This is a genomic window from Cupriavidus sp. PET2-C1, from assembly GCF_054515855.1.
This window is the reverse complement of the sequence record NZ_JBTNRJ010000003.1, coordinates 629,529-860,214: the sequence shown is the minus strand read 5'-3', so window position 1 is coordinate 860,214 and position 230,686 is coordinate 629,529. Positions and strand designations below refer to the sequence as shown.

Sequence of the window (230,686 nt, the reverse complement as noted above, 5' to 3'; positions counted from 1 at the left end):
GAAATGGGTGTGGAATTCGTCAAGGGCAAAGCACACTGCTTCGTCGTGGAGGGAGGGAAGGTCGCCGCAGTGCAAACCTCCGCCGGGCAGGTGTCTGGCGACACCTTCGTGATTGCTGCCGGGGCGTGGTCGGCGAGTCTAGCGCAAGAGGCTGGCCATAACGTGAGCCTCGATACCGAACGTGGCTATCACGCTATGCTCGAGGTCCCATGTGCGGATTTCTTGCATGCGCCCGTGTTCTGGCATGACAGATCCGCGGTACTGTCACAGCAGGACCATCGCCTACGCATTACCAGCAGTGTTGAATTCGCCGGCCTTGATGCACCGCCCAGATATGACGGCATTGATCGTGTCGTGCGATCCATCGGCCGCGCTGTACCTTCTCTGGCCGCACCCGTGCTGAGCAAATGGCTCGGCTTTCGGCCATCGACCCCAGACTCGCTCCCGGTGATTGGTCGTAGCGAGGTCCATGCCAACTGTTTCATGGCCTTCGGCCATGGCCATCTCGGACTAACGCTCGGCCCTATCACGGGCCGGCTGATTGCTGAAGCCATATTGGGTGCAGGCTGTTCGGTGAATCTACAGCCGTTCTCCCCAAATCGATTCGACGGAAACTAGGGAAGAACCTGTCACCTGCGCCAACTTGTACCACTTCCATATAAGAGAGTCGATAGCTCGCACGTCGGCATCGCATGCCGCGATTCCTGTCAAGACACAGACGCGACCCTCAGTGGATCTCTTTTAACAGCCTCCTGAAACCACCCACGCCTTCACCGAAGGAGGAACTGCAGATTCTCAAGTCATTCGCTAGGTACTTCAGCAGGTTCAGGGACGCCCGCTGTTCCCGATATGTCCCGGCCAGCAGGTGATGGACTTCGTCAACGATCAGCATGCGCGGCGCAACCTTTCGAAGAAGTTCGCGGGTCAGCTTCTCGAGCGCGGACAGACGAGCCGCAGCGTTGAATGGAGCCCCCAACTCGAAAAGCAGTGACGAATAGAATCGCTGCTGATCGGGTGTCGGTGGCATCTGCATGGCGACAATCTTGCGCATCTCAACGCCGTTCTGTTCGTCATACTCCGGCGGATGACGACGCTGAAACTTCGTGATGATCTGCGTCTTCCCGATGTTCGAGTCTCCGTGCAGCAACAGGCATGGCATCCGCTCCCGCTCAGGTGTCTGGAGAAGTCGTTCGAGAATCTCCAGCGTCTGCGTGGCACGCGGGTAATCTATCCATCGGTTACGGGCCAGTCCGCGAATTCTTACGTTGTCATCGCACTGTGCCAGTGCTCTTGCAGCAGGCAGCAGATGTGTGAGTAGCGCACCCATTACGGATCACCATTGCTCGACGTCGAACGCTGGCGCTGGCTTGCTATAGTCAATAGACGCCTCAGCAGGTCCCGATGCGCTGTCGCTATTCCAAACCGGAGCAGTCTCTTGCCGGAAGTTCCGTGGGACCAGATCCTTCAAGACAGTGCCACGACGGCTTGCGCCTAACGTTTGGCTTCTTGCGCGTGCAACGATGCGTCGCTGTTCATCGATGGCCGCAAACAGCATGGCCTCGCTGACATACGTCTGTCCCTGGGCACGCAGATGCCGTAGCGCACTGCGTTGCTCCCATAACGAAACGCGCCCTCGCCGCAAATCCGCAAAGGTCGCCTCGAGGTACTGCTTGCCATCAACGCTGACGAAGATTCTGGAGAGGTCTTCCGGGTGAAATCTTGTGATGACCTTCTGCTTGGTTGCCCGCCACGCAGCGAATATCGGGTGCCAGTACCGGATGTAGTACAGCGTGAGCCCGTCGGCCTGTATCGTTCGGTAGGTCATCGGCAGGAATTGGATCAGGAAGCGCAGAGCCTCGGACGGCGTGTCGGGAAGCAACCGCGGTGGCGTCACGCCGCCGAGTGTGGCCCACATGGAGTAGGGAGTGGCGCGATTTCCAGGAGCAGCCACCGCTCGAACTCGCGGATAGTCAAGGACGCCTCCCTTTCCGGCGGCTTTGCCTTGCGCCCCTTCGGCGACGATCCAGTCGATCCTGGCAGGCTGTGGACACGTTCCATGATGGTCCTCATCAAGCGTTCGATATGTCCCCCGAAGTACGGCCTTCCTGCCGGTCGGTACATCAGTTCCACACCATATTCTCGACACCCCGATCGCAATGCCCTGCTTTTGAATTCTGCCGCATTATCGAGGTGAAGTAGCTGTGGGATACCATGCATAGGCCAATCGACACTAACATCGAGGCTGGCGAGCCAGCCATCCTTTGGCAAGACAACGCGGGTCAATAGCAACGCGACCGTTGCCGCATTGGGGCGGTCCATCCCGACATATACGCCAACGACGCATCTTGTCGAAACGTCGAGGGCTATGCTTAGCCATGGCCGGCCAATGGGGCGTCGGCTCGCATCATCCACCAGCATCAAATCGGCTAGCGTGTGATCAATCTGCACAATATCCATCGGACAACGCGCCACCAGATGACCTGGTGGAATCTCAGAACCCGGCAGCGTTGCGAGCCGAAGGGCTTCTTCTTTCCGATGGGCCGCCCAGCGTCGCGAAATGGTAGATCTGCTTGGCGGACGAACACCTGATCCTGCGCAGCGCTTCCGGATTTCGACGTCAAGCTCGAAAAGCGGATGAGCGAGATGACGCTGCTGCGGCAGCCATTCGGTCAGGACCTCATTCACGATTTCCTCGACAGTCGCTGCTAGACGCGGCTTTCCCACTTTGGGACCTCTGTCATAAGGTATCAACGCGCTCGCCACAGGATCTGCGAGGAAGCGCCGGCGCAAGTGATAGACCGTCGCCCAATGGATTCCAAGCAATTTGCCAGCGTTCTCAGCATGCTCACGCGTGAGGGGAGCCCTCCCAAAGACCCTCGCAATCGCCAGTTCGCGCTTCGTTGCAATCCTCATGGCCGTGTTCAAGACCGTGGTCTTACACACATTAGGCGATTTACTGAACGGTCGACTCGGGCTTGCGGAATTAGTGGACGCGGCGCCCCAAAACGCGTTGCCTACGAACAACAGTGGTACACGTCACAACGCAGCAAAAATCGCTTATGGATCAATCAGTTAGATCGATGATCATTGGTGGATTTAGTGGTCATCGTTTGCCGAATTAATGGTCGGCAACAGCACCCGACGCAACTCAATCTAATCGCGGCGCAACGTGTCGTCGGGTCCCACAACGGTCGCTCCACGCTAGCGCTCCTGGCGAACAAGTCATTCGGCCGCGAGCACAAGTAACGCCTCGCGAACTGGCATCCGGCTCGACTGAAACCGCTTCGAAAGCGCATCCTGACGCAGCACTGTTCCGATCGGCAACTTCCCGGTCCGTATGTCTTCTCTCAACCGAGCTACAATTTCCGAACAGCGCTGCATATTGCGGGCGATTAGATGATCAGTCCATGTGCGGGTAGCGATAGTCCGCTGCAGGTACCCAGGTTTCCTTGATCGTCCTGGGCGACGTCCAACGCTGCAGGTTCAGTACCGAGCCCGCCTTATCATTGGTTCCACTGCGCCGTCCTCCTCCGAACGGCTGCTGCCCCACAACTGCGCCCGTCGGCTTGTCGTTGAAGTAGAAATTTCCTGCGCTGAACCGCAGGTGCTGGCTAGCCTCTTCCATTGCCTGGCGGTCATTAGCGAGGACCGCACCGGTAAGAGCATAGGGACTCGTACTATCTACTGTCGCCAGAATCTCCTTCCACGCGTTGTCCGGGTAGACCATCACCGAAAGCACTGGACCGAAGATTTCTTCGCGCATTGTTACCGCCTGCGGATCCTTGACTTCGATAACAGTTGGCGTGACGAAATAGCCGTAACTATCGTCGCACGTACCCCCGGCCAAGACGTTCTCGCCCGCCGAGCGAGCATTTTTGATATAGCCTGAAATTCGTTCGAAAGCTTTCTTGTCGATAACAGCGCCGATGAAGTTCTCCAGATCTTCAACATCACCCATATGCACGGTCGCCAATTCGTCGAGTAGTCGAGCCCTAACGCGCGGCCAAAGGGAGGCGGGAATATATGCGCGCGACGCAGCACTGCACTTCTGGCCTTGATATTCAAAGGCGCCCCGAAGGAGTGCGACGGCTACCGTCTCCGGATCGGCAGACGCATGCGCAAGCACAAAGTCTTTCCCACCAGTTTCCCCCACGAGTCGAGGATAGCCACGGTAGTCCGGCAGTCGTCGGGCTACTTGTTGCCACAGGGAATCAAACACCTCCGTAGAGCCAGTGAAGTGCAACCCCGCGAAGTCCGGCGAGGCGAGAACTGCCTCCGATACAGTCGCTGCTGATCCGGGTACAAAATTGATGACCCCAGGAGGCAGACCTGCAGCCTCAAGCAGTTCCAGAAACAAGTAGTTGCTCAGTGAAGCCGTGAACGCCGGCTTCCATACGACGGTATTGCCGAGCAGTGCTGGCGCCGTGGGCAAATTTCCCGCGATCGCAGTGAAGTTAAAAGGCGTCACGGCGTAAACGAAGCCCTCTAGCGGCCGATAGTCCATGGCATTGCGCATGCCCGGGCCGGAAATTGGTTGCTGCTGCAGCATGTCACGCGCGAACGAAACGTTGAATCGCAGGAAGTCGATCAGTTCACATGCCGAATCAATCTCGGCTTGAAATACCGTCTTGCTCTGCCCCAGCATCGTTGCGGCATTGAGCCTTTGTCGCCAAGGTCCAGCGAGCATGTCTGCCGCACGCAAGAAAACCGCGGCACGCGCCTCAAAAGGCATCGCGGCCCAGTCACGCTGCGCACACACAGCGGCGGAGATCGCCCGGCTTACTTCCTCGGCACCGGCTTGACTGACCAAAGCGATCTGGCGCCGGTGATCATGGGGTGCATGCAGTGACTGCTTGCGGCTACCGTTATACCGCTTCCCGTTGATGACAAGCGGGATGTCTTCAACCACACCGCTGCGCTCCTTGAGGGCAGCGGTGATAGCTGCACGCTCGCGAGAGGAAGGGCCATAACTGAGAACGGGTTCGTTCTGTGGAAGGTCGTACGTCATAAAGATTCCTGTTTGGATGGACAGAATTGTGATGCGGCTATTTGGGTTTCTAATCTCGCCTTAATCGACTCGGTATCGATCCAGTTCAACGGATGTAAGTGGCCGACAGAGGTGATCACCTGGCTGACCTGAACAGCCGCGCCGCCATTCCGACCAGTCCTTGCCGAAAAGTCAGAACACATACGATGAAGATCAGGCCAGTAACCATGGGCACAGATTCACCCAGCGTCTCAAACCAAGTACAACCCGTCGAACTGGCCAGGAACGCGCCGACATCCCCCAACTTGTTTTCGATCGCAACGATCACGACAGCCCCGACAATTGGACCGGTTAGGGTCCCGAGTCCCCCCACGAGCGTCATCAAAATGACCGCCCCCGACATAGTCCAATGCACGTCCGTAAGAGTTGCGAAACCGAGCACCAGGGCTTTAAGCGTTCCCGCGAGTGCAGATAGACCGGCTGAGATCACAAATGCAATGAGCTTGAATCTGTCGGTGTCATAGCCAAGGGAGATTGCCCGCGGCTCGTTCTCCTTGATCGCTCGCAGCACTTGACCGAAAGGCGAATGAACGGTTCGAACGACTAGAGCGAAAGCCGCCACAAGTATCGCGATAGCGAAGTAGTAGAGCGCCAAATCGCTGTCGAGCGAGAATGTGCCAAATAGCTTGCCTCGCGGGATACCTTGCAAGCCGTCCTCTCCTCCGGTAAACGGCGCCTGGAGAAAGATGAAGTACAGCATTTGAGCCAGAGCGAGCGTGATCATCGCAAAGTAGATGCCTTGTTTACGAATCGCCAGCGACCCCACCACATAGCCTAGTGCCGCCCCTGCTGCCGCCCCCAGTAAAAGACCGAGCTCCGGCGGTAGGCCCCACGCCTTCATTGCATAACCGGCCGCGTATCCGGCGCCACCGAAGAACGCTGCATGCCCGAATGACAGCAGCCCTGTGAAGCCGATCAGCAAGTTAAACGCACAGGCGAACAATGCGAAGCAAAGAACCTTGAGCACCAGTACTGGATATGCGCCGTAAAAAGGTGCTAAGGTCAACGCCGCAAGCACAACCAGAAATGCGATGGCCCGCCCCTTCCATTTATATCCTTCAGCCTCCAATGATCCTGCCGAAGAATGCCTTACCTCGATCACTTGTCCTGTAGGTTCATTCATTATTTGTCTCTCCCAAACAGTCCGGCAGGACGAAGTAGCAATACGATTACCATGATGAAAAAGACGACGGTGGACGACGCTTGGGGGTAGAACACCTTTGTTAGACCTTCGATGACACCGAGCGCCAGGCCCGTGACGATCGACCCCATTATCGACCCCATGCCGCCGATCACTACCACGGCGAACACGACGATGATCAGGTTCTGCCCCATCAGCGGCGATACCTGGATCACCGGGGCGGCTAGCACGCCTGCAAATGCGGCCAGCGCCACGCCGAAGCCATAGGTCAGCGTGACCATCAGCGGCACATTGACGCCAAAGGCTTCCACGATCTTGGGGTTCTCGGTGCCCGCGCGCAGGTAGGCGCCGAGCTTGGTCTTCTCGATCGTGAACCACGTGGCCACGCAGACCACGACGGACGCCACCACCACCCAGGCGCGATAGTTCGGCAGCACCATGAAGCCGAGGTCCGTGGCGCCCTGCAGCGCGTCGGGCGGCGAATAGGGCAGGCCGGAGACGCCGTAGGCCGAGCGCATCACGCCTTCGATCACCAGCGTGATGCCCAGCGTCAGCAGCAGGCCGTAGATGTGGTCGAGCTTGTAGATGAAGCGCAGCATCGACTTTTCGATCGCCACGCCGATCACTGCCACCACAAGCGGCGACAGCACCAGCATGACCCAGTAGCTTAGGCCGGCGTATTCCATGCCGGCCCACGCCAGCACGGCACCGAGCATAAACAGCGCGCCGTGCGCGAAGTTGATCACGTTGAGCAGGCCGAAGATCACGGCCAGGCCCAGGCTCAGCATCGCGTAGAACGCACCGTTGACGAGCCCCAGCAGCAACTGGGACAGCAGCGCCGGCAGGGGGATTCCAATATCGAAGTTCATGTGAAGCGGGTTCCCTCGTTGTGCCGGCCTATACGCCAAGCAGTTCGTTCAGCACCGGCATCTTGGCCTGCAGCTCGGCGGCGGCAAAGCGCTCGACGATGGCGCCGTGCTCCATCACGTAGAAGCGGTCGGCCAGCGGCGCGGCGAAGCGGAAGTTCTGCTCCACCATCACCACGGTGTAGCCCTTCTTCTTGAGCATCAGGATCATGCGTGCCAGCGCCTGCACGATCACCGGCGCCAGCCCCTCCGAAATCTCGTCGAGCAGTAGCAGGTTCGCGCCGGTGCGCAGGATGCGGCCCACGGCCAGCATCTGTTGTTCGCCGCCAGAGAGCCGCGTGCCCTGGCTCTGCTTGCGCTCGCGCAGGTTCGGGAACATGTCGTAGATCTCGGCCTCGCTCATGCCCGGCGTGTCGCCACCCTTGGCGCCCTTCAGCACCGGCGGCAGCAGCAGGTTCTCTTCGCACGACAGGCTGGAGAAGATCGCCCGCTCTTCCGGGCAGTAGCCGATGCCGTAGTGCGCGATCTTGTGCGTGGGCAGGCCGATGGTCTCGTTGCCGTTGATCCTGATCGATCCCTTGCGCGCGCCGGTCAGACCCATGATCGCGCGCATCGTGGTGGTGCGCCCGGCGCCGTTGCGGCCCAGCAGCGTGACCACCTCGCCGCGATTCACGGTCAGGTCCACGCCGTGCAGGATGTGCGACTCGCCGTACCAGGCGTGCAGGTCCTTGATTTCCAGTGCAGGTGTGTTCGCGGTCATCAGTGCGCTCCCTGCAGTTCGGCGTCGGCGGTGCCCATGTAGGCTTCCATCACGCGCGGGTCTTTCGACACTTCGGCGTACGGGCCTTCGGCCAGGATGGCGCCGCGCTGCAGCACCGTGATCTTGTCGGCGATCGACGAGACCACGTTCATGTTGTGCTCGACCATCAGGATGGTGCGGCCGGCCGACACCTTCTTGATCAACTGCGTCACGCGGTCCACGTCTTCGTGACCCATGCCCTGCGTGGGTTCGTCCAGCAGCATCAGCTCGGGCTCCACCGCTAATGTCGTGGCAATTTCAAGAGCTCGCTTTCGACCATAAGATAGATTTACTGTCGCGGTTTCAGCGAACTCCGCGAGCCCCACTTCTTCGAGTAGTTCAATCGCTCGACGATCTAGTACCTTCAGGGTCTTTTCGCTTCGCCAAAAGTGATAGGAGGTGCCAAGCTTTCGCTGTAGCGCAATGCGCACGTTCTCGAGCACGCTCATGTGGGGGAAAACCGCCGAGATCTGAAACGATCGGATGATTCCTCGTCGGGCAATCTGAGCCGGCTTGTCCCTTGTAATATCCACACCATCAAAGAGAATGGTCCCTGCCGATGGCTCGAGGAACTTCGTGAGCAAGTTGAAACAAGTCGACTTGCCTGCGCCGTTCGGCCCGATCAGGGCATGGATGCTTCCCTTCCGGACGCATAGATTCACGCCATCAACCGCGCAAAAGCCATTGAAGCGCTTTGTCAGCCCCTCAACCTCCAAAACATTCGACGACATTGACGTACCTGATATGTTTTCCGGCCATCCACCTTCTGGCGGCCATGACGGCAGAGCCGCGTTCGCGACCCTGCTACCTGCTTATCGCTGCTTACGGGACGGGCCGAGATAGTTTCGGGCGTAGTCGGGGGTTGTGATCCCGGGCTTTAACCGGGCATCGTCCTGGACATCCCCTGGCACGATGCTTAGGGGAATCACGCCTGCCCAAGCTTCTAGTTCGTAGTCGGATTCGACATCCTTCACCCCGATATCGCGGACTTTGGCGGAAACCTCCTCGAGAGGAAACTTCAGGACCAGGGTTGCTCCTATCTCGCTATCCTTGTGCTGACGCACGCGGTGCCCAGGCAGAACATCGTCGATGACGGCGTAGAGCAACTTGGCCTTCTCCTCCGGATCGTCGACGACGACTCCCTTGCCGAAGATCACCACGGATCTGTAATCGACGCTGCATCCGAAACCGGACCGCCCAGCGACGATGCCGTCCACATGGGTAATGGAGATGCATGCGGGCACACCTTGCGCCAGCGTTGTCAACATGCGATTCTGAGGACTACCGTGCAGGTAGACGTTCTCGTCCACACGAAGAATCGTGGTTGGAATGATCCGTGGTGCACCGTCCGCCACGAAGGCGACGTGGCACACCAACGCTTCATCAATGATCGAGTGCACGAGTTCTCGGTCATAGTGTCCGCGCTCCGGACGCCGGTGGATGTGGGTATTCTCGGTTACCTGATAATCTGACACGGCACTTACCTCAAGCTTCAGCCTTTTGCGGCCCTTTGATCAGGTCATCACCTTCATAGGCGTTCCGCTTGCCAGAGTATTGGCCTGTGCTGTACTCGAGGAGTTGCTCATACAGTGCGGTCGGCACAGTCACACCCTCAACCGCGGTGCGCTTGCGCGCCTCATATCGGCGGTCGGAAGGCAAGCGCGTACCCTTTTGCTCAAGGATCTTGGTAAACAGGCGTTCACCATGTGCGAGTTGAGCGGCACGGTCGCCGTTTTGAAGGCAGCGAACTGGGTCGATGGCAATGATAAGTTCGCCGCCACAAGGCGCGCCGGTGTTTGCCACGTCCTTTTCCCCGGCTTCAAAGCTAAGCAGATCACCAACAAGCGGACCTGCTAGCAGTTCGACCATCATGGCGATCGCTGCACCCTTGACTCCCCCGAATGGCAACTGGGCGCCGGCGAGTGCAGTTGCGGGATCGGTTGTCGGTTGTCCGTCCGGACCAACCGCCCAGCCTTCCTCCAACTGTCGGCCGTCACGCAGCCGCACCTGAATCTCGCCGCGAGCGCTCGCGCTCGAAGCTTGGTCGAAAACGACCGGCGGGTGATTTGCGCGCGGCCACGAGAAGGCCATCGGATTTGTGCCATAGAGCGGCTTGGTACCACCTGCGGGCGCGACGTACGGACTGGCGGCGACAAAGGCGAACCCGACAAGGCCTTGGTCTGCGAGTCGCTCTACCTCCGGCCAGAGCGCCGACACGCTCAACGCGTTGTTGATTGCCACGGCAGCAATGCCGGTCTCTTTGGCGAGCTCCGCGAGGGGCGCGTCGGCGACTTCCAGTGCAAGCGGCGAGAAGCCATAGTGCGCGTCGACTTTGATCACCGCCGGCGCCAGCCTGGATACCGTGGGCTCAGCATCGCCCGACGCTTGCCCTGCGCGGAATGCGTTGACATAGAACGGGATGCGGAACAGTCCATGGTGACGGCATTCATCTCGCTCCGCTGCGGTCACGGTATTGGCGATAGCCGTCGCATGGCGTTCATTGAAGCCTTGCGCGAGAAGCAGACGTTTTGCAAGCGCGTGGACTTCTTCAAGCTTCAACTGGATATCGTAGTGCACAACTATTCTCCTGGATCGGATAGGTGGAAAGATGTTCTGGTGTCTCGATTACTTGCGCGCGAGAGGACATGCGCTCTCCGAGAGAGGCTGGAATGCCTCCTTGGCCGGCACCGTTTCGATGACCTTGTAGTAATCCCAAGGGGCTTTAGATTCAGTGGGCTTCTTGACTTCAACGAGGTACATGTCGTGCATCACCTGGCCGTCTTGACGGATCCAGCCGTTGTCGGTGTACATGTCCTTAATGGGAAGCTCGCGCATCTTCTCCGCCACCACTGCTGCGTCGTCGGTCTTCGCCGCTTCGATAGCCTTCAGGTAATGACGCACTGCGGAGTACACACCCGCCTGAGTCATGGTCGGCATCGCCTTGCGGCGTTCGAAGAACTTGTGCGACCACGCACGGGTAGCCTCATTGCGATCCCAGTAAAAAGCCGTCAGAAACTGAAGACCCTGTGCACTCTTCAGCCCCATACTGTTCACGTCAGTGATGAACACGGCAGGCGCAGCCAAGGACTGTTTGCGCGTGATGCCGAATTCAGCGGCTTGCTTCACGGTGGAGGCCATGTCGCTACCTGCACTCGCAGACACGACCACCTTGGCCCCGGAGTTTTGGGCCTGAATTAGGTAAGAACTCAGGTCAGGCGAATTGAGAGGAAATTTCACCTCCCCAAGAACTTTGCCTCCAGCGTCAGTGACTGTCTTGCGGATGTCTGCGGCAAACGCATGGCCGAATGCGTAATCAACAGTCATCAGGTACCAGCTGTCATATCCTCGCTTGGTGAGCATCTTCGCCAGGCCGTGGCCATTGCTGTACGAGTTGTAGACCCACTGAGTTGAGTACGGAGAGCAAGCCTTGCCAGTGAATTCGCTCGAAGCCGCAGCAACGAGGGTGATCTTCTTACGCTCGGCGGCAAGTCCCTGCACCGCCAGGCCGACGCTGGAGTTAGAAAAGTCTGCGATCGCATCTACGCCGTCGCGGTCGAACCACTGGCGGGCTTTCGTTGCGCCAACATCAGCTTTGTTCTGATGGTCCCCCACGACCAGTTCGACCTTACTGCCAGCAACCTTCCCTCCAAACTCCTCGATGGCGAGCCGAGCCGCTTCAACGGAGCCTCTGCCAGCCAAGTCGGAGTACGGGCCGGATTGATCATTGAGAATGCCGATCTTGATGACGCCGTCGGAAATTTGTGCATGTGCACTAAACGAAACCAACGCCACCGGCACGGTTGCCAGAAGATTGCGTGCTAGGAGCTTTACGGCCTGCTGGATTCTCGACATGATGGATTCCTTGAACGTGTAGCAAGAGAAATTGCGCGGTATGCAAATCAGATTGCATGGTACACACTATTGCCTACTGCGAAATGTTTTTTCGTCCAAAACAACATTTCGTGCGCGAATGTTGTCGAAGTGGGCGATCAAGGAAAGGCTAAACGGTGAAATTTTTCAGCGGTTTCGTTAGATCTCCTGGAAGATTTCTCTCCATTTCGTCGAGTTCACGCCATAATTAATCAGCCTTCGTGGTTTTCCCTAATCTTGAGCCCGAGTCAAGGGTGACTCACCAGTCGAGGCGCAGACGCCTTTCTTGTGCATTACATGTACAATTTTGTGCATGACATGCACCTTTTTGATACTTCCCTATGAACGTTGAGCAACGCGTCGAAGCGGTCTCGCGGCAGCTTGGAAGGCGCATTCGAGCCGCCCGGAAGGCTAAGGAGTTCACACTGGACGCTCTGAGCGAACAGACGGCTCTGTCCGCGGGGTTTCTGTCGCGCTTAGAGCGCGGCGAGACCAACGCGTCAATCTCCAATTTGATTGTGATTGCGGACAGACTCGGCATTCCGCTTCGCGACTTTTTCGAGGGCTCCGGCGAGGAAGCGCAGCCCGATTTCGTTGTGAGTCGAGCAAGCGATAGGAGTCGTGGCGCGCCCATGGAAGGCAAGGGGTACACATATCGACTGACAAGCGGTACCTTGCCCGCCCAACAGATGAGCGCCTTTGAGTTGAGCTATATGCCCGGCGAGTCGCTACCCAACGAAGCGCTCGTTCACAAGGGGGAGGAGGTTCTGTATTTGTTGGAGGGACGGCTCGAATTTGAAATTAATGGTCACGTCGCCGTCCTGGAGCCTGGTGATTGCGTGCACTTCAACTGCGAAAAACCCCACCGGGGAAAAAACGTGGGCGAGTCAGTGGCAAAGCTCCTGATGGTTGTAACACCCGTCGATTCCTTAGCTAGCTAGAATCCAGACCGCCTAACATGTCGGAATTCCTCCCGCGGCGCATTGGCTGTTAGCCCTCCGTCGGCAGGAATGCAGATGTTCAACTGCTGGTGTGTGCTCTGGCTTGCCTGCACGAGCGGAGCATCGTCGTCCGGAACGATAGGGCGTACACGAGAACAAGGAACAAGGAACAAGGAACAAGGAACAAGGAACAAGGAACAAGGAACAAGGAACAAGGAACAAGGCATGATGATCTATGCCTGGTCGAGATGGTTGGCTAGACACAGGGTTCGGAACCTGCCGAGTCAAGCGACCGCTTGCACGCCTTCGATTTCCGCGATGACGGCGTCTCCCATTTCTGACGTCGAAAGACAGCTTCCCCCCGACCCAATATCGGCCGTCCTCGCCCCGCGACTCAGCGCAGCGGGGCGTTCTTGCATAAATCGAGTCTGAAGGCAAAGGCTTCCCTGTGATTCTTAATTCATGCGATACGGACGGACTGCGGGCGAGCGAGTGCCGCCATGCGGTTGAGTACGCCTACGCGGATCGCCACCTCTGTCGCCTGGGAGCCGACCTCGCGTGCCCACAAGCAATTGCCCGTGAGCGTCTCGAGGCGATACATCAAGGTCTCGACGAGCGAACGTCGGTGGTAACCGATGGACGTCTTCCATTCGCGTCTGCTACTTCGCGCAATGGCGTCGATGACCTCATTGCGCCATGCCGCACCGGGGGTGTTCTCTGGCCAAGGCATTGCCCCGTCACGCGGCGGAATCGAAGGTTGCGCACCTCTCGCAGCAATCGCCGCGTGGGATTGTTTCGTGTCGTAGGCGCCGTCGCCACCGATGGTGTCGATCGACGTGTCAGTTGGGATCTGATCGAGCAGTTCGGGCAACACGTCGGCATCGCCGGCGTCCTGATGCGTCATCAGAGCCGCGCATATCTGGCCGGTCTTCGCATCCATCGCCAGATGCACCTTGCGCCAGGTACGACGCTTGGAATAGCCGTGCTTGCGCACCTTCCATTCGCCTTCGCCGTAGAGCTTCACGCCAGTGCTGTCCACCACCAGGTGCAACGACTCGCCGCTGCGCAGGCGTGAACTGTAGTAATCGCGGTACGTTTACGTAGTAATGTTGCCCCGCGCCATAGGCTGTGCAGGTTCCGCCTCTCACGACTCAAGTTTTCTCACTGCAGCAATTCAGGCAGCAACGCGACAACTTTCCTTTCGGCCTTCATCGCAACAACGAGCTGTCGGCTTTGCCGTTCGACCCACCCTACCCTTTCCGCCAGCTTCGTTAGGATCTCTCGCGAATGCTCATGCTGTTCGACAACGTCAAAGCCGCTGAGCCAACGCACCACTCCAGTCAGCGGATGCAGAGGCTTGCACCACAGAGCGCTGGGATGCCGACAGCCGTTCCAGTGCATCGCGGCGAGCAGCCACGCCGCCGCGTCGACCTGAGCGGCTGCCACCTTGATGGCGGGCTTGTTCGGATCGAAACATCGAACGGCGCGACGAAGCAGTCGCTGTTGGCGACGCGGCACGTTTGCCCACGCCCGGCGCAGCAATAATCTTGTCAAATGCTCGCTGTCGTGCAGCAACGCACTCGAGTCGCCGCCAACCATCACCTCGTATGTCCAGTCGCTCGATGCGCGGGTCCGATAGCGCCCGCTGTTGGTCATAAACGCTCGGTTGCCCAAGATCTGGCGCCATTGAAGGATGAGCTTATCGCGCTTACTCGTTGGCGGTGGAACTGCCTCGCGTTCGCGCGGCATCGGCTCGTACGCGGGGTTGGGCTCAGACAGCTCCAACACAAGGATCGGCAAGACCATGGTCTATACCTCCAGCCCTACTCTCTGTCACGCGACGACGTACCCGGACTCTCGCACTGCTCTGGGCCTCCGCTTTCCGACGGGCGGCCCAGCGTCGCGAAATCGTAGGTCTGCTTGGCGGATCAACACTTGCTCCTGCGCATCGCTTCCGGATTTCGACGCAGAGCTCGAGAAGGGGATGCACGAGACGAGGCTGTCGCGGCAGCCAGTCGGTAAGCACGTCACTCACGATCTTCTCGACCGTCGCCGCTAGACGCCGATCCCCGACCTTGGGACCTGGGTCATGGCGTATCAACGCGCTCGCGACAGGATTCGCGAGAAAAAGCCGGCGCAAGCGATAAATCGTCGACCGATGGACTCCCAGCAATTCGCCAGCCTTCTTGGCCTGCTGACGCGAGAGCGGACCCGTCCCCAGCGGATGTAAGACCCTCACAATCGCCCGCTCGCGCTCCGTTGCAATCGTCTCCGGCATGTTCAGAACCGTGGTCTTACACGCCCGAGACGATTTGCTGAGCGGAAGTCGGGCTCTCGCACTGCTCGCCGCCTCCGACCTCCGATGGGCGGCCCAGCGTCGCGAAATGGTAGGTCTGCTTGGCGGACTAACACTTGCCCCTGCGCATCGCTTCCAGATTTCGCCGCAGAGCTCGAGAAGCGGATGCGCGAGATGACGCTGGCGTGGCAGCCAATCGGTAAGCACGTCATTCACGATCTTCTCGACCGTCGCTGCTATACGCCGATCTCCCACCTTGGGACCCGAGCTATGAGGTATCAATGTGCTCGCTACAGGATCCGCGAGGAAGCGCCGCCGCAAGGTAAGCGTCCAGTTCTTCCGCCTTGAATCGATCCACGGGATCCTGCATCGTCCCCACGATGGAGGATCGTGGGGACGATGGATCGAGTGTCGACAACTATCGAGCGGCCACGCCGCAGAGAGTACAGCGCCGAGTTCAAGGCGATGGTACTGGAGCAAGCTCGCCAGTCTGGGGCATCGGTGGCCGGCGTGGCGCTCAGCCACGGGCTGCACCCGAACATGGTGCACAGATGGGTCAGAGAGGAACATGAACGCCAGATGCTGGCAGCGCAGCGCGAGGGCCGAGCGTTTATCCCACTGCATGTTCAGCCTGTGACAGCGACCATGCAGCCGGCCGAGGCGGTGCCATGCGAGACGCCACCTTCAGTAGCACCCGACGCCATCCGCATCGAGATCCAGCGCCCGGGCGGCACGCTGGTTGTGCACTGGCCTCTGTCAGCGGCACAGCAATGTGCCCAACTGCTCCTGGACTGGCTGCGATGATCCGCATTGACGCGCTGTGGTTGGCCGTCGAGCCCATCGACATGCGTGCCGGCACCGAGCGGCTGCTGGCGCGCGTGGTGCAGGTCTTCGGCGCAGCCCAGTCTCATCACGCCTACCTGTTTGCGAACGCCCGCCACACCCGCATCAAGCTATTGATACATGACGGCTTTGGCGTGTGGTGCGCGGCGCGCCGCCTCAACCAGGGACGCTTTGCCTGGCCTGCCATACAGGCCGGCGCCACCGGCGCACAACTGACGCAGGCGCAATTCGACGCCTTGGTGCTCGGCCTGCCCTGGCAGCGCCTGGAGGACCTGCGCGCCATTACGCGCATATGACGATGTTCACGGTGCGTTGACAGCATAAATCCGGATGGTGGTAGTACCCGGTGGCTGGCACGATCGTTCCATGCTGAACCTGCGCCAACTACAAGACCAAGGCCTTCAGGACCTCGCGCCCGAGGACGTCCTGGCACTGGCGCAGCAGATGCTCGCACACATCCAGCAGCAGGAACGCGAGATCAAGCTCAAGGACGTCAAGATCGAGAAGATCACCTTCGAGCTGGCGCGACTCAGGGCCTGGAAGTTCGGGGCCAAGACCGAGGCGATGAGCGCCGAGCAGCGCCGGCTGTTCGAGGAGACCCTGGCCGAAGACGAAGCCAGTCTGCAAGCGCAGTTGCAGCAGGCCAAGGGCGAGCCCTCTGCTGAAGCCAACACCAATTCCAAGCGCACGCCCCGTCGCCAGCCCCTGCCGGCCCACCTGCGCCGAGTCGAGCATCACCACGAACCCGAGGACACCAACTGCCCGACACCGGGCTGTGGAAGAGCCATGGTACGCGTGGGCGAGGACGTTAGCGAGAAGCTGGATATCGTGCCGGCGGAGTTCTTCGTGCACCGCCACATCTATGGCAAGTGGGCCTGCCGATGCTGCCAGCGCTTGGTGCAAGAGCCTGTTGAACCGCAAATCATCGACGGTGGCCTGCCAGCAGCCGGCTTGGTCGCGCACACGCTAATCAGCCGCTTCGTCGACCACCTGCCGTACTACCGGCAGGAGACGATCAATGCCCGCTCGGGCGTGCACACGCCGCGCTCAACATTGGCTGCATGGTCCGGGCGTGCCGGTGCCGCACTGGAACCGCTCTACGAAGCGCACAAGCGCTTCATACTTGCATCAAGGGTGCTGCATGCCGACGAGACACCGGTGGCGATGCTCGATCCGGGAGCCGGTAAAACCAAGCGGGCCTACATCTGGGCCTATTCGCGCGGCACCTTCGATCCACAACCTGGCGTGATCTACGACTTCTGTGTTGGTCGAGGCTCGCAGTACCCAATTGCCTTCCTGGGAGGTACCCGCGAAGACGGCAACGAGCGATGTTGGCAAGGTACCCTGGTGCGCGACGAATACGCCGCCTATGACAGCGTGTTGCAAGCCTACCCCGGCCGCATAGCCGCAGGATGTCTCGCCCATGCCCGACGTCGGTATGACGAACTGCTACGAAACCAGGGCGGCAGCACGGTCGCGCCAGAGGCACTGCGTCGCATTGCGCAGATCTACCGTCTTGAGCGGGAGTTCGCCACCCTGAGCAGCGAGCAACGTCTGGCCAGAAGGCACAGCGACGCCAAGCCACTGTGGGAGCAACTGCATGCCTGGCTGCAACTGGAGCGGTCACGTGTGCCCGATGGCGGCATCACAGCCAAGGCACTCGACTACAGCCTCAAGAACTGGCCGACGCTGACGCACCACCTCCTCGATGGAGAGGTAAGCGTGGATAACAACAGTCTGGAGAACCTGATCCGTCCCTGGGCCCTGGGAAGGCGCTCGTGGTTGTTCGCAGGCAGCGAACTGGCCGGTCAGCGCGCCGCGATCGTGATGAGCCTGGTGCAATCAGCCAAACTCAACGGGCACGATCCGTGGGCCTACCTCAACGATGTGCTGACCCGCCTGCCCACCCATCTGAACAGCCGCATCGACGAGCTGCTCCCCCACAACTGGCATTCCGCGTCCTGAGCGCGTCCGCTCTCTCACAAACGTCGTCGACGGCAAGGTGGGACGGCGGGACGCTTACCATACCGATCGCATACGCAACCGTGATCGAATCCTTGTGAACGTCCAGTCCCACATACAACGTGCTATCGTTTTCCATGCTGGCCTCCGCGTCGGAAACGAACCGTTGAGTGGCGGTTCTGCCACACTCAATGCGGCTCTGGCAGCAATGCTAACCCGCGCTTACGTCCCCGCGGCGGCCAGCCTCGCTGCGAGGGGAGTCATACTGACTTGCTGATGCCAAGCAATATGCTCTTTCCGCCGCTGGAATGCTGCCGAGGAACCAGACCCAGCCAGGCCGCCAATTGACGACCACTGGCGAAGTTCCGCGCATTGCCTACGGTTGCGACCAGTGCGCTGGCGGTAATCGGGCCGATTCCGGGGACTGCTGCCAGCTTGCGGCTCAACTCGTCATTCCGGTGCCAAGCCTCAATCTGGGCACTAATTTCAGCGGCCTGACGATCCAATTCCTTCAGATGCGCCAACAACCGCTGTATGAGCATACGAAACGTGCCAGGCAGATCATTGGTTGCATCTTCGATCAAATCCGGCACCTGCCTAGCGATCTGCCCAATACCCTGGGGAACCACGAACCCAAACTCGGCCAGCAACCCACGGATCTGGTTGGCCTGGGCTGTACGCGCCTTCACGAAGCCCTGACGTGCACGGTGCAGCGCCAGCACCGCTTGCTGCTCGACATTCTTGACCGGCACGAACCTCATATTCGGTCGCGTTACCGCTTCGCAGATCGCCTCGGCATCGGCTACGTCGTTCTTATTGGTCTTGACGTATGGCTTGACGAACTGCGGCGCCATCAATCGCACCGTGTGGCCAAAGCTCTGCAGCTTGCGAGCCCAGTGGTGAGCGCTACCACAGGCTTCGATCCCGACGACGCACGGCGGGAGGGTTGCAAAGAATTCCGCCACTTGGGCACGCTTGAGCTGCTTCTTCAATGAGGCCTTGCCGTGCTCATCCACGCCGTGAACCTGGAAAACATGTTTTGCCAAGTCGATGCCAATCGTCGCAGTCTTCATGATGGACACTCCTGCTCGGTTCATGGGGTTGCTATGCGCTCCCACTTTGGCATACCGAAGCCGTGACGGGTGGGGGCGTCCATCCCATTAACGCCGCGGTGCGCACCGCGCGGGCGGACGAGCGCAACCGACTCCGCTATGTGCAGAGATTCTTCCATAAGATCAATGCCTTACGAGCGGGATTCGAAGTCTAGGACGTCAATTGACAAAATTAATCCGGACTAATGCGAATTGACGATTTTGCTTCGCTGAGAGTGCAAGCAATATTGTCAACTCACCGGTCGGACTTTTATATGCGGCGCGGGTTCCGGCCAGATTCCGGAGTGACAGAATGGCTTTGTTCTACGACAGCTCCTTGCGAAGAACGGAAAGGGAGCGATCAAAGCACTCGATCATAGCGAAGGTCGACTACACCGTACTGGAGCCTATGTGGCTGCACAGCGAACCTAAGCTAATTACTTCCGTGTGGTATATGCACCAAGGCCCCACACCCCCGCGTGGGGCCTCGTCGGGATAACGCTTCCGGTTCTCGAAAGGCTTTCGCGATGTTCAGAACTTGTGGCGAACGCCCATTACAGCGCCAAACTGATTTGCGCCCGGCTGTACGGCCTCGTTACTCGTTCCCAGCTGATCATTGAATCCGTTGACGCCAAGATTCGATTTGCCCTTGTTCAGGACATACGAAACGGTAGCATACAGATCAGTACGCTTGGATAGAGCGTAGGAAGCTTGTGTAACGAACTGCCAAGGATTTCCTGCGTTTGCGCTACGCAGATTCTGATAGTACGCAGCGCTTGTCAGCAACAAGGCTGGTGTCGCCTGGTAGCCAATGCCGGCCCAAGCAAAGTTGGAAACCGTGTCTTTCAGCGTTACGCCAGGCAGGACGGCGCCGTTGAAGGCATGTGCGTAACGGTAACCGGCAGAGAGCGTAACCTGCCCGAAGTCGTAAGTGGCAGCCAGGGCGGACCGGCGAACAAGGTTATTCGTCGTCAGCGCGGTCGCAGACGATCTATTTGTCTGGTCATAAATCACCCCGACAGAGAGTTGACCGACTTCATAGCTCGCTGAGACAGAGTACTCGCGACCGTTGGTGAAGTTACCGGGAACTTCCTGATTGTTTGTGTTAAAGCTGTACAAACCAGTCAGGCTCAATCCGCCGAAATTTCCCTTATATTTGATCGAGTTGTCAGCGCGCGCTGAACCCATGAAGGGGTCCTGGGAGGCGCTGGAATAGCGACTAATAATCCAAAGAGGATCGTACTTTCCGCCAAAATCAAAGAACGGCGTAGTGTGGCGACCCAACGTCAACTGCCCCGCCTCGCTCTGCAGGCCGACGTACGCGCCCCGGCCGAACAGGCGGCTTCCTTGGCTCGACGTACCAGCGTCGATGGCAAATCCACTCTCCAGCAAGAAGATACTCTTCAAGCCACCACCCAGGTCTTCAACGCCTCGCAAACCCCAGCGTGAACCTGACAGATTGCCGGACTGGACAGCCCATAGATTGTTACCCTCTGCACCCCGAGCGACAGTCCCGGTCGAGGCCACAGCATGATTAAGGTACTCGATGCCTGCATCGGCAACACCATACAACGTGACGCTAGATTGCGCGTACGCGTTGGAAACAACTAGCGTAGCGGCCGAAAATGCCAGCAGCTTTACTTTCATAACATGATCTCCTCAAGTTCTTTCTTCTAGGCTCGGACAACACTCTCCTTCTGGCCCTTTTGCACAGACGGCGACTTGCCACCTCGGGACGTAAATTAACGCAAAGGCAACAGCCGATCCATAAGAGTTAACCATGAAACATACGATTCTTCGCCGGCGTGAGGCATCGGAACACGGCGCGGGCTCAATCCCAATCAGGTGTTCGCATGACGCAAGCAGTACCAGGAGGAAAGCCTGGCCGCTGTGAGCGCTGGCGAAGCTGTGGTCCCAGCCTCGCCAATTGGCTGCAGCGATGAAGGAGATCAGCGAGCTGCAACTACCGAGATCCTGAAGGAAGCCGTTGTGTTGACCATCTGCGGGGGACGCGCCTCAGCGAGAGAGAAGAACCACCACTTTCTCCCCACTCCACGCGCTTGCCCTCTATCAGTCGAATTCAAATCATCATCTGCCGCAGAATTGCGGAGTTCGTTTCTCGATCATGGAAGCGACAGCTTCAAGATGGTCTTCAGTGTTGTGGCACATACCTTGAAAGATTGCGCAGTAATCAAGGAAATCCACGATTTCCATCCGTTTTGCTGCCTTCATTAATCGCTTAGTAAGGCGCAATGCCTGGGGAGGATTGGCTGCAAAACTCCGTGCAAGTTCCAATGCGCGGTCCCTAAGCGCGGCCTCTTCGACAACCTCCATGACGATGCCGAGCTCCTTCGCTTCTTCCGCTTGGATTGCTCTGCCCGAAAAGGGTCTCTTTTGAGCAATGAGTGGGTTATGCGGCATGCGGGTTGATCGAGGAGAAGTCGAGCTTTCCGGCGATCAGGAGGACCACGGTGCGCATGGTTTTGAAACTCACATAACCGCGGGCCTTGCGCTTGGCGGCTTGGAACAGGCCGTTGAGCGCCTCCAGGAAGCCATTGGTCTGGCGCGTCTGAGTCCATGCAACGATGCCGTCGAAATGCTTGCGGATCATGCGCGCGACCTCCTTCATTGGCTCGACCTTGGATCGCATGACGTTGGTGCACCACTGCGCGAGCATTGCGGAAACAACGTTGATCTGCTTGCGCTCAAGGATGTCGCGCAACTGCTCGCGATACAGCCAGGCACGGGCGGTGCGTTTGGTCGTGACGTTGGCGATCAACGCGTCGCGATCCTTGAGCAGTGTCCAGCGCAGGCCTTTGAGGCTTGGATCGGTCTTCTGTTCGATACGCCGGGTCTTGTCCACGGCTGCCGAAGCGTGAGCCACGACATGGAACTTGTCGAAGGTGATGCGCGCGTTGGGCAAATGCTCGCTGACGCCCTTGATGAACGCTGGCGACATGTCGATACTGACCACCCCGATCTGCTCGGGCACAGCATTGTGCTCGCGCAGATGTTCAGCGAACTTGCCAACCGTGCCAGCATCCTTGCCTTCGGTCACAAACACGACCTTACGCGCGTCGGTATCAGCGACAAGCGTCAGGTAGTTGTGACCGCGCCTGTAGGACGTTTCATCAACGGCGGCAGCAGTCATGCCGGCCAGATCGAGTTCGGCCACCGCGAGGTCGACATAGCGCTCGCAGATAGCGTACACGCGATGCCACGACTCACCCACCGTTCTGGCTACAGCAGAAAACGGCATCTGCTGCGCAAGCGCCACCACCATGGCTTCAAACAGCAACGTGAAGCCAGAGAGCTTGCCAGCCCAGTCCGGCTCGACCAACGCCACGCGGCCGTCGGGAAGCTTCACGTGGGGCGTGCGGACTTCCAGATAGCAGTCGTGCTCGAAGAAGTTCAGGTGCCGATAGCGTTTGGTCACCGTGTCGTGAACCCGGTGCCCACCGGCGACCTCCGGGTGGGAAAAGCGGCTGCCGGCGACAAATTCAATCTGGATCGTCAACGTCTTGGTTTGCGCGTTGAAGTCGACTTCCCGGACGAACCACGGATCGCTTACGCCAAGGGCTGCTTCAAACAGTTTGCTATGCATCGATCGTGTTGCTCTTTACCTGAAACCCGCCACGATACCACCCACTTGGAATTCAAAAGAGGCAATATTAGTTTAACTGTCGGCTGAAGGAACAATTTGTCTTTCAACTTTTTAAACTAATTTTGTTACTCGACCCTCTGGTTGCCCATATTTTCCGTGTCCATGACGGGAACAAAATTAGTTTCACTGACGGCCTCCGCCGCCACCCGCTCATGGAACTGCTCCCCATTCAGCCGCCCGACAGCCCGGCCGCCCCGCTCCCCACCCCGCTCGAGCGCCTGCGCCTCACGCCGGCGCTGTCCGGCGCGGCCGGCAGCAACCGCGCCTCCGCCACGGCCACGCGGATCGCCGCGGCCGACGACCTGGCCGCCGTCACCGCCTGGCTCGCGCGCTATGCCGACAGCGCGGCGACCCTCCAAACCTACCGGCGCGAGGTCGAGCGGCTGATCCTGTGGGCGGTGCTGCAGCTGGGCAAGCCACTGTCCTCGCTCACGCACGAGGACCTGCTGGCCTACGCGCGCTTCCTGGCCGATCCGCAACCGGCCTGGCGCTGGGTGATGGCATCGCGCAAGAAGCTCGTGCGCGGCGCGCCCGACTGGCGGCCGTTCGCCGGCCCGCTCTCCCCGGCCAGCGCGCGGCATGCGATGGTGATCCTCAATACGCTGTTCACCTAGCTGGTGGACGCCGGCTACCTCGCCGGCAATCCGCTCTCCCTGGCACGCAGCCGGCGCGGCCAGTCCAAGCCCCGCATCACGCGCCACCTCAGCCACGCCATGTGGCAGACCGTCAAGGACACCATCGAAGCGATGCCGGGTAGAGGGCCGGCCGGCACCGGGTTGCTTGCCGTCAACTGGCCAATTGGTGGGCCGCAAGCATCGGATCGCCGCCAATCGCGGTGGATTGCAGACCATCGGGGCCAACCGGAACATCGCCCACCAGCGTGACCCGGTGCAGTTGACGATCGAAGTCGAGATCGAATACGTCTGTCGGGGCGAGGTGAGCCGTTGCGCGGTTATCCCAGAACGCGACGCTGTCGGGCTGCCACCTGAAACGCACCGTGAACTCGGGGCGCACCACATGCTCGAAGAGCAGCTCGAGGAGCTGCTGGCTTTCGCGCGGCGAGAATCCCTTCAGCGATTTGAGGAATGACGGGCTGACGTACAACGCACGCTCACCGGTTTCCGGATGCACGCGCACCAGCGGATGTTCGCTGACCAGCGAAGCACGATTCACGAGCTGGTTGAACTCCTGCGTCGCGCGGGCGCCGGCCGGGGCCGTGAAACGATGCACGCCGCGCAGGCCGTCCACAAACTGGCGCATCGGCGCGGACAAGGCCCGATACGCGGCCACAAGATTGGTCCATTGGGTGTCGCCGCCGTATGGCGGGATGGTGACGCCGCGCAGGATCGACGCCGCCGGCGGGTTGACCGCTGCGGTAACATCGGTGTGCCAACCGGTCCACGGCCGCTGGTTGCTTTGACCCTGGAAGCGGTTTGCCTTGCGATTCTTTGCGACCGAGTAGAGCTCCGGATAACCATCGACATGGCCGAATACCGGATGGCCGACCGTCAGTTCACCGAACTGGCGAGCGAACGCGATCTGGGAAGCATGCGTCAGTGCCTGGTCCCGGAAGAACACAACCTTCCAGCGTAGCAGCGCGCCGCGAATGGCGGCGATCTCTTCGGTACTCAACGGGCGGGTCAGGTCCACGCCATGGATCTCGGCACCGATATGCGCCGACAACGGAGACACCTGAACCGTGGTTTCAGGATATTCAAGTTGGGTCTTGGTCATGGTCTGTCTCCTTATCTGGAAATGTTGGGGGATGGAGGGAATAGAGGGGATGGTGGGAAAGGCCGTCACAGGTCGAAATGGCAGGCCACGCTGTGCATGCCACCGACCGATCGCGGCTCTGGCTTCTCCTGCCGGCAACGGACCGAGGCGTGCGGGCAGCGGGACTGGTAGCGGCAACCGGTCGGCAAGGCGACCGGTGACGGAATCTCGGACACCACGGATGCGCCCGTCTCTACCCGGCTCTCGCTCGAAGCCAGCAGCGCCCTCGTGTAGGGGTGCTTTGGGTTGCGGATGATGTCGTCGCGGCTGCCCAGTTCCATGAACTCGCCCAGGTACAGCACGCCGATGCGGTTGCTCATATAGGCTACGACAGCCAGGTCGTGCGAGATGAGGACATAGGTCAGCCCCCGCCGGGCCTGGATGTCCTTGAGCAGGTTCAAAATCTGCGCCTGGATGGACACATCGAGCGCCGACACGGGCTCGTCGAGTACTAGCGCGCGAGGCTCCAGCCCCAGTGCGCGCGCAATGGCCACGCGCTGCCGCTGACCGCCGCTGAGTTCGTTAGGGTAGCGCTGCGCCATCTCCGGCAGCAGACCGACAGACTCGAGCAACGCCCCCACGCGATCGTGCAACGCCGGCCCCTTGAGCAGGCCGTGGACTCGCATGGGCTCCGCGACGATCTCCCCGATGCGCATCATCGGGTTCAGCGACGCGTAGGGGTCTTGCAACACGGGCTGGACCAGCTTGTGAAAAGCCTTTCGCTCGGCGACCGTGCCGGAGGAGACCAGCCGGCCATCCACGTGCAACTCGCCGCTCGTTGCCGGTTCGGCCGCAAGCAGCAGGCGCGCCAGCGTGCTTTTCCCCGAGCCCGATTCCCCAACCAGGCCAAACGTGCTGCCGGGCGGCACATCGAAGTCGAGCCCCGCCACGGCGTGCAGGGTCTTGCTCTTGCCGAACAGCCCCTTGCGCACCCGATAGGTCTTGTGCAGCCTGGCTGCGGAAATGAATGCGGTGGCGGCTGTCATGCGACCTTCTGCTTGTGAGGGTGATATTCACCCGTCTGCGGCATCGATTCGTAGCCGGCGACGTCAGCTCCGTCGCCATGCACTCTCTGGACGGCATGCCAGCATGCGACCCTGCGGCGGCCAGCGTCCCACTCGAACCAGTTCGGGTAGGTGCTCCGGCACCGCGCGTCGGCCTCGGCGCAGCGTGGCGCGAAACGGCAGCCTTGCGGCCAGTCGCGCGCGATCGGCGGCGTGCCGGGAATGGTCTTGAGTGGCGCGTCGCAATCGTCGAGCGACGGAATGGCGCGCACGAGCCCTTCGGTATAGGGATGCACCGGGTGCGCAAACACCTCAGTAATCGGCCCCTGTTCGACGATGCGCCCGGCGTACATGATGGCCACGTCATCGCAAAACTGCGACGCGAGCTGCAGGTCGTGCGTGATGAACACGATCGTCATGTAGCGCGTGGCCTGGAGCTCCTTGAGCAGCCCCAGTATCTGCATCTGGACCGTGACATCCAGCGCGGTGGTCGGTTCGTCGCAGATGATCAGGTCGGGCGAACAGGCGATATTGATCGCGATACACACACGCTGGCGCATCCCGCCGCTGAACTGGAAGGGATAGCTGTCCAGCCTCTCTTCCGCCGCCGGAATCTTCACGGCCTCGAGCGCCTGGATGCTCAGGCGCCGCAGTTCCTTCCGGTCGGTGACGCCGTGGTGCCAGCGGAACACCTCGCCAACCTGCTCGCCGATGGTCAACAGCGGGTTGAGCGCGGTCATCGCGTCCTGCAGCACCATGCCGATCTGCTTGCCGCGTATCTTGCGCAGGTCGCGAGGCGGCATGTTCACCAGGTCCTGCCCCTTGAACAGCACCTGTCCCTTTACCACCTTGCCATTCGGCGGCAGCAGGCCGAGCATCGACGAACACGTCATGCTCTTGCCGGACCCGGATTCGCCCACAAGCGCCAGCACCTTGCCCTTGCGGACCTTGAGGTTCACGTGATCGACGGCGGTGATGGTGCCGCCGCGCGTCACGATCTGCGTGGTCAGGTCACGCGTTTCCAGGAGAATATCCATGATGTCGCCGCCTCACCAGGTTTCAGGAAGGACGGGGTTGAGCTTCTCGCGCAATACGTCCCCAAGCAGATTCGTGCCGAGAACCGTAGCGATCAGCACCGCGCCGGGCATCACGCATACCCACCACGCGTTGCTCAGCTGTCCGCGCCCCTCCGCGATCATCGAGCCCCACGACGCCATCGGTGGCTGCACGCCGAGCCCGAGGAAGCTCAGCGTCGCTTCGAGAATGATCACACTGCCGATATCAAGCGTGACCAGCACCACGAACGTACCAGCGATGTTTGGCACGATATGCCTGCGCATCACCCACCATGGGCCGGCACCGCTCAGCCGCGCCAGCAATACGAATTCCCGCGTCTTGAGGGAAAGCACTTCGCCGCGTATGACACGCGCGAAGCGCGCCCAGTTGGCCAGCGTGAGCACTACCACGAGGTTGGTCATGTTGACGCCGATGACACCCGCCAGCACCAGCGCGAGGATCACGGCCGGAAAGGCAAGCTGCATATCCGTCAGGCGCATGATGACGGCATCCACCGCACGGCCCACATAGCCGGCAATCACACCCAGCAGGGTTCCCAGCACGCCGGCGAACGTGACCACGACCAGGGCAATCGCCAGCGAGATTCGGGCCCCATACATGGCACGCGAAAGGATGTCGCGGCCGAGCTGGTCGGTTCCCATCCAGTGCGCGGCCGACGGCGGCGAGAACGTATCGGAGAGCGCTATGGCAACCGGATCAAACGGCGCCAGCCACTCGGTGAAGACAGCGCAGGCGCACACCACGATGACGACGATGAGCGCCACCCATTTCTGCAGGCGAGCTGCGCGGCGACCCGACCGCTTGTGCGGCGCCTCGGACAGGACGGGTTCCGCGGGCGCTTCGCGAATCGCAAGGGGCACGATATGAGGACTGGAAGTTACGATCTCAGGCATAGCGGATACGCGGGTCAATCACGGCATAAAGCAGGTCCACCACAAGGTTGACCAGCGCGAACACGATCGCGGCCACGGTCACCGCAGTCTGGACGATCGTGTAGTCGAGGTTGTTGATCGAATCGAGGATGAGCTGCCCCACGCCTGGCCAGGCAAACACCACCTCGACCGAGACGGCGCCACCAAGCAATACGCCGAACTGCAGCGATACAAACGTGATCACCGGCAAAATGGCGTTCCTGAGTGCGTGCCGCAGCACGATCACATGCTCGGGAACGCCCTTGATGCGGGCGAACTTCACGTACTCGGAATGCAGCACCGTCGTCATGCTAGAAAGCGTCAGGCGCGCCACACCGGCCGCCGCATACCAGCCGAGCGCGAACATCGGCAAGACGAGATGCGACGGTGTGCCGTATCCCCCAGTCGGAAGCCAGCCGAATTGCAGCGAGAACACCATCACGAAGATCAGGCTGAAGAAGAAAGGCGGTGCCGCCTGGCCCAGTCCCGTGAAGATCTTTGCAAACTGGTCCACTACCCCGTGTGGCCACAGCGCCGACGCTATGCCTAGCGGCAAACCGATGAGCACCGCCACGGCCAACGCCGCCACGGCCAAGATCAGCGTAGGCAATAAGGCTTCCGCCACCACGCCCAAGGCCGGCCTTGCGAAGCGGTAGGAGGTTCCGAAATCGCCATGCGCGAGATCCACGACGAACGACGCAAACTGCACGGGCAGCGACCGGTCCAGCCCCATTTGCTCGCGCAGCACGGCGCGGTCCGCCTCGGTGGCTTCCGGCGGAAGCATCAGGTGCGTCGGGTCGCCAATGGCGCGCACGACGGTAAAGATCAGCGCAATGACCAGGAACACGGTTAATGCGGACTGCCCGAGCCGCTTGAGGATGTAGTTCAGCATGGCGATTCCGGTCGCTCACTTCCACGCCGCTTCGCGGAAGTTCAGGCTCCAGCCAGCCACCTGCGGCTTCCAGTCGAGTTGCGGGTCCTTGACGTAGATCAGCTTGGGCTCCGCCAGCAACACGGCCTGGCCGTCATCGCGAGTGATCTGCAGCACCTGCCTGAAGATGGCAGCGCGCTTCGCCCTCTCCGCTTCCCCATCCACCTGCGCGACGAGCCGGTCGACGTCGGGATTCGAGTAGTCCGACCACGTGCCATCCTTCGTCGCCGCGCCGCCGATCACGTGAATCGGGTCGTAGATCGCGTTGCCGAAGCCCATCACCACCAGCGGCCCGCTCTGGTGCGTGTTGTTTAGGCGGTTGTACGCCACCGAATCGATAACCTTGATCTGCGTGCGGATGCCGACCTGCCCCCAGTACGCGGCCAGCGTTTCGCAAATCACGCGCGGCTGGTTGCTCGGGCAGGTCAGGCTCGTGTCGAAGCCCTTGGCATAGCCCGCTTGGGCAAGCAGCTGCTTTGCCTTCGCGACATCGAATTCGAATGGCTTCAGGGTCGGATTGCTGCCGTACGGGTAGCTGGACGGAATCAGCGAATTCAGCTCCACCGCCTGCCCGCGCAGGACACTGGCGATGAGGGCCTTCTTGTCAACCGCATAGTTCATGGCCAGCCGCACTTCCTTCTTGGAAAGCGGCGTGGCCGGATCATTCGAGTAGATGCGAATGTGCAGCGGGCTACCGCCGTCCACGACCTCGGCCGCCAGCCCCTTGTTGGACTGAAGGCGTTCGAGATCGGTGGGCACCACCTCGGTGGCGAGATCCACTTCCCCGGCCAGCAAGGCGCTCGCGCGGCTGCTGGCCTCGGGTACCACCTTGTAGATCAATCGTGAGACCGCGGGCTTCTTGCCCCAGAACCCGTCGAAGCGCTCGAACACCAGCTCACGCCCGACCTGGTTGCGCACCACCTTCCACGGCCCCGTGCCCACCGGTGCCTGGGCAAACGCATCGGCATTGGGCAGCGACTGCACGAGCTTGTGCGGCACCACGTACAGGTAGCCCGCGAGCTTGTTGAGGAACGCCCCGTCTTTCTTCTTCAGGCGGAACACCACGGTATGCGCGTCCTTGACCGTGGTGGATTCGACCACCGGCGCGAAGAATGGCCGGCGCGTGCTCTTCGTCTCCGGCTGCAGGACACGATCCATCGAAAACTTCACGTCTTCCGCCGTTAAATCGTCGCCATTGTGGAACTTCACACCCTTGCGGAGCTTGAACGTCCAGACCAGTCCATCGCCGCCGATGTCGTATCCCGTGGCCAGTCGTGGCTCGAGGTTGCCCTGGCGATCGAAGCCGTACAGCGAATCGAATGCGTTCCATGCGTACTTTGCCGATTCGATACTGGGTGGAATCAGCGGATCCAGGTTGGCCGGCAGCGCCGTGATGGCCGCCACCACGGTCTGCTTGTCGACGGCCGGTTTGCCATCGATGGCGACCGCCGGAAAGGCGAACCCCAGCGTCAGCGCCACGGCCAGGGCAGGCGAAGCGCCGCCAGCGAAAGTCTTGCGGGTCATGGCGAACATCATTTCCAGGCTACCTGTCGGAAGTTGAGACTCCAGCCTGCAATCTGCGGCTGCCACTGCAAGGCGGAATCGGTCACGTAGTTCAGTTGCGGCTCGGCGATCAACACCGCCTCCCCGTCATCGCGGGCCAGCTTGAGCAACTGGTTGAAGGTCTCCGTGCGCTGTTTCGGATCGTTGACGCCGTCCACCTTCTCGATCAGCGCTTGCACGGCCGGGTTGTCGTAGTCCGCCCACGTACCGTCCTTGGCCATGGAGCCCCCAACCACGTGGATGGGGTCGTAAATAGCATTACCGAAGTGCGACAGGAACAACGGACCGCTCTGGTGCGTATTGTTCAGCCGATTGGATGCCGTGGAGTCGATCAGGCGGATCTGCGTCTTCACGCCCACCTGCGCCCAATAGCTGGCAATCGCCTCGCAGAACGCGCGCTCGAACGTCGGCGTGGTGCACATCAGGCTGGTGGAGAAGCCCTGCGGAAAGCCTGCCTCCGACAGAAGCTTGCGCGCCAGGACAGGGTCGTACTTGAACGACTGCAGGCCCTTGTTCGGATCCGACGGATAGCTGTCGGGAATGTGCGAACGCAACGGCGCCGCGCGGCCGCGGTACACGCTCTTGATCAGCGCCTCCTTGTCGATCGCGTAGTTCAATGCCAGGCGCACCTGGGGCTTGCCGAGCGGCGTCTTGGGATCGTTCGCGTAGATGCGGACGTAGACGGGGCTGCCACCCGGGACCGACACCGCGTGCAGCCCGGGAATACCCTGCAGGCGCTCCACCTCGGTGGGCGCGATCTCGGCCGCCAGATCCACCTCGCCGGCCAGAAGTGCATTCACACGGCTGCTGGCTTCAGGAACGAAGCGGAGAACGATCTTGTCGACCTTCGGCGCGGTGCCCCAGAACTGCGCAAAGCGCTGCAATTCGAGGGACTGCCCGATCTGGTGGGAAACGATCCGGTAAGGACCGGTGCCGACAGGCTGGCGCGCGAACGCTTCGGGCGCGCCTAGGCCGCGCGTATACACTTCGGGAACGATATAGAGATAGCCGGCCACCTTGTTCAGGAAGGCGCCATCCTTCTTGTGCAGGCGGATCACCACAGTACGGTCGTCCGGGGACAGCACGCTTTCCACCACGTTGACGAAGAACGGGCGCCGCGTGCTCTTCGTCAACGGGTCCAGAATCCGGTCAAGCGAGTACTTCACGTCGCGCGCCGTCATGCTGTCGCCGTTGTGGAACTTCACGCCCTTGCGGATGGTGAACGTGAAGACCAAGCCGTCGTCGCTGATCTTGTATGCCGTGGCCAGGCGCGGCTCGAGATTGCCTTTGACATCGAAGCCATAGAGCGTGTCGAACACGTTCCAGGCGTACTTGGCCGAATCGATGCTGGCCGCCACCTGGGGATCAAGGCTGCCGGGCCCGGAGGCGAGAGCCACCACCAGCGTCTGCTTGTCGACCGCGGGCTTGCCGCCCAACGCGTGGGCCTGCGCCGCGGCAAGCATCATCGCCGCAGCGACGATGCCGGTGATCTGGAAGACTGCCTTCATGAAACGGGTTCCTCTCTTGGTTTGGATATTGGGTTCATGCCGGGATCGTTGCGTGCCGCACGGCCGCGCGACACCGCGTGCCGGGCTGCCACGCGCCCGCCGACAATGCATTCCGCCAGGTTGCCGCCTGCCATGTAGATGTGGCCGAACGCACTGCCGAGCTCACCGACCGCATACAGTCCCTCAATGACGCGGTCTTCCACATCCAGCACGCGCTGATGGGCGTCGTGCACGGGCCCGCCCTGGGTGTTGATCACGAGCGGCCACACCTGGGCGGCGTAAAACGGCGCGCGCGCAACGCGATGCATGGTGGACGACCGCCGGCCATGGTCCGCGTCATGCCCGGCATCGCAAGCCGTATTCCACTGTTGCACCGTGTGCTCCAGCGCTTGTTCGGGTACACCGGCCTGTTGCGCCAGCTCGGCCAGCGAGTCGGCCTGACGGAAAATGCCCAGGTCCAGCTCCCTTCGGTTGTCCTCACTCCACTGGAAGTCCAGCGTGGCGTCGTGTGCGACGAGCCGGCCGAGCTTGTACATGGAGAACCCGTCGGCATCAACCACCATCCACGCCGGCAAACGCGTATTGCGCCCGTGGTTGCCGTCCAGGTGGGAGAAGTGCCTCACGCCGGTGTCGCCGGGATAGGGCTCGTACTCGTTCGCGAAGCGTCGGCCGAGCTGGTCCACGAGGATCCACGGCATCACGGGCAGGCCGCCGTCGGCATGCCCGGGCGTCCACATCGGGAAATTCTTCGGGTACAGGCCGTAAGGGAAGGTGGGATCGGGATGGCGGAATCCATACGGACCGTGAAAATGCCACATGTGCCAGAGGTCGGCACCAAGCGCCTGGGCCATGCGGATACCGTCACCGGTATTGCCCAGGAAGCTCCCGTTGAGCACAACGGCCGGCTCCAGCCACGCGTCCTGCATCTCCACGTTTGCCTCGAAGCCACCGCACGCAAGGACCACGCCTTGCCGAGCACGCACGATGATGCGGCCCTGCCCGTCCTCCAGTTCCGCGCCCCGCACGACGCCGCCATCGTCACTCCCGTCGCGCAGGAGCCGCGCCACGCGCGTCGACGTCAGCACGGACACCGGCCTGCGCTCCACATGCGCCTGGAGCAAGCCGAAGAACCGGGCCCCCGACGGTGAGACATTGCGGACCTTCTCGGGAATCGCGCAGTCGAATTCGAGTTCGGCGGGCAGCGCCTGCACTTCAACATAGCCCAGCGCATCAAATCCTTCGAACGGGTAGTTGCCCGCCGCCGGGCGAATCACCAGGCGCGCGCCGACGTCGTCAGCCAATGACTGCATCCACGCTGGAAAGTCGCGCATGCCACCGGCAAGTACCTGCAGCACATCGTCAGGCGTACGGTTTCCGCAGGTGGTACGCAGATAGGCCAGTGCCGCATCGGCGTCAAACGCCATGCGTGCCCCGCCTGCCGACACCACGGACAAACCGCCCGGCCATGCCGTCTTCTCGACCAGCAGTACGTCCGCGCCGGCATCCGCCGCCTCGATCGCCGCGGCCGCGCCAGCCGCGCCATAGCCCACGACCAGCACGTCGCATGCCCGATTGCGCGTGCTCATCGCTGTCGCGTGGAATCGAACGTCTGGCCCAGTGCAGCCGCGCCGATGGTCTGGTGTGTGCGGTCGTGCCCCACATGGAGGATGTGCGTCTGCAGGTCGCGGATCAGCCGTCCAAGCGGATGCGAATCGAACAGCGCGCTGGAGCCAGTCAGGCGGCCGAGCCTCTCCGCAGCCAGCGTCGCCGCCTGGGCGCACGAAGATTTTGCCGCCATCGAGGCCAGTTCGGCCTTCAGGACATCGCCACTACGCCAGACGCCGATGGCGTGATCCAGCGATGCCGCCGCGGCCTGCAGCGCCACCTGGACTTCCCCAACATGCGCCTGGACGAAGGGATCAGCAATTCGCTCTGGAAACTGACGCAGCCATGCGAGCGACCAGTTCAAGATGCCTTCGCCCGTGCCGAGGTAGTTGGCGGCGAACCCCAGATGAAAGCGCCCCTGCCAACGGCCGCGAATATACTCGCCTGGTTTGCCGAGTACATGCGTGGCGGGAATGCGCACGTGATCGAGGCAAATGCGCGGGCTTTCGGCCACCCGCATGCCGCTGGGCTGGTACCAGCCGTTCTCCTGCGATACACCCGGCATGCCCGGTTCGACGATCACCATCTGGTGGTTCGCCGCCATGCCGTCGATGCCCGCCAGCGAAGAGAACACGATGCCATAACCGCGTTCCACGCCATTGGTCGCATATTGCTTGCGGCCGTCCACGCGCAGGCCACCTTCTTGCGCCGTCGCGATGGTCTGGAACCCCGACCCGCCGGGCTGCAAGCCGGCCTCGCTGCCCATGAACGAGAAAAGGGACAGCCGGTTCTGCAACGGCCGAAGGAACAGGTCGTGCTGCTCCGGTGTGCCTGCCTCCAGCACCGTCCAGATCGCGTGATTGTGAACCTGCAGGCAATGGGCGGTGCCCGGCGACACGCGTGCCACCGTGCGGATTGCCTGAAGATAGGTAGCGGGATCGTCCGTACCGAGGTGGCTATTGCTGCCGCCCAGCGCCTCCGGCAAGGTCAGTCGCAACCATCCACCTTCGTGCAGTTCCTTCAGGTTCTCGAGCGGAAGGGCCGCGCGCTCATGCAGAGCCCTTTCGCGCGGTGCGAAACGTTCCTGCGCGAGCCTTCTCAGCGTGGTCAGGTCTCGGCGGCCCTGATTTGGCGTTGCACGTTGCGGCGCGACATCCTGTTCATGCGAAGAGACGGCATCGATTTCGAGTACTGCGGACATGGTGGGAGCATTCCTCTTCAATGCATTGCCCGCGCAACGGTCCTGATGCGCGGGCGGGCCGAGGCCGCCACCTGTTTGCATGTGACACGACGGACAACTATGTGATTACATGACGGTCCAGGCCGCCCCAGCGAAGCAGCGCTCGATTGGGAGCCGGTCAGCGAGACACATAGTGTGACCGGCACCACAAGTGCGGCAACGACTCATTTCGCATATCCAACATATGCTGAAATCGGTATCGATATGCCAAATTCGTGCTTAGCCGGCCGGCCGGTATTGATTACCCTTGAACGGTCTCGAGCACCCCGCCTTACCTGGCCAACTCCTCATCCGGCCGGCGTTAGCGCGCCCGACCCGATCGACCTCACTCCCGCCTCATGACCAAGGAAATCCGACTCAACACGTTCGCGCTGGCTGCCCCGTCCCATCTGTCGATGGGGTTGTGGCGGCATCCTCGCGACCGCTCGCTCCAGTACAACCAGCTTTCCTACTGGACCGATCTCGCACGCATTAGCGAGCAGGGAAAGTTCGACGCGGTGTTCCTGGCCGACGGCATCAGCCTCTACGATGTGTACAAGGGCAGCCCGGACACCGCCATCCGCCATGCCGTGCAGTTTCCTCGGCTCGATCCCATCCTGCTCGTCTCGGCCATGGCCCATGTGACAAAGCATGTCGGCTTCGGCATCACGAGCAGCGTCTCCTACGAGCCCCCGTACCTCTTCGCACGCCGCATGAGCACCCTGGACCATGTCACGGATGGGCGCGTGGGCTGGAACATCGTCACCAGTTTTGGCGACAGCGGCACCAAGGCGCTCAACGGCCAGGCGGCCCGCGCCCATGACGACCGCTACGACGTGGCCGACGAATACATGTCGCTGGTCTACCAGTATTGGGAAGGCAGCTGGGAGGATGACGCCGTGTTGCGTGACAAGGAACAGGGCATATTTGCCGATCCCGCGCGCATCCACACCGTGAATCACGAAGGCGAGTTCTTTCGGAGCGAAGGCATTCACATCTGCGAGCCATCGCCGCAGCGCACACCGCTGCTGTTCCAGGCCGGCACCTCGGCGCGCGGCAAGGCGTTCGCCGCCCGGCATGCCGAATGTGTGTTTATTTCCGCACCCAGCAAGAAGGTTGTGAAGGATGCCGTGGACGACCTGCGCCAGCGTGCCGTGCAGGCCGGACGGCCCGCCGATAGCATTAAGGTCTTCCTTTCGCTCACGGCGATTCCCGCCGCCACGGACACGCTCGCACAAGCGAAATTTCGGGACTACCTGCAGTACGCATCCACCGAAGGCGCGGCGGCCCTGTTCTCGCGCTGGGCGGGGATCGACCTCTCGAAATACAGCCTTGACGACCCGATCGAGTACGTCGAATCGAACCACATGCAGTCGGTCATCAACAACTACACGCGTGCTGACCCTGACCGGGTCTGGACGTTCCGCGAGATCCTCGAACGCGTGGCCATCGGCGGGGGCAGCGCCAGTCTGCTGGTGGGCTCCCCCGCCACCATCGCGGATCAGATGCAGGCGTGGGTGGACGAGACAGGCATCGACGGATTCAACCTCGGCTACGCCGTCGCCCACGAAAGCTTCCAGGACTTTGTCGACCTAGTGGTGCCCGAGTTGCAGCGCCGCGGCGTCTACAAGCGCGACTACGCGCCCGGCACGCTCCGGGAAAAGCTCTACGGCGAAGGACTCGCCCGTCTGCCGGCATCGCATCCGGCTGCGCAGGCACGTCATGGCCATCAGCCAGCGGTCTCCGCACTGCCGGTGGCATGACCCTGGCCGACGCTCCCTCAACTTTAGCAAGGCAACGTACCGTGCCAAAAGAAATTCGCATCAACGCCTTTGTCACCTTTGCCCCGAGCCATCTCTCGCCGGGTCTCTGGAAGCATCCGCGCGACAAATCCCTGCAGTACAACACGCTGTCCTACTGGACGGAACTGGCCCGGATCGCAGAGCGAGGGCTGTACGACGCGCTGTTCTGGGCCGACGGCATCAGCACCTACAGCGTCTACGGCGGTTCCCATGCGCCGGCCATCCGCGGCGCGCTGCAGTTTCCACGGCTGGATCCGCTGTTGCTGGTCTCGGCCATGGCGCAAGTCACCACGCATCTGGGTCTTGCGGTCACGAGCAGCACGACCTACGAGCCGCCTTACCAGTTCGCCCGGCGCATGTCCACGCTCGATCACCTCACCAACGGCCGCGTGGGATGGAACATCGTCACCAGCTTCGGAAGCACCGGCACCAAGGCAGTGGGACTGGGCAATTCGCGTGGGCACGACGAGCGCTATGACGTGGCCGACGAATACATGGAGTTGCTTTACAAGCTCTGGGAAGGAAGCTGGGAAGACGATGCAGCGGTGCGCGACAGCGAAGCCCAGGTCTTCGCCGACCCGGACAAGGTCCACGACATCCACCACGACGGCAAGTATTTCCAGATGGAGGGTGTGCACTACAGCGAGCCGTCGCCCCAACGCACCCCGCTGCTCTACCAGGCCGGTGCCTCGGGGCGAGGCAAGGATTTTGCGGCCACCCATGCGGAGTGCGTCTTCATCAGCGCGCCGAGCAAGAAGGTGATCCGCGATACCGTAGACGAAACACGCCGTCGCGTCGCCGAACAGGGTCGTGATCCCGCGTCCGTGTTGTTCTTCATGCTGCTGACCGTCATCGTCGGCCGCACCGAGGAAGAAGCCCGCGCCAAGCTCGCCGACATCGAACAGCACGTGAGCCTGGAAGGCGCGCTGGCGCTGTTCTCGCGCTGGACTGGCGTCGACCTTGCCGGCCGCGATATCGGCGAGCCGTTCTCGTATGAGAAAAGCGAGGCAATGCAATCGACCATCGAAGGGTTCACGATCGGCGATCCCGACCGGGCGTGGACGATCGGCGAACTCGCGCGCCACAACGCCATTGGCGGCAAGGGCCCGGTCATCGTGGGATCGCCTGAACAGGTGGCCGACGCGATGCAGGCATGGATCGAGGAAACCGGCGTGGACGGGTTCAACCTCAGCTACACGATCATGCCGGACTCACATACGGACTTCGTCGATCTCGTGGTTCCGGAACTGCAGCGCCGCGGCGTCTACAAGACGGCGTACCAGCCCGGCACGCTGCGCGAAAAGCTCTACGGCCCTGGCCGCGCCAGGGTTGGCGACGACCACGCTGCCGCGCAATACCGCGTGTGGGGCCAGAGGAACGCCGAACCGACCGCAGCCACCGCTGAAGCCATTGCCGATCCCGCCGCGGTCTCCGTGGCTCTCTGAACGCACCTGTTTTATCCCATGAGCACCTATCCCGTACCCCGCATCGCCATTGTCGGGGGCGGCTTTGCCGGTATCGCCGTAGCCTTGCGCCTGTTGCGCCAGTCGACGGTATCACTGCATATCCAGCTCATCGACCCCGCCGGCACACCGGGTCTCGGCGTGGCCTACAGCACCGCGCTGGATCACCATCTTATCAACGGAGTGAGCAAGGCGATCAGCCTGTTCGATGAGGAGCCGACCCATTTCACCGACTGGCTCGCGCGTCAGGCGCAGGCAGGTGGCTGGGCGCCGCCCGAAGGCGTTCCCCTCGCGGACAGTCTTCCGCCGCGCCGGCTCTACGGTGTCTACCTGCAGGAAACCTGGTCGGCCACGCTGGTCCAGCTGCGCCCTGGCGTGTCGCTCGAGCATGTGCGGGCCCGCGCCACCGGCCTGCAGGCCACCGGCTCCGGCTATGCGCTGACGCTCTCCAACGGGCAGCGCCTGCTCGCGGACAAGGTCGTGCTCGCCACGGGGCTGATGTACCGTCGCGCCGACCACCTGCCCTTCCCTGTCAGCGAAGCCGTCCTGCAATCGCCTCGCTACGTGGCCGACCAGTGGGCGCCGAGCGCCTGGGACGGCGTCGAGCGTGATGACCGTATCGTGTATCTCGGCTCAGGCCTGAGCGCCCTTGACGGCCTGATCTCGGCCGAACACGCCGGATTCCGCGGGCGTTGCGATCCGCGGATGCTACGCAGTCATCGTGAATTTTTGATGACTCTTAATGGAGGCCGCGCCAAACCGGGGGCCGATTAAGCGGCAAAGCATTGGCCTTGTTCTCCGGCGATGGAGGGATACCATCGTTCAACGTAAGACCGTAGTTGGTTATTGAGCACGGTAGTCCGGATTTGCAGCAGGTTGTGCGCGTGCCGAGGCCGCCACGCCATCTGCTGCCGTTGACGAATCGCTTGCTGACCACCTGGTTGACGGCTGACTCGACAAAACCTGATGCAATGGGCTCCCCATGCCGATAGCGGTCACCTAGTTCACGATGAAGTGCCGATTGTTTTCGAGGTAGGCAATGAACTCCTCGAGCTTGCCAAGGAGTTTGGCTTCCTCGGGGCTTGCCTCAGCTTCCAGATCGCAGCCCAGGCTTTCCAGTCGGCGCAACGCCGGTTGGGGCAGCCGTGCCACAGGTGCCACTTGGCGCCATGCAGCGCTTTGATCAAGGCAGCGTTGCTAGGACCGTCGCAGTGTGCCGGCCTGCCCTTGTTCATCTGTTCGAGGTTCTGCACCCGCAAGGCGATGTGAAACCAATCGAGGATGCACTCACCGCGATCACCAAGCCGAACTGGGTCGACTGTACGGTATCCCCGCCGTCGATGCACCGGCTGGCCCAGCTCGGTAGGGATTCCAGGTGCGCCCCGATCTCTCTTCGTCGTCGGTCGGGCTTCTGTGGCAAGACGACGTCAAATTCTGCTAGCCACCCACGGAGCCGGTTGTAGCACGCGGTGCACTCCTCGACAAAGCCCTGGCGGGTGCGATGCAAGCAGAGGATGGCTTGCTGGTGTTCGTCCTTGATCGGTACAAAGCGCATGTTGGCGCAGGGCACCGCCCCACAGATCGCCGCCGCATCGGCTGCATCGTTTCGATACACTGAGCTTTCTTTGCGACGCTCGGGAAGCGCCGAGGCGGTAGTCCGTTGTCGCGCGCACTGGCCTCGCAACGGTGGCGACGTCGCCGCCTATCCGCGAATCGAGTCCGCCACGGCCGTAATCGCAGATAACTGGGATCTCCCCAGCGGGGCGTGGCTGCGACGTGCGCGTTCCAGACAAGCACCGTTCCACATGATGCGCGATCGGTTCAATGCCGGGTCGCCGAGGCTGCAACCGGCAAGGACGACGTCGGCGCCACGGTCGATGCCGACCCAGCCGCGCTAGAAGGTTACCAGTTGTAGGGCGCAATTCCTCGATCCGGTTAATCGGATGCGGTCCCGGAGGGGAGCACTGCGTCCGCTGCGCAGCAACAATCGCGATTGACACGGAGAGTCATATCAGCTGTTCGATGAAGGTATCAGCGGTGGCTGGCAGGCCCAACAGCCCGAGATACTTGGGACGGTCGCGCTCCCACTCCGTGCCAGGGATGAGCATTTGTTCACCATCACGAAAGCGCATCAAATGGTCATGGCGCGCCACAGCAGGTAAGGATCCCCGTCCCGCCTGAATGGATCCGACAGGAAGGCATCCGTATCCGGTGGTACAGTCGGACTTCAACCCAAGCTGCGGGCGACAGCGGCTCTCAAGTGGGTTCGACTCCCGCTGCCGTCCGCCATCGCTCTCGTCCTATCCGCAGGCGCCCTCAGGCATTTTCATGTCACGTGCCGGCCCGGCATCAGTCCCGCATATTCCTTCCCCAGGTGCTGCGATCGCCAGTTTGGGATTTGATGGCTAGGCGGTCAAAGCGAATGCGCAATCGCTTGACCTTGTGCAGCCAGGCGATGGTGCGCTCGATCGATCGGGCGGTGCTCAACGGCATTTTCTTCGTCCTTCAGTCCGGCATTCGGCGTTTGGGACCATCTCCACGAAGTGTTGTTGGCCAAGTTACTTGCGGCGGACCGCATCGATTGGTCACGTGTCATAGTCGATTCCTCGCGACCACTGCCCAAGCCAAGCATCGTCCAGGGTGATCGTGGATACGACCACGACAAGTATCGCCAGCCGCTGCATGCCAACGGCATCAGCACCGAGATTGCTCGCCGCGGCGAGCCGCATGGCAGCGGCCTTGGCAAAACCGCTCGGTCGTCCGTCGTCGAGTATTGGTTTAGCCATGTCCTTTGCGCGAGGAAAACAACGCAAAGGATCGGGATCCGGGGATAGCCAAGCCGCGCCAAAGTGGAGCTGTCGAGTGCAACCACCTACGGGAGGAGCCGAAATGAAGCTTATCGTAATCGGCATGGATATTGCCAAGCACGTCGTCCAACTGCATGCGGTCAACCCGTACACGGGCGAAATCGAGTACATAAAACTCAGGCGAAGCCAGCTTCTCGAGTTTTTTGGGAGGAGGGAACGCTCGCCGGTGGCGATTGAGGCCTGTGGCGGAGCACACCACTGGGCGCGACAAGTGCAGCACCTCGGACACGACGTCATGCTCATCTGCGCATGCTCAGTGCAGTCCATTCGTGTTGCGTAACAAGACGGACGCCGCCGACGCTCGCGCCATCTGGGCGGCAGTCCAGCAATCCGAGGCACAGTTTGTTGCGATCAAGAGCGAAGCGCAACAAGCCATTCTTGCGCTGCACCGCTTGCGCGCACAACTGATTCGTCGCCAACAGCCCTGCGCGCTGCGGCGACCGCCGGCTGGTAATCCGCCACTTCCAGCCTATACGTGTTGTCGGCTTTGCGCACATGCAGGTGAATCATTGCGCCCCGGACTCCAAGCATTCCTTGGCGCACAAAGCGAGTTCTGCCGGCTCAATCGGCAATCGCGGATGGTCCACTTGCATCTTGCTGGCCCCGTTCGGCGCAACAGCTAGCGCATAGGGTGTGCGACCACTATGACTGGTTACGCTGCTGTGCCCTCAAATCAATGAGGAACAGCTGGACGGAAGCACGATACCGACCGACTTGGCGAACAGTTCGACAATCCGATCGATGTCCGGCTCGGTGCAGATGAACGGTGGTGCGAACAGCACGTGATCACCGCGCACGCCATCGACGGTCCCACCCATGGGGTAGATAAGAAGGCCGTTCTGCATTGCGGTGGACTTCAGCTTGGCATGTACCTTTATGGCCGGATCCAACGTCGCCTTGGTGGCCCGGTCTGCCACGAACTCCACGCCGACAAACAAGCCACGACCACGGATATCGCCGACATTCGGATGATCTCCGACTGCTTCGCGCAGCCGCGCGCGCAACTGCTCACCACGCGCCTGCACGTTGGCCAACAGGCCTTCCTCGGCGATAGTGCGCTGCACCGCTAGTGCGGCCGCGCAAGCCGTGGCGTGTCCGATATAGGTATGGCCATGCTGGAAGAAGCCGCTGCCGGCCACAATCGTGTCGTAGATGCGACTAGTCGAAATCATGGCACCGATCGGCTGATACCCGGCACCCAGCCCCTTGGCGATGGTCACGATGTCCGGAACCACACCGTCTTCCTCGCAGGCGAACAGATAGCCGGTGCGGCCCATGCCAGACATCACCTCATCTAGGATTAGCAGTACCCCGTACTTGTCGCATACTGCGCGGACTCGCTTGAGGTAGTCGGCCACCGGAGGCAACGCCCCGGCAGTTGCGCCAACCACTGTTTCCGCTACAAAGGCCGCCACGCTTTCCGGCCCCAATTCCAGAATTTTTGCCTCCAGTTCGTCCGCCAGACGCTGCGCATACTGCATGTCGGATTCATCTGCCGCCTGGTCGCGATAAGCGTAGCAAGGGGAAACATGGTGTGCAGGCACCAATAGTGGCAAGAACGGCTCCCGTCGCCAGGCATTGCCGCCAATCGCCAACGCGCCAAGGGTGTTGCCGTGATAGCTCTGTCGACGAGCGATGAAATGCCGGCGCTCGCTCTGCCCAATCTCAACGAAGTACTGGCGCGCGATCTTTAGTGCGGCCTCGACCGCTTCGGAGCCACCGGAAACAAAGTAGACGTGATTCAGGTCACCAGGTGCCGCCTGCACTAGAGTATCCGCCAACGTTTCAGATACTTCCGTCGTAAAGAATGAAGTGTGCGCGTAGGCAATTGTATCGACCTGTTGCTTGATGGCCTCGATCACACGGGGATGACCATGACCCAGGCAAGATACCGCCGCGCCCCCCGAAGCGTCGATATAGCGCTGCCCTTTGCTATCAATGAGCTCAATGCCCTCGCCGGCAACTGCAACGGCAAGGGTATGGCGAGGATTTCGATGAAAGACTTTGGTCATGATGTTGTGTTCAAGAACCGTTTGAAGAATCTAGCTTGGCGCTCAAACGCCACCGCATGCCCTTGGGAGGCGCGATATTTGTGCTTACCTTCCCGACCCACGAAGTATAAGAATCCGCTACCCACTACGCAACATTTGATTCCTTTATTCGTCTGGAGATATACCCGATTCACAACCAGTTTTCGCCCCACGGGCTACACGCCCGCGTGCAGCCGTCAGTTAATTGTGCAACAATCGTTACATACACCCTAACAGGAATTGACGATGACAACGGGAAACCTCGCACCACCGCAGAACCTCGACGAGCTGCTGAAGCATCTGAGAGAGAGCTACGCGACGCTCAGTACCCAGTTCCAAGGCGGCGCCCGCTATCTTCTCGACCATCCGCAGGAGATCCCGCTCCTCTCGATGCGCAAGATTGCGGCGGATGCCGGCGTCCAACCGGCGACACTGGTGCGCCTTGCCCAGTTCCTAGGCTTCGAGGGATGGCAGGGCCTGCGCGAACTCTTTGTTGAGGAAGTTCGCGGCGGTCCACAGCCGTATGCCAAGCGCGCCAAGCAGGTAATGCGCGCTAGTGGTTCGAGCCGGATGCTTGCCGAAATGCTCGAAACGCAACATCAGAATCTGGATTTGGCCGGCGAGAATAACGCGGAATCCATGCCCAAGGCTGTCGATCTACTCAGCGCGGCAGCCAATGTCTATGTCGCGGGCTTCCGCGCCTGCTTTCCGATCGCCTTCACAATCCACTATATCTATCGACTGTTTCGGTCAACGGTACTGCTAATCAGGGGAGATGCGGGCACGCTAGAGATGGAGCTGCGTGCCTTGGCGGCGAAGGACGCCGTGGTTGTAGTGAGCTTTGCCCCTTACTCTACGGAAATTGTCCGAGTGGCCGATGCGGCTCGTGAAGCGGGCTGCCGTGTGATCGCCCTGACCGATAGCACGGTCGCGCCCATAGCGTTGCGAGCCGATTGCACACTGCTATTCTCAATCGATAGTCCCTCATTCTTTCCCTCTATCACTGCCGGCGTGGCCGTGGCCGAAGCCCTAGTTGAGCAACTGCTGGCCAAGAAAGGGAAGGGAGCGATCAAGGCGCTTGAGCATACTGAAGGTCAGTTGCACCAGACCGGCGCCTATGTACCAGCAAGGCGGAGCTGAGCCTCGGATCGAGGCATTAGGCAATACCCCCGTTGTTGAAATCACGGGGACCTGTCTAGGCACTCCGGCAATTTTAGGTTCTCCGATCGAGGTCGGTCGCAGCTGTGTCAGCAAGTCTTGGCATTCGCGGAGCAGTCGCGGAAGGCAGGCCGACCAGCGAGATAGTACCGCTCGCATGACCGCCCCCTTCGCCTGGTAGGGCATCGCCAGGATCCCAAGCTGATCAGCCATACCCCGCTTTTCGGTACAAGGGAAGAGCAAGCCTGCTGCCCACCTCGTATGCCACGCATGCTAGCCTCCGCAGCACAGCTTACTCAAATGCTTCGTCATTCGGCTGCTCATAAGCCCTCTTGACTGCCGCACTCATTGGGAAATCGAAGCTAACGTTCTTCGGGGGGATCGGCTTGCTGAACCATTTGTCGTACATCCTTTGGATCTCACCGCTCTTCATCAGGTTGGTGATGACACCATCGACGAGCTTCTTGAATTCAGGATCGTCACGTCGCATCATGAACCCATAGGCCTCGAACGATTGCGGCGTTCCAACTACAGTCCATTCCGCTGGGTTCGTGGCGAGCGTCTTCGCCCCCGACAGCAGCACATCATCCATCATGAACGCCGCGACGCGGCCAGACTGCAAAATCAGGAATGACTCCCCGTAGTCCTTGGCACTCTGAATGGTGATGTTGGTCTTCTTCTCATCGTTGAGTTTGCGCAGAATCCGCTCCGACGTGGTGCCCGCGTTGGTCACTACCGTCTTGCCGGTGAGATCAGAAAAATCATGAATCGGACTGCCTTTCTTGACCAGTAGTCGGGTACCGGCAACAAAGAATGTTGTAGAAAAGGCCACTTGTTGCTGACGCGACTTCAAATTGGTCGTGACGCCGCATTCGAGATCCACTGTGCCATTCTGAACCAGCGAGATGCGGTTCTGCGACGTGACCGGCACCATGCGGACCTGCAGGTTCTGCGCACCTGTCTGCTTCCTAACTTCGGCGATGACCTTGTCACAGATATCCTGCGAAAAGCCAATGACCTTCTGGTTGCTATCGTAGTAGGAAAAGGGTATTGACGATGTTCGGTGACCGATCGAAATCGTTCCCGATTCCTTGATGCGAGCAAGTGTGGCGCTGTCCGCTGGACCGGCTGCAAACACCAGGCTCGTCTGAAGAACCAGGCTCGCCACGCCGACAACTGAGAGAAGATTCATGGCTTTCATCTGTGTTGCTCCTAGGTGCACTTGGTGAACTTGGTGAACTGGTACGGGAGAACCACCGCAAACTCATAGTAGCCGCACAGAAACATACGATCCATCATGGAAAACCATGAAACAATCGAATCTCAAGGCGAGTGATGTTAGGAAACAATCACACCCGACTTGGCTAGGACGCTCCACTTGGTATATGACCTCAGGCCGGCGCGTACTGCACCGACCCGAGGCGCCGCCACTAGTCCTTGATCTAATCGCAGCTCACTCAGGCAATCCCAGTGCCTCGGAGATCGTGGTGAGTTGCGGATTCATGGGTAAGCCGAGTTGCTCGCCCGTTGGCAACCGACGCGTAAACCAACGCTCATAGATCCACCGGATCTCTCGCGAAACAGCGAGATTCGTGAACGTTCGTTCCACCACGCACGCGAGTTGAGGATCCCCCTTTTCGGTAGACGATCCCATAGGGCTCGTAGGTGAGGAACTCCCCTACGAATGCAAGCCTGCTGCGGTCGGGGGCGTGGGCCAGGAAGCCCCGGAGCAGGACTTCATCGGTGGCGAATGCAGTCACATCCCCGGCGAGAAACAGATCGAAGGCCTGCTTGAGATCGGGTTGGGCGAGCACACGTATCTCAAGGGCCTGATTCTCCGAGAGCCGCCGCAACGCGGCCTCATTGGTAGTCCCCGCACCGACCGACACGGTGCGACGCCTGAGATCCCGATAAGATCGAATCCCATCTGACCTTCGACCAATAGCTTGGTCCCCGTCACAAAGATTCCTGATGAAAATGCGACCTCTCTCTGTCGGACGTGATTGTTAGTACTCGACTCACACTCCGGGTCGATCCTGCCGCCCTTGACTGCCGCGATTCGTTCCTCCGATGAAACATGGCGGAATGGATCCCGATGTCATCACGATCCAGTTCACGACGAATCTCGTCGACAATCTTTAGGCAAGGGTCGATCTAGTAGCCCTGTGGCGTATTTCCCTAACCGGCATAGGAGAATGGGAAGGCGGCATCGCGGTAGCACAGGGTGACAACACCGGTGTCCTTTACCCGCTTCACGGTGCCGGACAGCTCGGTGGCCTCTTGCGCCAGCACCATGCTTGAGCAAAGTGCCAATAGCCAAACTACAGGACCGAAGCCGCGCCACACGATCAGACTCCCTGCGGCGTCGAGGGGCCGACTGATTGCACCGGCACACTCTCAGGCAACCGCCTATCGGCCAAGACCTCCGCAGGCATGTCCTCGCCCACCTCCTGGCCCAACTCCCCTTCCCACTTCGACACGACCGACGTAGCAATGCTATTGCCCAGCACGTTGGTCGCCGTGCGGCCCATATCTAGGAACTGGTCCACGCCCATGATCAGCAGCAGCCCTGCCTCCGGAATATTGAACTGGCCCAGCGTCGCGGCAATCACGACCAGGGATGCCCGGGGCACCGCTGCCATCCCCTTGCTGGTGAGCATGAGGATCGCCAGCATGGCAAGTTGCTGCCCAACGGTCAGATGTACACCGTATGCTTGAGCGATGAACAGCGACGCAAAGGTGCAGTACATCATGGAGCCATCAAGATTGAACGAGTACCCCATCGGCAGCACGAAGCTGGCAATCTTGTTCGGGACACCAAACCGCTCGAGTTGCTCCAGCGTCTTAGGATAGGCTGACTCGCTGCTTGCCGTGCTGAAGGCCAGCAGCATTGGCGTGCGGACGAGTTTGACCAAGCCAAAGACTCGGCGGCCAAGCACAATGTAGCCCGCCAGGATGATCACCACCCACAGCAGCACCAGCGCCAGGTAGAACTCCCCCATGAACGTACCGTAAGTCTTCAGTACACCGAGCCCTTGCGTTGTCACAACGCTTGCAAGCGCTGCGAACACCGCTAGCGGCGCAAGGTTCATGACGTAGCCAGTCACCTTGAGCATTGCGTGAGCGACCTGGTCGAGGAAGCTAACGATGTCCTCGGCCTTATGGCCCAACGATGCGACAGCGATGCTAAAGAACGCCGAGAATACGACGATCTGCAGAATCTCATTGGTTGCCATGGCTTCCACAATGCTCTTCGGCACCAGATGCGTCACGAACTCCTTGAGCGACAGCGAATTCACCTTCAGGCCAGAGGAGGCCGCGGCATCCGGAAGTGGCAGATTCAGACCGATCCCGGGTTGCCACAAGTTTGCAAGCACCGCGCCCAAGGCCAACGACACGAATGACGCGCAGAGAAACCAGCCCAAGGTCTTCGCCCCGATTCGGCCGATAGCGTTGATATCTCCCATTTTCGCCACGCCGACAACCAGCGTCGAGAATACGAGCGGTGCCACAATCATCTTGATCAGCCTAAGGAACAGATCTGTGATCAGGGAGAAATAGCCCGCTAGCGCCTTGGTGTGCTCCGCATCCGGCGATGCGGTATGGCACGCGTAGCCCACCGCGATGCCGGCGAGCATACCGATCAGAATCCATGTTGTAAGCTTGAATCTCATGTTGTCTCCAGAATCTTTGCTACGTGAGCGCAGCATTAAATGGGCATGCTTTGTCAGTCCTGCTGCCGCCTCGTGGTCACGACCATGGCTTCGCCGTCGACGACAATATTGCCGTTCACGACACACACCGTTTTCAGGCGCGCACGGCGACGGTCAAACCACAGTTCCTCGATCGTGATCGTTGCGTGCACTGTGTCCCCAAGGCCGCCCGGGCGCAAGGAACGATAGCGTTTGGCCGAGATAGATCGTCCCTGGCCCAGGCAGCTTGTTGGCGACTGCCGCCGAAATTACGCTCGCGGAAAGTAATCCGTGAGCAATGCACCCCTTGAACGGACTTTCGGTGGCAAACATCTTCGTTGATGTGAATCGCGTTGTTGCCGTCCCCGGACACCGCCGAGCGAATAGCACGATGTCGGTTTCGGTACTGGTCTTGGCGAAGGTCGCCGTCATAACGACAGAGAGATCCTCTATATCGAATCCGGAAAGTGCATTCATGTCGCGTTTTTTTCAGCGCGCAGGTATCCAAGTGGCGCGCAGGTGCGCCACATCCCTCAGTTGAACGACGGTATTATGTTAACCGGACGCCGTTATCGACCGTAGAACTGCGGTGGACGCTTCTCAAGCATGGACGCCACGGCTTCGAGGTGATCCTCGGTGTTGTGGCACATTCCTTGGAAAACGGCGCAGTGGTCCAGGAAATCGGGAAGTTCCATACGCCTTGCGGCCTTCATTAGCCGCTTGGTCAGGCGCAGTGCCTGGGGCGGTTTGGTGGCGAAGCTCCTCGCCAGCGCCATTGCCCTATCCATTAAGACTATGCCTTCGACGACTTCAAGCACGATGCCAAGCTCCTTCGCTTCCTCCGCCTGAATCGCGCGGCCGGAAAAGGTGAGCTCTGCCGCGCGCTGATAACCGACGAGGCGCTGCAACAGCCATGCCCCTCCGTCGCCGGGAATGATCCCGACATTGACGAAACTCTCCGCCATGGTGGCCTGTGTGGAGGCGATGCGTATGTCGCACATGCAGGCCAGATCGAAGCCAGCGCCAATGGCCGGCCCGTTGATGGCTGCAATCGAGGGGACATCCAGACGATCTAGCGCCAAGGGTATGCGTTGAATGCCTTCGCGGTAGTGCTTCTGGACTTCGTAAACATTGCCACCGAAGCTCCCCTCACGGTTGAGCATGTGCTTGATATTGCCGCCAGCGGAGAAGGCCTTGCCGGCACCCGTAAGGATAAGCGCCGCAATCGACTCGTCACGGTTGATCCACGCTACGGTCTGCTCGATGTCGTCCACCAACCGGGTGCCGGTAAGTTCATTGCGCACATCATCGCGATTCAATGTTAGAACGGCAACTCGATTTTCAACGGTGAGGACCGCATCAGCAAGTTGGGGTTGTACGCTCATATTTGGTTCCATGGTCAACGCTGATTGGTTGTGCGTTCATCACTGTCGTCTCCCTCGAGCAGGATGCGGGCATCGAGGATGCCGACGCCATCGGGATAGGCCAGCACGGGATTCAGATCCAGTTCCGCAATCTCAGGAAAGGCAGTACAGAGATCCGAGATACCGAGCATCAGGCGAACGAGCGCTTCCTTGTCTACCGGCGGCGCACCTCGCACGCCGTCTAGAATTCTGCTGGCACGGATCTCCGACAGCATGCTTCTTGCATCATCTTCCGATAGCGGTAGGGAGCGAAACACAACATCCTTCAAGACCTCAACCAACACGCCGCCAAGACCGAACATCATGACCGGGCCATAGCTCGAGTCGCGCACGACGCCGACAATGACTTCGACGCCCCCCTTCGGCGCCATCGGCGTCACTAGAACGCCGGTGATGTCGGGATCCACGCCATGCATGAGGCTATAGTGCCGGCCACTTTGCAGGATGTCTGCATAGGCTTGCCGCACTCCGGCTTCGTCCGCGACGTTCAGTTTGACGCCCCCGGCATCAGTCTTGTGGACAATGTCGCGTGACACCACCTTGATAGCGACGGGAACTTTGCCCAACGCTTCGAATGCGCTGACTGCTCGGTCGGCACTTCCCGCGAGGATTGCTTTCGCCATCATTTGCACGCCTGAGGCCTCGAGGGCCTGACGGGCCTCATGCTCAAGCACGCCTGTGCGGGATTCCTCTCGACATTTTTGGAGAACCGCCTCGAAAGCTGGGGCTCGAGTGTGACCCGCATCGTTCGACGCCGCACGTTTGCGCCTTGCCTCACCAAACTCAGCGAGTGCTTGCAAGCACCGCACTGCGAGCTCCAGCGAATCGTAGACGGGAATTCCCGCCTCTCGGATACGGGTGAGGGGCTGGGGACGCAGATCAGCGTAAAGCGACCCATATAAACTGTGAACCAGCACAGGCTTCTGTGACAGGTGATGCAGCTCCGCGATCCTATCCGACGTTTCCATCTCCACCGGAGTCAGCGTGCTCGAGAACCGGACGCCGTAGCCACCGAAGAGGCCGGTGATAATAAGGCCGTCGACGCTCGAATCCTGCAGCAGGATACGTGCACAATCCGCGAATATGGCCGGATTCGAGTCGGTGCCACCGGCGACATCCACCGGGTTGGCCACCGCTGCGGCCGGCGGGAGGATGGCAGCCAGAGCTTGCTTGGTAATCTCGGACAGCGGGGCGAGTTCGAGCCCGTGTTCAGTCAACGCATCGGCAGCGATCGTTGCATGGCCGCCGCCGTCCGCGAGCACGGCGACGCGCCGCGATTTCAGCGGGGTGAGCAGCGAAAGCGCTTCTGCCAGCGAAAGAATCTCATCCGATTTGCGCGCGAGAATTGCGCCAGCCTGGCGAAGCACGCCTTCACTGACGGCGTAGTCGCCCGCCAGCGCTCCAGTATGTGACTGTGCGGAGCTGCGACCGGCGCTAGTCCGACCAGACTTGTAAATTACAACCGGCTTCTCTCGCGCGACACGTCGCAGCGTATCCAGGAAGCGCTGCCCATCTTTCATCCCCTCGACATAGGCGATGATCGCGCTGGTATTGGTGTCGTCCCGGAAGTACTCCAAGTACTCATGAAAGCGAATGTCGGATTCGTTGCCGATACCGACGTAGGTCGACAAGCCAACCTGGCCATTTGCCTGCGCCTCGGTCACCAGCGACAGCGCCATGTTGCCCGACTGCGAAAGCAAGCCGATGCCACCTGCCTTCAGATGGGAAAATCCGACGATGTTGCTTGCCGCATGCGTATTGAAGATTCCGGAAGTATTGGGGCCAATAATCCGCACGCCCGCTTTGCGCGCTTCGGCCACCATGCGATCCTGCAGGGCCTTGCCTTCCGCTCCGGCCTCCGCAAAGCCGCCAGCCAGGACGACGGCGCCCTTCACACCCTTCCTTCCACATTGCGCGATGACGTCCGGAAGGGTCTTAGCCGGCGTGCAGATGAGCGCCAAGTCGATGTGACCAGGGATAGCCTCAAGAGATGAGTAGACATCGAGGCCAAGAATTGAGACCTCCTTGGGGTTCACCGGAAAGATCTCGCCTTTGAAACCATCGTCCAACAGCTTCTGAATGGACCGAAATCCTCGTTTCGTCGGATCTTTGGACGCGCCGACGATTGCGATCGAGGTGGGATAGAAGATGGGGTGTAGTGCGTGCACGTTCACTCTCCCCTGAACGCCGGAGCACGCTTTTCAGCGAAGGCATCAACGCCTTCCTGCCAGTCCTTGGTGGTGCTCACAAAGGTCATGCCCTCCAACTCGGCGAGCAAGGCGGCATCGAGCGTGCGTTCTGCAGCGAAGTTCAGTTGCTGTTTCGCCAATTCCATGGAGAGCGGCGCCTTCGTCGTAAGTTGTCGTGCGAACTCGCGCGCGCTTTCGAGAAAACCCTCGTCCGACAGCACACGATTGGCCAGCCCAATTCGCGCAGCTTCTGCACCGTTGATGCGCTCACCCAGGAATACCAACTCTCGCGCTTTGGCCAAGCCGACCAATCGGGGCAGCAGGTAGGTCACGCCACCACCCAGGAAGTTGCCAATACTGATCTCTGGGAGTCCAAGTTGGGCACTCTCAGCCATTAGGACAAAGTCGGACGCAATGGCGATTTCGGCCCCCGCCCCCAAGGCAAAACCGTTGACCGCAGCGACGACGGGGAGCTTCATCGTAAGCAGACGCTTACAAACCGCCTGCTCTCCTGCCAAGTATTGCCGACGGTCGAATGCGGTGCGCCCCGCCTTATGCTCCTTCAGATCGGCCCCGACGCAGAACGCACGACCTTCGCCTGAAATCAGAACCACGCGGACGTCGCGGTCGGCCTCGGCCAGTACAAGTGCCTCGTTCAGTTCATTGTAGAGTTGCTGCGTTACCGCATTCAGCCGATGGGGACGATTAAGCCGGATTTCAGCAATGCCGTCGGCTTTCGAAAAGAGGATGGTGTCAAAGCTCATTGCGTTTCCAGACTATTAGTTTGTTACGTGACGGGAAAGGACCCTTCCAGTAGCACCTAACTCAACCCGAATGTTTCTTTTAACTATTCAAAGCAACATATGTTTCATGATAGATGGCCAGCCATGTCTTGTCAAAACGAAATCTGACTATTGGAGGCAGGCCCGCGTTTACCCTGACGCACAGAGCACCGTTTGCGTATCCAATGCGCTTCGCAGAGAGCGTGCAAGGCCTGAGGCCATCTCAGTCGCGTGCGCAACGCCCGTTCGTGCCACTGGGCAAGGTACTGCGATGATCGGCGTGTGATCGCGGTAGTACAGATCACGCATACACGGGGGTGTTAGCGGTATCGCTCGAACTGGCAGCCGCGAAGTGGAAAGTTGCGTTACACGACGGACAGAGCGGGCAACCCCCGATACACACCCTCGCGCAGCCGCAGGCCGCAGCCCGGTTACAGGTCGTGCTGGTCCTGTTCGAACATCAGAAGCACAAGTGGTCGCTCCCAGCCGATGTCCGGTCGCCGTGAGTTACGAAGCCGGCCATGCGTTCTGGATTTGTCGCGCTCTGCGGGCACGCGGGATCGACTACCTATGTCGTCGATCCCGCTAACATTCCGGTCGAGCGCCATCAGCGACTGGCCAAGACCGGCCGCCTAGATGCGATCAAGCTCGTGGTTAACGTGCGCGCGTGGCTGCGCGGCGAGCGCGACCGCATGCATGTGGTTCGCGTACCATCTCCCCAGGATGAAGCGTCGCGCCAACTCATGCGCGATCGCGGGGAACTGCAGGAGGAAGTGCTGCAGCATTCCAACCGGATGCGCAAAACTGCTGGCCACACTCGGTTGCTGGGATGACGTCGACAGCAAGGCCTTCGCCGACCGACTTGGCTGTGGCGACGAGCTCTGCCACGTCGGCGCGCCGCTGCCGACTGTGCACGAGCGGCTGCTGCGTGAATCCGAACGGTTGGCGCTGGCCGAGCACCAAGCGCGGTGCTGGAGAAGACCCGACAAGCAAACCTGCCGGCACCCGCGCGCAAGCGAGTTGAGGCACTGGCCCGCCTAAAGGGAATTGGCGACGTGAGCCGTCACGCCTCGCACTCGAACTCTTCTAGGGGGACTTCAGCAATCGGTGCCTGGTGGGTGCCTGCGTTGGCCTCGTGCCCCAGCCCTACGACAGCGGCGAGAGCCAGATAGACCAAAGGAATAAGCAAACAAGGTAACTGGCGCGTCCGCGCCCTACTGATCGAGATGGCGTGGTGCTGGCTCCGCTATCAGCCCGACAGCGCGAGGACGCGCAGGTTTAACCAGACCACGCAGGGCACGGAACCGAAATTGCCGAGAACGGCGAATCGCGATCGTTGCGGTCGCCCGCCCGGTCGCGATAGCGCTGTGGCGCTATCTAAACCTGGCTGTCGTGCTCGCGCGACCACGAGAAGGATCGTCGCCATGGGAACGAACGTGGACCGATGGCCAGCAAGACGTCAAGCGATCGTTGGCGGGCGGACGGCCGCAGGTCCGGTGCTGTATGGCGTGCGCGACGACGACACGGAGCAGACGCAGTCCTTCCTATGGGTTCGCCTCCAGCAGACCGTGAAACGGCGCCCGCGCCGGCGATGCGGGGAAATAATCCATACTCCAGTGAGAACATGGTTAGCTGCGATAACCGCGGTCGCGGTCGTCGTCCCTTCGGGCAAGGCTGGAAAAACATGTCCGCAACGGGACGCGGCGCCGCCCTGGGTCGCGCTGCCCAGGAACGAAAGCAGTTGACGGAACATCATGTGGCGATCGGGATGGGCCTGCCATCCCTGCAAGTCGGGCGAGACCTCAGTACCGTACTGCTCGGCCAGAAACGCCTGGATCTCGCGCGCGGTCATGCCGCCGGCATACATGGCGATGATCTTGTCGTCGAAACCGGTGAAGCGCTGCTCGTGTTTGGGAATCAGGATTGGATCGAAGCTGCCGTCACGGTCGCGTGGAATATCGGCCCGCAGCGGACCCAGCACGGTCTTGGCGCTCTTGCCGTTGCGGTGGTTGGCCGGCCCGCCGGGCGCTCCGCGCCGCGGGTAGCCCAAATGATGACCGAGTTCGGCACCCCAGGCTCGCTCGATTACGGCCTTCTTGAACGCCATCGAGGTGTCCTGAACTGCCTCGGCAGCAATGGGCGATTAGGGTCTCGGGGATGGCATGTATGCCACGCAAAACCAAGACGAGCCAAGCCGCGGATCGTGAACTGCCAACCCGAACGCGAGCAAGCGCCCATGGGCGCGCGACTCACGCCCCCGCGCTCACAAGGCTTCCTGCCGGATTGGCCCTATGAAGGTCTGCGCCTTGGTCTCGTTGAGCAGGAATAACGCTTGCGCCCACCATCGTCACCGCGGCGAAGGCCGCCAAGGCAAGAAAGTTGTCTGAGCTGCTCCAGGCACTGGCCAGGTACAGCGCCGATTAGAGAATAAACTCGGTAGCCGCCCAGCATGGGCCAGTGCACGGGCGCGGCCGTCGCTAGCTTACGCATGCAAGCGCGTTCCATCGCCGCTGGACTACGGCTTGGAAGTCAGATCGAAGCCCTCTAATCAGGATGCCGTTAGTCGCGGTCTGTGCAACCGCGGCACGAATTGGGGGGCGACCGATCGCGCAACATTGCCAGCGTAGGGAACTGCCCATTGACAGAACGGCGAGCCACTGGACTTGTGGGCAACTTCCGCTCGATTGGCTCCGGGCACGATCAATCGGAAACGGCGGTGCTTGATCTGTTGGCCATCATGCCCGAGACGAGGCCGTCGCATTGGACAAAGAGCCGGCGCGCATGGAATGGCATAGCTGTATGCACGTGTGACAGCGCTGCGAGGCGGCAGCCTTCGGACACATGGCGCGAGGCCCTCGCTCATGCGCCGACCGGTCACGCTATATTGCGCCACCGTCCGCCGAGGGATCGGCTCCGCTCCGGTAGGTGCCGGGCTTCACTTGCTCGACGAGGTTGACAATACCTAGGTGCTTTCTGGCATCGTATTCCGTGGGATCAAGCATAAATCCCCGACTGACGAGGTGTCGCTGCACGCTCTCAGGCATGTCACGATGGATGCGAACCTTCCCATCTTTGGGGAATAAGCGCGGCAGCATCATCAGCTCAGCCATGTCGCCGGGGCGCCCAAGACCTAGCTTTAGGAAAAGCAGAAAGGTCAAAGCCCCAAAGATTCTCTCGCTGCCGGCCGCTCCCATCGCCAGCCAGGGTCTGCCGTCGCGCTCAACGATCAATGGAGACATCTCAGTTACGTCGTGGGTCTGGCCGGTAAACAGCTGCCTCGATTTCATGGCATAGCTGTAGGCAAGACCAGCACCGAACCAAGCGCGCTTAGAACCAAACCACGGCCCCATAGACGTCGTGAAGGAGAGAAAGTCGTCGTTTTCAGCGAACGCAAATGCATTTGTGTTCTTATCATCCGTCTTGCTGCCTTCGCCTTGGAAGTATGTGCGCGCAAGATCGGCCCATAAATCCGAGCTCGGAGAGGCCAGTAGGTTACGCACGCGGCTCGCGATTGACTGGCTCTCGCTCTCGAGATTGATTTCGACCGATGGGTTAGACGTCTTAGGCCTGAGCGAGCCCACCTTAAATGGGATCCGGTCCAGCACTAAGATTGTTGACAGCAGGTAGGCCTCCATGGCGGTCTCCAGCGTTGAGAGCGCGCCGGACGCCTGGAGCTTGGCGATTACGCCAGCTCCGAGCAGGGTCCAAGTTCCCCACGTCTCCAGGTTACCCGTCGCGCGCAGGAGGTATGCACGGCCATCGGTTCCGCGTAGAGCGAGTTCCTTAGGCCGACCTGCGCGTGGCCGGTTGGTCACCAGCACTTCCCTCTCCCACGGCCCCGGCCGGCGACCATATAATTCGGACCAGAAGGCCTCTTCATCCGACGCCCGGCCAAGCACCTCGAGTAACTCGCCAAGATGCGGGTTGTGTATGCTGGCCCGAACGCGGCCATTGCCATCCAGATAGATTTCCCTCAACTCCGACTGCATCTCCGAAGCCGAGCTTAGAATGGCTACGCGCAGAGCTTCTGTGGGACGAAAGCCTTGCCGAGCGATTGTTTGGGCTGGACCGAGTATTGCCTTTAGGGAAAGCTGCAGCCGTCCCGACCGACGAAGGTCGAAATAGGCTGATATATTTCCTGGAACCGGCACCGTGGAGTCTACTTCCTCGCGGATCTTGGTCGCAGCGTGAAGACAGCCGTATTCGCCTTTTATCAGATACAGACCTTGCATTCGCCCAAAGGGACTGCAGTTGGCCGGATCGACCACCCAGGCGGTCGCGAGCGCAGCCAAGTACATGTCTAGCACTCCCCCCCCCTGACGTTGAATGCGCCGAGCCGCCTCCGTCGCGATTGGATGGTTGGTCGACGCACCAAAGCCGCGGTTGGTGTGGATATGCCCCGGCAGCTCGGACAAAAAACTTCCGTCGTCCGTGACCTTTGCAACTGCATTCGTACAGGCCAATGCGCCGGCGGCAGAAAGGAAATGGCGCCGCGAAATCGTCATCGCGCACCATCCAGAGCGAAATCAGGGCGGTTGCACCCCACACAGAAATCCACCTTATTCAAGACGCGATACATGATTCTCCTCTGGGGCTGAGTTGTACGTCCCGGATTCCGTTGCTTGCTGCAACGGCCTCCGTCCGTGCTTGTTGCGTTTACAACTGCGCTTGCTCGGGCAAGCTTAGCTCATCGTCGATCGCGTGTAAACATATGTTTCACCGAAGCATACAAAGAAACACATGCTTCTAACGCAATCAAGCGGAAGGGTATCTTCACAACGGAGCTTTCGGGGTGCTGATGGCGAGTGTCCGCCAAGGCGTAGCACGACAGGCAAAGCGGCCGAGAGGGGCCGCTGTCAACCCCGAGGTGGTTGCAACCTCCCCCGGCCGCGCGTGCCACAGCTTACTTAATGAGGGGTTGCACAAGGCGCTCTGTGCTCATCAGGGTAAACGGGGGGTGGATGTACTTTGACAACATTAGCAGGCTGCTGAAGTACTCACCGCACAAGCTGCAAGACTTCCCGCTCTATGGTTGAGGTGCCGCCTATTTTTCACAATCCGGAAGCTGCGCGTCATTTCATCGATTTTTTGATGATTTGGCGGCCGTTTCTGGGCTCATTACCGCGATTACTGCAACTGCGGACGGATTTGTCCCAGCGAGCGCATGCGCACCAAGTTGTACGCGGCCATGCTCAACACAAACATCTGGTCAACTTTCTTCAGTCCGCGCACCATCACCTGACGCATGTGCCCCACGGTCTTGGCCCAGCCAAAGCCTTGTTCGATCAGCTTGCGCTTTTGCTGCGAAATGGCATACCCCCCGCTGCAGGCGATCTCATCCGGTACCGGCGAGCGTCGCCCGGAGGTGTTTTGCGCCACGTGGGGCGTGACCCTCATCTCAAGGCAAGCCTCAATGAACTCGGCCGCGTCATACCCCTTGTCCGCACCCACGGTGACTTCCACGTTCGCATCGTCGACCACCTGCCCGGGCGTCGTTGACCATGACCTTGGCGGCTTCGCGCTCTGCATGCCCGTCGGCACTTGTCACCAGCGCGCTGACCACCAGGCCGTGGCGGTTGTCGCTCAAGGTATGGCCCATGTAGCGCAACTCACTGGCGGTTTTGCCTTTACGGTAGAGCCGGGCATCGGGGTCGGTCTTGTACTGGTGCGTTTCGTTGCTACGCTTGCGACCTTTGAAGTTGCCACCATCGTTGTCTCGTCCTCGCCGTCGTTGCGTACAAAGCTCTTGTGGCCAGCCCAAGCCTGAATGAGTGTGCCGTCCACGCTGAAGTGTTCGCCGGAAAGCCAATCCTTCTTTTGCGCGATGGACAGTACTTCGTTGAAGAATTCGATCACAGCATCGTGCTTGATCAGGCGTTCGCGGTTCTTGGTGAATACGCTGGGCACCCAGACTGCATCGTCCATTGCCAGGCCAATGAACCAGCGAAACAGCAAGTTGTAGTGCGTCTGCTCCATGAGCTGACGTTCGGAGCGAACGCTGTAGAGCACCTGCAGCAGCGTGGCCCGCAACAACTTCTCAGGCGCGAGTCTCATACCCGCACCGTGGACATGCCGACTCCATTGGGCAACGATGCGCAGGACATCGAATCGCGCTCGCCATTTGATGCAAGAGACAGTGGTAGCCGCGTGTCATGCAGGAGCGACAGTAGCGGAACACTTCGCAATGGCGTCGCTGCTCGCCTGCCTCGATGAGTGCCATGTCCAGCGCTTTTGTTGGCAAGCCCAGTGCCCCTCCCGTTTGTGGAGAGCAGCATCCCTCACGACGTCACTTGGCGCCCGGGAGGGATGCGTCCATACCATCTCTTAAAACTTGTGGCGAATACCAACAGCCGCGCCGAGCATCGAGCTTTGGCCGCTGCCCAAGAAGTATCCACTCGCAAAGCTGTTCGCTGACGTATCAAAGTTCAGACCAGCATTCTTGCTATATGCCGTGGTCAGATAGACATCGGTGCGTTTCGAAAGACTATAGTCGGCAATAAACGAGATCTGCCATGGATTCTTCATATTTATGTTGCCAAACTTCTTGATGTCGTCGTAGTAGTAGGCGAGCGTCAGATCAATTCCCTGATTTAAATGATAGTTGGCGCCCGCCCAGTAAAAATCATCACGTAGAATTGTGGAACCATCGGAACCCTTGTTTCGCCCCCACCGATAGCCGGCCATCAGCTTCGCCTGCGTGCCAAAGGTATAGCTTGCGGCGGCGGCGGCTCTCTTGAAGGAGCCGATATCCCCTGCCGCGGCCAGTGTCGGGCTGTACTGGTTATAGCCGGCCATTGCGGCAAAGGGGCCAGATGCGTAGGTTACGGATGAGCCGAAGCCGGAGTCGCGACGGAACTGACCGGGAACTTCGCCATTCCCGGCAACGCCATTACCAAACGCCCAATGGGCGATGGCAGTCAAGGGGCCGAACACGCCAGTGTACTTCGCCATATTGTCGGAGCGATAGTCCGCGCCGACCTCAACCACGCTCGGCTCGTATTGCGATGCGAAGCCAGTCGGCGAAAAATTCGCCAGCGCGTCAAAGAAGCTTGTGTACTGGCGACCAAAGGTGACGGAGCCAATGGTCTTGCTATTAAGGCCGACAAATGCCTGGCGACCAAAAAGGCGCCCACCATTCAGGCTAGAGCCGGTATCAAGCGCTATTCCCCCCTCTAGAACATAGAGGGCGCTGAGACCACCACCCAGTTCTTCAGTTCCGCGCAAGCCAAAGCGCGAACCTGACAGGCCACCAGAGTTCAGGCGAAACAGCTTGGCGCCAGAACCCGTTCGGAATCCATTCGTAGCAGATGGAGTTACGGTTGAGAAATGATTTGCATACTCCAAGTTCGCATCGGCCACACCGTATAGCGTCACACTTGATTGAGCCTGCGCGGTGCCGCATGCAAGCACTGCGCACAACACTGACATTATTTTCTGACGTTTGGTTCCATGCGTCAAAATCATCCTCGACTCCTATTCCTGGTGAAATTCTTCGGGATTTATATGTGCCACTTGGTGGTGTTTTTTGCCGTCTTCACTTACGTCTTGGAATGAGGCGACATGGAAGAACTACTGCTGGTGTTTCGCCCGGAACGAGGGTAGAGCCCTACACTTCGTTTGACTCACAAAATATGTGCACATGAAACAGACAAGCGGGTCCGTGCGTTCAGTCGGCACCTGCCTCCCATACGGATGCAGCCGATCCCGTTGCACAAGCGCCAAGCGATCAACTAGTTGATATGCCAAAATGAGCGATCAAAGCGGTTTAATAAGCCTCACGACCAGCTTCGCGCGCGAAGTGGCGCTCGACGGTATTTCATGTGCCCCGGTGCCCTCTGGCTTTCGGGTAAGTAGCCCAATCCGACGAGAATGCGTGAACGGCAGTTGGATTGAATTCGCCGCCTAGCGCCCCGACAACTCTATTCCAACGTGCGGAGGCAAAACTCATATCACTCGTTGAAGTACTTCCGGATCGTCGTCAGGTCGGCGCCTTGGGACAGCGCCAGCATCAACAGGATGCGAGCCTTTTGCGGATTCAAGGTGCTGGAACCGATGCCTTCCACCTTCTTGGTCGAAAAGCCGCTGCCAGTGCGCGATGACCGCACCACAGGAAAACCCTTTTCAGTGAGTTCCAGCACCCGTTTCTTGACACTGAGCGGAAGCCCGCCGTTGCCGCTGCCCGCAATCACAAGCCCTTTTGCCCCTGCACGGAGGGCCGCATCTATCTGCTCGGTGTCCTGATCCTCGTGCATATAGATGACAGAAACCCTTGGGAATGACCTCATCCCTTCCACATTGAAGGTCGGCTTACCCTTTGGCGTAGCCGGCGAGAAGTAGAAGCGAGGCTGCGTGCCGATGAACATGCCCAGATACCCCTGCTCCGCCGCTCGAAACGTATCTACAGATGTAGTGTGAGACTTGGACGTATAGAATGCCGACCCGATCCTGTCGTTCAGTACTACCATCGCGCCCCGGTTCTCTGCATCTTTGTCGGCGGCGAGTGTCACCGCCTGCAGCAGATTCATCGGACCGTCCGCGCTGATGGCGGTGGCAGGCCGCATCGCGCCAACGATGACAACCGGTTTCGGGCCGGCGGTGGTCAGATCCAGAAAAAATGCGGTTTCTTCCAGCGTATCGGTACCGTGCGTCACCACCACACCATGCACTGCGGGGTCGGCCAGGCGTTTGTTGACCGCCTGCGCCAGGCGCAACAGGATCTCCTGGTTAATGTCGTCGCTGTTCACATTGGCGATTTGTTCCGCGGTCACCGTGGCAACGTCCTTCATTTCCGGAACGGCGTCGATCAACGACTGCACCCCCATCGTCGCCACCTGATACGTCGTCGTATCGGTACTGCTCTTTGCCGCGCCCGCGATTGTGCCCCCTGTTGCATATATGACCACACCCGGTCTTGCTTCATCTGCACGAGCCATACCGGTCACGAAGGTGCTGATGGCAAGAAGCGCGAGGATGTTTTTCTGAAGGTTCATTGAATCATCTCCAATTAGATGGGTGGGTGTTTGCCACGAGTTCTGAGATCCAGTATGAAAATGCAGTGACAGATCGTCAAATAACGAGTTTGGCCTTGCCCATACGGATTTGATATACAATCGCCGAGACAGACACCCAGAGCTGAACAGTGAACTTCAAGCAGATCGAGACCTTTCGTGCGGTCATGCTGACGCGGTCAATGACGACCGCCGCCGCGCAACTCCACACATCACAGCCCAATATCAGCCGCGTCATATCCCAACTGGAGCGGGAAACCGGCTTTCATCTGTTCGAGCGCCTCGGAGGCCGGTTGGCGCCAACCAACGAAGCCGAAGCGCTCTTCAAGGAGGTGGAGCGCGCGTTCGTGGGGCTCGACACATTGCGCGATGCAGCCCGATCCATCCGCCAGCTCGGTGCCGGCGCACTTCGCATTGGAGCCGTGCCGTCTATCGCCATGAGCATCATCCCGCAAGGCATCCTGGCATTCAGAGAGCGCCATGGAGATGTGCCAGTCACAGTGCATATCGGCACTTCGCCCACGGTAGCGAACTGGGCGGCAACGGGGTTCTGTGATGTCGGGTTGGTTTCGTATATGGTCGAGACGCCTGGCGTACGGGCCAGTCTGTGGCGTAACGAGAATGGCGTCTGCGTGGTACCCACCCAGCACCGGCTGGCGAAGAAGCGGCGAATCTTAGCTCGCGACCTGGTAGGAGAGACTTTTATCTCACTTCCGTATGGCGACGGCACGCGCGCCGCGATCGACGCGACATTCGACCCGGATGGCCGCAAGCTCACGCTCGAGATGCCTTACGCGGCGACGATCTGCACGATGGTGGGCATGGGCCTGGGCGTCAGCGTGGTGAACCCGCTAGTCGTGCGCAACCTTCGATTGCCGGGCGTGAAAGCGATTCCGTTCGAACCAGCCATCGCCTTTCCCAGCTATGTGCTGCACGCGCAACAGCGTCCTGAACCGGCAATGGCAAAGGTGTTCTTGGATTGTCTGCGGGAAATCGCTGCATCGCAGCGCTAGGCGTTCATCGAGTTTCCTGGTCATATCAAATCCGTATGGAAGTGGGAAAAATCATGATTTGACGATCTGCCATCGGATTTTCATACTGGGGTCAACGCTCTAGAGAGGATGACCAGTATGGAATCGAAAGTCAGCAAGCGTCTGACGCAACCGATCGCTCCCGAAGTTTGCGAGCACGTCTACATGCCCCGACTGCTCCGTGAATTCGAGAGCGGCTTTTCTTATCTCACAGAGATCAACCAGGCTCACCTGCTGATGCTGCACGAGACAGACCTGATGCCGACACCGATGGCATCCGCCCTGGCAAGAGCACTCCTGCAGATCGAAGCGGAAGGTCCACAAGCCGTAACACTAGATCCTGCACGCGAGGATGCCTACTTCAACTATGAGGCACGCCTGATGGAAGTGGCGGGTGCCGAAATCGGCGGCAGATTGCATTTGGCGCGCAGCCGAAACGACATCGCAGCCACGCTCGACCGTCTGCGTGCGCGAGATACCACACTTTCCCTGCTGTACTCCCTGCTTGCCGCGCGCGCCGTGGCACTTGCCAAGGCGGCCGAGCATACCGACACGGTGATGCCAGGGTATACACACCTGCAGGCCGCACAGCCGATAACCTATGGCTACTACCTTGCTGGCGTGGCTGAAGCGCTGGGCCGCGACATCACACGCTTGTTCCAGGCGCTGGCCGGACTCGATGCGTGCCCGATGGGCGCCGGCGCACTTGCGGGAACGTCGTTTCCGATCGACCCGACGTCCACGGCGCGCTGGCTCGGCTTCTCCAAATGCGTCGGGAATGCGCTGGATGCCGTGGCTTCCCGCGACTTCGCATGGGAGATTCAGTCCGCGATGACGATTGGGGCGGTCACGTGGGGCCGCGTCGCGCAGGACTTCTACGTATGGGCCACACCGGAGTTTGGGTTGATCGATTTTCCCGACAGCATCGCGGCCACGTCCAGCATCATGCCCCAGAAGAAGAACCCGGTTGTACTGGAGCACATCAAGGGTAAGGGAAGTCACCTGCTGGGCCTGTTGACGGCATCGCTAGCAGCGGTCAAGGGCAGCCATTTCACGCACACGGTCGACGGCAATCGCGAGAGCATGCGGAGCTTCTGGGAATCGGCCCAGGAATCGCTAAGCTGTATCAAACTGCTGCGCCTCGTGCTCGAGCACGCAATCCCGCTGCACGATCATATGCTCGACCGTGCAAGCCGGGACTTCTCGGCTGCAACAGACCTCGCGGACGCTCTCGTCCGGGATGCCGGTGCGTCGTTCCGGCAGGCCCACCATATTGTCGGCGCGGTGGTGCGGAACGCGCTGGACAAGCATTTGCCCGCCTGCGAAATCAGTACCGAGATGGTGGACGCCGCAGCGCTGCAGCATGCAGGCCGGAGGATCGGGCTGGACGCCAGTACGGTTGCGCGCTGCCTCGACCCGGTGCAGGCCGTAGTCGCCCGCAAAGCCATTGGCGGACCGTCGCCCGCGCGGGTGCGCGAGAACATTGCCGCACAGGAGGAGTCGCTGAGCGTCTTGCGTGACGATGTCGAGAGTCTGCGGCAGCACGTCGCCACGGCGCGGGCCTCGCTCAGGCGCGCCGTGTGCGAGCTTGCCGCACAGCCATAAGAGCTTGGCGCCCCACCGGGCGAGCCAATCGCCTTCCAATGACCGATGGAGACACTTCGTTATGAAACCGTTTGTGCGCATGCTGGCTGCAGCATGTTTCTCGCTGGGCACCGCTGTGGCGGCGGCCGCATCCTTTCCGGAAAAGCCGATTCGGCTCGTGGTACCGTTCCCGCCTGGCGGCACCACTGACATGCTGGGGCGCATCCTGGCGACGCGCCTGTCCGAGGCACTCGGCAAACAGGTCGTGGTGGACAACCGGCCGGGCGCCGGGGGCATCATCGGCGCCGATATTGTTGCCAAGTCACCCGCCGATGGCTACACGCTGCTATTCGGCTCACTTGCGACTCAGTCGATCAACACCACGCTGTATAAGCATCTGCCCTTCGACGCGCAGAAGGACTTCACGCCTGTGGCATTGTTCGCCAGCGTGCCAAACATCCTGGTAGTAAATCCGAAGGTGCAGGCAAAGTCGGTTAAGGAGCTCGTGCAGTATGCCAAGCAGCATCCTGACGCCCTCAACATGGGTTCGGCCGGGAATGGCACAACCAACCATTTGTCGGGCGAGTTGTTCAAAACAATGGCAGGCGTGCAGATCGTCCACGTGCCGTACAAAGGAAGCGGCCCCGCCATGGCCGACCTGCTAGCCAATCAGGTACAGCTGATGTTCGATAACCTACCCGGCTCATTGCCCCATATCAAGGCGGGGCGCTTGCGAGCGCTCGCGGTGACAAGCGCCACTCGCTCTCCCGCCCTGCCGGAAGTGCCGACCATGATGGAAGCGGGCATTGCCGGATATGAGGCAGATGTGCGATTTGGAGTGATGGGACCGCGCGGCCTACCGCGCGCCGTGGTCAGCAGGCTATCAACTGAAATCGCACGCATCGCGCAAGACAAAGCGGTTCGCGACAAGTTGTTGCAGCAGGGTGCGACGTCCGTCAGCGCCACGCCCGATCAATTCGGGGCGCTGATGCAGCAGGACGCAGAAAAGTGGGCGAAGGTCATCAGAGATTCTGGAGCGACCATCGACTAGGTGCGCCACACGCCCGGCTGGATACATAAAGGCCGACGCGCCGGGCGGACTTAGATTCCAGCCCCTCGCGCGGCGCCCCTTAAGCTTCCTCTACGTTGCAATAGTCAGGAGGAAGCTGCCATGAAGCAAGGGGAATTGGGATTGAACCTGTCGACAAAGCGCACGCGTAAGCGCGAGTTCTTGGATGAGATGAGTCAGGTGGTCCCCTGGGCAGACCTGGTTGCCCTGATCGAACCCCATTGCCCCAAGAAGAAGACCGGACGCCCACCATTTCCGATTGGGACGATGTTGCGCGTTCACTTCCTGCAGCAGTGGTTCGGCCTGTCAGATCCGGCCATGGAAGAAGCGCTTCATGATGTGCCGCTCTATCGCGAGTTCGCTGACCTGGACGGGGCCATGGCGCGGTTGCCAGACGAAAGCACGATTTCGAGATTTCGTCACTTGCTGGAGCGGCACGACTTGGCCGCCCAGATATTGACGGTCGCGAACGGGATGCTGGCGGGAAAGGGCCTGATGTTGAAAGCGGGAACGGTGGTCGATGCCACATTGATCAGTGCACCGACCTCGACGAAGAACAGCAGTGGGGAGCGTGATCCTGAGATGCACTCCACGCGTAAGGGCAAGCAGTATTACTTCGGCATGAAGGCGCATATTGGTGTGGATGCGGATTCCGGACTGGTGCACACCGTGATCGGCACGGCTGCCCATGTGAGTGAGATCAGCCAAGCGCACAGCTTGCTGCACGGCAATGAAACTGATGTCTTTGGCGATGCCGGCTTCGTTGGCGTCCACAAGCAGCCCGAGGCCAGGTGGCACGTGAGCATGCTGCCCGGCAAGCGCCGCAGACTCGATTTCAGCGATCGTGCTCAAGCGACGCTCAATGAGATCGAATCGATCAAAGCGAAGATCCGGGGGAAGGTGGAACATCCATTCCGGGTGCTGAAACAGCAGATCGGCATGGCCAAGGTCCGTTACCGAGGTCTGGCGAAGAACACGGCACAACTGAAGACGCTGTTTGCACTAAGCAATCTCTGGATGGCTCGCAGAGCGCTGCTGGCGTACGGCGTGTGACGCCGGTTGAGGGGGCGAATGGCCTCCCAACCGGGTAGAGAACGGGATTGCGCTGACGCAACCAGCCGGAGAGCCGCGGAGATCCAAACCGCGATGGTGTCGATAAGACGCCTAGGTCACGAAACTGAGTTTTTCAGGCGATCCTTAGAACGATGTGCGTAAGCGGGTCGCCAGCACCGTCTGTACTGTTCAGTAGAGTGACGCCAAAGTGGTTCCCATTACCTATTTGATGGGGACTACTTTGTCACAGTCACAGGAAGTGCCAGTCGCTGGCAGTCGCAAAGGCCGGCCGAATCATAGTGAGGAATTCAAGCGGCGGTTGGCCGCCGCTGCGTGTGAGCCGGGCATCTCGGTATCGAAGCTGGCGCGCGAGCACGGCATCAACGCGAACATGCTGTTCACGTGGCGCCGGCGCTATCGAGCGGAGCAGCGGCACGAAACTGCGGTGTTGTTGCCTGTGACCATTGAGCAACCAGGCTCGCCACCCGCTCCGACTCCAATGAGTCCAGCCGCTGCAGCTCTTGAGCCGACGACCTCGAATGGCGCCATCGAGATCCGTTTAGGCCGAGTGGTGATTCGCATCGAAGGCGCGGTCGACGCGACCACGTTGCGCACGGTACTGGACCGGTTGACGCCATGATCGGGCTGCCGGCGGGAACACGCATCTGGATCGCTGCAGGCGTGACCGACATGCGCTCTGGATTCAATGGGCTGGCCGCGAAGGTTGCGGCGACTCTGCAGGAGAGTCCATTCTCCGGCCATGTCTTTGTCTTCTGCGGCAGGCGAGGCAACGTCATCAAAGTGTTGTGGTCGACAGGCGATGGGCTGTGCTTGCTCTCGAAGCGCCTGGAGCGCGGACGCTTCGTCTGGCCACAGGCCGACAGCGGCAAGATCCACCTGACGCAAGCGCAGTTGTCGATGCTGCTTGAGGGGATTAACCGGAAGCAGCCCGAACGCACCTGGCCTCCACTGTCGGTGTTGTAAACCATGCGGCATGTGCGTAAACTGCGCGCATGCCAATCCACCCCAGCGATCTCCCCGACGACATTGAGGCCCTGAAGGCCTTGGTGTTGGCACAGCGGGAATCGATCGCACTCATGGAACGGGCCTTGGCGGTCCGCTCCATGGAGATCGAGCAACTCAATCTGCAGCTCTCCAAGCTGATATGACTCCCCGTGTCAATCGAGATTGGTTTGATTCAGTTTCACAGTTGCATGTTGTTCCCCCAATTTCCTGGAGGGCGACGTAGCAGTAAGTCTCGACGGTGGATCACGCTGATATCCGCGGGTTGGTTACCGCATTACAGAGGTCCGCCCAATGAGCCTGCCGCTATTAAAGCCCCAAGTCGGATGAAATCCGTTGCCTAGCTTGGTCGCGGGTTGCTCGTGTGCCGGGCTACGTCGCCCTTCAGGAAACTGGCTCCACAGTAGGTGGCAGATAGGTTGGTACCTTGGCGTTGGGTTACGTGGTCTGCGCCGCGTTCGGTATGGCAAGCGACATGGCGAGCCGGCTGATGTCCCAGATGAACCCGCTCAGTTCGCGGGCCACCGCAACCACCGCAATGTTCGGGTTCTTGCTGCGCGTGGCAAGTCTCCGATAGCGCCGGCACAGTCGAACCTGGGCGTCCCAGGACCGGTCAACGATGGCATTCGGGATGCCTTCGTGCCGTCGCTGAATCTCGGGGCTCACACGTGCCGGGTGCCGGTAACTCCAGGCGGCTTCGATTAGCAGCTTTCTTGCATAGCTATTGCCGTTCTTGGTGATGCTGCCTTGGCGCCGTTTTTCCCCCGATGAGTGTTCGGCGGGCGTCACCCCGAGCCAGGCCATCAGTTGGCGCGGATGCACAAAGCGCGAGAGATCGCCCAATTCGGCGAGCATGCCTATCGCCGTGGTGAACTGCAGGCCACGCATGGCCTGCAAGCCCAGTACGGCCGGATAGAAGCGCCAGTTGACCACGGCTTCGCGCAAGGCCGCTTCGAGACGGCTGCATTGCGCGAGCCGATCCTCGATGGCACGTCGATATTCGTCAAAGGCAAGTTGCTGCCACACGGTGTCGAACGCAAAGGTACTGATCCAGCGCCGGTGCGCCGGTCCCCAGTCGGCTCTGCCGCTGTAGCGCACCCCATGTGAAAGCAGAAAGGCCTTCAGCCGTTGCCGGGCGCGCTTCAGATCGTCCTTGGCGTTGACCCAGGCGCGTGACAGATCCCGGAACGCTTCGTCCTCCACACTGGGTACGTACACCGCCGAGAGGTCGCCGGCGCGCAGCGATCGCACGAGCTTGACCGCGTCGCGCCGATCGGTCTTGACGCGCTCGCCGGGTTTCTTCGGGATCAGCGACGGCGCGCACACCATGCACTCGAATCCCTTCCCTGCAAGCTGCCGGTAAAGGCCATAGCCGCAAGGGCCTGCCTCGTAGACGATGCGGATCCGGCTCGCTTTAGACTGCAGGCGCTTGCACAGGCGATCGATATCGGCCTTCGAGGTACCGATCTTGCCAAGCAGTTCGACCTCGCCCGCGCCGAGTGCGTAGGCGACCGTGATCGAGTCCTTATGGACGTCAAGACCCACGTACAGAGTGCTATCGTGTTCCATGCTGGCCTCCGCGCTGGAAATCGCCGGGTGTGGCACTGTCCACACCATGCGGCTCTGGCAGTCATGCTAACCCGCGTTTGATTCCTCGCGGCGGGCCAGCCCTCTTTGCCCCAGGGGAGTCATACTGACTAAGGCGGATGCAGTTCGGCCAGAAGTCCGAGAGGCTGGACCGACAGATCGAACAGCTCGAGGCCCGACTGGAAGATCTGCTGGCAGAAGAAGGTGCGGCCGAAACCGAAGCCGCCCCGGATGCAACCCCTCCCACCCGGAAGATCTGGTCAGCAAATATGCTGATCACCAACCGCTGTACCGCCAAGCCGCGATTTACGCCCGGCAGGGAGTGAAGCTGGACCGCACGACGATGGCCCGTGGGGTTGGGGCTTGCGGTGCCCTGGTGACTGCAATAACGTCGCCAACAGACGACGCGAACTCGGCTTTTCGTGCGTCTTTTCGCCGGCGGGTCCGGTAAGTCTTTTCTGGTGGGGCGCGCTTTCTGATGGGGCGGGACAGCGCCATCCGCCGGATGTTTATTGTCTGACCGCTGCTGCATCCCTGACATGGGCGAGAGTATGTACACCCGTCCCTAAGGCCCGCGGGCCCGCCGCCCTAATCGACGAATAACGCGCGCGTCACCATCTTCCCGGTGCCGGCACGGCACATGGGCCCTCCACGCCCACGCTGGTAAATGCGGCCGGCCCCACAACTTCCAGGTACTCCATATCGGGCGAGTAGTCGAACAGAAAATGGCGGATGCCAGGTCGCTGATGCACACAGTCCCCTGCCTCGACCAGCGTTTCCTTATCTTCGTACATGAACTTTGCCCAGCCCTTCAGCATGAAGACGATATGGAAGTCGGCGCCATGGACATGCCAGCCGGTACCGGCTTCGGGGGCGCTATTGGCACGTACCAGATGGGCAACGACCTTGCCGCAGGTTGCCTCTGCAATGCCAAGGTCGCGGTAGACAAAGAAGTCACGCAAGCCACCGCTGGTGAAGTCGGTGTCGCCTGGTTTGACGTGAGAGAACTGGTTTTCCTGGCTGATCATGATTTGCAGTATTCAAAAGTGCTGGTTTATAAAATGCGTTGATGCATGGCGCAATGGTTGCATGTGCCCCGCACCAAAATTGCCGGAATCATGGGTCTTTTGGCACAGCCGTCTGCGGGGGTTGGTAGCGAAAGAGCACGCTTACTGAGCGGTCCACCCGCCGTCGGCCGCCCACGTGGCGCCGCGTACCTCGGCCGCCAGCGGCGAGCACAGCATCAGTGCAAGGTTCCCGAGCTCCTCGGGCGTAACGAACCGGCCGGACGGCTGCTTTTCACCGAGCAGACGGGCCCGGGCATCGTCCGGAGACAGCCCTTCCCTTGCGGCCAAGTCGTCAATCTGCTTCTGCACCAACGGCGTCAGTACGAAGCCCGGGCAGATGGCGTTGCAGGTCACACCTGTTTTCGCCGTTTCCAAGGCAGTAACCTTCGTCAACCCCACCAACCCATGCTTGGCTGCCACGTAGGCCGCCTTGCCAGCAGACCCCACCAAACCGTGCACCGAGGCAATATTGATGATCCGGCCCCAATTGCGCGCGCGCATGCCGTGCAAAGCATGCCGGGTCGTATGGAAGCCCGAGCTCAGGTTGATGGCGATGATGTCATCCCATTTCTGTGGGTCAAACGTCTCGATGGGTGACACGTGCTGGATGCCGGCGTTGTTCACCAGGATATCCACTGTGCCGAAGTGCTCGTGAACCATGGCGAACATGGCTGCGATTTCCTGCGGTTTGCGCATGTCGGCCGGATGATGGATTACCTTCGCGCCGGTTGCCTGGATGGCGGCGAGGGCAGCATTCGTGTCGCCAAAGCCATTGAGCGCGATATTGGCGCCTGCCTGGGCTAGCGCCTGCGCGACGCCCAGGCCGATGCCGCTAGTTGAGCCGGTCACGAGCGCAGTCTTTCCGTTCAGGGTTGTCATAGGAATCTTGTAGCAAAAGGATCGGCACTGCACGCGCGGTAGCCTTCGCACATGCATGACGTGGTCAAGTCAGCCCGGTCAGGTAAAAGACAAGAATGACAAAGAAGACAGCCAGCGTCTTGATCAGAGTGACCGCAAAGATGTCGCGATATGACTCACGGTGCGTCAGGCCGGTCACAGCCAGCAACGTGATCACTGCGCCATTGTGCGGTAGCGTGTCCATGCCGCCGCTGGCCATAGACACTACGCGATGCAACACGTCAAGCGGAATACCCACCGCCTGGGCACCATGGATGAATGTATCGCCCATGGCCGCCAGCGCAATGCTCATACCGCCCGAGGCCGAGCCAGTAATACCTGCCAATGAGCTCACCGAAACTGCGGCATTGACCAGCGGATTGGGAATACTCTTGAGGGCGTCGCCCACGACCAGGAAACCCGGCAGCGCGGCAATCACGCCACCGAACCCATATTCCGAAGCAGTATTCATCGCCGCCAATAGCGCGCCGCCGATGGCAGTTTTCGTGCCCTCGGCGAAGCGCTGGCGCACAGCGCTGAAAGCCGTCAGCAACACAAGCGCAATGCCCAGCAGCAGAGCCCCTTCCACGGCCCAAATGGCGGTCACAGTAGCAGTCGGAATGGTGACTGGCTTGGCCAGTCCCGGCAACGTGACGCTGCTCTGCGCGCCGTACCACTGGGGAATCATCCGGGTCAGCGCAAAGTTTGACACACCTACCAGCACCAGCGGCGCAATTGCCAACAAAGGATTCGGCAGATGCAGCGTATGCACCGGCTCCGGCTCATTCAGAAGCGAGATGCCATAGCCTTCACCGCGTTTGAATGCGTCGCGCCGACGCCATTCGAGGTAGCCCAGGCCCACGATGATGATGAACAGCGCGCCCACCACTCCAAGCACGGGTGCGGCCCATGCGGTGGTCTTGAAGAACGTGGTCGGAATAATATTCTGAATCTGCGGCGTACCAGGTAGCGAATCCATTGTGAACGAGAAAGCGCCAAGCGCGATGGCACCGGGCATCAGACGTTTGGGGATGTTGCTCTGGCGATAGAGTTCGGCCGCGAAAGGATAAACGGCAAACACCACCACGAAGAGCGATACCCCGCCATAGGTCAGCAAGGCACACACGGCAACAATCACGGCGTTGGCGCGCGCGCTGCCGATATAGCGGATTGCGGCGGCGACGATGGAGCGTGAGTAACCGGACAGCTCGATGACCTTGCCAAACACCGCGCCGAGCAGGAACACCGGAAAATACAGCTTCACGAAGCCCACCATCTTCTCCATGAAGATGCCAGTGAACGCTGGGGCGACAGCGGAGGGATCAGTAAAGACCACGGCGCCGAGTGCGGCGATGGGAGCAAACAGGATGACGCTGTAGCCGCGGTAGGCAACAAGCATCAGAAACACAAGGGCTGCAACGACAACAACAAATGACATGAAGTCTCCGCGAGAGTTTTTTATGGGCTTCGCGTGTCACGGCGGGGTCGGCCAATCGCGCGCGCACGTTCCGCTGAGCGGGTAGAACCGCACTGCGGGGGTGCCGCATCAATGCACCGATCGTGCCAGGCCAATACATGCTCTATTAGACACTTCCGCCCCACTGCTCCGCATGTGAATTCTCACTATGTAGAAAAATCGACAAGTCATTGTCTACTATGGGAGAATATTTCTCTATATGGAGACATCAAAGATGAACAGACTGCGCGAGGCCGAAGACAGCAACATGCTTGGCAATTACGATGCCGTTGCACGGCGCGCGATGGAATCGCTATTCCGGACCTTCGAGAATTTCAGCGAGGGGACGCTTGTTGTCGACGCGCACGCGCGCGTGGTATGGATCAACAAGCGATATGCCGCACGATTCGGCTTCGAGGATCCACAGGCGGCTATCGGTCTGGAGTGCGAGCGGGTCATTCCCAACAGCTTGATGCGTCAGGTGGTCGAAACGGGCAAGCCGATCTTGCTCGATATCCTCGAAACCCGGCAGGATCCGATGATCGTGATGCGCCTGCCGATCAAGGACAACGACGGCAACACCGTCGGCGCGGTTGGCTTTGCCCTCTTTGACGAGCTCAAGTCGCTCACCCCGCTGTTCACGCATTACACCCGCGTCCGGGAGGAGTTGGTGGCTACGCGCCGTACGCTGGAACAGACGCGGCGGGCCAAGTACACTTTCGCCAGCTTCGTCGGCAACTGCCCCGCCACACTGGAGGTCAAACGGCTGGCGCGCCGTGCCGCACAAGCCGATGCGCCGGTGTTGCTGCTGGGCGAGACTGGCACCGGCAAGGAACTGCTGGCCCATGCCATTCACGGGGCCTCGGCGCGCGCTGAGCGGCCGCTGGTTACCCTCAACATGGCGGCCATTCCCGAGGCATTGCTGGAAGTCGAGTTCTTCGGCGCGGCGCCGGGCGCTTACACGGGTGCCGAGCGCAAGGGCCGTATGGGCAAATTCGAACTCGCCGATGGGGGCACACTGTTCCTGGACGAGATCGGCGACATGCCACTCATGCTGCAAAGCAAACTATTGAGGGCTCTGCAGGAGAAGGAGATCGAGCCCATCGGCTCGAACCGCATCATCCGCTCCGACGCGCGCATCATCGCCGCCACCTCGGCCGACCTGCCGGGCTTGGTGGAAGCCGGCAAGTTTCGCGCGGACCTATACTACCGGCTCAATGTTCTGCCGATATGCCTGCCGCCACTTCGGGAGCGCCAGCCTGACTTGCTGCCGCTGACCTATGGAATGCTTGAAGAGATCTGCACTCGAGCGGAGCGGGACGCCCCTGTGCTTACGCAGGCAGCACTGAAACTGCTAGGCGAATATGATTGGCCCGGCAACGTGCGCCAGTTGCGCAACATCCTCGAGCGGTTGATGATGATGCACGATACAGGCGAGGTAGATGACGACATGCTGGCACCCCTGCTTGGCGTGCGAGGCGTGCAAGGACCGGCGTCAATACCGGCACGCCCCACAGCGCTCGAGGCCTCCATGCATGCGCCCCCGCAGCTAGACTATGCCGATGCCATGGCCCAGTTCGAAGCCACCTACCTACTCCAAGCGCTGGCAGCCAGTTCGGGCCATGTAGCCCGCGCCGCCGCCAGCATTGGCATCAGCCGGGCTGCCTTTTACAAGAAACTGGTCGGACATAGGAGTGCAGGCCGTTTACCAGGCCGCGCATGTGCCGAGTTTTGAAAATGCTAATCGAGGCTCCGACGCCCCGCAAGAAAAGACCATTCACGTTTCGCCTTGCAAGCCCTATGGAAGCGGAGGCGCGAGCCCGGATCACCGTCACGGCAAAGGCATCCGCGAGAAAGGGGAAAGCGCTCTAAGAAAAGCGAGAACGCGCCCGCTTTACCACTTCCGTCTTCGCTGGATCGGCCATTGACCGGACTTACGCGGACGTACTCATTGACGCGCACGTGCGCCAACAAGGCGCGGAATCCAAAGATGCGTCCGTCAGGATGCGGCGCCAAGCCTCGCTCAAGCCACCGATAGATTTGTCGACGGTTGACGCCGGTTACCTTCTCAATGTCCTTTACACGTTCGCCGCGCGCGTAGCGCTCGACGGCCTCTATTCTTAGCCTCGTGACCTCGCGCGCTTCGACGTCAAGCTCGGTCCACGCTATGCTTGGCCACGCGCTCAAATCGATTGATTGAAACTCAGGCTTGCGGCGAATCATGACCGGCCTCCCCGACCGCAAACTTCGTCATCCACGACAATGGGTCGGTTCGTAATTCCTCAGCACGCACGCGACCCGTATGCAGTAGATTGAAGATGGCGGCGCGCACAAGCACCGGGTCACCTTTCGAGAACTCGCGCTCGATGGCTAGAAGCGGCTTTGGACTGGCGACAAAGCGCTCGACCGCGTCGAGCAGTGACACCGACACGAGACCTCGCGTGGCTACGATACTTGGCAGCGTGCGCTGCCAGTTGTCGATCCAGATGCGTGATGCCGCCTGTTCGGCCGCGTCGACCAGCCGGACATTGAGCACATCAGCGCTGAGCTCGAGGCCCTCCTTCGCTTCTTCATCGATAACTGGATTCGGCAGGAGCACCAACTCCTGACGATCGGAGTACGAGACCAGGAAGTCTGCAAGGTATCGCCGTCCGCGAAACTGAATGAACCCGGGACGCTCACAAAAGCGGCCGATTGCCGGATCGGATTCGATCAAGACCCATTGGTCGAACGCACAGCGTCGGTAAAAAGTTAGCCGCCGCTTCAGCTTCGGACTGAAGGCTTCGAAGCGGTGCGCGCCGCGCGGGCGGACGAGCGCAACCGGCTCCACTATGTGCAGAGAATCTTCCATAAGATCAATGCCTTACGAGCGGGATTCGAAGTCTAGGACGCCAATTGACGAAATTAATCCGGACTTATGCGAATTGACGACTTTGCTTCGCGGGGAGTGCAAGCAATACTGTCAATTCACCGGCCGGCCCTCTATATACGGCGCGGGTTCCAGGCAGATTCCGGAGTGACAGAATTGCTTCGTTCTACGCCTGACTGGCGGCCGTTCGCCGGCCCGCTCTCCCCGGCCAGCGCGCGGCACGCGATGGTGATCCTCAATACGCTGTTCGCCTGGCTAGTGGACGCCGGCTACCTTGCCGGCAACCCTTGTCCCTGGCACGCAGCCGGCGCGGTCAGTCCAAGCCGCGGGTCACGCGCTACCTCAGTCACGAGATGTGGCGGGAGGTCAAGGAAACCATCGAGGCGATGCCAGGTGCGAACAACACTGCTACCGAGCGCGAGCGGTTGCACGCGGCGCGCTGCCGCTGGCTCGTCACGGTGCTGTATCTCGGCGGCCTGCGCGCGGCCGAGGTGGCCGAGACCCGCATGGGCGCGTTTTTCTGCCGACGCGACCGGGAGGGCCTGGAGCGCTGGTGGCTGGAGGTGACGGGCAAAGGCAACAAGACGCGGCTGGTGCCGGCCACCGACGAACTGATCGTGGAACTGGCGCGCTATCGCAGCGCTCACGGCCTGTCGCCGATGCCATCGCCCGGTGAGGAGCGCCCGATCGTGCTGCCGATCTTCGGCAAGGAGAAACCCTTGTCGCGCGGCGCGCTGCATCTGATGCTCAAGGAGGTGTTCGGGATGGCTGCCGCGCGCCTGCGCGCACGCGGCCCCGAGTGGGAAAGCCGGGCCGCGGTGCTGGCCAGCGCGTCGGCGCACTGGCTGCACCATACCGCAGGGTCGCACATGACCGACCAGCAGGTCGACCTGCGGTTCGTGCGGGACAATTTCGGGCATGCTTCCATCGCCACGACCAGCGCTTATCTGCATACGGAGGATGATGCGCGGCATGAGGCCACGCAGGAACGCCACCGGATCGGGTGGACGCGTGAAGGGTGACCGGCGCCAGTCTTGGTGTCAGCGTTCAGCCAATGCTTCGCCGCGGCATGAGCGGCAACGCAAACCACGACGGATTGCTACAATCGCAGCAAGTTTTTAATGGCTGAGCATGATGGGCTTCGAACAACTGGCGGCACTGAAGGAACAACTGGCGAAGCAGGCCAAGGCCGAGTCATGGGCCAAGACGCGTCGCGCACCCCCGAAGGCTTCGGCCCGCCCGGCTAAGCCCGTGAATGAGGCCGTGAAAGAGCCCGTTAAGCCCGTCGATCCGGTGCTGCAGGCCATCGTGAAGTTGCAGAAACACTTCCCGGCAACCTTTCCGAACAGTCCTGCGCCCAAGGTACCGCTCAAGGTCGGCATCTTCGAGGATCTCGTCCCGCACGCGCAGGAACTTGGCCTGATGGAGCCGGTATTGCGCGACGCAATCCGGACCTGGTGCCGCGGCACCCGCTACTGGACCTGCCTGGTGGAAGGTGCCGCGCGCGTGGATCTGGCGGGGCAGGAGGCGGGACACGTTGCACAGGCCGACGCGAAGCGGGCGCAGGGACTACAAACCCAACGTGCGGCGCGAGCGTTATCTCGCCCCGCGACCACGCCGAAGCCCAACTGATCTGATCTGGTCTGTGATGAGGGTGCCGTCGGCGCGGGGTTCGCGTGTCGACGAAACGCGACCGAGCATCGCATCCCTGGCGCTCGCAAGCGCCACCGCGATAATGACCGCTCGCGGAGTTCCTTGGTTCGATGCAAGGCCGTCGCCGACCAGCGCGTCGTGGCTGGGGTCCGCGTCAGCGGCTCTTGGAGCCCCACTGGATTGGATGGAAACGTGAACTGCCCCATCTTCTGCCAGACTTTCAAGTTGGGCCGAGGCCAAAGTGCCGGCGATTAATTGCGTTTAAACTGCAAATTACCTTGGCGGGGTCCCCTTGATTTCACTGCAATTTACCGGGGTAGGCACCCCTAGCAGGCTGCTGAAGTACTAACCGCACAAGCGGCATGACTTCCCGCGTCATGGCTGATGCGCCCCCTATTTTTCACAATCCGGAAGCTGCGCGTCATTTCATCGATTTTTTGATGATTTGGCGTCCGTTTCTGGCCTCATTGCCACGATTACTGCAACTGCGGACGGATTTGTCCCAGCGAGCGCATGCGCACCAAGTTGTACGCGGCCATGCTCAACACAAACATCTGGTCAACTTTCTTCAGTCCACGCACCATCACCTGACGCATGCGCCCCACGGTCTTGGCCCAGCCAAAGCCTTGTTCGATCAGCTTGCGCTTTTGCTGCGAAATGGCATAACCCTCACTGCAGGCGATCTCATCCGGAACCGCCGAGCGGCGCCCGGAGGTGTTTTGCGCCACGTGGGGCGTGACCCTCATTTCAAGGCAAGCCTCAATGAACTCGGCCGCGTCATACCCCTTGTCTGCACCCACCGTGACTTCCACGTTCGTATCGTCGATCACCTGCCGGGCGTCGTTGACCATGACCTTGGCGGCTTCGCGCTCTGCATGCCCGTCAGCACTTGTCACCAGTGCGCTGACCACCAGGCCGTGGCGGTTGTCGCTCAGGGTATGGCCCATGTAGCGCAACTCACTGGCGGTTTTGCCTTTACGGTAGAGCCGGGCATCGGGGTCGGTCTTGGACTGGTGCGTTTCGTTGCTGCGCTTGCGACCTTTGAAGTTGCCACCATCGTTGTCTTCGTCCTCGCCGTCTTTGCGTACAAAGCTCTTGTGGCCGGCCCAAGCCTGAATGAGTGTGCCGTCCACGCTGAAGTGTTCGCCGGAAAGCCAGTCCTTCTTTTACGCGATGGCCAGTACTTCGTTGAAGAATTCAATCACTGCATCGTGCTTGATCAGGCGTTCGCGGTTCTTGGTGAATACGCTGGGCACCCAGACTGCGTCGTCCATTGCCAGGCCAATGAACCAGCGAAACAGCAAGTTGTAGTGCGTCTGCTCCATGAGCTGACGTTCCGAGCGAACGCTGTAGAGCACCTGCAGCAGCATGGCCCGCAACAACTTCTCAGGCGCGATACTGGGTCGACCGCCCTTGATATCGGCCTCGTACATCCCGGCGAACAGCCGATCCATCTTCGCCAACGCCTGATTGGCCATGGTGCGGATCGAGCGCAGCGGGTGAGACTTCGGTACAAAATCCTCGAGCCGCCGCATGGTGAACAGGCTTTCGGTGAAGGTGTCGGCGCCGCGCATGAAACGTCGTAAGGTGTGGGGTTCTCAGATCAACGCTTCAGTCACTCGAAGCGCTGACTTCGGTCGGAGGTATTTCAGCAGCCTGCTAGGCCTATTCCTTCCGCGGCGTCGGGGAAAGTGTGCGCAAGACGCTCGAGTGCCTCGACCTGCCCCCCCTTGTGACACACCTGTGCGGCTACGTCGAATGCCGTGGACCGCTTCGTCGGACTCCGCTTCGGTTTGCCCCTGCAGCATACGCAAGTCCTGGCAGAGAGTTGTACGCGAGCGTCACTCCTGTTAGCGATATATTCTGCTCCTCTCCGACACGGCCAGAAGTCATACTGCACGCCGATCAGGAATAGGCCGCCGGTCACCTGGTAGATCTGCCTGAGACGGCGCGGAATGGCCCCGGCCTGGAGCATCGGAGCCACATTGGAGCCACAGCGGTTGAGGACATCGAATGCGAATTGACCCAGTCACATTGAAGATCTTCCTAAGCATCATCGAGGAACAAAGCCTCGCACGTGCGGCGGAGCGGCATTTCATGGCCACGTCCGCGGTCAGTAAGCGCATCAGCGATCTGGAGGAAACCCTGGGGGCACAACTGCTGACCCGGCACAGCGCTGGCGTGTGGCCCACGGCCGCAGGGAAGGAGCTGGTCGGCCACGCCAAAGACATGCTCCTGCTCTTGTCGCGCATCCGTGCTGACCTGAGCGGCCACGGCGAGGGGACCAAGGGCGACGTCCGGGTTTACGCCAACAGCACCTCCATCGTGGGATTTCTTGGTGCGGACGTCCGCGCCTTCCTGAACCGGTTTCCCGCGGTTGAGGTGCGGCTTGAGGAATGGAGCAGCCCGTATATCGTCCGAGCCGTGCGCGACGGGCTGGCGGACCTTGGCATGTTCTGGGCCGGCGCGGCCGCGCCAGGGATCACCACGCGCCCCTACCGCAGCGCCGCGCTGGTGGCGATCATGCCCGAGAACCATCCCTTGGCGTCCCTGCCCAGCGTCACTTTTGCCCAGACGCTCGACTTTGATCACATCGCCTTCCATGAAGGCAGCCTGATCTACCGGATTACGCAGGTGGAAGCTGACAGGCTGCAGCGCAAAATCCACACGCGGCTGCAGGTGACCAGCTTTGACGCCATGCGCACCATGGTGCGCTCCGGCATGGGGCTGGGCATCATGACCGATGTCACTGTGGCCCATCCCGTCGAGGACCATGGCCTGCGGGTCATTCCACTCGAGGATGACTGGGCGCGCCTGCACCTCCTCATCGGCTTTCGCGACTTTGACGCATTGCCTGCCGCAGCACAGCATTTCATCCGGCACCTGGAAGGTTTGGTCTCGGCTTAGGTATGGCATTCGTGTGGCACTCCGGGGAACATCGCGAGCGTTCGACATTTGGAAACGCCGCCATCTGAATCCGATAATTCCACACCGCCCCTGTGCGGCGGACACTGTCGTTTCCAACAGAAAACGCATAGGCAGCCGTCAATGAACCTTCCGCTCTCGGGCATCACGGTAGTCTCCCTTGAACAGGCGATTGCCGCCCCGCTTGCCACCCGCCACCTTGCCGACTGGGGCGCCCGCGTCATCAAGGTCGAGCGTCCCGGCTCCGGAGACTTCGCGCGCGGCTACGACAAAGCCATGAACGGCGCCTCCAGCCAGTTTGTCTGGGCCAATCGCACCAAAGAGAGCCTGGAACTCGACATCAAGTCCGACGATGGCCGCGCTACACTGGATGCGCTGCTGGAGCAGGCCGACGTGTTCGTGCAGAACCTGGCGCCCGGCGCCGCCGGCAAGCTCGGCATTGACGCTCGGACGCTGGTGGCGCGCCACCCCAGGCTGATTGCCTGCGACATCTCCGGCTATGGTTCGACCGGCCCGTACCGGAACAAGAAGGCCTACGACCTGCTGGTCCAGTGCGAAACCGGCTTCCTGTCAATCAACGGCACGCCCGACCACCAGGCAAAATGCGGCTTGTCGATCGTGGATATTGCCACAGGCATGTACGCCCTCAACGGGGTGCTGATGGCGCTCTATCATCGTGAGCGGACCGGCCAGGGCACTGCGTTCGAGATCTCCCTGTTCGACGCTATGACCGAGTGGATGAGTTATCCGGCCTATTACACGCGGGACGGTGGGGACCCGTTGACACGGTCCGGCGCTCGCCATGCCACCATCGCTCCCTATGGCCCGTTCACGGCCGGCGACGGCAAGAGCATCTTTTTCGGCATCCAGAACGAACGAGAATGGCGCAGCTTTTGCGAGCGCGTACTGGAAGACGTAGAGGCGGCCACCGATCCGCGTTTTGCCAGCAACCCAGCCCGCATGCAGCATCGCGTTGAACTGGAGCAACTGATCACTGCGCGATTTGCCAACTGGACCAGCGACGAAGTGATGGGCCGGCTGGAAAGTGCCACCATCGCCAACGCCCACCTCAACGACGTCGAAGCCTTTCTCGGACATCCGCAACTGCACCAGCGCGGCCGGGTACGTACCGTGCAGAGTCCCGTTGGCCCGCTGGAGGTGTTCCTGCCGCCGCTGATCATCGATGGCATGGAGCCGGTCATGGGCGCGGTACCCGGGCTCGGGCAGCATACCGGCCAAATCTTGCGGGAGTTCGGCCTCGACGCACCGGATGGCCGGCGCGATGCCATCCCCGCCTGCCAGTGAGGAGCACCATCGCCATGCCTGCTGCCCTCACTCGCACCTATCTCGCCGTGCCGGCGCACCAAGCTCGCCTGGTCGAGTCAGCCGCCCGCAGCGCCGCGGATGCTGTATTCCTCGACCTGGAAGACGCCGTTCCGGAGGCGCAGAAGGCCGCGGCGTTAGACAGCGCGCTGCAGGCGCTCAATCAACTCGACTGGGGAACCAAAACCGTCAGTGTGCGCGTCAACAGCGAGCGCCAACGCCAAGACGATGAGCTACGAGCGCTGTCCCAAGGCGCCCGCCGGCTCGATACGGTACTCATCCCCAAGGTGGAATCCCCGCAAGCGCTGCACGCGGCGGCCGATACGCTGGCCCGTGGCCCCACTCGCATGCGCGCCCTTGGCCTCGAAGCCATGATCGAGACCGCCGCCGGCCTGGTTCACTGCGAATCTATAGCCGGCGCCAGCCCACTCCTGGCATCGCTGCATTTCGGTGCCGGAGATTTTTCCGCGTCCATTGGTGCGAAGAGCGTGGAGATCGGCCAGTCGCCGCCCGGCTATGCCATGACCTCACCCAGCAGCGACGACAGTGGCAGTGGCGGCTACCGGCAAACGCCCCTGGACATGTGGGCTTATCCAATGATGCGCATTCTGGTTGCCGCAAGGGCGTTCGGACTGCGGGCCATCGACGCGCCGTGCGGCGCTTTCCGGGACGCCGTGCTAAGCCGCGACAGCGCGCTGAGGGCCGCGGCCATGGGCTATGACGGCAAGCAAGTTATCCACCCGTCGCAGATCGACGACACCAACACGGCATTCCTGCCGACGCAAGCGGAAATTGCGCAGGCGGCACGCGTGGTCGAAGCGCTTGCCCAGGCGCAGCGCGCTGGCCGCGGCGCCGTGCAGCTCGATGGCAAGCTTGTCGACTACGCCAATATCCGCATGGCACAGCGCATCATGGCCATGCAGGCTGGACCCGGCGACGCAGCTTGAGTATCGCGCAGGCAAAACTAGAAAACCCAGGAGACAACAACCATGAGAACAGCAAAAAACACCTTCCTTGGCAAGGTTAGCGCGAGCTTGGCGGCATGCCTGTGCTTGGCCCCGGCGGCAGGTTTCGCGCAGGACTATCCTACAAAGCCCGTGAGCATTGTCGTGCCGCAGGCCCCGGGCGGCACCAATGACATTGTCGGCCGGCTCATCGCGGCGGAGCTGTCGCAGCGTTTGGGCCAGCAGTTCATCGTGGAGAACCGCCCCGGCGCCGGCGGCAATGTGGGCACGCAATTCGCCGCGCGCAGCGCGGCGGATGGCTACACCTTGCTGCTGACAATCAGCAGCACGCAAGCCATCAACCCTGCCGTCTACAAGCGCATTCCATTCGACCCGGTCAAAGACTTCGATCCGATCGCACTGATAGGGAGCGTGCCCAATGTGCTGGTGGCCAACCCCTCCTTTCCCGCACACTCCGTCAAGGAACTGATCGCGCTTGCCAAGGCCAAGCCGAACGAGTACCAGTTCGCGTCGGCAGGCAACGGCTCCCTGAATCACCTGCTCGGGGAGATGCTCAATAGCATGGCCGGGATCTCGCTGCAACATATCCCCTATAAGGGAGTCGGCCCGGCTCTCAACGACCTGCTTGGCAACCAGGTGCCGCTTGCCTTCGCCAGTCTGCCGTCGGCACTGCCCCATATCCGGGCTGGAAAACTGAGAGCGCTGGGCGTCAGCTCGGAAAAGCGCTCGCCCGCCCTGCCCGATGCTCCGACCATCGCCGAGACCTTGCCCGGCTATAGCGGAGACCTGTGGATCGGCCTGTTCGCCATCCACGGCACGCCCCGCCCGGTCCAGGCCAAGGTCGCGGCAGCCATGGATCAGCTGCTGTCGGACAAGGCCGTCCAGGAAAAACTAATCGCGCAAGGCACGGAACTGCAACGCGCAACACCCGAGCAGTTTTCCGCGACGCTGCGCGCTGATATCCAGAAATGGGCCAAGGTCGTCAAGGCCTCCGGGGCCACGGTCGATTGAACCTCCACGGCGGGCGCGGCAGGACTATGACCGTGCCCGCTGGCGAGCGCAAAGCCCTTGCAAAGCATGGTGGATTGACTCCTCTAAGAATTGACACCAGGCTCCGCACCCTGCCCCGCGGATTAGCGCACCGTTAAGAGCCCGTTTGAAAATTCGCCGCAGATGTGTTCTAACGTTCGGATGTGGAAAGAAGAACATCGAGAGCGGCAGGCAAGCATGGTGGCCAAAACAAAGCGGTATCCGAGCGATTTGACCGACATGGAATGGGCAGCGATGGAAGGCCTGCTGCCCAAGCCCGCCCAGCGAGGGCGGCGCAGGAAGGCGATCTGCGGGAGGTCATCAACGCCTTGCGATACCTGGTGCGCTCGGGGTGTGGCTGGCGCATGCTACCCAAGGACTTTCCGGCCTGGCAGACGGTGTACTGGTGGTTTCGCCGACTGATGCGCCGGTTCCTGTTCCAGACGCTTCACGACGTCGTGCTGATGCTCGATAGGGAGTTGGAAGGCAGGCAGCCTTGCCCAAGCGCGGGCGTGGTGGATACTCGAAGCGGCGCAGTTGGCGCAAGGTGTATCTGGGATTAGATATCAAAACCGGGCAGGTGCGCGCAGCGCTGATGACGCATCGGGAAGTGGATGATGCCAGCGTGTTGCCCGACTTGCTTGATCAGATTCCAGCCGAAGAGAGCATTGAAGTCCTCGATGGCGACGGCGCTTACGACACGAAGGCAGGCCATGAGGCGATCGCATCGCGTGGTGCCAAACCGTCGATTCCGCCGCGTGAAGGCGCCGCGCATTGGCCGGCCGGCACGCCGGGCGTGGGCTGGCGCAATGGCGTGATCGACGCCATTGCGCGGAGTAGTCGGCAGGAGTGGAAGAAGCAAAGTGGCTACCATCGACGGTCGTTGGTGGAAAACCTCATGTATCGATACAAGACTCTGACAGGTGAGAGATTCTGGGCTCGCGGCATCGGTGCGCAGGACGCCGAGATTGCTATTCGCGTTGGTATTGTCAACCGCATGGCAGTGCTTGCTCGCCCTCAGTCCGTCCGCGTTGCCTGATGGCATGCGGCCGCGATGCGTGGCCCATAAGTTGCCGAAGACGAACTGCAATTCATCGCCGTGGATCGGTACCTGCTGAGCATCATTGCGGTGGCAGTTGAACACATAGCGATACGCCGTGGCGCCATACTTCGCGTCAGCCTGCGGCATCTCGCGCGTACCGGAGCGGAACTGGGTGTCGCTGTAAAAGTCTGACAAGACCTGGACGACCTCGGTGTCGCCGGAAGCGCCGAACACAGCCTGCGCTCATGTGCAGGATACCGAAATCGCTATTCGCGTTGGCATCGTCAACCGCATGGCGGTGCTGGCTCGCCCCCAGTCCGTCCGCGTTGCCTGATGCCATTGGGGAAAGGGGTTATCTCGCCACCAACCTCAATTTATGCAACAGCGTCGCAACGAGGTCCAATAGAGCAGAAAGCCCGATCTTCTCCGCGAGGTATTTAGCGAACTCCGGAAGGGCTGCCAAGACAGCGGGGTGTAGCCAAACCGTATCGGGGTCATCATCCAGTCGATAGTCCGTCAGGACTGCAAGCAAGTCCATGTCGCCAGCGAACTCAACGAGTTCCACGAGCACAGTAATGCGCTCATTCTCGAGGGGGTCGCCAAGGCCAGGTCAGGAGGTACTGAGGGAGAATGCACCGGAAACCAGCCGGGAAGCACGCTTCTTCGTCTCGCACTTCCTCGCTTCGGGGGTATGATCCTAGTGTCGGCAGATCGACTGCCCTCACCCGAACAACTGGCCCATAGTGGAAGACGTCCTTTACCTAGAATTCGATGCTTTGCAGACTCTGGCGCTCCAGACTGACCGAGTAACGGCGGATTGCGCCTGCAATGCCCCTTCGTTGGCTGGCTGGGTCACGCTGCCGGTTAGCTTCCCCGAAAGCTTGCTACACAGAGTAGGGACCCTGGTACGGGACAGCTATCAGGAAGCTACGTTCGAGGAGTATCACCCTGCTGGAACCAGCATTTGGGCTGTCGATGCCTTGATCGCACCATTGTACTTCCCTTACAACCGCTGCGAGGCGCATGAATGCTCGGTTTGCAAGCGAGCGTATTTGCGCTACGTAGAAGGCGGCGGATACTTCGTCGACCCTCGAATTCGCAGGCTTAGCGCGAGCGTCTTGATTGACGCTGCCCTCCCGTAGCAGTGAGTTGATGGCGCGGCTGCGCCGTACTCGCCATCCCGCGCACATTCCGCCCTGGCCAGCGCCGTATCGCCAAGTTCGCGACATCCCGACGGGTGACCGCTGCAGTCGAGCAAAAAGACGGGCCGCACTTCCATGCGGCCCTTCAATCGTCCACTGCCTCACCATTCAACTACGAATACCGGTACTTGTCACTGAAAAGCGACGTCATTCGGCTTCTCGAATCGTTCCTTCAGCTCCTTAGAGAGCGGGAATTGCAGGTTTATGCCCCGGGGAGGAATCGGGGACTGAAACCACTTCTTGAACAATGAGTCTGCTGCTCCGTTCAGAGAGGCGTTGCAGGTTGTCACTGATATGAGGCGTCACGACCGATTGAAACGCTTCAATGACTGCCGATGGTGCCAACTCGGGAACTGGATTGACGATGACGTTGGACGTTGCCACGTGGTCTCCTGAAGAACGTTCGCTGTTGTAGTGAACTCTCGGGCAACACCGGTACCGTGTAAATTCCTTATTTCGGAACGTTTCGATATGCAAATCGTATCGAAGGCGGCCGTCAAGCCTTTGCCGTGCGCTCGGAACGAGGCTTCGGGACTGAAGGCTTTGCGCCAGACAATAGCTATAGCACCGCCCCAACCGCCGGACTTTTGCGACTGGTCGACCAGGCCACAGCAGTCGTAACGACGTTCACAGCCTCTTTCAGCGGCTTCACGACAACACTCTCAGGCGCGGCCTTCTTCATTGAGGCCGGTACCAGGGCGATGCCTTGGCCGCACCCCACGAACGCCACTTAGGTGGCGACCGTTCGTACTTCATGGAGAATACGCGGCGAGAATCCTGCCGCTCGACAGGCAGCAACGATGCTATCAAAGTACGTGGGACTCACATGCCGGGAAAACGTGACGAACGGCTCCTCCGCAAGAGACGCCAAACACACTCTTGGCATCTCTGCGAACCTATGAGACTTGGGCAATGCCACAGCCAGCCGGTCTTCTTTCAGTGGAAGCGTGGCGATCGCTGCACCCTGGTCTCCCTCGAGCCTTGCGAAGGCTAGGTCGATGTCGCCCCGCGCGAGCGCAGGCATCGCGTCAACGCTATCTATCTCGGTCACAGACACCGTCAGGTTAGGAAACCGACGGCCGAGGTCATCAATCAACTTGGGTAACACGTCCACGATAGCTGATGAGATCGCGCCTATCGTCAGTACCGCGGTGCTTCCCGCAAAGGCCTCCTGGACTGCAAGCGCCAACCGGTCCAATTGCTCGGCAAACTTTCTCACTGCCGGAAGAATCGCCACACCTACAGGCGTCAGGGCAGCCTCCCTTCGACCCCGTTCGAAAGCTTCACTTTCAACGCCTGCTCGAGAACCTGAATCTGTTCGGTCAGCGGCGGCTGCGACATACCAAGCCGCTTCGCGGCGCGGCCAAAATGACCCTCCTCTGCGACGGCAAGAAACAGCCAAAGGTGGCGAACAAGTCGAAAGTTGATCATTACGATTGATAGGTTAGGTGTATCAAAAGGTTCCTGAAATCGGAATTTACATTTACCACTCTAGCGTCGAGAGTACGTCTGTGGCAACTGACACCGACCTACTTAACATGAGCATACCCTCCTTGCTTGACCGCCTGGCCTCGCTGGATACCAACACGGTTTCCGATGCGCTGGATTTCCTGAACCTCCCCGGCGCAACCTTTGGAATTCGTCCCCTTTGGGATTGCCCAAAGATTGTGGGTCGCGCGAGCACCATCCAGCTTGGCCCCAAGACAGATGCGAAGCCCACCGTCCACCTCATCACGCCTGTCGTTGCCGAAATCACCACCGACGACCGCATCCTGGTGATCGCCGGCGGCCTGGAAGGCATTTCGTGCTGGGGCGACATTCTCGCCAACGCCGCCGTCGCGAAAAACGTCCGCGGCTCGGTGATTGACGGTGTGAGCCGAGATATCGAAGGGAGCGAGTCCATCGACTACCCCGTGTACGGCCGCGGTATCACCATGATTAGCGCCCGCAATCGCGTTATCCAGGTCGACTCCGGCAAGCAGGTCCAGTTCGCTGGAGTTGCGGTCGATGAAGATGACTACGTCGTTGCCGACCGCTGCGGCACCGTGTTCGTCCCCGCTGCGCGTATCGAAGAAGTCTTGGACCTGGGAGAGCGGATCGCCCGCCGGCAGGACGGGATGGTCAAGGCCGTCCGCTCGGGCCGCTCCGTCGAAGAAGTCATGCACGACAAGGAATTCGAAGCAATCAACAGCAAGGAGGCAAAATGACTGACAAGGAACTGGTAGCCCTGTTCGAGGGCCTCGATACTCCTGGCGTATCGGACGCGATGGACCGACTGGGTCTGCCCGGCCAGTGCCTGGACATCGCCCCGCTCGACAACTACCGCAAGCCGGTCGTTGGTCCCGCATTCACGGTGAAGTACGTCTCCGCAAGCACACCTCCGGGGACGGTAGGTGACTTCATTGACGACGTCAGCCCCGGCGACGTTATCGTCATCGACAATGATGGCCGCACTGACTGCACAGTCTGGGGCGACATCATGACGCAATACGCTGGTGCCCGCGGTATCGCTGCCACCGTTATCGACGGCGTTTGCCGCGATGTCACGAAAGCCCTTGGGGATGGCTACCCGCTGTTCACCCGGGGCCGCTTCATGCGCACCGGCAAGGACCGCGTCCAAGTCGAGTCGGTGAACACCCCCATTTCTGTCGGCCAGGCTCGCGTCTGTGCACGTGACATCGTGGTGGCAGACGCCAACGGCGTAGTCGTCATTCCGCGTGAACGCGCGAAGGAAGTCGCCGAACTCGCTCGCAAGATCGAAGACGTCGAATCAAAGATTCGCGAACATATCGCCAGTGGCAAGACTCTTGGCGAAGCCCGCGAAGCCCTCGGCTACCACACCCTGCAAAGGAAGGCGTAATGAGCGCTGATCTGAAAAAGCTGAACGTCAACCTGGCAAGCGCCCAGCCATCCGCGACCTATCGGGTGATGGACCGAGTCGCTGCCAAGCGGGCGACTGGTGCGAAAGTCATCTCGCTCAGCGCAGGCGAGCCCGACTTCGACACCCCCGTCCACGTTTGCGAGGCCGCAATCAGCGCCATCCGTGAGGGCCACACGCGCTACACCCAGGTTGCTGGTCTCCGCCCGTTGCGCGAAGCTATCGCCGCCAAGTACAGCAGAGAGAATGGCTTGGACGTGAGCTGGAAGGACACCATCGTCTGTTCGGGGGGCAAGCAAGTCATTTACAACGCTCTGGCTGCCACCCTGAACACCGGTGACGAAGTTATCGTCCCCGCCCCCTATTGGGTTAGCTATCCTGAGATGGTTCAGCTGTGCGGCGCAACACCGGTAGTGGTGCAATGCGGCGCCGAGGTCGGCTTCAAACTCAATCCTGCCGCTCTGGCTCAAGCCATTACCCCTCGTACGCGTTGGATCATTCTGAACTCGCCTTCGAATCCCACGGGTGCCGTTTACAGCCACGATGAGCTGGCAGCTTTGGCTCAAGTGCTGCTGGACAATCCCCAAGTTCTGGTGCTCTCCGATGACATCTACGAGCATCTGACCTTCGACGGTGCCAAGTTTTACACCATCGCCCAGGTCGAGCCACGCCTCAAAGAACGGACCTTGACGATGAATGGGGTCTCGAAGGCCTACGCGATGACCGGCTGGCGCATTGGCTTCGGCACGGGTCCCGCATGGCTTCTCGAAGCCATGGAAAAGCTGCAGGGCCAGCAGACCTCTGGCGCATCGTCCATTTCGCAGCACGCTGCACTCGCTGCACTGACCGGCCCACAGGACTTCATCCGTGAATCGAAGGAAGTTTTCCAGGCTCGGCGAGACATGATGGTGGAGTTCCTGAATAGCACGCCAGGACTGCACTGCGAAGTACCCGGCGGGGCCTTCTACGCTTTCGCCTCGTGCGAGGGACTTCTCGGTAAGACGACGCCGGCCGGAACCCTGCTTCAAACGGACGAAGACGTAGCCCTGGCCCTTCTCGAGGAGGCCAATGTCGCTGTGGTCCACGGCTCCGCCTTTGGCCTGGCTCCTTACATTCGGATTGCATATGCGTTGGACAACGATTCGCTGCGCAAGGCATGTGAGGCGATCCGTCAGTTCTGCCTTTCGCTAAAGAGTGACTGAGGCCAACTGAAATACGGGCCCGGACCATGCCGGGTCCGCACGCTTTCCCATAACAATTCCGGCGGTCGAGGCAATGCTCGAGTACCTCGGAGGAGACAGTCATGTTCAAAAGCTCGACTATTGCAAAGCTGGTCGTCGCAACCATTTCGCTGTGCGCCGCCGTCCAACACGCCCAGGCCGAGGATCGCTGGCCGAGCAAGCCGATTTCCCTCATCGTCCCGTACGCCCCCGGTGGAACGTCCGATGTCCTTGCGCGCATTTTGGCGGCGAAGCTGCATGACAAGCTGGGACAGACTGTCATCGTCGAGAACAAGCCCGGCGCAGGCGGCAACATCGGCACCAACCTGGTAGCCAAAGCCAAGCCGGATGGCTACACGTTCCTGGTAGGTTCTAGTGGCCCCATCGTTATCGCTGGCGCTCTGTACCCGAAGCTTCCGTACAAGCCGGAATCGGACTTTACAACCGTCGCGCCTCTGGCGAAGGCTAGCTTTGTTGTCGCAGTGAACGCGAAGTCTGGGCTCAACTCCATCCAAGACATCATCACCAAGGGTAAAACCGGACAGCTTTCGTTTGGATCCGCCGGCTCGGGCTCTCCCCAGCACATCATCGGTGAGATGTTCAATGTGGAGACGAAAACGAAGCTGCAGCATATTCCCTACAAAGGGTCTGGTCCCCTGTTGAACGACCTGGTTGGCGGCCAGGTAGCGCTTGCCTTTGAGAACCCACTGCCAATCATGCCGCAAGTCAAAGCCGGCAATATTAAAGTACTGGCCATCACCAGTGGCCAGCGCTCGCCGCTCTTCCCGGACATTCCTACCCTGGCTGAGTCCGGCGTCAAGGGTTTCGACGCGCAACCGTGGTATGGCATGTTGGGCCCGGCGGGCCTGCCCAATGACATCGTTGAGCGCATGAACGCGGCAGTCCAATCTGTCCTCGCGTCGCCGGATGTAGTGGCTCAACTTAAAGGCCAGGGTGCTGAGCCGATGTCGATGAAGCCCGCCCAGTTCAGGACCTTAATAGGCGCAGACATTCGGAAGTGGTCTGAGGCCGTGAAGCTGTCTGGCGCCACGGTCGATTGACACTTGTGGAATTCAGGATAACAACATCCCAATGATAACGATGAACAGAAACACCCGGAAGGAAACTGTATCGCTGGAGGTCGACGGCGTGGCGCTTAAAATCGCTGCCATCAGCCGTCAGGGCGAGCTCGCGCCTATCGTGTTCTTGCACGGGTTCGGGTCCACGAAGGAAGACTACGCAGACATCTCCATCAATCGTGCATTCGGTAGCCGTCCCTTCCTTGCCTATGATGCACCTGGCTGTGGAGAGACTGCCTGTGGGGACCTTCGGAAGGTGTGTATTCCCTTCTTGGTCGAGACGGCCAAAGCGATGCTCGCCCATGCAGGCATCGACCGCTTCCATTTGGTCGGGCACTCCATGGGTGGACTCACAGCGCTGATGCTTGCGCATGAGTTGGGCGACCGAGTATTGAGCTTCGTTGACATCGAGGGCAACGTCGCACCGGAAGACTGCTTCCTGAGCAGGCAGATTGTGGACTTCCCCGCCGATGACCCTCAAGCGTTCTTCAACGACTTCATCGACCGAAACTGGCACTCCTCTCAGTACTCTTCGCCACTTTACGCCACAAGCCTCCGTCACAAGGTCCGCGCGCAGGCGGTGTCCGGCATCTTCACGTCGATGGTGCACCTGTCGGACCACGGCGACCTCATGGGCAAGTTCTTGTCGTTACCTTTCCCGAGGATGTTCATGTACGGTGAACAGAATAGTTATCTGACGTACTTGCCGCTTTTGGCCAAGTCCGGCGTCGAACTCGCCGAAATCAGCGATTGTGGCCACTTTCCGATGTACTCTAATCCGGTGGAAATGTGGCGGCGCATCGATGCGTTCGTAACAAGTGCTGAGCGCCGCTGACGTTGCCGTAGCGCCGGAATGTAGTTGCAGCGGCATGAAACCGAGCTTTGTATTCACATGAACACTCGCTTTCTTGAGAGCTTCATCCTTGTCGTGCAGTTGGGTAGCTTTCGCGCCGCTGCCGAAAAGCTCCACATCACCCAGGCTACGATTTCCAATCGTATTGCATCACTGGAGGAGGAAATCGGCGCCCGAGTTTTCTCCCGAGATGCGGGGGACTTGCGCCTAACCCCGGTAGGCATGAGGCTGATTCCGCTTGGCGAGCGGGTTCTCGAGATGCAGAAGTACATCATGCAGCTCGGACAGTCAGACCAGAACGTGCTCGGCAGCGTTCGCATCGGTGCAATTGATACCGTGGTCCACACTTGGCTCGTGGGCTTCATCGAGCATCTCCAGTCATCCTATCCGGGAATTGAAGTTCAGCTGAGTTCTGAGTCCACCGACCGACTGAACAAGAGTCTTCGCGACGGGGATGTCGATATTGCTCTCCAAACCGACCAGCTGGCCGGAGATGGTGTAGTTAGCACGACCTGCCTCCCAATGCGGATGGGATGGATTGGGCCTGGCAACAAAGGCGAGCGTAAGGTAGACGTCCGAGAGCTGCTTACCCAACCAGTGGTCACAATGAGCCGTGGCTCTCAGCCTTACCTTGTGCTTAAGGACGTGTATCGGCGCGCCGGTGTGCCAATGGGAAAGGTGCATTGTGTTAATTCGATAGCTGCGCTTGCTCGACTGGTGCGGTGCGGTTTTGGAAACGCGTTAATACCACTGCCGCCGGTACGCGAGGAGATTGTCAGGGGTGAGCTGCGGATTATCGAAACTGACATGCCGCTGCCGCCTCAGGGCCTGATTGTCAGCTATTTGGAAAGCCGCGAATCCGACGCCATCAAACTTGTCGCCGAATTGGCTTGCCAGGAAGCAGACCGATTTATGCGCTCAATGCCTGCACCATTCTCGCCGCATTGATGCAGACTCACCCATCCGCACGCAGCATTTCTTAGTTCCGGGAGCACCTTGAGCCCCTAGGGATTACCCCAATACCCCATATTCCGAATAATCCGAAGTCTTACATGGCTAGATAAAATAGGGATTACCCTCACCCACAAAAGCTCCAGAAGGCACTTGATGCACCAAAAACGCCCTCTTTTCGACCGTTCTGGTGCACCAACCCTTAAGGGTCGAAAGAAAGTCTATTAGGTAGTCGAAAAAATTCCCGTTTGTGCCTCACTACGTCGTCTTAGTAGCATTCAAATTACCAAAACGAGCGAGGTGAGGAAATGACAGAGAATAAACTTGGCATGCTTTTTGTCGCATCGGATATTAGCCCCGATGATGAAATAGATTTTAACGCCTGGTATGACCGAGAACATATTGAAGAGCGAGTCCGGATGGAAGGAGTTATCTCGGCGGCTCGTTATATTGCGGTAACTGGTCATCCAAAATATCTAGGCCTGTATTGGGCCGAATCGATTTCAGTATTTGCTTCACCGGCATATTCTCATGCATTCAAGAACCAGACTCCCTGGTCCATGAAAGTACTGCCGAAAATGCTCCTCCCAACGCGCCGGATTGGTGAAGTTTCCGCAGACGTCGGCCAAGGCAGTGGAGGTTGGGTCGCAGTGCTCCCGTTGAATGCCGCCACTCATGACGTGGAAGGGAAGTGCAAAAACGTGGGGGCCCTCCTTGCGGAAGACAATGCTTTCGTCCGCTCATACCTCATCAGCCCGAATGACGAGCTCAGCCGCCCGCTCCCCCTTGAGGACCTTGCGACGCGCAAGATGCATCCGCTCTACATCATCGAAAGTAGCAACTCCGCTTCGAACGAAGCTGCTTTGCGCCATGCCATCGAAGCCCTTCCCTGTTCGCCGGCCGATGCAGCCCGCTATCAGCTGACATGGAAGCTGTCTCGCGAGGAGTTGAAGTAATGGACAACGCGACGATTTTTTCGCCAACAGGCGAGTCACCCCATGTTGCGGCCCCGCGTCAAAAGATGCGGCGCCTCGCTGCCGCGAGTTCAATTGGTACGACGCTGGAATGGTACGACTTCACGGTCTACAACCTCATGGCGGCGCTCGTCTTCAACAGCGTGTTCTTTCCGTCGGTGGACCCGTTGTCTGGAACCATCCTGGCCTTCTCGACCTACGCCGTCGGATACCTGTCACGGCCTTTCGGCGGCATTGTCTTCGGCCACCTCGGTGACAAGCTCGGCCGACGCTTCGTCCTGGTCGCCACGTTGGTGCTGATGGGTGCGTCGACCGGCCTCATGGGTATGTTGCCCACCTATGAAGCCTGGGGCATTTGGAGTCCCATCCTGCTGGTCGCGCTTCGTTTCCTCCAGGGCGTGTCGATTGGCGGCGAATGGGCAGGCGCCGTGCTTCTTTCGATGGAGCATGGCAGCCAGGAACAACGTGGGCGCAATGCATCTTTCGCCCAGGTTGGACCTGCCTGTGGCACGTTGCTAGGTGCGGGCTTCATTACCTTCTTCACCTATTTCCTTCCCACCGAAGCGTTCCACGCTTGGGGTTGGCGGATTCCTTTCCTTTCAAGTGTATTTCTCGTTGCATTCGGTCTGTGGCTGCGCCGCGGCGTGAACGAGACGCCGATGTTCGAGCAGCTCGAGCGGGGCCATAGCAAAGCCAAAATGCCGCTGAAGGAAGTCCTCCACAGCTACGGGCGGCGTCTGCTGATTGCGGGTGGCGTGAGAATCGGCTCCGACATTGTCTACGGCCTGCTCGTGGTTTTCACGCTCACTTACGTGACGACCGTGCTCAATCTGCCTCGCTCTCTGGCACTGACCGCAACCATGCTCGGCGCTGCTCTCCATGCAGTTTCGGTGCCACTCTTCGGCGCGCTCAGCGACAAGCTCGGCCGGAGAATTGTGTATGGGGCGGGCGCCGTGTTGTCGATTGGCTGGGCGTTTGCATATTTTGCGCTGATGAACACCCTCGAGCCGGTGAATATCTGTATCGCGGTCGTAGTTGGCATGTTGTTCCAGGCCATGATGTACGGCCCACAAGCTGCCTTTGTGACGGAACAGTTCCCGACGCGTGTCCGGTATGCGGGAGCATCGCTGGCAGCGACGCTGGGCGGCATCATCGGCGGGGGATTTGCGCCCCTCGTCTTCGCCAGCCTCTACAAGACATATCAGTCGTCCACCACCCTCTCGCTCTACATCGGAGCCGGCCTGCTGGTCACTTTGGCCAGCCTGCTTGCAGCCAAGGAAACGGCTCACAAGCCGCTGGAACACTGACCAGTCCCGGCCGCTGAGTCACTGCGCGGCCGGACCCTGAATCGCAATCGGTATCTCTCAAGCATGACGCTCACACTGGAACTGGCAGAGCCCGACAACACCATCGCTGCCCGCATTCACGCCGCAGGCTCCGGCGCGCTCTTGCTCGACGCTTCCACCGGCGCTTTCGACAACGACATCCAGTCACTCCTGCTTTCACTGGCCAGCAAGCTGCGTCAGCGCTTAGGGAAGGCTACGCCGCATGAGGTGGTACTCGGCGTCAATAACCTCCTTCTGACATTCGACTCGCTCCAGCTTCACCCACGTGAAGCGGAAGCGCTGATGCGCCAGCTATGGGAGTTGGCAACGCCATCGCACCGCTCCGGCAGGCATTTCGACATCCCCGTGACCTACGGCGGCGAGTATGGCGAGGACTTGAAGGACCTCGCAGAAGGCGCGGCACTCACCATTGACGAGTATGTCCTTCGGCATAGCTCAGCGGTCTACACCGTTGCGTGCGTTGGCTCAATGCCAGGATTCGCGTACATGGCGGGACTTCCTGAAGAGCTTTCAGTGCCGCGCCGAAGCACGCCACGCATGAAGGTCCAGAAGGGCTCAGTGATTGTGGGCGGCAGCCAGGCCGGCGTTATGCCATGCACAGCGCCGTCAGGCTGGCATCTCGTCGGCATGACCGATCGAGAGATGTTTGAAGCAACAAAGGACAGTCCGTGCTTACTCGCGCCCGGGGACACGGTCAGGTTCAGCATCAAGGAGATTGTGGCGTGATAGAGATTCTTTCGAACGGCGCGCCAAACGTAGTGCAGGACCTGGGACGCTACGGATGCATGCGTTACGGCGTCAGCCGCAGCGGCGCCATGGACCCTTTCGCCCTATCAATCGGTAACGCGCTGGTAGGAAATGACCGTGGGGAGGCGGGCATCGAAATCAACCTGTTCCCATTTCGCGTCAAGTTCCACGAGGACACACGTTTTGCCGTGACAGGCGCTGACGCCAAGGCGAGCCTGGATGAACAACGCCTCGCGCCCTGGTGGGGTCGAACAGCTTCGGCGGGGCAGACCCTCGTCATCGAGCGCCCGCGGCGCGGGGCCCGAGCCTATTTGACTATTGGTGGCGGCATCAACGTCAAACCAATCATGGGCTCGAAGTCAACTGACCTGAAAGGCGCCTTTGGTGGTGCTTCGGGTCGCGGCTTGATGCGCGGGGACCGCCTGGAGGTCGGCAATGGGCAATCGGCTTCGGACCGTCCCTGGAAGGTCGGGCTCGGCGTGGTTCCTAAGGGCTTGCTCGAATATTGGGATGAACTGAGCACAAACTGCATCTCCGTCCGTGTACTCCCTGCAGCCGAATTCGAGCGGTTCACGCCCGAGTCGCAGACGGCCTTCCTGCGAGATGAGTTCAAGGTGACGCCAGACGCAAATCGTGTTGGATATCGACTCAACGGACCGGTGCTGAATCAATCGCAACACGTCGAACTGCTCTCTCATGGCATCGTCGCGGGGACCATTCAGGTCCCCCCATCGGGTCAAGCCATCGTCCAGCTTGCGGAAGCCAATACGTGCGGCGGCTACCCGAAGATTGCCACTGTGATTGAAGGCGACTTGTGGAAGCTATCGCAAGCTCCTATCGGTTGCGGAATTCGATTCGAGCTCACCGACATTGATACCGCCGTAGCCGCACTTCAAATGAGACGCGACGAAGAACTACGCATCAGGGACACCCTGGCAATGATGTCTGGGCGCGCCTAGCTAGCCGCCTCCCAAACCTCAACAAGGAACCGAGAATCATGAGCACACAATATAGAGCCATCGAAGTAGACCTCAATTCCGATATGGGTGAGGGTTTCGGCGCCTACCGGATGGGCGATGATGCTGCCATCCTCGAGATTGTCACCTCGGCCAATGTCGCTTGTGGATTGCACGCGGGCGACCCGGAAATCATGGCGAGGACTTTCGCGCTGGCAAAGGCTCGTGGCGTCGCTGTGGGCGCCCATCCTGGCTTCCCCGACCTGTGGGGCTTCGGTCGTCGCGTCATTCCTTTCTCGCACGGCGAAATTGAACGTCTGGTTGCGTATCAGATTGGCGCGGCGCAAGCGCTGTCGCGATATGCCAGCCACCCGATTACCTACGTCAAGGCACACGGTGCGCTCGGAAACCTGACGCAGACTGACGAAGCCGTCGCAAAAGCCATTGCACGTGCAATCAAGGCGGTCGACCCGAGCCTTACCTGCATGACTTTCGCTGGCGCTGCCATGGAGCGTGTGGCGTCCGAGTTAGGGTTGGCTGTGCGGCGCGAGGTCTTCGCCGACCGTGCATATACCGAGGAGGGGAACCTGGTACATCGCTCCGTGCCCGGCGCAGTGCTACACGACGGCGACGAAGCGGCAGCCCGCATGCTGCGGATGGTCCGGGCCGGCGCCATTGAAACTATTTCCGGGAAGCTTCTCCCCGTCCAGATTGACACCATCTGCGTCCATAGCGACACGCCCGGTGCCATCCAGATGGCGGCGAAAGTCCGCAGCACGCTCGAGGGCGCGGGCATCGTGGTTAAGTCATTCAGCTGAGGAACACATGGACCTGAAGTTCGTGCAAACGCTGCTCGACGTCCTTGGAAGCTCAACGGCGCTCAGCGAAATCGAATATGGCGACGGACAGCGACAGGTGAAGCTGAAGAGGCGCTCATCACACCCTAGCCCCACCGCCGAGACGTCCGAACAACTTGTGACGGAGCGGGCGTCTGCGTTGACGGAAGAGGCCGCCGTCGCCGAAGCCCCTGCGGCGACGGCCACTCGAAATAGTGTGATTGCGGGGATGATTGGCACCTTCTATCGCGCTCCTGCCCCGAACCAACCCTCGTTCGTGTCGGTTGGTGACACCGTCGAGGAAGGCCAAACCTTGGCAATCGTGGAAGCGATGAAACTGCTCAACCCCATTGAATCCGACCGTGCCGGACGGATTGCAGAGATTCTCGTTGCCGACGGCGCAGCGGTCTCTGCCGACACACCGCTTTTTGTCATCGATGACCTGGAGGCAGCCCATGTTTGATACTGTCCTCATAGCGAACCGTGGTGAAATTGCACTGAGAATTCTGCGTGCTTGTCGCAAACTCGGACTCAAGACGGTAGCGGCACACTCCGAGGCGGATGCCACGCTTCGACATGTCGCATTAGCGGACAAGGCGATATGCATCGGCCCTGCTCCATCGTCGAAAAGCTACCTGAATCACCAAGAGATTCTTCTCGCCGCGAAGGTCACAGGCGCGGGAGCCGTGCATCCTGGGTATGGCTTCCTCTCCGAGAATGCCTCGTTTGCTGCCGCAGTCGAGAGCGCCGGGCTTGTTTTTGTGGGACCGACGTCTGAATCCATCCGGCTACTGGGTGACAAGGTGAGCGCCAAGCAGGCCATGGCAAAAGCTGGTGTCCCCTGCGTTCCTGGCTCAGATGGTCCACTGCCCGAAGAGCCAGACCGCATCGTTGAGGTCGCAGAGCGTGTCGGCTACCCGCTTATTGTCAAGGCGGCAGGCGGCGGTGGCGGTAGAGGTATGCGCGTGGTTGTTAGCCCGGCTGAGCTCCTGAACGCTGTGGCCATGACGCGCGAGGAGGCCGGCCGTGCATTTGGAAATCCCACCGTGTATCTTGAGCGGTACCTCAAGACACCTCGCCATGTCGAGATACAAATTCTTGCAGACACACATGGAAATGCCATCTGGCTAGGAGAGCGCGACTGCTCTACTCAGCGAAGGCACCAGAAGCTGATTGAAGAGTCTCCCGCGCCAGGAATCGGCCGAAGCGAGATAGCACGCATTGGAGCGCTCTGTGCTCAAGCGTGCGTGCAAATCGGATACCGCGGCGCCGGCACGTTCGAATTCCTATACGAGAACGGCGAGTTCTTCTTCATTGAGATGAACACCCGCGTTCAGGTGGAGCATCCGGTGACCGAGCTCGTCACCGGCGTTGACATCGTCGCCGAACAGCTGCGCATCGCGCGGGGTGAAAAGCTTGGCATCACGCAGAGCGATGTCTCTTTTGCCGGTCATGCCATCGAGTGCCGTATCAACGCCGAACACCCATGGAAGTTCACGCCGTGCCCAGGAAAAATCCTCGACTGGATTGCCCCGGGCGGGCCAGGTGTTCGCGTTGAATCACACGTTTACCCTGGGTATGTCGTGCCGCCGCATTACGACTCGCTCATTGCGAAACTCCTGGTGCATGGAGCCACTCGCGAAGAAGCCATCGCACGGATGAGCGCCGCCCTTGACGAGATTCACATTGACGGGATTCAAACGACTGTCCCATTGCACCGCAAATTGATGAATGAGCCTACCTTTGGCAACGGGGGCGCCGACATCCACTATCTCGAGGGGCTGATATCGCAATGGGACGCAGCTTCAAAGGAAGGCAGCCATGAAGACTGAAGAGATTGCCTCGCTGGTCGCCAGACTAGAGCGAGCCGGGGTTTCCGAGTTGTCGTATAGCGATGGCACTCAAACTTTGATTCTGCGCTTTGCCGAGGTGGCCGGACAAGCTGCGCATCCAGTTGAGGAACCCGTGAAGACGAATGTACTCATCGAGCCCCCGCTTCCGAGGCACAAGGATATTCTTTCGGGCGCAACTGGCGCATTCAGTCGAGCGCATCCACTCGCTGCCGGTGCATTTTCCGATGCAGTCAGGCAGGGAGACCATGTGGGCTACTTGACGATTGACTCGGTCTTGAGTGCCATCATCGCCCCGGCAGACGGGAGGACTGGGAACCAGTTTGTGGATGATGGCAAGACAATCGGGTACGGCGATGCCGTTCTCGAGCTTCACGACACGTAGTCCGCCATGACCCCACACCCTTTGCTTAAATCCCTCGGAAAGGACGACGCCATGAAGCGCCTTATCGCCACTGTAGTTACCGCAATCTCGCTTGTCATCGCGCCGGCCTTCGCCAGCACCGTAGACTATCCCAACAAACCAATTCGCGTACTGGTTCCCTATCCACCGGGAGGCTCTACCGACGGCGTAGCGCGCCTGGTCGGCCAGAAGCTTGCAACCAAACTGGGCCAGCCCGTTATTGTAGACAATCGTCCGGGCGCGAGTGAAGCCATAGCCGCAAGTGCCGTGGCAAAGTCGACTCCGGATGGGTACACGTTGCTTTTTGCGACGATGACTGGCTTGTCGGTCAATCCAAGCCTGTACAGCAAACTGAGCTACGACCCGGCAAAGGATTTCGCACCAATCATCCAGCTCACCTCGATTCCGAGCGTCGTTGTCGTCAATCCCAATGTCCCTGTCAGCTCAATGTCTGACCTGGCTCGCTACCTGAAGAGCCGCCCCTCTTCCGAAGGTTACGCGTCTGCTGGGAATGGTACGCCGAGCCATCTTGGCATGGAACTGTACAAGAAAGCGACAAATACAACCATTGTTCATGTGCCGTACAAGGGCGGAGCCCCCGCGCTACAGGACCTGATGGCGGGGCAGGTGCAAATCATGATGGCGCTTGCGCCTGAAGCGATGCCGCTTGTGAAGGGTGGCAAGCTTAAGGCACTAGCCATAACGACATCAAAACGGGCAACGGCATACCCAGACCTCCCGACCGTGTCTGAGAATGGCCGTAAGCGTCCCGCCGTCCCACCTTGCCGTCGACGACGTTTGTGAGAGAGCGGACGCGCTCAGGACGCGGAATGCCAGTTGTGGGGGAGCAGCTCGTCGATGCGGCTGTTCAGATGGGTGGGCAGGCGGGTCAGCACATCGTTGAGGTAGGCCCACGGATCGTGCCCGTTGAGTTTGGCTGATTGCACCAGGCTCATCACGATCGCGGCGCGCTGACCGGCCAGTTCGCTGCCTGCGAACAACCACGAGCGCCTTCCCAGGGCCCAGGGACGGATCAGGTTCTCCAGACTGTTGTTATCCACGCTTACCTCTCCATCGAGGAGGTGGTGCGTCAGCGTCGGCCAGTTCTTGAGGCTGTAGTCGAGTGCCTTGGCTGTGATGCCGCCATCGGGCACACGTGACCGCTCCAGTGTAAGCGTCCCGCCGTCCCACCTTGCCGTCGACGACGTTTGTGAGAGAGCGGACGCGCTCAGGACGCGGAATGCCAGTTGTGGGGGAGCAGCTCGTCGATGCGGCTGTTCAGATGGGTGGGCAGGCGGGTCAGCACATCGTTGAGGTAGGCCCACGGATCGTGCCCGTTGAGTTTGGCTGATTGCACCAGGCTCATCACGATCGCGGCGCGCTGACCGGCCAGTTCGCTGCCTGCGAACAACCACGAGCGCCTTCCCAGGGCCCAGGGACGGATCAGGTTCTCCAGACTGTTGTTATCCACGCTTACCTCTCCATCGAGGAGGTGGTGCGTCAGCGTCGGCCAGTTCTTGAGGCTGTAGTCGAGTGCCTTGGCTGTGATGCCGCCATCGGGCACACGTGACCGCTCCAGTTGCAGCCAGGCATGCAGTTGCTCCCACAGTGGCTTGGCGTCGCTGTGCCTTCTGGCCAGACGTTGCTCGCTGCTCAGGGTGGCGAACTCCCGCTCAAGACGGTAGATCTGCGCAATGCGACGCAGTGCCTCTGGCGCGACCGTGCTGCCGCCCTGGTTTCGTAGCAGTTCGTCATACCGACGTCGGGCATGGGCGAGACATCCTGCGGCTATGCGGCCGGGGTAGGCTTGCAACACGCTGTCATAGGCGGCGTATTCGTCGCGCACCAGGGTACCTTGCCAACATCGCTCGTTGCCGTCTTCGCGGGTACCTCCCAGGAAGGCAATTGGGTACTGCGAGCCTCGACCAACACAGAAGTCGTAGATCACGCCAGGTTGTGGATCGAAGGTGCCGCGCGAATAGGCCCAGATGTAGGCCCGCTTGGTTTTACCGGCTCCCGGATCGAGCATCGCCACCGGTGTCTCGTCGGCATGCAGCACCCTTGATGCAAGTATGAAGCGCTTGTGCGCTTCGTAGAGCGGTTCCAGTGCGGCACCGGCACGCCCGGACCATGCAGCCAATGTTGAGCGCGGCGTGTGCACGCCCGAGCGGGCATTGATCGTCTCCTGCCGGTAGTACGGCAGGTGGTCGACGAAGCGGCTGATTAGCGTGTGCGCGACCAAGCCGGCTGCTGGCAGGCCACCGTCGATGATTTGCGGTTCAACAGGCTCTTGCACCAAGCGCTGGCAGCATCGGCAGGCCCACTTGCCATAGATGTGGCGGTGCACGAAGAACTCCGCCGGCACGATATCCAGCTTCTCGCTAACGTCCTCGCCCACGCGTACCATGGCTCTTCCACAGCCCGGTGTCGGGCAGTTGGTGTCCTCGGGTTCGTGGTGATGCTCGACTCGGCGCAGGTGGGCCGGCAGGGGCTGGCGACGGGGCGTGCGCTTGGAATTGGTGTTGGCTTCAGCAGAGGGCTCGCCCTTGGCCTGCTGCAACTGCGCTTGCAGACTGGCTTCGTCTTCGGCCAGGGTCTCCTCGAACAGCCGGCGCTGCTCGGCGCTCATCGCCTCGGTCTTGGCCCCGAACTTCCAGGCCCTGAGTCGCGCCAGCTCGAAGGTGATCTTCTCGATCTTGACGTCCTTGAGCTTGATCTCGCGTTCCTGCTGCTGGATGTGTGCGAGCATCTGCTGCGCCAGTGCCAGGACGTCCTCGGGCGCGAGGTCCTGAAGGCCTTGGTCTTGTAGTTGGCGCAGGTTCAGCATGGAACGATCGTGCCAGCCACCGGGTACTACCACCATCCGGATTTATGCTGTCAACGCACCGTGAACATCGTCATATGCGCGTAATGGCGCGCAGGTCCTCCAGGCGCTGCCAGGGCAGGCCGAGCACCAAGGCGTCGAATTGCGCCTGCGTCAGTTGTGCGCCGGTGGCGCCGGCCTGTATGGCAGGCCAGGCAAAGCGTCCCTGGTTGAGGCGGCGCGCCGCGCACCACACGCCAAAGCCGTCATGTATCAATAGCTTGATGCGGGTGTGGCGGGCGTTCGCAAACAGGTAGGCGTGATGAGACTGGGCTGCGCCGAAGACCTGCACCACGCGCGCCAGCAGCCGCTCGGTGCCGGCACGCATGTCGATGGGCTCGACGGCCAACCACAGCGCGTCAATGCGGATCATCGCAGCCAGTCCAGGAGCAGTTGGGCACATTGCTGTGCCGCTGACAGAGGCCAGTGCACAACCAGCGTGCCGCCCGGGCGCTGGATCTCGATGCGGATGGCGTCGGGTGCTACTGAAGGTGGCGTCTCGCATGGCACCGCCTCGGCCGGCTGCATGGTCGCTGTCACAGGCTGAACATGCAGTGGGATAAACGCTCGGCCCTCGCGCTGCGCTGCCAGCATCTGGCGTTCATGTTCCTCTCTGACCCATCTGTGCACCATGTTCGGGTGCAGCCCGTGGCTGAGCGCCACGCCGGCCACCGATGCCCCAGACTGGCGAGCTTGCTCCAGTACCATCGCCTTGAACTCGGCGCTGTACTCTCTGCGGCGTGGCCGCTCGATAGTTGTCGACACTCGATCCATCGTCCCCACGATCCTCCATCGTGGGGACGATGCAGGATCCCGTGGATCGATTCAAGGCGGAAGAACTGGACGCTTACGAATGGCCTGCCAGGTTTCGAGATGATCTTCTGGCAGGCTCTGGTTGCCCCGGCAGGAACGCCCAAGGACATCACATCTAAGCTGAACAAGGCTATCAACGAGATTCTGGTGGACCCGGAAATTAAGCGTCGTCTTGTTGAAATGGACTTGGAGCCTGCAGGCGGCAGTCAAGAAGCATTGGAAACTCTGATGCGCACCCAGGCCGGAAAGTGGAAGAAGGTGGTCCTGGATGCCGGCATCAAGCTGGATTGATGCGTTCCTGTTGATTTGCTAAATCGGCCAGAAAGATGCATTCTTGAGGCCGTTCGAATCCGCGTTTTAATCCACTTTCAACTGGCGCCATTACGGCGATCCGTTACACGGCGCCCCGAACACGGACGTTGTGCCTTGTCCCCACAAACGGAGCGCTCGTCGCAGACGCCAGTTTAGGAACGTACTAGGGAATTCATCCGGTACATCCGAATCGCATATGAATCTGATACACAATTCGGAATGTACATACAAGGCAATTTCACAGAGACTTCCGGAGGGGTTCTTCCGGACACTCAAAAGGTGTCGGGTGAATCCCTTGGATGGCGCGAGCGATAGGATGTCTGAAACACAGATGTCCGACGGGCGGTGTCGGGTGGGATGCCTGCTATTCGCTCCGCCAGCTGTTCCATGTCCAATCTCCACGGCCATCAGCAATCGCATCCGCTGATGCGCAGATTTCTCGCAACTCGCGAAATAGGACGCGTGATTTGCTCAGACTCATCCTCGCGCAGGGCGTGCATACGACCTGCGGTAGTCCCTCGAGAGCATCAGATTCCGTCGACGTCTGGACCACCGATACCCCCTTCTCGGTTGACCTGGGAAAGCCGCTCCGTCGCTCCTCAAAGTAAAGGATTTCTTTGCGAGCGACCGCTATCGGCTCCGATACGTTCGGCGTATGAATTGCTTCCGTTCTTCGGAATTTACAGGTCGTAACGTTTAGTCGACAGTCAGGCTATGACCGTTGTCGGGTATCGGCCCGCTATCCGGCGACGATGCCACACTGGAGAGCTTAAGAGATGAACCACACAGCTAACGGAAGGATGAAGCTGGGCCTGGACGGTCTGCTAGAGAACAATCGCCAATGGGCAGCAGAAGTTGAGGATAGACGCCCAGGCTTTTTTCAGTCGCTCCTGCAGCAGCAAGCGCCCCAGTGGCTCTGGATTGGCTGCGCTGATAGCCGTGTGCCCGCGAATGAGCTCGTGGGACTGCAACCAGGAGAACTCTTCGTTCATCGGAACATCGCCAATGTCGTCGCACATTCGGATTTGAACTGTCTCTCAGTATTGCAGTACGCAGTCGATATGCTCAAGGTCCGGCATGTCATGGTCGTTGGGCATTCTGGCTGCGGCGGTGTACGCGCCGCCCTCGATGGGATGCGCATCGGCATCGCTGACAACTGGGTGAGACACATCCGGGACGTGGTCGAGAAGCACTCTTCGTGGCTCGATACGCTAGCAACAGAGGCAGAATTTTATGCCACATGCCAGCTTAACGTTCTCGAACAAACCAGGAATCTCTGCTTGACGACGGTGCTACAAGACGCATGGGCACGAGGTCAGACAGTCGCCGTACATGGCCTCATTTATGGGCTTCATGACGGACTACTGAAAAGTCTGGCCCTTTCAGTCCGGTCCTCAAAAGAGTTGGACGAGACGTATGCACGGGCTGTGGCCGAATTGAAGTCGAGGCACGCATCAGGCCTCGCCTCTCAGCAGTGTGGTTGTGTAGTGTCCGCTCAGGTTCTCGCATGACAAAGCACGTAGTCCCACGCACCAAGATTGAAGCGCTTCACATCATCGGGCGACGTGCGGCAGATGAACTGGAGCGTGACTACTGAAGGGACTGAATGCGTCTTAGTGGGCATCAAGACCTCCAACTTACAGTTGCGCAGGAGGACAATCTCGAGAAAGAGTGCCGTAATTCACTTTTTAGTCTTGAGAGACGTTGCCCGGCCGAGACGCAAGATTCGAGCAGTTGACAAGATCAGTTTCGTCCACTTTTTGATAGGTTTTTAGTATCGAAAAATTACATTTTTCGGAATTTACATATCCAACTCCATGGCCGAGAGTCTAAGCATGGCAACCCACATGCAATCATGACCAATCCTTCCCTGCCGGACCGCCTTGCCGCGACCAAGACATGCTCGAGGAGCATAGAAACGAAGCCATACACAACTAGCGATAGAAGACGGGCGCACAGGCCCATGGACATCGCGGCGGTAGGGCGACCGGGCATGCGACATGCGCGGACTTACTAGCACCACCCCACCCATGGGCAGGATCGTCGTGCACAGTAAGCTCGAAGCGCTGCACATTCTCGGGTCCCGGCAGTACGATGAGTTGGAGCTTGACTACGCCAGTGCGTGGCGCGACGCGGCGGAGCTTGGCCGGCTCGGGCTGCAGCGCGGTATTCGCGTGACTGCACGCGGCACCGATTACGTAATGGTCGCCTCCCTCGCCGCGCTGGAAGCCGGCCTGGCCCGGGCCAAGACAACCTATCGGCAGCGCAATCTCCACTGCGATTTCCCGCTTTCGATGATTCCGGCGTCACGGCTGCGGGAACTGGAGCGCATGGCCGCCCTCTTGGGCGATTGCATTCTGGCCGGCGCGCAGTTGCGCGCGCGGCCGCACGAGCGCTGGGTATAGCGCAAATGGCAAGCCGCGGTCCTGCGGCTATCGAGATAACCAAGCACAACCGCATCCTCTGCAATGAAACAGATCAAGAGCATACTGGTAGCCAATCGCGGTGAGATCGCCATCCGCATCATGCGCGCCGCGAGCGAACTCGGTATTCGTACCGTCGCCATCTACTCGAACGAGGACCGGTTCGCGCTGCATCGCTTCAAGGCGGATGAGAGCTACCTGGTTGGCAAGTCGCTGAAGCCCACGCAGGCTTACCTGTCCATTCCCGACATCCTCAGGGTGGCGAAGCAAGCCGGCGTGGATGCCATCCACCCGGGCTATGGTTTCCTGAGCGAGAATCCGGACTTTGCCGAAGCGTGCGCGACGCAAGGCATCGTCTTCATCGGCCCCAGACCGGACGTCATGCGCACGCTGGGCAACAAGATCGCCGCCCGGCAGGCAGCTCAGCGTGCTGGCGTGCCCGTGATGCCTGCCACGCCGGCGCTAACGGGAAGTCTAGAGGACGCGCTTGCCGCCGCTCAGACGATTGGTTATCCGGTAATGCTCAAGGCTAGCTGGGGCGGCGGCGGCCGCGGCATGCGCGTGATCGAGAACGCCGACGACCTGCATGCCCAACTGGACGTGGCGCGCCGCGAAGCGCAGACGGCCTTCGGCAACGACGAGGTGTACCTTGAGAAACTGGTACGCCAGGCGCGCCACGTGGAAGTCCAGGTGCTGGGGGACACCCACGGCAATCTCGTCCACCTGTTCGAGCGCGATTGCTCGATCCAGCGCCGGCACCAGAAGGTGGTGGAGCGCGCGCCGGCGCCCTATCTCGATCCCGCCCAGCGCGAAGCGCTGTGCCAGGCCGCGCTGCGCCTGGGGCACGAGGTATCCTACACGCACGCAGGCACCGTCGAGTTCCTGATGGATGTGGAGACCTCGGCGTTCTACTTCATCGAGGTGAATCCCCGGATCCAGGTGGAGCACACGGTGACGGAGCAAGTGACCGGCATCGACCTGATCAAGGCGCAGATCAAGGTGTCGGAAGGTGCGCGCATCGGCGACGCTGCGTCCGGCGTGCCGCTGCAGGCCGGCATCGAAGTGCGCGGCCACGCGCTGCAGTGCCGCGTCACCACCGAGGACCCGGAGAACGGCTTCAACCCCGACTATGGCCGGCTGACCGCCTACCGCACCGGCGCGGGCTTCGGCATCCGCCTGGATAGCGGCACCGCGTATTCCGGCGCGGTCATCACGCCCTACTACGACTCCCTGCTGACCAAGGTGACGGCATGGGCGCCGACGGCCGATGAAGCGGCCCAGCGGATGCTCCGTGCCCTGCGCGAGTTCCGTGTGCGCGGCGTCTCGACCAACCTGCGCTTTCTGGAGAATGTGGTCTCCCACCCGAAGTTCGCCGCTGGCGATTACACCACCCGCTTCATCGACACTGAAGCCAAGCTGTTCCGCTTCACGGCGCGCAAGGACACCGCGACCAAGCTGCTGCAGTTCATCGGCGAGACCACCGTGCACGGCAGCCCCGAGATGCGCGGCCGCACAGCGCCGGCCGGCACGTTCGGGGCGCCGCGCCTGCCGGTGGATGCCGGTACCCCGCCCATCCAGGCCGGATTGCGCCCCTTGCTCAAGCAGCTCGGCCCGGACAAATTCTCGGCGTGGATGCGTGAGCAAAAAGCCATCCTGCTGACCGACACCAGCATGCGCGACGCGCACCAGTCGCTGTTTGCAACCCGCATGCGCACGCGCGACATGGCGGAAATTGCGCCGCACTACGCGGCCAAGCTGCCGGGCCTGTTCTCTGTGGAGTGCTGGGGCGGTGCGACCTTCGACGTTGCCATGCGCTTTCTCAAGGAGGATCCGTGGCAGCGGCTTGAAAAGCTGCGCAGCGCCATGCCGGACATGCTGCTGCAGATGCTGCTGCGCGCGAGCAACGCCGTGGGCTACACCAACTATCCGGACAATGTGGTCCGTCATTTCGTGCAGCAGGCCGCAGGTACCGGCATCGACCTGTTCCGGGTCTTCGATTCGCTCAACAGCATCGACAATATGCGCGTTGCGATGGAGTCCGTGCTCGAGTCCGGCGCCCTGTGCGAGGCGGCGATCTGCTATACGGGCGATCTGTTCGACCCGACACGTAGGTACACCCTTCCCTACTACATCAAGCTGGCGAAAGAGCTGGAAGCCGCCGGCGCGCACATCATCGCTATCAAGGACATGGCGGGCCTGTGCCGTCCGGCGGCGGCAAAGGCACTGGTCAGCGCGCTGAAACAGGAAACCGGCCTACCTATCCACTTCCATACGCACGACACTAGCGGCATTGCTGCCGCCAGCGTGCTCGCCGCGATCGACGCCGGCGTGGATGCGGTGGACGGTGCCATCGATGCCCTGAGCGGCCTGACCTCGCAGCCCAACCTGGGCTCGATCGTCAGCGCGCTGCACGGCACCGAGCGCGCCCCGGCGGTCTCGCCCGAGGCCATCCAGGAAATCTCACGCTATTGGGAAGACGTGCGGGCATACTACGCGCCCTTCGAATCCGAGATGCGCGCAGGCACGTCCGAGGTCTATCTGCACGAAATGCCGGGAGGCCAGTACACCAATCTGCGCGAACAGGCCCGGGCCATGGGCCTAGAGCCGCAGTGGGCCCGCGTGGCGACGACCTATGCCGAGGTCAACCAGCTCTTCGGGGATATCGTCAAGGTCACGCCCACCTCCAAGGTCGTGGGCGACATGGCGCTCTACATGGTGGCCAACAATCTCAGCGCTGACATGGTGCTGGCGCCCGACAGCACCATCCAGTTCCCCGACTCCGTGGTCTCCCTGTTTCACGGCGACCTGGGTTTCCCCGAGCAGGGCTTCCCGCGTCCGCTGCAGGACAAGATACTAAATGGCATGGCCCCGCTCACGGCACGCCCGGGCGCGCTCATGCCGCCGGTCGACATGGAAGCCGCGCGCGCTGCCGTGCAGGCGTTGCTGGGCCATGCGCCGACGGAAAACGATATTTCCGCCTACCTGATGTACCCCAAGGTGTTCGCCGATTTTGCGCATGCGCGCAAGACCTACGAGGACGTCTCGGTGCTGCCCACCCCCGTGTTCTTCTACGGCATGCAGGAAGGCGAGGAAGTCGCCGTCGACATTGCCCAGGGGAAAACGCTGATAATCCGCCTGCTGGGCAAGTCCGTTGCGGACGACGACGGGCAGGTCAAGCTGTTCTTCGAGCTGAACGGCCAGCCCAGGCTGGTGCGCGTGGACGCCACCCGGGACGGCGGCGGCAAGCGACGCCGCCCGAGCGCGCAGGAAGGCAATCCGATGCATGTGCCGGCCCCGATGCCGGGCGCGGTGGCGTCCGTGTCCGTCAAGGCGGGCGACATCGTCAAGGCAGGCGCCACCCTGCTATCGCTCGAAGCGATGAAGATGGAAATGACCATCCAGGCCGAAGCCGACGGCGTGGTCGAGAAGGTCCATGTCACGCCAGGCGACGTGGTGGACGCCAAGGACCTACTGGTGGTGATGAAGTCGAGTTAGTTCAAATGCTCTGATACTAAGAGTTATTGCCATGGGCCTCCCCCGGCCCGACCGCCCAAGCCCTCCTACGGAGAGCTTGGGTGCATCCGCAGTTCGGCGTTGAAACGCTCGATTCCCTGGAAGAGCCGCATGGCGTGCTGCATGGTTAGTTGGCCCACGGGTGTCAGCTTGACGCCCTTGGAGGATCGCTCCAGCAGTTGGAAACCCGTGGTCTCCTCGAAGTCGGACGACAGCGAATGCACAGAATTTAGCGGATCACGCTATCCTCCGAGTTCTACGTTGGGATCCTTGAGGCCCACGACGCAGCGTTGACACAGGTGCGTGCCGCCACTTGCACTACATCACCGCAGGCGCCATCCCGCTCTCACTCCCGCACAATGTCTGGACCAGCCGCTCCCGGAAATAGTTGGCTTGTGCCGGATTGCGTTGCACGCAGATGCGCAGGTCGCGCCGCGCCCACGCTTCCGACAAGGTCACCACGACGAGCCGATCCCTGTCTGCTTGCTCCAGCGCTGAGCGAGGCACGACGCCAACACCTGCGCCTGACGACACCAGGCGCGCGATGGCGCGATAGCCCGAGACCTGCACTCGCACGTCGAGGCGGCCGCCCAGCGCGGTGGCGTGGTTCATCAGGAAGGTATGCAATGCCGCGCCATGTTGCAGGCTGATAAATGGCTCGCCGAGGCAGTCTGAAAAACTGATCCTGCCGCGCTTGCCCAGTTTGCTGTCACGCGGGGCCAGCAGGACCAGTTCATCCTCGTGATAGGGCAGGAAAACGAGATCCGGGTACTCCCCTTCTAAGGCCACGACGCCAACGTCGGCACGTCCGGCCGCCACGGCACCGATAATGTCGTGGCTCAGCCGCTCTTCCAGCGTGATGCGTACCGAGGGGTGGCTGGCAAAGAAGCGCGCTAGGTCATCCGGCAGATACGAACTGAGCGAATTGTTGTTTGCGAATAGGGTCACATGACCGGTCAGACCCTGGGCAAAGGGCAACAAGTCCGCGTGCATCTGCTCGAGTTGCGCCAGGCAACGGCGGGCATGCTCGACCATCACGTGACCGGCCGGGGTGAGCACCACCCCGCGCGCCTGGCGCACCAGCAAGGGCGTGCCAACTGCGCTTTCCAGCCCCTTGATGCGCAGGCTGACCGAGGAAGGCGCTAGATGGCACCGCTCCGCGCCACGTGACAGATTGCCCTCTTCAGCAATGGCCAGGAATACCTTCAAGTCGGTCAGGTCGTATGCCACAAGGATTAGTGAATGTCGAAAGCATCGACATTCTACCGCTAGCTCTTGGCTGAATCCGGGAAAAATCGCCACCCTGGACAGCAAGCGTTCGATTTAGACGAACGCTTTGTTCGGCAATGCTCGCTTTATCTGCGCCGTGCTTCTGACCATACTCCGATCACCCTTATGAACGGAGATTGGGATGGAAGGGCCTGCTGCACCGCAACAGTCTGCCAAGCCGCTGGAAGGCTTGCTAGTGGTATCGATCGAACAGGCGCTGGCGGCGCCCCTCTGCACCTGCCGCCTTGCCGAACTGGGCGCGCGCGTGATCAAGATCGAGCGGCCCGAAGGCGATTTCGCACGCGGCTACGATAGAGCTGCCAACGGCGAAGCCTCCTACTTCGTTTGGACCAACCGGGGCAAGGAGTCGCTCGTGCTCGACTTCAAGCAAGCGGAGGATGCAGCGCTGCTGGAACGCATCATCGCCAGCGCCGATGTGTTCGTGCAGAACCTGGCGCCGGGCGCGCTAGCGCGCGCGGGCTTCGACAGTGAAGCCCTGCGCCAGCGCCATCCCCGCCTGATTACCTGCGATATCTCGGGTTATGGCGCCGAAGGACCCGCCAGCGAGCTGAAGGCCTATGACTTGCTGGTGCAATGCGAAAGCGGCCTGGCCGGCATCAGCGGCGCACCCGAGGCCTGCGGCCGCATCGGAGTTTCGATCTGCGACATCGGCGCGGGCATGAACGCGGCCATCGGTGTGCTGTCCGCACTGGCCTTGCGCGAACGCACCGGAAAGGGTTCTGGTATCGCGGTGTCGCTGTTCGATGGCGCCGCGGACTGGATGACGATCCCCTACCTGCATGAGCGTTATGGCAATGGCGCGCCGACGCGCCAGGGCCTGAAGCACCCGTCCATCGCTCCCTACGGCGCCTACGCCACACGCGATGGTCGAGAAATCGTCATCAGCATCCAGAACGAGCGCGAATGGCGGCACTTCTGCGACATATTCCTGCAGCGCCCCGAGGCATCCAGCGATGCGCGCTTTGCTTCTAATACCTCGCGCGTGGCCAACCGTACAGAACTCGATGCCGTGATTGCCGTCCGCTTCCTAGCGCTCGATGTTGGCGACGCACTGGCGCTACTGGCAGAGGCGAACACCGCCTACGGCCAGGTCCGCTCCGTCGCGGAGATGGCCGTCCATCCGGCGCTGCGCACCTGGCCCATGCCCGTGGGCGGCCTCGACATCGACATGATTGCCCCACCGGTGCGCGCGCCATGGGACACCCAACGCTTTGACCTCGCGCCAGCCATCGGACAGCACACGGCCAGCCTGCGCACAGAGTTTGCCAATCACAACAAGGAGCTGGCAGCATGAGTACAATCGATCTCGCACACCTACGCCAATGGGTCGGCAAGGAAGTCGCCGACCACGATGTGCTCTCGGTCCGGCAGGCCCGGCTGATGGCGGCAACGCTTGGACTGCCGCAAGCCGATCTGCAGGAAGGCACACCGTTGCCGCCGCTGTGGCACTGGATCTATTTTCTGGAAGGCCTGCCACCCGCGGAACTGGGTCGCGATGGGCATCCCGCGCGCGGCGGCTTCCTGCCGCCGGTGCCGTTGCCCAACCGCATGTGGGCCGGCGGCAACGTCGCTTTTCATTCGCCCTTGCCGCTGGGTAGTCGCGTGGAAAAGCGCTCGCGCATCATGTCGGTGGAACACAAGCAGGGGCGCAGCGGCGACCTCGTCTTCGTCGCCGTGCTGCATCAGATCCTGCATGAAGGCCAGGTAGCTGTCAGCGAAACGCACGACATTGTCTACAAGCAGGCGTCAGCCGGCAGCGCGGGCGCCCGGCAGGAGCCGATGCCTACGCCCGCGCGGAGCAAGCCGTTCCGTCCAGATTCGACCACACTGTTCCGCTACTCTGCACTGACCTTCAACGGGCATCGCATCCACTACGACGCGGACTATTGCCGCGAGGTCGAGGGCTATCCCAACCTGGTCATCCATGGCCCACTGAACGCCACCCTGCTGGCCGGCTTTGCCGAAGAAGTCAGCGGCCACCGGCTCAGTGGCTTCCGCTACCGGGGTGTGCAGCCAAGTCTGCTGGGTAGCGAGCTGAGCATCAATGCAGCGCACGCCACCGAAGAGGACGGTAGCGAGGGCGGCTTCCTCGTCTGGAGCGCTCTACCCAGCGGCGCGGTGTCCATGCGGGCCGAAGCCACGTTCTGAAGCCGGTCGCAACGCAACAACATGTGCGGGGCGCGCATCGCCATGCAGCGAGGACGCGCCTCGCCTAGAACCTGACGGAGACAAGACATGAATACCACATCCCGCATCCGCAGAGCTGCGGCCTGCCTGCTTGCCGGCATGGCCCTGTCCGCGCACGCCGAAACCTATCCATCGAAGCCGGTCACGCTAGTGGTGCCGTTCACTCCGGGCGGCACCACCGATATCCTCGGGCGCATTGTTGCCGACGGCCTGGGCCGCAAGCTTGGTAAGCCCGTGATTGTCGATAACCGCGGCGGTGCTGGCGGCAACATCGGAGCCGCGATGGTGGCCCAAGCAAAACCCGATGGCTACACGCTGCTGATGGGCTACAACGGCACCAACGCCATCAATCCCTCACTGTACAAACGATTGAGTTGGGATCCCATCAAAAGCTTCGACCCGATCTCCACCGTGGCGCGCGTCAACAACGTCGTGGTGGTTTCGCCGTCGCTGCCGGTCAAGACCCTTCCCGAGCTTGTCGCCTACGCCAAGGCCCACCCGGGACAACTGAACTATGGATCAGCAGGTGCCGGCAGCATCTTCCATTTGGCAGGGGAAATGCTGTCCCGTCAGGCCGGTATCCAGATGTCGCATGTGCCTTACAAGGGCGCGGCGCCTGCGCTGAGCGACCTGATGGCCGGTCAGGTCCAAGTGATGTTCTCTACCATCCCCACCGCGTTGCCGTATATCAAGGCAGGCAAGCTGCGCGCGATTGGCGTGACCGGCCAGGAGCGTTCGCCGATATTCCCGGACCTTCCCACTGCCCGACAAGCGGGCTTCCCCAATATGGTGGTGGACTCCTGGTTCGCGGTGTTCGTGCCGAAGGGTACCTCGCCCGAGATTGAGGCAAAACTCACCGCGGCTGTGAAGGAGGTGATTGCCGATCCTGCCATTGCGCGAAGGCTCGAGGAGCAAGGCGCGGAGCCGAAGGCTTCTAGTCCAGCCGAACTGGCCTCCATGCTCGCCACTGATCTGAAGGCCTGGAAGACGGTGGTAACGGAAGCCCACGTAGCGATCGACTAGGAACAGACGGCGATAGCGCCTCGCCTTGAGGCGCGGATGGATGCAGCGGTCTCGCTCGACGATTGCGTGACAGGGGAGCGTCTCATTCCCGCGCAGTCTCGAAAGGCGTCCGCGTTAGGCGTGTGTAGCTCCGGACCAGGGCCTGCTCGAGGCTCTGGACCTGCTTGGTGACCGGTGGACGCCCCCTAATTGCATGGCTTGGCTTCTCCGCCACAACCGGGAAAACCCACTGGTGACAGTGAAATCGAGCGCTACACGACCAGTTGATATGTTTACCCTATTGATAGCTTCTGCTATTCGGAATTTACAGATCTAACTCTATCGCTGAAAGTCCGATATGGCAGTGCAGCCGTCCCCGCGGGTAGGCCGAGGACCAGAGAAAAGGAGCGCGCGCCGCCGGAGCGCCATGGCGCAGGTAGTGCGCGCGGGCCGCTCCGTCGCCGAAGTTATGCACGAGTGGGGATCCAATGGCATCAACCCCAGAGAGACAGAATTAACAAGGGAACTGATCGCATGGTTCGTGCATCGATCGAGGCGATCCAGCGATGCTGTCATACGGATGTCGACTGAGAGCGGCAGGCGAAGCGTCAACACCCATACTAGCGAAAAGAAGGCGGAGACAGATATGACTCGCAACATGAAATCCATAGCCTTGCTGTTCGGCCTCACCGCAATGGCCGCTCATCCTTTCGTGCATGCTCAGGGGGCGTGGCCGGCGAAAACAATCACATTAGTGTCGCCGTACGCCCCCGGCGGCACCACCGACGTGCTCGCGCGCCTGCTTGCGGCACGCTTGCACGAACAGCTAGGACAAACGGTCATCGTGGAGAACCGCGCGGGGGCGGGAGGCAATATCGGCACAAACTATGTGGCCAAGGCAAAGCCAGACGGCTACACGTTCCTGGTCGCCTCCAGCGGTCCTATCGTAATCGCCGGTGCGCTATATCCGAAGTTACCCTACAAGCCTGAATCCGATTTCAGCTCCATCTCCCCGCTGGCCAAGGCCAGCTTCGTTGTGGCGGTAAATGCCAAGTCCGGTATCAGTTCGCTCGGCGACCTGATTGCGAAGGGCAAGGAAGGGAAACTTGCCTTTGGCTCAGCAGGTTCCGGCTCGCCACAGCACATCATCGGAGATGATGTTCGATGTGGCCGCCAAGGCCAAGCTGCAACACATCCCCTACAAAGGATCCGGTCCACTGCTCAATGACCTAGCCGGTGGCCAAGTGTCTCTGGCCTTCGAGAATCCCTTGCCCATCATGCCGCAGGTCAAGGCTGACAACATCAAGGTGCTTGCCGTGACGAGCAGCCAACGCTCGGCGGTATTCCCCGATATCCCCACGCTCGCCGAGAGCGGCATAAAAGGCTTCGATGCCCAGCCCTGGTATGGCCTCTTTGCGCCCGTAGGCCTGCCCACGCCCATCGCTGCACCCATGAACGCGGCCGTGCGGACTGTGCTGGCGGCGCCCGAAGTCCGAGCACAGCTGGCTGGGCTAGGCGTCGAGCCGATGACCATGACCTCGCAGCAATTTCATGCATTCGTCGCCAGCGACATCGTGAAATGGAATGGCGCCGTGAAAGCCTCCGACGCCACAGTAGACTAGCCCATGTGAGGTCCGCATCTGCGAGCGACGGATCTACGCCTCCGCTACCGCTTCGCACCGGCACGGTCGGCGGTTGCCTAACGCACTCTTCGCTCAGGCCGCAGCAGGCCGAATCGGTCGCGCAACGTTTTACCTTCGTACTCCTTGCGGAAAAGGCCGCGGCGCTGTAGCTCCGGAACGACACTGCTGGCAAAGTCTTCCAAGCCGCCAGGCAGATACGGGGCCATGACATTGAAACCGTCAGCGGCGCCATTCTCGAACCACTCCTGCATTTGGTCTGCGATCTGTGATGCAGTTCCGGCGATAGACCAATGGCCCCGTGCGGTCGCAACACGATGATAGAGTTGGCGAATCGTCAGTTCCTCCTGTCTTGCAAGCGTGGTGAGGAGCAGAAACCTGCCTTTCGCGCCGGCCGGCTCCGGCAAATGTTCAGGAAAGGGGGCATCGAGGTCGTAACCGGAAAGATCCACACCACCCAGTTGCGCCGACAAAAGGCCGATGCCAACCTCGGCTGGCAGCAACTCCTGCAACTGCTCCAGCTTCTCCCGCGCATGCGCCTCGCTCTGGCCGACCATGGCAAACAAGCCTGGCATAACAGCCAGTTCGTCCGGTTGGCGACCATACTTGGCAAGACGCCCTTTCAGCGCGCCATAGAATGATTGCGCACTCGACAGCGACTGCTGAGCAGTAAAGACGATCTCGGCGGTTCTCGCCGCGAGTTCCTGCCCCGTCTCGGACGATCCTGCCTGGACGATCACGGGCTGCCCCTGCGGTGAGCGGGCAATATTCAAGGGGCCTTTCACCTGATAGTGCTTGCCTCGGTGGTCGATAGACTGCACAGCATCAGGGTCAAAGTACCGCGCCGTGGCCTTGTCGTAGTGAAATGCATCGTCGGCCCAACTGTCCCACAAGCCGCGCACGATATCGACGAACTCTCCCGCACGCTCGTAGCGCAACGCATGCTCTCGCTGCTGATCGAGGCCGAAGTTCTTCGCTTCCGTCTCTGTGGCCGAGGTGACGACATTCCAGCCCACGCGCCCCTTGCTCAGGTGATCCAGGGAAGCGAATTTCCTCGCCACGTTGAAGGGCTCGTTGTAGCTTGTCGAGACTGTGGCGATCAGCCCGATGTCTTCGGTGGTCACAGCGAGTGCTGCCAGCAGCGTTAGCGGCTCAAACGTATTGGCTCGTGCGGTTCGCTGCTGTACGGCAATGTTCTCTCCGCTGCCACCGGCGTTCACACCGACGTGGTCCGCGAGGAATATCGCGTCGAACTTTGCTGCCTCGGCGATCTTTGCCAGGTGTTGGTAATGCTTGAAGTCCACGGCCGCGCTCGCTGGCACCTCGGGGTGGCGCCATGCGGCCACATGATGGCCCGTGTGCATGAGGAATGCATTGAGCCTCATCTTACGTTGGAGGGAAAGTTGCATCGAAATACTCGGTAGTGGCGATAAACGGATACCCGTGTCAGCAGGCATAGTGTGAGTGCCCGGGTGCAACGCTCAGGCTTAGTCGTTCGTGATATTCGCGTCGTGCGCCGTGCGCGCCCACTTGCTAACTTCCGTCTTTACGAACGCCTTGAACTGCTCGGGACTTTGCCCTACAGGTCGAGCACCGGATTCCGTTATTGCCTTGATAACATCTGGGTTCTGCAAGGAAAGACGGACGGCCTCGTTCAGTTTGGCGACGATCCGCGCAGGCGTATTGGCAGGCGCAAAGATGCCAGTCCAGTTGTAAAAGACTACCGATGGGAAGCCGGATTCCGCCGCAGTAGGCACGTCCGGCAATAGCGGAGATCGACTCTCCCCGGTGACCGCAAGTGCCCGCAGCCGCCCCGCGCGAATCAGTTCCGGAGCGCTGGGAATGGCCGGAGAACCCAGCGTCGCCTCTCCGGCAACGACCGCGCGCACGGCCTCTGCGGGGCTTCGGTACGGAATATGGACCATGTCCAACTTCCCGTTTAGCCGCAGCAGCTCAACTGCGAAACGGGAGCCGCTGGCGTTCCCTCCCGTGGCGTAGGTCAAGGAGCCCGGCTTGGCCCGGGCACGTTGGGCCAGTTCCTTCAGGCTGGTTAGGCCGGAGCTCGGGCTGACCACCAACACCAAGGGAGCATCATTGATCTGGCTGACGGGCTCAAAGTCCTTGATAGCATCGTACGCATGACTCTTGTCAATGCTGGAGATCAGCCCATGCGTGCTGACTGACCCAACAAGAAGCGTATAGCCATCGGGAGCGGCATTCGCCACCAGCTTCGCCGCGATGATGCCACTCCCACCTGCCCTATTCTCGACAACGATGGATTGCCCGAGCCGATCGCTTAGCGGCTTGCTCAGCACTCGCGCCATGATGTCAGCGACGGAGCCCGGTGATTGCGGAACGACCAACCTGATTGGCTTATCCGGATAGATGTCAGAGGTGTTTGCGAACGCCGGCAACGCAGCCCCAAAGAGAGCAGAGGCGATCGCCGCGCATGGCAGCGGGAGTTTCTTCATAGCGGTCTTCAAGCGATGCGGGGTCATTAGTGCGGCCCGCGTGGCCGCACTCGCGTAGTGAGTGGTGACTACCTATCAGTCAATCTGAAAGATCGCCTGATCCACCCAAGTGCGCGGCCAAACGCCGTCAGCAATCTGCTGCGCCCAATGCGCCTCGACGTCGACCTGTGCCCGCGCCCTCTCGATCACGAATGCCGCGTCGGCACGCGGCAGGACAATTACCCCATCATCGTCACCCACGACCAAATCCCCAGCAGCGATCGATAGCCCGCCCACTGAAATCGGATAGCCAACCTCACCGGGTCCTGTCTTGTACGGGCCATTGGGAGTGACACCTCGCGCCACGACGGGTATTCCAAGCCTCCCCAAGCCGACCAGATCGCGCACCGCACCATCGATGACTATGGCCGCAATCCCACGCGATTGCGCATAGTTGCCCATCATTTCACCGAGAATGGCATTCTCCAGCGCGCCGCCGGCATCGCAGACGATGACATCACCAGGCTGCGCGACGTCGAGGGCCTTGTGCAGGAAAAGGTTATCTCCCGGTCGGACCCGAACTGGGAACGCCGGCCCGGCGAACTTGCGCGCTTCTCTCGAGTAGTTTTTGTAGCCCCCTGGGAGGCTGTAGAGGCGATGTGACACATCGCCGATGACGGCCACCGGAATGTCTCTCGCGCGCGTTGCGATGTGCGCCGGCACACGCTCAAATGTTGTGTTTACTCTGTTTCCAATCTGCGATTTAGACATTGCTTGTTCGAGGCCATGGGGCCTGCTCTCACCATTGAAGAGCCACATGATTGCATCTAAAATGTTTTTTTCTAAGTCGGTTAACCGCATAGTTATCCTCGTTTACTGGATCATCCCATTACACTATGTGCAATTTACAAACAATTTGCGGTATGATTCGAGGCACGGTCCGGCAGCGTAAACTTGGGCCACAGCAGCCAATCACTCCAGTGGAATCGAGCGTGCCCTATTCACTTCTCATCAGTCCAGAACAGCTCGCCAACCTGGCGAACGCCTCTGTTCCCCACATCGTCTTCGATTGCACCGCCGACCTGACGGAGGCCAGCCTCGGGCATCAACAATATCTAGATAGCCATATCCCCGGCTCGATTCACGCGGATTTAGACCTCGCGCTCAGTGCTAAGGGCTATGCCGGGGGAGCTCCAGCCTCCGGCGGCCGACATCCTCTGCCCGCTCGAGACAGGTTTGCCCAGTGGCTTGGCGATGTCGGCTTCTCCAACGAGATGCAAGCCGTTGTCTACGATCGAAACGGCACGAATTTCTGTGGACGGCTGTGGTGGATGCTGAAATGGGTCGGCCATGATGCAGTCGCAGTGCTGGATGGGGGCCTACAGGCTTGGCATAGGGCGGGAGGTGCCATTGCAAGCGGCATCGAGGCGCAGCGAGAGCAGACGACATTTGCGCTCGGCAATCCATTACGCGCACTGGTCGACGCACAGCAAGTTGCTGCGAATTTGGACACGTTCGCGCAAACGCTGATTGATGCCAGAGTTCCGGCGCGCTTTCGAGGAGAAGTCGAACCGCTAGACGCTTACGCGGGGCACATCCCCGGCGCACTGAACCGCCCGTTCTCGGCAAACCTGGAGGAAGACGGCAGGTTCAAGAGCGCGGAACAACTCAAGGTCGAGTTCCAAGCCTTGCTGGGGGATCGCGACTTCAGGACGGTAGTCCATCAGTGTGGAAGTGGAGTGAGCGCGACCCCCAACCTGCTCGCCATGGAGATCGCGGGCCTAGGACCCACAGCGCTCTATGCGGGGAGTTGGAGCGACTGGTGCAGCGTCCCGAGTCGTCCGCGAATTCGGGGATAGCACAATACGTGTTACGGCACATTCGGCTAGCCTCAGTCACTGGCTAACCCGACATAGCGTACGATACGGGCGCTTACACGTGGCATCCGGGCGATCCGCCAGGGCGTAGGTCTTGCACCTCCCATGAGCATTGCTGGAGGCATTCAATCCATCCCAAACCAATCACTATGCGCGGCGCTACAAGAGATACCTACGCCACCCTTCGAAGAAAGATCATCCTGGGTGAATTCGGTCCCGGCGAACGGTTGAAGGAGCAATCCCTGGCGGAGGAACTCAATGTCAGCAGGACACCGATCCGCGTCGCTTTCCGACGCCTTGTCGAAGATGGGCTAGTCATTGCAGAGCCAAACCGTGGTGTCATCGTGGCTGCCTGGACGGACCGTGACAATGACGAGATATTCGACCTGCGCATCCTGGTGGAATCCCATGCGTCTCGCCTCGCCGCCAGACGACGGAAGGAGGAGCATATCGCTGAGATGCATGCTCTTAACCTACGAACCGCAGACCTGATCGAGAAGAAGCCCGAAGATTTCCTGACGGAACTGCAGCAAATCAACCTACGGTTTCACGAAGTCGTTCTACGAGCCGCAGCATCACCACGCCTCTCGGCATTCACCCAGCAACTCCTTGGGGTGGAGCGTGTGATCGGCGCCTTCTTTTACTACACTGATACCGAACTTGAGGACAGTTTGCTCGATCACCAGGGGATCACGCGGGCCATCGCGCGCGGAGAGGCTGAATTGGCTGGCGCGCTCGTCGAGGCGCATATTAGACGGACCTGGGAGAAGCTTCGGACTCAGCGGCAGCCCCAAGCCGAACCAGCGCCAGAAGCGTAGGAAGGCTCAATGGACGTGGTCCTGCTAACGCTCCCCATGTTTGGCATTGTCTTCGCTGGCTGGTTTCTGGCGGCGACGGGCTTGGTTTCCGAAAAGGTGGGCGATGGCCTCTCCGAGTATGTATTCTCCCTTGCTGTCCCCGCACTGATCATCGAAACCCTCACCCAATCTGGTCCAAAATCGTCCGTTTACATTGGCTACTGGATCGCCTACTTCGGTGGTTGCGCTGTTGTCTGGACGGTGCTCTCTTTTTCCTTGATCCGCCTTTCCAGGGCAACGCGCGGGCGTGAATCCATCGTCTGTGGATTTGCCTCCAGCCAGTCGAACACTATCTTCTTCGGCGTACCGATCATCCTCGCAGCCTTTGGGGAAGCTGGCAGAGTCCCACTATTCCTGCTGCTAGCGGTCCATTTACCGCTCATGATGGCGGCCGCAACACTCTTGGTCGAACCCGGAGATGGACGCCCCCTCTGGCTGCGGTGTACTTATATGGCCAAATCGTTGGCGCGGAATCCAATTGTGGTGGCACTCGCCATAGGTGGATTGCTGCGCGCAGCGGACCTCGCGCCGACCGGGGTATCGAAATCGATCGTGGGAGCATTTGGTGCTACAGCTTCGACATGTGCCCTATTCTCTCTAGGCGTCTCCATGAAACGATATGATGTTCTGCAAGGTATCAAGGGGGCGATACTGATTGCTTTGGGAAAACTGGTACTGCATCCTTTGCTTGTGTGGCTAGTCGCCTTCCATGTCTTCTCAATGCCACCCGCCTATGCCGGCGTCGCAACGCTCTTTGCAGCCATGCCCGTTGGGGTTAACTCGTATTTGCTTGCGGCCCGCTACCGCGCGGGTGAGGCGGTGGTCTCTTCAGCTATTGTGCTCTCCACGGTGATTTCCGTGCTAACCATTCCATTCTGGACGCGATGGGTTGTTCCGACTCAATGAACTGCGCAACCTCTGCAGGTCGTGCCGCTTCCAATGCCAGACCTGAACGAGCAGTACCGACAGAGCCATTTTTCCCGACCGAACACGTTCTTATCAGTCTGACCGCTTCAACTCACCTGGCTTGTTCGGCGTAGCCCTGGGTCGTCTCAGCTCTGTGTCGCTCCCAGTACGGCGGCCGCCCTGAAAGGCGCTCCACGCCCCCCGTGGCCACGTGATGTCGATGAGCGCATAGATGATATCTTCGGGCGGGCGCGGCCTGCGCGATACTGTCTAGCAGATACTCCTTCGTGATGACGGGCCGTCCCGTGATCTCGGCGACCCGCAGCGGCGCACCGCGGCCGGCAGAATGCCAACAATTGCAGAGGGAGTTAAGCTAATTCGCGGCCACCGGCTGCCTCAAACGGCGACAGTCTGGGCCGCTTCGTCCAACCGCCCGATTTGCACGAGCACATCCCTCGCCCGCCGCGAGAGAAACTGGCCGCGCGCGGCCAAGACCATGGGCCGATGAGACCGATCTAAACGCGGCGCTCCGATAACTCGCTCGTACTGTGCAATCTGCATACTGATTGCAGTCGGCGCAAATATGGGCTGTTCGTACCCGCCGGAACGCCACCCCCTTTGATCGAAAGGTTGAATGCTGAACTGAACCGTCTTCTGCATGAGCCCGCCATTATGAATAAGCTTGGTGAGATGGGATCGAGCGGTGTGAGCGGCTCCACTCTCCAGTTCCAGACGCATATTGCCAAGGAGCTGCCGCTTTGGGAGTCGCTGGTTAAGCGCTCAGGCGCAACTGTAGACTGACCCCAGCAGGGAAGTCGGCTCTGCTGGGCAAACTCTGCAAGGCCGGATGGGTGATCCGCCCTCACCCATCCTTTCCCATTTAGAAAGGGTGCTTGAGATTTTTTTAATACGCAGAGATCGATTCCCGCCTCATCATGCTTGTCGGACTATCGCGTCCCCCCAAAAAAAATGGAGACAAAAGTGAGGAAGACAAGCTTGAGCCTGCGACTGGCCCTGGTTTTGACATTGACCGCCTGCGGCACCGCACCCATCCCGCCGTCAACCGGCAATAGCGTCCTGACGGAGGCCGGCCGAATCTCGGGTACCGGCGATGACGTTCATACCTACCGTGGGATTCCCTATGCGGCCCCGCCGACAGGCGAACTTCGGTGGCGGCCGCCTGCACCTGTGGCGCCGTGGAGCGGAATACGCGATGGTGGCACAATCGGACCCGATTGCCCCCAACCCAGCGAGTATCCGGAACTACGCGGCTCAGGCATGAGCGAAGACTGCCTCCGAGTCAACGTCTGGTCCCCTGCCCGACAAGGGGGCGATAAGCTTCCCGTGATGGTTTGGATACACGGCGGAGGATTCACCTATGGCTCCGGCTCGCATCCCTCTTACGATGGCGAAGCGCTGGCGCGACGCGGCGTGGTGGTTGTCACCCTTAATTATCGTCTGGGCTTGCTAGGATTCATGGCCCATCCGCAGCTTACCGCCGAGTCTGCAACACACAGCTCCGGCAACTACGGGCTATTGGATCAAGTCGCCGCGTTGAAATGGGTCCAGCGAAATATCGTCGCATTTGGGGGCGACCCTGCGAAGGTAACGGTGTTTGGGCAATCAGCCGGCGCCCATTCCATCAGCGCACTGCTTGTCTCGCCGCTCAGCCAGGGATTGTTCCAGCAGGCCATCATGCAGAGCGTGGGCGTCATGCGCCCCACGGCTACACTGGCCGAGGCCGAAGCGTATGGCGCCTCATTCGGGCCGGACATTAGGGCACTGCGCGACCTACCGTCTGAAGTCCTGGTGGAACGCCTACGCAACGCGCCCCCCCAAGAGGCGACCATGACCTCCGCTCGTGCGCTAAGTATCGTGGAGGATGGCTATGCGATCCGCACGCCCGACCGTGTCGCCTTCGCCGGCGGCCAATTCAGCAAGGTGCGCATCCTCGTCGGCAACAACGAGAACGAAGGTGGCGGTGCCACTCGACAACTTTCGGTCAAGACAGCAGAAACGTTCGAGAAGTACTTGGCACAGACGTTCCCAGGTTATGAACGTGCCGCGCAGGCTGTGTTCGGCACTTCCCGCGATAGCGAAGTCGGCCAGGGCTTGTCAGACCTTTACAGCGACACGCAGTTCCGTTCCGGTACGCGCGAGATGCTTCAGGCCGACGTGAAGTATGGCGCCACGGCGTACCGCTATGTGTTCAGCCGCCACCGCAATGATGCTCAGCAGGCACCGATCCACGGCGATGAGTTGCAGTTCGTCTTCGACAACCTGCGCGCCCCGCATCGCGGTCGCATGCGGCCCTTCAATGCCACGGATGAGCAGGTGGCTCGCGATATGGCCGATGCCTGGGTACGCTTCGCACGCTCTGGCGATCCGGGCGGTGGGAGCCTGCCCGCATGGCGACCGTACGAAACCACCACGGAGCCGTTCGTGGAATTCGGCACGGCGCCTCATGACCGCCAAGGCTACGACACGCCGAGATTGAAGCTCATCCGAGACTACTACACAGCCCAAGGCCGCACGCGCTAGCGCTTCAACAGATGCTAGTCACGCCCCAAGTACATCGGGGCGTGGCCTTCGTCGTACCACAAGCGCCAACGCCTCGCAGAGCAGGACATCGTGGGTGCCTAAGCCGCTGCTACTGCAGTTCCGCTTCTAGTGGCGCGGGACGAAAAACCGCCCTGTGATCGCGGCGGCTGACATGGGGGCTGGTCACTGCCGACTCTGCCCAGTCAAACCGGTCATGCTGAGTCCGACGGAGTCTATTGCTGCTTCCGCTTTAGTGATTCATGGATCGGCATTGAGCCGTCTTCTTCAGCCGCTGTTGCGCAGGCCCGCCGCCACCCCGTTGATGGTCAGGTGAATGCCGCGCCGCACGCGGATGTCGTCACCGTCCTTGCCCGAGCGGTAGCGCTTGAGCAATTCCACCTGCAAGTGGTTGAGCGGGTCCAGGTAGGCGAAGCGGTTCTTGATGGAACGCGCCAGCAGCGGATTGTCGGCGAGGCGCTCGTGGCGGCCGGTGATCAGGGCCAGCATCTCGCACGTCAGATACCACTCGGCGCTGATGCGCGCGAACACCGTCTTGCGCAGCGCGGCGTCTTCGCACAGCTGGGCGTAGCGCGAGGCCACGGCCAGGTCGGTCTTGGCCAGCACCATGTCCATATTGGACAGCAGCGTGGTGAAGAACGGCCAGGTCTTGACCATGCGGCGCAGCGTGGCCACGGCGGCCTTGTGCGCGCGCTCGTCCGGCGCCTCGTCCAGCAGCGCCTTGACCGCGCTGCCAAAGCCGTACCAGCCCGGCAGCAGCAGCCGGCATTGCCCCCAGGAAAAGCCCCAGGGAATCGCGCGCAGGTCTTCGATGCGGCGCTGCTTCTTGTCCATCAGCTTGCGCGAGGCCGGGCGCGAACCCAGGTTGAGGTCGGCGATCTCGGTGATCGGCGTGGTGGCGAAGAAGTAGTCCTTGAAGCCGGGCGTGTCGTACACCAGGTGACGATACGACGTGAACGCGCGATCCGAGAGCTGCTGCATCACGGCCTCGAACGTCGCCAGGTCCTTCGGCGCGTTTTGCGTCGGCAGCAGCGAGGCTTCCAGCGTGGCGGCGATCACCGTTTCCAGGTTGCGCCGGCCGATCTCGGCGTTGGCGAACTTGCTGTTGATGATCTCGCCCTGCTCGGTCAGGCGGATCTGGCCGTTGACCGTGCCCGGCGGCTGCGACAGGATGGCCTGGTAGGTCGGGCCGCCGCCGCGGCCAACGGTGCCGCCGCGGCCATGGAACAGCCGCAGCTTCACGCGGCGCGCCTCGAACACCTGCACCAGTGCCAGCTCGGCCTTGTACAGCTCCCAGTTGGAGGTCAGGAAGCCGCCGTCCTTGTTGGAGTCGGAGTAGCCCAGCATCACTTCCTGCTCGCCGCCATGGTGGGCGATCACCGAGGCAAAGCCCGGCAGTTCCAGCAGCGATTGCATGATGCCGGCAGCGTTGCGCAAGTCTTCGATGGTCTCGAACAGCGGGATCACCATCAGTTCCGGGCGCGCCGGGCTGGTCTTGCTGCCCAGCGTGCCGTGCAGCATGCCGGTTTCCTTCTGCAGCAGCAGCACCTCGACCAGGTCGGACAGCGTCTCGGTGTGCGAGATGATGTAGTTGCGGGCCACGCGCGCGCCATAGCGGGCGCGCAGCTCGCGCGCCATGTTCAGGATGGCCAGCTCGCTGCGGGTCTGCTCGGAATAGGCATGCCAGGGCAGCGTCAGCAGGCGCGGCTGGCGCAGCTCGGCCAGCAGCAGTTCCAGCTTGCGGGCTTCCGTCAGGCCGGCATAGTTGGCCTCCACGCCAGCTGCGGCGAACAGTTCCGCGATCACCGCCTCGTGCACGTCGGAGACCTGGCGCATGTCGATCGAGGCCAGGTGGAAGCCGAACACGGCGATGGCCTTGGCCAGCGCATCGATGCGGGTGCGTGCCAGCGCCTCGCCGTGGTGGGCGCGCAGCGAGTCGATCACGACCTGCACGTCGGCGGCAAAGGATTGCGCGTCGGCATAGGGCGCGGAGTCGGCCACCGGGTGGCGCGGCGCGGCCTGCCCGGTGACGGCCTGGCAGGTTGCCGCCAGGCGCGCATAGATGCCGATCAGTGCGCGGCGGTACGGTTCGTCGGCGCGATGCTCGGAGTGGTCGGGCGAGGCATCCGCCAGCGCCAGCAGTTCCGGGCTGGCCTCCACCATCAGGCTCGACATCGACAGTTCGGCGCCCAGCGCGTGGACTTCGTCCAGGTACCACTCCAGGATCAGCGACGATTGCTGGCTGGCGGCGTGCTGCAGCGTGTCAGCGGTGACGTTGGGGTTGCCGTCGCGATCGCCGCCGATCCAGGAGCCCATCTGGAAGAAGGGCGCGAGCTGGGTAGAGGCGGCCGGCGCAGCCTTGCTCTTGCGCGTGGCGGGAAACACCGCGGCGATGTCCTCTTCCAGCTCGCTCATCAGTTGCGGGATGCCGCGCAGGAAGCAGGTGCGGTAGTAGGACAGCGCATTCTCGATTTCGTCCACCACCATCAGCCGCGTATTGCGCAGCATGCGGGTCTGCCACAGCGTGGTGACGCGCGCGCGCAACAGCGCGGTGTTGTGCTCGCGCTCACGCGCGGTCATGGGTAGGTCGCGCTCGGCCAGCAGGCGGGCGATCTCGCGCTCGGCGTCGAGAATGCTCTTGCGCTGGACTTCGGTCGGGTGGGCGGTCAGCACTGGCACGATCAGCGCTTCGTCGAAGAACTTGCGCAGTGTCTTGCCGGTCACGCCAGCCGCGTCGATGGCCTGTAGCGCATGCGCCAGGCTGCGGCGGCGATCCGGCCAGCGCGTGCACGCGACGGCGGCGGTTGTGGTGCTGGTCCTCGGCGATATTGGCCAGGTGCGAGAAATAACTGAAGGCGCGCACCACCGAGTTGGTCTGGTCGCGCGACAGGCGCTTGAGCAGGCGATCCAGCTCCGCGCCGGCGGCGCGGTCGTTCTCACGGCGAAAGCGCACGGCGGTCTGGCGGATGGTCTCGACGACCTCGAAGGCGGCTTCGCCTTCCTGCTCGCGCACGCAGTCGCCCAGCAAGCGGCCCAGGAAGCGGATGTCTTCGCGCAGGGGCACGTCCTTGTTGCCGCTACGCTTGACCTCAGCACCTTCCGTTGATGCACTGGAATCGGTGCCGACCGGCAAGAATGCCTGGGCGGGAGCCGAAGAGCGGGCCTGGGCGTCAGCACGCCCGCCGGTGAACCCGTGTCGGCGGGAGGGACGTAGGGCTTGCTGCGTCATGCTGTTTCCTTTTTCACTTAGCGCTTTCGGTCACATCCGCGCGGCGACTGCTGTGCGTCGACGTTGGCAAATTCAAAAATCAATGCGTGAAGAAGCACCCACGCCACAGAGGCCCCTTGGCGGTGGTATGGAACAGAACGAAACCCCGTCAGAGGCGAACGGGTTCTAGACCAAATGCCGCCGCCAGGCGTCGGTCACATCTACCGAGACGATCAGGTTGTTGGCCGCGAAGGCGCCCTGTTGCCCACCGGCCGGCACTGCGGCACGTCCTTCAAAACCGCCGCGGCTAATCTTCTGGCGGATTGCCAAGTTTCCTTTGCCAGGGGTTGGACGAGCAAGAGAGAGTCAGACAGTCATCGCGTGCGATGTCCGCGCATCTCCCCCAGTGCTCTGGCTGCACCACAAGGCAGTGTTCTGCGACGCCGCGACTTGATTCCGCTTAGTCCGCCCGAATATTGGCATCCTTGATCACACGCGACCATGTGGCAAGCTCCTTCTCAACGAATTTGCCGAGTGTGGAAGGATCCATGTACGCGGCGAACGCGCCCTGCTCCTCGATTTTCTTTCGGTAAGCCTCGCTTTCGACGATGCGCTTCACCTCCATTGTCAGCCGCTGAACGATGGCCGGTGGCGTTTGGGCTGGCGCGAACAGGGCGAACCAGGACTCCACCTCGTAGCCGGGCAAACCGGCCTCGGCCGTAGTCGGTACGCTCGGCATCGACGGATGCCGTTTGGGACCGGCGTAGGCAAGTGCCTTCAGCTTCCCGCTCTGCACGTGACTGATCACGCTCGGCGGCGTGGTGATGAACATGTCCACCTGACCGCTGATCAGGTCGGTAATGACTGGCCCTGCCCCTTTGTATGGAACATTGGTCACCTGGACCTGAGCCTGCCTGCCAAACATCTCGCCAGCTATATGCTGGATCGAGCCGTTGCCGGATGAGGCATAGAACAGTCCCTTGCCGTTCGATTTTCCGTAAGCAATCAAGCTCTTCAGCGATGTGACCGGCAGCTTGCCGCTGACGGTAATTACATGCGGCGCTCGCATGACCAGGGCCACCGGTGCGAAGCTTGAAGGCTTCCAGCGAATTTGGGGAAACAGCGCCGGGTTACCCACGTGGTAGCCCGAGTACTGCAATAGGAGCGTATAACCATCCGGTGCCGCCCGTGCCACCGCCTCGGTGCCGATGTTTCCGCTCGCCCCGGGCCGGTTGTCGATTACCACAGGCTGATGCAGCGCCGCCTGCAGTTGCTCACCGATCAGGCGCGCCACGATGTCGGTCGATCCGGCTGGTGCGCTCGGCACAACGATCGTGATCGGCTTCACCGGGTACTCTTGGGCCTGCGCTGCAGGCCCTGTGGTCAACGTGGAAAGCGCGGCAGCGGCCGCCAGGAATGTGAATTTCATATGATGTCTCCTCGTCTCGTTCGATGTTGTATGTCGCGGGCAAGGTGGCGTGCTAGACGTCCGTGCCAGGCAAAACCGTTCGCCCGAACTTCTCTTCGACCAGGGCCGTCAGTCACGCAGCCAGCCTGGCCTGTGCGCGATCGCTCGCCCATGCCACATGCGGGGTACAAAGAAGGTTGGGAATGTCCGCCGCCAGTAGCGGGTGCGTCAGCGGCGGCGGCTCGACCTCGAGAACGTCGATGGCGGCGCCGGCGATCTCCCCATATCTGAGGGCATGAGCCAGCGCAAGCGGATCCACCAGCGCGCCCCGGCCCGTGTTGATCAGCACCGCATCCGACTTCATGCTTTCAAGTTCGGACGCGCCGATCATGCCGCGGGTCTCTGTCGTCAGTGGTACATGCAATGTCAGCGCGTCGACCTTCGGCAGCAGCGTTGCCAGTGGCAATTCATCGCCACGGCAGGGGCAACCCGGAGTCTGCGCAAACCATACTTCCATCCCCAGACCACGCGCCATACGGGCGGCAGCCTCGCCAATCCTTCCGCGCCCCACCACGCCGAACACGCTCCCGCCGACGTCGCGAATCGGCGGCCCCACCCAGCAGAAATTGGGCGATCTCGACCACGTACCGTCAGTAGCAGCGCCGGCATACCGAACGATGTTCCGGCGTAGCGCGAAGAGGGTGGCAATGACATGTTCCGCAACAGAATCGGAACCGTAATCTGGCACGTTCCTGAGTTCGATTCCGAGCCGCTCAGCTGCCGCCGCATCGATGTTGTCAGTACCTGCTGCTGCCACGGCAATCAGTCGCAAGGCCGTGGCAGATTCCAGGCTTTGCGCATTCAAGCGGACCTTGTTGGTGATGACGACGCTCGCCTGCGCAATCCGTTCACCTACCTCGGCGGGAGCGGTGGTCGGATAGGCAATGTACTCAAAGCCTGGCAACTTAAACTCCAGCTCCCGCGGCAACGTCGACGCATCAAGAAAAACGATTTTCATCTGGTCTAATCCAAGTTGGTTTGCGTAGCACAGACGCAAGTGGCCGACTCCAGCGCACCGGCGCATCGCACCAGGAGATGCTGGCGTCATGCCCCGGACAAAGCCGCGTGAGGAGTGCGTGCTTAAGTCGATGCGACAGGTGGAAAGCAAGTCATCGGTCGGCTGCACGAGCGGGCGTCCCGCTTGGTGCGGTGGCCGCAGCGGCCGGGTCCAGGAGAGGGATGCGGCGCGTGACAAAGAACAGGATCACCACAGCGAGGACGCCGAATCCCGCGATCAATTGCAGGCCTCCGTCGAAACGGCCGGTAGCATCCTTGATCAGGCCGACAGCAAACGGATTTACGAAGCCCGACAGGTTGCCGAGCGAATTGATCAGGGCGATGCCCGCCGCCGCCGCCGGCCCGAGCAGGCGCGGGGCAACAGTCCAGAACACCGGCAAGGCGGAGAACACACCGAAGCTGGCCACGCACAGCAACGCGAGCTTGCCGGTGGGCGTAGCCGCCAGAGTGGAGCCTGCGAGGCCGATGGCGGCAACGCCCAGCGGGAGCAGCAAATGGAAGCGGCGCTCGCCCGTCATGTCGGAATGACGGCCCCACAAGACCATCCCCGCAGCACCCGCCACGAATGGCAGCGCGCTGACGAATCCCACCTGTTGGATCGTCAGGTCGAAGGCACGCACGATCTGCGGCAAGAAGAAACTCAAGCCGTAGTTGAAGCCGGTCACGCCGAAGTAGGCAACCGCTGTTGCCAGGATCACCGGGTTTCGGATCAGGTTGAGAATGCCATGTTCGACTACAGCAGAGCGGGCGGAGCGCTCGCAGGCGAGCGTCGATTCCAGCCACTGCCGCTCATCGTCTTCCAGCCATTCTGCATCGCGGGGCGTATCGCGCAAAACATTCATCACAACGAAGGCAAGCAATACCGACGGCACGGCCTCTACCAGGAACATGATCTGCCAGCCGGCCAGCCCCAGCCAGCCATGGAGGCTCATGAGCCAGCCGGACAGCGGCGAGCCGATCACGCTTGCCAGCGGCATCGCCGCCATGAATCCCGCGATCACGCGCGCCCGGTAGGCGGTCGGCACCCAGAGCGAGAGAAAGAACACTACCCCTGGAAAGAAGCCCGCCTCGGCAGCCCCGAGCAGGATGCGCACGGCGTACAGCGACCACTCCCCCTGAACGAAGGCAGTGGCGGCAGAGCAGATGCCCCAGGTCAGCATGATGCGGGCAATCCAGCGGCGCGCGCCGACACGTTCCAGAATGATATTCGACGGCACCTCGAAAACGAAATAGCTGAGGAAAAACAGCCCCGCCGCAAGCCCGAACGCTGCGTTGCTCAGGCCGAGATCGCGGTTCATTGTCAAAGCCGCAAAGCCCACGTTCACGCGATCAAGAAAGGCAACGACAAAGCAAATGGTCAGCAGTGGGACGAATCTGCGCAGGATTTTGCGTATCGTCCGGGATTCGATATCAGTCATCTCTGTCTCCTGTATGGTGACGGTGCAGGTGGCGGCCGGACTCTTTGTCCCGTTGCCCCTGTCCCGGAAACCTTCTATTGCGCCCTCATAAGAGGCGTCTTTTCCTGTGCGGCAGTTCGAATCCGGGAATGGGGCTGTCAAAAGCGCGAATATGCTCATCCAGGAGGCAGCCAAGGAACGCGGTCTTCATATCGCTGCCGCCGAAAGCAATGCTCGAAACATTCCCCAGCCGGGAGTGCCCTGCAGTCTGCATGTCCTCGTGACGCAATGCACTCGCGCGGATGCCCTCCTCCACGCGGGCGGCATGATTCGGGTCGGTATCCGCGACGACGACCTGCACTTCACCATCCGGCCGCACCAGCAGGACCCGGTTGCTAGCGATGCACGTGAGCCACAAGCCGCCGAATGCGTCAAAGGCTAGCCCGTCGGGCAAGTCAGCTCCGCCAAACTGTGCAACCGTCTCGCGCCTCCCCAACTCCGGTGAGGTCGATGGTCCCAACAGCGGAAAGCGGCTCAAGCGCTGGGCGTAAGTCTCGTTGACGTAAAGCCAGCGGCCATCCGGGGACACCGCAACTTCGTTGGTATAACCCAGTCCGTCAGCGACCAGGCGGGGTCCGTTGGAATCAATCACGCCAATGAAGCCGTCCTTGACCTCACGGTTCCATGCGAGGCTGCGGGGAATCTTGCGGGTACTGACAGTGAACCAGAGCACGTCGTGCTCGTCGACCATGAGGAAATTGCTCGGCGGCAGTGCGACGCCATCCACCGCATCAAGCACGGTCCCGAGCCGGCCCTGTCCGTCGACCGAGAACAAACCGCCGTAAGCTGATCCGAGATCTGCGAACAGAACGCGCCCATTGGGCGCGAGCGCAATCCCGTTCGGCACATAGGCACGCTCGCCACGCGGATCGATCAAACGATGCCGCACTGTCCCGAGAGCGTCGACCAGTGAGTAGCCGCCGTCGCCGTGCGCAGCGATCAGCGTGCCGTCATCGAGGGCCAGCACGCATTCTGGCCGCTTCAGGCCGCTGGCGACAATGCGCAGGTCGCTGAACGGCACATGGAATTCACGAGAAAGTGGATACGTCGAGAGGGTCACCTTCCGCACCTCAACCGATCAGCTCGGAGATCTCGATCAGATTCAGATCGGGATCGCGCACATAGACCGAGCGGATCTTCTGTGTGGCGCCGGTGCGCTCCACCGGCCCCTCGATGATCGGCCATTGGCATTGCTGCAGATGACGAATGACGGCATCCAACGGCACAGTCGCGATAAAGCAGAGATCGAGCGCCCCCGGAACCGGCAGGTGCGCTTTCGGCTCAAATTCGGCGCCGCGCTGGTGGAGGTTGATCTTCTGGTTGCCGAATCGGAATGCAATACGCCCGGCGCCGAAGGTCTCCAACTGCATCTGCATGACCTCGGTGTAGAAGCGCTTGGTTGCCCCAAGGTCCACGCAGGTCAGGACAAGGTGGTCGAGATGGTCGATGAGCGGCATGTCAGGCTCCGGGTTGGGTGGTATCGCCCTCGGCGCCGAATGCCCGTTGTTCGGGTATCGCTTCGGGTGACGGCATGGGATGCAAATCCAGCCGGCGCCCGGCCTTGAGCAACTGGCTGGGGACGTCGTGGCCGACCAGCCCCGGCAGCAAAGCGGAGGCCGAGAGGATCGCGGCTAGGTCCACGCCGGTGTCGTAGCCGTCGAGTTCGAGCATGTGGACCAGTTCCTCGGTGCAAACGTTGCCGGTGGCGCCTGGCGCATAAGGGCATCCACCTAGGCCGCCCAGCGAGGCATCAAAGCGGTCGATGCCCTGGCTTAGTGCGGCCAGCGTGTTCGCCAGTGCCATGCCGCGCGTGTTGTGGAAATGCAGCGTCAGTTCGAGGTCAGGGAATCGCTCTCGTGCAGCTCCGCACAGCGCGGCGACCTGCGATGGATAAGCCATGCCGGTGGTGTCGCAGAGCGTGACGCCGTGCACGCCGAGATCCGCGAAGCGCTGCATCCAGCCGAGCACCGTCTCGGGCGGTACATCGCCTTCCATCGGGCAGCCCAATGCGGTCGACAGCGAGACGTTGATCGCGGTTGGCGTCTGTCGGACAACCCGAACAACGTCACTCAGTTGCGAGAACGACTGCTCGCGCGTCATGCGCAGGTTGGTCTTGTTGTGGCTCTCGCTCACCGACATGACGAGATTCGTCTCATCGACGTTGCAGGACAGAGCGCGCTCCGCCCCGCGCACATTCGGCACCAGAACCGTATAGACGACGCCCTTGCGGCGCGCAATACGATGCATCACGGCTTCGGCATCGCGCAGTGCCGGGATGGCTTTCGGCGAAGTGAAGGATGTCACCTCGATCTTGGCGTATCCGCACCCGCTCAGTTGGTCGATCAGCGCGACCTTGGCATCTGTGTCGACGAATTTCGCCTCATTCTGGAAGCCGTCACGCGTGGCGACCTCCTGGATGTACAAGCGCTTCCTGTTCATGTCCGTCTCCTGTCAGATGATGCCGCGCGCACGCCATGCGTCCCGCGTTTCGGCACCGATGCCGAGGTTCGCCAGAACCTCGTCCGTATGCTGGCCCAGTGCCGGCGCAGGGCGCGACAGCTTGCCCGGCGTCTCGCTGAGCTTAGGCACGACGCCGGGCAGTTGCACGGGCGTGCCATCGGGCAACTGTGCGTCGAGAATCATGTCCCGCGCGTGGTAGTGCGGATCGCTGGCAATGTCGGCCACGTCGTAGATCTTGCCGGCGGGAATACGGGCGTCGTTAAGGACCGCCAGCACGTCATCGAGCGGGTGCTGTGACGCCCAGGCGGCGATGGCGGCGTCGAGGCGCTCGACCTGCTGCACGCGCCCATCGTTTTGCGCTAGCGCGGGATCGTCGCGAAGATCCGGTCGGCCGATCGCTTCCATGAGCCGCCGGAAGATGCCATCGCCGTTGCCTGCAATCAGCGCATACTTACCGTCGCCGCATCGGTACGCATTGCTGGGCGCAATGCCCGGCAAGCTGCTGCCCGCGGGCTGCCGCACAGCGCCAAATACCGAGTACTCCGGCAACAGGCTTTCCATCATGTTGAAGACCGACTCGTAGAGCGCGACGTCGACCATCTGACCCTGCCCGCCATTGGCGTCACGATGGCGCAGCGCAAGCAGGATGCCGATGACGCCATGCAGCGCCGACAGCGAATCGCCAATGGACACGCCAACTCGCACCGGCGTGCGACCCGGTTCGCCGCTCAGGTGGCGCAAGCCGCCCATCGCCTCGCCGACCACCCCGAAACCGGGGCGATCGCGGTAGGGACCACTCTGCCCGTACCCGGAGACGCGCAGCATCACCAGGCGCGGGTTCAGCGCATGCAGCTCTTCCCAGCCCAGCCCCCAGCCTTCGAGCGTTCCAGGCCGGAAATTCTCAATCAGCACATCGCTCTGCATGACCAGTCTGCGGATCACGTCCTGACCCTCCGGCGAGCGCAGATCGAGGGTGACCGACTGCTTGTCGCGGGACTGCGCCTCCCACCAGACCGAGGTGCCTTCGTGCAGCAGCCGCCATTTGCGCAGCGGATCGCCCGTGCCGGGCGGCTCGATCTTGATCACGTCGGCGCCGAACGCGGCCAGCATCCGGCTAGCGAACGGACCGGCAATCAGCTGCCCCAGTTCCAGCACCCGCACAGCTGTCAGCGGCTTCGAGATGGTTGTCTCCATGTCTGTCTTCCTTGTTTCTGGAATTGATCTTCGGCCAAAAGCCGGCGCTTGATAATCATTGAATCTTCAATCTCCCTTTCCCAAATGGAAAAGGACCTTCGAGCACGCGTGAGCGGCTGCCTTAGGAATCAAATATCGCCCTGGCCGATTGAGGCGATCCGGAGCAGATTGGTAGTGCCGGGCGTGCCGAACGGCATGCCCGCGGAGATCGCGATGGTGTCGCCCTGACGCACAAAGCCCTCCCGTTCGGCAGTCTCGCAAGCGTGCGCGGTCATTTCGGTGACGGTCCCGACCTCGTCGACCACCACCGCATGCACGCCCCAGGCGAGCGTCAATGCGCGCGCCGCCCGCAAATTGGGCGTCATGCCAATGATTGGGGCGTTTGGCCGCTCGCGTGACATGCGCAACGCCGAGTAACCGGAGCTGGTGTAGGCAACGGTCGCGGCGACTCGAAGCAAGCCCACCACGGCACGCATCGCCGCCCCAATGGCATTGGCCGTATCAGGGCTTGGCGCGGTGCGCGAAGCGTCAATGACTTCGCGGAAATATGGATCGACCTCGGTCTGCGCGATGATCCGGTCCATCACGCTGACGGCTTCAACGGGGTGCTTTCCTGACGCAGATTCGGCGGACAGCATGACGGCGTCGGCCCCATCGTAGATGGCGGTGGCCACGTCCGACGCCTCCGCGCGCGTCGGCACCGGTGCCGTCACCATCGATTCGAGCATCTGCGTGGCAACGATAACGGGCTTGCCGGCCTTGCGGCAGGCCTGGATCACCCGCTTCTGGATCGCCGGCACCTGTTCGGCCGGCATCTCCACACCAAGGTCCCCTCGTGCCACCATCACTGCGTCGGTCTCATCCACGATCGACTGTAGCTCAGCGATGGCGGCGGGCTTTTCCAGCTTTGCGACGATGCGGGCGCGGTCGCCCACAATTGCCTTGAGTTCGCGGATATCGTCCGCCCGCTGAACGAACGATAGCGCGACCCAGTCGACTCCAAGCGACAGGCCGAAGTCCAGGTCCGAGCGATCCTTCTCGGTCAGCGCCGACAAGGGCAGCACGACCGTGGGCACATTCACCCCCTTGCGATCCGAAAGCACCCCGCCCTCGATCACCTCAGTCTCGGCGAAGTCCTTGCCTGGCACGACAACGCGCAAGCGAATCCTTCCATCGTCCAGCAGCAAGTCTGCGCCGGACTCAAGCGCAGCGAAGATCTCCGGATGCGGCAGCGCCGCTCGCGTGACATCGCCGGCGAGATCAGCTTCTTGATCGAGCCGAAAGCGTTGCCCTGGAACCAGGGAAATCTGTCCATCCTTGAACTTCCCTACACGGAACTTTGGCCCCTGCAAATCCAGCAGCACACCGATGGGCCGCTTTACCTCAGCCTCGAGCTCACGGAGCAGGTGCAGGCGCCCACGATGGTCGTCGTGGGTACCGTGGCTGGAGTTCAGCCGGAACACGTCGGCTCCCGCGAGGAACAGCTTGCGCAGCGTCACGGCATCGCTGCTCGCGGGTCCAACGGTGGCAACAATCTTGGCATGGCGCGAACGATGCATGGGTCGATTCTCTTCTCTGGTTGGCCAGCGGCTCCCGCTCATCAGAATCCTATGAATGGGTTATGACGGGGCGATACTCAGGCTCGGCAGCACAATTGACAATGCTTGCTTGCTCCACTAGCCTTTCCTAACTTTCAAGGCAAAAAGGGCAGTTCCGAGCCCCCGCGCGGCATCACTAACACCGGATACCCCGTGATCAATCCCACCCATTTCGATCTGCAATCGCTGCGGATTTTTCTGCTGGTCGCGCAGACGGGCAGCCTCACCAAGGCAGCCGATAAGTCCCACACGACCCTATCGGCGCTCAGTAAACGCATCTCCGACCTCGAACGTACCGTCGACTGCGCGCTGTTCCTGCGAGTGCGCCGCGGGCTTGAGCTCACGCCGGCGGGCGAGGAACTGGTCCACCACGCGCGCGGCGTACTCGATACCGTCAATCGCATGGCGGGCGACATGAGCGACTTTGCGATCGGCGTCCGGGGCCACGTGCGTGTGTGGGCCAATACGTCGGCGGTGATCCAGTTCCTTCCCGCCGATCTCGCAGCATTTCTTGCCGCCCAGCCGCTGATCCGCATCAGCCTGGAGGAACGTCTGAGCCAGGACGTGATCGCGGCATTGGCCAGCGGCGAAGCCGACCTCGGCATCTTTGCCGACAATGTGCCTGCGCACGACATTGAGAAATTCGCCTATCATCGCGACCGTCTCGTGGTGTTGGCGCCCAAGAATCACCCGCTGGCAGCACTGGACGAAGTCAGCTTTGTCGACACGCTCGAGTACGATTTCGTGGGGCTAAACCAGGGCAGCTCCCTGCTGCAGCGGCTGACGGACGCTTCGGTCGCGCTGGAGAAAGTGCTCCGCTTGCGTATCCAGGTCAGCAGCTTCGATGCCATCTGCCGGATGATCGAGGCCGGGCTCGGGATCGGCGTGCTGCCCGACGGCGCTGTCAGGGCAGAGATCCTCGGCGCCGGCCTGCGGGCGATTTATCTGACAGACCCGTGGGCGTCGCGAACACTTTGGCTTGGTGTTAAGTCCGAGACAGGCCTGCAGCCAGAGGCCGCCAAACTACTCGCACATCTTCGCAGCATAGGTGCGGCGGGAACCACCGCCTGAAGGCGAAAATTCCTGTATTGAGCGTTAGGCAAGGCAGATAGCCGAAACGGCAATTCCCAATCGGCTGGGTAACAGTCATGATCGACCCTCAAGGAGACATGACATGCAATACGATGTGCCAACTGCCGACTGTATTCCCATAGCCAAGCCCCAGCCGTCGCTGCGGGTATTGATTGCACCCGATTCCTTCAAGGGCTGCCTCGATGCGCCGGAAGTCGCCGCGCGGCTGGCCGCCGGTGTGCGGGCCGCGATACCGGATTGTCAGGTCTGGGAAGCGCCGATCGCCGATGGTGGCGAAGGCACGGCACGCGCTGTCGCGCTGGCGCTGTCAGGTTCGTGGCACCTGATCCGCGTACTCGACGCAAACGGCGAACTTGCTCAAATACCGTTCGCAGCTTGCTCTAGCCCGGCTTTGGGCGACTTCGCGCTCTTCGACGTGGCGGCCGTGGTCGGCCTGCCCGACGCCGTAGCCCTCCCCGGCCTGCGCACCACGCGAGGCGTTGGCCAGGCCATCCGCGCGATCGCCGAGCTTGGCCATCGCACCATCGTGCTGGGACTGGGTGGATCATCCACGAACGACGGCGGTGCGGGCCTCCTGGCAGAACTCGCCTTCAGCTTCGCCGACGCCAACGGGCGGCCGATCGAACCCACCCTTAACTCGTTGCCCCAGATTCAGTCCGTCTCACGGCGCATCGATACAGACTGGCTCGACGATATCCGCTTGATTGGTTTGACCGATGTCACTAGCCCGCTCTGCGGCCCAAATGGCGCCAGCCATGTGTTCGGCCCTCAGAAGGGCTTTGTCGACCTGGCGGAGGCAGATCGCGCCCTGCGCGACTTCGGCGAGCGATGCGAGGTCGCGGTTGGCCGCCCGCTTAAGGACTGTCCCGGAGCAGGCGCGGCGGGCGGTTTGGGATTCGCACTTGGCGCACTCGGCGGGCAACTACTCCCCGGCGCTACCTTCGTGCTAAACGCACTGGCCCTGGCGGAAACGGCAGCGAGCTTCGACTGGATCATTACCGGCGAAGGTCGCTCCGACAGTCAGACCCTCCTCGACAAAGCCCCGGCGATTATCGCTCGCGTCGGTCGCAAGAGCGGCGTGCCGGTAACGTTGGTCTCAGGATCCATCGAGCACAGTTCCGGGCTCGAAGCTGCATTCGACGGCTGCTTTTCCATACAACCGGGACCCATTAGCTTGGCGTGCGCCCTGGAGCGAGCTGGCGAACTATTGGAGGCGCAAGGCCGTCAACTCGCTACTTTGTTTGGACTTGCCCTCCGGCGTCGAAGCGGCGCGGACAATTGAGAACTTGTGGCGCGCCTTCCGCTGCGTCCGCGCTAACGTCGGCAACGGCAGGCCGCCATGGAGCCGATGATGCCGTACCGACTTCCTCGGCGTGATGTGCACCGACTAATGGATGGTCACGGATAAGAAGAGACAAGCGCTCGATTGGCACCGGAATGATGCAGACGGGACATTCAGTATCTACCCACCCTTCGGCTTTGTGCTGCACGGGCCTTTACGTTTGATCCGGAGCCCTTGCAGGGCTCCGGTAATGCCTACAGGCCGTAGGGCGTCAGTACTTTCTCCAGCCATTTCTGCTGCAACTGGCCAGTCGCGATCTCGGCCTTAATTTTTTCCTCGTTCGCCGCCGTCACCTTTACAGCATTGAGGATCGCTTCTGCCTCCGACGCCGGAAACGTCACCACACCGTCTTCATCCCCTACAACGATGTCCCCCGGCAGCACGACCTGCCCTCCGATCGTCACAGGAACATTCATCGCACCGGGACCGAGTTTGTACGGGCCTCTGTGGCTCACGCCGCGCGCGTAACAAGGAAAATCCGCTTCGAGGAATGCTGCAGTATCCCGGATAGCGCCATCAAGCACGAAGCCTGCGCATCCACGTTGCTGGGCGTAGAGCATGATCAACTCACCCACCAATGCGTTGGTGCAATCGCCACTGCCGTCCACTACAAGGACGTGGCCCGGTTCGAGCTCCATAAGCGCCTTGTAGATGAGCAGATTGTCACCCGGCCTAGCCTTGACCGTGAATGCAGTACCGACCAATTTCTTGCTGCGGTGAAACCTTGTCAGGCCAGTAACTCCGCAAAGGCGCTGGAGGTTGTCGCTGATGTGCGGCGTCACCACGGTCTGGAATGAATCCAGAACCGCCTGAGGAGCCAATTGAGGAGTAGGCCTGAGGACGAAATTTGATGCGGGCAAGATGACGCTCCTGTGAGAGATTCGATTCGCGTGTCGGTATTCGGCCCCCTAAACACGCGCAACTTCATCCACTCTCCGTCAAAATGAATCGCTCGTAAATTCCGTTGGAAGGATCAGTTCGTTAGGGAAAACCTATCAGAAGATCAAGACCCGTACGTTGGAGATTGTTCTGCCGTTAGCCACAGCCCCGCGGATGCATCGGTAATATGTTCTGTCTATCAGTGCGTTCTGCTTTTCGGAATGTACAACGTCATGCGATGTCATTGACACTCCTGGATTGCTACGTGTAGCTGCCTCGGCCGCTCCGCTACCATCTTGCAGTCTTCGAGAAAAAAACGATGAGACATAGTGCCCGAAAGATCGGTATCCCGCTGCTAGCACTGGCATGCATGCTTCCCCAACTGGCATCAGCTCAAGTTGCCGGGTATCCGAACCGTCCCATAAAGCTCCTGGTTCCGTGGGCGGTTGGCGGTGCCACTGATTCACTTTCGCGAATCATTGCGCAAAAGTTGGGCGCACGGCTGAAGCAGACCGTCGTTGTCGACAACAAAGGTGGTGCCGGCGGCACGATCGGTACAAGCGCATTTGTGAAGGAGAAGGCAGACGGATATAGCCTGCTGATGGCAACCAGTTCCACGAACGCGGCAGGCCCCTATCTCTACTCGCGACTCGGATTTGACCCGGTAAGAGACTTCTCTCCAATCGCATATGTTGGCCTCATTCCAAACGTGCTCGAGGTGTCGAAGAAATCGCATTTCAACACAGCAAAAGAACTGATCGACGAGGCCAGGAGAAAACCAGGCACCCTCAACTATGGTTCCGGCGGTCCGGGTTCGTCGCAGCATCTTGCCGGGTCTTTGCTCCAGCGTGTTGCAACCATCAACGTGGTGCATGTCCCGTATAAGGGAAGCGGCCCGGCTATCGCCGATTTGATGGCTGGACAGTTAGATTTCGTACTCGATACTGGTTCGCTTGCTCAAGTCAAGGCAGGAAGCCTGAAGGCGCTTGCCGTTGCCTCGGAAAAGCGCCTTCCTGCGCTTCCAGACGTCCCAACATTTGCAGAACTCGGCTACAAGGGCATGCTAGCGTCCGCGTGGTATGGGATCCTGGCTCCCGCCAATCTTCCCAAGCCGGTTCAGGAACTGCTGAATCGGGAAGTGAATGCCGTACTCGAGGATCCGGAAGTACGACAACTCATGGAACAGAACCTGGGTGCGGTAGTCTCCCCAGGCCATACACCGGCATGGTTTGCCAACTTCATGAAGTCCGAACTTGCAAAGTACGCGGAGATCGTTCGCATCTCCGGCGCCAAGATGGAGTGATGAAATGAGTTTTCTCGATTCACTAAAAGCGCTGATTGGGAGCGAGAATGTACTCACCGGAACCGAGGCCGTACCGTACTTGACCGACTGGCGTAACAGGTACAAAGGCCAGGCGCTTTGCGTTGCTCGCCCAGGTAGCACCACGGAGGTCGCCTCGATCGTACGATTGTGCGCCGAGCACAACGCCCCCATAGTTCCTCAAGGCGGCAATACCGGGCTGTGCGGCGGCGCCACTCCCGATAGTAGTGGCAGTGCAATTGTGCTTCTGCTCACACGCCTGAATCGCATTCGTGCCATTGATCTTGCCAACGACACCATGACTGTCGATGCGGGCTGTACCTTGCTTCAGGTACAGGAGGCTGCCCGCTCCTCTGGCCGCCTGTTTCCGCTAAGCCTTGCGGCAGAAGGGACCTGCACAATAGGTGGCAACCTGGCGACCAACGCCGGCGGAACGCAAGTGCTCCGGTACGGAAATGCGCGTGACCTCGCTCTCGGCCTGGAGGTGGTCATGCCTGACGGTGAAACCTGGCACGGATTGCGTGGTTTACGGAAGGACAATACCGGCTACGATCTTCGTGATTTGTTTATTGGCAGCGAGGGCACCCTTGGTGTCATCACCGGTGCCACGCTCAAGCTCTATCCAATCCCGGTCGCGCAGCGTACAGCCATGCTGGCGTTGAGTTCGCTGCATCAGGCCGTGGCGTTCCTCTCGCGAGCCCGCGCGGGCTTCGGGTCGTCCATGACCGCCTTCGAGGTCATGTGTGGCGAAGTTCTCCACGATGTGGTTCGACTTTATCCCCAGCAACGGCTTCCGTTCGAAGGCGAGTCGGTCAACCTGCCATATTTCGCATTGCTGGAATTGTCGGATAGTGAGAGCGCTGAGCACGCTCAGGCTAGACTTGAGGCGATCATGGGCGAAGCCATTGAAGATGGTTTGGTGGCTGACGCCGTGGTCGCGGAGAGCTTGGCACAAAGCAAGGCAATGTGGCATCTACGAGAGAGTATTCCACTGGCCGAAGCAGATCCAGGCAAGAGCATCAAGCATGATGTCTCGGTTCCCATCTCATTGGTCGCCAAATTTGTGGAAGATGCCAATGCATCCATTCAGGCCCGGTATCCTGGGATGAAGACCATTGTTTTCGGCCATCTTGGAGACGGAAATGTCCACTACAACGTCTCGCGCGCATCGCAGCAGACCGTAGAGGAGCTTCTCGCCATTCAGCATGATATCTACACCCTTGTGCACGATGTGGCCTTCGCTCTTGGCGGTTCGATCAGTGCCGAACACGGAATCGGCCAGCACAAGCTTGAAGAGCTTCCGCGCTACAAGAGCGAACTGGAACTGGGCATAATGCGCCGTATCAAATACGCCCTCGACCCCCGAACTCTGATGAACCCCGGCAAAGTCTTGCAGAAAGCGATTTGAATCACCTTGCCGAATGTGGCATCTGCAGATGTCCGGCAGATCCAACCTGACTGCGTGCTGCTGACACCGATCGGCGGTTCACGTGTTCATCTGGTAGCTTTTCCAGTCGTCAGCGCGGCGATGACTGCTTTGAGCATCGGACTCTCCCGGCTGGTAGACCAGGCCACTGCCGTTGTCACCACGTTCACGGCCTCTTTAAGTGGTCGAACCACCACGTTGTCGGGTGCCGCTTTCTTTAAAGAAGCCGGCACAAGCGCAATGCCTTGTCCGCATCCCACGAAGGCGATTTGTGAGGAGACTGTACGCACTTCGTGCAATACACGGGGAGAGAAGCCAGCTGTGCGACATGTCGAAACCAGGCTGTCGTAATAGACGGGGCTGACATGTCTAGCAAACATCACAAATTCCTCGCCAGCGAGCGATGCCAGCCTGATTCGTGGCATCTCGGCCATTGCGTGTGTCCGCGGCAGCGCTACTGCGAGACGGTCCTGCTTGAGAGGAATGGACTTGATCGAGGTGCCGAGATCGCCTTCGAGGCGCGCAAACGCGAGATCGACGTCTCCCCGCACCAGGGCGGGCACAGCGTCGACGCTGTCAATCTCCTTCACGGAAATGGTCAGTTGCGGATAAGATGCCTTGAGCTGGCCTATGAGTGCGGGCAGCGTATCCAGCATGGCGGATGATATCGCCCCGATCGTCAACATGCCTGCCTGACCATTGATGGCCTCCCTCACGGCCAGTTCGAGTCGCTCCAGCTGCTCGGCAAGCTTTTGCACCGCGGGCAGTATGGCGACCCCAACTGCTGTGAGCTGTGCACCCCGCCGCGAGCGGTCAAAGAGCTTCACCTTCAACGCCTGCTCCAAAATCTGAATCTGCTCCGTGACGGGCGGCTGAGACATGCCAAGCCGTTTCGCCGCCCGTCCGAAATGTTGTTCCTCGGCGACCGCCATGAACACCCAGAGATGACGCACAAGCCGAAAGTTGATCATAGGATTCGATAGGTTTTGCGTATGGTCGAATTCCAGCATTCGGAATTTACAGATCAGACTCTATCGCTGAAAGTGGAAGCTTGGCAACCCACTTCGCATCCTCCAAAAAAGGTCCTCACGCTCCCTGCTCGACCGACTCGCCGCCCTCGATACCAACACGGTCTCGGATGCGCTAGATTTTCTGAATCTTCCCGGGGCTACGTTCGGTCTTCGCCCCCTGTGGGATTGCCCCAAGATCGTTGGCCGCGCCAGCACCATTCAGTAGGGTCTGAAGACGGACGCACAGCCAACCGTGCACATTATCTCGCCGGTCATTGCCGAGGTTCAATCCGACGACCGGGTTCTGGTCATTGCCGGCGGCATCGATGGCATCTCTTGCTGGGGCGACATCCTCGCCAATGCCGCGACGGCGAAAGGCATCCGAGGTTCGGTGATCGATGGCCTGAGCCGTGACATCGAAGGCAGCGAATCCATTGGCTATCCCGTATTCGGCCGGGGCGTAACGATGATCAGTGCTCGAAACCGGGTGGTGCAGACCGGTTCCGGCGCGCCCGTCAACGTGGCAGGCGTGGTCGTTGGACCTGCCTATACCGTCAAATACGCCTCCGCAAGCACGCCGCCCGGCACCGTCGGAGACTTCATCGATGACGTGGCCGAGGGCGACGTGGTGGTCATCGACAACGATGGCCGCACCGACTGCACGGTCTGGGGCGACATCATGACCCAATATGCTGGCACACGCGGCATCGCTGCCACGGTCATCGACGGCGTGTGCCGCGATGTGGCGAAGGCACTGGGCGACGGGTATCCACTGTTCACCCGCGGCCGATTCATGCGCACTGGCAAAGACCGCGTACAGGTCGAATCGATCAACGCACCGGTCTCTATCGGCACCGCCCGCGTCTGCGCGCGAGATATCGTTGTCGCTGATGCCAACGACGTTGTTGTCGTTCCCCGTGACCGCGCCCGGGAGCTTGCAGAACCGGCACGAAAGATTGAATCGGTAGAAGCGAAGATTCGCGAGCATATCTCCAACGGGAAGACTCTTGGCGAGGCGCGCGAAGCACTGGGCTACCACACGCTGCAAAGGAGAGCCTGATGACATCCAATCTCCGACGCCTGAATGCAAACTTGGCGAGTGCTCAATCGTCCGCCACCTACCGCATGATGGTGCCTCAGTTGCACAATGCTTGGCGGTGCCTTCTACGCGTTTCCTTCGTGCGAAGGCCTGCTTGGTCGACGAACACCCGCCGGCACGCTGCTGAACACGGACGAGGACGTTGCCGGAGCGCTTCTCGGCGAGGCCAACGTGGCCGTCGTTCATGGTAGTGCGTTTGGTCTTGCGCCGTACATCCGGATCGCCTATGCCCTTGATTCGGAGTCACTGCGTCAAACCTGTACGGCAATCCAAAGGTTTCGCCAATCGCTGACCGACTGATATGCGCTAGCTGCTGATCGAATCTGGTTGGCACTAGCCGCTGCAGCGCCGCACCCGTCGTTCCGACGCGCCCATCCCCCTCCCCTTCGGCGCTGCGCGGCGACGTTTCCGCCTTCGTGATGGTCCGCCCCAGGGCCGTTCGCTCCAGTACAACACGCGGTGACGCTGTCCGGCGGCTTCGCGCCCATCATCCTGACCTGGACGATTGGAGCCACCGGCAGCAAGCTGGCGCCGGGCTTCTACCAAATGCCCTGCGCGGTGATCAGCCTGGCTACTCAGCCCCCTGGTTACGCTATTTCGCTATTCAAGCTCAACAGCAAATTCTTACGCCGGCGCGCCGGTTGACGTCTTAGCGGCGAGACGCCAGGCATTCCTATCGTGGCCTCGCGAATTTCCGAGACCACGGGTAAACGCGCATACGCGCCCGAGCACGACTAGTATAATGTACGTACAGCCGTACCATACGTACAATCAGACTATTCGTACAACCGGACATTGCCACGTGCAAAGAGCGATACTTCAAGCTGGAAGCCCGCCTGGGTACCCTCGAGGGTGTCGCAGCATTGCGCACGCCTCGCGGCGCCAGTCGGAGATAATTTGCCTTTCAGGACTGGATGGCTTCGCACCTGCGGAGCCTGAAAGCCTCCAACAGTGCAAAGGGACTCACGCAATGGCAACGCAACCCGGAAGGAACTCGCTCCTGGCGTTGAGCGGTCGACAACCGCTCCACACCGCATTAGCGACAATCCTCTCCAATGACATATACGAGGGTAAGTACCAGCCGTCGACGACCCTGCCTTCTGAAAACGAACTGGCTCAGCGATACGGCGTGAGCCGTCAGACGGTACGTCAGGCACTCCGCGCGGTTCGCGAACAAGGACTCATCTCTTCGCACCCCGGCATCGGAACCATTGTCCGAGAGCCGGTGCAGCGCGATGACGTGTTTAGCGCGGTGAATTCTGTCAACGACTTGCTGCAGTTCGTCGAGAACACGGAGATGCACGCGGTCTCTCTCGTTGAGGTAGTGGTGGACGAAAAACTGGCCAAGGTGCTTAACACAAAGCCAGGCCTTTTGCTGTCTGAGGCTGGATTTCTTCGCAAGACCCCCGGCGCCGCGCTGCCAATGAGCTACGTGAAGATCTACGTTCCGCCGCGTTACGCTGCGGCGCAAACACGGCCCACTATCTCCAACACGCCCGTGTACAAGAGCATCGAGAGCATGTTTGGGGTCCGTGTTTGTGAAATTCAGCAGCACACGACTGCCACCATCGTTGACGAAGAGTTGTCCCAGGTCCTGCAAGCGGAAGTGGGCAGCGCGGCTTTGCAGATTGTTCGTTTTTTCTACGACGCCAATCAAGCACTGATTCAAGCATCCATTAGCTACTACCCGCATGACAGGTACACGCAGAGTGTGCGTTTCCGTGCGACTAGCGCGGAAGCCTGACCGAGCGAACATCCATTCGGACGTCTGAGGCTATGGGATACAAACCGTTGAAGCGCTTAGCGCTGAACGCACCACCCGCGCAAGAAAGTACGGCATTTCGGGCTATCGCCTCGAGGATGTCACGCCACGTTCGGATGCGCGACGGCTGTCTCCAAATGCTCGATTTTAGAGGGGCTTGCCGGTGCGGGCTTCCACTCCGCCCTCAGCCCCAGCGAGAAACCATTTCTCTGCGTTGGCTCGCTTGCGGCCAACTACTACAGATTACATCCGGCGCAAGTCCGCCCCCGCAAGCCATGGCGCCCGGATAGCACACGGCCTTCCGCAGTAGCTCAAAACTAGTCCAAATAGGAGACAGTATGTTCGCCATGTCACGCCTGGCGCTGGGTGCGCTCGTCTGTAGCATTACCGCATCTACGCCTGCAATCTCCGCCGACCCCGCCGCCGGCTACCCCTCCCGCCCAATTCGAGTCATCGTGCCGTTCCCCGCGGGTGGTACAACGGACACCATGATGCGCTTGCTTGCGCCGAAGTTGATGAAAGAGTTGGGGCAGCCCATCGTCGTCGACAACAAGGCAGGCGCCGCCGCAACGCTCGGCGCAGATGCTGCAGCCAAGGCCACCCCAGACGGCTACACGTTGCTGGCTGGCAGTGCGCACCACACAATCGCCCAAGCGGTCCTGCCAAAACTCTCGTACAGCTTCGACAAAGACCTCGCGCCCATTGCCCTGGTCGCGATTGTTCCAAACGTGGTTGTCGTGAACGAGAAGGTGAAGGCTCGCACCATCCAGGAACTTATCCAGGATGCGAAGGCCCATCCCGACAAGTACAACTACGCATCCGCTGGTTCAGGCAGCGCCCATCATCTGATTGGCGAAATGTTCAAGCTACGTACTGGCGCGCCGCTCACCCATATCCCTTATCGCGGCAGCGCACCCGCGGTCTCCGACCTAATTGGAGGACAGGTGTCAGTCATGTTCGACACTGTTACGTCAGCACTGCCGCAAATCAAGGCCGGCAAGACCCGCGCACTTGCCGTAACGACTGCCACCCGCTCAAGCGCTCTACCCAATGTACCGACACTGGCCGAAGCCGGCGTACCGGGCATGGACATCGGAACCTGGTTCGGCCTGCTCGCACCGGCCGCCACGCCACCGTCGATTCTCGCGAAGCTGAACGCCGCTGTAGTCAAGGTCGTCAACGATCCGGGGGTAAAGAAACAGCTGCTTGACCAGGGAATCGAACCACATCCGAGCAGCCAGGCCGAGTTCGCAGCACTGATCAAGAAGGAAATGGTTGACTTCAAAACGCTGGTCGTCCAGGCCAAGCTGACCCTCGACTAAGGAAAGTCAAGATGAGCGCAAGACAAGTTTCACATACGAACTCGAACGGGGTCGCAACGATTACGTTGCATAACCCGCCTCTCAATGTCGTGACCCTCACGCTAACGCGTGAACTCGATGAGGCCTTGGATGCAATAGAGAACGACGATGCGGTGCGTGTGCTCATCGTGACAGGAAGCGGCCGCAAGGCCTTCTGTGCGGGCTCCGATATCAACGAGTTTCAAGGTCTGATGGCACCCGGTCAGGTGGTACCCAAAAAACTGGCGAGGCAAAACGAGGTCTTCAACAGGCTAGACGCGTTCCCAAAGCCGACCATTGCGGCCATCAACGGATTGGCCTATGGCGGAGGTCTCGAAATCGCCATGTGCTGCGATTTGCTTGTTGCGTCGGAAGACAGCAGGCTCGCATTGCCGGAAATCAAGCTGGGCGTCTTCCCAAGCAGCGGCGGAACGGTCCGCGCTACACGTCGGATTGGTGAAGGTCGAGCGAAGGAGATGATGCTCATCGGGGAACCGATCGACGCGGCCACCGCCCTCTCCTGGGGATTGATTAATCGCTTGGCTCCCTCTGGGCATGCAGTGGATGTCGCCATGGAACTTGCCAACAGCCTGGTCACTAGGCCGCGTCGTGCGATGGCTCTGTGCAAGTCCATCATCGACCTATCGTTCGAACTGCCTATGAAGGAAGTCATGGAACGCTCCTTCGTTGCAAGCGATATCGCCTTCAGCTCTGCCGAATGCGCGGAAGGCGTACGAGCATTTCTCGCGAAGGAAGGCCCTTCGTTCACCAACATCTAGTTAACTTAACGGGAGCCCGCTTAGCGTAGCCGCGGCGGGTCGCGAAAACCATGAATGAAAAATCCACCGGTATGAAACCACTCGAAGGGCTGCGCATCCTATCGATCGAACAGTTTGCTGCGGGTCCGTATGGCTCAATGTTCCTCGCGGACATGGGCGCCGACGTCGTCAAGATCGAGAACAAGGAGATTGGTGGAGACCCCGCCCGCCACATGGGGCCGTTCCTGCTTGGCCCATCCGACAGCTTGTTCTTCCAGGGCTGGAACACCAACAAGCGAAGCGTCTCGCTGGATCTGAAGACACCGGAGGGTCGCGCCGAACTTGAGGCGCTCGTATCTACAGCCGATGCGGTCGTGAACAACCTGCGCGGCGACCAACCGAAGAAGCTTAAGATCGACTTCGAGAACCTCAGCAAGATTAACCCCAAGGTTGTCTGCCTGCACATCTCCGCCTACGGACGAGACAACGCGCGCGCATCATGGCCGGGGTACGACTTCCTGATGCAGGCTGAGGCCGGGCTCATGGACCTGACCGGCGACCCTGCAGGCGACCCGACGCGCTTCGGCGCCTCCGTGATTGACTATATGACCGGAGTCACCGGAATGCTCGGCTTGCTGGGAGCGATTCGACGCGCACAAATGACAGGGGAAGGTTGTGATGTCGATGTGAGCCTGTTCGACGTGGCCCTTCACCAGCTCGGCTACGCTGCGACCTGGTTTCTGAACGAGGGTCATGCGGCCAGCCGCCTTCCTCGGGGCGCCCACCTTTCCGCCACACCCGTGCAGACGTTTCCCACTGCCGACGGGTGGGTTTACGTGATGTGCATGACAGAGAAGTTCTGGGAGGCGCTGATCCGCACCATCGGAAGGCCAGAGCTCAGCGAAGACCCGCGCTTTAAGGCCAAGGAGGAACGGGCGAAATACCGTGCGGCACTGACAGAGATACTTGACGCGGAATTCCGTCGTGAATCCACTGAACATTGGCTGACCGTTCTCAGCGGGGTTCTCCCCGTCTCACCCGTTCTCAATGTAGAACAGGCGCTGTGCAATCCTTTTGTCGATGAAGTCGACATGGTGAAATCAGTCCCTCATCCTCTGAGGCCAGACATGAGACTGCTCGCGAACCCATTGAAGTTCAATGGCGCGCGGCTCGCTCAGGAAATCTGCCGTCCTTTGAACGAAGCATGTTGATTGCGATCCAGGTTCGTGCAAGAAACTGGCATAGCAAGTGCAGTATCGCATCTGATGAAACAGGACACGAGACCGCTTTGGAATCACCGCATCCCGCAGCGGGAAGCTTCGATGGTTCTTAACTGTGCAAATCCCCAGCTGGGATCTGGGCAGCGACGGCCCCACTCGGACGGATAAGACGGGAACCGAACGCGAATTATTTTGCCATCCAGAACTGGGGGCGACCGGAGACACATGATTTACACAAAACCTATAGCCCGCACTGAGAACACCGCAGGAAAACGATGGCTCATCATCATGCCAACCGTCTTCCTGATGTACATGATTTCATTCTTCGATCGTGTCAACATTGGGATGGCATTACCATACATAACCAAGGAGCTATCCCTCACGCCTCTCCAGGCCGGTTGGTTAGGCGGATCGTTCGCGTGGGGCTACATCATCACGCAGCTACTGGCAGGCTATCTGGCCTTGCGCTTCGGTTCTCGCCGACTGATTGGTACATGCCTTGTTCTCTTCGGTGGGATCGCAATGTTGACGGGGCTGGCGCGCTCCTTTGATGAACTGCTTGCGGTCCGCTTCTTTCTCGGACTCGCCGAAGGCCCCATCTATGCCGCATCCTCGATGCTACTGGCACAGTGGTTCATCAAGTCCGAGCGGGGCCGCGCGTTTGGCATCTGGAACCTCAGTGTGGCCGCAGGCGGCTTCCTGGCGGGGCCGATCTCCGCTGCCGTGCTGGCACACTATGACTGGCGCGCCATGATGATCATTGAGGGCCTGCCCGCCTGGATCTTCTGTCTGGTCTGGTTCCATGCCATCCCCAAGAGCCTCAGCGCTGCCAAGTGGCTATCCGAAGCCGATCGCCTCGCCATCGAGAAGGATCTCGCTGCGGAGCAGGATGCGTATGGGGAGAAGGAAGCCGTATCGTGGCTCGTTATCCTCCGTGAGCCCTATGTCTGGGTACTGATGATTGGATTTGCATGCAGCCAGATCATCCTCTATGGTCTCACGCTGTGGCTTCCAACCATCTTCAAGTCGTATAGCCAGATTGGCGGCATGATGGTCGGCATCCTCTCAGGTGCGCCTTTCGTCATGTCGATGTTCGGCATCTACTATATAACCCACCACTCCGACAAGCATGGACAGGAACGGCGCTTGCATGCCGCCATTCCTATGATCGTCACCGGCGTCACGCTGGTTGCCTTGTCCGCCGTCCCAAACCATTATCTCTATCTGCAGATCTGTCTCATTCTTTGTATCGGCTTTATGCTGAAAATGCCGACGCCACTGGTATCGACTTATCTGACGGAGATTTTGCCCCTCAACAAGGCCGTGCCTGCAGTCGGCGTGGTGATCGGCGGAGGAAGCTTCCTGGGGCAATTTCTCGGTCCTCTGCTCGTCGGCTACACCAAGTCGATTTCCAGCGGGTTCGGCCCATCGTTTGTTGCATTGGGTATCACTGGCATCATAGGTGGCACATTGCTGATTGCGTCCAGACCACGGTCGATCACGAATGGCCCTCCCTCGACCACTCTGGTGCCAGAGGGCTCCGCTGCTCGCAAGCCCTGAACGGGCCGCCAAACATCAGGCCGGACTCAGAATGGGCCTTCGATTTGGGACAAACAGACGCCTCGTGCTTCTGGATCGTCCAGTGTCCAGGATTGAAGTACTTCTCCCCATGAATTGCGTGCAACGTGTAGGTGTGCCCTGCTGCTACCCCTCGCAATATCTCGATATGAGTCATGTAAGCCCTTCGTCCAGACTCTACTACGAGTGCCTATGATGCTCGACGGATGTCTGGCTTGGGCTCGTCTCCGGCCGGTTTACCGACGCCACGTCATTGGCCGCCTGCCAGATTCACCCTTGCAGCCGCCTTGTACCGTAAATGTCTGCCGGCCAAAGCGACGGCAGTAGCCCTGCGGGTGGCTCCTTGCGCCGTCCAACATCGCAAAGTACCTAGGGTGCGCAGCGGCTGCCACTTGTCCGCAATACGGCCTCGGAAAGCCTAGTTTTGCGTTGAGTGGCGAAATCCAGAGGGAAATGGGGCGGGGTGACTGTGGGCCAGGGCCTGCTCCAATCTCTGTGTTAGCGTTTCCCCAGACGACGCGGAGGCAATGGCATCTGGATCTAACCCAAGTGGTTCCCGATCGGCCTCAATCGCGTCGGGTCCAGACGAATCGTATCCATTTGTCTCGTTGTCGACGCCATTGGTGCCTGCCATCACGGTCGTACTGGCGATGCTCTCTGTTTGTCCGGTGGCAAACACACTAGGGGTGTCCGCAGGCGCCCGCCCGCCTGAAGGCTCGCCGACTGGCGGAGCGATGGCACTCAAGGCCTCCGGCCATTTTCCAAGAAGATAGTAGTCCATGACCATACGTGCAATGGGAGCCGCCTCCGCCGCACCCCAACCCGCGTTCTCGACAATCATCGCAATTGCGATCTTGGGGCTATCTGCTGGGGCAAATCCCATGTATAGCGCGTGGTCCCGTCGCCGTTCGTCAAGAGCGTGATGGTTGTACTTCTCGTCCCTGTTCAGCGAGAACGTTTGCGCTGTTCCCGTCTTTCCGGCCGACTCATAGGCGGCATTGGCAAAGGCCCGTGCCGCAGTTCCCGAGTGGGTTACCGCGATCATCGCTTTCCTGACCACATCGATATCCGATTGCTTGAGCGGAATTCGATAGCTCGCACTAGATACCCTGAGCGTTCGCGCGCGGGTTACGGCGTTCTCGACTGCCTTCACCAGGTGTGGCTTCATCTCCACCCCATTGTTCGCCAAGATTGAGACGGCATTGGCCAACTGCAAGATTGTGAAGTTGTTATAGCCTTGGCCGATCCCCAGCGAGATGGTCTCGCCGTCATACCACTTCTGCTGCTCAGGGCGACGGTAGACGTGCCGCTTCCAATCGGTAGAGGGCAGGATGCCGGCGTTTTCACCCTCGATGTCAATGCCTGTCAACTGGCCGAAGCCAAACGGCTTCATGAAGTCGTGGATGGCGTTCACACCCATGTCATGGGCCAGCATGTAATAGTAGTCATCGCACGAGTGAACAATGGAGGCTTGCATGTCCACCCAGCCATGCCCTGCCGGCGTATCGTCGTGAAACGTATGACCACCCATCGTATAGGACCCTTGATCCTGAAAGCCCCAGGCAGCAGTACGCTTTCCCGTCGAGAGCGCGGCCAAGGCCATGAAGGGCTTGTAGGTCGAGCCGGGCGGATAGGTGCCGCGTAGCGGGCGGTCCAGTAACGGCTTATCGGGCGAGTTGTTCAGCTTGTTCCAGGTATTGCTGTCGATGCCCTCGACAAACAGGTTGGGGTCGAAGGTGGGCTTGGAGACAAAGGCCAGGATGTCGCCGGTAGCCGGCTCGATCGCTACCAGTGCGCCGCGGCGGTCGCCGAACAGCGCCTCGGCCAGTTGCTGGAGGCGGATGTCCAGCGACAGAATCAGGTTGTTGCCGGGCGTGGCGGGGGCGGTAGACAGCGTGCGGATCGGCCGGCCTCCCGCGCTCACTTCCTCTTCCTCGAAGCCGGTCAGGCCGTGCAGTTCGGTCTCGTAGCTCTGCTCGATACCGATCTTACCGATGTAGTTGGTTCCCTTGTAGTTGTCGGCGTCCTTGCGTCGATCGTACTTGACGCCCTCGGCGTCGTTGGCCTCGTCCATTGCCTCGATGCGTTCCTGGTCGCGCTGCGAGATGCGGCCCAGATAACCGATCACGTGCGAGGCGGACTCGCCCATCGGGTACTGCCGGTACAGCCGTGCGCGCACGTCCACGCCGGGAAAGCGGAAGCGCTGCGCGGAGAAGCGCGCTACTTCCTCGTCGGTCAGCTGGCTACGGATCGGCAGGCTCTCGAAGCTGCGGGATTCTTCCATCAGCCGCTTGAAGCGGCGCCGGTCGCGCGGCTGGATGTCGATCAGCCGGGCCAGTTCCTCGATCGTGTTGTCGAGTGTCTCGGACAGCTTGGACGGCGTAATTTCGAGCGTGTAGGCGGAGTAGTTGCGCGCCAAGACCACGCCGTTTCTGTCCATGATGATGCCGCGGTCGGGCTCGATCGGTGCCACCGAAATGCGGTTGTCCTCGGCCTGGGCCGCGTACTGATCATGCTTGTACCACTGCAGCCACAAGAAACGCGTAAGCAGCAGGCCGAAGCAGATCACCACGAATAGGCCAGCCGCCCCCACGCGCGACCGGAATTCGCCTAAATCCCGCGCGGTGTCACGAAATACATCCATACAATTCTGCTAAAAATCTGCCGTGTTATCGACGCTTTCCGCTGGCCTTCGTAACACGTCGTAAGCAGAAAGAGGACTTCACGCCGGATGGCAATGTCTCGGGACAGCGATCGCTCGCCATTCTTCAAATACGACATGCAAGGAATCGGCTGTCGGTCCCATCGCTGCCATTACGTTGGGGCGCGGCGCGGGTCACGCCGCTGATCGCGAAGCTGCCAAGACCTAACGCCGAGATGCGGTGTCAATGCGTGCGCATCCCTTGCCTGCCGAAGCTGGTGCAGGGGATGGCAGCGGCCCAGCGAAGATGCTGTGCTAGAGACTGCGCTGCACGAGCGCAATTACCGTTGCCGTGCGTCGAACTGCGGACTATGCGTCAAAACTCCACATCGGTAAATTCTGAATTCGCGATCAGATCATTAGGCGAAACCTATCATCCGCCACGAAGCGGCGCGGACTCGGCAGCCTCCCACGCAGTCGAACGCTAACCGTATGCTGCGATTCGGGGCGATTAAGCATCAAGGTACTGGACGAAGTCTCCGAATAGTCGGAGTTTGCCTCCATGTGCGTTATTGCTCTCGTGCGCCAGCGTATCAAACCGTCCACCACGATATCGGCACGGAGATTACTTCGCTCACGCTCAGCCGTTGGCCAGGTGGGGCCCGCACGAGCGTATCGGATCCGTTCGCCGGACAGCAGGTAGCGATGGCCGTCATGCCATCGGTCGCAATGCAGCGCGGCTCCCTCAAGCGCAAGTTCGAGAAGAGAGCCGTACCCATTTCTGCGAATCCAAGGGCGATCCGGCCGTCCCATGGGGACCCCGGTGCGGCACTGGATTGTCCTTTTTGCCGCAACGTTAGTCGGCATTCGGCAACCCTCGGTCCGGAGCAAGATTAGCCACGCGCCCACAGGCTCAGTCGCGTTGACGGATGCTTCGGTTCCTCATATCATTAGTACGTACCAATAAATGGTACGTACTATAATCAAGAAGGAGGAGAACATGTTGAGGAAGCTTCTGTGCGCGTCTATCGCGAGCCTTTTGGCCATCGGTACGGTACAAGCCGCATGGCCAACCGCACCCGTCACCATCGTCGTTCCGTTTGCTGCGGGCCAAACCGGCGACATCATTGCACGCCTGATCGGCAAGGAATTGGCGGTACAACTGGGCCAAGCGTTCATCGTCGACAACAAAGCCGGCGGCGGTGGCCGGATCGGCACCGCCTTCGCGGCCAAGGCTAAGCCGGATGGGTACACCCTGTTGTTGACAAGCACCGGCCCATTCGCGATTGCACCCGCACTCTATCCAAAAGGAACACCGTACAACCCCGTGCGCGACTTCACCGCTATCGCCGAGACAGCCTCCACCCCGCAGGTGATTGCCGTGTCCAACCAATCCGGCATCAATAGCTTTGCCGAGATGGTCAAGCAGGCCCGGACCAAGGACATGTCCTATGGCTCGGCCGGCAATGGTTCCACCCAGCATCTAACGATGGAACTGCTGAAGAAGGAGTTGCGTTTCCCGATGGTGCATGTGCCGTTCAAGGGAAGCTCCGAATCGAAAATGCAGGTGATGAGCGGAATGATTCCGGTCACTTCGGACTCGCTGCCCGCCATACTCACCAACATCAAGAGCGGCCAGATGAAGGCACTGGCGGTCATAGACGCCAAGCGCTCGACCTACCTGCCGAACGTGCCGACTCTGGCAGAGGCGGGCTTCCCGATGCTGTCAACCGTGGCATTTTTCGGATTGGTCGCGCCGAAAGGCACGCCGAATGAAGTAGTTGATACGCTAAACAAGCAAATCCTCCAGATGTTCCGCACCCCGGCCTTCAGGGAAAAGCTGAAGGAGCAGGCGCTGACGCCGCCCGAAGAGAGAACGCCGGACCAGTTTGGCGCCTACCTCGCCAATGAGGTCGCGCGTTGGAGAAAGATTGTTGAGGACTCGAATGTCCAGGTTGAACAATACTAAGCGAGCCAAGGATGAGGATAGTGAAGATCCTGCAGCGGCCGGTCCGCCTGCGAAGCAATATCTCGAATGCGCTCGTCAATTTCTCCAGTCACACCGTTTCTCTGGTAGCGCTGGTTTCAGATCAGACCCGGAACGGCAAGCCGGTGGTGGGGCTTGCCTTCAACTCGATCGGCCGTTTCGCACAAGATGGCATTTTGGCCGATCGCATGATCCCTCGCCTGCTGCAAGCGGAGCCGAATAGCCTGCTGCAAGACGATGGCCCACTGCTCAGCCCGGAGAAAGTGCTCGCTTGCGCCATGCAGAACGAGAAGCCGGGCGGCCATGGCGACCGTGCGCATGCTGCGGCCGCACTGGAACTCGCTGCGTGGGACCTGAATGCGAAGCTGAACGATGAGCCTGCAGCCGTCGCCATCGCGCGCCATTTTGGCCGCCATGCGCAGGAGAGAATCGCCGTATACGCGGCGGGCGGTTACTACTACCCCGGCGAAAGTGGCAACGGCCTGCAGAAGGAAATTGAAAGCTACAGGGCACGCGGCTTCACCCGATTCAAGATGAAAATCGGAGGCATCTCGCTGGCGGAGGACATCCGTCGGGTCGAGGTCGCCGTAGGTGCCGCGGGGGCAGCAAGCCATCTTGCCGTCGATGCCAATGGACGCCTCGACGCAGCGCTGGCAATTGAATACGGCCGCCAGCTGCAGGACTTCGGGCTGATGTGGTACGAGGAAGCTTGCGATCCTCTGGACTACGAGGCGAATGCGAAATTAGCGGCCGAGTACCGCGGTGCATTGGCTACGGGCGAAAACCTGTTCTCGCCCCAGGATGTGAAGAACCTAGTGCTGTTCGGCGGCGCACGTCGCGATCTCGATATCTTCCAGATGGACTCCGGGCTGTCCTACGGCATCACCGGCTATGTCCGCATGCTGCACGAGATGGAGAGCCGTGGCTTCTCTCGACGATTTTCCTTCCCGCATGGCGGTCAGTTGATGGCACTGCATGTGGTCGCGGGGCTTGGACTCGGCGGCTGCGAAGTCTATCCGGATATCTTCCAGCCCTTGGGCGGCTTCACAGACGATGCGGTGATAGAGGACGGCAGTATGCGGGTTCCACAACTTCCAGGTTTCGGCTTTGAGCGCAAGGCCGAGCTGGCGCGCGAATTTGAACAGTGTCTTTAGTAGAGGTGAATAATGCGTGAGATCCATGTTAATGAACTAACCAATGCCGTCGCGCAGTTGTGCATCGACGCCTGTCATCTCTTGCCCGACAACCTGGTAGAGAGCTTTCACGCGGCGGCTGAAAGGGAAATCTCGCCACTCGGCAAATCTGTGCTGCTGAAGTTGATCGATAACGACCGAATAGCGCGTGAGAACCAAGTTTCGTATTGTCATGACACGGGCCTAGCTATCGTGTTTGCCGACGTGGGCCAAGACGTCCATATCGTTGGCGGCAACTATGAGGAGGCCATCCAGGCCGGCGTACGCAAAGGCTACGCCGATGGCTACATGCGCAAGTCGGTGGTATCTGACCCGCTGCTGCGCGTGAACAGCAATGATAATACGCCGGCCGTTCTGCATACCGAGATCGTGCCCGGTTCCGATATCCAGCTGACCGTTGTGCCCAAGGGTGGTGGCAGCGAAAACTGGAGTACGATGAAGTTCCTACTGCCCGGCGAAGGCGCGGAAGGTGTAATGAAGTTCGTGTTGTCGGCCATCGAAGCCGCCGGCGGTGCGGCTTGCCCGCCATTGACCGTGGGCGTCGGAATCGGCGGCAGCTTTGACAAAGTGACTGCAATCGCCAAGAAGGCCATCCTGCGGGATATCGGCGTGCATCACAAGGAAGCGCATATTGCAAAGCTGGAAGCCGACCTACTGGAAGCGATCAACAAGACCGGAATCGGCCCTCAGGGCTATGGTGGCAGCAACACCGCATTATGGGTGGCAGTGGAAATCTACGCCTGCCACATCACTGCGCTGCCAGTAGCGGTCAATATCCAATGCCATGCGGGCCGTCGCGCGACGGCGATCATCTGAAACGCAGGGAGGCAACCATGACAATCCATCACCTGCGCACCCCCCTCTCGGACGAGGCCATTAAGCAACTGCAGGCCGGGGACGAAGTATTCCTCTCAGGCGTGATCTACATGGCACGGGATGCCGCGCACAAGCGCTTCGTTGACACGCTGTCCCGCGGCGAGCCATTGCCCGTTGACCTCGTTGGCCAGGTCGTCTTCTATGGAGGCCCCGGCCCCGCCAAGCCTGGGCATATCATCGGCGTGGTAGCGCCGACCTCGGCCTACCGCATGGATCCCTATGCGACAGTGCTGTTCGACTACGGAGTTAAGGGCGCGATCGGCAAGGGAAATCGTGGCGTCGCGATTCGATCCTCATGTCGCGACAATACCGCCGTTTGCTTCTCGGCCATCGGTGGCATCTCCGCAACTCTATTCGCCTGCATCAAGACGGCGACAGTCGTCGCGTATGAGGACCTGAAGACGGAAGCGGTGCAGCGCCTGGAGATCGAGGGTTTTCCGCTATTGGTAACCAACGACGCCCACGGCCGCGACATGTACGAAGAGGAAGTGCTCAAGTTTAAGGAGTTGCTGATGGGCTGAACGAACTTTCGGTACCCTAGCATCCTGTACAATGCGAAGCCGGCCCTAGCCGGCTTTTACTCATTTTTTCCGCCACCAATCAAGTTTTCAGTGCGCTATACGGAACTCGCCAACACGCTGGTCAAGAATATTACCGATGGCCGCTTCGGCGTCGGCGAGCAGTTGCCCAGTGAAGTTGAACTTGCCGCCCAATTTGAGGTCAGCCGCTCAACGGTGCGTGCGGCGCTTGCTATCGTCGAAGGCCTCGGGCTGGTGACACGTCGTCGCCGCGCCGGCACGGTGGTTTGCTCCACGACCACTAGCAACAGTTACAGCAAGTCGCTCCACACAATCGAGGACCTGATCAACTACGCCAGCCATACCGAACGTGAAGTGCTGGGCGTCAGCAATATTGTGACTGATGAGCAATTGGCCAGCTCACTCGAGTGCAAGCCGGGCACAAAATGGTTGCGAATCAGAATGCTGCGGACCGAGAAGGACCAAGCGCACACGCCACTGTGCTGGAACGACGCCTATCTCGAGCCCAAGATCGGAAGAAAAGTGGCGCCACTGGTGCCAAATGGCTCCGGTTTGTTGTGCCAAATCATAGAGAGGGAGGCGGGTGTCACCGTCTCCGATATCAAGCAGACGCTGGGTGCAACCACCATCGTTGGCGACATGGCGAAGCGGCTGCTGGTCAGTTCCGGCACGCCCGGACTCGAGATCACCCGGCTGTACCTGGACCGTGCGGAGAAGGCTTACCTGATCACGGTGAACACGTATCCTGCCGACAAGTTCCGCTTTACGTTCTGGATGCACCGGGAAGGCCAGTTCTGAAGGTAGACTTATCGTGGTTGGCGGTGCCGTGATCGAAACGTACCGACAGGTATGCCGCATTGTGTGATCGTACTGTGCGGCATTGATAGGTGCAATGCGCGAATATTCTGGCAACGAGTCCCTGGAGAGGTCCAAGATCGGTATCGAGGATATGGAACAGATGTTCAACTTCGAGGGAATCTGAATACCGCTTCCGCCCCGAGTGACCTGCCCCGACTTGGATAGTCACAGGGCATAGCATCGTCATTCAGAGCAAACGACCTATGACGAATCACAGGCCGCTCTTTTCAACGCGACGTGTGGTTCAGAAGGAGCGGGGCATACCTAGGATGTGCTCCCCGACATACGAAAGAATAAGGTTTGTCGAGATAGGCGCAACCTGGTAGAGGCGCGTCTCGCGGAACTTGCGCTCTACATCGTATTCCGCGGCGAAGCCGAAGCCGCCGTGGTACTGCAGGCAAGCATTAGCCGCCTCCCAAGAGGCATCCGCTGCAAGCAGCTTGGCCATGTTAGCCTCCGCGCCGCAGGGTAGATGTTCGTCGAACAACTTTGCGGCCTTGAAACGCATGAGGCTTGCCGCCTCCACATTGACGAATGCCTTGGCGATAGGGAATTGCACGCCCTGATTCTGACCGATGGGGCGACCGAACACCACACGCTCGTTGACGTACTTGGTCACCTTATCGATGAACCAGTAGCCATCACCAATGCATTCCGCTGCAATCAGCGTACGCTCGGCATTCAGGCCATCCAGAATGTACTTGAAGCCCTTACCCTCTTCACCTATGAGGTTCTCCACCGGAATCTCGAGATTGTCGAAGAAGAGCTCATTGGTCTCGTGGTTGACCATGTTGATGATGGGCTGGACGGTCATGCCCTTGCCGATGGCTTCGCGTAGATCCACGAGGAAGATGGACATGCCTTCCGACTTCTTCTTGCACTCCGCCAGCGGCGTGGTCCGTGCCAGCAGAATCATGAGGTCGGAGTGTTGGACGCGCGATATCCAGACCTTCTGGCCATTGACCACATACTTTTCGCCTTTGCGCACCGCTGTGGTCTTGATTTTCGTCGTGTCGGTGCCGGTAGTCGGTTCCGTGACGGCCATCGATTGCAGGCGCAATTCGCCGCTCGCAATCTTCGGAAGGTATTCCTTCTTTTGTGCTGCCGAGCCATGGCGCAGCAGCGTTCCCATGTTGTACATCTGCCCGTGGCATGCGCCGGAGTTGCCGCCGGCACGGTTGATTTCTTCCATGATGACTGACGCCTGCGTTAGGCCGAGCCCCGAGCCACCGTATTCCTCGGGAATCAGGGCAGCCAGCCAGCCGGCGGCAGTCAGTGCATTGACGAATTCCTCAGGGTAGCCACGGGCTTCGTCAATTTTTCGGAAGTATTCGGACGAAAACTGGCCGCACAAATCTCGGATAGCTTCGCGGATTTCTTGATATTCATCGACTTTGTTTAACACAGCAGGTCTCCGTCAGTGTTTGTTCAGTTAAGTTCGGCGTACGCGCTCATTGCGAGAGCACCGTCCTCGTGGCGAATCCAAAGTTCAACAGACCTCCCGTCCCCGTTTCGCTTCCCGCAAACGTAGAAGCGCTGGGGTACAAATGTTGGTCGAAGTCCCTTAAAGGCGAAGCCGCTGACGGTGGCGCCTGGTAAGTTCCTGCGCACCAGGTCAAGAAGAAGAACTGCGAGCAGTGGCCCGTGCACGATAAGGTGGCGATAATGCTCTACCCCGGTCACATACTGTCGGTCGTAGTGAATTCGATGTCCGTTGAAGGTGAGGGCGGAGAAGCGGAACAGCAGGACAGGGTCAGGCACGATTTCGCGTACCCACTCCTCATCCGTCGGCGCAACTACCGGCTCGGGAGAACGAGCGTTCGGCAAAGCGGCCTCCCTGTAGACAATGTCGTGCTCCTCCGTAATTGCCAGACCATTCTGGCCGAAGTACTGGTGCTCAACCGTTACGAAGGCCAACGAGCCGCTGCGCCCGGCTTTGGCGCTGACGTCCAGAATGCTGGACTTCTTTGAGACGGCGTCCCCCACACGAAGAGGCTGGTGGAATTTGAGCCTGCCACCTGCCCACATACGACGCGGAAGCGGTACTGGGGGTAGAAAGCCGCCGCGGGTTGCATGCCCATCGGAGCCCAGCTGAGACTGCTGGTGCAGCGGCAAGAAATAGAGCCAGTGCCAAAGGGGCGCCAGCGCGTCGCCGCGGGTCGGCGCGGGATCTTCGCGTTCGAGTGTTGCCGAGAGTGCTTTGATTGGAAATGCGGTGATCTCGTCCTGCGATTCGGTGCACTTGCCTATCCACTCCTTCAGCTTCACGATGTCCATGTACGTCTCTTCAGTGTGTTTCCTAGGGCCGCACTATGCACGGGGCCTGGCCAACATCCAATTCGAAAGTTCGGAACGCGCCTTTCGCTCACACAGAATGCAGGCAGCTCACGGCTAGCCGAACGGGGCGTTCGGAAGAATCAGATTTACGCCGCACGACACTGTGACGATGATTTGGGAACAGAACAGGACTTAGTAGCTTTAATGCGCATCCAGATTCGTTGCCGCTCCCGAGTTTCTCTCCGTAGACTCGTGCCGGCTTTCCCTCTGAGGATTTCGCCAGTTCACGGTGACCACCGCCTCACGATACGTGGCTTCGAGCGCACCGTGAGGGTCGGCCACTCAATCGAGGTCCCGGCCTTCGAATCCATTGACTTGCACCTCGCAGGCAACGCGTTCTCGGCAACAAGCTGTAGTTTGGAACTCGGTGGCAAGGCGCACGGCGAAGTCGGCTTCCTTATCACACAAGGAACATTGAGTGATTCACGCTGGGCGCCATATCTGCGGGACATGATTTCGGGGACCGTATTCCATGACCCGAGGCGAGATTGGACCGCCGATGTGGTCGCGAATGTCCTCAGTACGACCCCACAGCACATTCGAAGCGCCCTCTTCACTAAAGGAATGGCATTCACCCAAATATGCCGGACGCAGCGCTTGATGCGCGCGCTTTTCGAGTCGATGCAGTTCAAGCTTTCCGTCGCCGACCTTAAAGACCGCGTCGGCTGGGCGGGACCACACGACCTGGAGTCGTCCTTCTACGACTGGTTTGGCGTCTCACTGCAGACGGTCTCTCGGATGCGAGAGGACGGGCTGTAAGCGGAAAACAACGGATTACGGAGGAGCTGTGAAGAATTCTATTGGAAGAGATGTTCCTGAGTGGGCCGGTGGCAAACGCCTGGTTCCGTACGCTGGCATCAGTACGTGTCCCGACGTTCGCCACAGGGTTGGCACGAGTCTTCGTACGGTCTCGCGTGGCGTGCCAAAGGTCCTGACCTCACTTCGAGAGAGCCTCGATGCAGCGGGCCTGCGGGACGGGTCGAGCATTTCGTTTCATCATCATCTCCGTAACGGTGATGCTGTCGCGAATGCAATCCTCCTTGAGGCCGCAAGAATGGGACTCCGCGGACTGACGGTAGCCGCAAGTTCCGTATTCCCGGTCCATGAAGCATGGGTCGAGTTCATCGAGGCTGGCGTAATCGGCAAGATTTATACTGGCTACGCGGCGGGGCCGGTCGCCGACGTCCTTGCCAGAGGATCCCTGGCCAACCCGGTTGTCATGCACACCCACGGCGGCCGCGCCAGACTCATAGAGTCCGGCGCGCTCCACATCGATGCAGCATTTGTGGCAGCACCGACTGCCGACAATTACGGCAACCTGAATGGCGTCTGTGGACCGTCAGCCTGCGGAACGCTGGGCTACGCCGAGGTGGACGTGCGCTATGCATCCACGGTTGTTGCGGTCACCGACAACCTGGTTCCCTACCCTGCTTTCCCAATCGCAATCAGCCAGGATTTCGTCGATTATGTGGTTCCAGTCCCGTCCATCGGTGACAGGACGAAGATAGTCTTTGGAACCACCAAGCCGACCGACGAGCCGGTTGGCTTGGAAATTGCCTCTCAGGCGGCAAATGTCATAGAGGCTGCGGGTCTCCTCGACGAGAATTTTGGCTTTCAAACTGGCGCGGGAGGTATCTCGCTTGCAGTGGCATCGGCACTGAGGGATATCATGGCTCGCCGTGGTGTGAAAGGCAGCTTTGCGGCCGGCGGAATCACTGGCCTCCAGGTCGAAATGCTCGAACAGGGCCTCTTTCGTAGTCTCCTCGACGTCCAGTGCTTTGACCTGAGGGCTGTGGAATCTTTCCGCACGAACCCGCTTCACCAGGCGATGTCTGCGTCAATGTATGCTAACCCTTGGAACAAGGGGGCCGTCGTCAACCGTTTAAGCGCCATGATACTGGGTGCCGCGGAGGTCGATCTTGATTTCAATGTCAACGTAACGACCGCCAGCGACGGCCGAATCATTGGAGGGTCCGGCGGTCACAGCGACACAGCTGCCGGCGCGGAACTCGCCATCGTCACAACGCGCTTGAGAGCCGGAAACGTGCCAAAGATTGTGGAGCGGGTACGCACGGTCACCACACCTGGCGCCACTATCGATGTGGTTGTGACGGAAGCGGGTATTGCTGTCAACCCGCTTCGCCTTGAGGTCAAGGAACGATTGATTACCGCCGGTCTTCCCGTGGTCAGCATCCACGAGTTGCAGGCAAGAGCTTGCCAAGGCGTTAAGAACAATATTCAGTCCTGCACAGCCGAGGGCAAGGTGGTCGGAATCGTGGAATACCGTGACGGTACCATTCTGGATGTCATCCATTCCATTGAGGCCTGACGAATCAAGGCCGCGGCACTAGCGTGCTGCGGCCTTCATCCGCCTGGAAGGTCTACTGCAACTCAATCAGAAGCTGGCCAGCGCGAACCTGAGCGCCTGGTTGCACGAGAATCTCCTTTACTGTCCCACCGACTTCCGTTACTACGCTTGTCTCCATCTTCATCGCCTCAATAGCGGCCACGGTTTCACCCTTGGCGACAACTTGTCCAACCCTGACGCTCATAGTTATCACGGCACCTTGCATCGGCGAGCCAACAAGCATTGGATTGCCGGCGGTGGCCATTCTTGCCCCCGTAGCAGGCTGACCAGCCTCTCGCTTGCTGGCGCGAACCGGGCGCGGCTGACCGTTGACATCAAAGAACAGGCGCACGCCACCTTCCCCGTCCGGCTCCGCTTGGGCGTTCAACCCTACGAACAGCGTCTTGCCCCGCTCCAGGTTCACCGCGATTTCGTTGCCGGGTGTCAGCCCGTAGAAGAAGACGGGGGTGGGAAGGATTGAGACATCATCGTAGTGTTCGTGATGTACGCAGAAGTCCTTGAAGACCTTGGGGTACATGAGGTAAGACGCCAGGTCATTGTCGGAAATTGGCTTACCCACCTCACGCTCGGCCTGGCTGCGTGCTGCTTCCAAGTCCACAAGTGGGATGTGGGCGCCGGCACGACCAACGATTGGCTTGGTGCCCCGCAGGAGTTTTTGCTGGAGCGCTACTGGGAACCCATCGGCAGGGTACCCCATCTCTCCACGGAGCATTGAGACGACAGAATCCGGCACCGAGATTTCCTTTGTCGGCTCAAGGATATCCTCAGTAGACAGCTTGTTGGCAACCATGTGAAGCGCCATGTCACCTACGACTTTCGACGATGGTGTGACTTTAACGATATCCCCAAACATCACATTGACATCGGCATAAGCCTGTGCAACGTCTGACCATTGCGGCTCCAGGCCCAGCGACCGAGCCTGCTCTCGCAGATTCGTATACTGGCCGCCAGGCATCTCGTGACGGTAGACATCCGAGGTGCCTGCCCGCATTGCGGCCTCGAAGGGCTCGTAGTTCTTGCGGACGGATTCCCAGTATGTACAGAAGGACTGCAGGTCACGATAGCCGACAGCTGGCTTGCGCGCGCTATGTTCAAGGGCTGCGCAAATGGCACCCAAACTTGGCTGGGACGTCAATCCGCTCATGGAGTCCATCGCGCCATCGATTGCATCCACCCCCGCCTCGACGGCCGCAAGCACCGACGCCACGGATCCCCCGCTCGTATCGTGAGTATGGAAGTGAATGGGAATGCCCACTTCTTCCTTCAAGGCCTTCACCAAGGCAAATGCTGCCTGCGGCCTGCAAACGCCTGCCATATCCTTGACCCCCAGAATATGCGCGCCGGCCTTCTCCAACGACTTGGCCAGGTCAACGTAGTAGCGAATGTTGTACTTGTCGCGCGAACTGTCAAACAGATCGCCGGTATAACAAATCGTGCCTTCGCAAAGCGCTCCAGACTCGAGGACGGCATCCATGGCCACTCGCATGTTTTCGACCCAGTTGAAGGAGTCGAAAACCCGGAAAAGGTCAATCCCTTCGGCAGCCGCGCGTTTGACGACGTACTGCACCACGTTGTCTGCATAATTCGTGTACCCAACAGCGTTGGAGCCGCGCAGCAGCATCTGGAACAGGATATTGGGAACAGCGGCACGAAGCGCCTCAAGGCGTTGCCAAGGGTCTTCGCGCAGGAACCGCATCGCTACGTCGAACGTAGCGCCACCCCAGCATTCCATTGAAAAGAGCCCCGACAGCTGGCGTGCATAGTAAGGCGCGATAGTGGTCATGTCTTGCGTGCGCAGCCGCGTCGCCAGCAGAGACTGGTGGGCATCGCGCATGGTAGTGTCAGTAAGCAAGACGCTCGCGCTGTCCTTCATCCACCGGGCGAAGGCTTTGGGTCCAAGTCTGGACAGTACAGTCCGACTTCCCTCCGGAATCTCATCGCTAACTGCCTTCGAAGGAAGCGGGTGCGACAAGATGATGGACTTGGGAACGAGGCGCCCCTTGACATCGGGATTCCCATTGACATTGACGTCGGCGATGAAGTTCAAAAGCTTCGTCGCGCGGTCTCGGCGCTGGCGGAAACTGAACAGCTCCGGGGTATTGTCGATGAATCGCGTGGTGCAGCGTCCCGAGCGAAACTCTTCATGTTCGATCACGTTCCCCAGGAAAGCGAGGTTGGTAGCTACGCCACGGATCCGGAACTCACGCAGTGCCCGACTCATGCGCTCGTTGGCCTCATCGGCATCCCGGCCTTTGCACGTCACCTTGACGAGCAACGAATCGTAGTACGGGGTCACAACGGCACCGGTGTACGCCGTACCTGCATCCAAGCGAATGCCGAAGCCTGCAGCACTTCTATAGGCAGTCACCTTGCCGTGGTCAGGTGCGAATCCGTTCTCCGGGTCTTCGGTGGTCACTCGGCACTGAACAGCATGTCCGCGCAGCTTGATACCGTCCTGGTTTGGCACCCCCGACGAGACGTCACCAATGCTCGCACCTTCTGTGATGCGAATTTGGGCCTTCACAATGTCAACACCCGTCACTTCCTCGGTCACAGTATGCTCGACTTGTACCCGGGGATTTACCTCAATGAAGTAGAACTCCTCGGTGTCTGCGTCCATCAGGAATTCTACCGTGCCGGCGTGCGTATAGGACACCGCCTTTGCCAGCTTCAACGCCTCGCCGCACAGGGCATGTCGCTTGGCGTCATTCAGGTAGGGTGCTGGCGCCCGCTCCACCACCTTCTGATTTCGGCGTTGCACCGAACAATCGCGCTCGAACAAGTGAACGATGTTGCCGTGGGTATCCCCGAGAATCTGGACCTCTACATGTTTGGCTCTCACGATGAGCTTCTCGAGGTAGACCTCATCATTGCCGAACGCTGCCTTCGCTTCGCGACGGGCCGCCGCAATCGCGTCTGCCAACTCTCCTTCTTGCTGAACTGCTCGCATACCCCGCCCGCCACCACCCCAGCTAGCCTTCAGCATTAAGGGGTAGCCGACAGCTGCCGCCAGCTTACTGGCTTCCACGATATCATTCGGCAAAGCATTCGTCGCAGGAACCACCGGTACGCCCACGCGCTCTGCCAACGCCCTTGCGGCCACCTTGTTGCCGAGCTCCCGCATCACCTCTGGCTTCGGGCCAATGAACGCGATGCCTTCCTGAGCACAGCGCTCGGCAAACTCAGGATTCTCGGACAGGAATCCGTAGCCTGGATGGATAGCATCTACACCCGTTTCCTTTGCCACCCTCAGAATGTCGTCGATATCGAGGTACGCATCAACGGGCTTCTTTCCCTCGCCAACGAGGTAGCTCTCATCTGCCTTGAAGCGATGCTGTGCAAACCGGTCCTGGTAAGAGTAGATGGCTACGGTACGGATACCCAACTCACTGGCGGCGCGCATCACACGGATGGCGATTTCACTCCTGTTTGCGACTAGGAGACTGCGGATATTGATCATCGTGGGGGCCATTTTGTAGTTGAGATTGTTGGGGGTGGAAGTCTTCAGTCTGGCTGCTGACCGGCCTGCCTTAGCAGCTCCACCGCGCGCGCAATGACCGGTGCATCCACCATTTCTCCGTCGAGCTGGAAGGCGCCGGGGCTGGTCTTGGCTTGCTCAACGACCGCCTTTGCCCAAGCAAGCTGTGCTTCCGTGGCCCGATAGGCACTGTTCACCCCGGGGACCTGTGCTGGATGGATGCAGAGCTTTGCCCCGAATCCCAGCCGCCGACCGCGCTCAGTCGCCCGGTGAAGTTCGTTCACATCGGAAATGGATACCGTCACCCCGTCCACCGGCGAAGCAATCCCCGCAACCCGCGACGCCAAGACGAGCATCGAACGAAAGAAGAGCAGTTCCTGGTCGTCACCCTCGATGCCAAGCTCAGTCCGAAAATCTACGGTACCGAATACAAGACGCTCGACCCCGTGCGCAGCTGCAATTTCCCTCACATTGGCCATGCCCTTAGCAGTCTCGATAAGCGGAAGTACCATGGCGCCTGGAGAAAGATGCTTCACCACCAGTGCAATATCCGCTGCGCTTTCCGCTTTTGGCAGAATCACACCGCGGACACCGTCTTTTCGGCATATCCGGAGATCGTCCTCGAACCATTGCGTCTGCGTCGCGTTGATTCGCACCATCCCAGAACCGCCGCCTGCCAGGTAGTCCGTCAGGAGATGCCTGGCCCGGTCCTTGTCTTCAGCCGAAACGGCATCCTCAAGGTCAAGAATGACGACATCAGCGCCGCAGGCCTGGGCTTTTGCAAAGCGCTCGGGACGATTGGCGGGCACAAAGAGATAGGAACGAGCAGCGTTATTGGTTGCCATTTGTCAGATTCAAGTGAGCAAGCGCGCATGCCTCCTCCCGCCCACGAGCGCGGCGTGAAGAGGTTGTGCGAATAGAGAGGGCCGCGTCAGTTACCGGTGGAGCGTGACGTCAGATCGCGCCTTCACCGCTCAAGCGGGAGACGTCATCGGCGGTGTAGCCGAGCTCACGAAGAATGCTCGCGCTGTGCTGGCCAAGCGCGGGGATTGCATCCATCCGCGGCTCGAATGATTGTGGCATCCCGGGAGGGAGCAATGCGGGAATGACCCCCACCGGCGATTGGACCGAAGTCCAGCGCTCCCGCGCCTTGAGTTGCGGATGATTCCAGACATCCCCCATATCGTTCATTCGCGCGTTGGCAATCTGTGCGCGCTCCAGGCGCTCCACTACCGCATCAATAGTTAGGGAGGAAAATGCACTGGTGATGATTCCCGCAAGCTCCACGCGGCCCTTGCTACGCAGTGAGTTCGAGGCGAACCGCTCGTCAGTCGCAAGTTCGGGCTGCTCAAGGACAACCCGGCAGAAGGCATCCCATTCGCGCTCATTTTGAAGCCCGAGAATGATGGTCTTTCCGTCACCAGCCGTGAACGGCCCGTAAGGAAAGATCGTTGCATGCGATGCGCCTGCTCTCGGCGGTGGCGTGGCACCGTCAAAAGCGTAATAGAGCGGATAACTCATCCATTCAACCATGCTCTCCAGCATCGATACGTCAATATGCGCACCCTTAGCGGTCTTGCCGCGCCGCAACAGCGCAGCGAGGATGTTGGTGTACGCGTACATGCCAGCCGCGATGTCAGCGATGGAGCAACCCGCTTTCGCGGGGCTTTCCGGCGTGCCGGTGATAGATACAAATCCTGACTCGGCCTGGATGAGCAGGTCATAGGCCTTCTTGTCTCGGTAGGGGCCATCATTGCCATAGCCGGAAATATCGCAGACGATGATGCCCGGGTAGCGCTGCGAAAGTGCCTCGTATGAGAGGCCGAGGCGGTCGGCAGCACCCGGGGCCAGGTTCTGAACCAGCACATCCGCCTTGTCGAGGATTTTCTGGAGAATGGCCGGCGCTTCACGGTGCTTGAGGTCTAGAGCAAGACTCTCCTTGGAGCGGTTCGTCCAAGCGAAATGCGACGACATGCCGTCCACGCGCTCGTCATAGCCCCGGGCGAAATCGCCAACCTTGGGCCGCTCCACCTTGATGACCCGGGCACCTAAGTCGGCCAACTGGCGGGTGCAGAAAGGCGCAGCGATTGCGTGTTCTAGAGAGACAACGGTGATGCCATCAAGGGGACGCATAGCAGCCTTAGTGAGAAAGTACATCGCCCGCCATACCGTCGCAGCAGGAACAGGCAAAAGAATTTGGTACGCGACAGCCGCTCGATAAACTGGAAGTTGCCACGCGAAGCCGGCGCATCTTGCTTCACCGACAGGCAACAGGCATCTACTCCTCTCCGAAAGGGGCGGCATCTCCGCGCTTGGCGATAGTCTCGCAGCGAGGAGACATACGGTAAATCTCGATTTCTCGAACCACTCGTTCGCCTCCACCGAAAGCAGCGCTTGGGTTAACTGCCAGTTCATCCTCCTGCTGAGGATTCCTCAGACAGAGTTTGCGACATAAGTGATGTCTTGATACAGTGACGCCGAAGGAGTATTCATGCACTTTGATTTCGCCGACCTCCGGCTGTTTGCGCGCATCGCCGAGGAGGAAAACCTCTCTCGCGGGGCCAAAAAGGCATTCTTGTCCCCAGCTGCGGCTAGTGCGCGACTGAAGGCGCTGGAAGAGCAGTTAGGAACCCGCCTCTTCTATCGTGAGAGCAAGGGCCTAGCCCTGACTCCCGCAGGTGAGCGGCTGCTTCGGCATGCGCGGGTCATCGAGCGCCAGTTCGAGCATGTGCGCAGCGACTTTGAGGAATTCTCCAAGGATTCAGTTGGTCATATACGCATCTTTGCGAATACGACTGCGGTGACGGAATTCATGCCCGAGGTACTTGCCAGCTTTATGGCGGCTCGGCCGGCAGTCACCGTGGACCTCCAAGAGCGCCTGACACGAGACATCATTCGAGGAGTGCTGGACGGTAGCGCCGATTTGGGAATCATCTCTGGACCGCTAAACTCGGAGGGCCTCGAGGTCGTCCATTTCAGCACGGACAAGTTGGTGTTGGTGACTCCTGCCGGGCATCCCCTACGTGAAAGGCCACACCTTTCCTTTGTTGACACACTTGAGTATGAGCATGTAAGTCTGCATGAGGGAAGCACACTTCATGCGTTCCTTACCGACCTCCTCCGAGACGAGCGACGCAAGCTACAAATTCGAATTCAAATTCGTAGCTTTGAGGCGATGTGTCGGATGATAGAAGCCGGCGTTGGCATTGGTATCGTTCCGCTATCTGCGGCACTACGCCATCGTCAGACGATGAAGCTGGAGATACTGGAACTCGACGACCCGTGGGTCATACGCGAGCGCACTGTGCTTGCTCGAGATTTGGAGGGGCTTCCTGGATGTGCGAAGGCGCTCATTGGCGAGCTCATCAAAGTCGCGGAGGCGGCGGGGGGTAGCCCAAGTGGAACCGTGGCCTGACGGGCGAGTGGGTCTCGCCTAGCTGCAGCATTCCTGGGCGGCTCGCTCCATCCCGCAGGTGCCCAAACACCGACTATCCACCACGAGATGCCGGGTACATCCTCGCTCCTCGGAAAGCAAATCGAAACGAGACACTCACCCACCAATCTGGATGATTGCCTCGATTTCAACCGTCATCCCATGGGGAAGCGAACTCACGCCAACCGCCGAGCGGGCATGCAAGCCCCTCTGCCCAAAGACACTCACCAGAAGGTCCGAGCACCCATCAATGACGCGGGAGTGATTCTTGAAGTCCGGAGTGGCATGGACCATGCCCAGCAGCTTGACTATCGCCTCAACACGACTCAGGTCCCCAACAGCTTGCTTGATGCTTGCAAGCATATTCAAGCCCGTAAGTCGCGCATCCTCGTATGCCCCCAACGCCTGGTCCGGAGAATCAAGTCGTCCTAGCCGATAGGTGTTGTTCGGCAGGCGAGGTCCGTGACCGGAGAGGTAGAGCATGTTCCCGGCCAAACGATAAGGGACGTACGTGCCATTGGGGGGAAGGGCCACCGGGAGTTCCAGCCCCAACTCCGAGAGCTTTTCTTCAGGATGCATGAATGGCGTTCCCCACTACCCAGCGATAGCCCGCGCGTACACGCTGGCATCGACATTTCCGCCGGAGCAGATAACGACGACGTTCTTCCCAGTCAGATCCGCCTTTCTCTCCAACAGGGCTGCCAGGCCAGCCGCACCGCCAGGCTCGACCACGAGCTTCAGCAGACGGAATGCCGTGGCTACCGCGCGCAGTGCCTCTTCGTCGTTCACGCTCAGCGCCTTCACTTCGTGACGCAAGAGGACGTTGAGCGGCTTGGTGCCTGCAACGGGCCCAGCAATAGCATCCATGACAGTCTTGGGAACGGAACTGCTCTTCTCTGGAACCCCACTCACCAATGACTGTGCCATCTTCTCAAATCCAGTCGGCTCCACAATGTACGCCTGGACATTCGGCCACATTGCCTTCATCGCCGTGATTACCCCAGACGAGAGACCACCGCCGCTGCAGTTGACCAGCACGGCGTCCGGCACAACCCCGCGCGCCTCCAACTGCTCGCAAATCTCCAATCCGGCCGTACCTTGGCCCGCCATGACGTCATAGTCATCGAACGGCGAAATAAAGGTCAGTCCTCGCTCCGCCATGATCTGGCGTGTTACGACTTCGCGGTCCTCCGTCTGCGGGTCATATAGAACAATCTCAGCTCCCCACCAGCGGCAGCACTCAATCTTGATATCAGCCGCGGTCGTCGGCAGCACAATGACCGCTGGGCAGCCAATAAACTTGGCGCCCGCGGCAACGCCCTGACCGTGGTTGCCAGCAGAAAATGTGATTACACCTCTGCTAAGTTCCTCCGCATCCAGGGAGAGCATCTTGTTCAACGCCCCCCTTAGCTTGAAGGAACCTGTACGCTGGAGCGGCTCGGCCTTCACGTATACGCTGCATTCGCACGCCTCATCCAGCATGGGCGAGTCGATGATAGGGGTCCGAATGATGTATCCAGACAAACGTTCTGCGGCAGCCCGTATGGCTGCGATATCAAATTGTTCCATGCTGCATGATCAGATAGTTCAGCGAGATAGGCATAAAGTGCCACGCCGAGAGGGTGGATTAATGGGTCCGTAGGTCGCTTAAAAATTTCTTGGCACGGTCGCTCTGCGGGTTGGAAAAAAACGCCTCTGGCTTGCCACTTTCGACCAGGCAACCGTTGTCCATAAACCAAACGCGATCAGCCACCTCGCGCGCAAAGTTCATTTCGTGCGTGACACACATCATCGTCATCCCATCGCGAGCAAGGCTCTTCATCACCTGCAACACTTCGCCCACCATTTCAGGGTCCAGTGCGCTAGTGGGTTCATCAAACAGCATGGCAGGCGGGTCCATGGCAAGCGCGCGCGCAATGGCAACACGCTGCTGCTGCCCCCCGGAAAGCTGCCCGGGATAAGCGTCCGCCTTACTCGCCAAGCCGACGCGATCCAGCAATTGCGCCGCGCGTTGCCTGGCATCCGATTTCTTTTTTTTCAGAACAGAGATCGGGGCAAGCATGATGTTCTCCGCCACGGACAAGTGGGGAAACAGATTGAAGCTCTGAAAGACAAAGCCAACGTGGCTGCGGAACTTGTTGATGTCAAGCGCGGGCGAATTGACATCTTGGCCACCGAACTCAATCGTCCCCTTCTGTATGTCCTCCAGGCGGTTTACCGTTCGAATCAGCGTCGACTTCCCCGAACCGGACGGGCCGCACACGACAATCACCTCCCCCCTCGCAACCTCGGAAGTCACGTCATTGAGGGCGTGATAGCTTCCGTACCACTTGTTCACCCGTTTGAAATTAATCATGGGTATCTGAGATGCTGCACTGCTTTTCATTGAAAATACCTCCAATGGCCACTCGATTAGTCAACGGCGACCGCCGGTGACACCACTGATAAGCCTGCAGAATCTCGACGGACGCCCGCACGCATGTTGGTGATGCGGCGCTCCACATAGCGAGCCAGAGATGTAAGAGCGAAGCCGAGAATGAAATAGACCGCGGCAAGGATGAGGAACACCTCGAACGGCTTGGTGAGAAGTATGCTGTTCACCTGGTTGGCAGCAAAAGTCAGCTCGTTGACGCTGATGACATAGGCAAGTGACGTGTCCTTGATAATGGATACAAACTGGCTGATCATCGAAGGAATCATGTTGTACAGTGCCTGGGGAAGGACCACCTTTGCCATTGTCTGCATATAGGACAGGCCGACCGCACGCGCAGCCTCTGTCTGTCCCTTTGGCAAACCTTCCATGCCAGCGCGAATAATTTCGGATATATAAGCGCCCTCATAGATGACGAGCGTCACCAGCATCGTCGTGAATCCGCTCACTGTCCGTCCAATCAAGATGGGTACAAAAAAGTACACCCAGAAGATGAACATTAGCAGTGGAACGCCACGGACGAGATATACAAGACTGACTGCAGGTTTGTTCAACCAACTTATGGGCGACACACGGGCGAGCGCAACGAGAATCCCCAACGGAAACGCCAGCAGAAGACCAAAGAGAGAAAGGATCAGGGTAATAGCCAGCCCCCCGAGGGGACCGTTCGGATATTGCCCCACTAGCAGAATCTCGCCGTTTTCGCGAAGAATTGAAATGATGGAGTCCACGGCTTACCTCGTCCTCAGTCGATAGTGGCGCTCAAGGGAAGACCCGCCAGCCATGATTAGCAGTGAGACACCGAGATAAGCAAGCGTTGTGAACAGATAGACCTCGACAGTGCGGAATGTCGCGCTCTCGATCTCTCTTGTCACATACGTCAGCTCCATCACCCCAATCGTCATCGCCAGACTCGTGTTCTTGACGAGCAGCACGGTGTGGCTGATCATCGGGGGCAACGCGATTCGGGCGGCCTGTGGAAGGATCACCTTGCGGCACGCCTGGAGATATGTCATACCTAAAGCGCGGGACGCTTCTAGCTGGGCTTTGGGGATCGAGCGGATCCCGCCACGAAGATCCTCCGACATGTATGCGGCCATGCAAAAACCGATGGCGATGAAGGCGAAGACGAACTCGCTATGATTCTTGTTGAACCACATCTGGACCGACTCTGGAAGCAGTGTCGGAAGACCAAAGTACCAGAGGAACACCTGCACCAAGATTGGCACACTTTGGTGATACTCGACGTAGGCGGCTACCGCCGCTTGACCCCAACGATTGTTGCTCAACCGGACGACCGCCAGAACAGTTCCGAGCACCATCGCGAGCAACCAGGAGAGCGCGGCTAGCTCTAGCCACGTCATGACGCCGCTTGCTATCAGGCGTGGATACTCGCCCTGCAAGAGTATTGAGAAATCCAACTTCATAGGTAATGCGCCAAATGGGTGTTCTTGAGGGGCCGGCTTATGCCGGCCTACATGTCGTTAGCCCTTGATTAGCTCAACTTTGAAGTCGCGGCGCATCTTGTACGGCGTGCCGCTGCCCAGCCACTTGTCGAAGATGCGGGACGCTTCGCCTGACTTTTCCATCGATTGCAGCACGCCATTCACGTGCCCCGCGAAGCCTGATTCCCCTTTGCGCATCCCAAGCCCCCAGTATTCGTGCATGACCGGCGGCTCGAGGATATCAATGGGCGTCGTCGCATCTGCCTGCATCTTCAGCTTGACAAGCATCATCTCGCCGAGTGCCAAACCGTCCACTTTCCCCTGCTGAAGCGCCAGGAAAGCGGCAGGTGCGTCCTGGAAAGTGACGGTTGTCGCCGTCGGTACTGTCTTCTTGACGGCCATCTCCGACGTAGACCCCTTATTCGCACTCACGCGCTTTCCAGCGAGGTCAGCCGTAGTCTTCAGTCCTTCCGAGCGTTTCACGGCTACTTTGGTCAGGCTCACAAAGTACTGGTCGCTATAGGCAATCTGCTCGGCCCGTTCCGGCGTCCATCCAAGTGCGGCGGCAAGGATGTCCACTCGCCCCTGTTGCAGTTCCGGAATCCGCGCTGCGGTCGCAATCAGTTTGAGTTCCAGTTTCACACCCAGGCTCTTGGCGATCGCGCTACAGAAATCGACGTCGTATCCTTGGACCTCCCTGGTCTGGGCATTGGTGAAGCTGAACGGCTCAATGGTTCCCAATACGCCGCAAACCAGTACACCTCGCTGCTTGATGTCTGCCAGTTGGTCCGCGAAAGCACTGACTGTAGTCAGCGAGAGGCTCACGGCTGCCATGGCGATTACCGACAACTTACGCATGAAATTCATCCTTTCAGGTCTTGGGGATTGAAGGCCTCAGCAAGCACTGAGGCTCAGAACAGCGCCGCACTCGCAGGGAAGACGGGCGTGTGGAGGGTGCGCCTAGTTAACAGCTTCCCACGGGCATCCGGCACTTGAACGAAGAACGGTCGCGTTCTCCAAAGGCCTTCCGCCGACACATCCGACTCCTCAGGTCACGGTGGCGTATGTTTTTATCGTCTCGAGAGGAGGAACTGTTGGATGGATTTTGATCCCAGAATACAATTACAACAAACGAGTTTTATCGATGTGATTCGATGAACAGAAGCAATGTGTTTTAGTGGTTATCCCTATCAAGGTGCACTTTGGTTACTTTTAAACAACTTGAGGCTATATTTTGGGTCGTGCAATCCGGCGGATTCGCACAGGCCGCCATGAAATTGCACACAACCCAGTCGGCAGTCTCCAAAAGGGTGCAGGAACTGGAACAACTCTTCAACACGCAATTGTTTGATCGCGGCACGAGAACTGCCCGGCTGACAGAAAAAGGGGAGGAGATGTTCTTGTTGGCCAAGAAGCTCCTGACGGAACGCGATGCTGCGATGGAGCAATTTACCCAACCTGATATGATGCAGCGTCGGGTTCGCATCGGTATCACGGAGCTTTCTGCCATGACGTGGTTGCCTCGCCTCGTCAATCAGATTAACGAACACTACCCACGAGTTGTCATCGAGCCCGAAGTGGATATGAGCATCAATCTGCGGGACAAGCTCTTGACGGACGAGCTTGATCTGATGGTGGTTCCCGACGCCTACACAGATCCGCGTTTTGCATCAAAGGTAGTAGGAAAAGTGGAGAATGCGTGGATGTGCAAGCCCGGCCTGCTTGACACTCAACGACCAATCCAGATACACGAGCTTGCTGCACGACGCATACTGGTGGACAAGTCTGGCACAGGGCTTATTTACGATAACTGGTTCAAGTCGATCGGGTTTCGTCCTGCCAACGTCATCGTTAGCAATAGCATCGTGGCATTGATAGCCCTTACAGTATCTGGATTTGGTGTGAGCTACTTCCCGAAAGCTTGCCTTGGCCAGATGCAAAGCGCTGGACTTCTCGATGTGCTTGAAGTCAATCCGCCGCTGCCGGATGCCACTTATGTGGCGATGTACAAGTCGGACCAACGAAGCACGCTGATCGCAGCTATCGTCATGCTCGCGCAGGAGTGCTGCGATTTCTCAACAATTTTCCAGACTGAGTGATGAATGTCAATCAGCCGTTACTCCAGCTAAGCTGGCCGTAGGCCGGTTATGGCGAATGGTCCAGATATGCGCCCACCAACCGCTCCAGGAGAGCCAATTTTCCAGTAAAGAAGTGGTTGGCGTTCGGTACGACAACGATAGGCAAGCATTGTGGACGCGCCCAGTCGAACACGGCTTTGAGCTCTACGCGCAGGTCCTTCTCTCCGTGAATCGCCAGCGTGGTGGATGGCACGGGAGGCGTCTCGTAGGTGCGCTGGCCTTCGATAGTTCCCCATGGCGTGCCAGCGAGTACGATGTGTGTGCAATTGACCGCTTGTTCGTGTAGCACCATCGCTGCTCGTGCAATCACGTATGCCCCAAAGGAGAATCCCGCCAAAACAAGAGGTAAGGCCGGATAGGTTCGTCGCAAGTGTTCAATGAGCAATAGCACATCGAGAGTCTCTCCGTTGCCGGAGTCATGCACGCCTTCCGAATTGCCCACGCCCCGAAAATTGGGGCGCACCGCAACGTACTCACGGGATGCCAGTATCTTTGCAAACAGATTTGGAACCTTGTGCTCTGCGGTGCCTCCCTGCAGCGGATGAGGGTGTGTGATGACCGCGATGCCGCGAATCGGTCCCACTGGCACATTCACCAACAGCTCTATGTCACCAACGTTTCCACGTATCACAACCCTCTCGGTTGCAGAAGAAGTCATCCTGCCCCTCTCATTACGGCCAATTCTGCCAGACCCTGTTCGTACCGGCGGGCGTCTCTTGCGTTCCGGGTTCGCGCTCTTAGCGGGCTAGATAGCCTTCCCCAAGTGGAGGAGACAGTCTCCTAGTTCGCACATCGCCATGGCTCGTTCGCAGACTACGACACCGCTTGCCGAGAAATACACAGCGTCAGGAACTCGGAGCGGGCTCTCAGGAAAATAGACATAGCCCGCGAGGTCACCCTCCTTCACACTATCGCCAAGCATAACGCTAGCTTCAAACAGGCCATTTGCCGGCGCATAGACAAAACAATCCTTGTCAACAGAAAGAAACTTGACCTCGGGCGGTAGAGCGAGCCCCTCGGAGCTAGTCACGCCAAGTCGAGCCAATACACGCCGTACTCCTGACTCGCACATCTCGCGGTAGGCAGGGTGAACCCACGCGCGTCCGCCCAGTTCAGTGCCCAGACGAGGTATTCCGTTGCGCGCCGCCGCTTCGGAAGAGCTGCCACTGCCTGGTGCACTTGAGAACATTAATCCGTATGGCGCTCCGAATGTGGACATCAAGGCTCGACGCTCCTCATCAGACGCAGATCCCGTTGACGAAACGGATGTCGTCGCGGGCAAATAGTTGAGCGATGAACCGCCGCTATGGAGGTCGAAGACGAAGTCCGCGCGGCTCATCAGTTCGCTCTCGATGAAATGGGCAATCATCTCGGAGGGTGAGCCGCCGGGATTTCCGGGATAGAGACGATTCAGGTTTCCCTCGTCTATGGGCGATACGCGATGCCCTACTTTTGCCGCTGGGTAGTTCGCCATCGGCAAGATGATGAGATGGCCTTGGATGTCTTCCGTCTGCAGTTGCCGAGCCAACTGCGTCAGTGTCACCTGCCCTTCGTATTCGTCACCATGGGTTCCGGACAACAGCAGCACTGTCTTACCCGTTCCGTTCCTTATGCTCACTACCGGGATGGGAAGCCAGCCGTACGCCGAGCGATTCACTGAATAAGGAAGCCTTGCATAGCCGGCGTGCTTGCCCGGCTTAGCCAGATCGAAGTCCAGTAAAATTCTGCTCTTTGTCATCTCGTCCTTTGTCAACGCTGCACCTGTTCGCCCTGGTGCAGCTGAAGGCAGATAGCCAACCGCCGAAAATGCAGCCGTGGCGCAAGCATTTTCACCGGCCGTGAATCACCGGATAGTGAACGGATTCCCCGAACCGGCACCAGTGTTGATCCATACGCTCTTTGTCTGAAGGTACGCGCGGATGGCATCAATTCCGTTTTCCCGACCCAGGCCTGAGTCCTTGTAGCCGCCAAAGGGGGACATGAAGCTGACCGCTCGATAGGTGTTCACCCACACGGTGCCGGCCTGAATCCGTTCCGACATCCGGAATGCCCTACCGATATCTGCTGTCCACACCCCGGCGCCAAGCCCGTAGCAACTGTCGTTGGCTATCTTGATAGCGTCGTTCTCGTCCTTGAACTTCAGAATTGAGAGCACCGGACCAAACACCTCCTCCCGAGCGATGCGCATCTGCGGCGTCACATTGGAGAAGATCGTTGGCTCAACAAACCAGCCATCTCCGCACGAGGCAGGCTGGCCGCCCAGAATAAGGCTGGCGCCTTCATCGTTCGCAATCTTGATGTACGAGAGAACCTTTTCGTACTGTGCCGGCGTTGTGATGGGGCCAACTTGCGTCGACGCGTTCATTGGGTTGCCGAGCTTTGCCGTCTTCGCCAACGTTACGAGCTTCCCGACGAACTCATCGTGGATATCTTCCTGCAGGAGCAGACGCGACCCTGCAATGCAGGTTTGTCCGCTGGCCGCGAAGATCCCCGAAACAGCGCCGTTGACCGCATCCTCCATGTTGGCATCCTTGAACACGATGTTAGGTGATTTGCCGCCCAACTCCAGACTCACGTGCTTGAACTGTGCCGCGCATTGCTGATTGATAGCACGGCCGGTGGCGTCGGAACCCGTGAACGTTACCTTCTTGACAAGTGGATGCTTGACTAGCGGGGACCCAACCTCGGCTCCGAAGCCCGTCACAACGTTGAATACCCCTGCCGGGAAACCAGCCTCCTCGAAAAGCAGAGCAAGCTCCAAGGCGGAGACCGAAGTGAATTCGGACGGCTTTACGACTACCGTGCACCCAGAGGCCAGCGCTGGCGCAATTTTCCACGCCAACAGCATCAGCGGGGAATTCCAGGGGGTAATGGCGGCCACGACGCCCACAGGCTCATTCCGGGTGTAGTTGAAGTAGCCCTTCTTGTCGAGCGGAATGACTGTTCCCTCGATTTTATCGGCAAGGCCACCGAAATAGTAGAACCACTGCGGCAGATACTTGACCTGCGCGCTCATCTCAGCGAGCAACTTGCCGTTGTCCTGGACTTCGAACTCGGCCAGCCGCTCGGCATCTCTCGCGATCAGATCTCCTAGCTTCCGCAGCAAAGCGCCACGCTGGGTGGCAGTCATTTCCGCCCACGGGCCGGCACGGAACGCATGATCGGCTGCGTTGACCGCACGGTCGACGTCCACCTCCGTGCCGCGAGCGACTTGGGCCCAGGCTTTACCGGTGAAGGGATTCTGGGTTTCGAACCAACGACCATCGCTCGCATTCACGAAGGCCCCGTCGATGAACATTTGATACTGCTTCATGGCGCAATGCTGTCCGGAGGGGTTAGAAGACTAGAACGGCGCAAATCCCAAGTGCTGACGGAAGCGGTTCTTGACAAAGACCCCGTCGCGCGGGGGCAATGCCCGCTGATGCTCTTCCGCGGCGATGTACACCTGCGCCACGGTCATGCCATCAGCACTCTTGATTGCCTGAGTCAGCTTTTCGACTTCCGCAATATCGGAGATCTCAAGCGTCGAATGAACACCGCACGCGCTCGCGACCTTTGCGAGGTTGGTGCCGAGGCTGGTGTGGCTTTGCTGCATGCCGGTCTCACCGAAGTGGCCGTTGTCCAGAATCACTACTGCGAGGTTCTTCGGGTTTTGCGCTGCAGCGGTGGAAAGACTGCCGATTCCCATCAACTGCTCGCCGTCGCCGGTAATGGCAATGACCTGCTTTTCAGGCTGCGCCAGGGCCAGGCCAAGAGCTACCGAGGTAGACCCTCCCATTGCGCCCCAGAGATAAAAATTGCTGGGACGGTCGCCGGCGGCAAAGACGTCGTAGGAAGGCGAGCCGAGACCAGTCACGACAAGCGCGTCGGGAAACTGCTTCAGCAGCGCGGCAACGAAATCGCGGCGATTGATCGCCGACTTGGAGGTCGAGGTAGTCATGTTCAGCGCACCCACTTTTTGCGGCCGATGAGGCTTTGAGAGAGAAGAATCGCAACGCGTTGCCCAGCATCGAAGGCGGAGACGAGTCCCGCATCAACGAGCTCGGCAGCGTCTTCCGGGGAGTCCACGCGGTACACCGTAATGCCCATCAGTTCGAGCGCCTTGGCGGTGGCCAGGCCCATTGGAGCCTGCCAGGGATTGAACTCGGCGTACTCGCCGCGCATGGTCACGATGGTGAAGAACGGGAAGCGGCAACTGTCCAGCAGCGAGAACATGTTTACGCAGTTGCCAACACCACTGCTCTGCATGAGCAAGACCGCGCGCTCGCCGCCCAGCCACGCGCCGCTCACAACGCCGACACCTTCTTCTTCGGTGGTGAGAACCACGTCGCGAATTTCCGGGTCTGCCTTGGCACGCTTGATGACATGGGAATGGCCGGCGTCGGGTACGTACGCGACTTGACGAACCCCGTTTTGTTTGAGGACTTGGAAAATATCTTCTTGCCAGGCAAGAGGCTCAGAATTTGGATGGGTCATGGAAGGTAGTCTCGGTGGGGATGACATCTGCTATCATAGAATTGACTGAATAAGATTATGAAATACAAAAAAGTGATTCCACCCATCAGTAATTTGGATAGCTAAAAAGAGATGCAATAGACCTATGGATATCAAGCAACTGCGGGCACTGTTGGCCATCGCCGAGACCGGGAGCGCTACCAAGGCCGCCGAACTCCTTCGCATCGTCCAACCTGCCGTTTCCCGGCATGTGAGGCTGCTTGAGGAGGAACTCGGCGCAGAGCTTTTTGAGCGCGAGCGGCACGGCATGGTCCTGACCGACGCAGGACGAACACTGGTTGAGTACGGCAGACGCGCGTTGCGCGAACTGGACCGAGCGAAAGCTGAGATTCAGCCGGCGAAAGGAGTGATTTCTGGCACCGCCGTCATTGGTTTGCTGCCAAGTACGTGCGAATTACTGGCAGCGGAACTTGTGGCCACGGTAAAGGGCAAGCATCCCCAATTGGTCGTCCGACTCAACGTGGGCTACGCGGGCAACCTCCTACAGTGGCTTGAAGCGGGCGACGTTGAAGTGGCAATGCTGTACGACATCAAGGCTTCGGCCGGCCTGCATGTTGAAGCTCTGCTCGACGAACAGCTCTATCTTGTCGGCCCTCCTGGCACGATTGCGCGCGGCAATGACCACACCATCGAGAGTCTTCGAGACCTTCCACTTGTACTTCCAAACTCGCCTCACGGCCTTCGCACAGTGGTCGAGCATGCGTGCGCTGTCGCAGGAATCAAGCCAACTGTCGCGGTCGAGACCAATTCCTTAAATGTCCAAAAATCTCTGGTTGCAAAGGGCTTTGGATACACAGTTCTACCCAGCTCGGCGGTATCCGAAGAGTTGGAAAAAGGCATATTGGCGGCTGCATCGATTACCGCTCCCAGCCTCTCTAGGCGAATCGTGCTGGCGCATCCGGCTACTCGCCGAATGTCCCCGGCCGCGAGCTTTGTTTCGGCGGAACTAGTGACCCTGGCAAAACGGCTGGTGCTTGACGGGACTTGGCCAGGCGCCGAGTGGGTTGGCTCGTAGCATCATCCATTGACGAAGGTTAGTCCGGCTGGATGTTGCCGGCCTTGATGACCTCCGCCCATCGTCGCGTCTCGGTCTGAACGTATTTCCCTGCTTTATCGGGTGTGGAATCCAAGATGGGCTCAACCCCAATCTTGGCGAGCCGCTCGCGGACTTCCGGGTCCTGGACCGTCTGCAGCAGGACGGCGCTTAACTTGTCGATGACAGGGGCTGGCGTGCCTCGAGGCACCATCACCATGTTCCAGATGGATGTCTCGTAGTTAGGGAAACCAGCTTCCTTCATGGTCGGCACATTCGGCAGCACACTGGACCGTGTGCCCGTCGTCACAGCAAGCGGCTTCAGTCGACCGGCCTTAATAATCGGTGCGGCAGTGGTGACCGCATCGGTGATGAACTGGAGGTCGCCGGAAATCACGGACTGAACTGCCTGGCTAGCGCCTCGAAATGGCGCGTGAACGATGTCGAGATGCTCCTGGTACTTGAGTAACTCCACAGCCATGTGCAATGCGCTGCCCTTTCCTGCTGAACCGTAGCTGTATTTCCCGGGGTTCTTCTTGATGTCGTCGACCAGTTCCCTGGCCGTGTTCGCCTTGACGGAGGGATTCACGGCGAGAACCATCGGCACAGCTGCCACCACTGCAACTGGCACCACCGCGCTGGGGTCATACGGCAATGTCTTGTACAAGGAAGTGTTGATGGCATAGGAACTGGTGCCAAAAAGCAGCGTGTAGCCGTCTGCCTTGCTTTTGGCGACAGCGTCTGTGGCAATCGTGCCTCCCGCGCCTGCCTTGTTCTCCACGACGACAGATTGCCCTAGAATTGCGCCCACCTTGTTGCCCACGATACGGGCCACGAGGTCAGTGCTTCCACCAGCGGCGAAGCCCACAATCATGCGAATCGGATGGTCGGGGTATGTCGGCTGAGCATGTGCGCTAAAGGATACGAACGCACCTATCCCAACTTGAATGAACAAGCGTTTCATGTCTCTTCCAGGTTGTTATATTTAGCCGGGCGGCATGCTTCGATACCCGTTGCAACGATGGTATCCAGTGCAGTGGTCGATGGTGAAATAGAAAATTACGCTGCTACTATCACTAAACTGCATGCCTGTTTAGCAGGCCCGCCCATGTAGTGCTGACTACCTGGCGATGGAACAGAGGAATGGCTGCGCCGCAAGCGAACGCGCCAATTGAGGAGAGCCCGGTGATGCGGGGCGACTGCCAGGATTTGGTCGGTGTATGCGCGCAATCCGGATCTGAACCTAATTGATATCCGGGAGTTTGCGCAATGGGCGCCCGCGCCTCGAGGGTCGTCAACTGTAGCCCGAAGCGCGAGGTTTGGTGGATGAAGAGGTACGCCATGGCCCCTGCAACGGACAGCGCCCATTGCCCATAGCGGCCGCTCTTGCGCCTCGATGTGGCGGCCGCATTGCACGACGTGCACACGGTGATAACCAAGGGCGCAGCCGCAGCGGTAGTCCTGCACGGGTCAATGGCTCGTGCGAGAACTTCCCGCGCGTCAAAACGTTCTCACCCTGTGGTGGTCAACGCTGCCGACTTGTCGTCAACACAGCCCCAAGCGTTCCAGAGTTGACGAGAGTCCCAACAGCTCCGCAGTGCTAACACCACGCTCGACCGCAGACCGGAATTCGTCCTCTTTGGCTTCCCGCGCCCTCGCGCTTTCCAGCGCCGAGGTGGCCTCTTCGGGCGCCACGACGACCAGCCCGTCACGATCGCCGACGATGATGTCCCCGGGACGGATCACAACGTCGCCGATGCAAATGGGCACGTTCACTTTGCCGAGCTGCGCTTTGCCTGTGCTCTTGATCGAAAGCCCGCGGCAGAATACGGGGAACCCCATCTCGACAATCGCGCTGGCATCGCGGACGGCACCGTTGATGACCAGCCCCGCGATGCCCCGCTTCATGGCCGCAGCCGTCAGCACATCGCCCCAGGGGCCGGCTTCCAGGAAGCCCTTGGCATCGACTACCAGGACATCGCCAGGTCGCGCCTTCAGCAGTGCGTAGTGCAGCATCAGGTTGTCCGCAGGCCGGGTGTCCACCGTCAATGCAGGTCCCACTAGTCGCGACGCCGGGTCGATCGGCTTGATCCCGCTGTCCAGTGCTCCCTTGGCGCCCTGCGCTTCGTACACCGTCGCTGCGCCGAGCGCGCGCAGTTCGTCATAAATTGCTTGTAATTCCATGTGCTTCCCCTAAGTTCACCGAGCCTACTGCCAGGAATCAAACTGAGCTTGCACGGCCAGGCTAGCGGTTGTTCGGCAAGTGTTTCCCAATCGCGGTCGAACGTGGTCACGACCCCGCACGTTGCAGCGTGTGGTATGCCGCCTGGCGACGTGCTTCCTCGAGCGATGAGCCAGACAGCGTGGCGTCGACGATGCGTTGCTCCGCGGCGCGCAGGGCTAGTGCGCGCTCGAACACCTCGTTGACCCTGCCTCTCGGCACGACGACAATCCCATCTTCGTCGCCAACGATGAAGTCTCCGGCCGTGACACGGACGTCGGCCAGGCTAACGGTCTCGCCGACCGCTTCCACCTGGACGCGATCCTTGCCCGTGCGCATGAAGCGGCCGCATGCATAGAGCGGATAGGCCGCCTGCTCGGCTTCCGCCGTGTCGCGGCACACGCCGAAGATGACCGTGCCGGCGATTTTTCGGTGAGCGGCCAGTTGGCTGAGGATGCCGCCCCACACGGTGCAATCGACACGGCCGCCGTTGTCAAGCACGACCACAGAGCCCTCAGGGGTGTCATCCAGGTAGTCGCCTACAGTCCCCGGTTGCGCCACATCAACAGGTGCGTAGCGGACGGTAAATGCCGGACCGAACACACGAGCGCGCCCGGCGATATGACCGATGCCGAGCACGCTGCCAGGAAGGCGAAGTGCGTCGAGTGCATCAGAGACCTCTGCAGTACTCAGCTCGCGAGCACCGTCTGGTATAGCAATGGAATCAATGGGAGCGTTCATCATGAAGTCCAGGTTGGATTGTCGATAGGTCCAGGATGAAATTCATTTTCATCGATGGAGAATATGGATTTCTTAGCGCTTTATGAATGCTATTGCATTCCCCTTCTACACGGTCGCCACTTCAGTGATCAGCCCGCGATTTGTCGCGACAAGCATGTAGCAGGCCACACCGAGAAGCGTCACCGCCGCGTTGAGGAGGATCACGGCATTCCAGCCGTAGGTCTTCCCGACGAGAGGAGCGACGGTCGGCACGATGCTTGCGGCTATAAAGCCCCACATATTCATCCAGCCGCCAACAACGGACGTGATCTTCCCACCGATGTCGCTCACAATTGTCCACGACAGCGTCTGGGCCACACCAGCCATTCCAAGGGCCACGCTAATCCAGAGAATGTCCCCAACAACCGTCTTTGCTGTGGTGCTTTCGAATAAGGCGAGCGCGGCAACTGCAAGCCCCACCGCGCAGACAACATTTCGGGAAACGAAGAGTGATAGACCGCGGGAGAGCATATAGTCGGAAATCACGCCTGCGAGCAGTACCGCTGCGACGATCGAGATCCACGGAATGCTTGCATAGATGCCTAGCGAACGAAAGCTCACGTTATGTGTGACCTGGAGAAAGTACGGTAGCCAGTAGACAAAGAACTGAACACACCAAAGCGTCGCAAAATACCCGAGCGCAAGCGCCCAAAACGAACGCTGTCTTAGCAGAGTGCGCATCATTGGCTTCTCAGACGAGCCGCCTCCGGTTTCACTGCGGGCGTCCGCAGTAATTTCTTCCAATTCCTCAGGAGAAATTCTCGGATGCTCGGACGGGCGGTTGCGCGTCGAGACAAACCAGACAATCGACAGGACAATACCAACCACACAGAATATGAAATAGATGGACCGCCAGCCAAACGCTGTGACGATTCCCACAACTATAGGGGGGCCGAATATGTTTGCGGAAAACGCTCCAGCATTCATCAGGGAGTTGGCTCGCCCACGCTCGGCACGCTTGAACCAGTTTCCGAAAAACTGATTGCCCCCGGTAAATACGGGAGATTCAGCGATGCCGAACAGGCTGCGTACAAAGGCAAGACTTACGAGGCCTCCCACCAGACCCGTGGCAGCCGTAAAGATCGACCACAAGGCCAGTGATCCAGCCAGGACGGGTCGCGATCCGAACCGCTGCAGAAGCGCCGCAGCGGGCATTTGAAAAATAAAGTAACTGGCCGAAAACAGCGAAATTACCATACCCAACTGTACTGGGCTAATGGAGAGTGACTCCATCAACGGCGCGGCTGTTACTGAGAAAGCAATCCGGTCCAGATAGGCCGTAAAACAGAGGAGGAGGACGAGCACCCCGCCCGTCCACCTGAGGGGAATTCGGCGCGCCGAACGCAAGGCGGTCGCAGAACTAATTGAACGCATTATTGTCTCCTGGTTTTTTAATAACTTTCTAGTAAATTAATATCACAATCATTATTTAATTGGCAATTTGACCTTTGTCCGGAAGATCATCAAGTAGGCCCTCGCTTAGGGCAGAAGCCAGCTCAGTGGCGATGTTCTAGCTCCGCTCAACGACTGGCTACTCCAGCGCGTACCAGATACGGAATACCCTCGGCCATGGATGGTTGAAAGCAAAGTGCGTTCTCCGAGCCTGTGCTCGGAACAAATGAGACTGCCGCCGCTCTCTTGGCTCAGCGTGCGCATGAAGCCATAGCTCATGACTGTAAATTTCGAGCACAGACCCGCGCCGCGCAATGAGGCGAAAAGGCTTGGCGCGCGAGTTCGACTTGTGAATGCCGGCCGAGATGGCGATAGAGCCGAGGGGGGAGTTCATGCCGGCGTCCAAAGATGTCGTGACGGTGAACCCAGTATAAAATCCACATCAGGCGACAACAAACATCGATTTTTGAGCGTAACATCTGTTTTTATGAACTTAAGGCAACTGCGCTACTTCTGTGAAATCGTCGAATCCGGCAGCGCGGTCGCGGCGGCAAGCCGGCTGCACGTGGCGCCAACGGCACTCAGCATGCAGTTGGGCCGGCTGGAAGACGAACTGGGGGGTGAGCTTTTCGACCGCTCACATCGTCCGATGGAGCTCACCTCACTGGGCCGCTACTTCCATCCGCGTGCGAAGTCCCTTCTGGCTGAGGCCAATCACCTTCAGATGGAGGCGCGCGGTGTCGCTGCAGGCCAAAGTGGTGTGCTAGCGATCGGCTACACACGATCAACTATCTTCTCGATCCTGCCCAACGCCATCCGGGCGCTCCGGGTGAGCCATCCGAACGTGAAGGTCGAACTCATCAGCATGCTCTCGGAACACCAGCACGCCGAGCTGCAGACCGGTCGTATCCAGGTGGGAGTCTCACGCTACCTGGGCCCGGTGGAGCCAATCGAGGGCCTTGAGTTCACCCCGCTACTGGACGACCCTTTCGTCGTTGCGCTGCCGGCTACGCACCCTTTGGCCAAGCGCAAATCGCTGCGCGCGGCGGAGCTAGATTCGGCCGGTCTGATCACGTACCCGAAGGATCCGCAGAGCCGCTTTGCAGAACATACGATCGCCATGTTGCGTGCAGCCGGAAGCCAGTCGACCGTGGCCTATGAGGCCAGCGACATACACACTGCGCTAGGCATGGTGGCATCGGGCCTCGGCTTCTGCCTAGTAGGTCGCTCTGTGGGACCGGGAAGTCGTCGCGATCTGGCTTTCATCCGGATGGACAACATGAAGGACAAGGCAGCGGTGTTCGCCGTCACCAAGACTGACGAACCGAGTAAGCTCGTCTCGTCATTCGTCGAAACGCTGGTGGCGACGAATCGGGAATGAACAAAATCTCGCCTTCGCCGCTGTCAAACAACACACAGCGGTGGGCGACAACGGCCATGAATGCCTGCACCGTCTGGCGCGGCGGTTCAGGATCGAAGGATCAACACCGGCGGCTGGACTTGGTTACCAGATAGCTGGTGTGGCTACCACAGCCGGTCACCCGGCAGGACGCTTCTCGCTCGTGGAACCTCGTCGAACAACGCCTATCAACCAATCTCTAATCTGCACAAACGGCGGATACGTATCACGGTTTGTCGCGACAACGAGGTAATACGCGCTCCCACTCAAGTCGTGATGGTCGTCTGCGGGGGAGACCAACGTGCCCGCGCGAAGCTCGTCCTCTACCAATACTTTCGGAACCAGCCCGATTCCCATCCCGGCTGACACCGCCTGTATGAGGTGCGAGGTCAACTCGAATCGTGGGCCGAGATTCAGCGCGGCATTGACGAGGCCATGCTTGGCAAACCAATCTCGCCACGCTGTCGGTCGGGTGACTACCTGCAAAAGCGGATACCGCAGCAACTCATCAATCGTCTTGATTTTGTCTCGCTTCGCTTGCTTGGGACCGATGATAGGCACCATCTCCTCATCGACGAGATGGTATGCAATCACGCCAGGCCAGTTTCCATCCCCCACTACGATTGCCGCATCCATCCCAGAGACATCAAGGTCTAAATAGGTCCGCGTATGTATGTGGACCAGAACCTCCGGGTGTTTGGCATAGAAGGCGGCCAGCCGAGGCATCAGCCACTTCGACCCAAACGTTGGCAGCACTGCCAGATGCAAGGTTCCTCCGCCCGCTTGAAAGGCAATCGCCTGGAGCGTCGCGCTACGGATTCCCTCGAGCGGACCAGTCAGTTCGCGAAGATACATCCGGCCAACGTCCGTGAGGACAACTCGCCTGCCAACCCGGTGAAAGAGAGCGACGCCAAGGAGTTCCTCGAGGGTCTGCACCTGCCGACTGACTGCGCTCTGTGTCAGTGAGAGTTGCTCCGCGGCCCTCGTAAAGCTCTCAGTGCGGGCCGAGGCCTCGAAGGCCAGGAGCGAAGACATGGAAGGAGTCAGACGTCTCGGATTCATTCTGAATACTCATCAACAGGGCAACAAATTGTCGCTTGTGACAGTGAGGTTGGTCTCCCAGAATACCAGCACAGTATAGCCCCGCACGCTTTTCACCCGCTCATGTCTAGCAACTGCGACTACACAGCGCATGCGAATACAACATTAGCACCCCTTGCGGTGGCATCAAGAAGAATCGCTTTAAAAAGCACTTTTGGAGACAATATGTGGACGCCCCTTCTACGCTGCGTGGCCTTGCCGCTCGCCCTGCTTTCATGCAACGCCGCGATGGCCGCCTGGCCCGATGACAGACCTATCGAACTGGTAGTGGGTTTTGCGCCTGGAGGTGGAACCGACCAGATGGCTCGTCTTTTAGCCCCATTCGTCTCGAAGCGCCTTAGCCCCAATGCTCGCATTGTGGTAACCAATAAGCCCGGTGCCGCCGGTGAGTTGGCTGTTATGCATGTTGTCCGGGCCAAGCCGGATGGCTACACCCTCGGCATCGTCAATGTCCCCGGCTTTATCTTCGTGCCAATGTACAAGGATGCACAATACAAGGCAGATGACGTTCGACTCATTGCTCGCCTTGTCGACGACCCAACGGTCTTGGTTGCCCGCAAGGATAGTCAGTTCAAAGACCTATCCGGTGTGGTTCTAGCACTCAAGAAGCAGCCTGGCTCACTCTCCTTTGCTCACAGCGGAGTTGGGACCAACGGTCACATCGCCCTGGAACAAATACAGAAGGTTGCCGGCGTCCAGGCGAACAGCATTCCGTTCAAAGGTGCGGCAGAGGTAAAGACAGCGCTTCTGGGCAAACATGTCGACTTCACCTTCATGAGTGTCGGCGAGATGCGCGAACTCAGCCTCGCAGGCGGCCCTTTCAAGGGCGTAGCGCAGATGAGCAAGACCCGTCTTGCCGCAATCGGCAGCGTTCCAACTGCCCTTGAAGCTGGGGTGCCCGTCGCAATGAGTTCCGAGCGCGGGGTCGCGGCGCCGGCTCAGGTTCCTGCAGACATCGCCCACCGGCTTGAAACGGCCATTGAAGAGAGTTTGCGAGACCCCGCCTTTATTGCCGCAGCCAAGAACGACGCACCGGTACTCGCCTACTTGCCTGGTAAAGCCTGGACAACGGCCCTCGCTGCAAACAGAACACAACTCCAACCCATCGCAGACGCTCTGCGTGAACCACAAAAGGTGACTCAAAAATGAGCGAACTCAAGACGAATCCGAACTCCCGACGCCCCGGCGACTTTGACGCGGCCGAATGGCAAACACGTGTCGACCTCGCAGCCTGCTATCGCCTCGTCGCACTGTATGGAATGAGCGACCTCATCTACAACCACATCACGGCCAGAATACCCGACACGCAGGACCACATCCTCATTAATCCGTATGGAATGATGTACGAGGAAATCACGGCTTCCAGCCTGGTGAAGATCGACCTCGACGGCAACATCCTTGATGGGGGCGACGGTCGGTTTGGCGTCAATGAGGCAGGCTATGTGATTCACAGCGCCGTCCACGCGGCGCGTCACGATGTCCAATGCGTCTTGCATACACACACGCGGGCGGGCTCCGCAGTGTCTGCAATGAAGTGTGGCTTGCTCCCTCTTACGCAGACCTCGATGCGGTTTGCGCATATCGCTTACCACGACTACGAGAGCGTCGCACTGGAACTGGACGAACGAGAACGACTCGTGCATGACCTCGGCAATCAGGAGGCCATGATTCTTCGGAACCACGGCTTGTTGACTGCAGGCGCCAGTGTGGCTCAAGCCTTCAACCTGATGTATTGGCTGGAGATGGCATGCAAGATTCAGCTCGATGCCATGGGTGGCGGGACCGAACTGACCATGCCCGCGCAGGCAGTCATCGAGAAGACTTACAACCTCTATCAGCCGCACGTGAGGCGTCCATTTGGCGAGATGGAATGGCCCGCAATGCTTCGCTACCTTGACCGCAGGGACCCCACCTACAAGACGTGAGATGTCAAACACATCCACCGCCGCGCGCGGCTTTACTTCGCGGCGGCGGGCGTTGACGCGAGCAAGAACCTTGCGTCGATGGATTCCATCCCGCAACGGATCAGGTTGACGGCAGCGCTCACTCGATATGGACAACGCCTTCATCGGATGAGATTGGAACAGTCGATATAGAACTATGATAATGAGACAAGACAACCCCTACGAAGCTTCGGCCAACGCGCCGTACTGCCTCCCGCCCCCCAGGACTTTCGAGCGCGCGACGTTTGACGTACCGCGCCTCTCCTGTGACACGCATGCACACGTCGTAGCGACCAACCCCTCATCCTTCCCTGTAGTCTCCGCTCGAAGCTATACGCCGGTTCCCTGCCCGGAAGAAGACTACCTGGCGATGCTTGATGCCAACGGCTTGGACCGGGGCGTACTAGTCCAGATTAGCGTCTACGGCACTGATAATCGGTACATGCTTGACGTGCTCCGGCGCAATCCCGACCGATTGCGGGGAGTGGGTGTTGTATCTCCTGACGTAACCGAACGGGAGCTGCGTGACATGCACGAGGCTGGCGTCCGCGGGCTTCGCTTGAACGTTCTCTATGGAGGTGGTGTCGGACTCGACGCCATGGAGACCTTGGCAGCAAAGATTGAAGACATGGGCTGGCACCTGCAACTGCTACTTGATGCACGTCAGCTTCCGGAACTCTTGCCTCGATTGCGAAAGCTAACGCTCCCGGTGGTGGTCGACCACATGGGGCACATGCCGGTTGCGCTAGGCAGGAGCCAGCCGGGCTTCGAGGCATTGAAGCACCTCATGACTGAGCATGGGTGGTGGACGAAGCTCTCGGGTACTTACCGGATTAGTGACCAACGCCCACTCTATCAGGACGGTGCAGCTTGGGCGCAAGAGCTCGTCCAGGCTGCGCCTGACCAAGTCGTGTGGGGTAGCGATTGGCCGCACGTCGCCGTATCGGAGATGCCCGATGCTGGCCACCTCCTCAACCTCTTGGCGACCTGGGTCCCTGATGCGGAGGCTCGTAGCAAGATTCTCGTATCCAATCCGCAGAGGCTATATGGCTTCCCGCCGGCTAGCAGTCAATAGAAGCACATCAGCTCGCGCCGCCCTTCGGCGAAGGCCGATGGCACGTGGAGGTCCTGTCCTCCACCTAATACAATAAGGAGTTGCAATGGAGACAACAACACGCGCCGACGGACAAGCGTCTGCGAAACTATGGAGCATGGCCTGGTACCGGGACATGGACCAGCAGGGGAGAAAAGCCTTCAACGCTTCCTTCGGCGGCTGGGCCATTGACGCGTTCGACTTCATGGTCTTCAGCTTTGTCATCACGTCCCTGATTAGTCTTTGGGGCATAGACCGTGCCCAGGCGGGCCTGTTGGGAACCGTCACGTTACTGTTTTCCTCCATCGGAGGATGGATTGCGGGAATTCTAGCGGACCGCTATGGCCGCGCGAAGGTACTTCAAGCAACGATTCTCTGGTTCTCGGTCTGTACGGTGGCGATCGGCTTCGCTCAGAACTTCGAGCAGGTTTTCGTGCTGCGTGCCTTGCAAGGCCTTGGCTTTGGAGGGGAATGGGCAGTAGGGGCCGTGCTCATCGGCGAGATCGTGAAGCCAAAGAATCGCGGCAAGGCAGTCGGCGTCGTGCAGAGCGGGTGGGCGGTTGGCTGGGCGCTTGCAGCGATTCTGTACAGCATCGCCTTCTCGGTGCTGTCCGAGGACATTGCCTGGCGTTGCCTCTTCTGGGTCGGTGTGATCCCAGCATTTCTCGTACTGTACGTACGCAAAAACGTCTCCGAGCCTGAAGTGTTCGTCAAGACCAAGGCGGCAGAGAAGAGCGGCGTCAAGAAATCGTCTGCGTGGGCAATTTTCTCCCCGTCCCTCCTGCGCACAACGGTGCTCGCTGCAATCCTCTGCACCGGAATGCAAGGTGGCTACTACGCCATGTCCACATGGCTGCCGACGTACTTGAAGGTTGAGCGCCATCTGTCCATCCTGGATACAAGTGGCTACCTGCTTGTCATCATTCTTGGCTCATTTTGCGGGTACATCGGCGGTGCGTACCTGTCCGACTTCTGGGGACGGCGCCGCAATTTCATCGTCTTCTCGGCCCTCTCTGTGGTCAGCATCTATCTTTACTTGCGCCTCCCACTGTCTAACTCGCAAATGCTCCTTCTCGGATTCCCGCTCGGATTCTCCGCGTGCGGCATCTTCAGTGGAATTGGCGCATATCTAACGGAACTTTATCCGTCGGCCAATCGAGCCAATGGGCAGAGCTTCACATATAACTTCGGTCGCGGCATTGGCGCGCTTTTTCCGAGTCTGGTTGGACACCTTAGTCAGTCGACAGGCCTGGCAACCGCGATCGCCATCTTTGCCGGTGCCGCCTATGGCGCGGTGTTCCTGATGACTATTCTGCTACCAGAGACTAAGGGGCAAGCTCTCGATTAGCTGCGGAATGATGCGGATGAGACTGGTTCAGTATCCATCCGCATCATTCGACTGAAGCAGTTGGCATCGCGACTCTGGACTGAGATTGGGCGGCCCCAGTCAAGGAACATGACCAAGGCCCCGATGCCGGTGGTTCCCATCGAAGGCCTTGCTCCGGCATCCGCGAATGTGTCCTATACCTCGGGGTTAACGAGCCGGACGCAGGCACGCAGTTCGCCGAAGCCAGCCTGCCACGAATGGCGCGTTCGACAACCCAACGTTAGCGGGCGAGATTTTCATTGCTCTCAAAACCACGGTGAACGATACGCGCAGTGACTCCACGTCGTTTCAGCGATCCCCGCAATGCCGAACTTACGTACAACTTTGGCCGCGCCATTGGGGTACTGTATCCGAGTCTCGTCGGATATTCAGCCACCCGCCGACCCTCGGATCGGCTCATTAGCCGGCACTCAGATCCTCCCGTCTGGAGGCACATTGATAGCCTCAACCCAAACCGCCCAAGCCCGCGCCCTCGGCCAGGATGCTGAGGGCGCGGGCGCGAGCGTTGGGCTAGTGTGCGTGTGAATGCGCCTTCTCTACCACTGCGGTGCTGAAGTTCCACACATCATCATCTCCATGTTGCGCTTCCCATGTGCGGACGCGCGCTCGCGCTGCGTCGAACAGCCTGACGTAGTTGCCAATGCGCACCTTCTGCGCGACTTCCGGCTTGAGCCTGTCAAACATCGGCACCGTCAGCTTTGGAACTGCCTCGTACTCCTCGACGGGCATGCGGCGGCCACTTGCCTTCACCGTACCGCTTGAGTCCACGATGTTCCGGCTGTACGCGACCGTGTCCGATCCCCACAGGATACGGTCCTGATACCTATCGATGAACGCTACCCATTCATCGGCGCTCGGCATACCCTCGCGCGGATGAATCATCCACTCTTGAGCAAGGTCCCACGAAATGTCCACGTACCACGCGGGGCAAGCGTCAAGGATTCCCGAGACAATCGAGACGTGTTCGCGTGTGGGCTTAACGAAACGGCCAAGTCCGGCATGCGCCCATATGACGGTGGCTTTCGGGTTCTTGGCGCACAGGTTCCGAAGCGCTGTTTCATACGACTTCTCGGGGTGCAACGCTTCCACTGTCCCGTCCGGCCGCACGTCTGCAGGATAAATATCGTTGTGCAGCGTGCCAACGAGGCCGGTCTCGGACAGCAGATTCAAGATATCAACAAGCGCTGGGTTGTACAGGGAGAGTTTGTCGTCGCTGTCGGCATCCGCCGGCAGCCCGACCGCGCTGGTTCGGGAAATCGGCTCACCGGCGACCTTCTTCGAGACAATCTCTTTGTGAACGGTGAACTCGCCGATACCCACAAAGGTGCCTGGGAACGTCAGAAGCGCCCTCTTGATATGAAACGGTGCATATTTATCCATCGGATTGAAACCTGTAATCATCAGGTCAATCCGCTGCTGCTCCTCCTTGCTCAGCGAACGATACTCCTTCGCATACATCGCGTCCGCGAATGAGTAATAGTAAAGATCAGCCTTGGGGCCCAGGTAATAGTTTGGGGCAATTTGGCCAGCTGCATAGTTTTCGAAACCATCCCATCGCTGCTGCAACGGCACCGGCATGACAACAGACCGGACTATGTCGTCCTTCATGTAGTCATGAATCAGTTGCTTGAGCGATATGCCTTGGTAGGCGTAGTTGGACGTATGAAAGTGCGCGTCCGCGTATTTTGGATTCGACTTGCCCTGGGGCGCCACCGACTCAGATTTTTGGGTTGTTCCTGCCGTCTGAATCGACGAGCAAGCGGCCGTGAGCAGCGCGCACGTCGCTGCGACCGTCATCGCCAAAGTACGCATAACTGGATACCTCATTTATTCCCTCCGTATATTATGAGGAGCATCGCGTTCCAAAAAGAACGAGGAATCCAATCCTTAACAATGCCGGATGGCATTTATCTATGGAAAGGACTGAATTTTGACTGACCTAGCGGTACCGAATGGGGCGGCACCCGCAATCCTTCAAGTGTTTTCAAGCCGTGTGCCTTCGTTGGCGACCAAAGTGGTGCTTCAAGTCCGTGAGTGCCGCGTGGTAGAGGCAGTCCACGCTTTCAGAGTTGCCGACAGTGAGCTGCAAGCTCTCCAGCAGCCCGTTCTGGAGGCTGTATATGAGACCGTGGACCGAGACTGTCTGACCTCTCATCCAGGCATCTTGTAGAATCGTCGTCAGGCAGACGTTTCTTGTTTGCTCAAGCACGTTGAGTTCGCAAGCGGCGTCTAACTTCTGGTCTTCAGCCAGTGTGTTAAGCCACGACGAGTGTTTCTCCACCACATCATGGATGTGCCTGATCCAGTTGTCCGCGATACCGATACGCAAGCCATCGAGCGCAGCGCGTACTCCTCCGCAGCCGGAGTGGCCAACGACAATTACGTGTCGCACTTTGAGCATGTCAACTGCGTACTGAAGGACCGACAGACAATTGAGGTCCGAATGCACGACGACATTGGCGATGTTTCGATGCACGAAGAGCTCACCTGGCTGGAGTCCCACGAGCTCGTTCGCCGGCACCCGGCTATCAGCACATCCTATCCACAGGCATTCAGGTGCCTGCTGCCGAGTCAGGGACTGGAAGAACCCAGGCTTGATTGCGTCGATACCGCTTGCCCATCGCCGGTTGTTCTCGAGCAAACTATCCAGCTCTATTTCTGGCGTACCGTTCTCGACCGTGCTCATCGCTGATCTACCGAAGTTCATAGACTGCATCGCCGAAGCCGACCAAGCTGCCTTCGGATACCAGCATCTCCCCGAGGACACCTTCTGAATCCGCTTCGATACAGCACACGACGCCGCCGACTTGCAAGAATGCAAGTTGTTGGCCTTCGACGAAAGTGGAACCAGGAGAAGCCGACGGCTGCTCGGACAAGGGATGAGCACCGAAAACGATGCCCGTCGCTGGTGCACGAACTACCCTCCTGTTGGAGGCCGCGTTAACAGACAAAATGTCCTTCGCGGAGCCAGGGACTTGACCACCATCCTCCCTGGCTCGCAACACCGAGTAAGAACGCATGAACCTGAGGACCAGTTTCTCTCCATCCGATTCGTACTCGACCTCCCCAATCGTCGCACACGCTTCGGACTGCCGTACCAAACGTTCGATGAGTAGGGGATTCATAGGTCTCCCTCCCGATTTGCCAGGCCGGTGGCCAGGAATCGCTCAAGATGATGAATGTCGAAGCCGCCCTCGACAAAGCCTGGCTCACTCATCAGGACCTGGTGCAGCGGCACAGTCGACTCAATACCGCGAATCTCCATCTCCTGGAGTGCAACGCGCATTCGCGCGATGGCCTCCTCGCGCGTCTCCCCATGGGTCAAAAGCTTGGCAATGAGCGAGTCGTAGTTGGACGGGACTGAGTAGCCCGTGTAAAGGTGAGACTCGACACGAACTCCGGGACCACCAGGTGGCAGCCATTCAGTGACACGGCCAGGTGTCGGAGCGAAGGTCCAGGGGTGTTCCGCATTGATTCGGCACTCGATTGCGTGACCACGTAAGGTCACGTCCTCTTGCGCAAACGAGAGGCGCGCACCCATGGCGATCCGGAGCTGCTCCGCTACGATATCAACGCCCGTCACAAGCTCGGTCACCGGGTGCTCGACTTGAACGCGCGTGTTCATCTCGATGAAATAGAACTCGCCGTTCTCATACAGGAACTCGAACGTTCCGGCGCCACGGTAGCCGATATGCTGGCACGCCCGCGTGCAGCTCGCACCAATGCGCGCAATCACTTCGCGAGCAATCCCCGGGGCGGGGGACTCCTCAATGACCTTCTGATGGCGTCGCTGCATTGAGCAATCGCGCTCACCCAACCACACAGCATTTCCATGGGAGTCCGCCAAGACCTGAATCTCTACATGGCGAGGATGCTCAAGGAACTTCTCAATGTAGACGTTGGGATTGCCAAAGGCGCGGCTAGCCTCTTCCCGGGTCATTACGACCGCCTGAGCCAGGTCAGTTGGCTCGCGTACGATTCGCATCCCACGGCCGCCGCCGCCTCCAGCGGCCTTCACTATTAGTGGATAGCCAACCTCCTCTGCAATCCGTTCGACAGCGTCAGCGTCGTCGGATAACGCACCATCTGAGCCTGGCACGCATGGCACGCCTGCCTCCAGCATGGTCTGCTTCGCGCTAACTTTGTCGCCCATGCGCCGAATTGCTTGGCTGCCAGGGCCGACGAAGATGAGGCCTGCACTCTCGACAGATTCAGCGAAGTCGGCGCTCTCGGAAAGAAACCCATAACCAGGATGAATCGCACCGGCGTTGGTAAGTTTGGCCGCCAGCAGGATTTCATCTTTGTTGAGGTAGCTCCGCGCGGCTGCGGATGGACCAATGCACAATGCACGGTCTGCGAGCGATACATGCCTTAGCCCTGCGTCAGTCTCTGAATGCACAGCCACAGTTTTCAGACCTAGCTTGCGGCACGCACGCAGGATACGTAGCGCTATTTCCCCCCTGTTGGCGATGAGCACGGTATCAAACATCGTCACCCCTCATTGGCTCAATCACAAAGAGGGCTGCCCCCGCCTCCACTTCGGCTCCATTCTCCACCAGCACCTCGACCAGCCGCCCTGACTTGTCCGCATCGATGCTGTTCAGAATCTTCATCGCCTCCACAATTGCCAACGGTTGGCCCTCTTCAACGAAGTCGCCCACCTGCGCAAACTCGCGCTGATTGGCTGCTGGTGCGCGGAAGAAGACGCCCGTGAGAGGCGAAGCGACGGTATGGTTCTGTAACACGCCCACTGCGTTCGTGAGGTCTATCCGCACGGGCACCGCCTCAGGCGAGAAGGGGACGTCAATATCGGGCTGCCGTTCTGGGTGTTGCGTCGCGCCCTGTTCCTGCCGCGCCTTCACCACCCGGAGGCGCTTGTCATTCTCTGTGTATTCCAGCTCTGAGAGCTGCGAGCGCTCAACAATGTCAATAAGGCGGTTGACGAACTCAATCTCCATCATTGCCCCCTGGCGAACGGCTTGACCTCGACGCCGGCGGCCTCAAGCGTGCGACGAATCTCCGCGGCCATTTCGAGTGCACCTGGGGTGTCGCTGTGGACGCAAATCGTCTCAATCGGCACACGCAACTGCTTTCCGGAGATGGTCTCCACAGCGCCCGCCTGCACCATTCGCAGGACCCTGGCAGCGACCGCCTTGGAGTCGTGCAGTACTGCCCCCGGCAGCTTGCGTGAGACGAGCTGCCCCTCATCGGTATAGGCACGGTCGGCAAAAATTTCGGCACAGGTTCGTAAGCCGCGTTCCTGCCCGACCTTCTCCATCAGGCTTCCCGCGAAGGTTATGCAAATCAAATTGGCGTCCACGGCCTTGATGGCGCCGGCGATGGCCGATGCGACCTCCTCCTCGACGGCGCTGAGATTGCCCAGTGCTCCATGTGCTTTCACATAGGTAATCGGATTCCCCGCATAGGCGGAGAGCGCCTGAGCAGCTCCAATCTGGTATGCGACCAGTCGCTCGATTTCGGCCGGGCTGCAAGGGATGACGCGTCGGCCGAATCCGGAGAGGTCGTCGAAACCTGGATGGGCGCCGACATTCACGCCCTGTTGCTTGGCCGTCCTGAATGTCTTGGCCATGGTCTCCGGGTCGCCAGCGTGAAAGCCACAGGCTACGTTGGCCGAGGTCACAATCTTCAGGATTCCCTCGTCATCCCCCATCCGATATGGCCCGAAACCTTCCCCCATATCGGCGTTCAAATCGACGCACGGAATCTTTGTTTGCGTAGGCATTTGCACACTCGTAGTCGTAATTAAGATGATGAAAATGCGCAGTGCGCTATGCGCGGGAGCTCATGAGCTCCAGGGATTGACGCATTGCCGCCAGTTCGGCTAGATGGGCTCTTCGCGCATTCAATGCCTCCTCCAGGCTGACGCGCTGGAAGCGCAGGTTGCATCCGACGGGGACCTGGGCAAGACACCAGAGGTCGGCCTCGATCACGACGGCAATCTTTGGGTAGCCACCGCAGGTGTTCGCCTCAGCCAACTGGATGATTGGCTGCCCGTTCGGTGGAACTTGAATCGTCCCTGGAACAATGCCGTGGGAGAAGAGCTCGAACGGCTCGCTCAGCATCAACGGCACGCCTCTTAGGCGGTAGCCCATGCGGTTCGCATCCAGGCTTACTTGATATTCGGTTTCAAGGAACGCCGCCTTGGCCGATTCGGTAAACACGTCGTACTCAGCAGCAGACAGAACACGGACCGTTACGCAACCTGTGGAGAGTTCTTTCCAGAACCGCGGAAGATCTGCAGGAACGAGCCCCAAGCCTCGCCTCCCCAATGCCCTGTGGCCCTGTGTTCGAAGCGACAGCATGTCTCCCCGACGCAGCCCTCGACCCTCCAGGCCACCCAGCGTACTTTTGAGGTCAGTGGAACGCGAGCCGAGAACGGCGGGCACGTCTATGCCTCCTGAAAACGCCAGGTAGGCGCGCGCCCCTCGCCGCGGGCGTTCGATGACGAGCGTCTGACCCGCGCGTGCCTGGCGCCCCCACCAGGGCGCGAGGATTGTGTCGTCCAGCCGGACAGTGCAATCTCCGCCAGTACATGCAAAACATGTGTCGGCAAGGAACTTCAGGCGGAACGGGAACAAACTGATTTCGAGTCCAGCCGCGCCCTCGTCATTTCCTACCAGGATGTTCGCCAGCGACAATGCTCGGCTGTCCATAGCACCACTACGACTAACACCTGCGTTCAGCAGGCCCGTCCTGCCAAGGTCTTGAATCAGATTGGGGATACCGTTAGAGAGGATCTCAATCATGCGCAGACCTCTCTCACACGAAATTGCACGCGGTCGCCTGGAGCCAGCAGGCATGGCGGCGACTTGTCGGCATCGAACATATCCAGTTCAGTCATGCCAAGAATGTGCCATCCTGATGGTGCGGTGAATGGCATAACACCGGCTTGGGTACCACCGATGATGACCGCCCCCTTCTCCACCTTCGCGCGTGGCGTCGCGCGGCGCGGGACGACGAGCTCGGGCGATAGTCCGGTCAGGTATGCGAATCCCGGCATCGCGCCAATGCATGCCACCGTGTAAACGGCTGAGCTATGGAGTTTCACGATGTCATGCACGGGCATGCCCAGGATGCCAGACAGCTCTTCCAAGTCTTCCCTGGCTGGGCCACCGTAAACGACGGGAATCTCGATGTCACGCCCCTTGGCTGTGTTCGCATCGACCGTCGTCCATTTCGCGAGCAGCAGTTCGCGCGCCCGATCGGGGTGAAGCCGCAGTGGGTCTATTGCCACCAACAAGTTGTTGACACCCGGCACGACATCCAGGACGCCATCTGGGCCATGATCATTGGCAAGTTGCTCGGCCGTCGCCCACAGACGACGCTGTGTCGTGCTATCGAACACCCGTCCTGCTACGTCGAATGACAATGCACCACAGCCAGCTGCATGGATGCGTGGTACGTCTTGAGCATCGGAATCGATTTCCTCGCTCGTCTCTAATGTGCGACTCATAATTCACTCAAAACAGGGGGGTGGCATCTCTTGACCGGACATGACGCGGTGTCATTCGAGCTTAATGCCCGCAACGTCAATTACCCTCTTCCACTTACTCGTCTCACTGTTGATGAGTTGGGATAGTTGTTCAGACGAACCGCCCGCGGGCTCCATGCCCATCTCCGCAAGCTTCGCAGCGATGCCCTTTTCGGCCAGCACTGCGTTCAGCGAACTATTCAGTTTGGCCAAGATGTCCTTTGGGGTTCCAGTTGGAGCCATGAAGGCCGACCAGAAAACCATCTCAAAGTCCTTCACGCCAGACTCTGCGACAGTCGGCAGGTCGGGAAACGTGGGCGAGCGCTTCTGCGTCGTTATCGCCAGCGCCTTCAGCTTTCCGGCCTTTGCCATCGGCATGGCTTCCGGCATCAAGGCAAACATCACCTGGACCTGCCCGCCCATGAGTTCTTGGAGAGCGGGTGCGCCTCCCTTGTAGGGAACATGGACGACGTCGACGCCGGTTGCCTTCTTATAGAGTTCCATTCCGAGATGGCTCGGCGTTCCGTTGCCTGCGGACGCATAGCTCACTGCGCCGGGCTTGCCTTTCAGATAGCTGAGCAATTCTGCTGTCGACTTTGCCGGCACTGACGGGTTGACCACCAACACACTGGGAATGGTCGCCGCGAGCATGATCGGCACAAAGTCCTTCTGCGGGTTGTATGAAAGCTTGGTGCCATATAGACCGGGATTGACAGTGAGCCCGGTCATGGTTGTAAGCAGAATGGTGTAGCCGTCTGGCGCTGAGCGCGCGACGTACGTAGCCGCAATCATCTCACTGGCGCCCGGACGGTTCTCAACAACCACAGCCTGGCCGAGCTTCGCTGCCAGCTTCTGGGCAGCCATGCGCGCGAGCGCGTCCGTAGAGCCGCCGGCGGGATACGGCACGACAATGCGAATGGGCTTTGTCGGATAGTCGCTAGCCTGGGCGGGCAGTGCCGAGACTGCGAAAGCTACGCAAGGAACAACACATTGCAAAAGGTGTTTCATTTGGCTCCTCCGCTATGGGAAATATATTGAGCGCCTCAGCTTTCGAAGTAAGTACAGCCAACCGAGCCGACGTGGTCTGCCCCGTGGGGCTACCTAAACTGGCGCATATTATTATTACCGCACCACATGAAGCTTATCCCTATCAACCACAGTTTCTCGGGCAATATATAAATATTGGTTGATAGATCGATTCAGATGAGATTACCCCAGCATTTGGCCTCAGCGAAATAAAATAGTCCCATTCCTCTTAGCTCAAAGAATGGCACTCAGCTTCTGGACTGATGATATTTGCGCACTAGGTCAGACAGAAATAGAATTTTCGACTTCTGCTATAACACGTCGACATACCTGGCTTTTACTTCGCGATCCAACTATTTTAGTTAAATTTAGTGCAACTTTCACTTAGTACGCAGATTTTAATAATTTTAATCAACTTTTGCGCGATTTTTCGCACAGAATTAGATGCTCCTTAGTGTTGTCAATAGAGCACTTATAATGGAATTTACCAACGAAATCATGATAAATCGCCTATGATTTTGTATTTCTATGATGCTCATGCTGCACTTTTTTGGAACGATTCTTTCTTTGAAAACTCGTTTCAGCACGCACGCTTACTCGAAGTCGAATGCCTTGCCAACACGCACGCTTCTCGTATGGACCCCGGAATGAATTGAGCCGAGATCTGTCGTACTGCCTAGATCCCCTATACGACAGAGCATCCCGAATATTCTGCAAATCGTTCCAAATTTTTAAATGAGATTAAAACAGTTTCGCCTGCACCGACCGGCAATCTACTGATGCATGCGGATATTAGGCAGAACAGTTTCGGAGTTTGATGCACCTACCAATACGAACTGATTTCACGATCCGACTGACGAAGATGCGAGAAAGCTGTCGAAGCTGCTTGATTGCGAGGCTCTTTTACCGCGCTGGTCCAACTCAACCAGAGCCGCCCGACCATTCTTGTAGACATGCATGCGAACGCTGAAGCGCCATCCCCTGAATTCCGGGCCGCTCTCGATGGCACAATGAAATTGGCCGGCGCATGGCACGACCAAGTCGTGAAGAGCTACGTCCACCACCGCGGAGGAGGCTGCCGTATTCTGAACACGGATGACTACGCTGCACGTAGGCGCACAAATGGCGTGCCTGTCTCCACGGTCTCGTTTGGCTCAGACTGGCCGCAGGCCGTCAACGTCAAGATGAACAGTAGCGGGATAGTCATCTTCACGGCTCGATTTCCTCCTGGGTGTCAGGCCAAGGGGACTCAGCGCGCCGGAACTACGTACGCGCGTCGAATTCAGGCCTAGTCGAAGCCAGTCAGATGCGATGCCCGTTGATACAGCAGGCCGAAGTCGTGGCCAGGGGATATCGTTATAGCGGGCTCGATGGTCGCGATCAGGGGGCCGTCATTCCATCACCTTCGCGAATACAGTCACCGCGTGCGACCAGTGGTGAGCGCTGGAGGGTACTTCGAGGGCTTCAAATTGGTTCTAAGATTACCTAGTCGCCGGTGCGGCGGTCGGAGCAGAGCAGCGTGAGCAGGGAAATACTAAGTCGCAGCGGCGTCGGGACGACCGCGCAGATCGTGCAGCATCGTGAGACACTTACGCGCAGCATCCCCATTGACAGCGCCATGCTTGTTCTCGTCACAGATGGGAAGAAGAGGATAGTCAGCGGCCACGCTGTATATAATTTGGAGCCGGGAGATGCTATTGCGATCGCGGAGGGCCAGTCGATAGATGTGGTGAATGCCCCGTGCTCAGTGTCAGGCCTCTACAGGGCCGAATTGCTGCTGTTTGATCCCGATCTGATTGCGCTGTTTGCGAGGGACAATCCGGCGGGTGTGCCGATCAGAAGCTTGTATCCTCTTCCCAAGCTGAATGATGACTTCTACGCGTCGTTCCGACATTTGAGGAACGGGATTTCCCGAGAGCAACACGTTCCCCAAAAAGCGGTCATTTCCAGGGCAATCGAAGTGCTCGCCTGGCTCGATCACCACGGCGGCCATTTTGTTCCGCCAACAACGCATCGCTCAACCATGCGTCGCGTCCGGTTGAAGATAGCGGACGACGTTGCCGCCGACTGGACCGGACCGGTGGTAGCCACGCAGCTCGGCATGAGCGAAGCTACGATGCGCCGACGCCTCGCTGAAGAGGGTACATCGTTCAGTGCCATCTTGGTCGAGGCCCGCATGTCGCGTGCCCTAGCATTGTTGCAAATGACGGATCTATCCGTCCGGGAGATCGCCTACGAAACGGGCTATGACAGTCCATCAAGCTTCGCAGCGCGGTTTCGCGAACGGTATGGATTTAGTCCCTCGACCATCCGAACATCAGCGAAGCCAAGGAGCGCCCTGACGAACTGACAGGCAGACGTTTCCCGCACGCCCAGGATGATCGGATCGAACTTGCTTTTGATCGAGTCGAAGGCGCATCAGACCGCACCGCCCTATAAGATGCATGTGTTTTCGAGATTGGAGAAACGCATGACAAAAAAACATCTGGGTTTACTGGCGGCTTCCGTTGCTTTGGTCGCAACCTGTGCGGCCTCTGCAGAAGAATTCGCGATTACCAGCTCCGACATCCGTGACGGCAAGATTCTCAATGAACAAGCCCTCAGCGAAGGGTATGGCTTTGGCTGCAAGGGGGGGAATTTCTCCCCCGCCTTGGCGTGGTCCGGTGCGCCCAAAGGGACAAAAAGCTATCTTCTCACGATCTACGATCCAGATGCGCCCACCGGCTTTGGATGGGTTCATTGGGTCGTTGCGAATATTCCGGGAAATGCAAGTGGGCTGCCGCGCGGCGTGACCCCTGCTGGAGATCATCTGCCACAGGGCGCCTTGCAAACGCAAACGTCATTCGGCGCGCCGGGCTATGGCGGTCCTTGCCCACCTGAAGGGACGCTCCATCGCTACGTCATCACTCTGACGGCACTGAAGATCGCCAAGCTGCCCGACTTTATTACCAAGGATGCCACGCCGTCTCAGGTCGGCTATTTCGCAAAGGCAAGTGCCCTGGGCGAGACAGCCTTGACGGCAACCTACGGGCGTTAAGGCTATCCGGCGCCGATCACCCGGCGCAGCGCCGTGATGTCATGTCAGACGACGCCGTTTCTCACGAAGTGAGCGGCCACAACATCCAGAGCCTGGGGCAGACAGTGGTCCGCTCCGGGGAGCACAACCACGGGATGGTGCCGCGGGCGTCCCCACTCCAGCACGCGCGCGAAATGCGCCATCGCGTCATGCTAGCCGTGCAACAGTGGCGTACGCTCGGGTATCGGTATGGCCCGGTAGTGGCGACCGCCCGCGACGTCGCCTACAACAGGCGATCTTCAGGACATGGATGATTGCGAGGCGGCCGAAGCAGACGCGCAATCGCTTTAAGTCGCGCAGAGGCGGAATCGCTTCGATTAGTGGTAACGGTTGGGTGATGTCGTGGCGATTGGCGCCGGTCTGCATCAGCGCAAGTGGAATGCCTTGAGCTTCAGTAAGGGGGTACTTTGAAACAGGGGAGACTGGTTCGTTGGCAAACCGATCAAGCCGGGACTGTTCCTCGACTACTTTGCTAATCGTGTGCCATGTCTGATTTGTATGGAAGCTTGCGGCGCAACTCATCGCTGAGCAAGGTAGCTAACGAATCTGAGGAAGTGATGAATAGGAGTCGGGCAGCGCTCGACAAGGCGATACTCGAGATGCTTGCCCATCTGGCCAAATGTCTGCCCGCCCCCTTGCGGCTGCCCCGGGCGAGCATCCCGATGTTTGTCATTGTCGGTCGATCGCGGACGCATAGTTGGCGTGGCGCGGAAGGGGCAAGGTTCCGCATCGCTGCCCTACTCCGCCTTCGCCCCCGAAATCCGAACCTGTTCCGCTGCAATCGGCATCTGTTTATTCACAAAAGTCCAGAACTCGTCCACGCCCATCGGCGTAACCGGCAGCGAACCCTGTTCGGTGAACTGCCGTTGCAGGGCCGGGTCGCGTAGCGCCTGCGTCAGGGATTCATTGAGTCGCTCCAGCGCGAGACGGGGTGTGCCGGCCGGCGCGACCAGTCCGTACCAGGAATCGGTGTAGAAGCCCTTCAGCCCGGCTTCGTCGAAGGTAGGTACATCGGGCAGCGCGGGCAGGCGCTGGTGCGCGGCCACGGCCAGCGCACGGACCTTGCCCGAGCGGATGAAGGGCAGCGCGCCCGTGGTGATGACGAAGTCGACGCGGCCAGCCATCAGGTCCGTCATAGCGGGCGCCGTGCCCTTGAAGGGGATGTGCGCGATGTCCACGCCGGCGAGTTTCCTGAAGACGGCTGCCGCCAGGTGCTGGCTCGAGCCGACGCCGCCGGAGCCGTAGTTCAACTGGCCGGGCTGGGCGCGTGCCTTGTCGACCAGGTCGCGCACCGAGCGCAGCGGCGAGTCGCGCGGTACCAGCAGCACGCTTGGTGACATGGTGATTAGCCCGATCGGCGCGAAGTCCTTGATCGGGTCGTGGTTCAACCGGCTGTAGAGTGCGGAGTTCAGACCATGCGAGGCCACGGTGGCCAGCAAGATGGTGCTGCCGTCGGGCCGCGCGCGGGCAGCTACGTCGGTACCGATATTGCCACCCGCACCAGCGCGGTTGTCGATCACGATCGTCTGTCCCAGCGCCTTCGACATGTGCGCCGCCGCCAGCCGCGCCACGGCGTCGGACGGGCCGCCTGCGGGCCAGCCGACGATCATCGTGACCGGCCCCGGCGGCAGCGGCGCCTGTGCGGATACCGACGCGGATACCAGAGCGGATGAGACCAGGGCGGCGCCGACTGCCAGCGCCGCCAGCCAGCTTACTTTTCCTGCCATGGCATCTCCTTCCAGAGCTGGCGGAAGCCTGCTTCGCCGCGTTCGAGTTCGGCCGCGTACGCGGCGGGCGCCAGATAGCGTAGCGGGGCGTACATGGCGTCGGCCTGCTGGCGGAACTGCGAATCGGCGGCCACACGTGCCATGGCGTCGACAAGCTTCTTGCGCACCGGCTCCGGCAAGCCTTTTGGCGCGGCCAGACCGCGCAGCGAGGCCAGTTCGATGTTGAAGCCCTGCTCACGGAACGTGGGGACGTTTGGCGCAAGCAAGGCGCGTGTCATGCCCATCTGTCCCAGGAACCTGATCGGCGTGCCGCCCTTCTGGAACGCCAGCGCCTCCCCCACGTTGATGGCGCCGATCGTGATCTGCTGGCTGGCCAGGGCGGCGCGGACTTCTCCGGCGCCCTTGTAACCCACATGGGTCAACGTCACACCCGACGCCTTCTCGAACAGCAGCATCGCAAGGTGGTCGTCAGAACCCACGCCGGTGGTGCCCACGGTCACATGGCCCGGATTTGCCGTGGCGTACTTCACCAGCGACGCCAGCGAATCAATGGCATTGCTATTGTTCACGGTGAAGCCGCCCGGATCGTCCACGAGATTGCCGATCAGGTCATAGCTCCTCCATGTGAACGTGGTTTTCCGTTCGAGCGGAATCGTCAGCAGGTTCGGCGTGTTGATGAAGCCGATCGTGTAGCCGTCGGGCGTGGCGCGCGCCAGTTCCGCAAAGCCGATGGCACCGCCGGCGCCTGGCTTGTTCTGGACCACGATGGTGGCGCCGAGCTGTTTTTCCAGATGCCGGGCCAGCAATCGTGCGACCAGGTCGGTGCCGCCGCCAGGCGCGTAGGCCACGATCATTTCGATCGGGCGGCTCGGATAGGGCGCCTCGGCATGGGCTGCACCGGAAGTCGTGGCGCCAATCGTGCCAAAAGCGAGAGCGAATGCGGCAGCTAGGCGCGGGGGAAAGCGCCGACGCCGAAGGTCGGGATTGCGATGCATGTTGTGTCTCCTCGCCAGCCCTCGATGGGGCGACGTATTGTTGATTCAAACGTTGCGTCGGTCGAGCCTAGCCCATCGCTGACTGCAGTGCGGCCTCGATACGCTCGCGCGCGCGCGGCCACACCTCGGGGTTCACCAGGCGCTCGGGCCGGGAGCCGGTCGCCAGCAGCTCGACGATTTGCGTGGCAGCCAGCGTGGCGTTCCTGCGGCGGGCCTCATGCGTGACGCCTGCCGTGTGGAACGTAGCGACCACGTTCTCCAGCGCGAGCAGCGGATGGCCGCGCGGCGGCGGCTCCTGGTCCCACACGTCGAGCCCCGCCCCGGCGAGTTGGCCGCTTGCCAGCGCCGCGTACAGTGCGTGCTCGTCGTGGATACCCCCGCGGGCCGTGCTGATGAAGACGCTGCCGGGCCGCATCGCGGCAAACGCGGCGGCGTCCATCATGCCCAGTGTGGTGACATCGCGCGGGCAGTGCAGCGATACCACGTCGGCGGTGCGCAGCAGTTCGTCGAAGCTCACACGTTGCGCGCCGCGTGCGGCCATTTCCTCCGTGTCGAAGGCTGGATCGCAGCCGATGACGCGCATGCCGAAAGCCCGGCCCAAGGCCGCCGCCCTGCGGCCGGCGTGTCCCACACCCACGAGCCCGAGTGTGCGACCGCGCAGCTCGTGCCCCATCAGGTCCTCACGGCTCGCGGTGGTGTCCGTGCGCATGCGCCGGTCGGACTCGGTAATGCGGCGCAGCACGGACAGCATCAGGCCCAGCGTCATCTCGGCCACCGAGTCGGCGTTGCCGCCGGCCTGGTTCATCACCGCCACGCCGGCGGCGGTGCAGGCGTCGATGTCGATGGTGTCGCAGCCCGAGCCGCTGGACGACACCGCCAGCAAGGCCGGGCAGCGCGACAGCAGGTCAGCGTTGACAAACCAGCGGCGCGGAATTTCGTCCTTGGCCGCCGTGATCTGGTAGACCTGCGCCCGGCTCAGTTGCGCCCAGGCTGCATCATCGGCGCCTTCGCGTGCGCAGGTGTGCAGCGTCACGCCGGGCGCGTCGCCGACGATGCGGTCGAAGGACGGATCCAGCCAATAGTCGAACCGCACCACCAGATGGTTCGCGCGCCTGGGGATTGTGAGTGCGCTCAAAGTACCCCCTTGTCGCGTAGCGAACGCTCCACCCAGCTACGGTCAGCGCGGCCTTGCGAAATCGATTCGAGCACGGCAGCCTCGGTGCGTTGCACCTCTTCCACGCGCGCGGCGATCAATTCGGCTTCCTCAGCGGGCACCACCAGCAGGCCGTCGCCATCGCCGATGACCAGGTCGCCCGGGCGCACAACCATGCCGTCGATGCAGACCGGGATATGCAGCTCCCCAGGGCCGTCCTTGTAGGGGCCGCGATGCGACACGCCGCGCGCATAGACTGGGAGCGGCTCCTTGCCGATCGTGTCGCTGTCGCGGATCAGGCCGTCGATCACAAAGCCCGCTGCGCCGCGCGCCATCGCCAGCGCCAGCATGATCTCGCCGATGATGGCATTGGGTCCGGCCCCGCCGGCGTCCACCACGATCACATCGCCAGGCTCCGAGATGTCGATGGCTTTGTGCACCATCAGGTTGTCGCCGGGGCGCGTGCGGACGGTCAGCGCGCGGCCCACCAACGGGCCTTCGCGGCGATGGAAAGGGCGCAACTGCGTGGTGCCGACGGTCCGGCTCATGGCATCGCTGACATTGGCCACTGGAAAGCGCTTGAAACGCTCAAGCAGCGCGTTGCCGACAGTGGGCTCGGGCCGGGCGTGGATTCGGAAGCCGTGAGGCGTAGTCATCGGGATGTCTCCTGTGTTGGCCAGTGCGTCGGCGTGTTGGAATTGGGGTGGCGGGATGGTGCTCATACCGGTGCGCGCCGGATGCAGGCCGGGCCGATATCCGCCACGCGGCTCAGTCCGAGCATGGCCATGTCGCGCGAGATCTCGGCCTGCATCAGTGCGATGCCGTGCGACACACCCGCGACGGACGCCACCGTCGCCGCATAGGCGAATGGCCGCCCGACGAACACGCAGCGCGCGCCGAGCGCGAGCGCCTTGATCACGTCGGTGCCACGGCGCACGCCGCTGTCGAGCATCACGGGCAGGTTTGGCACGGCGTCGACGATTTCCGGCAGGGCACGGATTGGCGCGATGGCGCCATCGAGCTGCCGGCCGCCGTGGTTCGAAACAATGATGCCGTCCACGCCGTGCTGGCGTGCCAGCAGCGCGTCTTCGGCAGTCAGGATGCCCTTTACCACGAGCGGGCCCTTCCAGCGGCGCCGGATCGTTTCAAGGTGAGCCCACGTGAAATGCGCCCGATCGGAAAAGTCCCGCTCGACATTGCGCGACAGAATTGGCGCGCCGCGATGGGCGTAAGCATTCTCGAAATGCGGCACTCCATGCCGCACCAGCGTGCGCATGAAGGTGCCAAGCAGCCAGCGCGAGTGCGTGACGCCTTGCCAGGCCAGTGCGAGGCTTGGCCGGAACGGCGTGGAGAAGCCCGCGCGCAGGTTGTTCTCGCGATTGCCGGCCACCGGCGTATCGACCGTGATCACCAGCGTCTCCACGCGAGCCGACTGGCAACGCGACAACAGCCCGTCGATCTGGGCCATATCGCCTGGCAAATAGGCCTGGAACCATGTGCCTGGCTCTGCGTGCATGACCTCTTCCAGCCGGATCAGCGAAGAACCGCTCATGATGGCCGGCACCGCGGCGTGCCGGGCGGCCTGTGCCAGCACAATGTCGCCGCGATAGGCGAACAACGCGGAGATGCCCATCGGCGCAATGCCGAACGGTGCACCATAGCGCCGCCCAAACAGTTCGATGCCGAGGTCGCGCGTGGCCACACCGGCCAGAACGCGCGGCCGCAGCGCGATCTCTTCAAACGCGCGCCGGTTCTGCGCCAGTGAAATACTGTCTTCGACCGCGCCGCTCACGTAGGCGTACAGCGGTCTGGGCAAGCGGCGATGCGCGAGCGCTTCGAAGTCGTTCAGCGCCAACACCCGCCTTCTCAGCCACGCGACATCACGTGGAGCCGAAGCAACCTGTTGCGGCGCAGCGGAAGCGCCCCGGGCGGATTCCGGGTTGTGTGCTGTGGCCTGTGGGGCGCCATTGGCGGGGGCAACTGACATGTTCAAGGGGACGGAACGCTGTGGTCTCGCGCCAAATCTAGCAATTGCGATCCAACGAGAAAAGCGAAAAATAACGAAGGTATAATTTCGCTTTTTCGAAAAATTCACAACGGCTGCCGGCCGCCACCCCATGACTCTCAAGCAACTGGAAGCGTTTTACTGGGCCGCCACCTGCGTCAACTTCTCCGTGGCTGCGGAGCGGGTGCACCTGTCGGTGTCGTCACTGTCCAAGCGGGTGGCCGAGTTCGAAGCATCGCTGGGCGTGCAGTTATTCAACCGGAGCGGCAGGCGCGCAGAGTTGACCGCGCAGGGAGAGCAGATGCTGCCGCAAATTCGTGAACTGCTGCGCGCTGCCGCAGAGCTGGAGCAATCGGCCGGGCAGCGCCACGGGCTGATGGGACGTTGCCGCGTCGGGCTGGGCGAGCTGAGCGGCCTGACATGGCTGCCGAAGCTCGTGAGCGAAGTATCGGTCCGCCATCCTGCTCTGCTATTGGAGCCCTATGTCGATATCGGCCAGGTGCTCGAACAGCGTCTGCACGATGGCGAACTGGACCTGGCGGTGCTGGCTGGGCCCTCCACCCGCAGCAGCCTTGCGGCCGAGCGGATCAGTCAGGTAGATTTCGCGTGGGTGGCCAGTCAGTCGTTTCTTGATGAGGCCGGCACAGAAGATCCCCAGGCATTGATCCACGAACATGTGCTGCTGAGCTTGCCGGTGGGCGCGGGCGGTACGCGGGTCCTCGATCAATGGCTGGCGTGCCGGGGGCTGATGGTGAACCGGCGGCTCATGTGCAATAGTTGGGGCGCGGTCGTCGGCATGGTCGCTGAAGGGCTTGGCTTTGCGTTCATGCCCGAGCAATGGGCCCAGGCGCTTGCGGCGCGCGGCGTGTTAAAGATCCTGCCGGGCAGCGATGCGCTGGAGCCGCTGCACTATGCCGTGCAATGGCGTCGCGATGACGCCCGCGTGGTGATCACCGCCATGCGTGACATTATCAAGGACGTAATTGATTTCCAGGCGCCACGTTGTCTGGTCTAGGCGCCTTAGATCGTCGTTTGTTATGGAGATCTGGGCAAGTTGTCCCGATCGAGCGCGAACCGAGTTGCCGCGACCATGATAACCGCCTGATTGTAGAAGCTGTGCCGTAGGTCCGCAGAGCGCTATCCAAAAGCTGCCACCGCAAAGTCGAGGAAGCTTCGTAACTTAGGAGTCATGCGCCTGTCAGGCGCATACAGAATGTGCATCGGCCGGGTCGGTACCTTGTAATCAGACAGGACGGCTACCAGGCGGCCGGCTTCAAGCTCGGCCCTGACCAACTCCATGGGTTGGAGCAAGACTCCAAGCCCGGCGACCGCAGCGGAGAGTAGTGCCTCCCCGCTATCGATCATTAGGCGTCCCGATACGGGTACGGAAATGTGCCCAGCAGGATCCTCGAACACCCAGTGGGATCGCAATGAGGTATGCGAGAACCCGAGGCACTCGTGGTGTTGGAGATCCATCGGAGTCGTGAGCGGGCTTCGAGAACTCAGATAATTCGGAGCAGCGCACACTATCAGCTGATAGGGCGCGAGAGGCCGAGCCATTAGACCGCTGTCAGCTAGCTCGCCAACTCGGAAGGCGGCATCGTATCCCTCATCAATCAGATCAACAACGCGATTGGACAGGGTAAGATCAACTGAAACCTCCGGATGTGTCGAGAGATACTCGGGAAGTCTTGGCGCCAAGGCATGAATGCCGAACGTCACAGGTGCAGTGATCCTAATGCACCCACGCGGAATTGCACGGGTTTCCGCTGCCAGGGACTCTGCGGCCTCAACCTCGGCCAAGATAATCTTGGCCCTCTCGTAGAACGCTTTGCCGATCTCTGTAAGGCTGTGATGCCTTGTGGTTCTGTTCAACAGGCGCACGCCCAAGTGCCGCTCGAGCACCTGGACGTTCTTCCCGACCAACTGCGGCGAAATGAGAAGTGCGTCAGCTGCCGCCGAAAATGACCCAAGTTCGACCGCCTTGACAAAAATTTGCATGCTAGTGATGCGGTCCACTCGAAACATCCTGTTGGGAATGATGAAACGTTGCGAGAATTTATCCCATTATGTTTGCTGTTGTACAGTCTTCATGGAGAACTCATGGCACGACATACGAAGTACCAGTAGCAATGATCACCATTTTTTTCAGAAAGGCTGAGCATATTATGACGGCAGAAACAAACAAACTAATCATGTCCCGCTTCGTGGACTTCATCAACACCGCCAGCGAACAACTCGCCGCAGAACTCATTTCTCCTGAGGCGGCGTTCCATGTTCCGGGACGCCCGGAGCCCGTGGTGGGTCCGGCCGGCTATCTTGAGATCATCGGCATGATGCGCGGTGGATTTCCGGATATTCAATGGACGCTGGAAGAGTTGGTCGCTGAAGGTGAGAAAGTGGCAGCTCGATTCACGATGCGTGGTACGCACCAGGGCACCTTCTTCGGTGTTCCCCCCACAGGCAAAAAAATTGAAGTTCAAGCGACAAACTTCTACCGGCTGTCTGGCGGGAAATTTGTTGAAGAGCGCGGGCAACCCGATTTGCTTTCCCTGTTGCAACAGATCGGCGCTGTCCCGACTTAGACCCAGGGCTGGTTGCTGTCCGCCGCCTTGGAGTTTATCGTCGCACGGTCGAATGGACACCAGCGCGCGGTGGGTCCGTACTTCGGTGTTGGATGAACTCCCGCGCCGCCGGCGCTCAGAATTGACGTCGATATCGGGCGGATCGCAACGCTCCGAAACGGTCCTACAGCAGGCTGCCCCGCGCGAAGCGGACGATGTCGTAAGTCGTGGCTAAGATCACGCGCGCGGGATTCACCATATAGATGAACGGCGTCATGTTGCTTCCTTTCGGTTGAGAACGGCGTAGTCCACCTGCTGCCGCCAAATGCGCACGCCTTCCAGTGCGTCGCGCACTGCGGTATGGGCGGGATGATCAGCATAGGCGCGCAACGCGGACGCCGACTCGAAATCGGACAGCAGCACGACATCAGCGGCGTAGTCGATACGGCTGATGTCCACGCCAACCTCGATATGCAACAGCCCGGGAACGCGGCCGGCCAGGCTCTCGAATTGGCGCTTTACCAGTTCGCAGGCGGCCTGGCGTTCGGCATCGCTGCCGGCTGCCACTTTCCACATGACTATATGGCGCATCATGCGCGGCTCCTGAAAGGTGGAATCACTGTGACGGGAATTAGCATCGGTTGAGGACAAAGTCATGGTGCAAGGTGTAGTAGGGTTGATTCAGTGCAGCCCCGCCGGGCGCGATGCCGGCCGGATGCGAGATCCAGTTGGACACTAGGGTCGAGCGGACGCCGAACACGGCATCTGAGTCGAGATACGGGCCATCGCTGCGGAAGATATGCGTGATCAGCCGGTCATAGTTTTCGGCTTCAATCTTGAAGTGCAGGTGCGCCGGCCGCCATGGATGACGCTCCAGAGCCTGCAGCATGCGGCCTACCGGACCGTCATAGGGGATCGGATAAGGCACGGCCAGGATCGAGCGGAAATGGAAGGCACCCGCGGCATCCGTGCGGACCCTCCCCCTGCCCTGCAGGTGATCCAGCCCGGCACGCTGGACATCGTAGAAACCTTCTTCATCGGATTGCCAGACCGCCACTTCAGCGTCCGCGACCGGTTCGCCGCCGAGTCCCCTGACGGTCCCGGAAACGAAGCACGGCATGCCACTGGCTCCGTTGGCGATATCCCCGCCGTTCTCCACGACGGGCGAGTCTTCCACGTAGAACGGGCCGAATACCGTGGCTTCGGTGCAGCCAGGCGGCTTACGGTTGTTCAATGCAGTCACCAGCGTGGAGAGTCCCAGTGTGTCGGAGAGCAGGATGAACTCCTGGCGCTTGTCGTCGCACATCTGGCCAGTTTCGGTCAGGAAGCGGATCCCTTGATGCCATTCCTCTTCGGTCAACTGCACTTCACGGGCAAATTCGTGGAGATGCTTGACCAGACTCTCCATGATCTTGACCAGGCGCGGATTCCCCGAGCGGTTGGCCGCGAGCACGGCCTGGGTGATACTGACTTCATCAATGTCTTTCATTGTTGCCATGATCCGGATGAAGGTGTCGTGGCGTCCGCCGCGGCGGACGGCCCGCCGGCTACTTCAGTTTGAACAGCTTGATGGCATTGCCGCGGCCGATCTTCTCGCGATCCGCGTCGCTGATGCTCGCGTGGTCAAACCAGTTCGCGGCATGATCGACGTTCTCGAACGGCCAGTCCGTCGAGAACAGGATGCGGTCCGCGCCGACCTCCAACATGGCGTCGATCAGCGTCTGATTGTGGAAATTGCCCGATGTAGTCAGATGGAAGTTCCGTTGGAAATAGTGGCGGAAGCTCTCCTGCGCGGGATAAGACTTGGGGGTATCGACCCAGGCATTGCGGTTGTCCATGCGCCATAGGCTGTATGGCAGTCCCTCGCCCAGGTGGCCGAGGACAATCTGCAACGCGGGATGCCGGTCGAACAAACCGGAAGCCATCAGGCGCAAGGCATGGACCGCGGTCTCCTGCCCGAAGGCCCACGTCGGCCCCAGCAGCCAGGGGTGACCTTCGTAGATCTGGGCCCATGATGCGATCGGGTTGCGCGGATGCAGATAAAACGGAACGTCCAACTTTTCCACAGCAGCCCAGAACAGCGCGTATTGCGGCGCGTCGTAATAGACGACGTTGTCGGGTGAATCTATCTGCGAGAAGCCGTTGACCAGCGCGCCGCGCATGCCCAAATCCCGGATGCAACGCGTTAGCTCCGTCGTGGCGAAGTCCGGATCCTGCAGCGGCAGTGCAGCCAGCCCCTGGAACCGGTCTGGACGCCGCGCCACCTGCTCCGCCAGAAAATCGTTGGCACGGACAGCCAGCTCGCACGCCTTCTTTCGATCGGGAATCGCCTGGATCGCCGGTGCATTCAGCGACAGCAGCATCATCTCCATGCCGTTCTCGTCCATCTGCCGCAGGCGGTCGTCCTGGATGTCGAGCAGCCGCCGGCTCAATTCCTTCCAATAGTCGCCAGGGACGAAGCCGGCGGAGTCGTTCAGCGTTTCGGGAATGGCGAAATGCTCTTCCAGTCCAATCTTGCCTTGCATGGTGTTCCTTGTTGTCGAATCTAAGGTCCCGGGACAGATCCGGGCAAACGTGAGGAAGGCGTCGTCGATGCGGCTCAGTACTGCCCCTTGGCCTCCAGGCCAAGCAAATGCTGGCCGGCCATGGACGACACCGCATCCCAGTTCAGGCTGATGTGCTTGGCGATGGCATTGCCGTCACGCCAAAGGCGCTGGATCGGCTGCGACAGCGCCAGGCCGTTGCCGCCCGTATTGTCAAAGATGGCGTTGATCGAATCGCGGGCGAGCCGCGCGGCGAAGGCATGGTCGAGTCGGTTGCGGATGCGTGTATCGACGTCGATTTCCTGGCCAGCCAGAGCAAGTCGCTCTACTTCAGCCACGTCGCGATAGATCAGCAGGCGGGCGGCATCAATCATCGCCGACGCTTCTGCGACCCGAGACTGGACCGGGAAAAACTCTGCAAGGCGGCTGCCTCCCCCTGCCACGGCGCCACGCGTGACGCGCGAGCCCGCGGAGGCGAGGAAGGCATCGATAGCGCCTTGCGCGGCGCCAAGAATCGGCGACACCAGACACACCGGCAGCGCCGACAGGAAGGGGATGCGGTAGAGCGGATTGGTGTTCACCGCCGCGCCGGGCGGCAGGTTGGATGAGGCCTGAGCGAATGTCAGCTTCCGATGAGCCGGCACCAGCGTGGGCACCTTGATCTCGACGGCCTTGGAGCCGGTTCCCGCTTGGCCGGCGGTGAACCAGTCGTCATGGATCGTCCACTGCTCACGCGGGACGAGCAGGAACCCGGCATGTGGCACCGGTGTCTCGTCGTCAGGCGCGAACTGCACGCCGATCAACGCCCAATGGGAATTGTCGATATTGGAAGCCCAGTGCCATCTGCCGGCGACGACGTAGCCGTCCTGGACGCGCTCGGCCTTTACCGTCGGAGCATAGGAGCCGCACACGATAGCATCCGGATTGGTGCCCCAGACGTCCTCCTGAGCCTGAGCCGGAAAAGTGCCGAGAAGCCATTGGTGCACACTGCCCAACGAGCAACCCCAGGCCGATGAGGGGCAGCCCCGCCCGAGCTCGCTGATGATGTCCACGAATGCCGAGAAGCCGTACTCGTAGCCGCCGAAGCGCGCAGGCTGCATGAGCCGGAAGAAACCTGCGTCGCGAAAGAGCGCCGTGGCCTCTTCGGAGACGCGCCGTGCCTCCTCGGTCTGCTGGGCATGCGGCCTCAGGAAGCCTTCCGATATCTCCCTGGCGCGCGCCATCAGCTTAGAGAGTTCGGGCGCGCTCGCCACTGGCGAGTGCCTGCCTGGGGCGCCTGCCGTATCCACACGGGAGGCCTGGGTGGGGTTGGGGGAATCGTTCATCGCTGCACTCGTTTCGGGACATGGCGTCGTTGCCTGCCTACAATCTACGTCCAGTTATTTGCAAACGCAAATAACTGGACGTAGGGAATTACCCTTGTTCGAGTGATTTTTTAGGAAGTGAATGCAGTGTTGCGCCGCGTCGGCACGAGGGGAGACAGGGATTTTGCCACTTATTTAGGGAATTCCCCGTTGGGAAAAACCCCGATGCAAGAAATTCGCTCAGAGAAGGCGCGAGAACCTATACTCTCAACTAATTTGCAAACGCAAATATATTGATACTAACCGGCAAGCGGCGAAAGGTTGGAATACATGCGCACAAGCATCTGCTTGAGCACCTTAACTTCCTCCGCGCTGAAGCCCGCGATGACCACCCTTTCGAACAAAGCGCCAAGCGGGATGGTCTGGGAAGCGAGCTGAGCACCCGGCGCAAGCAGTTGAATTTTGATCGAACGCGCATCCGCAGTGTCGCGGCGGCGGGCAACCAGGCCCTTCTCTTCGAGCGAAGTGATCAGGCGTGACAGCGTGGAGACGTCGATGCTGGTGTGCTCCGCGAGTTCAACAATGGCCTGCTCGTCGCGGTGCGAGAGTGAGGCAAGTACGCGGTAGCCGGGCAACGTAATGTCGAACTGCCGCAGGTACTTCGAGAAGGCTACGCCGATGCCTACGCCAGCACGATTGAGGAGATACGGCACCGATTGCTCGAGGTCGAATCCCTCCGGGACGGCAGTGATAGCAGGCTCAATGCCCCCGGACCTCGGCTTCGCTTCTCGAGCAACGGACTGGGTACTTTTTTTGGTCGGCTTCATGCTGGCGGGTCGGTGGCTGTCCATACAGCGTCGCAGTGTCGGTGCGAAGTGAATTTTAGCATGCACATGCATGTAAGCCTGAGCGGCACCACCGTTTCGGGAACAAACTCTGAGGAGACTATCATGAGCTGGGAAAGTGCATGGGCCGCTTCGCCGGGCGATCTGCCGAACGGCGAACTAGCAGCGCCGGACTTCGATCCGCGCGATCTGCGCAACGCATTGGGGCGCTTTGCTACCGGGGTATGCCTGATCACAACGATGGGATCCGACGGCAAGCGCGAGGGCCTGACCGCGAATTCATTCAGCTCCGTTTCGCTGGAGCCGCCCATCGTCCTGTGGAGCTTGCGTCGCGGCGCCGGCAGCCTTGCCACGTTTATCACCGCAGAACACTTCTGCATCAACGTGCTGCATGCCGATCAGATCGATATCTCCCGCCACTTCTGCCGGCCTCAAATGGACAAGTTCACGGAAATCGAGGACGCATTCGATAGCGGAATCGGGAGCCTGCCCACGCTCAAGGGAGCGCTGGCGACGTTCGAGTGCAAGCGCATCTCCCACCAGGTCGTGGGCGATCACGTGATCTTCTACGGACTCGTGCAGCGTTACACCTACTGCGATGCGAATCCCCTCGCCTTCCACGCTGGCAACTATGCCTGCCTGCAATCGGCTTGATGCCGCTATCGCCCCTTCTACTTGGATAGAATCATGGACCATACAAGTACTTCGTTGGCGGGGACGCAAATGGCCACGCGCGCAGTTCCCGGTGAAGTTGCCTTCTGGTGCGCCCTCGTTGCACTGCTGGATGGATTCGATACGCAGGCCATCGCCTATGTCGCCCCTGTCCTTGCCGAGGCGTGGCGCATTCCCGCGGCTTCCTTCGGTATGGTATTCGCGGCTGGCTTGCTGGGGCTGACCGTCGGCACACTCTTCGTCGGCCCCTATGCCGACAAGATTGGCCGACGGCCCGTGATCATTGGGTCGACTATCTTGTTTGGTGGCTTCGCCCTGGCGACGGCCTACGCCGGCTCCATCGAGCAGGTGCTGGTGCTGCGCTTCCTGACCGGCATCGGGCTGGGCGGCGCCATGCCAAATCTAATTGCCCTGACCTCGGAGGTGTCGTCACCCACAGCCAGGGCGCGTATGGTGACCATCATGTTCTCGGGCTATCCGCTTGGGGCCGTGGTTGGCGGCTTCGCCAGCGCCGGACTGATCGGGAAGTTTGGCTGGCAAGTCGTGTTCTACCTCGGTGGCGGATTACCGCTGCTGGTGGCCCTGGGTCTGCTTCTGCGGCTCCCCGAGTCTCCAAGCTTCGGCGCCGTGTCGCAAAAAACCATTGCGCAAGAGCCGACCTCCGGCGTAGTGACTCCCCCAAGCGTATCCGAGTTGTTCCGAAGTGACCACCGCCGGACCACGCTTCTGGTTTGGCTCGCCTACTTCTGCACGCTGTTGGTTGTGTTCACGATGACTGCCTGGCTTCCGACGCTCCTCAAGCAACGGGGGATGAGCGTGTCGCTTTCCATCGTTACCACCGCACTCCTGAACCTGGGCGGGGTAATGGGTGGCGCCTTGCTAAGTGCGTCCGTTCGTCGTTTCCACCCTTTGTCGCTGATCGCTGCGTCATACGCGGCCGCCGTGTTCGGAATCATCGTCGTCGCGGCAAGCGGTGGCAACAGCCAGTTGCTCATGGTCGCAACCTTCCTGACGGGTGCCGGTCTGGTCGGCTCGCAACTCCTGATGAACGGGGTCGTAACGGAACTCTATCCGACGCGCATTCGCGTTACCGCGGTGGGATGGGCACTTGGCGTGGGGCGCGTCGGAACGGTGCTGGGGCCCTTGATTGGCGGGTTCTTCCTGTCACAAGGGTGGAGCTATCTGGCCATGGTCGCCTGGATGGCCGCGCCAACAGCAGTCGCAGCTCTGGCGGCACTCCTTCTTCGCCGGCAGGCCGCGGCCAAGCGCGAACACGCTGCTTGACACTTCTCTGAGTAACCAATGACGCAGTAACACACTGGTCGGCGACCGCGCCTGCCTGGGTCGCTGCGTGCCCAAATTAACTAGAACAAGAATGGAGGAAACATGAAATTCAGGATTCTGGCGGCCAGCGTGGCCTTCGCAGTGCCTTGCGCAGTCAAAGCCCAAAATGTGACGCTATACGGCGTGGTCGACACCGGCATCGAGTACGTGAACCACATAGGCGCAGGCAACAGCAGCGTGGCCCGCATGGACAATCTGTCCGGCACGGTGCCCTCGCGATGGGGCATGCGCGGCACCGAAGATCTCGGCGGCGGCCTTAAGGCCGCATTCGCGCTCGAATCAGGCTTTGCGCCAGACTCAGGTGTGTCGAACCAGGGCGGCAGGCTGTTTGGGCGCCAGGCTTGGGTGGGCCTTACCGGGCCGTGGGGCCAGGTGGCACTGGGACGGCAGTACACCATGCTGTTCTGGTCGACGCTCGACGCCGACATGCTGGGACCGAACACGTTCGGCTCATCGTCGCTGGACAGCTACCTGCCGAATGCTCGCGCGGACAACGCCGTCTCGTACAAGGGCACGTTTGGAGGCGTGACACTTGGCGCAACCTACAGCTTCGGGCGCGACGGCGCCAATGCGGGGCCAGGACCGGCTGGCACCAACTGCGCCGGCGAGAATCCCGCCGATCACCTCGCTTGCAGGGAGTGGTCGGCCCTGCTGAAGTACGATGCAAGAGCGTGGGGCGTAGGCGCGGCCTATGATTCGCTGCGTGGCGCGCCGGGGGCGTTCGCAGGTCTCACCAACAGCGGGCTGAAAGACGATCGCCTGTCGGTCAATGGCTACGCCAATATCGGCTTGGCCAAGCTGGGCGGGGGCTGGATCCGGCGCGACAACAATGGCAATGCCGCCACGCCCCTCAGCGATCTCTGGTACGGCGGCATCTCGTACGCCGTAACACCGGCATTCAGTGTCGACGGTGAGGTGTTCCATCTGCGCTACCACAGCAGCGCCAATAAGGCCTGGCTATACGCGGCGCGTGGAACGTACGCATTCTCCAAGCGGACCTCCGTGTATGCAACGGCTGGCTTCATCGACAACCGGGGGAGCCTGGCCTTGTCGGTCAGTTCGGGGGCGACGGGGTCAAATCCGGCTCCGGGTGGCAATCAGCTCGGCGCGATGTTTGGCGTGAAACATATCTTCTGAGCCTCCCAAGCCCATGGATGCGCCCGGCATTCGCGAAGAAACGGTTCTGCCCTATAAAGGGAACGGCAGCGCCGCGATGACCGACACGCCTTTGGTGGGAGCGCGCGGCGCGACCGGACGCCACGGTGTAAGCCCATAAGGAGTAAAACGATAATGCGGTGAAACGCTCAGGCAGCGTGGCTTACTTCGCCACGCCCAGCTCGCGCAGCGAACCGCCCAGGCGGGCCGACTCGCTGTCCACGAACTTGCCGAACTCGTCGCCGGTCAGCAGGAACGGGGTCCAGTCATTCTTGGCCAGCGTTTCCTTCCACAGCGGGGTTTCGGTCGCCTTGACCACCGCATCCACCAGCGCCTTGCGTTGCTCGGCGGTGATGCCCGGCGCGCTGTACACGCCGCGCCAGTTGTAGATCTCCACGTTGATGCCCTGCTCCTTGAGCGTCGGGATATCTGCGGTGCGGTCCCTGGAGGTCACGGCCAGGGCGCGCATCCTGCCGCTCTTGATGAAGGGCAGGAACTCGGACACGCCGGCCAGGCCGACGCTCACGTGGCCGCCCAGGATCGAGGCCGACGCTTCACCACCGCCCTGGAAGGGCACGTAGTTGATCTTCTTCGGGTCCACGCCGCTTTCCTTGGCCACCAGGCCCGCCAGGATGTGGTCGATCGAACCCTTGGAGCCACCACCCCAGCTCACGCTGCCCGGGTTGGCCTTGAGTTGCGCGGTCAGGTCCTTCATGGACTTCAGCGGCGAGTTCGCCGGCACGGTGATCACCATGGTGTCGGCGAACAGGCGCGCGATCGGGGTGGCGTTTTTCAGCGTGACCGGGGGATGGTTGGTTTCGATTGCGCCAACCATCACCGCGCCGGTGACGATCATCGCGTTGGGGTTGCCCTTGTCGGGTTTGACGAACTGCGTCAGGCCGATGGTGCCGCCCGCGCCGCCCTTGTTGTCATAAGAGGCCGTCTTGGCCACGCCGGCGGAAACCAGCGCCGCGCCCAGCGAGCGGCCGGTCTGATCGAAGCCGCCGCCCGGGTTGGCGCCGATCATGAACTTCACGCTGTCGAGCGCGAACGCGGGCGCGGGCGCGGCAGCCACGGTGGCGGTGATCGCGGCCGAAGCCATGACGACGTGGGCAAAGCGATGAATCGAACGACGCACTACGGTCTCCTTCTCCTGGGTTAGTGGGAAACCGGATGCAGGACGACGAAACAGACATTGGAAGAGCCGTGCGAAACGCGAGGCATTGTCTCCTGTCCGCAGCACGTCTTGCATGCCGGACTTCTTATAGCTTCTGGGATCGCCGATCGCTATGGCGACTGGCGGAGCGATTCTAGGTGGCTAACCTGTCTGGAACCTGTCAGAAGGCTGTCAGACGTTAAGCCTTCCAGAAGAAACGTCATCTTCTAGGATCTCGTTCTCGACGCAGGCGCAGCGCCACAGGAGACCGCACAGGAGGGCATTGTCAACTTACCGAGAGTGAGACGTGCCGGCGGCAAGTGCGAGCATCGTTCAGATAGGGACCAGCGGATTTTGGACGTGTTCGGTCGAATCGCGCCAGGCAACGAAGCGTGCGGCAAGCTGTTTGCGATATAGCGAGGCGCGAAGCAGATATCGCTTGAGTGCGAAGTGCTGCCGGATAGGGCCGAAGCTCGATAGGAACGCCTGCGTGCGCTTCAGGGCGCGACGGCCGCGCATGCGCCGCTCCCGTTCGCGGGTTTGCTGGTGACTGTTCTCTGCCCGATTGTTCACCCGGGCCGCGGCTTTGACGAACACGTGTTGGACGTTCGCCAACTCCGGGATATCGGCTTTCGCCGCCGGATAGCTGCGCAACTGATCGGTGACGATCTGGCGCTGGGCTGGGCTGGAACGCAGCACGCGCTTGAAAAAACGTTTGGCGGCAGCCTTGTCGCGTCGCTTCTGCAACAGAATATCAAGTTCGGCACCGTGCTCGCCGACCGCCCGCCCGCCACAGCAGGTACGGCTCGGGCTCAGGTTGAACCGGAAGTACCAGAGCACCGCCTGGCTGATGACCACCGCCGGGAAGCGGTGGCCGTGGTAGAGCGATTTCGTCTCCATCATCGCACCACCTTACGCGACCGCCCCATCACCGTGACAGTGCCAGAGGGAGTCAACACCGTCATCATTTCAATCGGCGTTCGCGTAACTTGTCGGCTTCGGCAAATGCCCGCGCCGGGCGATCTCAGAACTGCGCTTCGCTCAACGCATTGACCGGCACCGCGCCCGCCACGATGGCATCGCGCAAACCCGATGCCTGCGACAGGATGTGCTCCGCGAAGAAATGCGCCGTCGAGATCTTGGCGTCGTGGAAGGACGGATCCTCGGCACGCTTCGCATCCGCCGCGAGCATCGCGCGGCCAAGCTGCCAGCCCGAAAACACGATGCCGCAGAGCTTCAAGTAAGGCACGCTGCCGGCAAACACCGCATTCGGATCCGACTTGGCATTGGCCACGACGAACGCCACCACGGTCTCCAGCGCGGCGCGTCCCTTGGCCAGTTGCGCCTGCACCGCGGTGAATGCCGCACCGCCATGCTTGCCCAGCGCCGCCTCGGTCTCGGCGATCTGCGTGCAGATCGCACGGGCCACCGCGCCACCGTCGCGCAGCGTCTTGCGGCCGACGAGGTCGTTCGCCTGGATCGCGGTCGTGCCTTCGTAGATCGGCAGGATGCGGGCGTCGCGATAATGCTGGGCCGCGCCAGTCTCCTCGATGAAGCCCATGCCGCCGTGCACCTGCACGCCGAGGCTGGTCACATCGATGGACAACTCGGTGCTCCAGCCCTTGACGATGGGCACCATGAACTCGTAGAACGCCTGGCTTTGCTTGCGCACCGCGTCGTCGGCATGCTGGTGCGCCGTGTCGCACGCGGCCGCGGCCACATACGCTACCGCGCGCGCGCCTTCGATCAGCGAGCGCATGGTCATCAGCATGCGCTTGACGTCCGGGTGATGGATGATGGCCACAGCCTCGCGCGCGGAACCATCGACCGGACGGCTTTGCACTCGCTCGCGAGCAAAATTCACAGCCTGCTGGTAGGCCCGCTCCGACACGGCGATGCCTTGCATGCCGACCGAGAAGCGCGCCGAGTTCATCATGATGAACATGTATTCCAGGCCGCGGTTTTCCTCGCCGACCAGCGTGCCGATGGCACCACCGTGGTCGCCGAACTGCAGCACGGCTGTGGGGCTGGCCTTGATGCCCAGCTTGTGCTCAATCGACACGCAGTGCGCATCATTGCGCGCGCCCAGCGAACCATCCTCATTCACCAGGAACTTGGGCACGATGAACAGCGAGATGCCCTTGACGCCCTCGGGTGCCGTGGGCGTGCGCGCCAGCACGAGATGGACGATGTTCTGCGCCATGTCGTGCTCACCGTAGGTGATGAAGATCTTGGTGCCGAACACCTTGTAGGTACCGTCGCCCTGCGGCTCGGCGCGCGTGCGCACGGCCGCCAGGTCCGAGCCGGCCTGCGGCTCGGTCAGGTTCATGGTGCCGGTCCATTCGCCGGAGATCAGCTTGGGCAGGAAGGTGGCCTTCTGCGCGTCGCTGCCCGCGGTCAGCAGGGCTTCGATGGCGCCGTCTGTCAGCAGCGGGCACAGCGCGAACGACAGGTTCGCCGTGTTCAGCATCTCGTTGCAGGCGGTAGCGATCAACTTGGGCAAACCCTGGCCGCCAAATTCCTGCGGATGCAGCACGCCCTGCCAGCCACCTTCGCCAAACTGGCGGAACGCGTCCTTGAAACCGGGCGTGGTGGTAACCACGCCGTCCTTCCAGCTGCTCGGATCGGTGTCGCCAATGCGGTTGAGCGGCGCCACCACTTGTTCGTTGAATTTGGCTGCCTCGTCGAGCACCGCCTGCGCCGTCTCCGGCGTGGCGTCCTCGAAGCCGGGCAGCTTGCTGACTGCGTCAAGATCAGCCAGTTCGTTCATCACGAACAGCATGTCCTTGAGCGGGGCACGATAGGTCATTTTTTGGGGACTCCATTTTGGGGACAGGGCGCGGTGCATCTGGCCGGATGCCGGCACCGCATGGTCTGGGTACCGGATCGTAGCGCCCGCCGCGTCATGCGGGAATAACCAAACCTGCCCATTCATTGACAAAACCTGCCGCTCTGCGTCGCGCGGGTCGCTTGCCATGCACCCCGGTTCGATTGGCCTGATTTGTCACTAGTTCGGCCATTCCTGTCAGTGCCGGAGGTGGCGTGCACCTCTAAAATGCCTCGCAGCGGGCGTCGCCATGACCGATGAATGCAACCGACATAACGACAAACCGCCTGTCAGGAGACAAGACTATGGACCTGTTCGGTCAGATGATGTACGCGCCTTTGCAATTATCCGCGCTGCTGGAGCAGGCGGCGCGGCACTCCGGCACGGTGGAAATCGTATCCCGGCGCGTCGAGGGCGACATTCACCGCTATACCTACGGGGACTGCCATGTCCGCGCCATGCGACTGGCCAATGCGCTAACGGGCCGCGGCATCGTGGCGGGAGACCGCGTCGGCACGCTGGCGTGGAACGGCTATCGCCATATGGAGCTGTACTATGGCGTGACCGGCATTGGCGCGGTTTGTCATACCATCAACCCCCGCCTGTTCCCCGAACAGATCGCCTACATCATCAATCATGCCCGCGACCGCGTGGTCTGCTTCGATGCCTCGTTCCTGGGCCTGGTCGAGCAGATCGCGCCGCAATGTCCTCATGTCGAGTCATGGGTCATGCTGTGCGACGCCACCAGCCTGCCGCAAGCACCGGCGCTGCCACTCGAAAGCTACGAGGCCCTGATCGGCGGACAGCCCGGCCATTTCGACTGGCCCCGCCTCGATGAGCAGCTGGCCGCGGTGCTTTGCTACACCTCCGGCACCACCGGCAACCCGAAGGGCGTCTTGTACTCGCACCGTTCGCTTTGCCTGATGGCCTATGCCTCGGCGCTGCCGGACGCGCTTTGCTTGCGTGCGGCGGACTCCGTAGTGCCTGTCGTGCCGATGTTCCATGTCAATGCCTGGGGGCTGCCGTTCTCCGCGGCGCTGGTCGGGGCGAAACTGGTGCTGCCGGGTCCGGCGCTCGACGGCGCGTCCCTGTCGGCGTTGTTCGACCAGGAAGGCGTGACGGTGTCGGCCGGCGTGCCCACGGTCTGGCTCGGCCTGGCCGACCATATGCGCCGCACGGGCAAGCGCTGCAACAGCCTGGAGCGTGTCATCGTGGGCGGCGCGGCATGCCCGCCGCAACTGGCCAAGGCGCTGGGCGAGCTGGGCATCAAGTCAGTACACGCCTGGGGCATGACCGAGCTGTCTCCGGTTGGCTCCGTGTTTTCTCCCTCGCAGGGCTTCGATCAAAAGCCGGAGCAGGAGCGCGCGCAGCTCGAGGCCAAGCAAGGCAGGGTCGTGCCGGGTGTCGAGATGAAGATCGTCGATGCGGATGGTGCCGAGTTGCCGTGGGACGGACGCTCGGCGGGCGACCTGATGGTGCGCGGCCATTGGGTCGTGGAGCGCTACTTCGGCATGGAGGAAACCTGCCTGGAGAATGATGGCTGGTTTGCCACCGGCGATGTCGCCACGATCGACGCCGACGGCTATATGCAGATCACGGATCGCAGCAAGGATGTGATCAAGTCCGGCGGCGAATGGATTTCCTCGATCGAACTGGAAGGCATCGCCGTTGCACATCCGGAGATCGAACTGGCGGCCTGTATCGCCTGCGCCCATCCCAAGTGGGACGAACGACCCCTACTGGTCGCGGTAAGGCGCGCCGGCAGCACGCTCGATGCGCAACAACTACTGGCCTTCTACGAAGGCAAGGTGGCCAAGTGGTGGATCCCGGACGATGTGGTGTTTGTGCCGGAACTGCCGCTGACCGCGACCGGCAAGCTGCATAAGCTGGTGCTCAGGCAGCGTTTCGGCACCCATTACAGTGGTGCCGCCGCCTAGCCGGGCCGCTCAGGCCATGCTGCGGTACGCCTTGGGCGTGCTGCCGGTCCAGTGCCGGAAGGCGCGGTGGAACGCGGTCGGGTTGTCAAAGCCGACGTCATAGGCGATTGCCGCGATGGCGTCGGGCGAACGCGTGAGCCGCTGGATCGCGATATCGCGCCGGACGTCGTCCTTGATCGCTTGGAACGTCGTGCCTTCGTCCGCAAGCCGGCGGCAAAGCGTGCGCACGGAATAATGCAGGTCCTGGGCAACCACTTCCAGCGTCGGCATGGCGGGCAGGCAATCGGCGAGGAATTGCCTGACCCGGTGGCAAACCATCTGGTCGGCAAAGGAGACGAAGATCCAGTCTTCCGGGGCGCGCGCCAGAAATCTCTGCAGGTCGGCCTTGCGTTGCCGCACGGGCATATCAAGATAAGCCGCCTCGAAACGCATGCGTGTCTGTGCGCTACCGAACTGAACCGGCCCCGGAAAGAGAAAGAGGTAGTCCGTTGCGTGCGCGGGACGCGCAAAATCGAACTCCGCCGCAATCAGCGGGATCCGCTTCCCAACCAGCCATGAGGCAATGCCGTGCACCAGCTTCATGATAAGTTCGCGGCCGAGTTCGGTCACGCCGGGGCCCGCCGGATCCGCCACCATGGCAACCCAGCCGCCTTCGCCGTCGCGGCCCGAATCCAGCCGGAAATCATCCAGGATCAGGTGGAAGAACTGGCCGAACCGATGCAGCGCGACTTCCAGCCGCGGGGCGTCGAGCAGGCTCAGGCAAAGGTACTTCAGCGTGCCATTGCGCAAGGGGCGGCTGAAGATGCCCGGCATTTCGTCGTCCAGTTCGGTCGCGAGCAGGCGGTAGAGCGTGGAGAACTGCTCCTCGGTCACGCGGGAGCCAGGGCGGCGCAGCAAGTCGTGGGGGATGCCAGAGCGCTCCGCCAGCCGCTCAATGGCGGCGGGATCGGCGCCCGACAGGAAGCCGTTGACTAGCGAAATGGGAACCGTGCCAGAAATATGACTCAAGGGTGCGTCGACGTCCGGACCGCAACGTCATTTCCGGTGTGACCAGGGGGCATTTATTTTGTCATAAGCTGCGCTAGCTCGTCACTTTTTTGGCTTTTCGGCGATGAGGGCTCTGTCGCAGTAAGGGAGCGAGGCAAGCAGCGCCCCTGGGGTTCAGATATTTGAACTGCCGGACGGCGATGGGAGCTTCCCATTCGGCGTTGATTTCGTGCAGTGCCGCCAAGTTGGCCGAGTTGCCGTCGATGGTTACCGAGTCGGGCTGACCATGGTGCGCAACGGCCTTCTCGAAAATGCACCGCGCCGCAGCCTTGTCGCGCTGGGCGCCCAGCAGAAAGTCGATGGTATGGCCCATCGACACGAAGCAGGATGCGGTTCCGTAGTACTCAGGTACCGGCACCCCCAACTAATGTTCACGTTCGTGAAAGAACCAGTTTTCCCGACACCTGGCCAGCGCGGTTTAGTTCTGCTGCACGGTGGGTTGACAGGATGACGTTCGCCACCGCGTGGTATGGGAGATTCGGCACTATCTGCACAGATTTGCATAGCGAGGACGCTGCACGGCACGAAGTCACACAAGCGCGTCAGTGCGGGATGGGCCGATGCTAAAATTCCGTCCGCCCCTCCCCTGGCAGGTAGCTTGCGCTGCCAAACCCCGATTTAAGGTCGGGACAGGAATCCTGGCGATTAATTGCGTTTTGATGATCAAAGGATGCTCGACATGGACGGTCACCCACCGTGTGGCGGTAGGCCCTCTTATCATCGAGCGGCCCTGCCCAGCCCCCCAGCCATTTGTCGGGGGACTATTTTTCCCCTCGGACAATCCCTCCATTAGCGGGATACTGAAACTGCTGCAATGCAGCATACTTGCCAACTGTTTCGATGCCTTGATGTTGGTGCGCGTGCCGCGCTTGATTAGCTTTCCGGCTACAAGCCCTCCCCGGGGATGCCTTCTCCAACGCGGGAGTCACTAGCAAGGCCGAGGACGGACCGCAAAAAATCCATCTCTTTATATTGCTCAGTACGCGCAAAAACGACTACCCGCTCCATCAATACTGCGAAATGAAAGAAACGCAGATAGAGTGCGGGCAAACTTAGACATGCGGGGACAATACCGCGTCGCTGACGCCAAGAGATCACTCTGGCAGCAACTCCTCAGGCCAACGAAATTCAGCTCGGCAAACGGATTCCGCTGCTCCTGCTCACGCCTCCGGAATCAGAAACTTGTCGCGATTCTTCCCCAGCCACGCCGGTGCACGACCACGTCCGGTCCAAGTGGCGCCGGTCTTCGGGTCCATGTACTTTGGCGGCAGCGAGGTTTTCTCTTTTGCCGGAGCCTTAGCCTGATCGCCAGCTGCCGGGCGCCCGCGGCGTCGTTTCGGTGCCAAGTCCTCAACCGTGAGTTCGTACTCCGCCATTAATCCCTGGATCTTCTCGATAACTCCAGCGATCTCGCTTTGACGAACCTCAGCCAGCTGAGTTTCGAGCTTTTCTTTTTCTGCCAGCAATTGCTTGTAGGTAGCCATGTTGGTCTCCATCAATTAAGAACAGTTCGATATCCTACAGCACATCGCCGAACTTTCATCAACTCCTTGCTTGTAGTCCGCCAGGTACCGTTGAGCCTGTATTTTAGCGAGTGAATTTGGAGCAGGCGGCCAATGTGCAGAATGGTACGGACAAACAAGCATTTCGGCGATAGTCGGCCACCCGAAGCAGAAATTGATGAACAAGAAACCAACAAGGCCCTCGCTGTGACAGTGGCACTGGCAGAATCTGGCTAGGCGAACATCCAACTAGCTGAATGAAGGGTGTTCCAGAAGAGCGACGAAATCGCAGCTCCCTCTCTTTGTGCCACCAAGTCCGCGCCCGCATTCTGCGGTGCCCGCACCTGTCAATCGCCGGGAGGGCCATCGGGCTCGACGCTCCCCTGACGGCTACAATACCGTGAGGGCGCAGGGACTGTGCGCCGAGAATGTGAGTGGAGAAGTAGATGGCGACAGCTCGAGCTGGCACTAAAGGGGAGGCACTAAGACTCCTCGGGACGGAAGGCGTGACGGTGGTGGAACTGGACTATGAGGCTGGCTGGCAAGATGCCATTGAACTTGGTCGGCTCGGCCAGAAGGCAGGGATATGCGTGGAGTATCGCGGGCAAGAGAACATCGCAGTCAAATCTCCGGCGGCATTGGTTGCCGGCCTAATGCGACCAAAAGCGACCTTCCGGCAGCGAAACCTCTATTGCCAGTTTGAGTTGAGCGAACTGCCGACAGCTGAGCTGGAGAGCCTGGAGGCAAAGGCGTCCAAACTGGGGGACTATATCCTCGCAGGGCGTTTAATGCGGGAAGTGGAGGCAGTTTGGGAAGATTAAATCCGTTCCCCCCCAGCCACCGCACTTGGCACGTTAATGCAGAAAGCGCCGGCGAGTGCAGGCCGTCCCAAAAAAGTGCAATGTGCTGTGTAACTATGGTCGAAGCACAGCCTTGAGGCCGCTGATTCCGTTACCCTGCTCTTCGACTGCAGGCAAGCAGACGACAGGCGCTCAACTCAAAGACAGGTGTCCCAGACGGTCAATGTTGCACTGGTACATTCCCAATGCGCGCGTTACGAAGCGCCTTATGCGACGCACCAGACATTCGATAAGACACGACTCAACTACCCGGCCTCCGCGCAGCACTCCACGGATTCCCACGGTCAACTTGAACAGCGCATGAGCGGGATGATGCTGGCGCAATAGTCGTTCGATAGGCGCATCATCACATTGCCCTCGACATTCGCTTGTAGTCACCGCTCACCGGCTCTTTGGCCTCGGCATCAGCACGCTCGCTGCTAGATCGGCCGGCGGCGCACCTACTCGGATAGGTCATTCAACTCGTAGCAGGTACCGCGCCCGCCGGCATCCGATTTCCGCAAGACGCCACGTGCGAGCAGATCCGTGATGTCGCGCAGCGCGGTGTCTGGAG

196 protein-coding genes, 1 tRNA gene and 22 pseudogenes (2 of these 219 only partly in view) are annotated in these 230,686 nt (G+C 60.2%); 96 read left to right on the top strand and 123 right to left on the bottom strand.

Annotated features, from left to right (window positions below; genetic code table 11):
* Window positions 1-618: the 3' portion of an NAD(P)/FAD-dependent oxidoreductase gene (locus ACX12D_RS37705; protein WP_459376900.1), read on the top strand. 681 nt of this gene lie to the left of the window's left edge; the window shows 618 of its 1,299 coding nt (coding positions 682-1,299); the start codon falls outside the window, past its left edge; its stop codon occupies window positions 616-618.
* A 109-nt stretch (window positions 619-727) separates the two neighbouring features.
* Here ACX12D_RS37705 and ACX12D_RS37700 read toward each other — a convergent pair whose 3' ends face one another.
* From ACX12D_RS37700 to ACX12D_RS37645, 12 genes are all read right to left on the bottom strand, one after another.
* Complete coding sequence (locus ACX12D_RS37700; RefSeq protein ID WP_459376899.1) at window positions 728-1,327, bottom strand: TniB family NTP-binding protein; 600 nt, start codon at window positions 1,325-1,327, stop codon at window positions 728-730.
* A 6-nt stretch (window positions 1,328-1,333) separates the two neighbouring features.
* On the bottom strand, window positions 1,334-1,915 hold the full coding sequence (locus ACX12D_RS37695) for a Mu transposase C-terminal domain-containing protein (protein WP_459376898.1): 582 nt from the start codon (window positions 1,913-1,915) through the stop codon (window positions 1,334-1,336).
* A complete protein-coding gene (locus ACX12D_RS37690) occupies window positions 1,891-2,685 on the bottom strand; it encodes an integrase catalytic domain-containing protein (protein WP_459376897.1) in 795 nt (264 codons plus the stop codon). The genes ACX12D_RS37695 and ACX12D_RS37690 overlap by 25 nt, the downstream gene beginning before the upstream one ends.
* Before the next feature lie 537 nt (window positions 2,686-3,222).
* Window positions 3,223-3,381 (bottom strand): GntR family transcriptional regulator, encoded by a 159-nt coding sequence (locus ACX12D_RS37685; protein ID WP_459376896.1) that lies wholly within the window; start codon window positions 3,379-3,381, stop codon window positions 3,223-3,225.
* Between the two features lie 19 nt (window positions 3,382-3,400).
* The gene (pruA, locus tag ACX12D_RS37680; protein WP_459376895.1) at window positions 3,401-5,008 is read right to left on the bottom strand and encodes an L-glutamate gamma-semialdehyde dehydrogenase; all 1,608 of its coding nucleotides are present in this window, start codon (window positions 5,006-5,008) and stop codon (window positions 3,401-3,403) included.
* 115 nt (window positions 5,009-5,123) lie between these two features.
* Window positions 5,124-6,170 carry a branched-chain amino acid ABC transporter permease gene (locus tag ACX12D_RS37675; protein WP_459376894.1) on the bottom strand — a complete coding sequence of 349 codons (1,047 nt, stop codon included), beginning with the start codon at window positions 6,168-6,170 and terminating at the stop codon, window positions 5,124-5,126.
* On the bottom strand, window positions 6,170-7,057 hold the full coding sequence (locus ACX12D_RS37670; protein ID WP_459376893.1) for a branched-chain amino acid ABC transporter permease: 888 nt from the start codon (window positions 7,055-7,057) through the stop codon (window positions 6,170-6,172). Before ACX12D_RS37670 ends, ACX12D_RS37675 begins: the two co-directional genes overlap by 1 nt.
* A 28-nt stretch (window positions 7,058-7,085) precedes the next feature.
* A complete protein-coding gene (locus tag ACX12D_RS37665; protein WP_459377443.1) occupies window positions 7,086-7,817 on the bottom strand; it encodes an ABC transporter ATP-binding protein in 732 nt (243 codons plus the stop codon).
* Window positions 7,814-8,584: an ABC transporter ATP-binding protein gene (locus ACX12D_RS37660; protein ID WP_459376892.1), complete on the bottom strand. Its 771-nt coding sequence runs from the start codon at window positions 8,582-8,584 to the stop codon at window positions 7,814-7,816. The genes ACX12D_RS37665 and ACX12D_RS37660 overlap by 4 nt, the downstream gene beginning before the upstream one ends.
* Before the next feature lie 81 nt (window positions 8,585-8,665).
* Complete coding sequence (locus ACX12D_RS37655) at window positions 8,666-9,328, bottom strand: pyridoxamine 5'-phosphate oxidase family protein (RefSeq protein WP_459376891.1); 663 nt, start codon at window positions 9,326-9,328, stop codon at window positions 8,666-8,668.
* A gap of 10 nt (window positions 9,329-9,338) precedes the next feature.
* On the bottom strand, window positions 9,339-10,430 hold the full coding sequence (locus ACX12D_RS37650; RefSeq protein WP_459376890.1) for an Ldh family oxidoreductase: 1,092 nt from the start codon (window positions 10,428-10,430) through the stop codon (window positions 9,339-9,341).
* A 48-nt stretch (window positions 10,431-10,478) separates the two neighbouring features.
* Window positions 10,479-11,705, bottom strand: coding sequence for an ABC transporter substrate-binding protein (locus tag ACX12D_RS37645; protein ID WP_459376889.1), 1,227 nt, complete (start codon window positions 11,703-11,705; stop codon window positions 10,479-10,481).
* A gap of 359 nt (window positions 11,706-12,064) precedes the next feature.
* On the opposite strand from ACX12D_RS37645, the gene ACX12D_RS37640 reads away from it, so the two are divergent.
* The gene (locus tag ACX12D_RS37640; protein WP_459376888.1) at window positions 12,065-12,664 is read left to right on the top strand and encodes a helix-turn-helix domain-containing protein; all 600 of its coding nucleotides are present in this window, start codon (window positions 12,065-12,067) and stop codon (window positions 12,662-12,664) included.
* A 460-nt stretch (window positions 12,665-13,124) separates the two neighbouring features.
* Here the strand turns inward: ACX12D_RS37640 and ACX12D_RS37635 are convergent.
* Together ACX12D_RS37635 and ACX12D_RS37630 are read right to left on the bottom strand one after the other, a co-directional pair.
* Window positions 13,125-13,733, bottom strand: a pseudogene (locus ACX12D_RS37635) (IS5 family transposase); the annotation flags it as partial.
* Window positions 13,734-13,825: 92 nt separating this feature from the next.
* Window positions 13,826-14,470, bottom strand: a complete 645-nt coding sequence (locus ACX12D_RS37630; protein ID WP_459376887.1) for a hypothetical protein — start codon at window positions 14,468-14,470, stop codon at window positions 13,826-13,828.
* A gap of 898 nt (window positions 14,471-15,368) precedes the next feature.
* Between ACX12D_RS37630 and tnpA (ACX12D_RS37625) the strand changes: the two genes are divergently transcribed.
* From tnpA (ACX12D_RS37625) to tnpC (ACX12D_RS37615), 3 genes are all read left to right on the top strand, one after another.
* The gene (gene tnpA, locus ACX12D_RS37625) at window positions 15,369-15,764 is read left to right on the top strand and encodes an IS66-like element accessory protein TnpA (protein WP_459375207.1); all 396 of its coding nucleotides are present in this window, start codon (window positions 15,369-15,371) and stop codon (window positions 15,762-15,764) included.
* Window positions 15,761-16,099, top strand: coding sequence for an IS66 family insertion sequence element accessory protein TnpB (tnpB, locus tag ACX12D_RS37620; protein ID WP_276288186.1), 339 nt, complete (start codon window positions 15,761-15,763; stop codon window positions 16,097-16,099). Before tnpA (ACX12D_RS37625) ends, tnpB (ACX12D_RS37620) begins: the two co-directional genes overlap by 4 nt.
* Window positions 16,100-16,169: 70 nt before the next feature.
* Window positions 16,170-17,768 (top strand): IS66 family transposase, encoded by a 1,599-nt coding sequence (gene tnpC / locus ACX12D_RS37615; RefSeq protein ID WP_276288187.1) that lies wholly within the window; start codon window positions 16,170-16,172, stop codon window positions 17,766-17,768.
* A 266-nt stretch (window positions 17,769-18,034) separates the two neighbouring features.
* On the opposite strand, the pseudogene ACX12D_RS37610 reads toward tnpC (ACX12D_RS37615), so the two are convergent.
* Window positions 18,035-18,838 (bottom strand): annotated as a pseudogene (locus ACX12D_RS37610) (IS110 family RNA-guided transposase); the annotation flags it as partial.
* Window positions 18,839-19,177: 339 nt separating this feature from the next.
* Between ACX12D_RS37610 and ACX12D_RS37605 the strand changes: the two are divergent.
* Window positions 19,178-19,288: pseudogene (locus tag ACX12D_RS37605) on the top strand (MurR/RpiR family transcriptional regulator); the annotation flags it as partial.
* 99 nt (window positions 19,289-19,387) lie between these two features.
* Here ACX12D_RS37605 and ACX12D_RS37600 read toward each other — a convergent pair.
* From ACX12D_RS37600 to ACX12D_RS37590, 3 genes are all read right to left on the bottom strand, one after another.
* Window positions 19,388-20,503, bottom strand: coding sequence for a porin (locus ACX12D_RS37600; protein ID WP_459376886.1), 1,116 nt, complete (start codon window positions 20,501-20,503; stop codon window positions 19,388-19,390).
* A 441-nt stretch (window positions 20,504-20,944) separates the two neighbouring features.
* Window positions 20,945-21,277 (bottom strand): enoyl-CoA hydratase-related protein, encoded by a 333-nt coding sequence (locus tag ACX12D_RS37595; protein WP_459376885.1) that lies wholly within the window; start codon window positions 21,275-21,277, stop codon window positions 20,945-20,947.
* Window positions 21,267-22,460, bottom strand: a complete 1,194-nt coding sequence (locus ACX12D_RS37590) for an ISL3 family transposase (protein ID WP_459376884.1) — start codon at window positions 22,458-22,460, stop codon at window positions 21,267-21,269. The genes ACX12D_RS37595 and ACX12D_RS37590 overlap by 11 nt, the downstream gene beginning before the upstream one ends.
* A gap of 212 nt (window positions 22,461-22,672) precedes the next feature.
* On the opposite strand from ACX12D_RS37590, the pseudogene ACX12D_RS37585 reads away from it, so the two are divergent.
* Window positions 22,673-23,272, top strand: a pseudogene (locus tag ACX12D_RS37585) (tyrosine-type recombinase/integrase); the annotation flags it as partial.
* Between the two features lie 34 nt (window positions 23,273-23,306).
* On the opposite strand, the gene ACX12D_RS37580 reads toward ACX12D_RS37585, so the two are convergent.
* The 9 genes from ACX12D_RS37580 to ACX12D_RS37540 form a co-directional block, all read right to left on the bottom strand.
* The gene (locus ACX12D_RS37580) at window positions 23,307-24,254 is read right to left on the bottom strand and encodes a TauD/TfdA dioxygenase family protein (RefSeq protein WP_459376883.1); all 948 of its coding nucleotides are present in this window, start codon (window positions 24,252-24,254) and stop codon (window positions 23,307-23,309) included.
* 65 nt (window positions 24,255-24,319) lie between these two features.
* On the bottom strand, window positions 24,320-25,279 hold the full coding sequence (locus tag ACX12D_RS37575; protein WP_459376882.1) for an ABC transporter ATP-binding protein: 960 nt from the start codon (window positions 25,277-25,279) through the stop codon (window positions 24,320-24,322).
* Window positions 25,276-26,334, bottom strand: coding sequence for an ABC transporter ATP-binding protein (locus ACX12D_RS37570; protein ID WP_459376881.1), 1,059 nt, complete (start codon window positions 26,332-26,334; stop codon window positions 25,276-25,278). Before ACX12D_RS37570 ends, ACX12D_RS37575 begins: the two co-directional genes overlap by 4 nt.
* 12 nt (window positions 26,335-26,346) lie before the next feature.
* Complete coding sequence (locus ACX12D_RS37565; RefSeq protein WP_459376880.1) at window positions 26,347-27,138, bottom strand: ABC transporter permease; 792 nt, start codon at window positions 27,136-27,138, stop codon at window positions 26,347-26,349.
* Between the two features lie 121 nt (window positions 27,139-27,259).
* The gene (locus tag ACX12D_RS37560; RefSeq protein ID WP_459376879.1) at window positions 27,260-28,177 is read right to left on the bottom strand and encodes an ABC transporter permease; all 918 of its coding nucleotides are present in this window, start codon (window positions 28,175-28,177) and stop codon (window positions 27,260-27,262) included.
* A gap of 15 nt (window positions 28,178-28,192) precedes the next feature.
* The gene (locus tag ACX12D_RS37555) at window positions 28,193-29,740 is read right to left on the bottom strand and encodes an ABC transporter substrate-binding protein (protein WP_459376878.1); all 1,548 of its coding nucleotides are present in this window, start codon (window positions 29,738-29,740) and stop codon (window positions 28,193-28,195) included.
* A gap of 8 nt (window positions 29,741-29,748) precedes the next feature.
* Complete coding sequence (locus tag ACX12D_RS37550) at window positions 29,749-31,287, bottom strand: ABC transporter substrate-binding protein (RefSeq protein ID WP_459376877.1); 1,539 nt, start codon at window positions 31,285-31,287, stop codon at window positions 29,749-29,751.
* Entirely contained in the window at window positions 31,284-32,873 is a 1,590-nt protein-coding gene (locus ACX12D_RS37545; RefSeq protein ID WP_459376876.1) for an FAD-dependent oxidoreductase, read from the bottom strand. Before ACX12D_RS37545 ends, ACX12D_RS37550 begins: the two co-directional genes overlap by 4 nt.
* On the bottom strand, window positions 32,870-34,093 hold the full coding sequence (locus ACX12D_RS37540) for an acyl-CoA dehydrogenase family protein (RefSeq protein WP_459376875.1): 1,224 nt from the start codon (window positions 34,091-34,093) through the stop codon (window positions 32,870-32,872). The genes ACX12D_RS37545 and ACX12D_RS37540 overlap by 4 nt, the downstream gene beginning before the upstream one ends.
* A gap of 377 nt (window positions 34,094-34,470) precedes the next feature.
* Between ACX12D_RS37540 and ACX12D_RS37535 the strand changes: the two genes are divergently transcribed.
* From ACX12D_RS37535 to ACX12D_RS37525, 3 genes are read left to right on the top strand one after another with little or no spacing between them, the layout of a single operon-like run.
* Window positions 34,471-35,874, top strand: coding sequence for an LLM class flavin-dependent oxidoreductase (locus ACX12D_RS37535; protein WP_459376874.1), 1,404 nt, complete (start codon window positions 34,471-34,473; stop codon window positions 35,872-35,874).
* Window positions 35,875-35,915: 41 nt separating this feature from the next.
* Entirely contained in the window at window positions 35,916-37,358 is a 1,443-nt protein-coding gene (locus ACX12D_RS37530) for an LLM class flavin-dependent oxidoreductase (protein ID WP_459376873.1), read from the top strand.
* An 18-nt stretch (window positions 37,359-37,376) separates the two neighbouring features.
* The gene (locus tag ACX12D_RS37525) at window positions 37,377-38,150 is read left to right on the top strand and encodes an FAD/NAD(P)-binding protein (protein WP_459376872.1); all 774 of its coding nucleotides are present in this window, start codon (window positions 37,377-37,379) and stop codon (window positions 38,148-38,150) included.
* A 225-nt stretch (window positions 38,151-38,375) separates the two neighbouring features.
* Here ACX12D_RS37525 and ACX12D_RS37520 read toward each other — a convergent pair whose 3' ends face one another.
* Together ACX12D_RS37520 and ACX12D_RS37515 are read right to left on the bottom strand one after the other, a co-directional pair.
* Window positions 38,376-38,528: a hypothetical protein gene (locus ACX12D_RS37520; protein ID WP_459376871.1), complete on the bottom strand. Its 153-nt coding sequence runs from the start codon at window positions 38,526-38,528 to the stop codon at window positions 38,376-38,378.
* Between the two features lie 187 nt (window positions 38,529-38,715).
* Window positions 38,716-38,985: pseudogene (locus tag ACX12D_RS37515) on the bottom strand (IS110 family transposase); the annotation flags it as partial.
* 584 nt (window positions 38,986-39,569) lie between these two features.
* Between ACX12D_RS37515 and ACX12D_RS37510 the strand changes: the two are divergent.
* Window positions 39,570-39,665, top strand: a tRNA-OTHER gene (locus ACX12D_RS37510).
* 60 nt (window positions 39,666-39,725) lie between these two features.
* On the opposite strand, the gene ACX12D_RS37505 is transcribed toward ACX12D_RS37510, so the two are convergent.
* A complete protein-coding gene (locus ACX12D_RS37505; RefSeq protein WP_459376870.1) occupies window positions 39,726-39,869 on the bottom strand; it encodes a hypothetical protein in 144 nt (47 codons plus the stop codon).
* A gap of 20 nt (window positions 39,870-39,889) precedes the next feature.
* Between ACX12D_RS37505 and ACX12D_RS37500 the strand changes: the two are divergent.
* Both ACX12D_RS37500 and ACX12D_RS37495 read left to right on the top strand, forming a co-directional pair.
* Window positions 39,890-40,126 (top strand): annotated as a pseudogene (locus ACX12D_RS37500) (hypothetical protein); the annotation flags it as partial.
* 139 nt (window positions 40,127-40,265) lie between these two features.
* A pseudogene (locus tag ACX12D_RS37495) lies at window positions 40,266-40,656 on the top strand (transposase); the annotation flags it as partial.
* A 93-nt stretch (window positions 40,657-40,749) separates the two neighbouring features.
* Here the strand turns inward: ACX12D_RS37495 and ACX12D_RS37490 are convergent.
* A complete protein-coding gene (locus ACX12D_RS37490) occupies window positions 40,750-40,836 on the bottom strand; it encodes a hypothetical protein (RefSeq protein WP_459377442.1) in 87 nt (28 codons plus the stop codon).
* A 75-nt stretch (window positions 40,837-40,911) separates the two neighbouring features.
* Complete coding sequence (locus tag ACX12D_RS37485) at window positions 40,912-42,255, bottom strand: aspartate aminotransferase family protein (protein WP_459376869.1); 1,344 nt, start codon at window positions 42,253-42,255, stop codon at window positions 40,912-40,914.
* A gap of 264 nt (window positions 42,256-42,519) precedes the next feature.
* On the opposite strand from ACX12D_RS37485, the gene ACX12D_RS37480 reads away from it, so the two are divergent.
* Window positions 42,520-43,413, top strand: a complete 894-nt coding sequence (locus ACX12D_RS37480) for a MurR/RpiR family transcriptional regulator (RefSeq protein WP_459376868.1) — start codon at window positions 42,520-42,522, stop codon at window positions 43,411-43,413.
* A gap of 310 nt (window positions 43,414-43,723) precedes the next feature.
* Here ACX12D_RS37480 and ACX12D_RS37475 read toward each other — a convergent pair whose 3' ends face one another.
* The 7 genes from ACX12D_RS37475 to ACX12D_RS37445 all read right to left on the bottom strand — a co-directional run bounded on the left by ACX12D_RS37475 (window position 43,724) and on the right by ACX12D_RS37445 (window position 51,500).
* Window positions 43,724-44,623, bottom strand: coding sequence for a glutamate/aspartate ABC transporter substrate-binding protein (locus tag ACX12D_RS37475; RefSeq protein ID WP_459377441.1), 900 nt, complete (start codon window positions 44,621-44,623; stop codon window positions 43,724-43,726).
* 361 nt (window positions 44,624-44,984) lie between these two features.
* Window positions 44,985-45,320, bottom strand: coding sequence for a type 2 periplasmic-binding domain-containing protein (locus tag ACX12D_RS37470; protein ID WP_459376867.1), 336 nt, complete (start codon window positions 45,318-45,320; stop codon window positions 44,985-44,987).
* A 459-nt stretch (window positions 45,321-45,779) separates the two neighbouring features.
* Window positions 45,780-47,105: a dicarboxylate/amino acid:cation symporter gene (locus ACX12D_RS37465; RefSeq protein WP_459376866.1), complete on the bottom strand. Its 1,326-nt coding sequence runs from the start codon at window positions 47,103-47,105 to the stop codon at window positions 45,780-45,782.
* 53 nt (window positions 47,106-47,158) lie between these two features.
* The gene (locus ACX12D_RS37460; RefSeq protein ID WP_459376865.1) at window positions 47,159-47,296 is read right to left on the bottom strand and encodes a hypothetical protein; all 138 of its coding nucleotides are present in this window, start codon (window positions 47,294-47,296) and stop codon (window positions 47,159-47,161) included.
* Between the two features lie 396 nt (window positions 47,297-47,692).
* On the bottom strand, window positions 47,693-48,508 hold the full coding sequence (locus ACX12D_RS37455; protein WP_459376864.1) for an enoyl-CoA hydratase-related protein: 816 nt from the start codon (window positions 48,506-48,508) through the stop codon (window positions 47,693-47,695).
* 14 nt (window positions 48,509-48,522) lie between these two features.
* Window positions 48,523-50,721 carry an acetate--CoA ligase family protein gene (locus tag ACX12D_RS37450; RefSeq protein ID WP_459376863.1) on the bottom strand — a complete coding sequence of 733 codons (2,199 nt, stop codon included), beginning with the start codon at window positions 50,719-50,721 and terminating at the stop codon, window positions 48,523-48,525.
* Complete coding sequence (locus ACX12D_RS37445) at window positions 50,718-51,500, bottom strand: enoyl-CoA hydratase/isomerase family protein (protein ID WP_459376862.1); 783 nt, start codon at window positions 51,498-51,500, stop codon at window positions 50,718-50,720. The genes ACX12D_RS37450 and ACX12D_RS37445 overlap by 4 nt, the downstream gene beginning before the upstream one ends.
* A gap of 335 nt (window positions 51,501-51,835) precedes the next feature.
* On the opposite strand from ACX12D_RS37445, the pseudogene ACX12D_RS37440 reads away from it, so the two are divergent.
* Window positions 51,836-52,913 (top strand): annotated as a pseudogene (locus tag ACX12D_RS37440) (transposase); the annotation flags it as partial.
* Window positions 52,914-53,307: 394 nt separating this feature from the next.
* Here the strand turns inward: ACX12D_RS37440 and ACX12D_RS37435 are convergent.
* The 5 genes and pseudogenes from ACX12D_RS37435 to ACX12D_RS37415 form a co-directional block, all read right to left on the bottom strand.
* Window positions 53,308-53,658, bottom strand: a pseudogene (locus ACX12D_RS37435) (transposase); the annotation flags it as partial.
* 739 nt (window positions 53,659-54,397) lie between these two features.
* Window positions 54,398-56,023 (bottom strand): gamma-glutamyltransferase, encoded by a 1,626-nt coding sequence (locus ACX12D_RS37430; protein WP_459376861.1) that lies wholly within the window; start codon window positions 56,021-56,023, stop codon window positions 54,398-54,400.
* A gap of 622 nt (window positions 56,024-56,645) precedes the next feature.
* A pseudogene (locus ACX12D_RS37425) lies at window positions 56,646-57,566 on the bottom strand (IS5 family transposase); the annotation flags it as partial.
* Window positions 57,567-57,842: 276 nt separating this feature from the next.
* Window positions 57,843-58,982 carry a porin gene (locus ACX12D_RS37420; protein ID WP_459376860.1) on the bottom strand — a complete coding sequence of 380 codons (1,140 nt, stop codon included), beginning with the start codon at window positions 58,980-58,982 and terminating at the stop codon, window positions 57,843-57,845.
* Between the two features lie 485 nt (window positions 58,983-59,467).
* On the bottom strand, window positions 59,468-60,508 hold the full coding sequence (locus ACX12D_RS37415) for an asparaginase (protein ID WP_459376859.1): 1,041 nt from the start codon (window positions 60,506-60,508) through the stop codon (window positions 59,468-59,470).
* A 149-nt stretch (window positions 60,509-60,657) separates the two neighbouring features.
* Here ACX12D_RS37415 and ACX12D_RS37410 point away from each other — a divergent pair, with 149 nt between their 5' ends.
* The 7 genes from ACX12D_RS37410 (at window position 60,658) to ACX12D_RS37380 (ending at window position 66,432) form a co-directional block, all read left to right on the top strand.
* A complete protein-coding gene (locus ACX12D_RS37410; protein ID WP_459376858.1) occupies window positions 60,658-61,539 on the top strand; it encodes a LysR family transcriptional regulator in 882 nt (293 codons plus the stop codon).
* A gap of 117 nt (window positions 61,540-61,656) precedes the next feature.
* Window positions 61,657-63,162, top strand: a complete 1,506-nt coding sequence (gene argH / locus ACX12D_RS37405; protein ID WP_459376857.1) for an argininosuccinate lyase — start codon at window positions 61,657-61,659, stop codon at window positions 63,160-63,162.
* Window positions 63,163-63,223: 61 nt separating this feature from the next.
* The gene (locus ACX12D_RS37400) at window positions 63,224-64,192 is read left to right on the top strand and encodes a Bug family tripartite tricarboxylate transporter substrate binding protein (protein WP_459376856.1); all 969 of its coding nucleotides are present in this window, start codon (window positions 63,224-63,226) and stop codon (window positions 64,190-64,192) included.
* A gap of 120 nt (window positions 64,193-64,312) precedes the next feature.
* The gene (locus tag ACX12D_RS37395; RefSeq protein ID WP_459376855.1) at window positions 64,313-65,263 is read left to right on the top strand and encodes an IS5 family transposase; all 951 of its coding nucleotides are present in this window, start codon (window positions 64,313-64,315) and stop codon (window positions 65,261-65,263) included.
* Window positions 65,264-65,492: 229 nt separating this feature from the next.
* Window positions 65,493-65,903, top strand: coding sequence for an IS66-like element accessory protein TnpA (tnpA, locus tag ACX12D_RS37390; protein WP_459377440.1), 411 nt, complete (start codon window positions 65,493-65,495; stop codon window positions 65,901-65,903).
* Window positions 65,900-66,247: an IS66 family insertion sequence element accessory protein TnpB gene (gene tnpB / locus ACX12D_RS37385; protein ID WP_459376854.1), complete on the top strand. Its 348-nt coding sequence runs from the start codon at window positions 65,900-65,902 to the stop codon at window positions 66,245-66,247. The genes tnpA (ACX12D_RS37390) and tnpB (ACX12D_RS37385) overlap by 4 nt, the downstream gene beginning before the upstream one ends.
* A gap of 29 nt (window positions 66,248-66,276) precedes the next feature.
* The gene (locus ACX12D_RS37380; protein ID WP_459377454.1) at window positions 66,277-66,432 is read left to right on the top strand and encodes a hypothetical protein; all 156 of its coding nucleotides are present in this window, start codon (window positions 66,277-66,279) and stop codon (window positions 66,430-66,432) included.
* Window positions 66,433-66,724: 292 nt separating this feature from the next.
* Here the strand turns inward: ACX12D_RS37380 and ACX12D_RS37375 are convergent, their stop codons facing one another.
* Window positions 66,725-67,855, bottom strand: a complete 1,131-nt coding sequence (locus ACX12D_RS37375; RefSeq protein WP_459376853.1) for an IS110 family RNA-guided transposase — start codon at window positions 67,853-67,855, stop codon at window positions 66,725-66,727.
* 128 nt (window positions 67,856-67,983) lie between these two features.
* On the opposite strand from ACX12D_RS37375, the pseudogene ACX12D_RS37370 reads away from it, so the two are divergent.
* Window positions 67,984-68,234, top strand: a pseudogene (locus ACX12D_RS37370) (transposase domain-containing protein); the annotation flags it as partial.
* A 250-nt stretch (window positions 68,235-68,484) separates the two neighbouring features.
* On the opposite strand, the gene ACX12D_RS37365 reads toward ACX12D_RS37370, so the two are convergent.
* From ACX12D_RS37365 to ACX12D_RS37355, 3 genes are all read right to left on the bottom strand, one after another.
* On the bottom strand, window positions 68,485-68,901 hold the full coding sequence (locus ACX12D_RS37365) for a cupin domain-containing protein (RefSeq protein ID WP_459376852.1): 417 nt from the start codon (window positions 68,899-68,901) through the stop codon (window positions 68,485-68,487).
* A 141-nt stretch (window positions 68,902-69,042) separates the two neighbouring features.
* Window positions 69,043-69,819, bottom strand: coding sequence for a 3-hydroxybutyrate dehydrogenase (locus ACX12D_RS37360; protein ID WP_459376851.1), 777 nt, complete (start codon window positions 69,817-69,819; stop codon window positions 69,043-69,045).
* Between the two features lie 64 nt (window positions 69,820-69,883).
* Window positions 69,884-71,275: a GntP family permease gene (locus tag ACX12D_RS37355; RefSeq protein ID WP_459376850.1), complete on the bottom strand. Its 1,392-nt coding sequence runs from the start codon at window positions 71,273-71,275 to the stop codon at window positions 69,884-69,886.
* Between the two features lie 253 nt (window positions 71,276-71,528).
* On the opposite strand from ACX12D_RS37355, the gene ACX12D_RS37350 reads away from it, so the two are divergent.
* Window positions 71,529-73,028 carry a sigma-54 interaction domain-containing protein gene (locus tag ACX12D_RS37350; protein WP_459376849.1) on the top strand — a complete coding sequence of 500 codons (1,500 nt, stop codon included), beginning with the start codon at window positions 71,529-71,531 and terminating at the stop codon, window positions 73,026-73,028.
* A 5-nt stretch (window positions 73,029-73,033) separates the two neighbouring features.
* On the opposite strand, the gene ACX12D_RS37345 is transcribed toward ACX12D_RS37350, so the two are convergent.
* On the bottom strand, window positions 73,034-73,516 hold the full coding sequence (locus ACX12D_RS37345; protein WP_459376848.1) for a helix-turn-helix domain-containing protein: 483 nt from the start codon (window positions 73,514-73,516) through the stop codon (window positions 73,034-73,036).
* Complete coding sequence (locus ACX12D_RS37340; RefSeq protein ID WP_459376847.1) at window positions 73,497-74,144, bottom strand: hypothetical protein; 648 nt, start codon at window positions 74,142-74,144, stop codon at window positions 73,497-73,499. The genes ACX12D_RS37345 and ACX12D_RS37340 overlap by 20 nt, the downstream gene beginning before the upstream one ends.
* A 171-nt stretch (window positions 74,145-74,315) precedes the next feature.
* Here ACX12D_RS37340 and ACX12D_RS37335 point away from each other — a divergent pair.
* Both ACX12D_RS37335 and ACX12D_RS37330 read left to right on the top strand, forming a co-directional pair.
* Window positions 74,316-75,184, top strand: a pseudogene (locus tag ACX12D_RS37335) (tyrosine-type recombinase/integrase); the annotation flags it as partial.
* Window positions 75,185-75,293: 109 nt separating this feature from the next.
* Entirely contained in the window at window positions 75,294-75,794 is a 501-nt protein-coding gene (locus ACX12D_RS37330) for a ProQ/FinO family protein (protein ID WP_459376846.1), read from the top strand.
* A 497-nt stretch (window positions 75,795-76,291) separates the two neighbouring features.
* Here the strand turns inward: ACX12D_RS37330 and ACX12D_RS37325 are convergent.
* Window positions 76,292-77,389: pseudogene (locus ACX12D_RS37325) on the bottom strand (IS5 family transposase).
* 439 nt (window positions 77,390-77,828) lie between these two features.
* Between ACX12D_RS37325 and ACX12D_RS37320 the strand changes: the two are divergent.
* From ACX12D_RS37320 to ACX12D_RS37295, 6 genes and pseudogenes are all read left to right on the top strand, one after another.
* Window positions 77,829-78,722, top strand: coding sequence for a LysR substrate-binding domain-containing protein (locus ACX12D_RS37320; RefSeq protein ID WP_459376845.1), 894 nt, complete (start codon window positions 77,829-77,831; stop codon window positions 78,720-78,722).
* A 141-nt stretch (window positions 78,723-78,863) separates the two neighbouring features.
* On the top strand, window positions 78,864-80,045 hold the full coding sequence (locus tag ACX12D_RS37315) for a CaiB/BaiF CoA transferase family protein (RefSeq protein WP_459376844.1): 1,182 nt from the start codon (window positions 78,864-78,866) through the stop codon (window positions 80,043-80,045).
* Window positions 80,046-80,059: 14 nt separating this feature from the next.
* Window positions 80,060-81,010 carry an HpcH/HpaI aldolase/citrate lyase family protein gene (locus ACX12D_RS37310; RefSeq protein WP_459376843.1) on the top strand — a complete coding sequence of 317 codons (951 nt, stop codon included), beginning with the start codon at window positions 80,060-80,062 and terminating at the stop codon, window positions 81,008-81,010.
* A gap of 42 nt (window positions 81,011-81,052) precedes the next feature.
* Window positions 81,053-82,039 carry a tripartite tricarboxylate transporter substrate binding protein gene (locus ACX12D_RS37305; protein ID WP_459376842.1) on the top strand — a complete coding sequence of 329 codons (987 nt, stop codon included), beginning with the start codon at window positions 81,053-81,055 and terminating at the stop codon, window positions 82,037-82,039.
* 180 nt (window positions 82,040-82,219) lie between these two features.
* Window positions 82,220-82,587: pseudogene (locus ACX12D_RS37300) on the top strand (transposase); the annotation flags it as partial.
* A pseudogene (locus tag ACX12D_RS37295) lies at window positions 82,575-83,096 on the top strand (IS5 family transposase); the annotation flags it as partial. The pseudogenes ACX12D_RS37300 and ACX12D_RS37295, both read left to right, overlap by 13 nt.
* Before the next feature lie 1,385 nt (window positions 83,097-84,481).
* On the opposite strand, the gene ACX12D_RS37290 reads toward ACX12D_RS37295, so the two are convergent.
* Window positions 84,482-84,685, bottom strand: a complete 204-nt coding sequence (locus tag ACX12D_RS37290; protein WP_459376841.1) for a hypothetical protein — start codon at window positions 84,683-84,685, stop codon at window positions 84,482-84,484.
* Between the two features lie 175 nt (window positions 84,686-84,860).
* Window positions 84,861-85,732 (bottom strand): annotated as a pseudogene (locus ACX12D_RS37285) (LysR family transcriptional regulator).
* A gap of 107 nt (window positions 85,733-85,839) precedes the next feature.
* On the opposite strand from ACX12D_RS37285, the gene ACX12D_RS37280 reads away from it, so the two are divergent.
* The 15 genes from ACX12D_RS37280 to ACX12D_RS37210 all read left to right on the top strand — a co-directional run bounded on the left by ACX12D_RS37280 (window position 85,840) and on the right by ACX12D_RS37210 (window position 99,198).
* Window positions 85,840-86,508 carry an RraA family protein gene (locus tag ACX12D_RS37280; protein ID WP_459376840.1) on the top strand — a complete coding sequence of 223 codons (669 nt, stop codon included), beginning with the start codon at window positions 85,840-85,842 and terminating at the stop codon, window positions 86,506-86,508.
* Window positions 86,505-87,161, top strand: coding sequence for an RraA family protein (locus tag ACX12D_RS37275; RefSeq protein WP_459376839.1), 657 nt, complete (start codon window positions 86,505-86,507; stop codon window positions 87,159-87,161). Before ACX12D_RS37280 ends, ACX12D_RS37275 begins: the two co-directional genes overlap by 4 nt.
* On the top strand, window positions 87,161-88,381 hold the full coding sequence (locus tag ACX12D_RS37270) for a pyridoxal phosphate-dependent aminotransferase (protein ID WP_459376838.1): 1,221 nt from the start codon (window positions 87,161-87,163) through the stop codon (window positions 88,379-88,381). Before ACX12D_RS37275 ends, ACX12D_RS37270 begins: the two co-directional genes overlap by 1 nt.
* Before the next feature lie 101 nt (window positions 88,382-88,482).
* Window positions 88,483-89,460 (top strand): Bug family tripartite tricarboxylate transporter substrate binding protein, encoded by a 978-nt coding sequence (locus ACX12D_RS37265; RefSeq protein WP_459376837.1) that lies wholly within the window; start codon window positions 88,483-88,485, stop codon window positions 89,458-89,460.
* A gap of 40 nt (window positions 89,461-89,500) precedes the next feature.
* Window positions 89,501-90,313 carry an alpha/beta fold hydrolase gene (locus ACX12D_RS37260; protein ID WP_459376836.1) on the top strand — a complete coding sequence of 271 codons (813 nt, stop codon included), beginning with the start codon at window positions 89,501-89,503 and terminating at the stop codon, window positions 90,311-90,313.
* A 57-nt stretch (window positions 90,314-90,370) separates the two neighbouring features.
* Window positions 90,371-91,279 (top strand): LysR family transcriptional regulator, encoded by a 909-nt coding sequence (locus ACX12D_RS37255; RefSeq protein WP_459376835.1) that lies wholly within the window; start codon window positions 90,371-90,373, stop codon window positions 91,277-91,279.
* Window positions 91,280-91,590: 311 nt separating this feature from the next.
* A complete protein-coding gene (locus tag ACX12D_RS37250) occupies window positions 91,591-92,238 on the top strand; it encodes a hypothetical protein (protein ID WP_459376834.1) in 648 nt (215 codons plus the stop codon).
* A complete protein-coding gene (locus ACX12D_RS37245; RefSeq protein WP_459376833.1) occupies window positions 92,238-93,563 on the top strand; it encodes an MFS transporter in 1,326 nt (441 codons plus the stop codon). The genes ACX12D_RS37250 and ACX12D_RS37245 overlap by 1 nt, the downstream gene beginning before the upstream one ends.
* 63 nt (window positions 93,564-93,626) lie before the next feature.
* Window positions 93,627-94,328, top strand: coding sequence for a 5-oxoprolinase subunit PxpB (pxpB, locus tag ACX12D_RS37240; RefSeq protein WP_459376832.1), 702 nt, complete (start codon window positions 93,627-93,629; stop codon window positions 94,326-94,328).
* Entirely contained in the window at window positions 94,325-95,308 is a 984-nt protein-coding gene (locus ACX12D_RS37235) for a 5-oxoprolinase subunit C family protein (RefSeq protein WP_459376831.1), read from the top strand. The genes pxpB (ACX12D_RS37240) and ACX12D_RS37235 overlap by 4 nt, the downstream gene beginning before the upstream one ends.
* A 38-nt stretch (window positions 95,309-95,346) precedes the next feature.
* Window positions 95,347-96,123, top strand: coding sequence for a LamB/YcsF family protein (locus ACX12D_RS37230; RefSeq protein WP_459376830.1), 777 nt, complete (start codon window positions 95,347-95,349; stop codon window positions 96,121-96,123).
* A gap of 7 nt (window positions 96,124-96,130) precedes the next feature.
* Window positions 96,131-96,604: an acetyl-CoA carboxylase biotin carboxyl carrier protein gene (gene accB, locus ACX12D_RS37225; protein WP_459376829.1), complete on the top strand. Its 474-nt coding sequence runs from the start codon at window positions 96,131-96,133 to the stop codon at window positions 96,602-96,604.
* Complete coding sequence (accC, locus tag ACX12D_RS37220; protein WP_459376828.1) at window positions 96,597-97,973, top strand: acetyl-CoA carboxylase biotin carboxylase subunit; 1,377 nt, start codon at window positions 96,597-96,599, stop codon at window positions 97,971-97,973. The genes accB (ACX12D_RS37225) and accC (ACX12D_RS37220) overlap by 8 nt, the downstream gene beginning before the upstream one ends.
* Window positions 97,963-98,376 (top strand): hypothetical protein, encoded by a 414-nt coding sequence (locus tag ACX12D_RS37215; protein WP_459376827.1) that lies wholly within the window; start codon window positions 97,963-97,965, stop codon window positions 98,374-98,376. The genes accC (ACX12D_RS37220) and ACX12D_RS37215 overlap by 11 nt, the downstream gene beginning before the upstream one ends.
* 51 nt (window positions 98,377-98,427) lie before the next feature.
* A complete protein-coding gene (locus ACX12D_RS37210; RefSeq protein ID WP_459376826.1) occupies window positions 98,428-99,198 on the top strand; it encodes a Bug family tripartite tricarboxylate transporter substrate binding protein in 771 nt (256 codons plus the stop codon).
* 14 nt (window positions 99,199-99,212) lie between these two features.
* Here the strand turns inward: ACX12D_RS37210 and ACX12D_RS37205 are convergent.
* The 4 genes and pseudogenes from ACX12D_RS37205 to ACX12D_RS37190 form a co-directional block, all read right to left on the bottom strand.
* Window positions 99,213-99,560 (bottom strand): annotated as a pseudogene (locus ACX12D_RS37205) (transposase domain-containing protein); the annotation flags it as partial.
* Between the two features lie 62 nt (window positions 99,561-99,622).
* Entirely contained in the window at window positions 99,623-101,221 is a 1,599-nt protein-coding gene (gene tnpC, locus ACX12D_RS37200) for an IS66 family transposase (RefSeq protein ID WP_276288187.1), read from the bottom strand.
* 70 nt (window positions 101,222-101,291) lie between these two features.
* Entirely contained in the window at window positions 101,292-101,630 is a 339-nt protein-coding gene (tnpB, locus tag ACX12D_RS37195; RefSeq protein WP_276288186.1) for an IS66 family insertion sequence element accessory protein TnpB, read from the bottom strand.
* Window positions 101,627-101,965, bottom strand: a complete 339-nt coding sequence (locus ACX12D_RS37190; RefSeq protein WP_459376825.1) for a transposase — start codon at window positions 101,963-101,965, stop codon at window positions 101,627-101,629. Before ACX12D_RS37190 ends, tnpB (ACX12D_RS37195) begins: the two co-directional genes overlap by 4 nt.
* On the opposite strand from ACX12D_RS37190, the gene ACX12D_RS37185 reads away from it, so the two are divergent.
* The 4 genes from ACX12D_RS37185 to ACX12D_RS37170 all read left to right on the top strand — a co-directional run bounded on the left by ACX12D_RS37185 (window position 101,861) and on the right by ACX12D_RS37170 (window position 108,300).
* A complete protein-coding gene (locus ACX12D_RS37185; protein ID WP_459376824.1) occupies window positions 101,861-102,361 on the top strand; it encodes a Bug family tripartite tricarboxylate transporter substrate binding protein in 501 nt (166 codons plus the stop codon). The two genes, ACX12D_RS37190 and ACX12D_RS37185, sit on opposite strands and share 105 nt — an antisense overlap.
* A 797-nt stretch (window positions 102,362-103,158) precedes the next feature.
* Window positions 103,159-103,893: a carbonate dehydratase gene (can, locus tag ACX12D_RS37180; protein WP_459376823.1), complete on the top strand. Its 735-nt coding sequence runs from the start codon at window positions 103,159-103,161 to the stop codon at window positions 103,891-103,893.
* 519 nt (window positions 103,894-104,412) lie between these two features.
* On the top strand, window positions 104,413-104,787 hold the full coding sequence (locus tag ACX12D_RS37175) for a PHA-granule associated protein 4 (RefSeq protein ID WP_459376822.1): 375 nt from the start codon (window positions 104,413-104,415) through the stop codon (window positions 104,785-104,787).
* A 63-nt stretch (window positions 104,788-104,850) separates the two neighbouring features.
* Window positions 104,851-108,300 carry a pyruvate carboxylase gene (locus tag ACX12D_RS37170; RefSeq protein WP_459376821.1) on the top strand — a complete coding sequence of 1,150 codons (3,450 nt, stop codon included), beginning with the start codon at window positions 104,851-104,853 and terminating at the stop codon, window positions 108,298-108,300.
* 336 nt (window positions 108,301-108,636) lie between these two features.
* Here ACX12D_RS37170 and ACX12D_RS37165 read toward each other — a convergent pair whose 3' ends face one another.
* The gene (locus tag ACX12D_RS37165) at window positions 108,637-109,548 is read right to left on the bottom strand and encodes a LysR family transcriptional regulator (RefSeq protein ID WP_459376820.1); all 912 of its coding nucleotides are present in this window, start codon (window positions 109,546-109,548) and stop codon (window positions 108,637-108,639) included.
* A gap of 181 nt (window positions 109,549-109,729) precedes the next feature.
* On the opposite strand from ACX12D_RS37165, the gene ACX12D_RS37160 reads away from it, so the two are divergent.
* From ACX12D_RS37160 to ACX12D_RS37140, 5 genes are all read left to right on the top strand, one after another.
* On the top strand, window positions 109,730-110,902 hold the full coding sequence (locus ACX12D_RS37160; RefSeq protein ID WP_459376819.1) for a CaiB/BaiF CoA transferase family protein: 1,173 nt from the start codon (window positions 109,730-109,732) through the stop codon (window positions 110,900-110,902).
* Entirely contained in the window at window positions 110,899-111,756 is an 858-nt protein-coding gene (locus tag ACX12D_RS37155; RefSeq protein WP_459376818.1) for an HTD2 family dehydratase, read from the top strand. The genes ACX12D_RS37160 and ACX12D_RS37155 overlap by 4 nt, the downstream gene beginning before the upstream one ends.
* A gap of 87 nt (window positions 111,757-111,843) precedes the next feature.
* The gene (locus ACX12D_RS37150; RefSeq protein ID WP_459376817.1) at window positions 111,844-112,818 is read left to right on the top strand and encodes a Bug family tripartite tricarboxylate transporter substrate binding protein; all 975 of its coding nucleotides are present in this window, start codon (window positions 111,844-111,846) and stop codon (window positions 112,816-112,818) included.
* A 625-nt stretch (window positions 112,819-113,443) separates the two neighbouring features.
* Window positions 113,444-114,025 carry a Bug family tripartite tricarboxylate transporter substrate binding protein gene (locus tag ACX12D_RS37145; protein WP_459377439.1) on the top strand — a complete coding sequence of 194 codons (582 nt, stop codon included), beginning with the start codon at window positions 113,444-113,446 and terminating at the stop codon, window positions 114,023-114,025.
* Window positions 113,964-114,419: a tripartite tricarboxylate transporter substrate-binding protein gene (locus ACX12D_RS37140; RefSeq protein ID WP_459376816.1), complete on the top strand. Its 456-nt coding sequence runs from the start codon at window positions 113,964-113,966 to the stop codon at window positions 114,417-114,419. The genes ACX12D_RS37145 and ACX12D_RS37140 overlap by 62 nt, the downstream gene beginning before the upstream one ends.
* Before the next feature lie 77 nt (window positions 114,420-114,496).
* On the opposite strand, the gene ACX12D_RS37135 is transcribed toward ACX12D_RS37140, so the two are convergent.
* The 3 genes from ACX12D_RS37135 to ACX12D_RS37125 all read right to left on the bottom strand — a co-directional run bounded on the left by ACX12D_RS37135 (window position 114,497) and on the right by ACX12D_RS37125 (window position 117,748).
* Window positions 114,497-115,846 (bottom strand): LLM class flavin-dependent oxidoreductase, encoded by a 1,350-nt coding sequence (locus tag ACX12D_RS37135; RefSeq protein WP_459376815.1) that lies wholly within the window; start codon window positions 115,844-115,846, stop codon window positions 114,497-114,499.
* A 78-nt stretch (window positions 115,847-115,924) separates the two neighbouring features.
* Window positions 115,925-116,908 (bottom strand): Bug family tripartite tricarboxylate transporter substrate binding protein, encoded by a 984-nt coding sequence (locus tag ACX12D_RS37130; protein ID WP_459376814.1) that lies wholly within the window; start codon window positions 116,906-116,908, stop codon window positions 115,925-115,927.
* Between the two features lie 75 nt (window positions 116,909-116,983).
* Window positions 116,984-117,748 carry an RraA family protein gene (locus ACX12D_RS37125; RefSeq protein WP_459376812.1) on the bottom strand — a complete coding sequence of 255 codons (765 nt, stop codon included), beginning with the start codon at window positions 117,746-117,748 and terminating at the stop codon, window positions 116,984-116,986.
* Between the two features lie 131 nt (window positions 117,749-117,879).
* Between ACX12D_RS37125 and ACX12D_RS37120 the strand changes: the two genes are divergently transcribed.
* The 4 genes from ACX12D_RS37120 to ACX12D_RS37105 all read left to right on the top strand — a co-directional run bounded on the left by ACX12D_RS37120 (window position 117,880) and on the right by ACX12D_RS37105 (window position 123,068).
* Window positions 117,880-118,746, top strand: coding sequence for a sulfurtransferase (locus ACX12D_RS37120; RefSeq protein WP_459376811.1), 867 nt, complete (start codon window positions 117,880-117,882; stop codon window positions 118,744-118,746).
* Between the two features lie 167 nt (window positions 118,747-118,913).
* Window positions 118,914-119,582, top strand: coding sequence for a GntR family transcriptional regulator (locus ACX12D_RS37115; protein ID WP_459376810.1), 669 nt, complete (start codon window positions 118,914-118,916; stop codon window positions 119,580-119,582).
* A 9-nt stretch (window positions 119,583-119,591) separates the two neighbouring features.
* Window positions 119,592-120,527 (top strand): AEC family transporter, encoded by a 936-nt coding sequence (locus ACX12D_RS37110; protein WP_459376809.1) that lies wholly within the window; start codon window positions 119,592-119,594, stop codon window positions 120,525-120,527.
* Between the two features lie 969 nt (window positions 120,528-121,496).
* Window positions 121,497-123,068 (top strand): carboxylesterase/lipase family protein, encoded by a 1,572-nt coding sequence (locus ACX12D_RS37105; protein WP_459376808.1) that lies wholly within the window; start codon window positions 121,497-121,499, stop codon window positions 123,066-123,068.
* 285 nt (window positions 123,069-123,353) lie between these two features.
* Here ACX12D_RS37105 and ppc read toward each other — a convergent pair.
* The 10 genes and pseudogenes from ppc to pyk form a co-directional block, all read right to left on the bottom strand.
* A pseudogene (gene ppc / locus ACX12D_RS37100) lies at window positions 123,354-126,315 on the bottom strand (phosphoenolpyruvate carboxylase).
* A 165-nt stretch (window positions 126,316-126,480) separates the two neighbouring features.
* A complete protein-coding gene (locus tag ACX12D_RS37095) occupies window positions 126,481-126,624 on the bottom strand; it encodes a hypothetical protein (protein ID WP_459376807.1) in 144 nt (47 codons plus the stop codon).
* 130 nt (window positions 126,625-126,754) lie between these two features.
* Entirely contained in the window at window positions 126,755-127,723 is a 969-nt protein-coding gene (locus ACX12D_RS37090; RefSeq protein ID WP_459376806.1) for a Bug family tripartite tricarboxylate transporter substrate binding protein, read from the bottom strand.
* Window positions 127,724-127,835: 112 nt separating this feature from the next.
* Entirely contained in the window at window positions 127,836-128,720 is an 885-nt protein-coding gene (locus tag ACX12D_RS37085; protein WP_459376805.1) for an NAD(P)-dependent oxidoreductase, read from the bottom strand.
* 151 nt (window positions 128,721-128,871) lie between these two features.
* On the bottom strand, window positions 128,872-130,197 hold the full coding sequence (locus tag ACX12D_RS37080) for an MFS transporter (protein ID WP_459376804.1): 1,326 nt from the start codon (window positions 130,195-130,197) through the stop codon (window positions 128,872-128,874).
* An 85-nt stretch (window positions 130,198-130,282) separates the two neighbouring features.
* Complete coding sequence (locus ACX12D_RS37075; protein ID WP_459376803.1) at window positions 130,283-131,296, bottom strand: SMP-30/gluconolactonase/LRE family protein; 1,014 nt, start codon at window positions 131,294-131,296, stop codon at window positions 130,283-130,285.
* A gap of 10 nt (window positions 131,297-131,306) precedes the next feature.
* The gene (locus ACX12D_RS37070) at window positions 131,307-131,693 is read right to left on the bottom strand and encodes a VOC family protein (protein ID WP_459376802.1); all 387 of its coding nucleotides are present in this window, start codon (window positions 131,691-131,693) and stop codon (window positions 131,307-131,309) included.
* A 1-nt stretch (window position 131,694) separates the two neighbouring features.
* A complete protein-coding gene (locus ACX12D_RS37065; RefSeq protein WP_459376801.1) occupies window positions 131,695-132,675 on the bottom strand; it encodes a hydroxymethylglutaryl-CoA lyase in 981 nt (326 codons plus the stop codon).
* A 12-nt stretch (window positions 132,676-132,687) separates the two neighbouring features.
* Window positions 132,688-133,890, bottom strand: coding sequence for a CaiB/BaiF CoA transferase family protein (locus ACX12D_RS37060; protein WP_459376799.1), 1,203 nt, complete (start codon window positions 133,888-133,890; stop codon window positions 132,688-132,690).
* Window positions 133,891-134,018: 128 nt separating this feature from the next.
* Window positions 134,019-135,449: a pyruvate kinase gene (gene pyk, locus ACX12D_RS37055; RefSeq protein ID WP_459376798.1), complete on the bottom strand. Its 1,431-nt coding sequence runs from the start codon at window positions 135,447-135,449 to the stop codon at window positions 134,019-134,021.
* A 192-nt stretch (window positions 135,450-135,641) separates the two neighbouring features.
* On the opposite strand from pyk, the gene ACX12D_RS37050 reads away from it, so the two are divergent.
* Together ACX12D_RS37050 and ACX12D_RS37045 are read left to right on the top strand one after the other, a co-directional pair.
* Window positions 135,642-136,559 carry a LysR family transcriptional regulator gene (locus ACX12D_RS37050; protein ID WP_459376797.1) on the top strand — a complete coding sequence of 306 codons (918 nt, stop codon included), beginning with the start codon at window positions 135,642-135,644 and terminating at the stop codon, window positions 136,557-136,559.
* Between the two features lie 103 nt (window positions 136,560-136,662).
* Window positions 136,663-137,862, top strand: coding sequence for a glycerate kinase (locus ACX12D_RS37045; protein WP_459376796.1), 1,200 nt, complete (start codon window positions 136,663-136,665; stop codon window positions 137,860-137,862).
* Between the two features lie 254 nt (window positions 137,863-138,116).
* Here the strand turns inward: ACX12D_RS37045 and ACX12D_RS37040 are convergent, their stop codons facing one another.
* Window positions 138,117-138,782, bottom strand: coding sequence for an RraA family protein (locus ACX12D_RS37040; protein ID WP_459376795.1), 666 nt, complete (start codon window positions 138,780-138,782; stop codon window positions 138,117-138,119).
* A 389-nt stretch (window positions 138,783-139,171) separates the two neighbouring features.
* Here ACX12D_RS37040 and ACX12D_RS37035 point away from each other — a divergent pair, with 389 nt between their 5' ends.
* Together ACX12D_RS37035 and ACX12D_RS37030 are read left to right on the top strand one after the other, a co-directional pair.
* The gene (locus ACX12D_RS37035; protein ID WP_459376794.1) at window positions 139,172-140,104 is read left to right on the top strand and encodes a Bug family tripartite tricarboxylate transporter substrate binding protein; all 933 of its coding nucleotides are present in this window, start codon (window positions 139,172-139,174) and stop codon (window positions 140,102-140,104) included.
* A gap of 4 nt (window positions 140,105-140,108) precedes the next feature.
* Window positions 140,109-141,530: an FAD-binding oxidoreductase gene (locus tag ACX12D_RS37030; protein ID WP_459376793.1), complete on the top strand. Its 1,422-nt coding sequence runs from the start codon at window positions 140,109-140,111 to the stop codon at window positions 141,528-141,530.
* A gap of 86 nt (window positions 141,531-141,616) precedes the next feature.
* Here the strand turns inward: ACX12D_RS37030 and ACX12D_RS37025 are convergent, their stop codons facing one another.
* Window positions 141,617-142,519: a LysR family transcriptional regulator gene (locus ACX12D_RS37025; RefSeq protein ID WP_459377438.1), complete on the bottom strand. Its 903-nt coding sequence runs from the start codon at window positions 142,517-142,519 to the stop codon at window positions 141,617-141,619.
* 292 nt (window positions 142,520-142,811) lie between these two features.
* On the opposite strand from ACX12D_RS37025, the gene ACX12D_RS37020 reads away from it, so the two are divergent.
* The 8 genes and pseudogenes from ACX12D_RS37020 to ACX12D_RS36985 all read left to right on the top strand — a co-directional run bounded on the left by ACX12D_RS37020 (window position 142,812) and on the right by ACX12D_RS36985 (window position 150,297).
* On the top strand, window positions 142,812-143,618 hold the full coding sequence (locus ACX12D_RS37020) for an RraA family protein (protein WP_459376792.1): 807 nt from the start codon (window positions 142,812-142,814) through the stop codon (window positions 143,616-143,618).
* A 90-nt stretch (window positions 143,619-143,708) separates the two neighbouring features.
* A pseudogene (locus ACX12D_RS37015) lies at window positions 143,709-143,957 on the top strand (aminotransferase class I/II-fold pyridoxal phosphate-dependent enzyme); the annotation flags it as partial.
* 159 nt (window positions 143,958-144,116) lie between these two features.
* On the top strand, window positions 144,117-144,302 hold the full coding sequence (locus tag ACX12D_RS37010; protein ID WP_459376791.1) for a hypothetical protein: 186 nt from the start codon (window positions 144,117-144,119) through the stop codon (window positions 144,300-144,302).
* A gap of 325 nt (window positions 144,303-144,627) precedes the next feature.
* Window positions 144,628-145,401 (top strand): GntR family transcriptional regulator, encoded by a 774-nt coding sequence (locus ACX12D_RS37005; RefSeq protein ID WP_459376790.1) that lies wholly within the window; start codon window positions 144,628-144,630, stop codon window positions 145,399-145,401.
* 365 nt (window positions 145,402-145,766) lie between these two features.
* On the top strand, window positions 145,767-146,741 hold the full coding sequence (locus tag ACX12D_RS37000; protein ID WP_459377437.1) for a tripartite tricarboxylate transporter substrate binding protein: 975 nt from the start codon (window positions 145,767-145,769) through the stop codon (window positions 146,739-146,741).
* A gap of 11 nt (window positions 146,742-146,752) precedes the next feature.
* Entirely contained in the window at window positions 146,753-147,538 is a 786-nt protein-coding gene (locus tag ACX12D_RS36995) for an enoyl-CoA hydratase/isomerase family protein (RefSeq protein ID WP_459376789.1), read from the top strand.
* A 50-nt stretch (window positions 147,539-147,588) separates the two neighbouring features.
* Window positions 147,589-148,728, top strand: coding sequence for a CaiB/BaiF CoA transferase family protein (locus ACX12D_RS36990; RefSeq protein ID WP_459376788.1), 1,140 nt, complete (start codon window positions 147,589-147,591; stop codon window positions 148,726-148,728).
* Between the two features lie 234 nt (window positions 148,729-148,962).
* The gene (locus tag ACX12D_RS36985; RefSeq protein ID WP_459376787.1) at window positions 148,963-150,297 is read left to right on the top strand and encodes an MFS transporter; all 1,335 of its coding nucleotides are present in this window, start codon (window positions 148,963-148,965) and stop codon (window positions 150,295-150,297) included.
* Between the two features lie 436 nt (window positions 150,298-150,733).
* Here ACX12D_RS36985 and mrdA read toward each other — a convergent pair whose 3' ends face one another.
* Complete coding sequence (gene mrdA, locus ACX12D_RS36980) at window positions 150,734-152,959, bottom strand: penicillin-binding protein 2 (RefSeq protein ID WP_459376786.1); 2,226 nt, start codon at window positions 152,957-152,959, stop codon at window positions 150,734-150,736.
* A 997-nt stretch (window positions 152,960-153,956) separates the two neighbouring features.
* On the opposite strand from mrdA, the gene ACX12D_RS36975 reads away from it, so the two are divergent.
* The 5 genes from ACX12D_RS36975 to ACX12D_RS36955 all read left to right on the top strand — a co-directional run bounded on the left by ACX12D_RS36975 (window position 153,957) and on the right by ACX12D_RS36955 (window position 158,349).
* Complete coding sequence (locus tag ACX12D_RS36975; protein WP_459376785.1) at window positions 153,957-154,925, top strand: Bug family tripartite tricarboxylate transporter substrate binding protein; 969 nt, start codon at window positions 153,957-153,959, stop codon at window positions 154,923-154,925.
* A gap of 11 nt (window positions 154,926-154,936) precedes the next feature.
* Window positions 154,937-156,097, top strand: a complete 1,161-nt coding sequence (locus ACX12D_RS36970) for an enolase C-terminal domain-like protein (protein ID WP_459376784.1) — start codon at window positions 154,937-154,939, stop codon at window positions 156,095-156,097.
* Window positions 156,098-156,109: 12 nt separating this feature from the next.
* On the top strand, window positions 156,110-156,952 hold the full coding sequence (locus tag ACX12D_RS36965; protein ID WP_459376783.1) for a fumarate hydratase: 843 nt from the start codon (window positions 156,110-156,112) through the stop codon (window positions 156,950-156,952).
* Between the two features lie 17 nt (window positions 156,953-156,969).
* Window positions 156,970-157,533 carry a fumarate hydratase C-terminal domain-containing protein gene (locus ACX12D_RS36960; RefSeq protein WP_459376782.1) on the top strand — a complete coding sequence of 188 codons (564 nt, stop codon included), beginning with the start codon at window positions 156,970-156,972 and terminating at the stop codon, window positions 157,531-157,533.
* Between the two features lie 90 nt (window positions 157,534-157,623).
* Window positions 157,624-158,349: a GntR family transcriptional regulator gene (locus tag ACX12D_RS36955; RefSeq protein WP_459376781.1), complete on the top strand. Its 726-nt coding sequence runs from the start codon at window positions 157,624-157,626 to the stop codon at window positions 158,347-158,349.
* 304 nt (window positions 158,350-158,653) lie between these two features.
* Here ACX12D_RS36955 and ACX12D_RS36950 read toward each other — a convergent pair whose 3' ends face one another.
* Window positions 158,654-159,814 carry an acyl-CoA dehydrogenase family protein gene (locus tag ACX12D_RS36950; protein WP_459376780.1) on the bottom strand — a complete coding sequence of 387 codons (1,161 nt, stop codon included), beginning with the start codon at window positions 159,812-159,814 and terminating at the stop codon, window positions 158,654-158,656.
* A 23-nt stretch (window positions 159,815-159,837) separates the two neighbouring features.
* Window positions 159,838-160,686, bottom strand: a complete 849-nt coding sequence (locus tag ACX12D_RS36945) for an HTD2 family dehydratase (protein WP_459376779.1) — start codon at window positions 160,684-160,686, stop codon at window positions 159,838-159,840.
* Between the two features lie 327 nt (window positions 160,687-161,013).
* Here ACX12D_RS36945 and ACX12D_RS36940 point away from each other — a divergent pair, with 327 nt between their 5' ends.
* Together ACX12D_RS36940 and citF are read left to right on the top strand one after the other, a co-directional pair.
* Window positions 161,014-161,505, top strand: a complete 492-nt coding sequence (locus tag ACX12D_RS36940) for a helix-turn-helix transcriptional regulator (RefSeq protein WP_459376778.1) — start codon at window positions 161,014-161,016, stop codon at window positions 161,503-161,505.
* Window positions 161,506-161,533: 28 nt separating this feature from the next.
* Entirely contained in the window at window positions 161,534-163,075 is a 1,542-nt protein-coding gene (gene citF, locus ACX12D_RS36935) for a citrate lyase subunit alpha (protein ID WP_459376777.1), read from the top strand.
* Window positions 163,076-163,127: 52 nt separating this feature from the next.
* Here the strand turns inward: citF and ACX12D_RS36930 are convergent, their stop codons facing one another.
* From ACX12D_RS36930 to ACX12D_RS36920, 3 genes are all read right to left on the bottom strand, one after another.
* On the bottom strand, window positions 163,128-166,574 hold the full coding sequence (locus ACX12D_RS36930) for a pyruvate carboxylase (RefSeq protein WP_459376776.1): 3,447 nt from the start codon (window positions 166,572-166,574) through the stop codon (window positions 163,128-163,130).
* A 44-nt stretch (window positions 166,575-166,618) separates the two neighbouring features.
* Entirely contained in the window at window positions 166,619-167,437 is an 819-nt protein-coding gene (locus tag ACX12D_RS36925; RefSeq protein ID WP_459376775.1) for an HpcH/HpaI aldolase/citrate lyase family protein, read from the bottom strand.
* Between the two features lie 109 nt (window positions 167,438-167,546).
* Window positions 167,547-168,725 carry a CaiB/BaiF CoA transferase family protein gene (locus tag ACX12D_RS36920; RefSeq protein ID WP_459377435.1) on the bottom strand — a complete coding sequence of 393 codons (1,179 nt, stop codon included), beginning with the start codon at window positions 168,723-168,725 and terminating at the stop codon, window positions 167,547-167,549.
* A gap of 358 nt (window positions 168,726-169,083) precedes the next feature.
* Here ACX12D_RS36920 and ACX12D_RS36915 point away from each other — a divergent pair, with 358 nt between their 5' ends.
* Window positions 169,084-170,007, top strand: coding sequence for a LysR family transcriptional regulator (locus ACX12D_RS36915; RefSeq protein ID WP_459376774.1), 924 nt, complete (start codon window positions 169,084-169,086; stop codon window positions 170,005-170,007).
* A 135-nt stretch (window positions 170,008-170,142) separates the two neighbouring features.
* On the opposite strand, the gene ACX12D_RS36910 is transcribed toward ACX12D_RS36915, so the two are convergent.
* From ACX12D_RS36910 to ACX12D_RS36885, 6 genes are read right to left on the bottom strand one after another with little or no spacing between them, the layout of a single operon-like run.
* On the bottom strand, window positions 170,143-170,604 hold the full coding sequence (locus tag ACX12D_RS36910) for a RidA family protein (protein WP_459376773.1): 462 nt from the start codon (window positions 170,602-170,604) through the stop codon (window positions 170,143-170,145).
* A 15-nt stretch (window positions 170,605-170,619) separates the two neighbouring features.
* Window positions 170,620-171,594, bottom strand: coding sequence for a threonine ammonia-lyase (locus tag ACX12D_RS36905; protein WP_459376772.1), 975 nt, complete (start codon window positions 171,592-171,594; stop codon window positions 170,620-170,622).
* A 58-nt stretch (window positions 171,595-171,652) separates the two neighbouring features.
* Window positions 171,653-172,381, bottom strand: a complete 729-nt coding sequence (locus tag ACX12D_RS36900; RefSeq protein ID WP_459377434.1) for an amino acid ABC transporter ATP-binding protein — start codon at window positions 172,379-172,381, stop codon at window positions 171,653-171,655.
* Between the two features lie 56 nt (window positions 172,382-172,437).
* Window positions 172,438-173,178 (bottom strand): amino acid ABC transporter permease, encoded by a 741-nt coding sequence (locus tag ACX12D_RS36895; RefSeq protein ID WP_459377433.1) that lies wholly within the window; start codon window positions 173,176-173,178, stop codon window positions 172,438-172,440.
* Window positions 173,179-173,190: 12 nt separating this feature from the next.
* Window positions 173,191-173,883 carry an amino acid ABC transporter permease gene (locus ACX12D_RS36890; RefSeq protein WP_459376771.1) on the bottom strand — a complete coding sequence of 231 codons (693 nt, stop codon included), beginning with the start codon at window positions 173,881-173,883 and terminating at the stop codon, window positions 173,191-173,193.
* Window positions 173,884-173,940: 57 nt separating this feature from the next.
* On the bottom strand, window positions 173,941-174,759 hold the full coding sequence (locus tag ACX12D_RS36885) for an ABC transporter substrate-binding protein (protein ID WP_459376770.1): 819 nt from the start codon (window positions 174,757-174,759) through the stop codon (window positions 173,941-173,943).
* A gap of 344 nt (window positions 174,760-175,103) precedes the next feature.
* Between ACX12D_RS36885 and ACX12D_RS36880 the strand changes: the two genes are divergently transcribed.
* Window positions 175,104-176,000 (top strand): LysR family transcriptional regulator, encoded by an 897-nt coding sequence (locus ACX12D_RS36880; protein WP_459376769.1) that lies wholly within the window; start codon window positions 175,104-175,106, stop codon window positions 175,998-176,000.
* A gap of 46 nt (window positions 176,001-176,046) precedes the next feature.
* On the opposite strand, the gene ACX12D_RS36875 is transcribed toward ACX12D_RS36880, so the two are convergent.
* The 5 genes from ACX12D_RS36875 to ACX12D_RS36855 form a co-directional block, all read right to left on the bottom strand.
* Window positions 176,047-176,697, bottom strand: a complete 651-nt coding sequence (locus ACX12D_RS36875; protein WP_459376768.1) for an alpha/beta hydrolase — start codon at window positions 176,695-176,697, stop codon at window positions 176,047-176,049.
* 87 nt (window positions 176,698-176,784) lie between these two features.
* The gene (locus ACX12D_RS36870) at window positions 176,785-177,792 is read right to left on the bottom strand and encodes a succinylglutamate desuccinylase/aspartoacylase family protein (RefSeq protein WP_459376767.1); all 1,008 of its coding nucleotides are present in this window, start codon (window positions 177,790-177,792) and stop codon (window positions 176,785-176,787) included.
* A 90-nt stretch (window positions 177,793-177,882) separates the two neighbouring features.
* Window positions 177,883-179,352: an aldehyde dehydrogenase gene (locus ACX12D_RS36865; RefSeq protein WP_459376766.1), complete on the bottom strand. Its 1,470-nt coding sequence runs from the start codon at window positions 179,350-179,352 to the stop codon at window positions 177,883-177,885.
* A gap of 30 nt (window positions 179,353-179,382) precedes the next feature.
* On the bottom strand, window positions 179,383-179,979 hold the full coding sequence (locus ACX12D_RS36860) for a thiamine pyrophosphate-dependent enzyme (protein WP_459376765.1): 597 nt from the start codon (window positions 179,977-179,979) through the stop codon (window positions 179,383-179,385).
* A gap of 2 nt (window positions 179,980-179,981) precedes the next feature.
* Entirely contained in the window at window positions 179,982-180,515 is a 534-nt protein-coding gene (locus ACX12D_RS36855) for a phosphonopyruvate decarboxylase (protein ID WP_459376764.1), read from the bottom strand.
* 124 nt (window positions 180,516-180,639) lie between these two features.
* Here ACX12D_RS36855 and ACX12D_RS36850 point away from each other — a divergent pair, with 124 nt between their 5' ends.
* The gene (locus tag ACX12D_RS36850; protein WP_459376763.1) at window positions 180,640-181,569 is read left to right on the top strand and encodes a LysR family transcriptional regulator; all 930 of its coding nucleotides are present in this window, start codon (window positions 180,640-180,642) and stop codon (window positions 181,567-181,569) included.
* A gap of 19 nt (window positions 181,570-181,588) precedes the next feature.
* Here the strand turns inward: ACX12D_RS36850 and ACX12D_RS36845 are convergent, their stop codons facing one another.
* The 4 genes from ACX12D_RS36845 to ACX12D_RS36830 all read right to left on the bottom strand — a co-directional run bounded on the left by ACX12D_RS36845 (window position 181,589) and on the right by ACX12D_RS36830 (window position 185,962).
* Window positions 181,589-182,551, bottom strand: coding sequence for a tripartite tricarboxylate transporter substrate binding protein (locus ACX12D_RS36845; protein WP_459376762.1), 963 nt, complete (start codon window positions 182,549-182,551; stop codon window positions 181,589-181,591).
* A gap of 581 nt (window positions 182,552-183,132) precedes the next feature.
* Window positions 183,133-183,771, bottom strand: a complete 639-nt coding sequence (locus ACX12D_RS36840; RefSeq protein ID WP_459376761.1) for a 4-carboxy-4-hydroxy-2-oxoadipate aldolase/oxaloacetate decarboxylase — start codon at window positions 183,769-183,771, stop codon at window positions 183,133-183,135.
* 106 nt (window positions 183,772-183,877) lie between these two features.
* Window positions 183,878-184,552: an RraA family protein gene (locus ACX12D_RS36835; protein ID WP_459376760.1), complete on the bottom strand. Its 675-nt coding sequence runs from the start codon at window positions 184,550-184,552 to the stop codon at window positions 183,878-183,880.
* 102 nt (window positions 184,553-184,654) lie between these two features.
* On the bottom strand, window positions 184,655-185,962 hold the full coding sequence (locus ACX12D_RS36830; RefSeq protein WP_459376759.1) for an MFS transporter: 1,308 nt from the start codon (window positions 185,960-185,962) through the stop codon (window positions 184,655-184,657).
* Between the two features lie 505 nt (window positions 185,963-186,467).
* On the opposite strand from ACX12D_RS36830, the gene ACX12D_RS36825 reads away from it, so the two are divergent.
* Complete coding sequence (locus ACX12D_RS36825; RefSeq protein ID WP_459376758.1) at window positions 186,468-187,361, top strand: LysR family transcriptional regulator; 894 nt, start codon at window positions 186,468-186,470, stop codon at window positions 187,359-187,361.
* A gap of 156 nt (window positions 187,362-187,517) precedes the next feature.
* On the opposite strand, the gene ACX12D_RS36820 is transcribed toward ACX12D_RS36825, so the two are convergent.
* Window positions 187,518-188,414 carry a LysR substrate-binding domain-containing protein gene (locus ACX12D_RS36820; RefSeq protein WP_459376757.1) on the bottom strand — a complete coding sequence of 299 codons (897 nt, stop codon included), beginning with the start codon at window positions 188,412-188,414 and terminating at the stop codon, window positions 187,518-187,520.
* Window positions 188,415-188,645: 231 nt separating this feature from the next.
* Here ACX12D_RS36820 and ACX12D_RS36815 point away from each other — a divergent pair, with 231 nt between their 5' ends.
* The 4 genes from ACX12D_RS36815 (at window position 188,646) to ACX12D_RS36800 (ending at window position 192,864) form a co-directional block, all read left to right on the top strand.
* Window positions 188,646-189,629 (top strand): tripartite tricarboxylate transporter substrate binding protein, encoded by a 984-nt coding sequence (locus tag ACX12D_RS36815; protein ID WP_459376755.1) that lies wholly within the window; start codon window positions 188,646-188,648, stop codon window positions 189,627-189,629.
* Window positions 189,626-190,405, top strand: coding sequence for a class II aldolase/adducin family protein (locus tag ACX12D_RS36810; RefSeq protein WP_459376754.1), 780 nt, complete (start codon window positions 189,626-189,628; stop codon window positions 190,403-190,405). Before ACX12D_RS36815 ends, ACX12D_RS36810 begins: the two co-directional genes overlap by 4 nt.
* A 181-nt stretch (window positions 190,406-190,586) precedes the next feature.
* On the top strand, window positions 190,587-191,498 hold the full coding sequence (locus ACX12D_RS36805) for an amidohydrolase family protein (RefSeq protein ID WP_459376753.1): 912 nt from the start codon (window positions 190,587-190,589) through the stop codon (window positions 191,496-191,498).
* A gap of 136 nt (window positions 191,499-191,634) precedes the next feature.
* Window positions 191,635-192,864, top strand: a complete 1,230-nt coding sequence (locus ACX12D_RS36800) for an MFS transporter (RefSeq protein ID WP_459377432.1) — start codon at window positions 191,635-191,637, stop codon at window positions 192,862-192,864.
* 549 nt (window positions 192,865-193,413) lie between these two features.
* Here the strand turns inward: ACX12D_RS36800 and ACX12D_RS36795 are convergent.
* The 9 genes from ACX12D_RS36795 to ACX12D_RS36755 form a co-directional block, all read right to left on the bottom strand.
* The gene (locus ACX12D_RS36795; RefSeq protein ID WP_459376752.1) at window positions 193,414-194,715 is read right to left on the bottom strand and encodes an amidohydrolase family protein; all 1,302 of its coding nucleotides are present in this window, start codon (window positions 194,713-194,715) and stop codon (window positions 193,414-193,416) included.
* Between the two features lie 172 nt (window positions 194,716-194,887).
* A complete protein-coding gene (can, locus tag ACX12D_RS36790) occupies window positions 194,888-195,589 on the bottom strand; it encodes a carbonate dehydratase (RefSeq protein WP_459376751.1) in 702 nt (233 codons plus the stop codon).
* Between the two features lie 7 nt (window positions 195,590-195,596).
* Window positions 195,597-196,028 carry a biotin/lipoyl-containing protein gene (locus tag ACX12D_RS36785; RefSeq protein WP_459376750.1) on the bottom strand — a complete coding sequence of 144 codons (432 nt, stop codon included), beginning with the start codon at window positions 196,026-196,028 and terminating at the stop codon, window positions 195,597-195,599.
* Window positions 196,025-197,392, bottom strand: coding sequence for an acetyl-CoA carboxylase biotin carboxylase subunit (gene accC / locus ACX12D_RS36780; protein WP_459376749.1), 1,368 nt, complete (start codon window positions 197,390-197,392; stop codon window positions 196,025-196,027). The genes ACX12D_RS36785 and accC (ACX12D_RS36780) overlap by 4 nt, the downstream gene beginning before the upstream one ends.
* Window positions 197,385-197,864, bottom strand: coding sequence for an acetyl-CoA carboxylase biotin carboxyl carrier protein (gene accB / locus ACX12D_RS36775; RefSeq protein WP_459376748.1), 480 nt, complete (start codon window positions 197,862-197,864; stop codon window positions 197,385-197,387). The genes accC (ACX12D_RS36780) and accB (ACX12D_RS36775) overlap by 8 nt, the downstream gene beginning before the upstream one ends.
* Window positions 197,861-198,646 (bottom strand): LamB/YcsF family protein, encoded by a 786-nt coding sequence (locus tag ACX12D_RS36770; RefSeq protein WP_459376747.1) that lies wholly within the window; start codon window positions 198,644-198,646, stop codon window positions 197,861-197,863. Before ACX12D_RS36770 ends, accB (ACX12D_RS36775) begins: the two co-directional genes overlap by 4 nt.
* Before the next feature lie 46 nt (window positions 198,647-198,692).
* Window positions 198,693-199,670, bottom strand: coding sequence for a 5-oxoprolinase subunit C family protein (locus ACX12D_RS36765; protein ID WP_459376746.1), 978 nt, complete (start codon window positions 199,668-199,670; stop codon window positions 198,693-198,695).
* Complete coding sequence (gene pxpB, locus ACX12D_RS36760; RefSeq protein ID WP_459376745.1) at window positions 199,667-200,377, bottom strand: 5-oxoprolinase subunit PxpB; 711 nt, start codon at window positions 200,375-200,377, stop codon at window positions 199,667-199,669. Before pxpB (ACX12D_RS36760) ends, ACX12D_RS36765 begins: the two co-directional genes overlap by 4 nt.
* Window positions 200,378-200,428: 51 nt before the next feature.
* Window positions 200,429-201,403 carry a Bug family tripartite tricarboxylate transporter substrate binding protein gene (locus tag ACX12D_RS36755; protein WP_459376744.1) on the bottom strand — a complete coding sequence of 325 codons (975 nt, stop codon included), beginning with the start codon at window positions 201,401-201,403 and terminating at the stop codon, window positions 200,429-200,431.
* 1,636 nt (window positions 201,404-203,039) lie between these two features.
* Here ACX12D_RS36755 and ACX12D_RS36750 point away from each other — a divergent pair.
* A complete protein-coding gene (locus ACX12D_RS36750) occupies window positions 203,040-203,771 on the top strand; it encodes a helix-turn-helix transcriptional regulator (protein ID WP_459376743.1) in 732 nt (243 codons plus the stop codon).
* A 120-nt stretch (window positions 203,772-203,891) separates the two neighbouring features.
* Window positions 203,892-204,458, top strand: a complete 567-nt coding sequence (locus ACX12D_RS36745) for a YbhB/YbcL family Raf kinase inhibitor-like protein (protein WP_459377431.1) — start codon at window positions 203,892-203,894, stop codon at window positions 204,456-204,458.
* 333 nt (window positions 204,459-204,791) lie between these two features.
* Here ACX12D_RS36745 and ACX12D_RS36740 read toward each other — a convergent pair.
* From ACX12D_RS36740 to ACX12D_RS36715, 6 genes and pseudogenes are all read right to left on the bottom strand, one after another.
* Window positions 204,792-204,914: pseudogene (locus tag ACX12D_RS36740) on the bottom strand (IS5/IS1182 family transposase); the annotation flags it as partial.
* Between the two features lie 320 nt (window positions 204,915-205,234).
* A complete protein-coding gene (locus ACX12D_RS36735) occupies window positions 205,235-206,224 on the bottom strand; it encodes a Bug family tripartite tricarboxylate transporter substrate binding protein (RefSeq protein WP_459376742.1) in 990 nt (329 codons plus the stop codon).
* On the bottom strand, window positions 206,209-207,219 hold the full coding sequence (locus tag ACX12D_RS36730; RefSeq protein ID WP_459376741.1) for a tripartite tricarboxylate transporter substrate binding protein: 1,011 nt from the start codon (window positions 207,217-207,219) through the stop codon (window positions 206,209-206,211). Before ACX12D_RS36730 ends, ACX12D_RS36735 begins: the two co-directional genes overlap by 16 nt.
* A 67-nt stretch (window positions 207,220-207,286) precedes the next feature.
* The gene (locus tag ACX12D_RS36725) at window positions 207,287-208,354 is read right to left on the bottom strand and encodes a hydroxyacid dehydrogenase (protein ID WP_459376740.1); all 1,068 of its coding nucleotides are present in this window, start codon (window positions 208,352-208,354) and stop codon (window positions 207,287-207,289) included.
* Window positions 208,351-209,028: an RraA family protein gene (locus tag ACX12D_RS36720; RefSeq protein ID WP_459376739.1), complete on the bottom strand. Its 678-nt coding sequence runs from the start codon at window positions 209,026-209,028 to the stop codon at window positions 208,351-208,353. Before ACX12D_RS36720 ends, ACX12D_RS36725 begins: the two co-directional genes overlap by 4 nt.
* Window positions 209,029-209,090: 62 nt before the next feature.
* Window positions 209,091-210,359 carry an alpha-hydroxy acid oxidase gene (locus ACX12D_RS36715; protein ID WP_459377430.1) on the bottom strand — a complete coding sequence of 423 codons (1,269 nt, stop codon included), beginning with the start codon at window positions 210,357-210,359 and terminating at the stop codon, window positions 209,091-209,093.
* 130 nt (window positions 210,360-210,489) lie between these two features.
* On the opposite strand from ACX12D_RS36715, the gene ACX12D_RS36710 reads away from it, so the two are divergent.
* Window positions 210,490-211,392 (top strand): LysR family transcriptional regulator, encoded by a 903-nt coding sequence (locus tag ACX12D_RS36710; protein ID WP_459376738.1) that lies wholly within the window; start codon window positions 210,490-210,492, stop codon window positions 211,390-211,392.
* Window positions 211,393-211,514: 122 nt separating this feature from the next.
* Here the strand turns inward: ACX12D_RS36710 and ACX12D_RS36705 are convergent, their stop codons facing one another.
* Window positions 211,515-212,396: a LysR family transcriptional regulator gene (locus tag ACX12D_RS36705; protein ID WP_459376737.1), complete on the bottom strand. Its 882-nt coding sequence runs from the start codon at window positions 212,394-212,396 to the stop codon at window positions 211,515-211,517.
* Window positions 212,397-212,545: 149 nt separating this feature from the next.
* Between ACX12D_RS36705 and ACX12D_RS36700 the strand changes: the two genes are divergently transcribed.
* Window positions 212,546-212,962 carry an ester cyclase gene (locus ACX12D_RS36700; RefSeq protein ID WP_459377429.1) on the top strand — a complete coding sequence of 139 codons (417 nt, stop codon included), beginning with the start codon at window positions 212,546-212,548 and terminating at the stop codon, window positions 212,960-212,962.
* Between the two features lie 252 nt (window positions 212,963-213,214).
* Here the strand turns inward: ACX12D_RS36700 and ACX12D_RS36695 are convergent, their stop codons facing one another.
* From ACX12D_RS36695 to ACX12D_RS36675, 5 genes are all read right to left on the bottom strand, one after another.
* Window positions 213,215-213,535 carry a Dabb family protein gene (locus ACX12D_RS36695; protein ID WP_459376736.1) on the bottom strand — a complete coding sequence of 107 codons (321 nt, stop codon included), beginning with the start codon at window positions 213,533-213,535 and terminating at the stop codon, window positions 213,215-213,217.
* 37 nt (window positions 213,536-213,572) lie between these two features.
* A complete protein-coding gene (locus ACX12D_RS36690; RefSeq protein WP_459376735.1) occupies window positions 213,573-214,430 on the bottom strand; it encodes an intradiol ring-cleavage dioxygenase in 858 nt (285 codons plus the stop codon).
* A 58-nt stretch (window positions 214,431-214,488) separates the two neighbouring features.
* Window positions 214,489-215,466: an amidohydrolase family protein gene (locus tag ACX12D_RS36685; RefSeq protein ID WP_459376734.1), complete on the bottom strand. Its 978-nt coding sequence runs from the start codon at window positions 215,464-215,466 to the stop codon at window positions 214,489-214,491.
* A 74-nt stretch (window positions 215,467-215,540) separates the two neighbouring features.
* Window positions 215,541-216,809, bottom strand: a complete 1,269-nt coding sequence (locus ACX12D_RS36680; RefSeq protein WP_459376733.1) for an acyl-CoA dehydrogenase family protein — start codon at window positions 216,807-216,809, stop codon at window positions 215,541-215,543.
* 278 nt (window positions 216,810-217,087) lie between these two features.
* Window positions 217,088-217,615, bottom strand: a complete 528-nt coding sequence (locus tag ACX12D_RS36675; RefSeq protein WP_459376732.1) for a MarR family winged helix-turn-helix transcriptional regulator — start codon at window positions 217,613-217,615, stop codon at window positions 217,088-217,090.
* A 123-nt stretch (window positions 217,616-217,738) separates the two neighbouring features.
* Here ACX12D_RS36675 and ACX12D_RS36670 point away from each other — a divergent pair, with 123 nt between their 5' ends.
* The 3 genes from ACX12D_RS36670 (at window position 217,739) to ACX12D_RS36660 (ending at window position 220,786) form a co-directional block, all read left to right on the top strand.
* Window positions 217,739-218,287: a flavin reductase family protein gene (locus ACX12D_RS36670; RefSeq protein ID WP_459377428.1), complete on the top strand. Its 549-nt coding sequence runs from the start codon at window positions 217,739-217,741 to the stop codon at window positions 218,285-218,287.
* A 33-nt stretch (window positions 218,288-218,320) separates the two neighbouring features.
* The gene (locus ACX12D_RS36665) at window positions 218,321-219,589 is read left to right on the top strand and encodes an MFS transporter (protein WP_459376731.1); all 1,269 of its coding nucleotides are present in this window, start codon (window positions 218,321-218,323) and stop codon (window positions 219,587-219,589) included.
* Between the two features lie 102 nt (window positions 219,590-219,691).
* On the top strand, window positions 219,692-220,786 hold the full coding sequence (locus ACX12D_RS36660; protein ID WP_459376730.1) for a porin: 1,095 nt from the start codon (window positions 219,692-219,694) through the stop codon (window positions 220,784-220,786).
* Window positions 220,787-220,967: 181 nt separating this feature from the next.
* Here the strand turns inward: ACX12D_RS36660 and ACX12D_RS36655 are convergent, their stop codons facing one another.
* The 3 genes from ACX12D_RS36655 to ACX12D_RS36645 all read right to left on the bottom strand — a co-directional run bounded on the left by ACX12D_RS36655 (window position 220,968) and on the right by ACX12D_RS36645 (window position 224,769).
* Window positions 220,968-221,942 (bottom strand): tripartite tricarboxylate transporter substrate binding protein, encoded by a 975-nt coding sequence (locus ACX12D_RS36655; RefSeq protein WP_459376729.1) that lies wholly within the window; start codon window positions 221,940-221,942, stop codon window positions 220,968-220,970.
* A gap of 351 nt (window positions 221,943-222,293) precedes the next feature.
* Window positions 222,294-222,863: a DDE-type integrase/transposase/recombinase gene (locus tag ACX12D_RS36650; RefSeq protein WP_459376728.1), complete on the bottom strand. Its 570-nt coding sequence runs from the start codon at window positions 222,861-222,863 to the stop codon at window positions 222,294-222,296.
* A gap of 121 nt (window positions 222,864-222,984) precedes the next feature.
* On the bottom strand, window positions 222,985-224,769 hold the full coding sequence (locus ACX12D_RS36645) for an acyl-CoA dehydrogenase (RefSeq protein WP_459376727.1): 1,785 nt from the start codon (window positions 224,767-224,769) through the stop codon (window positions 222,985-222,987).
* A gap of 323 nt (window positions 224,770-225,092) precedes the next feature.
* On the opposite strand from ACX12D_RS36645, the gene ACX12D_RS36640 reads away from it, so the two are divergent.
* Complete coding sequence (locus ACX12D_RS36640; protein WP_459376726.1) at window positions 225,093-226,724, top strand: 3-(methylthio)propionyl-CoA ligase; 1,632 nt, start codon at window positions 225,093-225,095, stop codon at window positions 226,722-226,724.
* A 9-nt stretch (window positions 226,725-226,733) separates the two neighbouring features.
* On the opposite strand, the gene ACX12D_RS36635 is transcribed toward ACX12D_RS36640, so the two are convergent.
* The 3 genes and pseudogenes from ACX12D_RS36635 to ACX12D_RS36625 form a co-directional block, all read right to left on the bottom strand.
* Window positions 226,734-227,723: an AraC family transcriptional regulator gene (locus tag ACX12D_RS36635; protein WP_459377427.1), complete on the bottom strand. Its 990-nt coding sequence runs from the start codon at window positions 227,721-227,723 to the stop codon at window positions 226,734-226,736.
* Window positions 227,724-227,805: 82 nt separating this feature from the next.
* Window positions 227,806-228,081 (bottom strand): annotated as a pseudogene (locus ACX12D_RS36630) (DDE-type integrase/transposase/recombinase); the annotation flags it as partial.
* Between the two features lie 850 nt (window positions 228,082-228,931).
* Entirely contained in the window at window positions 228,932-229,255 is a 324-nt protein-coding gene (locus ACX12D_RS36625; protein WP_150984888.1) for an H-NS histone family protein, read from the bottom strand.
* A 464-nt stretch (window positions 229,256-229,719) separates the two neighbouring features.
* On the opposite strand from ACX12D_RS36625, the gene ACX12D_RS36620 reads away from it, so the two are divergent.
* Window positions 229,720-230,094 (top strand): PHA-granule associated protein 4, encoded by a 375-nt coding sequence (locus ACX12D_RS36620; RefSeq protein ID WP_459376725.1) that lies wholly within the window; start codon window positions 229,720-229,722, stop codon window positions 230,092-230,094.
* 479 nt (window positions 230,095-230,573) lie between these two features.
* On the opposite strand, the pseudogene ACX12D_RS36615 reads toward ACX12D_RS36620, so the two are convergent.
* Window positions 230,574-230,686, bottom strand: a pseudogene (locus ACX12D_RS36615) (Fic family protein) (its annotated part continues 418 nt past the right edge of the window); the annotation flags it as partial.

Bases quoted from the DNA above. Each gene is read 5' to 3' on its own strand.
- ACX12D_RS37045 (WP_459376796.1), top strand. From the start codon at position 136,663: ATGCAATACGATGTGCCAACTGCCGACTGTATTCCCATAGCCAAGCCC.
- tnpA (WP_459377440.1), top strand. From the start codon at position 65,493: ATGGGGACTACTTTGTCACAGTCACAGGAAGTGCCAGTCGCTGGCAGT.
- ACX12D_RS37170 (WP_459376821.1), top strand. From the start codon at position 104,851: ATGAAACAGATCAAGAGCATACTGGTAGCCAATCGCGGTGAGATCGCC.
- ACX12D_RS37080 (WP_459376804.1), bottom strand. From the start codon at position 130,197: ATGACTGATATCGAATCCCGGACGATACGCAAAATCCTGCGCAGATTC.
- ACX12D_RS36715 (WP_459377430.1), bottom strand. From the start codon at position 210,359: ATGTCAGTTGCCCCCGCCAATGGCGCCCCACAGGCCACAGCACACAAC.
- ACX12D_RS36700 (WP_459377429.1), top strand. From the start codon at position 212,546: ATGACGGCAGAAACAAACAAACTAATCATGTCCCGCTTCGTGGACTTC.
- ACX12D_RS37590 (WP_459376884.1), bottom strand. From the start codon at position 22,460: ATGCATAGCAAACTGTTTGAAGCAGCCCTTGGCGTAAGCGATCCGTGG.
- ACX12D_RS37570 (WP_459376881.1), bottom strand. From the start codon at position 26,334: ATGGATATTCTCCTGGAAACGCGTGACCTGACCACGCAGATCGTGACG.
- ACX12D_RS37350 (WP_459376849.1), top strand. From the start codon at position 71,529: ATGAACAGACTGCGCGAGGCCGAAGACAGCAACATGCTTGGCAATTAC.
- ACX12D_RS37445 (WP_459376862.1), bottom strand. From the start codon at position 51,500: ATGAGCTTTGACACCATCCTCTTTTCGAAAGCCGACGGCATTGCTGAA.
- ACX12D_RS37575 (WP_459376882.1), bottom strand. From the start codon at position 25,279: ATGACAGCCGCCACCGCATTCATTTCCGCAGCCAGGCTGCACAAGACC.
- ACX12D_RS37005 (WP_459376790.1), top strand. From the start codon at position 144,628: ATGGCAACGCAACCCGGAAGGAACTCGCTCCTGGCGTTGAGCGGTCGA.
- ACX12D_RS37535 (WP_459376874.1), top strand. From the start codon at position 34,471: ATGACCAAGGAAATCCGACTCAACACGTTCGCGCTGGCTGCCCCGTCC.
- ACX12D_RS37265 (WP_459376837.1), top strand. From the start codon at position 88,483: ATGTTCAAAAGCTCGACTATTGCAAAGCTGGTCGTCGCAACCATTTCG.
- ACX12D_RS36840 (WP_459376761.1), bottom strand. From the start codon at position 183,771: ATGGAATTACAAGCAATTTATGACGAACTGCGCGCGCTCGGCGCAGCG.
- accC (WP_459376749.1), bottom strand. From the start codon at position 197,392: ATGTTTGATACCGTGCTCATCGCCAACAGGGGGGAAATAGCGCTACGT.
- ACX12D_RS36970 (WP_459376784.1), top strand. From the start codon at position 154,937: ATGAGGATAGTGAAGATCCTGCAGCGGCCGGTCCGCCTGCGAAGCAAT.
- ACX12D_RS36795 (WP_459376752.1), bottom strand. From the start codon at position 194,715: ATGCGTACTTTGGCGATGACGGTCGCAGCGACGTGCGCGCTGCTCACG.
- ACX12D_RS36985 (WP_459376787.1), top strand. From the start codon at position 148,963: ATGATTTACACAAAACCTATAGCCCGCACTGAGAACACCGCAGGAAAA.
- ACX12D_RS37250 (WP_459376834.1), top strand. From the start codon at position 91,591: ATGACAGAGAATAAACTTGGCATGCTTTTTGTCGCATCGGATATTAGC.
- pxpB (WP_459376745.1), bottom strand. From the start codon at position 200,377: ATGAGTCGCACATTAGAGACGAGCGAGGAAATCGATTCCGATGCTCAA.
- ACX12D_RS37505 (WP_459376870.1), bottom strand. From the start codon at position 39,869: ATGCCGTTGAGCACCGCCCGATCGATCGAGCGCACCATCGCCTGGCTG.
- ACX12D_RS37155 (WP_459376818.1), top strand. From the start codon at position 110,899: ATGAGTACAATCGATCTCGCACACCTACGCCAATGGGTCGGCAAGGAA.
- ACX12D_RS37645 (WP_459376889.1), bottom strand. From the start codon at position 11,705: ATGTCGAGAATCCAGCAGGCCGTAAAGCTCCTAGCACGCAATCTTCTG.
- ACX12D_RS37025 (WP_459377438.1), bottom strand. From the start codon at position 142,519: ATGATCAACTTTCGGCTTGTGCGTCATCTCTGGGTGTTCATGGCGGTC.
- ACX12D_RS37485 (WP_459376869.1), bottom strand. From the start codon at position 42,255: ATGACCAAAGTCTTTCATCGAAATCCTCGCCATACCCTTGCCGTTGCA.
- ACX12D_RS37595 (WP_459376885.1), bottom strand. From the start codon at position 21,277: ATGCCGCATAACCCACTCATTGCTCAAAAGAGACCCTTTTCGGGCAGA.
- ACX12D_RS37540 (WP_459376875.1), bottom strand. From the start codon at position 34,093: ATGTCCGCAGTACTCGAAATCGATGCCGTCTCTTCGCATGAACAGGAT.
- ACX12D_RS36720 (WP_459376739.1), bottom strand. From the start codon at position 209,028: ATGACTACGCCTCACGGCTTCCGAATCCACGCCCGGCCCGAGCCCACT.
- ACX12D_RS36680 (WP_459376733.1), bottom strand. From the start codon at position 216,809: ATGAACGATTCCCCCAACCCCACCCAGGCCTCCCGTGTGGATACGGCA.
- ACX12D_RS37125 (WP_459376812.1), bottom strand. From the start codon at position 117,748: ATGCGGTTAACCGACTTAGAAAAAAACATTTTAGATGCAATCATGTGG.
- ACX12D_RS36930 (WP_459376776.1), bottom strand. From the start codon at position 166,574: ATGATCAATATCCGCAGTCTCCTAGTCGCAAACAGGAGTGAAATCGCC.
- ACX12D_RS36750 (WP_459376743.1), top strand. From the start codon at position 203,040: ATGCTTGTTCTCGTCACAGATGGGAAGAAGAGGATAGTCAGCGGCCAC.
- ACX12D_RS37110 (WP_459376809.1), top strand. From the start codon at position 119,592: ATGGACGTGGTCCTGCTAACGCTCCCCATGTTTGGCATTGTCTTCGCT.
- ACX12D_RS37340 (WP_459376847.1), bottom strand. From the start codon at position 74,144: ATGGAAGATTCTCTGCACATAGTGGAGCCGGTTGCGCTCGTCCGCCCG.
- ACX12D_RS37130 (WP_459376814.1), bottom strand. From the start codon at position 116,908: ATGAAGAAACTCCCGCTGCCATGCGCGGCGATCGCCTCTGCTCTCTTT.
- ACX12D_RS37360 (WP_459376851.1), bottom strand. From the start codon at position 69,819: ATGACAACCCTGAACGGAAAGACTGCGCTCGTGACCGGCTCAACTAGC.
- ACX12D_RS37600 (WP_459376886.1), bottom strand. From the start codon at position 20,503: ATGAAAGTAAAGCTGCTGGCATTTTCGGCCGCTACGCTAGTTGTTTCC.
- ACX12D_RS37000 (WP_459377437.1), top strand. From the start codon at position 145,767: ATGTCACGCCTGGCGCTGGGTGCGCTCGTCTGTAGCATTACCGCATCT.
- ACX12D_RS37375 (WP_459376853.1), bottom strand. From the start codon at position 67,855: ATGGAACACGATAGCACTCTGTACGTGGGTCTTGACGTCCATAAGGAC.
- pyk (WP_459376798.1), bottom strand. From the start codon at position 135,449: ATGCATCGTTCGCGCCATGCCAAGATTGTTGCCACCGTTGGACCCGCG.
- ACX12D_RS36885 (WP_459376770.1), bottom strand. From the start codon at position 174,759: ATGCGTAAGTTGTCGGTAATCGCCATGGCAGCCGTGAGCCTCTCGCTG.
- ACX12D_RS37270 (WP_459376838.1), top strand. From the start codon at position 87,161: ATGAGCGCTGATCTGAAAAAGCTGAACGTCAACCTGGCAAGCGCCCAG.
- ACX12D_RS37545 (WP_459376876.1), bottom strand. From the start codon at position 32,873: ATGAGCACGCGCAATCGGGCATGCGACGTGCTGGTCGTGGGCTATGGC.
- ACX12D_RS36990 (WP_459376788.1), top strand. From the start codon at position 147,589: ATGAATGAAAAATCCACCGGTATGAAACCACTCGAAGGGCTGCGCATC.
- can (WP_459376823.1), top strand. From the start codon at position 103,159: ATGAACCACACAGCTAACGGAAGGATGAAGCTGGGCCTGGACGGTCTG.
- ACX12D_RS36765 (WP_459376746.1), bottom strand. From the start codon at position 199,670: ATGATTGAGATCCTCTCTAACGGTATCCCCAATCTGATTCAAGACCTT.
- ACX12D_RS36835 (WP_459376760.1), bottom strand. From the start codon at position 184,552: ATGATGAACGCTCCCATTGATTCCATTGCTATACCAGACGGTGCTCGC.
- ACX12D_RS36745 (WP_459377431.1), top strand. From the start codon at position 203,892: ATGACAAAAAAACATCTGGGTTTACTGGCGGCTTCCGTTGCTTTGGTC.
- tnpB (WP_276288186.1), bottom strand. From the start codon at position 101,630: ATGATCCGCATTGACGCGCTGTGGTTGGCCGTCGAGCCCATCGACATG.
- accB (WP_459376748.1), bottom strand. From the start codon at position 197,864: ATGATGGAGATTGAGTTCGTCAACCGCCTTATTGACATTGTTGAGCGC.
- ACX12D_RS36830 (WP_459376759.1), bottom strand. From the start codon at position 185,962: ATGCGTTCAATTAGTTCTGCGACCGCCTTGCGTTCGGCGCGCCGAATT.
- ACX12D_RS37455 (WP_459376864.1), bottom strand. From the start codon at position 48,508: ATGAGCGTACAACCCCAACTTGCTGATGCGGTCCTCACCGTTGAAAAT.
- ACX12D_RS36690 (WP_459376735.1), bottom strand. From the start codon at position 214,430: ATGAAAGACATTGATGAAGTCAGTATCACCCAGGCCGTGCTCGCGGCC.
- ACX12D_RS37260 (WP_459376836.1), top strand. From the start codon at position 89,501: ATGAACAGAAACACCCGGAAGGAAACTGTATCGCTGGAGGTCGACGGC.
- ACX12D_RS37090 (WP_459376806.1), bottom strand. From the start codon at position 127,723: ATGAAATTCACATTCCTGGCGGCCGCTGCCGCGCTTTCCACGTTGACC.
- ACX12D_RS37560 (WP_459376879.1), bottom strand. From the start codon at position 28,177: ATGCTGAACTACATCCTCAAGCGGCTCGGGCAGTCCGCATTAACCGTG.
- ACX12D_RS36670 (WP_459377428.1), top strand. From the start codon at position 217,739: ATGAGCTGGGAAAGTGCATGGGCCGCTTCGCCGGGCGATCTGCCGAAC.
- ACX12D_RS37230 (WP_459376830.1), top strand. From the start codon at position 95,347: ATGAGCACACAATATAGAGCCATCGAAGTAGACCTCAATTCCGATATG.
- ACX12D_RS37525 (WP_459376872.1), top strand. From the start codon at position 37,377: ATGAGCACCTATCCCGTACCCCGCATCGCCATTGTCGGGGGCGGCTTT.
- ACX12D_RS37685 (WP_459376896.1), bottom strand. From the start codon at position 3,381: ATGCAGCGCTGTTCGGAAATTGTAGCTCGGTTGAGAGAAGACATACGG.
- ACX12D_RS36850 (WP_459376763.1), top strand. From the start codon at position 180,640: ATGGATATCAAGCAACTGCGGGCACTGTTGGCCATCGCCGAGACCGGG.
- ACX12D_RS36900 (WP_459377434.1), bottom strand. From the start codon at position 172,381: ATGATTAATTTCAAACGGGTGAACAAGTGGTACGGAAGCTATCACGCC.
- ACX12D_RS37030 (WP_459376793.1), top strand. From the start codon at position 140,109: ATGAGTTTTCTCGATTCACTAAAAGCGCTGATTGGGAGCGAGAATGTA.
- ACX12D_RS36650 (WP_459376728.1), bottom strand. From the start codon at position 222,863: ATGATGGAGACGAAATCGCTCTACCACGGCCACCGCTTCCCGGCGGTG.
- ACX12D_RS36620 (WP_459376725.1), top strand. From the start codon at position 229,720: ATGGCGACAGCTCGAGCTGGCACTAAAGGGGAGGCACTAAGACTCCTC.
- ACX12D_RS36685 (WP_459376734.1), bottom strand. From the start codon at position 215,466: ATGCAAGGCAAGATTGGACTGGAAGAGCATTTCGCCATTCCCGAAACG.
- accC (WP_459376828.1), top strand. From the start codon at position 96,597: ATGTTTGATACTGTCCTCATAGCGAACCGTGGTGAAATTGCACTGAGA.
- ACX12D_RS37175 (WP_459376822.1), top strand. From the start codon at position 104,413: ATGGGCAGGATCGTCGTGCACAGTAAGCTCGAAGCGCTGCACATTCTC.
- ACX12D_RS37345 (WP_459376848.1), bottom strand. From the start codon at position 73,516: ATGATTCGCCGCAAGCCTGAGTTTCAATCAATCGATTTGAGCGCGTGG.
- ACX12D_RS36770 (WP_459376747.1), bottom strand. From the start codon at position 198,646: ATGCCTACGCAAACAAAGATTCCGTGCGTCGATTTGAACGCCGATATG.
- ACX12D_RS37245 (WP_459376833.1), top strand. From the start codon at position 92,238: ATGGACAACGCGACGATTTTTTCGCCAACAGGCGAGTCACCCCATGTT.
- ACX12D_RS36730 (WP_459376741.1), bottom strand. From the start codon at position 207,219: ATGCATCGCAATCCCGACCTTCGGCGTCGGCGCTTTCCCCCGCGCCTA.
- ACX12D_RS36815 (WP_459376755.1), top strand. From the start codon at position 188,646: ATGTGGACGCCCCTTCTACGCTGCGTGGCCTTGCCGCTCGCCCTGCTT.
- ACX12D_RS37675 (WP_459376894.1), bottom strand. From the start codon at position 6,170: ATGAATGAACCTACAGGACAAGTGATCGAGGTAAGGCATTCTTCGGCA.
- ACX12D_RS36905 (WP_459376772.1), bottom strand. From the start codon at position 171,594: ATGGAACAATTTGATATCGCAGCCATACGGGCTGCCGCAGAACGTTTG.
- ACX12D_RS37475 (WP_459377441.1), bottom strand. From the start codon at position 44,623: ATGAATCTTCTCTCAGTTGTCGGCGTGGCGAGCCTGGTTCTTCAGACG.
- ACX12D_RS37415 (WP_459376859.1), bottom strand. From the start codon at position 60,508: ATGAACCTTCAGAAAAACATCCTCGCGCTTCTTGCCATCAGCACCTTC.
- tnpB (WP_459376854.1), top strand. From the start codon at position 65,900: ATGATCGGGCTGCCGGCGGGAACACGCATCTGGATCGCTGCAGGCGTG.
- ACX12D_RS36845 (WP_459376762.1), bottom strand. From the start codon at position 182,551: ATGAAACGCTTGTTCATTCAAGTTGGGATAGGTGCGTTCGTATCCTTT.
- ACX12D_RS36995 (WP_459376789.1), top strand. From the start codon at position 146,753: ATGAGCGCAAGACAAGTTTCACATACGAACTCGAACGGGGTCGCAACG.
- ACX12D_RS37310 (WP_459376843.1), top strand. From the start codon at position 80,060: ATGCCTGCTGCCCTCACTCGCACCTATCTCGCCGTGCCGGCGCACCAA.
- ACX12D_RS36695 (WP_459376736.1), bottom strand. From the start codon at position 213,535: ATGATGCGCCATATAGTCATGTGGAAAGTGGCAGCCGGCAGCGATGCC.
- tnpC (WP_276288187.1), top strand. From the start codon at position 16,170: ATGCTGAACCTGCGCCAACTACAAGACCAAGGCCTTCAGGACCTCGCG.
- ACX12D_RS37630 (WP_459376887.1), bottom strand. From the start codon at position 14,470: ATGGTCTTGCCGATCCTTGTGTTGGAGCTGTCTGAGCCCAACCCCGCG.
- ACX12D_RS37280 (WP_459376840.1), top strand. From the start codon at position 85,840: ATGAGCATACCCTCCTTGCTTGACCGCCTGGCCTCGCTGGATACCAAC.
- ACX12D_RS36865 (WP_459376766.1), bottom strand. From the start codon at position 179,352: ATGAAGCAGTATCAAATGTTCATCGACGGGGCCTTCGTGAATGCGAGC.
- ACX12D_RS37555 (WP_459376878.1), bottom strand. From the start codon at position 29,740: ATGACCCGCAAGACTTTCGCTGGCGGCGCTTCGCCTGCCCTGGCCGTG.
- ACX12D_RS36860 (WP_459376765.1), bottom strand. From the start codon at position 179,979: ATGACTACCTCGACCTCCAAGTCGGCGATCAATCGCCGCGATTTCGTT.
- ACX12D_RS36710 (WP_459376738.1), top strand. From the start codon at position 210,490: ATGACTCTCAAGCAACTGGAAGCGTTTTACTGGGCCGCCACCTGCGTC.
- ACX12D_RS37660 (WP_459376892.1), bottom strand. From the start codon at position 8,584: ATGTCGTCGAATGTTTTGGAGGTTGAGGGGCTGACAAAGCGCTTCAAT.
- ACX12D_RS37315 (WP_459376844.1), top strand. From the start codon at position 78,864: ATGAACCTTCCGCTCTCGGGCATCACGGTAGTCTCCCTTGAACAGGCG.
- ACX12D_RS37640 (WP_459376888.1), top strand. From the start codon at position 12,065: ATGAACGTTGAGCAACGCGTCGAAGCGGTCTCGCGGCAGCTTGGAAGG.
- ACX12D_RS37695 (WP_459376898.1), bottom strand. From the start codon at position 1,915: ATGTGGGCCACACTCGGCGGCGTGACGCCACCGCGGTTGCTTCCCGAC.
- ACX12D_RS37480 (WP_459376868.1), top strand. From the start codon at position 42,520: ATGACAACGGGAAACCTCGCACCACCGCAGAACCTCGACGAGCTGCTG.
- ACX12D_RS37065 (WP_459376801.1), bottom strand. From the start codon at position 132,675: ATGAACAGGAAGCGCTTGTACATCCAGGAGGTCGCCACGCGTGACGGC.
- ACX12D_RS37400 (WP_459376856.1), top strand. From the start codon at position 63,224: ATGAAACCGTTTGTGCGCATGCTGGCTGCAGCATGTTTCTCGCTGGGC.
- ACX12D_RS37255 (WP_459376835.1), top strand. From the start codon at position 90,371: ATGAACACTCGCTTTCTTGAGAGCTTCATCCTTGTCGTGCAGTTGGGT.
- ACX12D_RS37550 (WP_459376877.1), bottom strand. From the start codon at position 31,287: ATGAAGGCAGTCTTCCAGATCACCGGCATCGTCGCTGCGGCGATGATG.
- ACX12D_RS37355 (WP_459376850.1), bottom strand. From the start codon at position 71,275: ATGTCATTTGTTGTTGTCGTTGCAGCCCTTGTGTTTCTGATGCTTGTT.
- ACX12D_RS37320 (WP_459376845.1), top strand. From the start codon at position 77,829: ATGCGAATTGACCCAGTCACATTGAAGATCTTCCTAAGCATCATCGAG.
- ACX12D_RS36645 (WP_459376727.1), bottom strand. From the start codon at position 224,769: ATGACCTATCGTGCCCCGCTCAAGGACATGCTGTTCGTGATGAACGAA.
- ACX12D_RS36755 (WP_459376744.1), bottom strand. From the start codon at position 201,403: ATGAAACACCTTTTGCAATGTGTTGTTCCTTGCGTAGCTTTCGCAGTC.
- ACX12D_RS37115 (WP_459376810.1), top strand. From the start codon at position 118,914: ATGCGCGGCGCTACAAGAGATACCTACGCCACCCTTCGAAGAAAGATC.
- ACX12D_RS36975 (WP_459376785.1), top strand. From the start codon at position 153,957: ATGTTGAGGAAGCTTCTGTGCGCGTCTATCGCGAGCCTTTTGGCCATC.
- accB (WP_459376829.1), top strand. From the start codon at position 96,131: ATGGACCTGAAGTTCGTGCAAACGCTGCTCGACGTCCTTGGAAGCTCA.
- ACX12D_RS37215 (WP_459376827.1), top strand. From the start codon at position 97,963: ATGAAGACTGAAGAGATTGCCTCGCTGGTCGCCAGACTAGAGCGAGCC.
- ACX12D_RS37465 (WP_459376866.1), bottom strand. From the start codon at position 47,105: ATGAGATTCAAGCTTACAACATGGATTCTGATCGGTATGCTCGCCGGC.
- ACX12D_RS36920 (WP_459377435.1), bottom strand. From the start codon at position 168,725: ATGCGTCCCCTTGATGGCATCACCGTTGTCTCTCTAGAACACGCAATC.
- ACX12D_RS37135 (WP_459376815.1), bottom strand. From the start codon at position 115,846: ATGCAACTTTCCCTCCAACGTAAGATGAGGCTCAATGCATTCCTCATG.
- ACX12D_RS36945 (WP_459376779.1), bottom strand. From the start codon at position 160,686: ATGGACATCGTGAAGCTGAAGGAGTGGATAGGCAAGTGCACCGAATCG.
- mrdA (WP_459376786.1), bottom strand. From the start codon at position 152,959: ATGGATGTATTTCGTGACACCGCGCGGGATTTAGGCGAATTCCGGTCG.
- ACX12D_RS37210 (WP_459376826.1), top strand. From the start codon at position 98,428: ATGAAGCGCCTTATCGCCACTGTAGTTACCGCAATCTCGCTTGTCATC.
- ACX12D_RS37430 (WP_459376861.1), bottom strand. From the start codon at position 56,023: ATGACGATTTCGCGGCGCCATTTCCTTTCTGCCGCCGGCGCATTGGCC.
- ACX12D_RS36820 (WP_459376757.1), bottom strand. From the start codon at position 188,414: ATGTCTTCGCTCCTGGCCTTCGAGGCCTCGGCCCGCACTGAGAGCTTT.
- ACX12D_RS37275 (WP_459376839.1), top strand. From the start codon at position 86,505: ATGACTGACAAGGAACTGGTAGCCCTGTTCGAGGGCCTCGATACTCCT.
- ACX12D_RS36665 (WP_459376731.1), top strand. From the start codon at position 218,321: ATGGACCATACAAGTACTTCGTTGGCGGGGACGCAAATGGCCACGCGC.
- ACX12D_RS36925 (WP_459376775.1), bottom strand. From the start codon at position 167,437: ATGGCAACCAATAACGCTGCTCGTTCCTATCTCTTTGTGCCCGCCAAT.
- ACX12D_RS37185 (WP_459376824.1), top strand. From the start codon at position 101,861: ATGTTCCTCTCTGACCCATCTGTGCACCATGTTCGGGTGCAGCCCGTG.
- ACX12D_RS36910 (WP_459376773.1), bottom strand. From the start codon at position 170,604: ATGCATCCTGAAGAAAAGCTCTCGGAGTTGGGGCTGGAACTCCCGGTG.
- ACX12D_RS37150 (WP_459376817.1), top strand. From the start codon at position 111,844: ATGAATACCACATCCCGCATCCGCAGAGCTGCGGCCTGCCTGCTTGCC.
- ACX12D_RS37060 (WP_459376799.1), bottom strand. From the start codon at position 133,890: ATGGAGACAACCATCTCGAAGCCGCTGACAGCTGTGCGGGTGCTGGAA.
- ACX12D_RS36875 (WP_459376768.1), bottom strand. From the start codon at position 176,697: ATGACTTCTTCTGCAACCGAGAGGGTTGTGATACGTGGAAACGTTGGT.
- ACX12D_RS37085 (WP_459376805.1), bottom strand. From the start codon at position 128,720: ATGAAAATCGTTTTTCTTGATGCGTCGACGTTGCCGCGGGAGCTGGAG.
- ACX12D_RS36800 (WP_459377432.1), top strand. From the start codon at position 191,635: ATGGCCTGGTACCGGGACATGGACCAGCAGGGGAGAAAAGCCTTCAAC.
- ACX12D_RS36825 (WP_459376758.1), top strand. From the start codon at position 186,468: ATGAACTTAAGGCAACTGCGCTACTTCTGTGAAATCGTCGAATCCGGC.
- ACX12D_RS36785 (WP_459376750.1), bottom strand. From the start codon at position 196,028: ATGAATCCCCTACTCATCGAACGTTTGGTACGGCAGTCCGAAGCGTGT.
- ACX12D_RS37365 (WP_459376852.1), bottom strand. From the start codon at position 68,901: ATGATCAGCCAGGAAAACCAGTTCTCTCACGTCAAACCAGGCGACACC.
- ACX12D_RS37160 (WP_459376819.1), top strand. From the start codon at position 109,730: ATGGAAGGGCCTGCTGCACCGCAACAGTCTGCCAAGCCGCTGGAAGGC.
- ACX12D_RS37580 (WP_459376883.1), bottom strand. From the start codon at position 24,254: ATGACCAAGACCCAACTTGAATATCCTGAAACCACGGTTCAGGTGTCT.
- ACX12D_RS37070 (WP_459376802.1), bottom strand. From the start codon at position 131,693: ATGCCGCTCATCGACCATCTCGACCACCTTGTCCTGACCTGCGTGGAC.
- pruA (WP_459376895.1), bottom strand. From the start codon at position 5,008: ATGACGTACGACCTTCCACAGAACGAACCCGTTCTCAGTTATGGCCCT.
- ACX12D_RS36640 (WP_459376726.1), top strand. From the start codon at position 225,093: ATGGACCTGTTCGGTCAGATGATGTACGCGCCTTTGCAATTATCCGCG.
- ACX12D_RS37700 (WP_459376899.1), bottom strand. From the start codon at position 1,327: ATGGGTGCGCTACTCACACATCTGCTGCCTGCTGCAAGAGCACTGGCA.
- ACX12D_RS36855 (WP_459376764.1), bottom strand. From the start codon at position 180,515: ATGACCCATCCAAATTCTGAGCCTCTTGCCTGGCAAGAAGATATTTTC.
- ACX12D_RS36675 (WP_459376732.1), bottom strand. From the start codon at position 217,615: ATGAAGCCGACCAAAAAAAGTACCCAGTCCGTTGCTCGAGAAGCGAAG.
- tnpC (WP_276288187.1), bottom strand. From the start codon at position 101,221: ATGCTGAACCTGCGCCAACTACAAGACCAAGGCCTTCAGGACCTCGCG.
- argH (WP_459376857.1), top strand. From the start codon at position 61,657: ATGGAATCGAAAGTCAGCAAGCGTCTGACGCAACCGATCGCTCCCGAA.
- ACX12D_RS36890 (WP_459376771.1), bottom strand. From the start codon at position 173,883: ATGAAGTTGGATTTCTCAATACTCTTGCAGGGCGAGTATCCACGCCTG.
- ACX12D_RS37305 (WP_459376842.1), top strand. From the start codon at position 81,053: ATGAGAACAGCAAAAAACACCTTCCTTGGCAAGGTTAGCGCGAGCTTG.
- ACX12D_RS36625 (WP_150984888.1), bottom strand. From the start codon at position 229,255: ATGGCTACCTACAAGCAATTGCTGGCAGAAAAAGAAAAGCTCGAAACT.
- ACX12D_RS36805 (WP_459376753.1), top strand. From the start codon at position 190,587: ATGAGACAAGACAACCCCTACGAAGCTTCGGCCAACGCGCCGTACTGC.
- tnpB (WP_276288186.1), top strand. From the start codon at position 15,761: ATGATCCGCATTGACGCGCTGTGGTTGGCCGTCGAGCCCATCGACATG.
- ACX12D_RS37035 (WP_459376794.1), top strand. From the start codon at position 139,172: ATGCTTCCCCAACTGGCATCAGCTCAAGTTGCCGGGTATCCGAACCGT.
- ACX12D_RS37105 (WP_459376808.1), top strand. From the start codon at position 121,497: ATGGAGACAAAAGTGAGGAAGACAAGCTTGAGCCTGCGACTGGCCCTG.
- ACX12D_RS37420 (WP_459376860.1), bottom strand. From the start codon at position 58,982: ATGATTTTGACGCATGGAACCAAACGTCAGAAAATAATGTCAGTGTTG.
- ACX12D_RS37670 (WP_459376893.1), bottom strand. From the start codon at position 7,057: ATGAACTTCGATATTGGAATCCCCCTGCCGGCGCTGCTGTCCCAGTTG.
- ACX12D_RS36810 (WP_459376754.1), top strand. From the start codon at position 189,626: ATGAGCGAACTCAAGACGAATCCGAACTCCCGACGCCCCGGCGACTTT.
- ACX12D_RS36965 (WP_459376783.1), top strand. From the start codon at position 156,110: ATGCGTGAGATCCATGTTAATGAACTAACCAATGCCGTCGCGCAGTTG.
- ACX12D_RS36915 (WP_459376774.1), top strand. From the start codon at position 169,084: ATGCACTTTGATTTCGCCGACCTCCGGCTGTTTGCGCGCATCGCCGAG.
- ACX12D_RS37490 (WP_459377442.1), bottom strand. From the start codon at position 40,836: ATGCAAGTGGACCATCCGCGATTGCCGATTGAGCCGGCAGAACTCGCT.
- ACX12D_RS36960 (WP_459376782.1), top strand. From the start codon at position 156,970: ATGACAATCCATCACCTGCGCACCCCCCTCTCGGACGAGGCCATTAAG.
- ACX12D_RS37145 (WP_459377439.1), top strand. From the start codon at position 113,444: ATGACTCGCAACATGAAATCCATAGCCTTGCTGTTCGGCCTCACCGCA.
- ACX12D_RS37380 (WP_459377454.1), top strand. From the start codon at position 66,277: ATGCCAATCCACCCCAGCGATCTCCCCGACGACATTGAGGCCCTGAAG.
- ACX12D_RS37395 (WP_459376855.1), top strand. From the start codon at position 64,313: ATGAAGCAAGGGGAATTGGGATTGAACCTGTCGACAAAGCGCACGCGT.
- ACX12D_RS37330 (WP_459376846.1), top strand. From the start codon at position 75,294: ATGATGGGCTTCGAACAACTGGCGGCACTGAAGGAACAACTGGCGAAG.
- can (WP_459376751.1), bottom strand. From the start codon at position 195,589: ATGAGCACGGTCGAGAACGGTACGCCAGAAATAGAGCTGGATAGTTTG.
- pxpB (WP_459376832.1), top strand. From the start codon at position 93,627: ATGACGCTCACACTGGAACTGGCAGAGCCCGACAACACCATCGCTGCC.
- ACX12D_RS37190 (WP_459376825.1), bottom strand. From the start codon at position 101,965: ATGGTACTGGAGCAAGCTCGCCAGTCTGGGGCATCGGTGGCCGGCGTG.
- ACX12D_RS36735 (WP_459376742.1), bottom strand. From the start codon at position 206,224: ATGGCAGGAAAAGTAAGCTGGCTGGCGGCGCTGGCAGTCGGCGCCGCC.
- ACX12D_RS36660 (WP_459376730.1), top strand. From the start codon at position 219,692: ATGAAATTCAGGATTCTGGCGGCCAGCGTGGCCTTCGCAGTGCCTTGC.